Below are 230,686 nucleotides of genomic sequence, written 5' to 3' on the forward strand. Positions count from 1 at the left end.
GGTATTGTGATGATTCGCAAAGGTGCAGGAGACGCGATTCAAAAACATATCGAGTCTCTGGGTGGAAACTATCCTTTGGCAGCGCGAGAAATTGTCGAGCGCGTTGCTAAACAAGGTGGCACTCCGTTGGTTGTTTCAGAGGGAAATAGAGTCCTTGGCGTGGTTTATCTTAAAGACATTGTTAAGGGCGGAATCAAAGAGCGTTTTGCAGAGCTTCGCAAAATGGGGATTCGCACAGTGATGGTCACAGGGGACAATCCTTTAACTGCGGCGGCGATCGCTGCGGAAGCCGGAGTGGATGACTATATCGCTCAAGCAACTCCGGAAATGAAGCTAGCCCGCATTCGAGAAGAGCAAGGACGCGGCCATCTGGTTGCGATGACTGGAGATGGAACGAATGATGCTCCTGCCTTAGCACAGGCTGACGTGGGCGTGGCGATGAACACAGGAACTCAGGCAGCAAGGGAAGCTGGTAATATGGTCGATTTGGATTCTAATCCAACCAAATTGATTGAGATTGTTGAAACAGGAAAACAGCTTTTGATGACTCGTGGAGCGCTAACGACGTTCAGCGTGGCTAATGACGTTGCAAAATATTTTGCAATCATTCCTGCAATGTTTGCGACTCTGTATGCGACACAGACGATGAAAGGTCCTTTGGCACATTTGAATATTATGGGACTGCATTCCCCGCAAAGTGCGGTTTTAAGTGCAGTGATTTTCAATGCATTGATTATCGTATTTCTAATTCCTTTGGCACTTCGAGGTGTGGAATACAAGCCGATGGGTGCCAATGTCATCCTGAGAAAAAATATTATCAATTATGGATTGGGTGGTTTGATTGTGCCTTTTGTGGGAATCAAACTCATTGATCTTTTGATTGTGGCGATAGGAGTTGTGTCATGAAAAATCTTTGGATTGGTCTTCGCATTTTTACTGTTTTGTCTCTAGTTACGGGAATAGCTTATCCTCTGTTGGTCACGGGAATCGGTGCTGCCGCATTTCCTGATCAAGTTCGAGGATCATTAGTTATGAAAAATGATATGGTGGTGGGTTCGTCTTTGTTGGGACAGAAATTCATCGGTGAAGGCTATTTTAAACCCCGTCCCTCGGCTGTGGATTATAATGGCGCAAGTTCGGGGGCCAGCAATATGTCTCCGACAAATGAAGCTTTAAAGAAAGCAATTGCTGAGCGTCAGGCTCAGGGCTTAACGCGAGAAATGCTCTATGCATCTGGAAGCGGATTGGATCCTGAGATCAGTCCTGAGGCAGCAAACGACCAAGTGGAACGAATCGCCAAGGAGCGTAAATTAACGGCGGCGCAGACAGAGCTAGTCAGTCACCTAGTTCAGGAATACACTCAATCTAGGCAGTGGGGTTTCATGGGTGAGCCCCGTGTGAATGTTTTAAAGCTTAATTTGGCTTTGGATCAGAAATTATGAATGATGACTACCGTCCCGATCCGGATCGTATACTTGATGGTATAAAAAAAGCGGAGGAGTCCACATATCGTGGGCACCTGCGCATTTTTTTTGGGATGTGTCCTGGGGTTGGTAAAACCTATGCAATGCTTGAGGCCGCACAAGAGCAATTCCGTCAGCGTGTGGATATTGTTGTTGGTGTGGTTGAAACACACGGTCGTAAAGAAACTGAAGGACTGCTGCTAGGTCTGGAAGTGTTGCCTCGTAAAAAAATTAAATACAAAGATTCTGTTCTTGAAGAAATGGATATTGATGCCATTTTAAAACGTAAACCGGAGATCGTGTTAGTCGACGAGTTGGCGCATACCAATGCTCCAGGTTCTCGCCATCAAAAAAGATATCAGGATGTCTTGGAACTTTTAGATGCAGGGATTCATGTTTATACAACGGTGAATGTTCAGCATATTGAAAGTCGCGCGGATCTGGTGCAACAAATTACCGGCGTTCGCGTTTTTGAAAGAGTTCCCGATTCCGTCGTGGATCAGGCTCAACAAATTGAATTGGTTGATATCAGTGCGCAGAATTTGCGTAAGCGTTTAAAAGAAGGCAAGGTCTATCACGGGGATCGCGCAGCGAAAGCAGGAGAGAACTTTTTTAAGGAAACTCATTTGCTGGCTCTGAGAGAGCTAGCCCTTCGTTATACCGCCGAGAAGGTAGATCAAGACCTTCAAGATCAAATGGTTGTACAAAGAGTAAGCGGGCCTTGGAACACCCAAGAGCGTCTTTTGGTAGCTATAGGATACAGTCCCTATTCAGCGCGCCTGATACGTGCTACTCGAAGGATGGCTTACAGTTTGGAGGCTCCTTGGTTGGCCTTGTACGTGGATACAGGTGAGCAACTTTCAGCTGATGACCAGGCCATGCTCAACAAGAATTTGGCTCTTGCTCGAGAGTTGGGTGCGGAAGTCGTAGCGGTCCGTGATGCTAATATCGTGGAAGCCATCCATCGGATCTCTAATGAAAGAAATGTTACGCAAATTATCATGGGTCGCCCCGTGGGGCGCTGGTGGGATTTCATATTCCGCCGAGGATCTTTGTTAGATCAACTGGTGCAAAGAGCCAGTCTGGTCGATATCCATATCATTCGTCAGGAAGAGCAAAAGAATAAGAAAAAGTTTCGTTGGGCCCCACCAGCATTGTATGCCCCAGGGACGTCTTACTGGAATGCATTTTGGTTTGTAGGTGGGATTACATTTATTAGTGAATTGCTGAATCCTTATATAGGATATCGAGCGGTGGGCTTTATATTCTTATTGGCGATTTTATTGATGGGATTCGTTAGTACGTTGGGGCCGATCTTATTTGCCGCAAGTATAAGTGTTCTTGTTTGGAATTTCTTATTTATTCCACCGTTATTTACTTTTCACATCACCGCTGCGGAAGATGTGATGATGTGCTTTGCTTATCTTTTTGTTGCCATGATGGGTGGTTTTTTAACTGCTAAGATTCGTCGTCGTGATCGCGATTTGTTGCAAAGAGACCAATACAATCGGGCTCTTTTGGAGTTGGTTCAGGATATGTCCACGGCGGTGACTCCTACGGAAGTAGCCTACTCTGCAGCGAAAAATCTGGAGAAAGTTTTAAATGGAAAAATTAAAATTTTATTCTCCACTCAGGAAGGCACATTGGAGCGTCGTCCTTATAATTCCGCCAAGTTAGACGACAAAGACCTGGCTTTGGCGCTTTGGTCTTTTGACAATCGCAAGAAGGCAGGATGGAAGACGGAGACGCTGACAGAGTCTCGCTGTTTGAGCGTGCCGTTAAAAGGTAAAAACAGTCTTGAAGGTGTGATGTTGTTCTATCCTCGAGTTCAGAATCCCTTGTCATTGGAGCAGGACAATCTGATTGAAACGGTCGCTTTGCAGTTAGGAGCGTCTTTAGAGCGTCTGAAATTGCAGAGTACACTTCAGGATGTGAAGTTACTTGAAACCTCTGAAAAGTTACATCAGGCGCTTTTGAATTCTGTTTCCCATGAATTGCGCACCCCACTGACAGCCATCATCGGATCTGCCTCGGCTTTAAGGGATGCAAAATTGAGTGCTGAAAACAGAGTGAGAGAAGACTTGGTTGACTCTGTCATTCAATCTTCGCGAAGACTGGATCAAGTTGTTGAGAATTTGTTAGATATGTCACGATTGAATTCGGGGGTTTTGACGCCTAAAAAAGTTTGGGTGGATTTCGTGGATTTCTGCTCGGAATTAACTCAAAGAATGAAAGCCACTGTCGTTGGTCATCATTTGCAGTTCCAATCATCTGAAGAACAGTGTCTGCTGCAGATCGATGAAAAATTGCTGGAACATGCGATTTCCAATTTAATACTGAATGCCGCTAAGTACTCCAAGGCAGATTCAAATATTATTTTGAAACTTCAACATGAGGGACGAAAAGTCATCTTGAGTGTTTCAGATGAAGGAAGTGGAATTCCTTTGGAACAGTTGGAAAAAATATTCGAGCCATTTCACCGTGTGCCGGGAACGGCCGCTGGTGGAGTCGGTTTGGGATTGGCGATTGTAAAAGCTTTTGTTGAAGCTCATGGTGGACAAGTTTATGCTGAAAACCGTGTGGATCGAAGTGGGGCTGAATTCGTTATTCAGCTTCCTTATGAAAATCCTCCTGCTATTTTAACTTCAGAGGGGCGTTAATGAAGGATCTGCGTCGAGTTCTGGTTATTGATGATGAGGCACCGATCAGAAAGCTTTTGCGAGTCACTCTTGAAGGCAATTCTTATCATGTTATTGAAGCCCACAATGCTCAACAGGGTATTTCAATGGCAGCTTCGGAAAGACCGGAGTTGATTCTTTTAGACCTGGGGCTTCCCGATAAAAATGGCTTGGAAGTTTTGCGCGAAGTCCGCGAATGGTCCCAAGTTCCTATTGTGGTTCTCACTGTACAAGATTCTGATGAAGATAAAATTGCAGCCTTAGACGGTGGGGCTGATGATTACGTCACCAAACCCTTTAGCGTTCCTGAGCTTTTGGTTCGTATGCGTGTGGCTCTTCGTCATTCCGTTGGTGCTCCAGAAAAGACTGAATTTAAGAGTGGTCCCTTGGTTGTAGATATTCCCGGACACGTTGTTAAAGTTTCAGGTCAGGAAATCAAACTGACTGCGACTGAATTCAATATTGTGAAAGTCCTGATGAAGCATAAAGGGAAAGTGGTCACGCATCGAATGCTTTTAAATGAAATCTGGGGACCCAATTCCGTGGAGCATACTCACTATTTACGCGTGTATGTCGGGGCTGTTCGAAAAAAGATCAAGCTGGATGAGGCAACGCCTGAGCTGATTAGCACGGAAGCCGGAGTGGGTTACCGGCTTCTTGATTTGGATTAATCTTTTAGCAGCGATTTTTTAAGTTCTGCGACGCCGTCATCGGCAGGCTTACCCAACCAAATTGAAAACACTTTTTCAATCAGTCCAGAAGACCCTTTGATTTCAGTCACTGTACCTGCGGTTGTTTCATAAGAAATCTTTTCTGATCCATCTTTCATGCGAGAACCCAGAATTGTCAGAGCTTTTCCTTCTTTTGCTTCGCCGCCTTTAGAAACTGCATCTAGGAATTGTTTAAGGGAAGCATCATCCAAACTCACAGCGTTCGCAGTGAGGGCTTCTTTGAAGGATTTCTGAACATTTTCACCATCTACTGCACGCAAGAAGTGAAGTTGAATTGCTACTGCCTTTTGGTCTTTTAAAGAAGCCAAGGCATCTGCTTTTTTGAATTTCGCCAGATCAGCGACATAAAGTTCACCGACATAGACTTTTACGTTAACAAAAACGACTTTCTTGGCGCGAAGTCCCGCACCAACTTCCGTCAGTTTTACGTCTTCACCATCTACATTTGTCGTAGCGGAAGGGGATAGTGCGATTTTCTCCATTTTTTGATTGCCAGCTTCTGTTTTTAAAAGAGCGGCATTTGCAGAGAAAGACAAAGCGGAAGTGATTAGAGACAAAATGATTGTTTTCATAGCACTATGATTCGTTTTGCGAATGAATATGTCAATGCTGAAAAGTTTTGTTGGCAGTCAGAGAGTGCATAAAGTAACATTTCAATGTTTATGGCTGAAAAACGTCCTGCTATCTTTTTTAGACAGAAGTTGGAGCTCTTGCTGTTGAGTCAGCGAGAGGACGTTTTGTCTCGTGTTCAGAAGCTTATATCTGAGCATAAGTTTACATTTAGACATGTTTTGGCTATGGATGATCTTAAGGCTCGTCCCTTTGAATTGCAAAGAGCTTTGACTATTGTGGTTGCACAAGAAGAGTCGGAGCATATCGGTGCGTTTACGGAAAGAATTCTCGGGTTGGTTGAGAAATTTCCTCTTTCTACGATTTTTACACTGACCCATGAAGCCCCTGAGAAAAATAAATTCTCTGGTTCAAAGTTTTCGCGGGTGCTTTTGATAACGCCTTTTGATTTCTTTCAGAACTTCAAATTTGAATACATGCTGTTGTTGAAGTGCCGGGCGCAGTTTTTTGATATTTTACCTTCAGATTTATTCTCTATGACCACTCTGCCATTTACGGTTTTTGTGCGCATGCCTATTAACCAAAGAATCATGGGTGTTGCATTCCGGGGAGCTGTGCTGTCGGATTCTAAATATCAGAAAATGCTTACGAAGGGTGGTTTTTTAGTTCATGGGCGCGAAACCCCTGCCTATGTTGAGTACATCAACACTTATTTTGATCGTTCAGGGATGTCGCTCAGAAAGAGAATGCGCGCTGTTTTTCTGTCTATTGCCGCAGTATGGGTTGAGTTAAGTGAAGTTATTATTTTTGAATTTAAGACAGCTTCGGACGAAGAGATCGTCGCACTCTATAACCAGTTGGAGCAGTTGGCTCAGCAAATGATCGATGTCTTTAAGAGTGAAGAGAATCTGTGGGATGCTTTGTGTGAAGTTTTAGAGAATGATCTGTTTGATAAGTGGCGCAGCCCCTGGGTGGCATCCTATGCCGCTTATATTTCGGTGAAGGCTAGTTTAGGAAATCCAGTGGATGTTCTGCTGGCGGGGATATTTTGTGATGTGGGGCTTTTGGATATTCCAGATGCAACCTATCAGAAGTTTTTGAAAGCGGGGGAGTCACAGTTGGACCCTCAGCAAACTGATGAGTATCGAAAGCATCCGATGATGTCTTTGAATCGTTGTCTATTCAAAAAAGTTCCTGTGAGTGAATCTGTTAAGGCGATCATGGTTTGCGTCCATGAGCGTGCGGATGAAAAAGGATATCCGAGTCAGACGCCTTTTGAGATGGTTCCGGTGGAATCCTCTTTGATCCGATTTGGTGAAATGATTGATTTTGGAGTGCGTACGACTATGGCTGAACAATCGATCGGCTTCCGTTATCTTCGAGACAAAATATGGCAAGAAGCCAAGGAAAAGCCCGGTAATTTTTCAAAAGACTTCCTTGAACAGATTTCTGAGAGCATGAAGTAACCATTCTGCCTATGACACCCATTGTAAGAGTGAAAATCTTTTGCCCCTATTTCGGCTTTTGCATTTAATAGAAGCCTTAATAAGGAGTACTAGAAAATGCTTAAAGTTGTAGCAGTGGTGTTTGCATTTTTGGCTGGCGTAAGTGTAGCTGAAGCGAAAGATTTGACGAACCGTTTGGGTGTTGGAGTTAAATCTCATTCAACTTTGGATCTTCCAGAGCTTGCTGTTGTTTATAATCCTTCCACTGAAATTCAAATTTCAGGTGGGTTGGGAATTGATACTCAAAAAGATCAATCCAAGTTCGCGGCCACTGCCGGTGTTCGTCGTATCGTTTTTAAAGAACAAAACATGAACTTCTATATGGGTGGAACTTTAGGTTTGGTGAACTGGGAAGAAGTTAACGCCACGACATCTAAAAATGAAAAACAATCCGGCTTTGAGTTGGACGCCGTTTTCGGTGGTGAGTTTTTCTTTGCTGGTCTTGAGTCTTTGGGTTTCACGTTTGAAGGTGGCGTTGGTGTGATTTCCGCTGATAATGTTCGCTTTAGAACAATTGCGGATAGCCCTTTCCGCGCCGGTATTATTTTTTACTTCTAATTCACAAAGGATATTTTCATGAAAAAAGTTATTCACACAGACAATGCTCCTAAAGCAGTTGGTCCATACTCTCAAGCCGTAGCAATGGGCGATTTCTTGTTCTGCTCTGGACAAATTTCTATCGATCCAAAGACGAATGAAGTTTTCACTGGCGACATCAAAACTCAAACTGAAATGGTTATGAAGAATGTTGAAGCCGTTCTTGCTGCAAACAACATGAATTTCACAAACGTAGTAAAAACAACAATCTTTCTGACGAACATGGCGGACTTTGCAACTGTGAATGAAATCTATGCGAAATCATTCACGGCTGCTCCTCCTGCACGCTCTACAGTGGCTGTTGCGGCTTTGCCTAAAGGTGTGAACGTCGAGGTTGAAGTCCTTGCTCACCGCTAAAGCCCTGTTACGCACGCGTACTTTTTGGATTTTGATTGTTCTGGGAGCGCTGATTGTTCAGCGCTTTATCCATGAATATCATCAGATCGAAAAAGAACCGATGATCTCTTGGACGAAATCACAGAGTGCAGATTGCGCTGTGGTTTTGACGGGGGGGGCGGGGCGTGTGCGTGAAGGTTTTGATTTGCTGGCAAATCAAAACGTTAAGAAGCTGGTGATCTCTGGCGTGTATTCGAATGCGAGAATGCGCGAGATCATGCCTGTTTGGCCTTTTTATGGAAACTTGAATGAGAATGATGTGGTGTTGGATCGTAGATCAGAAACTACCTTCGGAAATGCTCAACAAAGTTTGCCGATTGTGGAAGCTTTAAAGTGCCGAGATATACTTTTGGTGACCTCGCGCTTGCACATGTATCGTTCTTATAAAACCTTCCGTTCTGCCTTTCCGGAGAACATTTTCATTCAGAAACATCCCATTGTGGGAGGCCGTTACGAGCCTTCGGTCGTGGAGATCTCTTTTGAGGCATTAAAGTCTTTCTTTTATTCTCTGTGGGCCTATTAAAACCAGACCTTGGTTTGTAAACGAAAGTTCTATTTTCTCCGATAAATCACCTAGGAAACTGGGGATTTTCGATGAATTCGTTACTCTTGCAAATAGACTCCCTCGGGAGATTTGTGACCAAGAATGTGGAGTACACATGGCGTGTACTCCTGATGGTTTATCTTTCCCTTCGCGCTACCATTCTTGATCAAACGCAAGGTGCGCGTGAAATCGTCCGCGTGATTTCGGCGCAAATTTACTTCACAGGATGGCAGGCTTTGCCGCTGGTAAGTGTTCTGGCGCTAACTTCCGGAAGTGTCTTGGTGCTGCAATCCCTTTCAAATCTTTCCATGTTCGGCGGAACGCAGATGATCGGTCAGTTTTTGATCGTGATGATTTTACGTGAAGCCGGTCCGTTGTTAGTGGCTCTGGTCGTGGTCGCCCGATCTGGAACAGCGGTGGCTTCCGAGATTGGTAATATGCGTGCGAACCGCGAGATTGAAGCCCTAGAAGTGATGGGAATCAATCCCTTAAGCTATATCGTTTTTCCTCGCGTGTTGGGTGGCGTGATCAGCATGTTATGTCTGGCCTTTTATTTCAATTTCGTCGCTTTGATTGGCGGCTTTTTTGTGACGAAGTTCATTCAAGATATGCCCTTTGCGTTTTATGCTGAGTCGTTGATGACTTCGTTTGCGATGGATGACTTTTTGATTTTCCTTCTGAAAAACAGTTTCAGCGGAATGATCATTTTCGTCGTTTCCTGCTATCAGGGATTGTCGGTTAAAAAAAGTCCCACCGAAGTTCCGCAAGTCACAACCCAGGCGGTTGTGAACAGTATCATTTTCGTTATTATTTTTAATTTAGTTGTAACAGCTTTGTTCTATTTAAATCAGTTACGCAACCTGGGGGTCATTTAATGAAAATCGAAAGTCTAAAATTTGAAGGCGTTTCTTTTTGCCACGAAGGTCAGGACCCCGTCGTTACCAATGTTGAATTTGATTTTCCGATGAATGAAATTCTTTGGGTAAAGGCTGAAGAAGGCGCCGGTAAGAGCTCTTTGCTGCAAATTCTTGCAGGTTTGCAAATGCCTCAATCAGGTCAGTTCTTGATCAATGGCAACAACGTTTGCGATATGTCTTTCGAAGAGTTTTTGCCTTATAGACTGCAAATTGGCTATTCGTTTGATTATGGTGGTTTGATCAACAATCAAACGTTGTTCGATAATATGATGTTGCCGCTTTTGTATCATAAGACTTTAAGTCCGGCGGATGCAAAGGCTCGCGTGGATGAGATCTTTAAGATTTTTGATGTGACGAAGTATGCACACGAGAGACCGGCACACGTCCCGGGTCGCTTGCGTAAACTTGTCTGCTTGTTGCGTGCGATGGTTATGCGCCCCCAAGTGTTGTTGTTGGATGATCCAAGCGTCGGTTTGGGGCAGGACAGCGTATACACGTTAGTGGATTATATCCATCAGCTGCGTAAAGAGGGATGTTTACAGCACGTCTTTATCAGTTCTTATGATGAGAAATTTATGAATCTTTTCAATTATCAGATTGTTCATTTGGATGATGGACAGCTTTATTTTCAACCGGTTGATCCAGAGAAGAGAGTCGTACATCTATGATGAATGTAAAGTTCAATAAATTTGAACGAATTGCTGGACTGTTTGTGGGGCTTGCGATCCTGGGTGTGATTGTAACCGCAATCAGTATTGCTATCAAACAGGGTTGGTTCGACTCGAAGGTCTTTTATACGACGACTTTTGAGAATGCGGACGGTCTTCATCAAGGGACGACGGTGCAGATGGCAGGTCTTCGTGCCGGTGCTGTTGAAGACGTCGAGCTTCGCGCGGATAACAAGATCCAAGTGACGTTTTATGTTTTAAGTAAGTTCCAAGAGCGTATCCGTCAGGACAGTTCGGTTTCCATGAATCGTCCGTTTATTATCGGGGAGAAGATCCTTGAGGTGACGGTGGGTTCAGAAAAGCTTCCGATGCTTGCGAATAACAGTCTGATTGGTTCCCATGAAACGATGGACGTGGTGACGATGCTTTCCAGTCGAAACATCAGCACGACGATGTCTCGAGTGGGTGGGCTTTTGGAAAACATGCAAATGTTGGTGGAAGCCTTCGCGGATAAAAATCGTGCTCAAAGTTTCGTGCGCGTGATTGACCGTATGGATCCACTAATGAAAAATATGACGGTCATGTCCCAAGAGGTGATCAAACTTTCTAAGCAGGCGACTAAAAACGATTCTATGGAAGTGTTGATGACGAATTTGGCAACGACCACGACCGAGATCAATCGTATTTTGCCGGAGTTAAATAAGCAAAATCCAGAGCTCGCAAAAGACCTGGCTGTGATGACTCAAAATCTGGCCGTGATGACCCATGCTTTGGGGCCTGTTATGAAAGAAGTGGAGCCGGAGCTTCCGCATGCTTCGCGTCGTTTGCTTGAAGTCATGAATGAGACTGTCGTTACTTTGAAAGCGATGCAAAAAAGCTTCTTTATGGAAAGCAATGTGCGTGAGGTTCGTAAAGAAGAAGCTCTGCAGCGTGCTCCCGCCAGCGACAAAGCTAAATAGCCGATAAAACGCTTGAATCCCTAAAATGAAACCATAAGATAAAGAGATGCTAGTTGGGCATCTCTTTCGTCATTTTATCTTCTCAAAACGGGCCGGCGCACTGATTCGTCGAATTGCGTTTTTGTCAATTGGTGGCATCACGGTTAGCGTGACGGCTTTCTTGGTTGTCCTGTTTGTGATGAATGGAATGAATGCCAGCATTCGTAAGCGTATCTTGGGGCTTGAGCCCCATCTTTATGTGACAGTTCCGGGAATGCAAAACGCAATGGGGTTGGAAGCTCACCCCGTATTTTCGAGAATCAAAGAAGACACAACAACTCAAGCCTATGTCTATGAAACACAAGATGTGATTCTGCGTAGTCAGGATGGTCAATTTCGCGGAGCTTTTGCGCGAGGCGTGACTCGCCCGAGTCTTGAGCATTTCATTTCACAGCTGGCTAAGCTTGATGCAGATAAACCGCAAAGTTCTCGCGGAGGACCTCCATCATTTACCTGGGATCCGCAGGATGTTCCTGATGAAGGGGAAGTTGTGTTGGGTGTCGACCTTGCACAATCACTGGGTGTATTTGAAGGTGATTTTATCACTGTGGTTTCGCCATCGGGATTGTTGTTGCCTCCCGGAGAAACTCCTAAGTTTGAACGAGTGCGAATTAAACGCGTGGTAACGACAAGTTTGACTGACGTGGATTCTCAATATCTTTTTTATCAGCGCGGTAAGGCCTTGAAGGCTTTGGGTGGCGGGGATTTAAAGAAAATGGGTATTGAGATGTGGCTTGCTGACGAAGGCCGCGTTGATAGCGTTAAAAATGATTTGATGAAGTTTACGGATGTGCAGGTTGAGACTTGGATGGATCGTAACTCGGCATTGTTTTATGCCTTGAAATTAGAAAAGCTAACCATTGGTGTATTTTTAGGTTTGGCGGGGATGATTGCGGCAAGTTCCATCTTAACGGTACTGGCGCTGCTGTTATCGCAAAAGCGCCGTGATATTGCGATTCTTAGAACGATTGGTTTGTCAGGGAAAGAAACTGTGAAGATCTTCACACAAATGGGTTTTTTCCTTTCGGGAGCCGGTGTTGTCATGGGCACGATTTTGGGCACAGGGCTCAGCTTGTATGTACAAAAAAATCCTATCAACATGTGGTCCTCACAAGTTTTTTACGATACGAGCATTCCAGCTCTGGTGGACTGGTGGTTGGTTGTAGGGGTTATTGTGGTAAGTTCCGCGATTGCTTATTTTGGATCTTACATACCGGCACGTACAGCTTCGGATGTTCAACCTTCAGAAGCTTTGCGAGTGAAATAAAAAAAGCCCAACGATGTGTTGGGCTTTTTAGTTTAAGGTGTCTTTTAAATCTAAACGCTGACTTGGAAATCTCTCAAAGCATCGGTTAAGGATGTCTTAAGATCCGTACTTGGTTTGCGCTGACCAATGATCAATGCGCAAGGAACGCCGAATTCGCCAGCTGGGAACTTTTTCATTTGCGTTCCTGGAATGACGACCGAGTTCGCTGGAACGCGACCTTTGCTTTCAACAGGTTTGTTGCCTGTGACGTCGATGATTTTTGTGCTCGCCGTGATTGTAACGCCCGCTCCAAGAACCGCGCCTTCTTCGATTACAGCACCTTCAACAACGATACAACGGCTGCCGATAAATGCATTGTCTTCAATGATAACTGGAGAAGCTTGAACGGGTTCAAGAACTCCACCGATGCCCACGCCACCAGAAAGATGGACGTTTTTACCGATCTGAGCGCAGGAGCCCACAGTAGCCCAGGTGTCGACCATTGTGCCAGCACCCACGTAAGCACCGATGTTTACGTAAGAAGGCATCAAGATTGCACCTTTTTCGATGAAAGAACCCTTACGTGCCAATGCGTGAGGAACCACGCGCACGCCGTCTTCTTCAGACCATTTTTTTACTGGGATTTTATCGAAATAAGTAAAGTCTCCGGCTTGCATCACGGTCATGTGCTGAACGCGGAAATAAAGAAGGATGGCTTTTTTAACCCACTCATTCACAATCCAGGTTTTGTCTTTTTTTTCAGCTACGCGCAAGCGGCCTGCATCCAGACCTTCGATTACTTCAAAGATCACTTTAAGGTCATTCGCCATCAATTGATCAACGCGTTTGCCATTTTGAATTTCTGTATAGAGTTGTTCAACAGATTGTTGCATCTCGGAGTCTCCTTACTTGTCGTAAACTTTCAAAGCGTCCAGAATTGCCGGAACGTGGATTTTAATAATGTCTTCAGCTGATTGGCCGCGCTCAATTTCGTAAGTCAAAGTCGGGCACGGTCTTTCAAGGCCCGCATAAGTGCCAAGGCAGCCCGGAGTTGGGTAGCCGATGTCATCGTCGATTTTATAACCTGTATGCTTAGCTAGTACATTTGCAAACTCGTAGCAGTCACCATTGACGTTTAAAACGGGCTGCCAAGAGTGAAGCGAAAGAACCAGTTTTGGTTTTTTCTGTTCAAGATAAGTCATTAAGCCGTGGTTCTCAGTTTCGCTGCCCGCTTTGGGTCCCGGATGATAGCGAGGAGTCTTGATTTCCGGAGACCAATCTTTCGTTGGCAGGTTGCGATTCAAATCAACACCGTTACCATTGCCACGAGTTTTGTAAATGACTCCCTCGAGATTGAACTGAGGGACCACAGTCAAAGTGAATTTGTGATCGAAAGATTTCATGAAGTGCTTAAGAAGTTCTTGAGCACAGATTACGCCTTCGATTTCATCGCCATGCACGCCACCCAGGATCAGCAGTTCGGGACCCGGGCCGTTTCCGAATTCGTAAGCCAGTACTGGCATGCCTTTGGAGGTGTAAGTAAAAATAGAAGTTTTCATGACAAACGTCCTTTGTTCGGCAATGATGTTAGCACGAGGTTTTTGTGGAATACATCAATAATGAGCTTCATTTTGGGCCCGGTAAAAAGAAATTATCTTCATTATGTGCGAACTACATTCGCCCGATCTATGTCTACGACCTTGATTTCATTCGCAGCCGCTTTAAGCAGATGGCAGAAGCTCTTGCTGGCGTGCGTTTATATTTCGCCGTGAAAGCCAACCCGAATCCTCAGGTTTTGCAATGTTTGAAGTCAGCTGGTGCGGGGGCCGATGTTGTTTCCTTGGGGGAAATCAAACGCGCCTTAGAAAGTGGTTTTCTGCCTGAGGACATCGTTTATTCTGGCGTTGGAAAAACTCGCCATGAAATTACAGAAGCGCTTCAACTCGGCGTTTTGCAGATCAACGTGGAAAGCTTGCCCGAGCTTGAGCGTATCGGTGAAATCGCTGAAAAATTGGGCAAAAAAGCTCATGTGGCTTTGCGCTTGAATCCTGATGTGAGTATTCAAACTCATCCCTATATTGCGACGGGATTGCGCGATAATAAATTCGGTATGGAACTGTCTATGATTCCAGAGTTGACGACCTGTTTGAAAAAATATGCGAACTCGTTGGAGCTCGTCGGTGTGAGTTTGCATTTGGGATCTCAAATGTTGGAGTTTTCTGGTTACCAGGAAGCTTTGATGAAGCTTAAGGAAGTGTTTAAAGCCCTGCAGAAAGACTTCCCGACCCTTCGTCGTTTTGATTTCGGTGGCGGCCTGGGAGTTGTTTATGAAAAACAAGATCTGGAGATGGAGGCGCGTCTTTTAAAAGAATATGCGGGAATTACTGAAGAGATTCTTTCGGATCTAAAGTGCGAGCTGCAATCAGAGCCGGGTCGCTGGTTGGTCGCTCACGCTGGAACTTTATTGACTCAAGTTCAATATGTGAAAAAGACCTCTGCGAAAACTTTCATCATCGTGGATACGGGAATGAACCATCTGATTCGTCCTTCGCTTTATGAAGCGGAACACTTGATCAAGCCTTTGATAAAGTCAGCAAAACAAATCAAGTGCGATGTCGTCGGTCCTATCTGCGAATCTTCAGATTTCTTTTTGAAAGACTATGAAATGGATGAAGTTAAAGAGGGAGATTTCTTGGCTGTTTTGGATTCCGGGGCCTATGGTTACTCGATGGCGAGCACGTATAATCTTCAGGAACTTCCTTTAGAAGTCTGTATCTAAACCAAGTCCACCACTCGAAACTCATCAGCTTTGATGGGTTTCAAAATCTTAAGAGCCATCTCGGTAAAATGTGCTGAAGAATCGGTCGTCATGATTTCAATCTTCTGACGGTTGTCTTTGGAATTCATTTGTAAGCGATTTTTGCTAAAGTCGCGATTTAACCAGCGAGCAATGGCCTCGCCAGAGTCCACCAATTCAATGGATGAACCTGTCACTCGGGCGATTGAATTTTTCAACAAGGGATAGTGTGTGCATCCCAAAATCAAGGTATCAATCGAGTGTTGAAGGATCTGGCTTAAGTATCGGAACACAATGAGATTCGTGACCGGATCAGAATCCCAACCCTCTTCCGCTAAAGGCACGAAAAGGGGGCAAGCTTGATCAATTACTTGAGCAGTGGGTTCTAACTCTAAAATTTTATGACTGTAGGCTTTGCTGTTGATGGTCGCTCTGGTTCCGAGAACGCCGATCCGTTTGGTTTCGCTTACTTCAATGGCTCGCTGAGCACCAGGACCAATCACGTTATAAATTGGAAGCCCCTCAAGCTCTGGTTCCGGAACTTGTGTGGAGGCTGTATTGCACGCAATCACGATGGCTTTTACATCGAGTCGTTTTAGAAACGAAATATTTTGCTCTGAGTATTTGCGAATGGTGTGCGCAGATTTGGATCCATAGGGAAGGCGTGCGGTGTCGCCCAGGTAGAGAAAATTCTCCTGGGGAAACTGCAGGGCCAGTTCTTTAAGAACAGTGAGGCCCCCGATGCCTGAATCAAATACCCCTATGGGTCTGGAATCCATTTTTACTTCACTCCGTGTGCGCGAGACTCAGAGATACCATTGGAAGACATTTCCATAAAGAGGGCTTTCTCTTTTATCTCAGCAATGCTCGTTGCATTGATGTAGCTCATGCCGGAACGAATGCCACCCGTGACTTCGTGGATAACGTCTTTAACGTGTCCTTTGACATTTACTTGAGTTGATTCGCCCTCTGGAGCCATTCCTTCTGGAACGCCACCACGCCAAGATTCTTGTGCGGATTTAGAAGCCATGCCGCGATATTGCTTTTTGCCGTTTTTAATTTCTCCCGGAGTTTCAATTGTCCCAGAAAGCATAGATCCAAGCATCACTGTGCTTGCGCCAGCTGCGAATGCCTTGACCATGTCGCCAGAAGTACGGATACCGCCGTCAGCGATCACAGGAACATCATGGGACGCAGCAACTTCCGCGCATAAAGCGATAGCTGTTAATTGAGGAACTCCACATCCCGTGATGATGCGAGTTGTGCACATGGATCCTGGTCCGATACCAACTTTGATAGCATCAGCGCCAGCTTCGATCAGATCGTGAGCTGCATCTGGAGTTGCCATGTTGCCGGCAATTAAATCAACTTTTGGATATGTATCTTTAAGCCATTTCATCGTTTCCATCATTTGCACGGAGTGGCCGTGAGCGATGTCGATCGTGATGATGTTCACGCCGGCTTCAACCAATGCTTTCGAGCGAGTTTTGAACTCTTCACCCACGCCAACGCTTGCAGAAATAAGTTTTAGACCTGCTTCTTTCAAGCGACGTGCTTGCGCAGCTTGCTCTTCGATTGGAAGGAAGCGGTGAAGGATGCCCATGCCACCCAATTGGTGCATCGCCAGGGCCATGTCGAACTCTGTCACCATGTCCATGTTGGCGCTGATGATGGGAGTGTCCATTGTAAAGTTACGAGTTACTTTCGTCGTCAATTGGGGGTCGCGACGGGAGCGCACATCTGAACGTACCGGGATAATAAGAACATCATCAAAGGTTAAACCTTTGCCGCGCGATTTGATATCTTTCCAATTAAACATGAGAGTCATGTCGTCTTACCTCGTCTTGAAATACATTAAATAAAAGCTGAGTTGAAATAATAAGCAAATAAGTGTCCAGCAAGTTTAAAAGAAGACTTGCCACGGGGGTCTTCCATAGCAAGCGATAGGAATCAAATACGCTCGCCAAAAGGAGTGGAATAAAAAGATGGAAGAAAATAAGAATACCGATGATTTTAAACCAGTGTCTTCTAAAAACATACGAAGAGGCTTTTAGTGCATCGATCTTGCCTTCGTCATAGCGAGTGGAGCTTGTGACCACCATTGGAACCAGGCTGTACTCAAGATACTTCCAGATGCCTGGAACAATGAACAACAGGGACCACATGAGGGTTTTGCCCCAAGTGCGAAGTGTTTCGATAAAAATCTGGTTGATGTACTTGGCGTAAAAGTCGTTCAAGCTTTCAACGAAGCGACTGACTTGCATGGCGTACAAAGTGGTCGTCATCAAAAGGATCGGAAAGATGATGCTGCTGATAACTGACAAAAATCCAAACCAATAAACTTGCGGAGCGGCTCCCAAAGGATCGCGTAAAGCGTCTTCGACTTTGATATTTAGAAACTGGTCGATGTTAGTAGACAGCACCACAAGGATGAATAAAGGAAAGGCAACTTTTTTAAAAACCTTGAGGTTCTCGGTAAAGAATTTCACCACCCAACTAAATCGAGAAACCAGAGGGGAGTCAAGCGGACCTTTGCTAATATACACCTCCCCAATAAGGCGCGTTTCCGAGATAATAAGAACCTATGCAAGAAAAAGTATTAGTCACCGGTGCCACCGGAAGTATCGGCCGTGAGTTGGTGGGACGCCTTCATGATAGGCGGGCTCATTTTGTTGCTGCTAGTCATCAGGAGTCAGTCTTTACCCCTGAGGTGCGGCATCTGCAATGGGACTTGGGACAGAAATCTTTGGTACAAGAGGCAGTGAGGGATATCGATGTCCTGTTTCTGCTTTTGCCGATTTCTGAGTCCATGTTGCTTTATGCTCAAAATGCGATACTTGCTGCTAAAAATTCGGGCGTTAAATTTATGATCTTAAGTTCCATTATGGGAGCGGATACGGAGTCGCATTTTCTACTTCACCGGATGCATGGCGAAATCGAAGAGATGGCTCGAGAGAGTAAGATTCCTTTGGTGATTCTGCGGCCGAATGTATTCATGCAGAATTTCGTGACTCGCCATACGGAGTCGATTCGACAGGGAGCTTTGTTTCTGCCTGAAAGTGAAGCAAAAAGTTCCTATGTGGATGTGCGCGATATCGCAGATGTGGCAATCAAGGTGATTGAAAATCCCTGGTTGTACGAGAATCGCGTGATTGATCTGACGGGGCCAGAGGCTTTAAGCAACGAAGATGTCTTAGCGAAAATCTCGCGAACCTTGGGACGACGGGTGACCTATGTTCCGGTGACCGAGGCAGCGACCCAGCATCGTCTTGTGCGAGAAGGGTTAAGCTCGTGGATGACTGATGCCTATTTAAGCCTTCATCGTGCTGCCAGAGAAGGCATGACCGCGATGGTTCATCCTAGCAATCAGCAAGTTCGGGGAGTGGCAGCGAGGAGTTTTGATCAGTTCTGCACGGAGATGAGTCATTTATGGAAGGCTCCTTTTTCAGAAGATTTGCGTGAGGCGAGTCTCTGAATTAGTATTTTGGAATGATCACTTATTTGCCAAAAGCTTCCTATAAAATTATGCCTTGGAAAAATGGAAAGGGTCTGACTTCGCAAATTGCGTTAGGACCCGAAGGCTCGTCATTTCCTGATAACTTCTCATGGAGAATCAGTTCGGCACAAGTTAATAGCAATGATCCATTTTCCAAATTTTCTGGGTGTGATCGTTTGTTGATGGTGACTCAGGGGGCGGGACTTTCCCTGAATGGAAGTCATTTATTGCCTCTTCAGGTTATTTCATTCGCCGGTGAAACAGAAATTCAAGCTGAGCTTATTGAAGGTCCTGTTGTTGATTTGGGAGTCATCTTTAAAAGAGATTCTGTGCGTGCAGAAATGAAAGTCTTGAATCTTTCAGAAATTGCTGAGTTGTCGCTGGAAGATGGAATTCATTTTATTTTTTGTTTGCGGGGGCGCTTGAATGTTCAGGATTTGATGATTCATGCTGAAGACACTGTCCGGATCGAGAAACAGTCGGTAATTAAACTTGATGGGCTTAATCACAGTTCCTATGTTTTGATTTCTATTTTCCCAGCTTAGATCAATGATCCAAGGGTTTTTCTTTAGAAGGAGGAGTGACTTTTGGCCTTATTGCATGTGGCAACGGTTTGATGTTCGCGACTAACTCCAACTCAATTCTTTGTTCGGTCACCCAGGATTCCAAAAGTCGGTAAGTCACAGCTAAGATGACGGGTCCAATAAAAAGGCCAATGGGTCCGAAAGATAATAAACCTCCGATGACCCCCGCAAGAATCAGAATCATAGGAAGATCTGCACCTTTGTGAATTAAAACGGGTCTTATAAAATTATCAATGGCTGTGACGAACAATGCCCAAACCAAGAGACTTGTTGCGACGACAGTTTGATCTTTAAAATAAAGCCAACCCACTGCAATCAGCATCGGGATGATGACACCAATTTGAGCAATGCAAAGAATAAAAGCCACTGCGGTTAAAACTCCGGGCAATGGAACATCTGTCAGAAAAAGACCGATACCTGCTAATGCTGTCTGAATTGCAGCAGTGATAACGATGCCCATAGCGACGGCTTTTACGGATTGTGCCGCTAAAATGACGGCGTGATCTCCGCGTTCTCCCGCGAGGCGAATAAAGAATTTTCGAATTCCATTGGCGGCGGTTTCACCTGTGGCATACAGAAATCCTGTCAACCCCAGAGTTAGCAAAAGATAGACGAAGAACAGTGATGCTTCCTTGGCAGCAGTTGCCATATAGTTCATGGCAGACAGAGAAAACGCACGAACCTGTTCTGTGATGTAAGTCGGATCTTTAGCTCCAAACTCGGCCCACTTTTCACTGATTTTTGGTCCAACCAAAGGCATTGTCGTTACAAATTCAGGCAGTGGCGGCAGTTGTTTGTTGGGAAGCTCTCGTAACCAGGCGATGCCGTCATCCACGTGAGTGAAAAGAATGTACGCGCCAGCTCCTATGGGAGCGATAACGAGTGCTGCCATAGCAATCATCATGATCGTGATGGCGAGGCCACGTCGGCCGCCCATTCTGCGTGTGAGTTTTTCTAAAAGAGGCCATGTTGTGATGGTTATCATCGCCGCCCAAAACAGGGACGGAATAAAGGGCGACAGCACCCAAAGGCTTACTAGACCCAACGAAAGAATAACGATCGAAGTCAGGAGAGTTTTTGTGATCGGTGTGGATGTTTGCATGACATCAGCGTACACCCACGATGAAACTCGGCAATTCAATCAGCGCAAAAATGAGACCTTACAAAAATCGGCCCCGACTTTAGAGTCGAGGCCTTAATTTCCAGAAATAAATTCGGGGCGGATTACTTAAGGGAAAGTGTTCCCAAGAAATCTTTTTTGCCCAGGTCTACGCCGTTATGGCGAAGAATCGCGTAAGCCGTCGTCATGTGGAAATAGAAGTTTGGAATGGCGTGCTCATTTGCGTAGTCTTCACCCATCATGTGTTTACCTTCCCAGCGCGGGTTGGTGATTTGCTTTGTTTTCGCTTGCTCAAAGTTCGCAGGCTTCAGCGTCTGCAGATATTTGATGGTGTTTGCAATGCGTTCTTTAATTTCAGGAAGAGTTGTTTCTTTGTCTTCAAAGACAGGAGCTTCAATACCCGTCAAGCGAGCTGACGCAAGCTTCGCAGTGTCGCAAGCGATCTGAATCTGACGCATCAAGGGAAATTGATCCGGCGCCAGGCGAGAGTTCAATAGAACTTCGGGTTGGAACTTTTTTGCATCAGCAAATTGAGCGCTTTTGTCTAAGAAATTATTCAGGTTGCCGAGCATTTTCGTGAATTGAACTACAAGAGTATCGTACATCATAAAGTCTCCTTTGATAGTCAAAAGGTAGGATTATAATGTAACCTTGTCTAACACAAATGAGTATCGACACAAAGTTCCAGTCGGAGTTTGTGTCGACGGGTCTTTATTTCTGTGTGGGCATCGGAAGGCATTCCATGATTTCCACAGACTCGCCAGGAAAGATTGTGAAATGCGGATGGTTCAAAAACATTTTTGCAGCTGCTTCGTGGGATTCAGCTTCGACAACTGTGAATGCAGTGATCATATTGTGAGAGTCGGAAACGCCATCTTTATTGGCTAATTTCGTTTTGCCGATGGGAGTGCCCATATCCACGATCTCTTTGTGATGCTCTTGTCCCCATTTTTGCCAAGCTTCCATGCCAGCTTTTTCTAAGGACTTTCTTTTTTCTTCGGGGAGTTTGTCCCACTCAGCCTTTTTGGAGGAGTTCGGAGATCCCATATAGGTCGCTAAAAATCTTTTCATGCGTTCTCCAAAATTTAAAACTTGCAGGTTCCTGGAATTTCGCGCGTCGGTCCAGACATGGAGGGATTGATTAGTTTGGATTTCATGGGACCATTTGCGACGGGCAGCTGAACCTTCATATGAATTTCATTTTGAGGATCGTCTTTAAAGAAGATCACATTCAATAATTCGCCACTCTCCGGTGTCAGCGCCGTAACCGGAGCGTCCTTCGCAGGAGTTTGAAAAAGAGCGACTGATGCGTGATCAGCTGGAACGCCTTCAGGGGAAAGTTCCATGCGAACAGTTCCTGCCGGAGCTCCATAGAAACTAAAATCGCAGTTCATCATCGCAGCCATCGCAAGATTTGGGAGCAAAAGAATAAAGACAATAAATGTTTTCATGTTTTAAGTTTAGGTGTGGATAATTGAGATGTAAATGCTGATATTGAACAGACAAAGCTGTAAAAATGGAAAAGGCCCCAAGGTTTACCTTGGAGCCTTTATTGGTTGCGGGGGCAGGATTTGAACCTACGGCCTTCGGGTTATGAGCCCGACGAGCTACCAGACTGCTCCACCCCGCGACAGTGACAAGTGAATGTCTGAGCAGTTAGTTGTAGTCACTTAACCACCCTGGGTCAATCACTCATTTGTTAATTTATGAAATGGCTCCTCGTATCATTGCCTCTAATTTGCTCATCCAAGGCGATTGTGCTCTAGTTGAAGGCATGAATTGGAAAAAACTTCTTAAAATCACAGCAATTTGCGTTTCATCCGTCATCGTCGTTTTTGGAATTTTGGGAGTATGGCTCCTAACAAAGCTTCCGGGACCTTCCCAAGTAAAACAAGTTTTGGATTCGTCAGCGAGTAAATTGGAAGAAAAAGCTCAACTTGCAGAAGCGAAACATCCAACGAAAATCGAAGACACTTATGCCGTCGAAGAAAAGCAGGCGACACAAGAGCTGTCTGCCCAAACTGAAACGAAAACTCATCATCAAACCACCAAAATGGATATGTACGTGATCTTAAACGATCTCGCTAATCCTGATGCGCCAGTTGTTTCAGCATGCCGCGATCTTGCCCGTGCCGGGGAGAGTGGTTTCTTTCCCAAGCGAACCGACAGAACCGCAGTTAAATTCCTGGATTCCATTGTTAAGCCACAAAAAGATCCCGTACTGGAATCGGTTGCTCCCTTTTTGCGATACGTGTTTCGCGCGCCGGGTGTAAAAGAGATGATTCAGCTTTCGCAAAACGCCCAAGGCGACGATAGTTTGTTTCAAAAAGCAGAGTTTTACAAAGAAGCTTACCGGGCAGCGAATTTCCTTCGCAATAACACACAAGAGATGAATCAGGTGGTCCAAAAGTCCTACAATCTGCATATGTTTGCAAAGGCCGTGGCGTTGAACCCGCAGCTTGCCAATGACAATGCAGCGATGAACTTCTGTGAGCAGATGGAAAAAAGTCTGACGGAAAATCAAAGTCTGAATGTTGAAGAGCAAGTTCAAGAAATGCAAAAATTCCTGCAAGATGCTGGTATAGACGCAAAATCAATTGGTTTCGACCCGAAATATCGTGCTCACGTCCAGTCCGAGTTTTCTAAGAACTCGCTGATGGTGACTGATAGTTGGCTGAAAGAACTGGTCAGCAAGGGTATGTTCTAAAAGGAGAACTTTTTGAAACAAGTTTTGATCACGGGCGCTTCAACAGGAATTGGATTTGATCTTACCAGAACCCTTTGTGAAAAGGGCTACAAGGTTTGGGCGGGAGTCCGCAAGCCTGAATCACTGGACAGGTTGACCGAGGATTTTGGCGGCTTACTCACGGTGCTTAAGCTTGATGTCACCAACGCGCATGATATCGAAAAGGCGTTCAAAATTGTTCAAAGCGAGATGAACAAAAATCAGGAATTGATTCTGGTAAATAACGCCGGAATTGCCTTCGGTGGGCCGATAGAGGGCCTGAGCATCGAGGAATGGAAAAAAGTATTTGATGTGAATCTTTTTGGCATGGTCGAAATGACGAGTGTCTTTTTACCACTAATTCGTCAAACCAAAGGTCGCGTGATTAATATGGGCTCCATCAGTGGGCGAGTTGCTGCGCCTTTTATGGGGCCGTACTCGACTTCCAAATTTGCAGTGAAAGCTTTTACGGACAGTTTACGTCGCGAAACGGCCCCTCTGGGGGTGCATGTATCTCTTATTGAAGCGGGCCCCATCCGTACGGAAATCTGGTCGAAATCCATTGATGCTGCAGACGAAGCTGCAAAAAAGCTTGCCCCTGAAGTACGCGAGGTTTACGGCGCAATGCTGTCCGCTCTGCGTGAAGGTGTTATCGAGACTGCAAAGGACGCAGTGCCGGTGCAAAATGTGACGATGGCGATTTTGCATGCCATTCAAAGTCGAATTCCCCGTGTTAATTATCTTGTGGGTAAAAATATCAAGCTACAGGCTGGATTTATGAAATTCATGTCCACCAAAATGGTGGACCGAGTGATTAAGAAAAGTCTGCGCTTTCATAAAAGTTAAGCGCAGACGACACAAACTATTCTTTCGTGGAAACTGTTTGTGCTTCACCTTTGTCGTTCAGTTGAACAACTTTGGTTTTGCTGACACGGATGGTGGGAATGTCACTAATACCTTCGGCCTTCATTTTTTCAATATTGAATGGAACGATTTGCTTACGAGCTTTTTTGCCAGGGTGAAGTTTCAGACCGTGAGCGCAGTTTCTGGAACAAGTGTCTTTTTTAAACTCAAGTTCAAAGCAATTCACGCAAACCATGCCCGGTTCATCACAACGTAAGCATTGAATTTTGATTTCAGATGGCTGGCCGCAGTGAGGGCACAAGCCGTATTTTGTCGAAGGTTTCAAATCTTGATCAACAGCCACTCGGTGGTCGAATACGAAACACTCGCCTTCGTATTGATCGTTTGGATACTCATTTAAATAATTTAAAATCCCGCCTTCAAGTTGGAATACGTTGTCGTAACCTTTGTCTTGAAGTTCCAAAATGCCTTTTTCGCAACGGATGCCGCCGGTGCAGAAGATTAACATCTTCTTGTCCTTAGGAATTCCTTGAGCCTCGATGTATTGGGGGAAGTCTGTGAATTTTTCGATATTTGGATTCAAAGCGCCCTTGAAGGTGCCGATTTTGTACTCGTACCAGTTGCGGGTGTCGATCATCACGTAATCAGATTCTTCCTTCATCACTTTGTTCCATTCAGTCGGAGTCAAATGATGGTTCACGCCTTCTGGCGGTTGCATTTCAGGAATACCTGTCGTCACGATCTCTTCGCGGATTTTAACTTTGAAGCGGCGGAAGGGAGCTTTGTCAGAATAAGAATCTTTATAGAACTGAGTCGGCTTGTGGAAATATTCGCGAACGAACTGCTTCCATGCTTCAAAAGATTCTGCGGTAACTGCTGACACCGTGGAGTTATAACCTTCAGTTCCTAAAATGATCAGACCTTTCACATTCAGCTCTTCAGCCTTGGTTTCCAGATCTAATTTAACTTGTTCGGGATTTGCGATTTTTTGGAAGCTATAAAAAGTCGTAACATAATGCTTTGGAGCATTTTCGGTCGTCATATTATCACCTTCAGTTGTCCCTATCCGGTTCCAAACCAGGGGGAGTTGTTAGTTCGAAGAGAGTTATAATGCCCCGGTGGTCCCTCGCGCAAGAGGTAAAAAGACAGCGGGCGTTAATTCCATCCCGGGAGGGGATTCCCTTGCCCCTCTGGGTGTGATCGAATAAAACGGATTTTTACAGTCAATTTAAAGGTTTAAGTATGTTAGCGACACCTCAGATTCAAAAAGAAATTCAAAGACGCCGTACCTTTGCGATCATCTCGCATCCCGATGCTGGTAAAACCACGCTGACGGAAAAACTACTTTATCACGGGGGCGTGATCCACGAAACCGGCGAGGTTAAAGGTAAATCAGGTTCTAAAGCTGTGACATCTGACTGGATGGAGCTGGAAAGACAAAAGGGTATCTCGATCACGTCATCTGTAATGACGTTTGATTATAATGATCTGCGTGTGAATCTGCTGGATACTCCGGGACATAAAGATTTCTCTGAGGATACTTACCGCGTATTGATGGCTGTGGATTCTGCGGCGATGTTGATCGACGTTGCCAAGGGTGTGGAAGAACGTACAAAGAAGCTTTACGAAGTTTGTCGTTTACGCAAAATTCCTATTTTCACATTCGTAAATAAGCTCGACCGTGAAGGTAAAGATCCTCTGACATTGATTGACGAAGTTGAAAAAACTTTGAACATGCAATGTTATCCGGTGACTTGGCCTTTGGGTATTGGTCAGCGCTTCCGTGGTATTTACAATCGTCTGACTCAAGAAATCTGGATTTACGATCAACGCCGTGAGGAAGTGGAAGATTATCAAAAAATTCCATTCGTAAAAGGCAAAGACGACCAAATTCTTTATAACTATCTGGATAAGGAATCCGCAGACCAAGTTTTGGAAGAGCTGGATTTGATCGAGAGTGCGCTCCCACCATTTGATGTAAACGAATTCCTGACAGGCCAAATTTCACCAGTGACATTCGGTTCTGCGAAACAAAATTTCGGGGTGGATACATTCCTTCAGTTCTTTACCAAGTACGCTCCGGGACCTCAGGCACGCGTAACTAAAGACGATCAAAAGATGGATCCTTTGGATGCAAAATTCACAGGGTTCGTATTTAAGATTCAAGCCAATATGGATCGTCGTCACCGTGACCGTATTGCCTTTATTCGTATTTGCTCCGGTAAGTTCGAACGTGGCATGAAAGTGCAACACAATCGTTTGGAGCGTGAGCTTCGTCTTTCATACTCGTCGCAATTCGTTGCGGCCGACAAAGAAACTGTTGATGAAGCGTACGCTGGTGACATCGTTGGGGTCGGCGATACAGGAAACTTTGCGATCGGGGATTGCGTTTCTTCCTCTGGAAAAGTGCAATTTGAAGACATTCCGAAATTTGCACCCGAGTTGTTTGGTCGTTTGTCTGTTCGCGATGCTTTGAAACGTCAAAAACTTCAAGAAGCCTTGAAGCACTTGTCCGAAGAAGGTGCGATCCAACTCTTCATCGAACCCCACATTGGTCCACAAGACCCGATCATCGGGGCGGTCGGTGAACTTCAATTCGAAGTTCTTATGCACAGGCTTCAAGATGAGTACAACTTGGAAGTGAAACTGAATCGTCTGCCATACAGCGTGTGCCGTTGGCCGCGGACTGCAGATGGCAAAGCGGTTACTCATCTTAAAGGTGGCGCGAATATGGCGGAAGACCTTATCGGTAATCCGGTGGTGTTGGTGAATCAAGAGTGGGATTTGAACTGGCTGAAACGTGAAAATCCAGATGTGGAATTCCAAACAAGTATTTCGAGAGCTCGTTAATGTTGCCTTTAAAAATTGATAATCTGAAAAAGAAATATCCAGGCGGCCAAGAGGCCGTCAAGGGTGTGAGTTTCGATGTAAAACCAGGGGAGATCTTTGGTCTTCTGGGGCCGAATGGAGCTGGTAAAACCACAATCATCTCGACAATCACAACTCTGGAAGAACCTTCAAGTGGTGTGGTTGAAGTGTTTGGTCAAAACGTGGTGGCAAGCCCGCGTTTTACGAAACAACAATTGGGTGTCGTACATCAGGAAGTCATTACTTCAGGATTTTTCAGCGTTGATGAAATTTTGAATTTTCAGTCGGGCTATTACGGAATTCGTAATAACAAAGACCGTATTGATTTTCTGTTACATAAGCTTTCCCTTTATGAACATCGCCACAAGAAAGTTAAACAGCTCTCCGGTGGTATGAAACGTCGTCTGATGATCGCTAAAGCCCTGGTGCACACACCTCGCTTGCTTTTGCTGGATGAGCCGACGGCGGGTGTGGATATTGGTTTGCGTGAAACCTTGTGGCAGTTCGTACAAGAGCTCCGCAAAGAGGGCATGTCGATTCTTTTAACGACCCATTATCTGGAAGAGGCCGAACAACTTTGTGATCGTATCGGTATCATCAATCTAGGGCATCTGGAAGCCTTGGGTGAAACCAAGGAGCTGGTTCGTAAATACACACAAAAGAAAATTCGTTTAACTTTGTCCGAATCTTTTGCATTCGATACTCAGTATCTGTTCTTCCAGGAGGGCCTGGAGTTCATGTTCATGGTGCCGCCTGGAAAATTAATGGGTGAGTTCCTAAGCGAAATCAAAGTGCCCGTAAATATAATCAAAGACGTGAAAATCGAAGAAGGTAATTTGGAAGAAGCCTTTATGAAGGTGGTGAGCAAATGATGATTCCATTTATCGCTCTTTTTCGCCGTGAAATTGCGCGCTTTTTAAAAGTGATTGTGCAAACGATCGTCACACCTTTTGTTTCATCATTCCTGTATTTGCTTATTTTCGGGGTGTCGTTGGGTGCCACGATGCCGACTCATCAAGGTGTAAAGTATCTTTCATTCTTGATCCCTGGTTTGATGATGATGGGCTTGATGAATAATGCTTTCCAGAATTCGTCTTCTTCGATTGTTTCGTCGAAGTTTTCAGGCGACCTGGAAGATCTGCGCGTGGCTCCGATCAGTAATCAGGAAATTATCTGGGCCATGAGTCTTGCAGCCTTAGTTCGCGGCTTTATCGTGGCGCTGATTACTTATATCGTAGGCTCCGTTTTCTGTTGGTATCAGCAGGGCGAGATTCTAACGATTGCTCATCCGCTGTATGCGATTTTCTTCGTTATTGTTGCGGGATTGATTTTCGCTCTGTTGGGAATTTCCGTCGCATTCTGGGCGACAACGTTTGATCAGCTTTCAGCATTTTCGGCATTCATTTTGTTACCTCTGACATATTTAGGGGGGGTGTTCTTGTCTATCGATCACTTGCATCCATTCTGGCAGATGCTTTCAAAAATGAACCCGTTGCTTTATTTGATCAATGGTCTTCGTTACGGCGTGATTGGAGTCAGTGACGTGGGGATGGAAGTCGCAGTGCCGGTTTCGGTTCTGGGATTTATTGTGTTCTATGGCCTGGCAAATTTTAGCCTCAAACGCGGGTCATTCCAGCGTTGGTAGCGTGATTTCGACAAGTTGACGCTGATTGTAAAACTGAGTTCTTTGTGAATCAGCGTCTCTTGGGTTAATTAATTCGATCATTCGGAGAAATACGATGTTTGAAAACTTATCTGATAAAATTATGGCGTCCCTTAAAAAGGTTCGTGGTCAAAACAAGATCACGGAAGCCAACATCGAAGATGTTATCAAAGAGATCCGTTTAAGCTTCCTGGAAGCTGACGTGAATTTTAAAGTCGTAAAAAACTTTGTTGATCGCGTAAAAACCAAAGCACTGGGTGCGGATGTTCTTCAGAACGTAAACCCAGGTCAGCAATTCGTAAAAATCGTGCATGATGAATTGGTGCAAACCTTGGGTGGCGGCGCCGTTGATATCAATGTGCGTGAAAACCCAAGTGTTATTTTCATGGTGGGTTTGCAAGGTGCGGGTAAAACCACATCCTCTGCGAAATTGGCTCTTTATATCCGTCAGAAATTAGGCAAAAAGCCAGGTTTGATTCCAGCGGATATCTATCGTCCTGCGGCGATCGATCAGCTTCAAACATTGGGTAAACAAAACAACATCCCAACATTTCCAACTCCCATTGGAATGAAACCAGAAGAGATTCTGGAAAAATCCAAACAATGGGCAAAAGACAATATGATCGACGTAGTTATCGTCGATACTGCCGGTCGTTTGCAGGTTGATGATGAATTAATGGGTGAGCTAGGTCGCCTGAAAGACATCTGGGCTCCACAAGAAATCTTGTTGGTTGCGGATGCCATGCTGGGGCAGCAGTCCGTGAACGTCGCAGAGGGCTTCCACAAGCGTTTAAATCTGACCGGTCTTGTTCTTACTAAAGTAGACGGTGACGCCCGTGGTGGTGCTGCCTTGTCAATTCGTGAGGTTACTGGCATCCCTATTAAATTCCTGGGGGTGGGCGAGAAGGTGAATGCTCTTGAAGTGTTTCATCCGGATCGTCTGGCAGGTCGTATTCTGGATATGGGTGACGTTCTTTCTTTGGTGGAAAAAGCCGCTGAGGTGATGGACGAAAAGGCGGCTCGCGAGTCTGCTAAGAAGATGATGAAGAATGAATTTACCCTGGATGACTTCCTGGGGCAGATTCAGCAGCTTAAAAAGATGGGTGGCTTTGAGACTATCTTGAAATTTTTACCGGGCATGGGTGAGATTTCAAAACAGCTTAAAAATATGACCCCTCCGGATAATGAGATTAAAAAAATTGAGGCGATCATTCGTTCGATGACGATCCAAGAACGTAATAACCATAAGATTCTTAACGCTTCGCGCCGTACGCGTATTGCTAACGGTTCGGGGACTCAGGTTTCTGACGTAAACAAGCTGATTAAGCAGTTTGAGGACGCTAAGAAGATGATGAGCGGGATGATGAAAATGGGCATGGGTCGTGGTGGGATGAAGTTCCCATTTTAAGGCTTGATATTTTATTTTAAACACAGTACACACTTGAGCTTACTGTTTTGAACAAGAGGTTTAGAAAAATGGCAGTTGTAATTCGTTTGGCTCGTATGGGCGCTAAGCATGATCCTAAATACCGCATCACTGTTGCGGATTCTCGTCGCTATGTTACTGGTAAATTCCTTGAGATCCTTGGTGTTTACAATCCAACTCCACGCGGTAACGACAAAAAAGTCGATCTAGATCTAGCAAAAGTAGATGCTTGGATCAAAAAAGGTGCACAACCTACTGACCGTGTGAAACACGTTATTAAGTTGGCCCAAGGTAAATAAATAGTTGGCATCTGAGTGATATGCGATAAAATATCACTTAGATAACTGCTGTTGGGGGTAATATGGATAGCTTGAAAGACCTCGTTGAATTCATGGCGAAGTCCCTTGTTGATAAGCCTGAGAATGTTGAAGTGGATGAAATTCCAGGTCAGCAAACGACTCTACTTGCTCTTAAAGTAGATAAAGAAGATCTTGGTAAGGTTATCGGTAAACAAGGTAAAACTGCAGCTGCGATGAGAACAATCATCCGCGCGGCAGGTACTAAACTGAATAAACGCTATCACTTGGATATCGTTGAATAGTATTCAGACATATTAAATTTTAGATTCTTAGGGAAGGGGTTGTGTTACACAACCCCTTTCTGTTTCTTGAGGTACTTATGAAATTGGTTGGAAAAGTCAGAGAAGCCCATGGTTTGAAGGGTGATCTTTATGTTCTTATTTTCTCAGGCGAGATCGCTTGGGCAAAACGTATGAAGAAATTCGTTCTTCAAGGTAAAGATGGTTCTACAAACGAATACACTGTTGAGCGCACCAAACCGTTCAAAAAAGGTTTGATCGTGAAAGCCGCTGAGATCGCAGATCGCACGGCCGCTGAAGGTGTTGAGCACATGGAATTCTTGATCGAAGAAGACCTGATGGTTTCTAAACCTGGCGAGACTATCTATCTTGCTGAAATCAAAAATTTCAAATTGAAAGACACTGAACAAAATATTCTGGGCGAGATCGTGGATTTTTCCAGCAATGGTGTTCAAGATCTTTTGGTCGTGGAAGCGAACGGCAAAAAAGTTGAAGTTCCTTTCGTTGATGCCTTCATCAAAAAAATCGATTTCAAACACCAAGCTGTGGTGATGGACCTACCAGAAGGCTTGTTCGACCTAGAGAACGCGTAAATGCTCAAAGTCGATGTGATCACTCTTTTCCCAGAGATGATTGAGAACGCCGTATCTTACGGCGTTCTGGGGCAGGCTCTAAAGAGTGATCGACTGGCCGTTGCAACTCACTCACCTCGTGAGTTCGCGGCAGATCGCCACAAAACTGTGGATGATCGTCCCTTCGGTGGTGGCGACGGCATGATCATGCTGGCAGAGACATTGGAAAAAACTATTCAAAAAGTGAAACATAAAAATTCAAAGGTGATCTATATGTCTCCGCAAGGAGAAGTGCTCACTGATGAAAAGGCCCGTGTACTGGCCAAAGAAGAACATCTGGTTCTGATCTGTGGTCGATACGGCGGGATCGATCAACGCATTATAAACTCTTACGTCGATGAAGAGATCTCCATTGGGGATTACGTCTTGTCAGGCGGGGAGCTGGGCGCATTGGTCGTGGTGGATGCGTTATCGCGCTTTATTCCCGGAGTTCTGGGGCATAATGAAAGCTCTGATAAAGATAGCTTCTCCGAGGGTTCTGGGGGGCTGCTGGAACATCCAAACTTTACTCGCCCGCGTGAATTTCTAGGTATGGCGGTTCCGGAAGTTTTATTGGGTGGGAATCACAAATTGATCGGGGAGTGGAAGGACAAAGTTTCGGCTTTGGTCACTTTAGTTAAGCGGCCCGATTTATTTCAAGCGTACCTGGAAAAAGAGAACGAGCAGTATCGCTTGCTTAAGAAAAAGAAAAAAGAAGCTCCGCTAAAAGAGCTTAAAAAATTTTGGATGAATTTGTCTGAGCAGGAGCGCCAGTCTTTGGGGCTTGCTGCACTCAGTGAGGAAGACTTCAATGGCTGAAAACTCTGTCTATGTTCCACGTCTGGCAATCGGCCTGGTTCATTACCCGGTTCGCGACCGTCAGAACAAAACGGTCGCGACTAACATCACGAATTTCGATATTCATGACATTGCGAGAGCGGCTCAAACTTTCGGAGTGGAAAAATATTACATTATCCATCCGATGCAAGAGCAGCTAATGTTCGTAGACCGCGTTCTGGATCACTGGAGAACGGGGCAAGGTTCCAAGTTCAACCCGATGAGAAAAACGGCGCTAGGGACGGTTAAAGCGATTGAGAGCGTTGAAAAGGCTCTGGAAGACTGGAATACACCTGAGACCCTACTTATTTCGACTTCAGCTCGAGATGAGGGCTTGAAAAAATACTCGTTTAGCGAGCTGCGTCACGAAATGCACGTAGAAAAAAAGCCCGTATTCATGTTATTTGGTACTGGCAACGGCATGACTACAGAGCTTCTAAGATCCTGCTCCGGCGTTTTAGAAAGCATCCGAGGGGCTCCGCCCCAGGACTACCGCCATCTCTCTGTGAGATCGGCAGTAAGTATCTGTCTTGACCGCGTAATGGGTCCATGGTAGACCCTTGTTTTACTTTTTGAAAATCTGATTGGCATAAGGGACTAAGCAATGGCTAAAGCTGCAAAAAAGACTGTTAAAACTAAGACTGTAAAAGCTAAATCTGATGTTAAAGAAACGAACCTAGTTCGTCGCGTAAGCATCAAGGCTGCTAACAAAAGCATCCAAGCTTTCGATTCTGGAGACACTGTTAACGTATACGTAAAAGTAAAAGAAGGCGAAAAAGAACGCGTTCAGCTTTACAAAGGTATCGTAACTAAAATCCAAGGTGCGGGCGCTGCGAAATCTTTCACAGTTCGTAAAATCTCTGCAGGTGTTGGCGTTGAAAGAACTTTCCCGTTCAACTCTCCAGCTTTGGATAAAGTTGAATTGGTTAACGTAGGTAAAGTACGTCGTTCTAAACTTTACTTCCTTCGCAAACTTTCTGGTAAAGCTGCGAAAATTGAATCTGAATTGGTAACTCAATCTGCAACTGCAGCTGAGTAGTTCTGATTTAAATTTCTATAAATGAAATTTCAAAAAACCTGATTCTAACGAGTCAGGTTTTTTTGTTTCAGGCTCCTGCCTTCAACCCCTTGGGGGCTGGCGCGAAAAAATCCCTTCCTGGGATTTTTTGTTTTTTGCGCAGACTGTTTTGAAGTGACCAGCTAAATCGGCTCTGTCTAAAATCACCGTGCTTTAACTTTTTAAGCATTGAGCAGCGGGATAAGACAGCCATGGCAAAAACTAAATCAGCAAAATCTAAGAAGACGTTGAAAGCTGCAAAGGCAAAACGTCCAGCGATCAAGTATGCGGCGGCAGGGAAATCTGCGAAGTCTGTGACTGTGGTTAAGGCAAAAAAGGCGACGAAGCCTAAAAAGAATCTGGATCTTCCAAAAGTGGAATGGAGAGATTTTTCTCCCACTCCGGTAATTGGCGTTGATGAAGTAGGTCGCGGTTGTCTGGCGGGCCCCGTGTATGCGGCTGCGGTAATTTTTGAGTCGGAAGATCTGCAGGATCTGGTGACGGATTCAAAGCTTTTGTCCGAAGAGCGTCGTGAAGAGCTCGCGAAACTTATTAAAGAAAAACATAAAGTCGGCATCGGCTCTGCAAGTGTCGAAGAGATCGATGAACTGAATATCTTGCAGGCATCTTTGCTTGCGATGAAGCGCGCGATTGAAGCACTGGGTGTGACTTCGGGGCATGTATTGGTTGATGGAAATCAAAAGATCCCGAATCTGAATGGCTTTCATCAAACAACCGTGATCAAAGGTGATTTGCGTGTGGCTCCGATTTCTGCGGCATCGATTGTTGCGAAGGTAACTCGTGACAACTTGATGAAAGATTTGGGAGTGAAATTTCCAGTTTATGGCTTCGAAGGACACAAAGGTTACTCAACACCAGTGCACAAACAATCCATCGTCGAGCACGGACCGTGTGATCATCACCGCAAGTCCTTCGCCGGAGTTAAAGAATACGTCCGTTAAAAAAGCTTACTGGGCTCACGAACGCGGAGTTCAGTCTGAAGAATTTGTCTCCAAGTACTATATCAATCGAAATTATCAGTTACTTAAACGGCGTGTGAAAACGCCGTTCGCGGAGATCGATTTGCTCTTTCGAACTCCTGACCGAAGAAATCTTTTAATGGTCGAAGTTAAGACGGCCAATCAAACAACATTTTACAATGCACGAATATCGCCGCGACAAAAATTTCGCTTAAAAGGAGCCGCTGTGTTTTTAGCCGCGCGATTCAATTGCCTGGTCGAGGTCCATTGGGCCTTCGTTACTCGATTTGGGGAAGTCACCATCATAGACGATGTAACATAAATTTTCTAGAAACCGAATTGGTCCAAGGCTTCTGGTGGCATTGGTGGTTTTGGTGTTCCGTCGAAGTTGAACTCGGCACTAAGGCGCAAGTTGGTGTCACCACCGGTAACTTGGTCTTGAATCAATGTGATCATCCAACAATCGCCGGGCGGTTTAAATTGAGCGATGTAGGCCCAAGACTTTGGATTATCAGTACTTCCGCGCGCATTCGCATCGTAAACCAAGCGACCCATTAGATTCACATAACGAGAAATAAAGCCGGCGGAGAAAGCCCAGTCTTCGGTGCGCGTTGTTGGGTCCACGGGTTTGCCTGGAGAAATTTTGTACTGCTTGGTTAAAGCGACTTGTGCGAATTGACCCATATCATTCAAGACACGCACTCGTGAAGAGGCGTTGGTGACGCCGTGATAAGGATAGTAATTGAAGATAGAATATGTCTGGAAGCGCGCTAAACGCACATCCAGCGTCGCACTTAAGTCAGACCAGGGCTCACCCTGCGCTTTGTTGTTTTGAGTGCCGTCATAGGATTGCGCGAGTTTCAAGTAACCGATCTGTTGATATTCGGGACGGTCACTCAGCCAGGTTTTTCGGATGATTTTATTCGTTAAGGCAAATGTTACCAGATTTCGATCATACACGCGGTCCGTATAGTCGAACTGCAAGCCGTAATCAGATGCTAAGTCCAAGTCGGAGATGGAATCAGTCGAAGTGTAGGGCGCATCATTCACTTTACCTTGGCCATAAAAAGGATGCGTCCCTTGATCAATCCAAGGAATATTGGTGTAAGAAATCTCAGGAATAATTTCGTGTTTAAAGCGAGTGGCTTTAGAGTCCACTTGATCGCCGTAAATACGACTGAAATCCATGCGACCGGTAAGCTCGGTGCGGGCGTATCTGCGCACGTAATTTTTTTGATCGCTGACTTCGAAATTATAATGTGTCTCGCGGTAGCTTACTCGTGGTAGGACGTCGATACCGTCAGACACTTTGATCGGATAAGAAAGTGTCGGCAAGAAATCCAAACGTTGACCGGTACGAATAAGATCTGTTGATGGGTCATAATTGCCGTCGTACTTTTTTTGACAACCAGGAGTGTCTGACCATTGGGGAGTTCCGCAGGTGCTGTCGACATAGCGGATTTTGTTTCCGTTCGCATCGACACCATAAACCATGTCGTCATAGGCCTGTCCACTGCGTGCGAAATTCACATAGTCCAAATTAATTGTGTAAACGAAATTTGTCTCGCCAATGTTTTTTTCAACCTGCGACCAGCGGATTTCCGGCAAGCGGTGAACGGCATCTTCATTTCCAGCCAAAGGATCCGCTTGTAAAATATTGTAATAGTAAGACGTATCGACACTGGTGTGAGTATCTTTGGTATTTTTTGTCACCGACACACGACTTTCCATCGCCGAGTCACCGTGATTCATCGTTTCCAGAGGGAAATCTTTTGGATATTGAAGGTCACTCGCCAGGTTTACGCTGGCACGGTGAACATAATCGTTGGGCATCGTTTGGTAGTGATCGTATTTAACATACCAACGCTCAAGCGGCGTATTTTTATCGGCCGGGGAGCGATAGTCATTAAGGCGCGAATCGTGACCGAAAGCGCTATCGTAAAGTGTGGCTGTATTTAAAATACCGCCACTGTCTTCGTTCAAAGCATAGCGGTACTCGAGCATTCCTTTAAGACCACGCTTTTCGTAGTTCTTAAGAGTGATCGTGGCATCGGTGTTACGAGAAATTGCCCAGAAATACGGTTGGTAGAATGTAAAACCCCCGTTATCAGACAACTCGAAGCCGGGAGTCAAAAGACCTGTTTGACGGTCACTCTTTAAGGGAACAACCAGGTAAGGAAACCAGAAGACGGGAATATCAGAAACTCTTAAGATCGCATTCTTGATGTAAGCATAGCCACCCATTTCAGCGCGAACTGTCGATCCCGAAAAACTCCAGGAAGCGGGACAGTTTGTACAAGTCGTATAGTCGGCGTTACTAACGATAAATTCCTGATCGCCGGTTTTTTCTAAAACAGTTCCAGAAAACGCCACGGGACCCGATGAAACATAACCATTGTAAATGATGCCGGTGTTGTTTTCGTAATCAAGATTGATGTGGGAGCCAGCGATCGTGTTTTTCATGTCGCTGATTTCTACATTGCCCATGAGTTCTGCGCGATGAGTGCGAAGGTGAACGACGGCTTTGTCGGAGCGGATATGTTGCCCTTGATAAACGATCTGTACATTGCCTTCAAGTTCAACCGTTTCGCGCTCGTTATCGCGGAACATGCTATCAGCATTCAGCATTATGCCCTGAATTTTTGCAGCGGGTGCTGTCGGTGATGCCCCCGGGGTTGGTGTTGGTGTAGGAATCGGATCCATAGCCAAAGCCGTGGATGACGTCACCAAAGACAGGAATATTGATAAAAACAAGATGAACCAACGTAGATGCACCAAACTATGGTAGGGAGTCTTTAGCCCTTTGTCGAGCTTGAAATTTGGACTCAAAACGGCATGGAAATGCGCCGTTAAGTTAGAACCTGATCAGTGAAGAAGAAGGGACTATTTCATGGATTTGAAACTCGTTTTAGACGGGGATATTACTATTATTTCTTTGAGCGGCCGCATTGAGATCGAAAAAGCTCAATCATTCAAAAAAGCCTGCTTAACTGCTTTCGCCGACAAAAAAGTCGTCTTTTGCATGAAGAATTTAAATTTCGTCGGATCCTCGGGGATTCAGTCATTTTTCGGGCTGTTAAATGAAATGAATGAAACCAAGCAATTGAATGTAAAAATCGCGGGATTGAATCCAGATTTCCAGCGCCTTTTTGCATTTTCTCAGTGCCCGGCGCTGGAAGTTCATGAAAGTATTGAAGGCGCTCTACAAAGTTTCTAGGTCCGTCGCCGTAGCGACGGCGGAAGTTATTCCTGTTTACGCATATCGTTTAATTTCTGACTTAACTCAAGGTTCAAGCGCTCCAAAGCAGCGGCTGCAGCCTTGAGTTTTTCATTTTCTTCGTTTTTAGCATTCCACATATAACGAAGACTTTCGAGTTGCTCGAAATACTGGCGATTTTCTTTTTCCAGTTTTTGAATCGACTCTTGATCTTGCACCACGCGGATTTGTAAGTCGGCATGCTCAACACCTAGTTTTTGATTCTGACGCGTAAGCTCGCTCATACGCTCTTGTTGGCGCGTGATTTCTTGCTCCAGACGGTGGCGAATTTCCTCTTTGCTACGACGAACAACAACCAGCTCATTTTCAAGCGTATCTTGGCGTTCTAGCGCCGAGTGAAGTTTTGCGGTCTTCACTTCAAGATCTTCTTGAGCTTGATGGAGGACCTGAAGTTCTTTGCTCATGCTCGCGATCTGGTCTTCATAATGTTGAACCATTTCTTGAGCTTTTTTATCAGAAGTTTCGACCTGGTAGCGCGCATTCTTGGTAACTTCAATCACTTGATGGCGAAGGTCGCGTAGTAATGCCTCGTTGTGATTTAAGCTGGATTCAAGTTCTGAAACACGAGCATCCTGAGCTGCTGAATATTCTTTCAGTTGCTGAATGTAGGGTTTCACCTGAGTTTTGATGCGATCATGATATTTCTCATGGCGGACGATATCCGCTGTCATCGCTCGGACTTTTTGCTCGAGGGCACGCATTTTTTCTGCCTGAATTTCTTTTTCGCGCTCGATTTGGTCAACCTTGTGTTTCCACATGTTGTCTTTTTCGCGCCAAACAAGAATCTGATCCGTTACGGATGACTGTGACAGGCGAGCTTTTGCACTTTCTTCGCTAAGACGTTGATTTTCATTCTCCAGCAAAGAGAGTCGGCGAATCGCAACTTTAAGTCGCGCCATCAAATCTTCATTCTGGGAAATAAGGTTTTCCACAGTTGATGATTTCAAAATCTCTTTTGGTAAATGACTGACGTCAGCTCTTTTGGGAAGCTCGTCGGGAAGTGGAATAGGAGCGACCCTGGGCTGGTGTTGCTCAAATTCAAAGTCTAAATGTGCTAATTTCGCGCTCTGGAATTGTTCGGTGTCCATAGCCCTCCTCCATGAAGTCTAGGTCGCCCTAAATCCAGTTTCTCAGCCTGAGACAATTCCGTCAAACCAAAGGCTTAAGACTAGACCAAGATCTCGTGAAATAGGCTTTATGGTTTGAAAGTAAAGTCCGAAAAGTAATCCATGGCAGTTCCAGCATTAAAAGACAATGCCGCTGTGGCATCAGAAATTAAGAAGATCGATGACGCTGGCCTATTTGATATGGGCAAGGTGGATAGTTCTGAGTTGGGAAGTCCTGAGTCTTTCCGCTATAAAATTCTGACATTGGTGTTGGGCGAAAGATACGATCGCGCGATCGAAGAGTTGAAAGACTTTTTGGAGGAGCCGTCGGAATATCCAGACTTTAAAGGTAAGATCACGAGGTTCATCCATCACGGTATTGATTTGATTTATGCGATCAAAGCTAAACGTGGTTTTCCGGGGATTAATTCTTTGACCCGCGCTAAGCAACAAGAGCTTCGCGAGAAATTTAAAGAACACTTTAAAGAGCTTCAGTATATCCTTAAAACCATTGAAAAAATTCAGACCGATCTGCGTATTGCGGATGCTCGTTCTACGATTTATGTGGTGCGCGCGCTGTGTGCAGCGGCCTTGGGGATTGTTATTTTGGCGTTTTGGTTGGATATCGTTCATGGTCTCGCGCAGACGAGCGTGGTTGTCTTTGATGATGCCTTCGGGCGGCTAGCAAACTGGCTGGTTGAGCTCGTCGGTCTTTAATGAAAAAAGCCACTTTCAAAGTGGCTTTTTTGTTTTCTATTACTTTTTAATAGTTCTGTAAACTTCTTCTAGGATCGGTTTGGATTGGCCGCCGCTGAGAAGCTTTCCGTTAACAAACACCGTTGGTGTCCCTTGTATTTGAGCATCGCCGCCTTCTTTAGCCATGGAGGAGATCATCTCTTTTGTTGCTGGGTCGTTTACGCATTTTTTCAGATCTTCTAAAGGAATTCCAACCTTTGTAGCGATTTGCTCAAGCATTTTGTCGATCAATTGAAGCTTGTACATCTCCATTTGGTTTTCGAAAACAAAGTCATGAGCTTCCCAGCCTTTTTTAGCAATCTGCTCAGAGCACATGACGGAAGCTGCCAGTCCGCAGCGTACGCCATCTCCGCCGCTCCCTTGCATCGCAGGGTTGCAAGTTGGATCAAGTGGGAATGGTTTGAAAACCAATTTTACGTCTGGGTGTGCTTTTACGAAGGCGTGAATTGGAGGAGCTGCGTCTTTGCAATGTGGGCAAAGGAAGTCTGCAAACTCAACAATCGTCATTACGGCTGGTTCTGTTCCTGTTTGCAGGACAAGGCCCTTCGCAATATCAAATTTTTGCTCTGGTGATGGAATCCAAGAACGTACTTTGTCTTGAGTCATTTTTTGTAAATCACCGAAGCCTTGGCTTTCCATGTACATTAGGTTTGCAACAAAGGCGAAGACCGGGATGCAGATCAAAGAGCCTAAGATCCAGCGATCCGTTACGAAAATGTCCTTAATATCCTCAGTCAGGTTGCGAGCTGATAGGTTTTCAGCGCCTTTAAGTGCGCCGACGAAAGTGATGATTGAAAGTACGTAGGTACCGATGCAAACCAGGCAGTATGCTGTCATCGCAGTCGCGGAAATCAAGCCCATGATAACTGAACCCAAAAGGACCAGGCTTGCCATCAAGAATGTATAGCGTGAAGTTTTCTCTGGATCTTGAGTTAGATTCCAACGAGTTACGCTTAAAAGGAAAAGTAAAATAACATTTGTTACCAAGCCCCAAAGTGCAACGGGGATTCCCAGGAATGAAGCAAACTTGCTGGCTGTCACTGTGTCGCAATTAAATGTTGCGCTGACATTACAGAAAGAGGTTCCAGTCAAAGTCCCGAACTTAACCGCATAAAAGTGTTGAGTCAGAAAAGCATGGCAGCCTATCGCGATCAAAGTTGCCAAAAGAGCGACAGTAAGGAAGACGTTTTTGTTCGAAGTTTGTTTCATGCCTTATTCAATCTTAGATTCGTGTTTGAAATCAATAAATTTTATGTAAAAATTGAAGGGCTATCAAGGAAGACAGCTTTGAACGACATACAGAAGTGGATACGCATTCGTAAAGATCTCTATTTGCAAATGGAGAAACAAGTCCGTCATCGCCTGGGGGAAGATACCCCAGAGTTGATGCGTTATCATAAGACCTATCAAGGTGAATTTGCCCGGAAATGGCAGCCAGCCGCGCCTGTGGATTTGTGGGAGCAGATTGCAAATTCTCAAGTGGTTCTCATGGGGGACTTTCATGCTCTTCATCAGTCACAAAAAGCTCAGCTTCGTGTCTTAAGAAATATTCCTAAGGAACGTAAGACGGTTTTGGCTGTGGAATTTTTTGATGCTGCTGACCAGCCGAAAATTGATAAATTTATGCAAGGCAAGATGTCCGAAAAGGATTTCTTAAAAGCCATCAAATGGGAAACCCGCTGGGGTTTTCCATGGGAGCACTATCGCCCCCTTTTGCGTCATGCTCAGAAACATAAGATTTCCGTGTATGGTCTTAATAAGTCCTTCGCAAAGCGAAATGCCACGACATTGAAATCGCGGGATGTTTTTGCTGGTAAAAAAATTGCTGAACTGACCAAGGCTCATCCGCAGAGTTTGATCTTTGTGATTTACGGCGATTTGCATTTGGCGTCGGCACACATTCCCGCAGAAATTCAAAAAAATCTGGGCAAGCCGTTTTCGAAAAATGTTCTTAGCATCTTTCAAAATGCGGAAAAAATCTATTTCCAGCTGTTAAATCAAGGCGCCGAGGGAAATACCGACCTCATTCGTATTAATCGCAACACCTTTTGTCTGATGAGTGTTCCGCCCTGGGTGAAATGGCAAAACTATTTGATGTATCTAGAGCAAACTTACGACGAGGGTTTGCAATTCGAAAGTGAAGACGACGATGATGATTGGGATGACGAGGATTCTGATTTTGAACCGTTGGATTTCACGGATCACATTGGCCGCTATGTAAGGATCATGGCCGAGGAGTTGGATTTGGATGTGTCTTTGTCGGCTTTGTCGGTTTACTCTGCCAATGATGATTCCTTTTGGACTCAGGTGCGTGAACATTATGATGCGAAAAAGCAAATGTGGATTCAGCGTTTGATCGAGGATGAGTCCTCTTTCTATCTGCCTGAAATCAGCGCGGCTTATCTGGCGCGGGGGACGGTGAATCACGCGTCGACCTTGGCGATGCAGTACATTCATGCGCAGGTGAGCGAAAGTAAGCAGTTGTTTTCGGAAATGCCGCAGGATTTTCTGCGGTGGATTTGGATGGAAGCGGTTGCTTACTTTGGCTCGAAGATGATCAACCCAAAAAGAAAGACAGACACCATTGCGGATATTAAGGCCAGTTTGGTGCATAAGGATTCGTCTGATATTGGTAAAGAGGCTTTGCAGCTCGCTCTTGCGCAGAAAATGCATGAGTTGATGGTGATCACGGGAGTTCCGGAGCATAAGCTTCAGGCCAAACCTCGTCGCAAAGCGAGCTATATGGTGGCCGCGACTTTGCTTGGTGGCATGATGGGGGAGCGTCTTTTCTTTGGCTATCAAAAGAAGCTTTTAAAGGCCTCTACGATGGCGTCTTTCATGCGAAAACCTATGGATAATAAAAACTTCGAAGTGGCGTATTACGGGATATTGGAAGTGGTTGAGTCTTTGCCAACCCCGTTTCACAGTAAAAAGGAAAAGCTATGAAAAAAAACTGGTTTCGCAGCATTCAATTAAAACCCGTAGGTCCGTTCAGTCTGGAAGAGATGCGCGCCTTTATTCATCGTGGTGAAATTGGTTTGCTGGATTTAGTTTTGGATGAGAGTCAGGGTGACGTTTGGAAGCCGGCGGCCGAATGGGGTGCTTTTGAGTTGTCATTGTTCCCTGCGGCTCAATCATTTATTCCTGGAATGGAGCTTGATGAAAACGTCCCGGAATGGGTGGTTTTGGTGGAGCAAAAAGGTTCCGCTCCGCTTCAGGAAGGTCCTTATTCCATTGCTAATATTAAAAATGGAATCCGTTCAGGAAAATTCTCACCCTATCAGCATATTTGGAAAAGCGGATTGAGTGGCTGGTGTCAGGTCAAGGATCGCCCTGAATTTTACGCGTCAATTACGTCAGAACAGTTAAGTCCTGAAGGAACTAATTAAGAGCGTCTTTAAGATCTTTACCTGGTTTAAAGCGGGGAACGTGGGCACTAGGGATTTTCACCACTTGGCCTGTTTTTGGATTGCGACCCTGGCGAGGCTTGCGAGTGGCTTTAGAGAACGTTCCAAAGCCCACAAGTTTTACTTCGTCACCCTTTTTTAAGGCTTCTTGAATTACACGAAGGGTAGCGTCAAGGATATTTTCTGATTGAGCTTTCGTAGATTTTGTACGTTCAGCGATGATTTCGATCAGTTGAGCTTTGTTCATTGCCAATATCCTTTAGAGTGCAGGGGATGAACACTAAGTTTTGCTAAGAAAATGGTCAAGTTAAAATTAGAAATGGGGAGAGTTTTTCGATGAAGAATTTGTTTCGTACCTTAGTCATTTTGTTGTTTCCATTGACTTTATCTGCACAGCAAAAAGTTGCTGCTCAGCTGTATGGTTTGAAGTCAGAACGAAAGCAAAAGCTCTATGACTTGGTCGTTGATTTTTCTCAACAGGGGAAGGAAATCCTTGTGCAGAGCGATTTTCGTGACACGGATGGGAAAACTGTCGTTGCAGAAAAAGGTGTTGTCGCGGGCGATAAGATTCTCCGTTATGAAATTGTAAGGTCGCAGACTTCCGAGAAGGGCACCATCGTTGTTGATAACGAGAAAATCAAATTCGAATACGAAGGCGCAGATGGAAAGAAAAAATCAGCTGAAGAAAAAGCCAAGGGGTTGATCGTTTGTTCTTCCAGCTTTGCTTTATTCGTTAAGTCCCATTTCGAGCAATTGAAAAAAGGCGAAGACATCGGCATCCGTTTTGCGGTGTGGGATCGTTTGGAAACTGTCGGGTTCACTCTTCGTAATCTTGGCGTCAAAGAAATTGATGGTGAAAAAATGATGGAAGTGCAGATGAAGCCGACAAGTTTTGTGATTGCTGCTTTAGTCGATCCCGTGCACTTCTGGTTTGCTGAAAAAGACCAAAATTTGCGAGTGATGAAGGGCCGTGTGGCTCCGAAGCAAATGAAAGATGGTAAGTGGAAAGACCTCGATGCAGAGGTTGTCTATACTATGGTCCAGCCCGTAGTCTCAAAATAATACAGTCTCAATTTTTGCCTGTTTCCCGCCGATAAGTGGGGCATGAAGAATCAGAACTCTCTCTTTGTAGTTTTCTGTTTGTGCCTCACGATCGGCATCGTTGCGGTCTATGGAGTGCTTGTTGGGCACTTTAACGGTCATCAGAAATATGAAATTCAAATCTCCGCTCTCAATAAAAAAGTTGAGAAGGAGCAGTTTAATAATTCTTTGTTAAGTTATCAACTTAAGGATTTTCAGCAAACTGTTGCGCAAGTCCTTCCGGATAATAAAACATTGCAGGCAAAGCTTGAAATAAGCAATCTGGCGTCTGCAGTTCGCTCTCCTGCCAGTGAATCCGCTATTGATCTGTCACCCATCATTTTTGAGCGTGCTAAGAAATACTTCACTCAGCAAAGCTATGATAAAGCCATTAAAGAATTCAACAACTTGCTGGATAAATATCCACTGAGTTCTCACGGTGTTGAGGTGCACTTTTTCATTGCTGAAAGTTACTTCCTGAAAAAGGATTTCCGTAATTCTTTGGCGACTATTGATGATATGGTGACTCAGTATCCAGACAATGACCTGACAGGTTTCATTTTACTTCGCATGGGGCAGATCAGTGAAATCAATAATCAGGTGGATGAGGCCTCTGAGGTTTATAACACTGTTCTAAAAAACTTCAAAAACGAAGATCTTCGTAAGCAAGCCCGTAAGCTTGCTCAAAGCGTGGAATTTAGATGATGAAGAAGGTTCTTCAGATTCTTCTTTTTGTGATGGCGTTTCAGATGGAGGTTCGAGTTCGTGCCTCATCAGATACGTTGCAACAGCCTTCAGGTTGTTTGAAATCTGCTGATAGCTGTGCGCTTCACGTCCTGGGTTCTCCATTTCACTTAAAACAAGAAGAGCTGGAGCTGCACTCTGCTGAAGGCTCGACATTGATGCGTCTGTCGCAGGATCAATGGCGTTTGGTGAAAGGTGTGTTGTGGGTAGAGGAAGCTCCGCAAGTGACTGTGGAGACGCCGTATGCAACGGCGAAGGCTGCTTATGGTCAGTACTGGTTGATCGACCGTGGTGAGAAACTTGTGATTCGAAATATTGATGCCGAATTAAATGTTGTCCTAAGGGACGGCAAAAAGTTGGAAGTCCCTGCGGGTTTTGAATTCTGGGTGTCTGGAATCAACTCTAAAGGGAAAAACGAATATGGAATGATCCGGACCGTCGACATGAAAGATCACCTGGTGCTTTGGAATAAATTGTTTAAAGGCACCAAGGAGCAATTTAAGACAGAAGCGACTGAGCTTCGGGAAAAATGGAAAGATCTGGCAGAGCGTGGTGGCAGTCTTTATGAAAAGATAGCCCTTCGTCAGATCGCGTCCATCCAAGAGAGTCATCGAATTGAAGCCGAGAAAAAGCGCCAAGCCCAAGTGGAGCGACAGAAAGTCCGTGAATTAATGTACAAACGGGCTTTCGATAGATAATTCCTTTAAAACCTAGGTCCTGATTTCCGCTCTGAAACCCGAGTCCTGAAGTTTCTTCCAGCTGTACATGCTATTCTGCAGGCTGGGAGGATAAGGATGTCTTCTATTTCATCAGACCGCTCGCGCCAGGACGAAACAATCAGACAGACTCGTGAAGAGTATGAAAATCGGGAAACCGAGAATGCCAAGCGCCGCAATGCGGAAATCAAGCGCCTTGAAAAACGCTATCATGACGATGTCAAAGCCATCACGGATAGTTATGAAAGCAAGCTAGATACGTTGAATCAACGCAATCGTGATTTGTTGACGGAGAAAGACTTCGACAACAATCGTAAGATTGATGAAGTTCGCAATACCTATCGCGAATCTTTGCGCAATAAAACAGAAGAAGCCTATAATGACCGCGCTTTGATGCGTGAGTCGTATGAAGCCCAAATTGATAAGCAAAAAAAGGTCAATGAATCCCAGAAAGATAATCTGGCGGGGCAGTTGACTACTGAAATCAAAAACCGTGACGATCAAATGCAGCGCATGAGTAATGAAAATCGCCAGCGTGCACGTGAGGACGTGGCAAAAAATTCGCGTCGCCTGAATGATGCTCATGAAAAAGAGAGAGACGCTATGGCGAGCTCTCATCAGCAAGAGCTTGCGACAAAAAATCGTGCGACGAATGAGATGCGTAAGGCCTATGAGTCTCGCTTGAAAGAAAGCGAACGCATGCGCAATGATCAAAAAGAAGGTCTTCAGCAGAAGATCGCGGATATCATTACGAACGATAAGGAAATGTATTCTGATAATTTGAACATGAAACAGGAAGTGATGAACTCCGAGTTGAATCGTGTTCGGGATAAGTATCAAAATACTTTGGAGAACAAAATGCAGTCTATCGACGGGCAGAATGCGGAGTTCCGTGATACGGTGAATGATCGTATTTCGACTCAAGTTCGCTCTCGAGATTCTCAAATTCAGCGTCTGAATAGTCGTTTGAATAATGAGATGGCTAAGAATGAAAAACTGCGCGGGATTGAGAGAAAAAATCTGACTCAAGCCTATGAAAAGCAGATGGACATTGTCGAACAACGTCGTGAAGACGCGGTGAATGATATGCGTGCCTTATCAAATGAGCGCATTGACAAAATGAATCAAAAAAATCAGCAGCTTTTGCACAATGTGGACCGTGAGTATCAATCTCAGGCGAATGTTACGAATTCGCGAATGTCAGCGGATCGTGAGATGATGAAAGCAACTCACGAGGATCAAATGATCCAGGTGAATAACTCTGCTGAAACACGTGTTAAAAAGATCACGGATCTTTCCAATAAAAATGCAAAAAAATTAGGCGAATATTATGGTAGTTCCTTAGATCAAATGGAAGAGAACTATAATCAACGCATGGAAGGTCAGCGTCAGCGTTTTACAGAGGACCAAGTGGCTAACAATAAAGCTATGACGGAGCGTTTCCGTGGTATGGAGCAGAGCTTCAATGCGAAGCTTGAGCAAACTGTGAAGACATACGAGGACAAATTGGCTTCGATGAAAGACAACCAAGATCGTGAAATCAAGCGTCTTGAAAAGTTGTATTCACAGCGTATGCAAGATCAAGGCAAGGCGAGTAAGAATGAGAAAGATTCTGTGGCCATGCAATATGAAGCGAAGCTTGCGCAACTCAGTGAGTCGCACAACGATCAGATTGAGAGAATGAATAGACGTCACCAGGAGGATATGCAAAACTTGTCTGTAAAGATGAGTTCATACTCTAGGAAGGCATAGGTTCATGCTAGCAGATCGACGAGCGAAAATTGTGGCGACCATTGGGCCGTCAACTCGTGATGAGAAAAATCTAGAAAAAGCAATTAAGGCGGGCATGAATGTGGCTCGCCTTAACTTTTCCCACGGTGCACATGAGGATCACCTGAAGGTGATCCACTCACTTCGTAAACTTTCAAAAGAGTTGAAGGCGCCGGTTACAATCCTTCAGGATTTACAGGGACCGAAAGTTCGAGTTGGTAAAATTGAAGGCGGGAAGATTGAGATTAAACCCGGCGAGAAATTTACTTTCACGACAGCGCCTGTTTTAGGTCGTCAGGGCTTAATCCCATCTGATTTTAAAGAACTACCACTGGCTTGTACTCCAGGCACGCGCATCCTTTTGGATGACGGCTTGATGCAAGTGGAAGTGTTGCAAGTTCGCGGTGACGAAGTAGATGTTGTCGTTATCGACGGCGGTATCTTGAAAGATCGCAAAGGCATGAATTTGCCCGGCGTGAATCTGCCTGTGGATCCGATGACGCCGAAAGATTTGGAAGATCTTGAATTTGGTATTGCGAATAAAGTGGATTATATCGCTTTAAGTTTTGTGCGTCATGCACGCGATATTCGCAAGCTTCGTGAAATTATCGAAGCTCGTGGTTCCCAAGCCAAGATTGTCGCTAAAATCGAAATGATCGAAGCTATCGAAAACTTGGAAGAGATCTGCCGTCTTTCAGACGCCGTGATGGTGGCTCGCGGTGACTTGGCAGTTGAAGTCGGTCAAAGCCGTTTGCCGGGCTTCCAAAAGCGTATTATCAATGTATGTAACCAATTGGGTCGTCCTGTTATTACAGCAACGCAAATGTTGGAGAGCATGATTGAAAACCCTCGTCCAACGCGCGCAGAGATCACTGACGTGGCGAATGCGGTTTTGGATGGTTCAGATGCCCTGATGCTTTCTGCAGAGTCTGCAAGCGGTAAGAACCCGTTTAAAGCGATTCGCACTATGCATGAGATCATTCTGGAGGTTGAGCGCAACGAAGAGGAATACTACAAAATTTCCTTGGACAGCGAATTCCTAAGTACACCTGCATCGATCGCAGCCAGTGCTTCATTGAGTGCTTTGAAATTAAATGCAACGGCAATCATCTGTCTAACCAGCACAGGTAAAACTGCCAGCATTATTTCTTCATTCCGTCCTAAGGCTCGGATCATCTCGGTAACTCAGCACCATGAGGTTTTGAACTCTCAGGAATTAAACTGGGGTATTCAAACACATGCAATTAAGCCATACAAAAACATGGAGGACATCTTGTCTGAAGTGGATCGCTTATTGGTGACTCACGGTTTGTCGAAAACGGGCGACAAAGTTATCGTCACTTTGGGGCAACCGATTGCGAGTGGTGTGAAGACAAACTCTTTGTATGTTCATACAGTGGGCGGAGAAGAATTGACGAAACTTCCGGACGAGCAATTGCCACTGCGTTGTCAGGCGGATCCAAATATCGATTAGATTTCTTTTGAAAATTAAGAATAAAAAAAAGCCCTGGACTTTTCCGGGGCTTTTTTTGCTTTTAGCGCAGTCTGCGTTTTAAGTTGTTTAAAAGAGTCCAATTGTTTGCTTGAGGTTCGACAAAAGGCAGCTCCAGCATAACGAAAACGCTTGAACCATCCATGATTTTTTCATTTAAGTATTTCTTTTCAATCAGACTATTAACATCATCGGGCTTAATTAATTGGCCGAACTCTTTAACTGAATCATTTTGCAGATCAGTGAGGCTTACTTTATTAAGACCCTTTTTATCTGGTTCAACTTTTTTCGCAAAGTGAATCAAGGCATTTAAAACTTTGCATTCTTGCTCTGTTAAAGGATCTTTTTTATCTTTTTCTTGTTTGTAGATCCAGTCATTGTACCAATCAACAAATGCAAAAAGTTCTGCCGCTTTCATGTTGACGATTTTTTGCGTGCCATCGCCACGATCTTCCTGGGACGCGAAACCCAATTCAGTCAACGCGTTTACAAGGGAATTCATTTTGTTTGTGGCTTCTTGGAATATTTGAATCGTGTAGTTACGAAGCAATACCGAGGAAATACTGACGCCGTTGGCTTCGGGTTTTCCATACTTGTTGCAAACAAAATTAAAAATCGACATCAGCTTGTTGATCACATGAGGTGGAAAGCGTTCTTCATCGGCGTTGGCTGTTTCAAGCTGTTTCAATTTTTTGTTGGATTCACGAATGGTCTCATTCAGATTCTTTAAAATGGCACGAACCCACACTGGCAGCTGATCCAGCTGTTTATTCAAAGATTCATAGGGGAGAGCGATGACTTCTGTTTCTTTGATTGCTTTAACGTTCGCACTGCGAGGCTTGTTGTCGAACAAACCCATTTCACCAACCATAGAGCCGGGGCTGATTTCTGCTAAAGAAACTTCTGATTGGCCTTTTGTTTTTGTGACTGCGAGCAATCCGGATTTGATAATGTACATCGCGTCCGCTGGATCACCTTCGCGAAATAAGTAATTATCTTTTGCGATCTTTTTTGCCTCAGCCACGCACAGGTCCTTCCCGAGAAATTGTTGCATTTAGTATCTCGAAAAAAAGAGCTGGGATCACTGGGAAAACTACGGACTGGACTTTAGCTGGTACGGACACACTTTCTCCAAAAAAAAGCCCGAGGTTGCACCCCAGGCTTACATTATTGGAGAAAGTGTGTCTTCACCTCTGGCGCGACCTTTTAGAAAGTCATCGCTTTGCAGTCAGGGGCGATTGTCATTTTGCCCTCTGTGGCTGCTAGAACTTTTTCCGGAGACATATCCGGAGCATATTCTTTTAAAACGAAACCTTTATCAGTTACTTCGATCACTCCGAAATCGCTGACGATTTTCTTGATACACTTGATGCCAGTTAAGGGCAGGGTGCATTTTGTGCGAAGTTTGGAGTTTCCTTCTTTGTCCGTATGTTGCATGGCTACAATAACGTTACGAGCACCAGCAACAAGATCCATGGCTCCGCCCATGCCTTTTACCATTTTGCCCGGAACCATCCAATTTGCGATAGAACCTTGCTCGTCCACTTCCATGGCACCCAGAACCGTTAAGTCCACGTGACCACCGCGAATCATCGCGAAAGAATCAGCGCTAGAAAAGAAACTTGCACCCGGCACGGCCGTCACAGTTTGCTTACCTGCATTGACTAGATCTGGATCGACTTTGTCTTCGGTGGGATATGGGCCCATTCCTAAAAGACCGTTTTCGCTCTGTAACATAACGGACATTCCCTTGGGGATGTAGTTAGCTACCAAAGTTGGAATACCGATGCCTAGGTTCACGCAGAAACCATCTTGTACTTCTTGGGAAATTCTTTGTGCGATTTGTTCTCTTGTTAATGGCATGAATTACCCCTTGCTCACAGTGCGCTGTTCGATGCGTTTTTGATAATTCGTTCCCTGGAAAATTCTTTGAACGAAGACGCCTGGGGTGTGAACTTGATCTGGATCCAATTCACCCACTTCAACCAATTCTTCAACTTCTGCAACTGTGATTTTGCCGGCAGTTGCTGCCATCGGATTAAAGTTGCGTGCTGTTTTTCTGAAAACAAGATTTCCGAACTTGTCACCCTTCCAGGCTTTAACCAAAGCGAAATCACCCACGATACCGCGCTCAAGAACATAATCGCGACCCTCGAAGTTTTTGATTTCTTTACCTTCAGCCACCAAAGTTCCCACACCTGTTGGCGTGTAGAATCCTGCGATACCCGCGCCACCAGCGCGAATACGCTCGGCCAAAGTTCCCTGAGGACAGAACTCAAGTTCAAGCTCGCCGCTCATATATTGTTTTTCGAACAAGGCATTTTCACCCACATAAGATGAAATCATTTTTTTGATCTGACGTTTTTGCAAAAGCAAACCCAAACCAAAATCATCCACGCCGGCATTGTTGGAAACGCAAGTCAGATTTTTTACTCCGCGTTCAACCAAAGCTGCGATGGAATTTTCAGGGATACCGCAAAGACCAAAGCCACCGACGACCAAAGTCATTCCGTCTTTCACGCCTTCCAGCGCTGACATGGCATCTTTATAAACTTTTTTGCTCATGATGTTTCTCCAAATGAAAAAGGCTGCCTCGGTGGGCAGCCCCTAAGCAATTATGCCTTCTCGATGATCAATGCTACGGCTTCACCGCCACCAATACACAAAGTCGCCAGACCATAGCGTTTGTTATGAGTGTGAAGTGCGTGAACCAAAGTCGTAAGGATACGAGCGCCAGAAGCACCGATCGGGTGACCGATGGCGACCGCACCACCGTGAACGTTTACTTTAGCAGCTGGAATTTCCAGTTCTTTCATTGCTACTTGAGTAACAACTGCGAACGCTTCGTTGATCTCCCAAAGATCGATATCGCCCACTTTCAAGTTTGCTTTTGCAAGCGCCTTTTTGATCGCGCCAACTGGAGCTGTGGTGAAATATTTTGGTTCATGAGCGAACGTGCCGTGGGCAACGATTTTCGCCAAAGGTTTTGCGCCACGCTTTTTAGCTTCAGATTCAGACATCAAGACGTGAGCCGCGCCCCCGTCGTTGATTTTAGAAGCATTCGCCGCCGTGATTGTTCCCGCTTTGTCGAACGCTGGTTTCAATCCAGGAATTTTGTCGAAGTTCGTGTTGAACGGTTCTTCGTCTTTATCGATAACCACGTCGCCTTTGCGACCCGCAACTGTTACTGGAACGATTTCGTTTTTGAAAACGCCATCAGTCCAGGCTTTTTGTGCTTTTTTATAAGAGTCGACAGCAAAAGCATCTTGTTCTTCACGAGTGAAGTTGTGCTCTTTTACGCAGATCTCTGCAGCATTACCCATGTGGAAATTATTGTAGGGGTCCCAAAGACCGTCTTTGATCATGGAGTCCGTCATTTGAGTGGCACCCATGCGGTAACCCGTACGAGAATTTTCAAGCAAGTGCGGAGCCAAAGTCATGTTCTCTTGACCACCAGCCACTGCGATTTTCGTGTTACCCAATTGAATGTTATCAGCAGCCAGCATCACGGCTTTAAGGCCAGATCCGCAAACTTTATTGATCGTCATGCATGGAGTATTGTTGCTAAGACCAGCGAAAAGAGCTGCTTGGCGTGCGGGAGCTTGCCCAACACCGGCAGTCAAGACTTCACCCATAATGACTTCATCGATTTCATTCGGGGAAACATTTGCACGAGTTAGAGCTTCTTTAATCGCAGCTGCGCCTAGTTTGGGAGCAGGGACTGCACCGAAACCACCTTGAAAGGATGCGACAGGAGTTCTGACGCTGCTGACAATCACTACATTTTCCATAATTCACCTCTTCATGTTGAAAATCGTAAAAAAATTATCTTAAATAGAGTCTGAGTCAATATTTCAGAATTTGGAGACAACGCATGTCAGCGATCACGGTCATCTTGATGAGTCTTTTTGTTCAGCCTCTTTTTGCAGCCACGTTTGAGGCTCCGGTTCAAGAAGGCACTCGTTTGGTTCTTAAAGGTTTTGAAGCTCAGGTGCAGCTTGTCGCAGTGCCCGGATCAAATGCCGTCAAAATCTCTGGAGTAGACGAATCAGGTATGGAAGGCGTCTACGTGGTGACTAAGAAAGATAATATCATCGAAGTCAGCATGAATGAATTCGGCAGCAAAAAAACCTGGATGAATATCTTGCCGAAAGCGAACTCTCAGATGAAAAAAATTGAGATCTCGGGTGCCCCGATCCCGGTGGAGATTCAGCTTAAAGGTGGCAGCGTTATTGCGCAAAGATGGAGCAAAGATCTGAAAGTGAGCATGACTTCAGGTCGTGCGGTGACCTCCAATGGTACGGGATCTTTGCAGCTGTACGTGCAAAAAGGCGAGATCAGCGTCAGTGATCATGTAGGGCGTGTGAATGCCGACGGATATTCAGGAGTCATGAATCTTAAAAACATTCAGGGTGATATCGATGCCTCGATGTTTTCTGGTCAGTTGAATATCGAAAAAGTTCGCGGCTTCGTATCGCTTTCAACACAGCAGGCCACAGGAAAAGTGAACCAGGGCTCTGGTACAATCCAATTTGAAAATGGAAAAGGCAGTTTGAATTTGCAGGCATTCCAAGGGCGTCTGGAAGGACAAAACCAAGAAGGAAACGTCAGCATCACAATGGCCTTGGATTCCGAAGTGGATGTGAAATCCAAAGCAGGTCGCATCAATATCACCTCACCCGCAGCTTCGGGGGCTAGCGTCAATCTGTACACAGTGGATGGTGAGATCTTTGTTCCGAATGAATTGAAAGTAAACAAGTTAAGCTCAGAGAAAAGTGTTCGCGGACGTCTGCGTGGCACAACACAAAGAGGCAGCATTTCTGTGCGCAGCCAAGAGGCGACAATTCTAGTGAAATGAGTTGACAGCCCAAGCTCTATGATTCAGGTATTTGAAGGTACATTCACCATCGTCAACTAGGTAAAATAATGGCAAAAATCGTTAAAAAGAAGCCCGCAGCAAAGACACCAGCAAAACCGGCTAAAAAAGCCCCAGTAAAAGCTGCGTCAAAACCTGCACCTAAAAAAGCAGCTCCGAAAACTGTTGTTAAGAAGAAGGTTGAAAAAGCTCCTGTAAAGGCAGCTCCAAAAAAACCGGAAGTTAAGAAAAAGGTCGAAGCCAAGGTTGAGCCTAAGGCAAAAGTTCCTGCGAAATCCGCTAAGGAAGTCAAAGAGACGAAAGCCGAAGTTGCAAAAAAAGAGAAAGTCGAAAAAAAGGCTGCGGCCGCTCCGGCTCCTGAAAAAGCCGTTGCTCCAAAAAAAGAGGCGAAAGCCGCTAAAAAAGGCGCAAAAGGAAAAGGCAAAGAAAAAGACGACTCTGAAATGGATGATGATTTTATCGCCGATGACGACATGATGGGCGATGAGATCGGGGAGTACGAAGAGGAGCTTAAGGCCGTCGAAGAATCCGAAGAGGAAATCGACGTCGTTGAGGAATGGGCTCCTGAAGACAAAGACAAGTCAGACGAAGAAATCGTTCTGACAGATGCCGAAGGCCGCCGTTACTGCCGTGCTCGTGATTGCGATCAAGTTGCGGTTGTTGATGTGTACTGCCGTTACCATTACCTTTTGTTCTGGAAGAAAATCCAAGTACGTAAGAAGATCCTTACGGATGGTAAACTTGAGCGTTACGTTGAGGAATTGACGTCACGTTATCCAGATAAATTCCTTGAGATGATTCGTCGCGATTTGCGTACTGAGAAGGACTTCTTGGCTGCCATTCAAGAGCTTGAGATTGACGAATCAGGAGCAGAAAACGAGTTTGAAGAAGATACTAATGCATTTATTGAAGAAGTGCGTGGTATGGGGGACTCTGGCGGGAATGCATCGGACGACGACGAGTACTAGGGCGCACCGGCAAATCCGATTTACCTGCGTTGCTGCGTCGTCGCTGTACTGATAGTACAGCTTCCTCCTGGCGCCTTGTTAAATCGAATTTTCCAGCACGCTTAAGTTTAATTATTGATATTGGAAAGCCTCACTCTGACGAGTGGGGCTTTTTTTTTGGCTGCTTTGCTGCTGCGCGCAAAGAGCCGCCTTTGGGGATGGGGAGGCTTTGGGAGAGGGAAATCCGTGGGAAATCATGGATTTACATTTGTTAATTTGGAGCCGCTTGGCGCGAGTGCTTGCGTCATGGAATTTTGTAGTACATATTTTATTGCCATCTCGAACCCAGATTGGTACCAGTAGCCGCAAGTTACCTAAATATATGTCGGAAATACGGTCCGACGTTTCTACCTGCCACCATTAATGGCAGACTATTTGGAGATATAAATGAAGAACTTATTCGTTCTTTTCGCGATCCTTGTTGCTTCCGTTACTTCCCACGCTCAAGAGCAGTTCCCAATTGGGCCAGATCATAATCTGACTCCGGGTTCATTGTGCTCTCGTCCAAGCGAACACCGCTATCCAGAAGGTATCAACTACTGTGAGCGTGACGTTGATTCTGACGTTAAAAGAGGCCGTTTCGCGGCTTACGATCAATTGGGCTTCCGCACTCGCCAAATGGATCGCCAAGCTTTCAAAATTGACCATTACATCCCACTTTGCATGGGTGGATCTAACAACATCGATAATTTGTGGCCACAGCATAAATCTGTGTATGAAATCACAGATTCTTTGGAGCAACTTCTTTGTCAGAAAATGGCTGAAGGTAAACTTTTGCAAAAAGATGCTGTTCGAATCATCGTTCAAGCGAAAAACAACTTGGATCAAGTTCCTGCGATCCTAGCGCGCGCATACGCTCTATAATTGATTTGACTATCTCTTCCGAGGGGTAAGGCTCACTTCCAGTATTAGGGGTGGGCCTTTTTCGTTTACAACTCTGAATTTTTGCCACGGGGATGCCTAAACCCCCCAAATTCCATGAGATTTATGATAGAAACCCTCATTCTTTTGAATGGAGTTTCCTAATGAAAATCCTGGCTCTTATCCTTACTTCTTTGATTGGAACTGGCGCATGGGCAGCACAATCCAAAGAACAGAAAACACTCGGCTGCAGTGTTCTTTATAACGTTGAAAACAAAGACGGTACTGACGTTCCTGGTGTCTATGAAGACCTGGATACGTCCAAGCTTGATATTAAGACAGTAGTCGGTAAAACAGCGACGTCATCCGATGCCTACCTAAAATTGCAGGCAGCAACCCAAACCGATGAAAATGGCAAAGATCTGCTGACGTTGAATGTATGGGATGCAAAATCCAAAGTACTTTTGGCGAAAATTAAAAATGCCGTATTGGTGAATGAATTAAATTTATTTGTGCGTTTGCCAGAGGAAACTCGGACCCGCATGAAAAAGAAAAACATGGGCGATATCGCCTGGGCTGAACTTTGGTGCTCAATCTCGGAATAAAAAAAAAGCTCCCTAGTGGAGCTTTTTTTTATTCCCGCTAAACATCTTCGGGCCTTTTTCGTCGTCATCATCAGAGTCATCGATGTCCTCTTCTGAATCTTCATAATCCTCATCGTCTTCATCGCGGGGAGGGCTTAGTTCTTCGCTTTTTTCCGCTCTGGAAAGAGCATCCTCTGATTCCGATTCTTCGTAAATCATAGTGTCATCATCAACACCCAAAAGCTTGTTGGCTTCGGCTTCCAGATTGGAATTTTCTGTGGAGAATTGAAGATAAAGTTTTTTGCCCTGGAACGGAAATTCCTGCCAAACATATGGGAAATCAACTTCGCCTTCTTTTTCAAAATATTCCATCATCATGGAGGCAGCTGCATCCACGCAGTTGTGAATTCGAGAAACGGCGTCTTGTTGTTCCTGGGAGTAGTTCATGGAAACTTCAAAGTTTGCTTGCGCCAAGCGGCCTTGTTCATGATACCCAACGCGTAGCACAATTTCTTCGGTGTAGATACGGCCTTCGATAATCAGTTCAGCATCATCAAGGTATTGCGCGAAATTCTCGTTGAACACCGTCTGAATTTGATCTGAGTACTCTTTGGGGAAATTAGTCCATTTTTTGGAACTTTTCAGTCTTGGATTCATAGAGAGTGGCTCCTCGAACTTTGACATTTCTAAAGTGCTCCTCTATAACTCACTTTCTTTGATGACACAAGAGGTAAGACACGTGGATGAACTGAGCCAAAATCCTGAAATCACCAATCAAATTCAGAGCATGAATCAAGATGTCGGTCAGGGCCGTGGCGTCTACATTTCTACGTATGGTTGCCAGATGAACGTGAACGATACAGAGCGCATGCATTCTCTTTTGGAAATGCAAAACTTTGTTCCGGTGCAAACACCGGAAGAGGCGTCTTTGATCATCATCAATTCTTGTAGCGTTCGTGAAAAACCGGTTCATAAGGTTTATTCTGAAGTCGGTACTTTCAGAAAGATGAAAGAGAAAAACCCGGAGCTTCGTATTGGCGTTGGCGGTTGCGTGGGCCAACAGGAAAAAGAAAATCTTATTAAGAATCAGCCAATGATCGATTTCGTGTTTGGTACTGATCAGATCGATTCTCTTCCGTATCTGGTGGCTGATAGTTTTATGGATCGTGAAAAACGCATCAATGCTAAATTCCAGCATCGTGCGCCTTATCATATCGAAACCCTGGTTCGTAATCCAGGTGTCGCGACGTTTGTGAACATCACCAAGGGTTGCGATAATTTCTGTACATTCTGTGTGGTGCCTTACACTCGTGGTCGCGAGAAATCTCGTCCGTTGCAACACATTTTGACGGATATCCGTCATTTAGTAAAACGCGGGATGAAGGAAGTGACTCTGCTGGGTCAAAACGTAAATTCCTATTCCGATAGCGACGTCGATTTTGCTGATTTGATGGCAAAGGTGGCGACAGAGACGGATGTGGAAAGAATTCGTTTCACGACATCTCATCCAAAAGACTTTAACCAAAAGCTTGCGGATACGATGGCGGCCCATCAAAACAAAATCATGGAATATATCCATTTGCCGTTCCAAAGCGGCAGCACGCGCGTATTAGAGCGTATGAATCGTATTTACACGCGTGAAGAGTATTTGGAAAAAATCGCGATGCTTCGTAAGTCGATTCCAAATGTGGTTTTCTCGACTGACATCATCGTGGGCTTTCCCGGTGAAACGGAAGAGGACTTCCAGGATACGATGAACATGGTTCAAGAAGGTGGCTTTGAAACTATCTTTGCTTTCAAATACTCGCCACGTCCGTTCACGAAAGCTGCGAAATTTGAAGATCAAATTGCGGAGGAAGTAAAGTCGGAGCGTTTGAATCGTCTTTTCGATATGCATGACAAAATGTCTTTCGAATTGGTGAAAAGATACGAAGGCCAAGTTTTGAAGGTCTTAGTTGAAAACACAGATCGTGAAGAAGGAAAAGTTCACGGCCGCAGCACGGGCAATAAACTTGTTCACTTAAAGGGCTCTGCTGATTTGATCGGGAAAACAGTGGATGTTCGCATCACACGTGCGTTTCCGGCGACATTCCACGGAGAGTTGGTTCAATAATGAAAGAAGAAGTTTTAGATTTGAACAATCTGAAAGCAAACATCATCTTCGCTGAGGAATCTCATGATGAAGAAACCTTCCATCAGGAAGACCTGGTGCAGTTGTTCCCATACGGTCTTTCCGTGACGGGGGATATTTCTCGTCCTTTCCTTTTATTGAAAGATGAATCCCATGCTTATACTTTGCCTGTGGCAGTTTCGCCGATCGAAGCAGGTGTGGCGTTGTCTCAGTCGAATAAAAGCATTGCAGAGTCCACTCCGCACAAATTCACTCAGCTTCTTATGGAATCTTTAGGGATTGAAGTACGCCAGGCCGTGTTTGTTGAAATCAAAGGTGCGAACCAGTACGTTCGTCTTTATTTGACGGGACATCCAAAAACAAACTCGATCAAAGTGCGCGCAGATGAAGCTATGTCATTGTGTCTTCACTTGGGCACTCCGATTTTTGCGACTAAAAACTACATCGGCCGCTCGAAAGTCATGAATGCAGCGGTGGAGAGCAACTCCCACGTACTCCAAAACATGTCTGGCGAAAAGCCTAGATATCTGAACTAAAAATTAAATTAACATTTGAAAAATTGCTGTACTGCAAATTGTTTTAAGGCTCTGTTGTTGAAACAATAGAGCCATGATTCATCTACCACCATTAATTTACGATCTTGGGATAATTCTGGTAGTGGGCGCCTTGGTGACCCTGCTGTTTAAAAAGCTCCGACAGCCTTTGGTGTTGGGTTATCTTGTTGCAGGTTTCCTGGTTAGTCAGCATTTTCCGTATCTTCCAACTATTCAAGACAAAGCCAATATAAGCACATGGGCCGAGATCGGTGTGATCTTTCTTTTGTTTGGTTTGGGGTTGGAATTCAGCTTTAAAAAACTAGTAAAGGTCGGTGGCTCTGCCGGATTCACCGCGGTGTTTGAAGTGATCTTCATGGTGGGCTTGGGCTATCTGGTGGGAAGATTGATCGGGTGGAATTCCATCGACAGTCTTTTTATGGGTGGTGTGCTTTCGATTTCTTCAACCACCATCATTGTGCGTGCCTTCCAGGAATTGAATATGAAGGGTCAGCGCTTTGTGGAGTTGGTCTTTGGTATTTTAATCGTGGAGGACATCGTCGCCGTTTTGCTTTTGGTCTTGTTGCCATCGTTGGCAATGAGCGAAGGCTTAAATATGGGTTCACTGATGACGGTGACTCTGCGAATGGTTTTCTTTATTTTACTGTGGTTCGTGGTGGGAATTTTTCTTTTACCCGTATTCTTGCGCAAAATCCGGACACTGCTAGAGGAGGAAACGACGTTGATCGTTTCGATCGCTCTATGTTTTATGATGGTGGCGATTTCATCTTTGGCGGGATTCTCTCCGGCGTTGGGGGCTTTTGTGATGGGTTCGCTTTTAGCAGAGACTCCCGAAGGTCATCACATTGAAAAACTGATCAATCCGGTAAAAAATCTTTTTGCAGCTGTTTTCTTTGTTTCCGTGGGAACGATGATTGATCCACAGATCATCATGGATAAGCCCGCCCTGATTCTGCTTCTGACACTGGTTACGATCTTTGGTAAATTCCTAAGTACTTATTTGGGGGCTTTGCTAACAGGCCAAAGCCGAAAAACTTCGATGCAGTCAGGGATGAGTCTTGCGCAAATCGGGGAGTTCTCTTTTATCATCGCAGCTCTTGGTACGACACTTAAGGTGACTAGTGATTTCATTTATCCTTTGGCAGTGGCCGTTTCAGCAGTCACGACATTTACGACACCCTATATGATCAAAGCATCGCCGTGGTTCACAGAGGCTATGGATCGCTTATTGCCGGATCGCCTTAAGAAGGCCATGGATAACTATAAGTCATCTTTCGAACGCCAAGGAACTCGCAACGTCGGATCTTTGCTGGCGGAGGCTTACGGAATGAAGATCATTTTAAATTCCGTGGTGATCGTAGCTTTGACTTTCGGATTTAAAAAGTTTGCGGCTCAGTTCTTGCAAAAAGTTCTACCGGACTTTGAGCACGTGAACGGTGTGAGCTTAATGCTTTGTATGATTCTCTCGGCTCCATTTTTCTGGGGCTTGGTTAAGGGGCGTCCTGCAAAAAAATTAGCGCAAGATCTGGATGTCATGGCAAGGCTTCGTCGTTTGATTCCGGGGATCACCTTTGCGCGCGTGTTGCTGGCAATCGTACTGCTGGCAGGCTTGGTCGCGCAGTTTGTTTCCTTAAGACTGGCATCCGGCGCCTTGGTCGGTGCAGTTTTAGTGATGGGTGTGCTTTCGTACCGCTATGGCGAAAAAGTCTACAAGCTTTTTGAGGGCGAGTTTTTATCAAACCTCACCGAAAAAGAGCGCGAAGAGATTTCTAAGCGTGACGAGATCACGCATCTCGCATTGCCGTGGGATGCCTCAATCAGTGTTTTGGAAGTGGCCGTGGATTCCACGTGGGCTGGTCGCACTCTGCGTGAATTAAAATTTAAAGAAAACTACAGTGTGACGATTGCTTCGGTGATTCGTGGCACTCGTCGCTTTTTCGCGCCGGCTGGGGATTTTATCTTGTGGCCATTTGATAAAATCGTCTGCTTTGGAAGTGAGGCAGAGTTACTTGATTTGAATAATAAAGTAGAACAAGAGCGAATTCATAAATGGCAAGAAGCGGAAACGCCGAAATACCGCATGGGCTCATTTGTTGTTCAGGACGAAGAGACCTACTTGGGTAAGACCATTCGCGAGAGTGGTATCCGGGAAGCGAAAAAGATTCTGGTCGTTTGTGTGGAGCGAGGTAAAGAAAGAATCCTGGGGCCCTCTGCTGGTACGGTTTTGCAGGCAGGTGATCTAGTCTGGTTTGTGTCGGAATAAAAATTGACCCTTTCGCTTGGCAGCGCGAAAATTAGAAAAGTATCTTCAAAAGTTTTGTATGAAAGGCCTCGGTCATGCCTACAAAGTTTTCCCGCAAGATTCTTTTTTTCGTTGCCGTTATTATTGGCCTGGGATTTTTCGTGGGCGGTTCCACCGCCATTTCTCAGCTTCACGCTCCTCTCACTCAAGAAGACATAGCTGCTTTATCAGAACCAGATTTGTCTGAGGATATGGTGGCGGCGATGAATCCTTCGAATCCAAATTTTGGTCAAAGTATGGTTTGGATTCCTGGTGGCGAATTTTGGATGGGCAGTAACAATCCCGGGGTCATCGATGCGCAACCTGAACATCGCGTTCATATCGATGGATTCTGGATGGATCAATATCTTGTCACCAATCGTGATTTTATGGATTTCGTGGATCAAACCGGATATGTCACGGTCGCGGAAAGACGACTGGATCCGAAAGACTATCCTGATTTGCCAGCAGAGCTTTTAGCTCCGGGTGCCATCATTTTTAGTCCTCGTATCGATCGAACCGATTTGGGAATTTCTGGATCCGTTTATTGGCGCTGGCAACCCGGTGCAAATTGGCGTCACCCGGAAGGGCCTGGCAGCGATTTGCGCGGACGAGAGTTGATGCCCGTGATTCATGTATCCTATGCGGATGCAGAAGCCTATGCGAATTTCAGAGGAAAACGTCTGCCTACAGAAGCTGAATGGGAGTACGCCGCTCGTGGTGGGCTGGATCGTATGCCATTTAGTTGGGGAAAAGATTTCCGTCCTTCTGGAAAGTTTATGGCCAACACCTGGCAGGGAAATTTTCCTTACTTTGATTCTGCCGAAGATGGTTTTAAAGGACTTTCTCCCGTGGGAAGTTTTCCTCCGAATGGCTATGGACTGTATGATATGACGGGAAACGTCTGGCAGTGGGTCTCTGATTGGTATCGCCCTGATTATTTCAAACACCAGGCAGGTAAAGTGACGATGAACCCGCAAGGACCAAAAACTTCAGAGAAAGGTCCCGATCCATCCTATAAAAAAAGGGTGCAAAAAGGCGGTTCATATCTTTGCACAGATTTCTATTGTTCGAATTTGGATCCTGGAGCTCGTCGTCGTGGCGACGTGTGGAGTGGATCACCTCAGGTGGGTTTTCGTCTGGTTACTTCTGAGCCAGCAAACGCCTCATTTACCTTTAAGCAAAAATTTTCCCAATACCGATAGCCCTGTGCTAGGATTGCTTACGAGGTTTTTATGAGCAATCCATTTGTCAAAGCACGGGGCAAGTCTCCCATCGTTGCAGAAAAAGTTTTTATCGCCGACAACGCACGTCTGATTGGTGATGTGGAAGTCGGTGAAGGCTCTTCCATCTGGTACAATGTCACGATCCGCGGCGATGTCATGCCTATTAAGTTGGGTAAAGAAGTGAATGTTCAAGATGGCAGTGTGGTTCATGGAACATACGGAAAGTATGGAACGACCCTGCATGACCGAGTTACTGTGGGGCATTTAGTTATGTTGCATGGCTGCGAAGTCGGTCGTGCAACGCTCGTGGGTATGGGGTCAATTTTGATGGATGGCGTAAAAGTAGGAGAGCACTGTCTGATTGGAGCGGGGTCTCTCTTGACGGAAGGCACCGAAATTCCTCCGCGCAGCCTGGTTGTGGGGCGTCCTGCTAAGGTTAAACGCGCTTTGACAGACGAAGAGGTCGCCTTGCTGGAGAAGTCAGCAGATAATTACCTGCTATATAAAACGTGGTACAACGAGGTCTAGTCTTAACAAACTCCTGAAGGTCTTCTTGTTGAACTCTGTATTGATTCAACAGAGAATACTTGCAGGAGTTTTTTATGGAACGTGAAATCCCTTTAGCGCTGACTTTCGACGATATCTTACTTCTTCCTCAATTCTCAGAAATCATTCCCACAGACGTGGTCCCAAGATCTTTTTTTGCCCGGGACAAATTTTTAAATACACCCATTGTTTCTGCTGCCATGGATACGGTGACCGAAAACCGCACGGCACGCGTGATGGCTCAATTTGGTGGCCTTGGCATCATTCATAAAAACTTCTCTATCGAGAAGCAGGCTCTTGAAGTTGAAAAGGTAAAAAAATATGAAAGCGGTATGATCATGGATCCCATCACATTGGGGCCGGATCAACTGCTGCAAGAAGCTTTGGATCTGATGGAAAAGTTTTCTATCAGTGGCGTGCCTATCACTGTCGATGGTTTGTTAGTGGGAATTTTAACAAATCGTGATTTGCGTTTTGAAGAAAATTTCAATCAACCGATTCGTAACCTGATGACTCAGGAAAAACTGGTTACCGCGAAAATGGGTACGACTCTTGATGAAGCGAAAAAGATTTTGCAAAAACATCGTATCGAAAAACTTCCGGTGGTGGATGCTAAAGGCAAACTTAAAGGTTTGATCACCATCAAAGACATCGAGAAAGCGAAAAACTATCCGCAAGCCACGAAAGACAACCATGGTCGTCTATTTGTGGGGGCTGCGATCGGTGTGGGGACGGATTCAGCAGAGCGCGCCGAAGCCTTGGTGGCAGCAGGTGTTGATGTTCTGTGTGTGGATACAGCCCATGGTCATTCCAAGAATGTTTTGGATATGGTGAAGCATGTTTCAAAAAAATATAAAGACGTGATTATTATCGCCGGTAACGTTGTAACGGCGGATGGTACGAAAGCGTTGATCGACGCCGGTGCTGATGTAGTTAAAGTCGGAGTAGGACCTGGTAGTATTTGTACGACACGTGTCGTGGCGGGTGTGGGTATGCCGCAAATTTCTGCAGTGATGGATTGTGCGCGTGTGGCGAAAGCTGCGGGTAAAACAATTATCGCTGACGGTGGTATCAAATTCTCTGGTGATATCACGAAAGCCTTAGCTTTGGGGGCAAACACCGTGATGATCGGGAACTTGCTTGCCGGTGCGGAAGAATCACCGGGCGAAACAATCCTGTTCCAGGGGCGTAGTTATAAAGTTTATCGCGGCATGGGTTCCATAGGAGCAATGGCTCGTGGCTCGAAAGACCGCTATGGGCAAATGGATATCGAGGACAATGAAAAGCTGGTTCCAGAAGGTATTGAAGGTAAGGTTGCCTATAAGGGACCTGCGTCGGGAATCATCCATCAACTGGTGGGTGGTTTGAAATCTGGTATGGGATACTTGGGCGCAGGTAATATTGACGAACTTCAAAAACGTGCGAAGTTTGTTCAAATCAGTGCGGCGGGTTTGCGTGAATCTCACGTGCACGATGTTAGCATCACCAAAGAAGCTCCGAACTATAGAATTGAAAGTTAATCGCTATGCTACGTGGATTTATCATTTTGGATTTCGGTTCGCAATTCACTCAGTTGATTGCGCGTCGTTTGCGTGAAATGGGATATTATTCAGAGATTCATTCTTACCAATATCCCACAGAAGAAATCATTAAAAAGAAACCTTACGGAATTATTTTGAGTGGCGGACCGAACTCGGTTTACGAGACAGGATCTCCGCAAAGAAATATCCAGGAACTTCGTAACATAAGTCCTTTGTTTTGCGTATGTTATGGAATGCAGTTACTGACTCATTCATTGGGTGGCAAGGTTACGAAAGCTCAGCATCGTGAGTACGGCCTTAATTATGTAACATGGACTGAAGTCGTAAAAGGCGTTCCGCAAAAACAGAAAGTCTGGATGAGTCACGGTGACGTAGTTGAAGCTGTGCCTGAGGGCTTTAAAGTCATCGCAACTTCTGATGGTGATCACCCCGCAGCGATGCGTGGCGAGAACGTCCTGGCGGTGCAATTCCATCCTGAGGTGGTCCATACCGAGCACGGTTTGGATCTGTTGAAGTATTTTACCGCGGATATGTGTAAAGCCCCTGCTGATTGGGATGCGCCTCACATCAAAGATCACTTGATGGACGATATTCGTAAGAAAGTCGCCCCGGAAGACCACGTGTTGGTTGGATTAAGTGGAGGCGTTGATTCCACTGTGGTCGCAACGTTATTAACGAAAGCGCTGGGTGCCGATCGTGTTCACTGTGTATTTGTCGATAATGGTTTGCTTCGTAAAAACGAGTACGAAAATGTTTTGCAAAGCTATCAAGGCTTAGGTTTGAACGTTCGCGGTGTTGATGCTTCGAAAGAATTCATGGACGCCTTGGCTGGTAAAACAGATCCTGAAGATAAACGTAAAGCCATTGGCCGCGTGTTTATCGAGGTTTTTGACAAGAGTTATGACAAAGCACTTCCGATCAAGTGGCTTGCGCAAGGGACCTTGTATCCCGATGTGATTGAAAGCGTTTCTTCAATTGGTGGCAGTGTCACGATCAAGTCTCACCACAATGTGGGTGGCTTGCCGGAAAAAATGAAATTGAAATTGTTGGAACCCGTTCGAGAGCTTTTTAAAGATGAAGTTCGCGCGATGGGAGCTCAGTTGGGATTGTCGAAAGAACTTTTATGGCGTCATCCTTTTCCTGGTCCGGGTCTTGCGATTCGTGTCTTGGGTGAAGTCACGCCAGAAAAGTTGCGTATCTTGAAAGATGCTGACGATGTTTATATTTCACAACTGCGTAAGCACGGTCTGTATGACAAAATATGGCAGGCCTTCTGTGTGCTGTTGCCAGTGAGAACGGTGGGCGTGCAAGGTGATTCCAGAACCTATGATCACGTTCTGGCTTTGCGTGCAGTGACTTCTAGTGACGGCATGACGGCGGATTGGTATCCGTTTGAATTCGCCTTCCTGCGCGAAGTTTCCAACCTTATTACCAATAAAGTAAAAGGTGTGAATCGCGTGGTCTATGACGTCACCAGTAAGCCTCCCGGGACGATTGAGTGGGAGTAGTTTCTATTTAATGCTGGTGGGTGTGTCCTTGTTTGGCATAATCCACCATGCCTTGGAAGTCGATCAGAACCACGGGTTCATTGCCGACGACCCAAGCATCGTGTCCCGGAGGAATTAACGAAACTTCGCCGGGGCCGCATTCGATCTCTTTTCCGTCATCCATTTTAATTCTTAAAGTTCCCGACACATGATACTGAAAGTGCGGAGCTTTGCAGCTGTCAGTCTTAGCAATCGGTTTAACGGATTCAGACCATTTCCAGCCGGGTTGCAGTGTCGCGCGACCGACGATAGCGCCGTCGAAATCCAGTAGTTCCAAGCGTCCCAGTGGGAATTCGCGAACCTCTTTGGTTTCAGAAAAATCCAGGGCGGTCAGTGCACCCATGACGTTTGAGTTCTTATTGTGTTGTTGTTCAGAAGAGATATTACTTTGCAGAGCCATACTTGCCTCCTAAAATAGCGAATAGCTTATTCGACTCGTAAATTATTGAAGTCCACATTCTAATTTAAACTTTTCCCAGTTCCCAATTTGCTTGGCGTCGGTATGAATGGTGTTGGTGATGCGTCCACCGCCTCCCACCGCTGTGACATAGTTGCCGCTGATGGTTTGCAAAGCGTAAATCCCGCCACCGATCGAGATGGTTTTAAATTTTTCCCAAGCTTGTAGTTGGGTGGCGTCGGAATGGATAACGTCAGTGATGCGTCCGCCACCGCTGACAGCTGTCAAATAGTAGCCTTTGACAGTTTTTAAGCCGTAATTAATATAGGAATCACCATCGCAGGAATCTTCAAAGATGAATGTTTCCCAGGACCCAATTTTTTTCGCATCCGTGTGAATCACATCCGTAATTCTGCCCCCGCCGCCAACGGCTGTCACATAATGACCATTGTATGTTTTAATTGCGCATTTAATAGGTCCATTGCAAGCCAGAGAAATACTGGCAAAGCATTGCACGATCAACAGAGAGAATCCCGTCAGGATGAGAGTCTTTTTCATAGGCACTCCTTTTGAGTGATGGCGTTGTGTCCTTAGCAAACTCCCAAGAAATCATTCTCGCAAGGCCGGGATGTTGCAATGCAATTTGAATTTCAGCATAACTGGATTGGTTCAGGAAAATCCCCGGAGTAGAATTTAGAATGTCTTCTGCCTTGGAGGCTTCATGAAATCATTTTTCATAGTGGTATTTCTATTCTCTTTAACGGCTCGTGCGGAGACGGTGATCTTGGGACCTTCGCAGAATATCGGCGAAGGCCAGGCTTCAAGTTTCGTAAAAATGGATGAGACCAGTTTGATCACATCCTTGGGATTGGTGTTTTCTGGAAAATGTCTGCAAGGACTTCCGGATAGCAAAGGACATGACTATGAATACAATCTGGATTTGCCAGAGGGTGTTTTAGCGCCTCCTTTTGATCACTTCACCATGAATTGGAATCCTCATGGTCATGTTCCTGATGAAATATACGGGGTTCCACATTTTGATTTTCACTTTTATTTTATAACCAAACATGAACAGCACATGATTCCTTGTGATGGTACGGATAATGCGACTTGTATGAAGCAGCCACCTGCGGATTACATCCCTCCCTATTATATTTCAGGGCCGGGTGGGGTCCCGATGATGGGATGGCATTGGGTGGACTTTCGCTCTCCAGAATTTCACGGCCAGCCTTTTACGACGACCTATATTTATGGATTCTATAATGGAGAAATGATTTTTCTGGAGCCGATGATGGCTCTTTCATACCTGCAAACCAAACCGCAGTTCACCAAAGAGGTGCCGCTACCTAAGAACGTGGCAAAGCCCGGAAATTATCCAGCCAATTATTCATTGATGTACGAGTCAGTTCAGGATTTGTATTGGTTGTCTCTGGATAAATTGACGGAGCTTAAGAGCGGTAATTTATGATTTGAAAATTAAAAAATGGAGGTTTCCATGAATCGTTTCAAGTGGATTTTGCTGACGGTGGCTTCTATGGCTGTCGTGGCCGTTGCAGCGGAGCATATTTTCTTTCAGACAGCGGGAACGTCTGCGTTTGGCTATGTGAAAGATATCAACAACCTTCGTCAGGTGAAAAAAGTTTTACAAGATTATGAACTCTTGGTGATGTATGGTCCCGCAGATTCACAAAGCCTTTATCTGGTCGACAGCAAATTAACCACGCAGTATTCTTTGGATGTCGATGGTATTGCCGGAAAATTGAAGATGGAAGTTCGTACTGGAGACAATTTGCAAATTCCTCTTTGGAACAAAGCCGAAGACGCAACCGGCATCGATTATGATCACGAATTTGGTTTGGTGACGACCGGACTTTCCCAATGTTGTGGGGCGGTTACGGGTTATCGTGCCTATGACGTGAAGTCGGGATATTTAATTCTGTCATTCAATTCTTTTTCGGGTGGCAATGGGGCTGTTCAGCATCCCTTCGTCCTTGATGTGCCGAATTCACAGCTGCCACAAAGATACATCGGTGTCATCAGCGGCGACAGCACTCGGGATCAGGATTTCGTAACACCAGCTCCGGGAATGGTAAAAACGGCATTGGTAAAAATGGGAATTGTCGGCAAGTTTTATCAACGTTTGCAGTTGGATATGAAAGTCGCTGAAGGTTACGCGCCAAGTATCATGTCAGTTACGATGGAAAAGAATCCGAATGATCCTGACAGCGGTAAAATTGAGATCAACAATGATGTTGCGACACTTTGGAATATTGATGGAGGTACAGATCCCAATGCCATTCAGGGTGTGCAAATGAAGATCGTCGTAAATGGTGGTGACGGAGATAAAACTGTCATCATTCCGGTTGTGAATGATCGTCTGAATCTTGACCAAGCGACAGTCCCTGAGGGCGTCAGTCTGAAAGCGCAGTAACGCCAGTCTTGCGAATTGTAGAGAGTTACACTATCATGTCTCATGCTTATTAATGTGACTCCTCTTCGCAAGTATCGTGACTTTCGCCTTTTATTTTTCGGACAGATGATTTCTCTCTTAGGAAGTATGGTGACCTATGTTGCTATACCTTATGAGGTCTACGAACTGACCAAGGACAACTGGTTGGTTGGTATGTTGGGACTTGTGCAGCTTCTTCCAGTTTTAATTTTTGGTATTTTAGGTGGCACTTATGCAGATCGCATGGATCGTCGTAAGCTGCTTTTGACTTCTGAAATTATCATGACCTTGATTATTTTAGCGCAAGCTTTGAATGCATGTCGTGAAAAGCCTTCGGTTCCTTTGATCTTTGTATTGGTGGCTATTTTTCAATCTGTTCTGGGTTTCCATCGTCCCGCGATGGAAGCGATGACTCAAAAAATCGTTGATCCCGAAGATTATCCAGCCATTGGTGCCTTGGGAAGCTTCCGTTGGGCCACGGGCGCGATCGTCGGTCCTGCTTTAGGTGGAGTGTTGATTGCAAAATTTGGTGTGAAGGGGGCTTACTTCTTTGACGTCGTGAGTTTTGCGGCAGCTTTTATTGCGCTTTGGATGATGAGTCGTATGCCCGCTCCGGAGAAAAGAGATGTTTCTCCTTTGGAGGACGCGAAGGCGGGGCTAAAATATGCGCTTTCCAAACCTGAGCTGGTTGGAACTTATGTGATCGATATCGTCGCCATGGTTTTTGCATTTCCAGTCGCACTCTTTCCTGCGATGTCTGAAAATTGGGGAGGCGCGACTGCGGCTGGAGCCTTGTTCTCGGCAATGGCTGTAGGTTCCTTGATTATGACTTTGTTCAGTGGTTGGACCGGAAAAGTTCAACATCATGGACGAGCGGTGGTGATTGCTGCCACTTTGTGGGCGGTGTTCATAATCGGTGTGGGATTTGCACAAAACCTTTGGGTCGCGGTTTTATTTTTAGGGTTAGCGGGGGCCGCTGACATGATGAGTGGTTTGTTCCGTGGAATAATTTGGAATCAAACAGTGCCGAATGATTTGCGCGGTCGCTTGTCAGGGATTGAAATGATCTCCTATATGTCGGGTCCACTCCTTGGAAATGCCCGGGCTGGGTGGGTTGCTGCGAAATATTCTGTGCCGGTGAGTATTGCCAGTGGTGGTTTAATTTGTGCGGTTATGGTGGTTCTGACGGGGTTTATGCTCCCCCAGTTTTGGCGCTATAAGAGTCAAGGCAAAGATGAGCAAAAACTTATCCCTGCAGAGGGGTTAACGCAAGGCTCCTAATTTGAATAAAGGGGCTAGCTAAGATAAGAATTTAACATGTCTTTTGTTCATTTACATGTCCATTCTGAGTACTCCCTTTTAGAAGCTGCTTGCCGGGTCAAAGCGATCGCGAAAAAAGCAGCTGCGATGAATATGCCTGCTGCCGCATTGACGGATAACGGGAACATGTTTGGCGCTGTTGAATTTTACTTTGCCTGTAAAGACAACAACGTCAAACCACTGTTGGGATTGGATGCGTATCTTGCTCCAGGATCACGTTTAGAGAAAAAACAAGATCGTGATCAAGTGGCTCAAGGGCCTCGTCGCCTGGTGTTCTTGGCGCAAAATACCAAGGGCTATCAAAATCTTTGTAAGCTTTCGACAATTGGTTACCAAGAAGGTTTCTACTGGAAGCCGCGTATCGACTACGAGGTGATCAAAGAATATAATTCTGATTTGATCTGTTTGACGGGTGGACTTCGTGGTGAAGTCGCAGAAGCCTTCATGAAAGAAGGTGCTGATGCGGCTTTGGCGAAAATCCGTCAACTGAAAGAAATCTTTGATGACCGCTTGTATTTGGAAATGTGCCGTACCGGTGTTCCAGAGTGGGATCAAATCAATCCGTTCTTGCTGGAAGCTTCAAAAATCACAGGTGTCCCTGTGGTGGCTAGTAATGATGTTCACTACATGACTCAAGACGATCAGATCGCCCAAGAGGTGTTGATCTGTATCGGAACCAATAAAACTTTGAGTGATGAAAGCCGTTTCCGCTTGGGAACGGATGAATTCTATTTTAAAAAACCAGAGCAAATGGTTGAGTTGTTCTCTGATATTCCAGAGGCTATCAGCAATACTTTGCAAATCGCAGAACGTTGCGATGTGAAATTCAAACTTAAAGACGACGCGGGTAAGCCGATTTATCACTTGCCAACATTCCCGACAGACGAAGGTGTGACTTTGAAAGAAGACATCGCACGTCGTTCTAAAGAAGGTTTGCTGCTGCGTTTTGAAGAAGCTGCTGAACGAGGTGAACCTGTACCAGAGGAAAAAAAGCCTGAGTACTACACGCGCTTGGATTATGAGCTTGGTATTATCGATCGTATGGGATTCAATGGTTACTTCTTAATCGTCCAAGACTTCATCGGTTGGGCGAAAGATAACGACATCCCGGTGGGCCCTGGTCGTGGTTCCGGTGCCGGCTCCCTGGTTGCTTACGTTTTAAAAATTACGGATTTGGATCCACTTCCAAATTTCCTTCTGTTCGAGCGTTTCTTGAATCCAGAACGTATTTCGATGCCCGACTTCGATATCGACTTCTGTCAGGATCGTCGTCAGGAAGTGATCCGTTATGTGACTCAGAAGTACGGACAGGCTTCAGTTTCTCAGATCATCACTTACGGTAAATTGCAAACTCGTGCCGCCTTGAAGGACGTGGGCCGCGTTCTGGGAATGCTTTTCGCGGAAGTGGATCAAGTAACAAAATTGATTCCAGATAAATTGGGTATCAGTCTGAAAGAATCTCTGGAAATGGAGCCTCGTCTGACTGAGATGATGGAGATGAATCCAACGGTTGCGACTTTGATCGACCTTGCACAACGTGTGGAAGGTATGGTTCGAAACGCGGGTATCCATGCTGCCGGTGTTATTATCGGTGATGGTCAGTTGGTAAAGCATGCGCCTTTGTATAAAGGCGCTGATGGCGAGCAAGTCGTACAATACGATATGAAGCATGCCGAGAAAATCGGTTTGATCAAATTCGACTTCTTGGGATTAAAGACTCTGACTCACATCAACATGGCTTTGAAACTTATCAAAAAGAATCGTGGCAAGACGATCACTTCACGCATGATTCCGATGACCGATACCGCCACTTTTGAAATGATGTCACGTGGTGATACAGCGGGGGTATTTCAGTTCGAGGGTGAGGGTATCACCGATGCCACTCGTAAAATCCGTCCGTCGTCGTTTGCCGATATCACAGCGATCACGTCGTTGTACCGTCCAGGTCCGATGGCGAACATTCCTGACTTTACCGATCGTAAACACGGAAAAGCTCCGGTTGAATACTTGCTTGAAGATACCAAAGAAGTTTTATCAGAGACTTACGGTATCATGGTTTACCAAGAGCAAGTTATGGGTATTGCCTCTAGAATTGCCGGTTACTCTCTGGGCGAAGCCGACATGCTTCGTCGTGCGATGGGTAAGAAAATCAAAGAGGAGATGGATCAGCACCGCGAACGTTTCATGAAGGGTGCGATCGAAAGAGGCCACAACAAAGAACGTTCCTCAGATCTTTTTGATTTGATGTATAAGTTCGCGGACTACGGTTTCAATAAATCTCATGCCGCTGCATATTCTGTTGTGACGTTGCAGACGGCTTGGTTGAAATGCCATTATCCGGTTGAATTCTTCGCGGCACTTCTATCTACCGAGTTATCTGATACAGAAAAAATCGTAAAATACTCCAAGGATGCTGCAAAACGCGGTATCACAGTGAAATCACCGCATGTGAATTTCTCAGAATACTTCTTTGGTGCTCATGGGGACGAAGTTTACTTCGGTCTGGGAGGGATCAAAGGTGTGGGGCAAAATGCGGTGGAGGCGATCGTCGAAGCCCGTGAAAACATGCCAGACAAAAAGTTCAACTCCCTGGATGAGTTCTTTAATGCTATCGATCTTCGCCGTGTGAATAAAAAAGTGATTGAATGTTTGATCAAGGCCGGTGCCTTTGAAGGTTTCGGCGCGCATCGTGCACAGTTAATGGCGGGATATCAGAAATTTCTGGATCGCGCTCAAGGTTTGCAAAAGGACCGTGAGTTGGGGCAATCCTCCCTTTTCGATCTGGGGCCTTCGACGGAAACGATTGTGAAATTGGAAGAAGTTAAACCATGGAGTCGTACGGCTTCTTTGGCTTATGAAAAAGAAGTCTTGGGTTTCTATTTAAGTGATCACCCTTTGAAAGGGTTTGATACTTTGTCAGAGATCTTTACGTCTTGTAAGATCGTGGATTTGCCAGCGCAGATGCCAGCTCAAGGTTCGCCTGAATGGGAGGCCATGCAGGCCGCAAAAAAAGACTGGAAGAACCGCGATGCCGCTAAAAAACGTGTGGTGGTTGCCGGACTTATTACCGAGCTTCGCGAGCTTATTACAAAAAAAGGCACGCGTATGGCTTTCGGTAAGGTCGAAGATTTAACCGGAGCGGTGGAGTTAGTTATCTTCCCTGATGCATTTGCAAAAAATGGCGAGATGTTAAAAGACGAGCGTCCCATGTTGATTGGTGGTGGTCTTGAAGTCGAGGAAGGTGTTGCTAAAATCATGGTGGATTCAGTGTCTCCGCTAGAGGATATTCTGAAGAAAACCAAGCGCATGGTCTTTAGGCTGGATCGTATTCCACACGAAGACTATGGGCGTTTAAAATCATTGATGACGGAGAATCCCGGTCCAACGGCAGTCAGTCTAGAAATTGATATACCCGACGTCAGTCGCCGTGTGATGATGGATATAGGCGAGGGATCCGGAGTTAATGTCAGCAATGAATTCTTTGAAGGGGTGCATTCCCTTTTTGGACGAACGGATTTTATTGAATTGAGGTAAGAACAGATGCGTTTTGCAGCTTTGATGGGTTTCTTCTTGATGTTTACTTCTTCGGTTTTTGCGCAACAGGCAGATTTGCTTGAGCGCAACTTTGCGGGCACGTCCAAACAAACGACGCCCCAAGCGGCGAAAGCCGACATTCAAAATCAAGCCGCGCAAAAAATCTCTGAAGAGGTTATTCGCGATTTGATCGGTGAAGATCGTTATAACAAAAACAAAGCCCTGATCGCTAACAAAGTGATCAAGCTGTCCGGTCGTTACATTCCTTTCGTTAAACCTTCTGCGATCACTCAAGAGGGTGAAGAATTCAAAATGACGGTGAACATGAAAGTGTCCATGCCAGATTTGAAGCAGCTTCTTCAGGTAAATTCCCTTTTGAATGAAAACGACACAGTTCCGGTGGTTTTGCCGGTGATCAGTTTTGTTGATAAAGTGGAAGGTCGTAATTATCGCTGGTGGCAAAATTCTTCAGATAAAAGCCAAGGCTTTTTGATCAAGCAAGGTCGGACCTTGGAAGAAGCTTTGCGTAGTTCGTTCCAGAAAAATAATTTCTTCGTGATCAAACCAGTTGAAGCGGGCTTGGGTACGAACATCCCAGCAAGCTTTCAAAATGAAAGAGTTGCTGGCGAAGATGCTCAATTCTTTGCGCAATACTTCAATGCCCCCGTATTGATTGACGGCCAGGTGCTGATGAATAAGGCGGACAAAGGTGGTGGCTATCGTGTGGAAGTGCGTATGACGGCCATTCAAGTCAGCAATGCGCGCCCGATCGCCGATGTTTCACGCCGTTATGATGTTCAAGGGTCCTTCGAGGGCGCTGTGGATAAAAAAATCCGCGAAGTGGCCGAGGCTGTTGCCAATGATCTGGCTTCGCAAGTTTTCGAAGCCTGGCAAAGAGGTTCCGTGGGAACTTCCGTTATTCGCGTCACGGTAACGGGTAAACACACATTGCCGTCGATGGAGGCTTTGAAAGAGCGCATTCGCTCTCAACTAACTCAGGTAAAAAATATTCGCGAACGTTTGGTAAGTTCTGATTCTGTGAGTTTTGAAGTCGATACAGCGGCTTCCTCGAATGAGCTTGCATCTAAATTGGAAGCTTTGGATGTCAACGGCAAGAAGCTGGTGAAAGTATCTGAAGATCGCGAAGAAATCGTTCTAAGACTGGCACAATAAGGAGGCCTTTCGTGAGATTGTTTTTGGCTTTGGCAGTTGTGATATCCATGGTGGGATGTATGACTGTGGACCGTGCGGGTGGTCCTCGTCGCGAAGTGCGTGATGAAAATCAGGTTACTTTGAAAGACGAATCCTCGCCAAGAAAACGCCTGATGGTTTTACCATTCCTGGATGTTTCTGACAAAAGACCTCAAAGTTTCCGAGATCGCGCGCGTTCGGCTTTTATCACGGATCTAAATCGTTCCGGAGATTTAATTGCTTTGGACAGTCGTGAATTGAATTTGGATCTTTCAAAAATGATGGATCCTGCCGGCGGTTATAAAATGACGGAAGTTGCCAAAGCTGCAAGTGCGTTAGGTGTCAGTGCTGTTTTGGAAGGCCGCATTTTGGATATTCGTGTGCAAAGAAAGTCTGACAATGTGGGTGTGGTTCGACAACTGACGACTGGATTTGAAGTCGTTGCACAAGTGCGTGTTGTCACTGCTCGCGGAGGAAAAGAGATTTTCAACACAGTGAAAACCGTGACTTTGAAAGACCAAGGCATTCGCGTTGCTGAGCGCGTAGAGACTGACAAGTTTTTACAAAACAATCCCGAGATGATTGAAGTGATTGTGAAAGATGCGTTCTTGGATTTTTCTCCGCAGGTGCTGGCTGCTCTTGATAAAATTTCTTGGGAAGGTCGTATTGCGGCCATTCAGGGAGATCGTATCTACTTAAACGTTGGAAAAATTTCCGGTTTGCAAATGGGAGATCTTCTGAAAGTAATGGAAGACGGTGATGATATTTACGATCCAGAAAGTGGGACGCACATTGGACGCGCTCCAGGTCGTTTAAAAGGGACATTGGAATTGATTTCTTACTTCGGCACAGATGGCTCAATTGCAATCATTCACAGTGGTTCTGGCTTCAAAGAAAACGATCGCGTAGAACTCTATTAGTCTTTGAACAACAATATAATTAGGGGTATTATCGAAGTGTGAAATCATCATTCGCACTTTGCCTTACTATTCTTGTCTCGTCTTTATTTTCTTCAGTCACTTACGCTAAAGACTGGAAGGTTGCCGTTCTTTATTGGAGTATGAAGATCGAAGGCCAGGTTGCCATGCGCAAAGGTCTTGAAGAACAGGTTCAACTTTTTAATAAAGAAAACAAAGGCAAAAATTCCATCGTTTTGGTTCCGTTTGTTGCCGGTGAAGGCCGTAAAGGAATTGAAAATCAAGCCGCGCAAATGCAACAGGCTTTGAAGGAAAAACCCGACCTTATCGTGATTCAACCGACGGACAACTCAACACTCGCTTCTTCACTGCAAGAGGCAAATGCATTAAAAATTCCTGTGATCGCCTATGACCAGTATATCGTGAACGGGGAGCTGACAGCTTTCATCACGAGTGCGAATTACAAAGCGGGACAAGATAACGGCGAATTCATCAATGCCCAGTTCAAGTCAGGTCAAGAAATTCGTATCGCTGTGTTTGAGTATCCGGCCGTGTCTTCAACAACGGAGCGCGTGGATGGATTCTTTGACTCCCTTCGCGCCCAAAATGCAAAATTCAAAGTCGTGGGTGTCTATCAAGCGGTGGATCCTGAATCCGGCAAGCAGGCAGTAAAAAAATTCCTTAAGGATTTTCCTGATAAAAACAGCGTCGATGTGGTTTTCACCGTCAACGATGGCGGCGGTCTGGAAATCGTTAAAGAGCTGAATGCCAAGAAACGCACCGAAATCAAACATGTGACTTTCGATGGCGATCCTGAATCCGTTGAAAATATTCGAGCGGGTCGCCTGACGGTGATTGATTCCGCGCAGTTCTGTGGAGAATTGGGTCGTGAGACGGCAAGAACCACGATAAAAGTTCTAACTGGAAAACCCGTTGAGCGTAAAATCCGTGTTCCCACATTTCCAATCACGAAAAAGACTTTAAGTGAGTACCCCGGCTGGATGGGCGTGCCGAAGCCTGAATTGAGTAAAAAAACAGAGCGTCCACGCGCAGGCCTGGTTCCTCATGAAGAATTCGATCGCAATCAAAAACGCATCATTCGAATCGGCACAACGCCACTTTGCCCATATATCTGTGAAAAAAGCCCTGGTGTGTGGACGGGTTACTTGTTTGAAATTCTGGGTGAAGTTTCTAGAGACCTGGGCGTAGAATTGCGTCTGGAGAACGTGGCGACAAACCGATTGAAGCAGGGTTTGGAATCCCGAAAGTTAGATTACATCATCGCTCCCGAGTACGTGGTGCGCTATATGGATGACATTTTAGTGGTGGGGCCTCAGTTGGGTGTGAACTATACAGGTGCTTTGCTGCAAAAAGATAAAAAAGCACCCCACATCATCGACAGCAAGTCTTTGGAAAACCAGCGCATCTTGTATTCTGATTTCGGTTTGCAGGATGGTCGTATTGAGGCGGAGTTTACGGGTCATAAGATTAATAAGCTTTCGGGTTCTGATGTTGTGGAGCGGATGTTCCGCATCGTGGCGCAAAAGCGTATGGATGTGGCACTGGGGGATTACAACGTCCTTCGGTACTATCAGGTTCGTGATAAAGGCCAATTTACCCTGTATCCCACCTCTATTACTGGGTTTAGTTTCCTGGTGTTGGTGGGGCTTAAGAAAAATCCTCAGGTCCAATTATTGGGCGATGGATTGACGGATTGGTTTATTCAGGCTCGAAAAAGTTCTCACCTTCAGGAGGTCCTGGGTCGCTATAACCTGACCGACTGGAACATCCTGACTCGCGATTAAAATATTGATTTTACAGCCTAAATTGCATAATCATAGAAGGTCAGTTGAAAGGGCCTTCTATGCAAACAACTCTGGTTAAGTCGCTTTTTAGAGAAACAGAAAAATTCTTGGATAAAGAAATCCATATGTCTGGTTGGGTTCGTAAGATCCGTGACCAAAAGAATTTCGGTTTCATCGAGTTGAATGACGGCTCATTCTTTAAAGGTGTTCAGGTTGTTTTTGACGAGAAACTTGCAAACTTTGAAGAGTTGGCGAAGCTTTCAATCGCAAGCTCCATCGTGGTTACGGGGAAGGTTGTTAAATCTCAAGGTGCGGGACAAACTTTTGAAGTTTTGGCTTCAAAGATTGAGGTCATTCAAAAAGCGTCTGCTGAATATCCTCTCCAAAACAAACGTCACAGCTTTGAGTACCTGCGCGAAATTGCTCACTTGCGTCCGCGTGGCAACACGTTCTCTGCGGTCTTCCGTGTGCGTTCTGTACTTGCTTATGCCATTCATAAATTCTTCCAAGAGCAAAATTTCGTTTACGTGAACACGCCAATCATCACGGGTTCAGATGCTGAGGGTGCAGGAGAAATGTTCCGAGTAACAACTTTAAAGTTGGACAATCCTCCTAAAACTGCCGACGGTAAAATCGATGCTAGCAAAGATTTCTTTGGTAAAGAAACGAACCTGACAGTTTCCGGTCAATTGAACGGTGAAACGTTCTGTGCAGCTTTCCGTAATATTTATACTTTCGGTCCTACCTTCCGTGCAGAGAATTCAAACACGTCTCGTCACGCAGCGGAGTTCTGGATGATCGAGCCTGAAATTGCATTTGCTGATTTGGCAGCGAATATGGAATTGGGCGAGGCGATGATCAAGTACATCATTCGCTACGTGATGGAACAATGCCCAGAGGAAATGGAATTCTTCAATCAGTTTATTGAAAAAGGTTTGTTCGATAAATTGAATAACGTTTTGAACAACGATTTCGCCCGCGTCACATACACTGAGGCGATTGAGATCTTGAAAAAAAGCGGTAAGAAATTCGAATTCCCGGTCGAGTGGGGAATTGACATGCAGTCTGAGCACGAAAGATATCTGGCGGAAGAACACTTCAAGCGCCCGGTTTTCGTGACGGACTACCCGAAAGAGATCAAAGCATTCTATATGAAATTAAATGCGGATGGTAAAACTGTTCGCGCCATGGATCTGTTAGCACCTGGCATCGGTGAAATCATCGGCGGTTCTCAACGTGAAGACGATCTTGAGATCTTGGAATCTCGTATGAAGGGTCACGGTCTGAATGTGGCAGATTACTCTTTCTATACAGATCTTCGTAAGTATGGAAGCTTTCCGCACGCGGGTTATGGTTTGGGGTTTGAACGTATGTTGATGTACGTAACAGGCATGACAAACATCCGTGACGTGATTCCGTTCCCACGTACACCAAACAACGCACTTTTCTAGAGTGCAAAAAAAGGCTGCCTGATAAGCAGCCTTTTTTTATTTCGCCGGGTGTTTTTCGATTCTCGTGTCTGGTATTACCCACATCGCAGCGACTATTACATACATCGCGCACGCCAGCCACACATTCACAAAGGCCAAGCCCATTCCTGCAAGATATAGAACAGGGGAGATCTTGCCTTTTATATCTTTGCCAATGATCTGCCGTAGATGCTCGTTTTTATGCGCTCCACAGGTCAGAGCTTGAACTAAAAGATAATAGGCAATCGCGGATGCCAGTAAGATCAATCCATACATGAATACGGGCCACGCTCCGAAATGATTTTCTCCCATCCAGGCCGTCGTTGCCGGAATCAGTGATAGCCAGAACAGCAGGTGAAGATTGGCCCACATAGATCGGCCATCGACTTCCTCAATGGAATGAATAAGATGGTGATGATTGTTCCAGTAAATCCCCACGTATATAAAGCTTAGGACGTAAGAAAATAGGACCGGCCACAAAGGCAGCAGATCTTCCAGGTGATCTCCATGGGGCACTTTAAGCTCCAAGACCATGATGGTGATAATAATCGCTAATACGCCGTCACTGAACGCTTCCAATCGTCCTTTTTTCACTTTTAAGCCTTTGTTTCGTTGGTGGTGATGAATGACGATAAAGATCTTTAGGCAAATCTTCAACTGCGGCGGTTCTGCGTTGTGCCATTTCTTGCGGATGTCAGAACCACCGTATAGATTTAACGTTCCAATTATGTGCGGATATAGCGTAGTTGGTAGCGCGCTTCCTTGACATGGAAGAGGTCACTGGTTCAAGTCCAGTTATTCGCACCAAATTTTCCTTTTCTAAATTTTTAATCAAAATAAGAACCCATTAATTATTTCTAGGCGTTTCTGCGACCAAAAGCGATGAAACCGCAGATGGCAGCGACCACCAGCCAATAGGTGATTGAAGCATAGTCAACAGTTCCCGAAAAGATGGAAAGAGCGCAAAACATTAGCATCTCAAAAACAATAATCAAAGCTGAAATGGAGATCAGTGAGGTGTAGCGTTTCAAGTATCCTGGGACAACGAGTCCCGCGGCACACAGAAGTTCAATGATCGCCAGAGCAACCCAAATTCCGTAAGGAATCATCGCCAGTGAGGGATTAGTTTCTTCTGCAGTTTTCGTAAATTTCCAAGCAGCACCCAGGCCTGTATGTAATGCCATCAAAACTTGTAGAACCCACAAAAGAATATTCATGCTTTTATCTCCTAAGTAAAAGCGTAAACCATGCAAAGAAAATGACAAGAACAAATGCGTGTGCCGAATTGTCATCTGACGATTGCATTCGACATTGATTTTTTCACTCAATGGACTTCCAATCTAATTGCTAAGGAGGCGCCCAATGATTGATTTTTACACAGCTCACACACCCAATGGCCGCAAAGTTTGGATTATGCTAGAGGAGCTGGGCATTCCTTATAAGCTTCACGAAATTGATCTTAAAAAAGGCGAGCAAAAAAAACCCGAGTTTCTAGCGATGAATCCGAACGGACGTATTCCCGTGATTGTGGATAATTCGGCTATTGATTCAGTGACGGTTTTCGAAAGTGCCGCGATTTTATATTACCTTGCTTCTAAGTACGAAGGTCGCTTCTTTGGATATGGCTTGGATGAGCGCACGCATGTGATGGAATGGATGATGTTCCAGATGTCAGCAGTGGGTCCTAATTTTGGTAATTTAAACTACGGCCATCACTCGATGGAGCCCAAAAATCCTGCCTTCATCGAACGCTTTGAAAAAGAAAGTATTCGCATCGTGGATGTTTTAGAAACTCAACTGGGAAAAAATGATTATCTGGCTGGTGGCAATTACACGATCGCCGATATTTGTACTTATCCGTGGGTTGCGGGAATGATGGACAGACAGCCTAAGATCTTTGCTCAGGCTCCGAATCTTAAAGCTTGGGTTCAGAAGATTTCTGAGCGTCCTGCGGTGAAGATAGCGATGGCTTAAGGCCTTTAAAATCCCACAAAGCCTGGTCAAGCATTTGGCTGGGCTTTACATTCCCCAAAGAATTTTGAATCGTCGAATAAATATTTGGAATTTCTTTTTCCAGATCACGCACCAATTTTTTAACTCTGTTGCGCTTTAATCCGTCCTGAGATCCGCACAAATTACATGGAATAACTGGGAAGGCCCAGTCGGCTGCCAAAGTCTCAATGTCGCGCTCTGAAACATACGCTAAAGGACGAAGCAAAATATTGCGACCGTCGTCAGAGCGAAGTTTTGGAGGCATTGCGGCGGTTTGACCTGCGTAAAGCATATTTAAAAGTGCGGTATGAACGATGTCGTCACGGTGATGCCCCAGAGCCATTTTCGTAAAACCCAAGTTGTGAGCGTAATCATACAAAATTCCGCGACGAAGGCGAGAGCACAGTGAGCAGTAAGTCGCTCCTTGTGATTTTTCTTTCACAATCGAGTACGTGTCTTTTTCAATCACGTGCAGTTTTACGCCCAAAGATTCAATCCAGACTTTGAAGTTGGTCGCATCAAAGCCAGGTTGTTTTTGATCCAAGATGGCTGCTTCAATTTCAAAACGTCGTTCAGAACGTTTTTGGATTTCTGTCAAAAGAGCCAAAAGGATGCTGGAATCCTTGCCGCCGGAGACGCAAACCATCAGTTTGTCGCCGTCCTCGATCATATTGAAATCGTTCAGTGCCTGCACGATTTGCTTGCGGATTTTAATGGCGAGCGGGTGCTCAAAGTTGACTTGTGACATCAGGGGTATTTTTAGACGAAATCTCGACGACTTGTCGAGCTAATTTCACGCCTGCTGACGTCAGTTCCGCTATACCGCGGGTATAAACCTTGTCTCCAATGCTGTATTGGGCACTATAGTGGTCGATAAAGTAAATTATTTTCAGTTCCACCCAGTTTTCGTTGGCGTCAGACACATAAGCCCACGGCGCCGGGATACCGCGAACCTCCCCAATTCCAGCCACCACTTTTTCCAGGATTTGTTTGGCGAGATCAATATTAGCGCCATAGGCCAGACGGAAAATTTGACGGCGCAAAATCGGATTGTCAGGCGGGGAGAAATTGGAAATTTGGGCATTCGCCATAAAGCGATTGGAAAAAGTGATAACTTCGTCTGAAAAACCAATCAACGTCGTCGATCTCCAGGAAATTTCTTTCACTTGTCCGGTCGCTTTTTGAATGCCGTTGACGATTTCTAACCAATCACCGATTTCAAAGTTGCGATCCAGCTGCAAAGAAATTCCGGCGAAAAGATTTCCCAGTGTATCTTGCAAAGCTAACCCTAGAATCACCGACGCCGCAGCAGATGTTGCCAGCAAAGGTCCCAGCTCCAAACCAAAGATGCGATTGATGCCCCAAAATAAAAGAGCGATGGACATGATCAGTGAAAAAATATTTACCAGAAGCAGGGGGACACCATGCTTCATGGAACCTAGGAAAAGGTACTGGAGCACCATGAGACGGGCGGTTTTTACGAAAACCACGTTCGCCCAGATAAACGTCATCACGGCGACGTAAGGCGTGAACCGGTTGATGCTTCCAAGTTGAGCTTCAGAGCTCTGCATGAAAATAAATAAGACAAAAAGAAAACTTAGAATGACGAAATGACGAAGTAAAATACGGAAATGATTGCGAATACTTTTATGACGTTCATCGCTGACCTCTTTTAAAAAAAACTTATAAAAGAGCCACGCAAGTGCGAGGAGACTTCCAATCAGGATGTAACCTTCCAGTTGAAGAATGTCGTACAGTACATGAATTTTGATGAACTTCTCTGCCATGATTTCGCTGTCCTCGTTAACCATGAGTATAGTGACTAATTTTTAGTCTAGTCGAGTAGAAATATTTTTCGTCCAAGCGTTTGGAAGCTGCGTCGGCGCGCCGATAAGCTTTTCATGAGAAATCTAATATTATCTATGAGTGCATCCGTATTACTAGCAGGCTGTGGCCAGCAGTACTCCGTTGCCGTTGATGGTATGGCATCTCAGACCGTTTCAGACATTGCCTGCAAAAATCAGCAATTGGAAGAAAAGCTGTATGACGGCTTAAAAAGCTATTTAATTGAACAAAAATCCATTCCTTCGGCAGTGGATTTAAAGTCAGCTTTTAAAACTCATGTCGAGAAGCTTGCACAAGAAAATCCACGTATGACCGCTGAACAGCAGTCACGCATCCAATCTAATTTGGATCAATTGGTTGATTCTCTTTTGGAAGAAGCTCCGCAGGGTGAGCGTATTGAAACTTCTGAGCAATTGCTCGGTTTGTTGTCTGCCATCGACGTCGGAGACCGCTCAACGACGTTCCGTTCTTATATGCAAGACCGCGTGCGCAGCAATTTCAATCAGCTTTCATCAACTGTTAAAGCGATGGATTTAGACTGTCCGCCGGCAGGTGACAGTACGCAATCAACGGATGGTGGTGCCGCGACAACTCCGGTCGAGCCGACGACCCCGCAAATTGAAGCCAATCCTGATTACGACTATCATAAAAAACAAGCGGTCGCAGCCGGTGTGCCTCTCGCAGTATTTGGCGAGCGTTGGGCTTTGGCAACGGCTTACCAATCTTGCAACAGTTTGGAAATTCCAGCATTGAACGATTCAGTGGCAGATATCAAAGGCATTGCGATCACGGGCAAGCATTCCGATGGTGTGGGCAATAAACGTGTGATCGCAAGTTTGTCACAAGTTCAGGCGACTCATCCTTATCTTAAAGAAGTTTCTTCCTATGGTTCGGCTTGCTTTAACGTTCGCCAGAATCCTCTGATTTACGATTACGGCGGTAAGCCTTATGCCACAACATCCAGCACTTCGCCTATTGATCTATTCAAAAACGGTGGTGATGGTACGAGTGTTCTGGGGATTGATTGTTCTGGTTACGTTTATACTTCGATGGCGACAGCGGGTCTTCGTTTGAAGGAAGGTCGTTCACTGAAAGCTTCCGATTCCTGGGCTTGGGGGTCTACTTCTTACGTGGAACCTCAAAGCAATGGTCTGACTTGTTTAAGTAAAATTACTGTGACTCCGTCCATGAGTTTGAAGGCGGGGGATATCGTCGCAGTTCCAGGTCATGTGATTATCATCGACCGCGTGGGTGCGGATCCATTCGGTATCAGTACAGCGCAAACAGTGAGTGATTGCTCTAAGATCACTTCGGATGTTTTCGATTTTACGGTGGCGCAAAGCTCCCCAAGCAAAGAAGGTGTGGGCATTAATCACTCCATCGCTAAGGACTATCTGCCCACAAGTGAAAAGATGAAGGCGGGTTTGCAAAAGTATGCTTATTACGCTTGTCTTGCGAAATTTAACGCCAAAAACTACACGCCAAGCCTGGGAACACTTTCAGTTGTACGTCATAAAGGGACTTCGGCTTGTACGGATAAGCGCGTCGTTTTGGCTCGTGAAAGCTGTATTCAATCCTGTTCTTCTTCAGCATTTACTCAATAAGATTTTTGAAAAAAGATCATGACTCATAAGGGCTCCTACGTATGGAGCCCTTTTAAATTATAAAAGAGAAATATGCGTAAGAGTGCTTTGCAGGGGGCTATGGCTGCGCTATAACCCCCGCCATGAAAGCACTCTCTTTAATTCTATCCGTTTTGATTTCCGCAGGCAGTTTCGCATTTGCTGACACTCGCTCTTACTGTGATGATATAGAGCGTTTGGATCAGTTGCAGCACTTAACATCTGATCAATTCAAGAACTTTTTTATTGATGGAACTAAGATCGATCGAATCGTTATCTCTAAAGATCGCAAGAAACTTTATGCGCTTCGTGATGATGTGGTTTTGAAATCTTACGATGTGGCGTTTGGTTCCGTTCCTTACGGACCAAAGCAATTTGAGGGTGATAATAAAACTCCAGAAGGTATCTATAAAATCGATGCAAAAAATCCCGAGAGCCTTTTTTATCTGGGGCTTCATATCGATTATCCCAACAAAGCGGACCGAGCCTATGCGAAATCTAAAGGTCGCTCTGCTGGTGGCGATATTATGATCCATGGATTCCCGAATGATGCCGCTAAAAATGCGATGGTTTCAGCAGTCCATCCTTTTTATAACTGGACCTCGGGATGCATTGCTTTGACGAACTTGGAAATTCAACAGCTCTACACGATGACAAAAAAAGGAACGACAGTGGAGATCTGTAAAATGAAAGCACCACCGACTCAGCCCGTTCCGCCTGAGGCTCCTCAGCCACCGGAAGACGTGGAACAATAGGAATCTAAAAAGCCTCCTGACTCAAAGGAGGCTTTTTTTATGTCAAAAAAAGTCCAGGACCTCACAGAATTCTTAGAAAATCTGAGTAAATCCCTTAACATGATAAATAGTTTATTTAGTGTGAATAGCATCGACGAAGGTCTTGCTGCGCAGAGTATCTCGTAACTCAATATGAGACTGCATGGTGGAATCTAAGTTAAGTGCAGGTTCTTGTTAAGTATTTACCGTGATGTACCGAAAAGAACCACAACTATGAGGTCGTTATGAGATTGAAATTGAAGCCGTTTAGTACACTCAAAGCACTCGCTGCCAGCGCATCCGTATTTACGTTTTGCATGGCACCAGTCGCACAGGGCGCAGCAGCGGCCAATCAAAAACAACTGATCAATCAGTTTTTAAAAGACACGAAAATCACAACGAAGAAACAGACTGTCGGTGAATTCTGGGCAGGTGTTCGTCAGGTTTTCCCTAAAAAACCTCAAAGCCAAATGGATCAATGGATGCGCATTAATGGTGATCAACCAATGCCTTCTGTTGAAGCGACTACTTTTAAAGGTGCTGATGGCAAAGAGCAGGTTCGTTTGAACTTCCTTTCCAAAGACGGCAAGACGATGACAATGACTTTCACAGGTGACGAAGAGAGATTTGTAAAAATCAACTCTGTGTACTTGTCTGCGAAAGACTTGCAACGTTACAACAATTTCGACCAAATCGTAGCGAAGCTTGCAAAAGATCCTGCACTTAAAAAATCTCTAGAAGGCCCCGTCGTAGCTGGCATGTCAACTCCTGTGAAAAAGAATCCTGCCAGAAGAATTCTAACAGGACGAGAGATTGCTAAACTTAAAACGACTCGTGCTCAAGCTGAGTACCTGTTGCGCTTAAGACTTGCTTCTGAAGCAGCAGACAAAGTTTTCACTTCGGGCACTGGTAAAAAAGGTGCGATGAATGAAATTCTAAACCAAGATGCGATTCAATATGTTTGGAGCTTGTTGCTTCCAGATGCGAATGCAGCGCAAGGTCCTTGCGTGGCTTCGGGTTGGGTTGCTGAGTACGATAAAAACTCTTGTGCCGCGGCTCCAATGGGTCGTGAGGCTTTGAACTCTAGAATTGCTGAATTGCCTTTCTCAGACAAAATCAAATCTGACATGCAATCTTGCTCAGAAGGTGGAAATCTTCCGTGCAACCCGATGATCTTTGGTTTCAAAGATAACAACGGGACACCAATTTGTATTCAACGTACATCTGATCGCAGAGCTTTGAATTCAGCGACAAGCCAGTGTAATAAATTGGCTCCTATTGATTCAGCCTCTGCGAAAGAGAAAATCATTCAGTCTATCGTTGCCGCAAAAGGCAAAGAGGCTTCTCTGTGTAAGTTGAGCGGTGAAAAAGAAGTTTCTCAAGACTGTATCAATTCACTTGAGAAATATACTGATGGCCTAAAAGACCATTACATGAATGCTGCAAATTTCTGTACAGCGAACAAAGTTAAAGATCCAACAGATAGAGCTTCTTGGGTAACGCGAACTGATCTTAAAAAGGACCAGATTGATGCCTGCGAAAACTTGAAAGATCGTTACTTTGACTTGGTAACTATCCTTGATCCTAAAACAGGTATCGCGACGCCTCCACCAGTGCCAGCTGATCCATGTCCGCAGCAAACTGCAGGTACATACCAGGATTCAAATGGTCAGTGTGTATGTCAGTCTACTCAAAAACCACCTGAAAAAAGCGAAGCAGTTGGTCCGGTTAAATTGACATGCCCTGCTGCCGTTATCCCAGGTGTTGGCGAGCCAACTGATAAAGCTCCTGAAGAATGTACTGAGTGGAGCTGGTGTAAGAAAAAAGGCTTGTACATCGGTGCAGGTATCGCAACAGCAGCTTTGATTGCTTGGTTGTTGTTGAAGAAAAAGAAAAAGGACAAAAAAGATCCAGTTTACGAAACGCCAGTAACAGTTGAGCCATCAGTTTCCCCAAGCCCAACTGCGACAACTCCGGGAACTGTGATTGAAACTCCAGATCCAGGTCCGACGACGCCTACTTGTGAAGTGCCGCCGAACTCAGTGATCAACGGTGTTTGTACTCCTCCGACGGTAGTAATCCCTGATCCTCCACCATCTGAAGGTGGTACGACAGAGGGCGCACCAACAAGCGGTGGCGTTCGCTAGAAAAAGCGATGAGCAATACCGAAATTAATAAACAAGAAATTCCACAGCGGGCTCCTCGGAAACGAGAAGCCCCTGTGCCGTTAAGGGGTCCATCAAAGGACCTTTTTAATTCGCGCAAAGACATGGATTTTTCGGTGGGCACCGGATTCCAGGGTGGTCCGTCACGTAAGCGCAAAGGTTATCGCCTGGCTTTATGGTCGTTGATGGCATCTTTCATTGATGGCTTGGTTCTGGTTGCGGTCAGCTGTGCTTTTTTGGTGCTGTTTTCGCTATTGATGAAGACCAACGCCAGTATCGTGATTAAAAACTATTTCCATACTGAATCGCAAATTATGTTACTGGCTGAAATCTACGCGGTGAGTGCATGGGTGTATCTGATCGCAACCCGTGTGCTGACGGGTTCTAGCATTGGCGAATGGGCCTGCAATATCCGATTGGGTCAACCCCATGAGCGATTAGAAACTCGTTATGTCTTGCGTGTATTAGCGCGCTCTACGCTGATCGTGGTGACTGGTGTTGTGACTCTGCCAGCACTGTCTTTGATTTTGGGTGGAGATTTGACCGGCAAGCTGTGCGGTCTTCGTTTATTTTCTTTGAAGTAAGCCTAAAACTTCATAATGATTTGTTTGCGGAAACTGATCCAGTATCACAAGCTCTTTGATTTCATATCCATACGACTGAAGACGTTGCATGTCTTTCGCCATCGACTCTGGAAAGCATGACATATAAATGAAAAATGGCGGTCGCTGGTCGTAACTGAGTTCTTCCAATGGATTTAAGAAGCCCATCAGGCCCGAGCGCGGAGGATTTGCCAAGACTCCATCAAATTGACTGAAATCCTGCAGAATTTTCTTTTGAAAATCTCCCCGGTAAATTGTTAATTTCTGACTGTGGGGTTTTAATTCGGAAGGTAACATAAGAACTGTTTTTTCAAGTCCTTCCAATGAAAGTGCGTCGATCTCGCAGGCTAAAACTGATTTTGCCGCTGTCAGTGCTGGCAACGTTAAATTACCAATTCCTGAACCGAATTCAATAATGCGTGCCTGAGGAAATTGATTCACCCAGGATGAGATCTTATCTGCAATCAGTTTATTTGCCTTAAGGCTTGGCTGTGTAAAGCTCGCAACGTGGCAGTAAAGTTTCACTGCTAGTTCGCCCATCCATGTTGTGAACCAAACGTTCAATTCTGGATCTTTTAGTTTGAATTCATGTCCATTCCAGACGGGGATTTTACGGCGTTGGCCGATCTCTACGAAGGCATGTTCCTGAAGATTTTTAAGAATGGATTGTTCATCCAAAAGGGCTTTGATGTCGACATTAGCGAAATCAAGCCAAACCCCACGTTGGCCTTCAGGTCCGACGCGCAGACGGATGGAGCCTTTGGTGAAAGGCCATTTGATTTTTCTGAATTCTGTATACCAAGTCTGAAGTTCTGGAGAAAGCTGAGCGCAAATTTCAATATCCACGATTTCACGAGCATTTTTACCATAAAGACCCAGGCGACCGTCTTGAAGACTGAAATCCAAGCGGTCTCGCAGATATCCCGCGCCAGCACTTAAGAACTCGATTTTTTCAGGAATTTGCAATTCATGACTTTGTAAAAGGCCACGCAACTCAGAAGTTTTACTTTGAACTTGCTTTCCATAGGGGTGATCCAGCAACTGGCAACCAGAGCAGGTATCTTTGTAAGGACATGGAATAAGAGTTTGTGGGTCAGTTACAGTCATTTAGAACGGGGCACGGGCTCCAGTTTGTATATGCAGCTGGCAGCGTCTTTTTTCACGCCATCTTCATAGTGTAGATCGCGTTCAGTATACCCCAGAGTCACGTGGGGGAAAAACAATTCCGGATTAAATTCACCAGATTTCCCACCCTTTTTGATATACAAAGCCTCAATGGCCTGACGAACCTTAAACAAGGCTTCGGATTCTACCACGATGAAATACGTGCTTTCCTCTTTTCCTTGGATATTTAAGGCGCCTTTTCCCAGGCACAGCGGATGATAAGCGCTTTTTTGTAAGTTCATTTGCTCCGCCACCTGATGAATGTCCTTCATTTTCAAATGACGGCTTAAGACTTTATCAAACTCCACCGGTGAGATCACCGTGATATGGGCTTCACCGCGGTTTTTTAAAGGGGACTTCAAAATCTCTTCGACTTGCTTCAAGAGAGGTTGAAAGCCCTTGTACTCCAAACTCATCGCCAGGTAATTTTTAAATGCACCGCTACCTTCGTGGGCAACAAAAGGGACAGGAGAGTAGATTTCGTCGGTGTATTTAATCTCAGGAAGTTTTGTTTCTGGTGGAGCGGTTACGCAAGAGCTTAGCACTAGCATAATGAAAACCCATTGAATTGCGCGCATAAGCATCCTCCCAAGACAATTGACATAATTCCCCATGTACTTCTAGCCTACACAGACTATGAATAAAGAGAAAGCGGTTCTTACAAATCTTCTGTGTCTAATGGTCTTCGCAGGGGCCATTTCCTCCTGCCAAAGCAAAGAAATGAAATTAAACGTTCCCGAGTCTCATGGTGGAGCAGTCGCGGGTTCATTTGTAAATTCCCCGAACAATTTGCTCAGCGAAACACGTCAGTTGACCTTTGTTGGTCCTAAATCAGGCGAAGGATATTTCAGTCCTGACGGGCGCTATATGATCTTTCAAAGCGAAAGAGAGCCAGGAAATCCCTTCTATCAAATGTACGTGATGGATCTTAAAAATGGCGAAACACGCCGCGTGTCTCCGGGAGTGGGTAAAACCACTTGCGGGTGGATTCATCCTTCCATGAAAAAAGTGATGTTTTCTTCGACGCATACAGATCCTGATACGAAAAAGAAAATGGCAGAAGAGATCGAGAATCGCAAAAAAGCCGTGAAGGCCAAGTACTCCTGGAGCTTTGATGAAAACTACGACATTTGGACCTCGAATCTGGATGGTAAAGATCTTAAAAGACTGACGAAAGAAAAAGGTTACGACGCTGAGGGGGCCTATTCTCCTGATGGCAAATTCATTGTCTTTGCTTCAAACCGTGCGGGTTACTCCGAGAAGCTTTCGGCTGATGACCAAAAGCTGTTTGAGCAGGACCCTTCCTATATGATGGATATTTATATCATGAAGGCCGATGGCACTGGTGTGAAACGCCTGACAGACTTCAAAGGCTATGATGGCGGCCCGTTCTTTAGCACTGACGGCAAGAAGATCACGTGGCGTCGTTTCAATGCCGCAGGCACCACGGCTGAAATCTATACCATGAATATCGATGGCTCTGAGCAAAAACCAGTCACTCATATGAAGGCTATGTCTTGGGCGCCATTTTTTCACCCATCGGGTGATTACATTGTCTTTGGGTCCAGTGTCTTAGGATTTACAAATTTTGAACTCTTCATCGTTGATACCGCTGGAAAATCCGATCCTGTGCGTGTGACGTTTGCAGATGATTTCGATGGTCTTCCTGTATTCACTCCGGATGGCAAACATCTGTCCTGGACCCATCGTAATCAAAAAGGGGATTCCCAAATCGTAATGGCGAAATGGGATGATGCTCAGGCGCGGCGCCTTTTAAAGCTTCCTTCGGTGGATCCAAGCAAAGCTTCCTTGTCTGCTGATATCAACGTTGAGGATCTGAAAACCTGGATCGCATATTTAACACAGAATGAATTCGCCGGTCGCAGTACGGGGGGCGCTCAGGAGAAGATTTATACTGACAAAATTGCTGAAGCCTTTAAGGCCTGGGGGTTAAAACCTGCTGGAGTTCATGGGACTTACTTCCAATCCTTCGAATTTACTTCAGGTGTGAGTCTGGGAGATAAGAACTTACTTGAACTGATTGGCAAAGGTCAGACATCTTACAAGATTTCTAAGGATTATGAACCCCTGTCGTTCTCCAAAACCGGACCGATCAGTGGAGCGCCGATTGTGTTTGCAGGTTACGGGATTAAGGCACCAGCTTCTGATAAGGAAGCTGCCTATGATTCTTATAAAGGTCTCGATGTTAAAAACAAATGGGTTATGGTTCTAACGGATTTGCCTGCCAATTTGCCATCGACTCGTCGTCAGTATTTGAATCTGTATTCCAGAATGCAACATAAGGTGACGGTTGCAAAAAATGAGGGCGCTATCGGTTTGATAGCGGTTCATGGACCTTTAAGTGATTTGAAAGATCAGTTTGGTAAAATCAAATTCGAGGGGTCGCTGTCGGAATCCAGTATCGCAGTGATTCGCCTTTCTACGCCGGTGGCTTCTGGTTTATTGCAAAACGCAGGAAAAGATCTTAAAGCCGAGCAAGCTCTTTTAGACAAGGGGGAGCCTCAACCTGGATTCGCAATTCCTTCCATGTACTTGAAGGGAAATATTGATCTGCAATTTCAAAAGTCCAAAGGGACAAATGTGATCGCAGAAATTCCAGCAAAAGGCGCGACGACATCTGTATTGATTGGGGCCCACGGGGATCATTTAGGTCTAGGTATGGCGGGAAGTTCGCTGGCTAAAAAAGAAGAGGCCGGCCTTCCTCACGGGGGAGCTGATGATAATGCATCAGGAGTTGCGGGAGTCTTGGAGCTCGCTCATTCTTATGCAGGCTTGCAAAAAACATCTCCTGGAAAGCTTAAGAAGAACTTGATATTTGCAGTTTGGTCCGGTGAAGAGTTGGGGAATTTGGGGTCAACCCATTTCACAAAGACACTTCTGGGTAAAAAGATCGAAGCCTATTTGAATATGGATATGGTGGGGCGCCTGCGTGATCGCCTGTTTATTCAAGGATTGGGTTCGGGCGATACTTGGAGCGCGATAGCTGAACGCGTGGAGGCGCAAACGCGTCTGCCGTTGGTCGCTCAAGAAGACCCCTATTTACCAACAGATTCCTTAGCTTTGTATATGGCAGGTATTCCCACGGCTCATTTTTTTACGGGGGCGCATTCTGAATACCACACACCACGAGACACGATGGATCTGATTAACTTTGAAGGTCTAGTTAAAGTATTAGGTGTGGTTAAAGGCTTTAGTGACCAGATTGTGATGACTTCTAAGCCAAGCGTGAGATATGTGAAGGTTGCAAGCTCGCAAAACAATATGGAAGGTCGCAGTTTCCGTGTCTATGTGGGGACAATCCCAGACTATACACAGGAAGGCACGAAAGGCGTTTTGCTTTCAGGAGTTTCCAAAGACAGTCCAGCTGAAAAAGCTGGACTGCTTGAAAAGGATATCTTGATCGAGTTTGATAACACCAAAATCGACAATATCTATGATTACGTTTACGCGTTACAAGCGGTGAAGCCTAACAAAGAAACCTCCATGAAAGTTCTAAGGCAGGGCAAAGTTGTGGAGTTAAAAGTCACGCCGAAACTAAAAGAATAAACCACTCCCCCGAATGATTTTTTATTACAGCGGGGAGTCCAGTAAAAACAAAAGGGGAGTGCGTAACTCCCCTTTTTTATTAGATTCCTACAAAGTCGGAAATTTTAATTTGGAACATTTCTTTTTCAGGTAGCTTGCCAGATTTTTATCGGAAAACTTCACGTAAGGATCACCATCTTCACGGTAACTAAATATATCTCCCACAGTCAGTTCACAAGTTTTACCCACTTCATCTGTGAACTTAACTTTACCGCGAGGGTTACTGGTTGGTGCTGAACCCATTTTAAATCCAGCATCCAGGATCAGGCCTTTGTAGCCTTTAATTTCCACGCCGCCGGCATTGCCCTTGGCAACTTCCGGTGCAACATAGACCTCGGCCTTGCTTTGACCTTTCAGTTGAGCCGATTCGAAATCAAAATAATATTCGTCTCCTGTTGTGGAGATAACCTTAAGAACTCGCTGTTCTTGGTCCCAAGTAAATGACGGATACTTGAGACGACGGGGGAACGTGTAGAATTCTCGAGCCCCTGTCGTTTCCGAAACTGGACCCGTGCCAAAGGAGTTAAAAACCATCAGGTTCCCATCCGCCGCGAAGACATATCCACGGTAGAACATGGAATCCTTTTTGTAATCGCTAACGGATACAAAGCAATCTCCGTTCCCTGTGGGGCGCATTTGCACTTGAATGCTTCCTCCGCGCTCGACGCGATCTTGGCAGGTGGAATTATCCAGAGCTTGAATTGAAGCAAAGCTTGGCAGAGCCATGAACAAGGAAATCAAAAGTTGCATAAAAACCTCACTGAGTTATTTCAGGAGAACTCATCGAATTGCCACTGTCAGCAAGGGACACGGAGCGGCGAAATAAATCTTCAACAAAACTTTAACCATTTCTGGACTCGATGATTCTTAACCTTTTGTGTTCTTATAAGAGTCTCTTTATCGAGAGGGATTTGTCTATGTCTTCTACTTTTTCCGACGAATTTAGAAAGTATCAAAAACAGGAACGCCGCCTGACAGCTGCGATCGTTTTGGTGTCTGTATTGGCGCCAGTTTCTTTTACTTTGTTGTTGGAAAGAAAATTTCATTGGACCGTTTGTGGAACGACAGCTCTTTTGTTTTTGGTGGCAGCCGTGGCTTTGCATGTTTACCGTGCGCAGGTGTCACAAAAGCTTTTAAAGAAGTATGAAAACCTTGAGGTGGGATCTGTGTTGGCGAAAAAGATTTCTCCAAAAGCCCCAAGTCGTTTTGTGATCACTAACACTGGCTACAATCACTTTTATCTAAAATGCCTGAATACGGGCGAGCAAGTTCTCGTGTCTAAACACAGAGTTCGCGAAGATTTCGATATTGCAAATTGATTTCAACATTCTCATGACGGAGCCTATTTCAAATGGAGGCTCCAGTGCGAAGACTTGCGTTTATTTCAGCGCTCTTCACTTTGCTATATCTAAAGATATCTGTCGCTGGTGTCTTGGATTATAGCTGCTCTTCGAAAACTCTGAATGGCGTCAATTTCAAATATTGTATCAATCAGGTTGATCGCACTCGCAATCAAGACATCGTCTATTTCTTTCATGGGATTTCCGCCAATGCGGAATCCTGGTTTAATAAAGGCGACACACGATCCATTTCCAAACGTTGGCTGCTAAAGGGTTACGAACCCACCGTGATCACTATTTCTTTCGGTCCGGCCTGGATGTTAGTGGACAACAACAAAGCGAAAACTCTGCCTCTTTTTAGAGACCACATTCTGCCATTTCTGGAAAACGAAGTGGGCGGCTTGGGGCAAGGTCGACGGATGTTGATTGGGCAATCCATGGGGGGTTTTAACGCTGCGGAAGCGACGTTAAGAATGCCCGGATATTTTTCTAAAGCACTTCTTTTGTGTCCAGCTCTGTCGGTGATTGGCCCGTATTCCAGCAACCAAGATATCGCCGATTATAAACGCCGGACTGGAGCTGAAAGCTTCCTGGTCGATTCCTTAATTGATATCTCTAAAAACTATATAGTTGATGCCGATGATTGGGATCATCACGATCCACTGAAGTTGCCAGCGTCTTATCCTCAGGGAATTTCTAAGCCACTCTATTATGTATCAACGGGTCGGGGAGACAACTTTGGTTTCCAAGAGGGCTCTGAACTGTTCGTTAATATCACAAAAAAATATAGCTTCCAGGCACAGTGGGCTCCCGTTTTCGGGTATCACTGCAGTTTCAATCGGCAGGGAGCTTCCGATTTTATTAGAGGAGTCTCGAAATGAACGATATGGAATCATATAAAGGGTTTAAAGAAGAAAATCGCATCAAGGGTGACGACATTAATGCAGATGAATACCGCGAGGAGATCCGGCAATTGATTGAAAAAGTCGTCCGCTTTTTAGTCGACCAGCCTGACACGGTGACGGTCACAACCTATGTGGGACCTAAGACCACTGTTTATCGTGTGAATTGTGCGAAAGACAATTTAGGTCAGGTCATTGGAGCTCAAGGGAAAACAATCATGGGCTTGCGGGCCGTTGTTCATGCCATGACAGCACGAAATGGAATCCGTTCTATTGTGGAGATTCCAGTATAGGCGGCAGGAGTGACAAGAAATTCTTTGATCATTTTAGTGGTGGCCTTGGTGATCGGCTTTGGAGTCTGGTTTACCAAATTTGGCCAAGAACTAAAAAGAACACAAGAAATCGTCAACGAAAAGAATGACGACACTCAACGCCTTTTACGTCGTCGTACCGCAGCCGTGACGGAACAGCCGGCCGTCGATACTTCCCTTCGCAAAGCTCAGTTGCAAAAAGAGATTCAGGATCTTTCCACGCAGCTATATCAAGAGAACCAAAAACTCGATTCTCAACGCAAATATCTGGATGATATCAGAAATAAAACCAATCCGGATCGCGTTGAGTTGAACTATCGCAACCAAATCAGCACAGCAAATCAAGAGATCCAGTCTTTGACAGACTTACTTCGGGGAGATCAATTCGTTGAGGCGGAAATTCAGCGCGAGGTCCAGCGCATTTCTACGGAAACAAGTACCGCAGCAAAGTTTTACACTGACCAAATGGATAAAAATATCAAAGATCAAGAGGCTATCATTCGTAGAACTCAAGAGGATCTCGAGTATTGGACAGGTAATTTAAATTATATGACCTTGCGCGATCAAAATGTCAGGATCTTGCAGCAACAGCTCGCCGCCCAAAACCAACAATTGCAGGATATGAAGGTTCAAAGACTGCAAATTTCGGCACAAGCTTTGGAGCAAACCCAAAACGCCCAAGCTCAAGCCCGCCAAATTGCCTCTGAAAATGCAGAGGCCCGCGCTGATATTCAAGATCAAATAGACTCTTTGCGTGATCAGATTCAAAGACTGGAGTACGCCTATAGACAAACTCGGTATGGGCAAATGTCTGCGCAGTCCCAAGTCAATCAGGCGGAAAGAAACTTACAGGGCCAGCAGGAAGTGATTCGCTCCATCCAAGAGCTCTTGCGGGAAAAACAAAGCGAATTTAATCAGCTTCAGTAGACCTTGTACTAAAACTGGTACATCATGATTTCATGAAAAATAAAAAAACAGCCATTATTCTTTTCGTGATTATCATCATCGTGATTGTTCTCGCTGTCATTTTCTTTCCGAAAAAAACGGGGACTGAGGCGGGGGAGCCGGGTGCAACAGTTGATTCGATACAGCCGCCGGTTATACCAGAAAATAGAGTCACCCGCGTTCAGCTGCCTCAGGGAACAGATCAAGTGATTTATCACGATGAGGCTCAACCCGAAAAACCAGTGATTACTTTGAATGCAGGTAATTTTGAAAGCTTTGTTCTGAAGTGCTTTAAAGGAGAAAATTGCGTTTTGGGCGATGATCCCATGAAGATGTATCAGGACTTTAAGGCGGCTGGAAATAATCGGGCGATCGATAGTTTGATCTCGTTTTTACGTTCTAAATTAAGAAAGCCTGAATTCAAAGATCAGTACAAAGATATCGTAAAAAAGATGATAGAAGACTTTTACCCACCCGAAGAAAAGCAATTCCAGGAAGCTGCCTATTACAATTACCTGGGTGATTTAAATAAGTCTTTGGAATTGTATTTGGATCTAAAAGAAAAAGCAAAATTGAATCCGAAGCTTCACGAGGGATCCAACCTGAATATCGCAAGTACGTACTATGATTTAAGAAGGTATTCCGAGGCGCAACCATACTATGAGGCCGCATTGGTGGATTTTACCTCCGGCAAACTGAAGGCCGATCCAGATCCAACACCATTTATTGAAGAGCGTATCTCTGAAATTAAAGCGCGACTTTATCACACGCAATAATACCTTTATTTAAAAAGTAAGATATCCTGGCGCAAAGACTCTTGAAGTAAAGGTCGTAAAGTTTCCAAGGATTTGATTCCGGTAAAAACGACCTCGAATTCAAGATCGATTTTGCCGTGCCATAATTCATTGTGGGCAACCACATCGTAGGTATTGATCTCGACTTCACCACGGCGATAGGCACTCAGAAGCTGTTCCTTGGAATAAGGAATCAAATACGGTTCCTGCTTCTGAAACTTAAAATAGTTAACCGCAAAGTGAGTCCTGGCGCCAAAAGGGCCTGTTTGAATGGGTTTGCCATCCACCCATTGCTCGCGCTCCGTCTGGTTCATGACTCGGGAAAGATGAATTTGATCGGGGAGACTGGAAATAAAAATCTCACCTTGGTCCACTGTTTTAATCGCACCCGTTTCATCTATATAAGAGGCCTTGAATCTGCGAATGATGGGATCATTGGAAATCCCATCACGGAACTGAAAAGATCTATCTATGAAAGCGGCATATCCATTCGAACGAATTTGTTCAAACTCGATATCTCCATCGTGTTTGTTAATAAGCTTAACGATAAAAAGACCATAGCCATCGACTAAATTGCCTGGCATCAATTTAACGTCGGCAACGGTGAAATCAGTCATGTGAACTTTGTTGTAAGCGCGGCCTTTTTCAATGGTGCGGGAATTTTCATGTAAAACAACCTCGGCCAATTTGGCAATTTGCTGTTTGATTTGGGTGTTTTGTGCAGAGTTTTCAGAGAGGTTTTTACTGATCATGCGTTTATAAAACACACGCGGAACGCTCGTAACTTCTTCAGCAAAGACGTATTCGCAGCTATGGGCGCCATGGGCATGGAACGGCAATACAGCCGTAAACAGTATGAACAGCCATAGCGAAGCTTTAAGGTTTAAACCATCATAAATCCGTCGAATACTCATAGTAATGAAGTATTGCAATCAAAGGACCAAGCCTTAAAAACGTCATTTGTCGACAGTGTTGCCATTGAATTCATTTAAAAACCTTTATACTCAGTTTGAGGTCGGCCTGATTCTGGCATTTCGTGGAGCAATGGCATTTGCAGGACGTCGAATGAAATATCTATTTCTTATTGCACTGGTTTTTACGACCTTTGTAAGCTCCATATCTCAGGCGCAATCGGCTCCGAAATGCCAAGCAGTCTTCAGTGATTCTGTAATTGGCAAAGTCACATCTGTAGAAGCTATTTCAGAAACAGTTATCAATAACGTCTTGATTGAAACCATCGAAGGCCATGGAAATATCACCAGTCGCTATTCTGTGAATCAATCTGAAGCATTGGAACTAGGCGAGAGATGGATGGGGCAAAAGTATTCCCAAATTGGCAAAGCTGGCAGCGGAGTTTTCGTAAGCGCTGATGGCAAAAGACGTTTTAGAATCGATAACAATTCGCTCTTAGGAAATCTCAGCCCACATAAACCCCATGTTCATTTGGAACTTGTGAATCCAATCACTCAGATCGTTATTTCAAATAACCATATCATGTTAAAGTAGTTGATTTTCGAGGTTAAAGCGGGTCTGGAAGGATACCTATAAAAGCTTCTGATAAGTTATATTATGTAACGTTATGTATGTATCTGGTTTGATTAGAGGGCTTCTTTAAGGATTAAATCGCATATATTTGATCTGATATTTGGTGGGATTTGGATTCATTTCAGCGATCAGATCCATTGAAACTCCCCATTCTGGCTGATTTAATGAATCGATCTTCGCTGATTATTTAAGCCTATATTTCTGCTGTTTAAACTCAATCTTTTAATAATTTTAAACCTTCAAGCTCGACCTAAAATCAACATCCCTGAATTCATCGTTTAAAAGACCACCTTTAAACAGTCCTTTTTAAGGGTCTATTGATATGCACTAATTCTTAATCGTTTAATTAAAGCCAAATACGCATCAAAAACCTTACTTATTTGATGGTCCTTTTGAAGGTTTTAAAACGAACCATTTAAATGCATCAATTTAGGTAGATATTTCGATGTAAATTCGATGCATTTTAAAGCTTCTGAATTTGGATCAAAAATCGATATGCTTAAAACTTGGTTTAAACACATAAAATCGAATCTAAATTGAGATTCGAAATATAAAATCTGATTTCAAACATCCAAATCAAATTCAAAGAATAGATTTTACCGCAGATCAATTTCGAATCATTTCTTTATTGAATCTGATTGGAATGAGGGAAAAATTAACGAGCAAAATCAGAGAGATTAAACTTGAAATCAGAGTCCTGATTTAAGGCCTGGACCCTGATATAAAGACGTTTTAAAGAAAATATCATTATGTTTCAATGGTTATCTGAAAATACGTGAACACAATGGCGCAGATATTGGATTATTTGGCAGGAAATTTTCCATAAACTTATATCCATCGCGTTTAAAATAGAATTTAAACACGGATTTCTTGGCTGCGCGATCTGTCCAAATTGTCACATTGGTATTTGTCTTTTCTGCGACAGTTTCTAAAAAGGCTTCCATCGTGTCATTGTTTGTTTGTCCAATAAAAGGACCTTCTTTATAAGCAACAACCTCATCAGGAAAGATAACTAATGGTGCCAGCAATTCGATTTCACCAGGATATTCCGACATGATATTTGGGAATAAACGACGACTGTCAATTCTTACGGCCAAAGTCCCGCCGTTAGGAATGTGTTTCATCTTGCCCTTATCATCGAGAATCTTTTTTCTACCCACGAACTTTGTGGCCACCCAAGGATCATAGGTAAACGACAGGAAGCTTGAACTTCTTGGTTCATGCGCATGGTTCGTCATTTGATCTGAAATTCCGACTACGGTCGCACCCGATTTGTACTTTTCAACAGCGATATCGCCATTCTGTAAGCGATTCGCTGAAAGAGATCTTAAACGTCTGGTATAGCTGCCTTGGTTCTTGGTTAAAACCGTCGACATAAAAGCCACGCGACTTTCACCATCAGGCATGTTTATACGTTGAATTTTATCAGTCGCATAATCAACACCGCGAAACGCCACTGTTGATTTTGTTAAATCAGGATGACGAATAGCTTCTAGCCACAAATTCCAGGCACTGGATTCTGATGGAGACATTGAAGCCCAAGGTAGGAAATCAGAAATCATTTGCGCGACGGCCGGGCGATCATTTTTCAAAATTAAATCATTCAACTTATCAGCTTGAGATTCCCATTGTTCCAAGGTCTTGGTCTCAGATCTCCAGGTATCCGTTGATTTTTTCTGTAAGCGTTCAGATTTCAAAGCCAATTGATCCAATTCTTGTGCTTGTTTTGCGGAATCCTGAATCAAGCTTGGCAAAAGCCTTTGAATTCGACCCGATGTCTTAGTGATTTGCTCCAAAAACTCCGCCGTGGGTTGAGCAAAGGACGACTTTAACAGATCATTTTCAATATGAGCCAGACGGGCACGAGCGGCCAGACTCCCCTTTTCACTATTAAACTGTAATTCAGCCCAGGTGTGTGGTGAATCGAAAATCAATTTATCAAATTCACGGTCTGCTACACGAATATCTGCGCCTAAATCAAAATGACTCAGACGCGTGAATAACAAAAGGTTTTTAAATAGCAATTCAGGCTTTTTTTCGACTGTTTCATCGTATTGAAGACGAATGGTAATGCCATCAGAACCATAACTAGAAACGATTCGACTGTGGCTTTCATTATCGATCAATGGAACTTTTTCGATAGCTGTGACAGCGGCTTCGCGAAGTTCCAGTTGATTTTCATATATGCCACCACCATGTTTTCGGCTCATATTATCGCCAATTAAGAATGCTAGCTTACGAATGCTTTCATCAAACGACAGTTCCTGCGGAGGACCTGCAAAAGTGAAATTATGTATCAAAAGGATCGCAAGGACTACATAAACACGGATGAACATCTTGGTGCTCCCATAGATCCAGTAAGTTCTTTCAGTCGATAATTACCAGAGATATCTATCTCTAAGCCAAAGCCAGACTTGGCTAGAACATCACGATACACTTCAAATAGAACATCTGAACTCAAAGTCGAAACTGAACGGCCTATAGAAGCCGCGGGATCTTTTGCATCAACCACACGAATATCAAAGTACTTTTTCATAAAGTCCAAACTGGTCGGATTGATGTAAGCTTTTAACTGTTCCGCGCTCATTCCATCTGGAGCAATCACGAAAACTGTAGATTTCACTTTGGGATTGAAAGTACCCTTCATTATGTCTTCGCTGAAAACTTTTAAAGACTGTCCGCGAGGCAAAGCCTTTTGTGTATTTGCCAGTAAACTTCCGAGACTCTTCATCGAGAAGTCAAAATCAGCTCGTTTGAAATTTGGTTGCTTCATGATTGCAGTTAAATCTGATTCCGCCGTGAATCCAGCACGCATAGCTGTTTGTGCCATTTGGAATACTGAGATCGCATCACGGCTTGGGCTTAGCTCTGTTAGCTTGCGGAACAAGGCCTTAAATCGTGCATTTTGTGGAATCGGTTCATAGTTAGAAACAGGGGCACGAATTCCATTTTGAACGAAAAGGTTTTCTAAAAGCTTCAATTGATTGCGCTTACGTCGTGAAGATGATTGCGCAGCATGAGCCAAAGTCTCGTTCTCAGACCCTACAACGTCTGAAATCAAAAAATAAGTTTCTAGTTTCGTTTGTTCACCCATGATCTCGCGCAAATAACCTGTTTCAACCTCAACAATATCGAATCCAGCAGCCGTTTTTTTAAGCCAGGCCTCTGTTTCTTCAAAAGGTGTGTGAACTTGCCCCACAACTGCCACGCGGTCTTGGGGTGTTGGTGCAAGATGACCCTGAGTAAAAGCTAGTTTTTTTCCGGAATGAGTTTGCACGACTCCACCACGGATGACATCCCCGACCTTAATACCTTTATTGGCCATAGCACCGGCCGTACCAATATAGACGATGTCCTTATGACCTGTGTCTTTCAAAGCTTGAGCGATTGGAACGATTTCATCTCCCCAGACCGCAGAAAACACACGCCAACGTTTAATCTGACCGTTTGAATCTTCCAATAAATAGTCACTGAACTCGTGGCTGGCTTGTTCTGACGTAAACTGAGCATACGAACGTGAAATACTATCGCCGTATTTTTCATAGACGTTTTCAATTTTGATACCGCTATTGTTAATAGCATCTAATTGAAAAGAAGATTCCTTCATCGCTCGCTGAGCCATGCCATTAAACTTAGATACTTGTGATGGTTTATCAACACCCATCGTTTTAAGCAGCTCAGAAGACTGAGTTTTAACGATATCCAGCATCCCAGCATCTCTGATAGCCGTTTCAAAGGCGCCTTTTTGACCGATTAAAACCTTATCTGCAACAGGTAGATTTTTGAAAATGTCTTTTAAGATGGCAGTCTGTTTTTCATGGAAACGATCCGCATCACCATAGACAGTGACCTGGCCTTTTTTTGAAGCAAATGTTTTACCATCAAACTTAAGGGCCTTGATTTGATCCACAAAGTGTAAAATACGATCAGCACCGGAGATCAAATTCACCATATAAAAGTGCTTTTGAGTCTTGGGATTAAAAGCCAAATAAATCTTATTATAGTTTCTTGCCATGGGTTTGATCTCTTTCACAATTTCAAAACCATTTCTTTCCACGGTTTCAGTGAAGTCGCGTTGATCACCAATAATGAATGAAATATTGCGCTCGTTAATGATCGCGTCCCAAACGAAAGCACGGGTTGTTTTTTCAGAAATGTATCTTTCAACGTCCATCAGGTATTTTGATTCAAGACGTTCTTCTGGAATATCATTTAGGGGAGCATCCGCAAAATCCAAAGCCAATGGCTTTACGCCTTTAAACGCTTTTGGAGAGTCAGAAACAAATTTGGTCGCAAGTTTGTTTTTAAAGAAATTATAATCCCATTTAAAATCTGCCGCGGTGGCTTTAAGTCCTGGAGCTTTCGTATTTACGATAGATAAAATCAATCCATCCCAATGAGCCGGGGTATTTAAAACCTTTGCATCTGATGTCGCCTTATAGATGTCTTCAGGAGTGATTGAATAAAGAGCTTTCACCAAGCTTGGATCGCGCTTGTTACTTAAAAAATCAGCTAGATTTAAGATGTAGAACTGAAGGCGATCTACCGCTAACAATCTATCCACAGATTCAACGACGGCAGCATCTCGCGCTGAATCTGCAAAGGCCTGAACCCCGATATTGAATATAAATAGCAATACGAATAAAAAGCGCACACGACACCTCAACGTGTTCCAGGTGCAAAACAGATGCGCAGTTAAGTATTTGATTTCATGTGATTTACAGGGGGAACTGAACACTCCCCGCGTGGATTGTCATCTAGGCGTATACAGAGCGTACGTCTCAGAATGAGACGGGGAGTCTATTCCCCTATTCTGCCGTCCACTCTTTAAAGCCAGCTTTTTGAGCGGTCGCTAGATCTTTGCGATCAATTTCATAAACGTTGCAGTTACCCGTAGGGCTACCGCAAAGTTGAATGCGCATCATGCCGTCATTTGCATTTTTGCTGGAGTAAACTTGAACCGAGCCCAAGTCTTTTTGCATGTCAGCCAAGGGAATACGCTTCCCCTGACCGCATTGCAAAGAGCCATCTGGCTTAAATACTTTCACGCGATCCGATGTATTCGAAGTTGTCACGGCAGCTCCTGGTTCGGCTTGAGTCTTTTTCATTTTCTCGCCACGGCAGTCACCATGAGAGCAAGCTGCCAAAATAAGGACTGGAATAATTGCTGTTACCCATTTTCTCATCGTCTCACTCCCCGACCTTAATACTAGTTAATTGTACGAACCCATTGTGCATCAATCGCATACAGATTGGCTTCACCCGAGATAAAATACACACGGTCCATTTTTTCGTCTACTTGCGGAGCCGACAAGATACCGCGTCCTGGCTCCATATCGCCCAATACTTGACCAGTTCCTGCATCCAAGAACTGCAGACGACCTTGAGATTCGCCAAACGTCAGAATGCCTTTAAAGACTTTTACTTGCGTTGCGATACCGTCTTTAACCTTAAAGCTCCAAACCTTTTGGCCATTGGATTTATTTAAAGCTAAAACCTCACCCGTAGTCGTTGGATAATACACACGGTCGCCAGCAACAGTGACCGAGCTATAGCCGCCCTGATCCACACGCCACAGGATTTCACCTTTGGCAGCCGAAACAGCATAAAGCTTGTCGTCATAGCCAGCGATATAGATCTGATCGCCATCCAAGATAGGGCTCGCATCGACATCACGGAAACGTTTGTTGCGGTTCAATTGCAATTCCCAAGTTACAGCACCTGATTTCGCATTGAACGCGACCAAGGAACCATCAGAGAACCCGATATAAAGAATGCCGTTACGGATTGCAGGCTTGCTGCCACCACGAATCGAGAACACCGATGTGTCTTGACGAGAGTACAACCAAACTTGGCGGCCTGTTGCTGCATCTAATGCGTAAAGGACATTATTTCCCGCTAGGAAATACACAATACCTTCATCAAGCAAAGGCTCAGATAGGTTTTCTGATTTTGTTGGGAAGGTCCATTGCACGCGACCCGTACTGGCTTCGATGGAATAGAAATTACCATCGCTGGCACCAACAAACAGACGATCGCGAATCAACGTCGCACTGGGCTCAACACCGTTTTTAACCGGCAAACGCCATTTCAACTGACCGTCTTCACGGCCATAAGCTGAAATACCGTCCATACCGTTACCCTGAATAACCAGGCTGCCAGCCAAAATCGGCGTCATACGATTGATTTTACGGAAGCCCAGATTATCTTTTTGAGTCGTTTGACGAACCCATGCAGTCTTAACTTCGAATGTTCTTTTGCTGTTATTGAGCGCACGCCATTGCTCCATAGTTTTATCTACGGACTGATCAATCGTCGTACAACCCATCATAAAAAGAGCCAAAGCCCCAAAAATTAAAAACTTCATGGTCGCCCTTACTTAAAAACTAAAGATTCTTTTTCGCTTTCAACAAACGAAGATATTTCGCAGCTTCACGAGAAGAGATGGAATCTGTGTTTTGTGAATCAGCTGTGTTGGAAACTTCAGTGTAAAGTTGTTCCGCTTTCGCAGAGTCATTCAAAGTCTCATAGCACAGACCCTGGCGAAGCTTTGCTTCGTCATGAGCAAAACTAAAGGCCTTAGAAGCCGTCACCACGCTCCATTTTTCGATTGCGGCTTTACAGTCACCTTTGTCAGCCATAACGTTGCCCATTTGCATCCAAACCAGACCTGAAGTCAGATCAGACTTGTTCAAACCTGCTTCAACTTTGCTCAAAGTCGCCGCTGCTTCGTCGTATTTTTTGTAAGACAAATAAATGTCGCTCAAATTCAAAGCCGCCATTTGGCCAGCCACTGTTTTAGGAGCTTCATTGATCAATGCTTCAAAACCCGTGATCAAAGTACCAAAATCTTTTTGCATGTCACCGCTAGCTTTTTTGCTTGGGTCAAATGCTGGAGCACCTTTTTTATCTTTTGCAGTGGCAGCCATCATTTCAGCGCGAGCTGCTTCTTCAAAGCCACGTTTTTTTTCAGTGTAGGATTTTTCCAAAGAGAAGTATTTTTCCTGAGTCGCAACTTCTTTTTTATTGGAAAGATAGCCCATCAAAGATGCGCCAGCCCCGATAACAACAAACGCGATAACTGCAGTGATCACAATTTTGGAGTGAGTTGTCGTCCAAACAAAGCCTTGTCTCAATGTTTTTGTAACTTGGTCTGGGTTCTTCAAATCTTCTTTAGAAAACTTCGTGCTCAAGATAATTCCTCGCTGTTAATAAATACTTAGACCGAATAATTGTTAAACCCAGCCCCTCGAGAGTCAACCCTGAGCGTCCCGTAGTTCACTGCGTCGACTGAAAATAAAAAGGCCCGTTACCAAACGGCAACGAGCCTCGAATTTGCGTTCAAATAGCTGCTTCAGCCTGCGCGCCGACCGGCGCTTCGGCTCTGCTGGCTACCGCCGATTAGCGGTTGTAAACTTCTTTCAACGTCGTGAATGAACGAGAAGATTTACCTGGGTGACGTTGTTTCAAGCGACCAATAGTTTTGATACGCTCTTCAGCCAAACGGTCTGCAGCAGTGTGCGTACCGATATTGTCACGTTTAGCAACTTCGTAAACTTTCGCGATATTGTCGTAAACGCGTTTAGTTTTTTCGAAAGCACGCTCTGGAGAGTAGCCTTCAAGCTCAACAAATACGTTCATCAAGCCACCCGCGTTGATAACATAGTCTGGAGCGTACAAGATGCCCAATTCTTTCAATTGGTCACCGTGACGAGCTTCAGCCAAAACGTTATTCGCGCCACCAGCAATTACTTTAGTCTTGAACTTAGTGATGGTTTGATCGTTCACGATCGCACCTAGTGCACATGGAGCCAAGATATCGCACTCAGTGAAAAGGATTTCATCAGAGCTGACGGCTTTCGCGCCGTAAGTCTCAGAGATCTTTTTAGTGCGAGCCATGTCGATATCAGCAACGATGATTTCAGCGCCTTCTTCTTTAAGGTACTTAACAAGGTTGGAACCTACGTTACCAAGACCTTGAACCGCTACGCGCATACCTTTCAAAGAATCTGTGCCGAATTTCTCAGCTGCAGAAGCTTTGATACCCATCAAAACACCGTGTGCAGTGTATGGAGATGGATCGCCAGATCCACCGAAGTCTTTAGGGATACCAGTTACCCATGGAGTTTCCATGTAGATATGTTCCATATCTTGTACAGACGTACCCACGTCTTCAGCCGTGATGTATTTACCATTCAAAGAGTTCACGAATTGACCGAAAGCACGGAACAATCCTTCAGATTTTTGAGTTTTGGCATCACCGATGATAACCGCTTTACCACCACCCAAGTTCAAACCGGATGCAGCAGCTTTATAAGTCATACCTTTAGAAAGACGTAGAACGTCGATCAACGCTTCATCTTCATTTTTATAGTTCCACATACGAGTACCGCCCAAAGCAGGACCCAAAGATGTGTTATGAATAGCGATGATAGCTTTAAGACCCACAGCCGGGTCGTTACAGAATACCACTTGTTCGTGGTCACCATGTTTAGAGATCAACTCAAACGTTCCCATGGAAAATTCTCCTTAATTAGAATTGCCTAGGGATCATTGTTCCATTTGAGTAAAAAGACTAGCACTTACACTCAGCACTAGATGCACTGAGCTATGACTCAAGGCCACTCTACTTAATAAGCGCATGAGTTTCTGATTAATCTCGAGATAGAAAACACGTGGTTTTGTCCTCTTAAGGAAAAACCTTTTCGAATTCCTCGAAAACGATGGGCATCGATTCTTCGAAAGTGAGAGCTAACGGAGCAAACTGTCTTTTGTAAAATTCAATGTGAACTCGGCGCCAGTACTTCAGAGACTTATCACCTTCGCCTTCTGTAAAAGCATTGTCCTCACTAATCTCATTAAAAGGGATAATGGACACCTTGGTAGTCTTGACGATGCAGACGGCTTCGCCTTTACCATCAGTTACGACAAAGATCCCACCAACTGCAGGAATTTCGGTCGAATTTTTCTCGATAGACCAAAGAGCAGATGCCGTTGCCCGTTTGATACCTTGATCTACGAGCACGGAAAGTTCAGTCGCTTCTTGTGGGTTATCAGAAAAAGAATCGGCGACGATTGCATCTGGCGCCAAAACTCCAAGGGCTTTGTGATACTCTTGCCACATTTTAGTTACCGATTCAGCGTGTGTCATAGAGAAAGTCTATTTCAGGTGACGACCGCCTTCAATCACACTAACTTTGTGACATGTTGCGGAACCGCAGGGAAAATGAAAATAACCATATGCTAACCGCAAAAAAAAAGACGCTGGTAAAATCAGCGCCTTTTTCATCCTTATTCATGCTTCTCAAGAAGCACTACATCTTATCAGGAGCCGGCATTCCAAGAACAGCCATACCTTGTTTTAAGGTCGCGCCTACAGCAGCGCTTAAGGCAAGACGAGCTTCGCGAATCGCTTCGTCTTTTTCTGTTCCGATAGCGCACTCGTGATAGAACACATTAAATTTCTTAGCAGTGTCATACAAATAAGTGCAGATCGCAGCCGGTTTATAATTTTCTGCCGCTTGCGCAACCGCGGAATTAAATCCAGACACAACCTGCATCATTTGTTTTTCTGCTGGATGAGTTAACAGCGCCCAATTTGGCGCGCTTTGGGTGCGTGGAAACTTACGCAACAAACTTTGAATACGTGCATGGGAGTACTGAATAAATGGACCTGACTCACCGTCGAGTTTCAACCATTCGTTCATATCAAACACGATTTTCTTATTTGTATCCATACGAAGCATTCCATAGAAGATCGCGCCCTTCGCCACTTGCGCAGCGATCAGCTTGATATCTTCCTTGGACCACTCGTTTTCATATCGAGTCAAGTAAGTCGTTTTAACGTGCTCTTCCATGTTGCGAACCAGATCATTCAACGGAACGATGTTGCCCTTACGCGAGCTCATCGCACCGTCCGGAAGCTCCACATAATTATATTGAAGATGGAAACAGTTTTTAGCTTGCTCAAAACCCAGCATTTCAAGAACGCGGAAAACCTGTTTAAAGTGCAAAGCCTGACGCATATCCACGATATACACAGACTTTTCAATTTGAACGTCTTGGAATTTATGACGAGCCAAAAGTAAATCTTTGGTCGCATAAAGTCCCGTACCGTCGGATTTCAAAAGCATACAGAAGCCCAAGTTTTCAGCTTCTAGATTTTTACCAATCGCACCTTCTGATTTCTCAAGCTTGCCTTCAGCATAAAGTTCTTTAACCCATGCCGCACTTGGTGCATCCATTTCAGACTCAAAATACCATTCATCGAATGTAACATCGGCCCATTTATAAACGGACTTCATCAATTCGATAGACCACTCCCGAGTTTCTTTCCAAAGATCATAATAAGGACCGCTTTCAGCTTCCAATTGTTTTAGGATCGCTGTTAGCTCCTGGCGATTCAATTCCTCCTGGGGAGTTCCGTTTTGATCTTCCAAAAGCAAATTGGCTTTGGAATACATGCTTCCAAGCCATTCGCCTTTTCCAGTTGCAGGAACAGGCTCTTGATTGTGCTTATTCATATACCAAAGGCATTTCGCCACGTGAGTTCCCATGTCACCCGGGAAAGTTGCAGAAACGATTTCACGTCCCGCATATCTAAGCATTCTTACGATAGAATCACCCAGACAAAGGTTGCGCATGTGGCCCACGTGCAACTCTTTGTGGGTATTTGGCTGAGAGTATTCAATCATTGTTTTCGGAGCTTTTTCCACCAAGGCTTTCTTGAAGTGCGCGCCAGAAAGAATTGGATTCAGAACCTTTTCGCCAAATGCTTGCGGTGCAAAAGTCAGATTCAAATAAGGTCCCGCTGCTTGAGCCTTAATAAGATTGGAATCAAGTTCAATGTTAGCGGCCACTTCGCCAGAAATTTGCGGAGGACCTTTTTTCAACGTTTTTGCCAAAATAAAACAACCATAAGCCAGATCACCCAGTTCAGAGTTCGGAGGCTCAACAAGCGCCTTATAGATTTCGTCTTCAGATAAGGAATGCCCCATCTTTTGAATCGCAGCGGCGATTTTTTCTGTGGCTAAAAGGCGGATTGAATCGTGTTTAATCATATAAATTTCCAAACTAAAAAGACTGCGGCCCAAACGAGCGATATCGAAAGAATGAATATACTGATTTTTCGATGAAATTTAAGGTCTTTTTTAAGCTTTGCGACTTCCGCGTTTAAAGCCTGCTTTTCAACCGAAAAACCATCCAATTTGCGCGATAAAACTGACATTTCAGCCTGTCTTTCGGCTTTTTCCGATACCAATTCCTGCAAAGCCTTTTGATGAAGGACCTGAGGGCTTTGATTCATAAAATATTGCGGCGTCAAACCTGGGATTTTCTCGTTCAGAATGGAATACCACTGAAGCGCGCGCCAAACATGCGGAGGAGCCTCATCGCCTTGCTTTGTCCATCGAGTCCAACTGCTTGGATCGACCATCAGTAATTGGCTCATTTTACGTTGCGAAAGACCGAGTCCCAACCGAATCGATTCCAGATCCCCCATCTGACGACGAAGAACTGAAACCTGAGCCTCGTAGTGCATCCTCAATGAAGTCTTAGATCGGGGAGTGTCCTCCCCGCCCTCAATAGACCCCTCGTTTGAAACGTCTTTTTCATGGGGGTCTAAGACTAGACCCTGGGTCTCCATATCCATTTAAAGTCCCCCAGACTGTTGTGTTTCGCAATATTTGCGTTGTTAATCGCATTGAAATGCGTTGTGAAATACATGTATACTTTAAAATGTCCCACCAGGGAGTCAAGCTAAGTCTTTGAAACCACAAAAGAATCCGCCCTGGGTACCCCTATAGACCCCTTTTTCAATTCAGACTATAGCTTATAGCCATAAGCTATAGTGCTAAATATATGATAATACTGATTATTTTATACGGTTGTTTTTGTGTACGCCGCATCGACGCGTCTAGTCTAGTATCACTAAACAAATATTATTTACCTATCAACACTTTGGATGCAATGAGTTATGAGATATCGATTGCCAGACCCCATTTAACTTTTGAATGATGAATCATGGCTCCGGCACCTCGGTATCAACTCAACAAAAACAAATATCTCCTCGAACCCGAGGTTGAACGTTTGCGAAAAATTCTCACGGATTTTGAACTCAAAGATCCACGCAATTGTTTGATGTTTTGGGTGGGTTTGAAGACCGGCGCCAGGGCCCAGGAAATTCTTAATATTCAAAGGTCAGATCTGAACCCCTACGACGAAAGCATCTTTATCAGGGGTCTTAAGAACTCAAATGACCGGGAAATCCCGATCCATTCAGCTATTTTTGAACGACTTCACAGATTCGCCGAACAGCAGGGTGGTCATCAAGTATTCCCAATCACCTACCCCCGACTTTATCAAATCTGGGAGATGTACCGCCCGGTTCCTAAAAAGTTCCACTCTTTAAGGCATACTTTTGCGATTGAACTGTATCGAAAAACCAAGGATTTACGCCTGGTGCAGGTCGCTTTGGGACACAGAAACATCGCGAATACGATGGTCTATGCTGACTATGTTTACTCTCAACAAGAGCTTCGTAAGTTGATTCTCTAATACTGCGGACCGGCCATCACAATGGGAATTGGTGCTCCAATAAAAAAAAGCGCCGGTCGGGAGAACCAGCGCTTTAAGGAGTGCACAATTAGGAGGTTGGGGAATTGATTTTAAGTACTATTGATCCATTGAGCGGATTTCATTCGCAAGACGGTCGAATTGTTTGTCTTGAGCTGGTTGCGCTGCAGATTTTTCTTTAGCGAAACGCATGAAATCTTTGTTCGTTGGTGAATTATAAGAAGTGCCAGATGCTTCTACGATCACGATTTTCTCTCGAACTTCAGGCTTAGCAGCGATTTCGCGAGTTTCTTGAAGATTGCCGCGAACTGATTCGTGAAGCTGTTTTTGAGCTGCTGCATTTTCAGAGATCATTGAGCCGAAATCAGCAACTTTTGCGAAAGAAGTCATTGGGATCAAAGTCATCATTGCGATCATTACTTGCTTCTTCATAATTCACTCCTTGGTTATACCAATCACTATTGCATCGGCGGTGCCAGCTGGAACGGCCTTAAAACCGACTTGGCACAGTTGTGTGACCTTCCGCGCGCAGCGCCTGTAAAAGAAATGAACACGGCATCTTGCACTGGGTGGGTTTTCAGCCTAAAGTCCCAATATTAGACAGGAATTTCGTCTCAATATTGGACAGAACTGGACAGGAATTAATGATCAAAGCCCTCTTTCCTACGTTTGTTTACTATTCCCCACTTCAAGAGAAAGCCAAAATGGCAGTTCTTAACAAGGATCTGAAACAAGAGGCCTATAAAATCGCGGAAATCGATGAAGAGGGTCAGGCTTGGTCGCAAAAAAACTATAAGGGTGGTTACACATCTTATGGATCCATGTCTCAGCTTCATCAATTTTCCAGCACCTTTGGGGATCTGGAGAAAGCCATCAATAAACACGTTTATAAATTCGTGAAGCATCTGGAAATGGATATTAATCCCAAAGAACTTAAAATGAGTTCGTGCTGGGTGAATATCATGCCGACATCCGTAATCCACACCATGCACCTTCATCCGCTGTCTGTTATTAGCGGGACTTATTATTTACAAACACCGAAAAATTGTTCAGCAATCAAGTTTGAAGATCCACGCATGGATTCCTTCATGGCGTCTCCGCCACGCAAACATAATGCAAAGACACACAATCAGCGCTATCACTCCGTTGAACCTCAGGAAGGCAATCTGGTGTTGTTTGAAAGCTGGCTTCGTCATGAAGTGCCAGCAAACGACGCAGCCAAAGAACGCATCAGCATTAGTTTTAACTACGACTGGGTATAGAATGTCAGCGTTTGCAGGGATTCAGCTTCAAAATCTAAAGAAAAACTTCGGCCTGAAAGAGGTTTTGAAGAATTTCAATCTGCAGATTCCTGCTGGATCTTTTGTTTCGTTGGTCGGGCCTTCAGGCTGCGGAAAATCGACGGTGCTAAGATTGATCGCGGGCCTTGAATCCGCCACAGCCGGTAACGTTCAAAACTCCCAGGCAAATCATTTCGGTTTCGTATTTCAAGATGCGAATCTGCTGCCTTGGAAAACAGTTTTTGAAAACGTAGCCCTGCCATTTGAGATCAGTCCAGAACTTAAAGCAATTTCAAAAAATGAAATCAAATCCCGCGTTTTAGAAGCTTTAAGCAAAGTGAATCTTCAGGACAGCGAGAATCTATTTCCCCATCAATTGTCTGGCGGCATGAAAATGAGAGTCTCCATAGCCCGCGCATTGGTAACAAAGCCTCAGTTGCTTTTAATGGATGAACCCTTTGCCGCCTTGGATGAATTCACGCGCTATCAAATGCAAATTCAATTAAGAAACCTGTGGCAACAAGAAGGCATCACGGTTTTATTTGTGACACATTCATTGTCTGAAGCCGTTTTTATGTCTGAGCGAGTGGTTTTGATGAATACGGATGGTGGAGACATTGGTCTGGATCAAAAATTAGATCTACCGCAAGAGCGCAATGAAGAATTAAGAACTTCGCCAGGGTTCAATCAAATCATCCGCACACTGTCTGAAGGACTAAGACGATGAAACGGATGTTGCCAGCCCTTGGATTTTTTCTTTTAGTTACCTGCATTTTACAAGTTTTAGTAAAGCAAAACATCATTACCGAAAGCTTAGTTCCATCACCGGAAACAGTCGTAAAAACTTTGATAGAGATGAAACTTGATTATGTTACATCGTTTTTGCAGACTTTAAAAAATACTTTGGCCGGATGGATCTTGAGTATTTTCTTTGGAACCGCACTGGCTGTGATGTTTTCTCTATCTAGCTTTTTAAAACGCGCTATTTTGCCATTTGCCGTGTTTTTTCAGACCGTGCCGATCATTGCGGTGGCTCCGCTGTTGGTGATCTATTTCGGCTTTGGTGCGCCCACAGTGATTGCCTCAAGTTTTATCGTTTCGATCTTTCCAATCATCGCAAACACCTTGATGGGTCTTGAAAGTGTTCAATCTGCGCAACTGGACCTGTTTAAGATCTATCACGCAAATGCCTGGCAGATTTTATGGAAACTGAAACTCCCCACAGCTTATTCCTATATCTATTCAGGCTTAAAAATTTCCGCAGGTCTTTCCATTATCGGAGCGATCGCTGGGGAGTTTGTAGCTGGTGGCGGCTTGGGAGCGATGATTGATGCGGCCCGAACTCAACAACGAGTCGACATTGTCTTTGGGGCTTTGATTTTACTATCTTTGATGGGCTTAATGATGATCGGTGCGCTGACTTTAACTCACCGCTTGCTGCAAAAATACCGCCCGTATTCCACAGGAGATTTATGAAAACACTTCTTTTAACGACCCTTATTTTCTGGGGATCTGCGTCCTTGGCCACGGAACCAAAAAGCACAGCTGCGACGGACGTGACGCTCGCGTTGAATTGGAAGCCAGAACCGGAATTCGGCGGCTTTTATGAAGCTGCCACTCAAAGAATTTATATGAAGCATGGAATCAGCATTTCAATCCAGGAAGGTGGCTCTGGAACACCGACAGTGCAAATGCTGGCCAATGGAAAAGTTGATTTTGCAATTGTCAGTGCCGATGAAATCGTGATTTCCCAGGATCGCAATCCGAAAAACAAAGTCGTGGGTTTATTTGCGGTTTATCAAACGGCTCCCTACATCATCATGACTCACGCCGAGAATGATTTTAAATCTTTGAAAGACATTTACGGCCGTGAAGGGACGTTGGCGGTTCAGGCGGGCCTCCCCTATCATCAATATCTGGTCCAAAAGTTTGGAAAACCCAAAGCGACTGTCGTTCCGTATCTTGGGGGCGTTTCTAATTTCTTAAGCGACAAGAAATTTTCTCAGCAAGGATTTATCACCACGGAACCTTTGGCGGCAGAAAAAGGCGGCGCGAAAGTAAAAAGCTTCCTGGTTTCTGATGAAGGATTTAATCCTTACGTCGTCGTCCTTGCGGCCCGCGAAGAAACGATTAAGAAAAATCCGGAATTGGTGAAAAAGATGGTTGAAGCCACTCGCCAAGGTTGGGCGGCATATCTTAAGGATCCCGTTAAAACCAATCAGGTCATGGCTAAAATGAATAAAGCTTTGGATTTGGAGACTTTCAATAAAGCGGCTCAGATTCAGCAGCCTTTAATTGAGGTCAAAGGACAAGTTCTGGGCTCTATGACCGTAGAACGCTGGGAAACTCTGGTAAAACAGATGAAGGAACTAAAGCAGATTAAGTCCACTCCAGCTGCAAAAGACCTGTTCAGACCGTAAAAGGACTCCACTCTGCTCATTCTATTCTTGACCAAGCGCCCCATGTATTCTAGAAAGGAGCGCTTGCCGGAGTACTTATTATGAAAATCAATCTTGCTGAAATTCCTGAAGATGGCCGCACTTATGTTTGGACGAACCAAACAGGTGAAGTTAATGCCATTTTGGCCGATTTAATCGCTAAAGAAGCCTACACAGCCGAATTCACAATCCGTCCGTTGAACTCCAAAGACTTTGATATGACTGGCAAAATCGTCACAGATCAGCCTTGCCAGTGCTCTCGCTGCGGCAATGACATGAAGTTGCACATGACGGAGAAATTCCACGAAATCCTGATTCCTAAACAGGATCAGCCCCGTGGCGGCAAATACGCGAAAGTAAACCATGTGAGTGATATTCCAGAAGGTGAAACAGATTTCTGTGAATACGAAGGCCAACATTTCGATATGGGTGAATACCTGCATGAAGTGATTGCCCTAGGGACGCCATTTAACCCGGTATGCCCTAAAGAAGATAATCCTGAGTGCTCAATTTACACAAATCCTGAGCCAGAACACGGTTTTATCTATAATGAGGAAATGCCGGCAGAAAAGCAGGAAAGCCCGTTTGCCGCTTTAAAGAATTTAAAGCTTAATTAAAGACTTGATTTTTATTGTAGTTTATATAAATTACCGTACTTCTGATTCCATATTGTTAGATTTAAAAGAGGTTTGAAATGCCAACTCCTAAGAAGAAAACATCCCGTTCTAAACGTGATATGCGCCGCTCTCATGACGGTTTGTCTGCTCCAGCAGTAGCTGTTAACAAAAAAACTGGTGAGCTTGTTCGTCCACACCGTGCAACTAAAGGTGCTGACGGCGCTTTGTACTACAAAGGCAAACAAATCAGCGCAGCTAAGTAATAACTTAGAGTTAGGTTGATATCCATGGCAGGAATTTATCGATCTCGTGTAGCAGGGATTGGCTCTTATCTACCGGAAAAAATTCTTTCAAATTTCGATTTGGAGAAAATGGTAGAGACGTCCGATCAATGGATCGTTGAACGTACCGGGATCGAACGCCGCCATATCGCTGCCGAGGGTGAAGGCACATCTGACCTTTGCCTTCGTGCCGCACAAAGAGCTCTTGCAGACGCAAATCTTACCGCACAAGACATTGATATGATCATCGTCGGCACCGTTACTGGTGACCGTCAGATGCCTTCCACAGCTTGTTACGTACAAAGTAAACTAGGCTGCCGCAATATCGTGGCCTTTGACTTGAATGCCGCTTGCTCGGGTTTTCTTTATTCAGTTTCTATCGCTGACCAATTCATTCGCACAGGTATGTACAAAAACGTTCTGGTTCTTGGAGCCGAGGTTTTATCTCGCTTTGTGAACTTTAAAGACCGTGAAACATGCATCCTATTCGGTGACGGTGCTGGTGCTTGGGTTCTTTCCCGCGCAGCAGATGGTGATAAAAACGTCATCGCCTCTTCGCACCTGCATGCTGATGGTGATTTGGCTGAGCTTCTGACACTTCCAGGTGGCGGAAGTTTGATGCCGCAATCTCAATATGTTCTCGACAACAATTTGCACTACGTTACTATGAAGGGTCGCGAGATCTTTAAGAACGCGGTTCGCACGATGGCTCTTTGCTGTAAAGAGGCTTTGGAAGCGAATGAAATGTCTGCCGATCAGGTGGACTGGATCGTTCCGCACCAAGCGAACAAACGCATTGTTGAGGCTGTTGCAGATCAATTTAAATTCCCAATGGAGCGCGTGATCCTTTACTTGCACGAAACAGGTAATACATCTTCCGCTTCAATCCCGTTGGCCTTTGACTGGGCCGTTCAAAATGGAAAAATCAAACGTGGTCAAACGATCTTGCTTACTGCATTCGGTGCAGGCCTGACGTCTGGTTCCGTTCTCTTGAGGTACTAAAATTATGTTCACTCTGGTATTTCCCGGACAAGGCAGCCAACAACCTGGCATGGGCCGTTTTTTATTCGATAACTTCAAAATTGCTCAAGAAACTTTCGAAGAAGGTTCTGAAGCTCTAAAACAAGATATGAAGAAACTGTGCTTCGAAGGCACGGAAGCTGATCTTGCTTTGACTGAAAATACTCAACCGGCTTTGTTGTTGGTTTCCACAGCGACTCAAAGAGTTTTGCGCTCTGAGTTCGGCTTGAAAGTTCAATCTGCTGCAGGTCACTCGATTGGTGAGTATGCTGCATTGGTTGCCGCTGATGTGATTCGCTTTGAACAAGGTATGCAAGCCGTTCGTACTCGTGGACAAGCTATGCAGTCAGCTGTTCCAGTGGGACAAGGTGGCATGGTTGCCGTTCTTGGTCTTGAGCCAGAACAAGTTGAAACACTTTGCCAATGGACAGTTAAAAACTCTGGATTTGGTCCATTGTCTCCAGCGAACTTCAACTCCCCGGGCCAGATCGTTATTTCTGGTTCCATGAAGGCTATCAACTGGTTGAAAGATAATTTTAAACCGGAAGCTATCTGGGCGGAAGCTCCGAAACGCGCGAAATTGATTCCTTTGGTTGTGTCCGCACCATTCCACTGTGAAATGATGAAACCTGCCGAAGACACTATGCGTTTAGTTTTGACCGCGATGGAGTTCAAAACCGCAGCATTCCCAATCGTTCAAAACTTCCATGCGAAGTTCGAAACTGACGGCGCGATCCTTCGTGAAAATCTGATCCGCCAAGTTTCAGCTCCCGTGCGCTGGATGCAAAGCATGGATACTTTAAAGGCTTCTGGCCACTCTCAAGTGGTGGAATGCGGCGCTGGAAAAGTTATCCAAGGGTTGCTAAAGAAAATTGATGGCGAATTCTTTAAAGTAATGACCACAACAAGCATGGAAGATCTCAAAACTATTGAGGATTTTTTGAAAGCTACGAGTCATTGAAATTTCTTGAGCTTTATTTCGAGTTCAGACACAGTGGACTCGCATAAAAATCGGTGAGCTTTTACCCTAGTTTTTTAAGCTGCATCGATGGCACTTCGACACTTGTCGAAGCTGGAAGTTAAGGAAAGATTCATGAGCGGAAATTCACTTCAAGGTAAGAAAATCGTCGTCACTGGTGGCAGCCGTGGTATCGGTGCTGCTATCGTAAAACTTCTTGCTGATGAAGGCGCTCAAATCGCTTTCACTTACTCTTCTCGCGAAGAATCCGCACAACAAGTTGCTCACACTCTTAAAGGTGATGGTCACTTCTATATCAAGATGGACGTGGCTTCCGAACAGTCTGTCAATGAAGCGGTCGAACACATTCTTGAAAAATGGTCTGACGTTGATGGTGTTGTTAACAATGCTGGCATCACTAAAGATCAATTGTTGTTGCGTATGAAAGCAGAAGATTTTGATTCTGTTATTGCTACAAATCTGCGCGGCACTTTCTTGGTTACCAAGGCTTTCACTAAATCGATGATGAAAGCTCGCAAAGGTTCTATCGTTAATATCACTTCCGTGATCGGCCAAACAGGCAATGCAGGACAAGCTAACTATGCAGCTTCAAAAGCTGGTACAGTGGCGTTCGCAAAGTCTGTGGCGTTGGAACTTGCTTCCAGAAATGTGCGCGTGAACAACGTAGCACCTGGCTATATCGCTACTGAAATGACAGACGTTTTACCTGAAGAAGTAAAAGCGAAGATTTTAGAAAAAGTACCTTTGAACAAAATTGGCGAAGGCACTGACGTTGCTCAGGCGGTGAGATTCTTGTTGAGTGATGAATCAAAATACATCACTGGACAAACTCTAAGCGTGAACGGCGGAATGTTCATGGAATAAGTCACATTAGTGACGGCGGATGTAAGTATACTCACCTAAGGCTCGACTGAAGTGAGGTTATGAAATTGTTTTTGATAAATTTGAATAATACTTAATGGGATTAATGTACTAGGAGGATTAAATGGCATTGCATCCAAAAGTTAAAGACATCATCGTAGAACAACTTGGCGTAGATCCAGATAAAGTTAAGCCTGAGGCTTCTTTTATCGACGATCTTGGTGCAGACAGCTTGGATATCGTTGAGCTAGTAATGGCTATGGAAGAAGAATTCGATCTTGAAATTCCAGACGAAGACGCTGAAAAGCTTAAAACAGTTCAAGACGTTGCTTCTTACCTAGAAAAAAAAGGTAAAGCGTAGGTCTTTATGACATCCCGATTTGAACGCCCATCTATTTCACAAAGAAGAGTCGTTGTAACAGGCGTTGGTGCTGTTACTCCCCTTGGTAATACCATTGAGGAGAGCTGGTCTAATGCTAAAAAAGGTGTATCTGGCATCGCTCCGATCACTAAATTTGATACAACAGGCTTCGATGTGACTTTTGCCGGTGAAGTGAAAGGCTTTAATGCTGATCAATACATCGAGAAAAAAGAACAGAAAAAGATGGATGAGTTCATTCACTATTCAATCGCCGCCTCAAAAATGGCGATTGAAATGGCGAAATTGGAGCTTTCTGAAAAAGAGAAAGCGACAACGGGAGTGATCATTGGTGTTGGTATCGGCGGGCTTCAAAACCTGGAAGAGACTTCCATCAAAATGAAAGAGAAAGGACCAGGACGTGTGAGTCCTTTCTTTATCCCAAGCGTGATCACGAACTTGGCTGCAGGTCAGGTTTCGATCGCATTGGGTCTTAAAGGTCCAAATTATTCTGTTACATCGGCTTGTGCTTCAGGTGTTCACTCCATCGGAGATGCAGTTCGCTATATCCGTGACGGTGTTGCTGATGTGATGCTTGCGGGTGGCGCAGAAGCGACTATCTGCCGTTTGGCGGTGGGTGGTTTCGCTGCGATGAGAGCTCTTTCAACTCGCAACGATGCTCCAGAAAAAGCTAGCCGTCCTTGGGATAAAGACCGTGATGGTTTTGTTCTGGGTGAAGGTTCTGCGATGTTGTGTATTGAATCTTTAGAACACGCTGAAAAACGTGGTGCTAAAATTCTATGCGAGATCACAGGTTATGGCGTTTCTTCTGATGCTTACCACATGACTTCCCCAGCTCCTGAAGGTGCTGGTGGTTATGCGGCGATGGCGATGGCTTTGAAAGACTCCGGTCTGAAACCGACAGACATCCAATACATCAATGCACACGGAACTTCGACTCCGGTGGGTGATGGCTTGGAAACGGCTGCGATCAAACACCTTTTGGGTGATCACGCGAAAAACGTGATGGTATCCAGCACGAAATCTATGACGGGTCATGCGTTAGGCGCAGCTGGTGCGATTGAATCTGCTTTCTGTGTGATGGCGATTCGCGACCAGATTGCTCCGCCAACTTTGAACTTGGAAAACCCAAGTGAAGATTGCGACCTGGACTATGTACCTCACAAAGCACGTGAGGCGAAGATCGACAATGTTCTGAACAACAGCTTTGGCTTTGGCGGAACAAATGCTTGTATGATCTTCTCTAAATTTAAAAACTAATTAAAAGCCCTGGGAAATCAGGGCTTTTTACTTTGTACGACTTCAAGGAATTTATCATGATTATTTATATCGGCTGCGACCATGCTGGTTTGGATTTAAAACTTAAAGTGATGTCTGCATTTCCGGAAATTGAATGGAAAGATCAAGGCACATTCAATGGCGACTCTGTCGATTATCCTGATTACGCGGATAAGGTTTGCAAAGAACTGACAAAGGTCGAAATTCTGAATCAAAAATCTGGAATCACCGATCCCACGTTTGGGCCTGCCATGGGAGTTTTAGTTTGTGGTTCAGGACAAGGCATGGCCATTCGTGCAAATCGCTATCCTCATATTCGCGCAGCACTTTGCTGGAATGAAGATATCGCCCGCCTTTCCCGTGAACATAATAATGCGAACGTCATCGCCTTGAGCGCCCGTTTTACAGCACCCGATCTTGCCATCAAAATGGTGAAGGCATTCTTAAGCACAAAATTCGAGGGTGGGCGCCACCAAAAACGCGTGGACAAATTGGCGACCGACACTGGTTGTTGAGACTTTTAAATTCCCTCGGCTCAGTTAATAATTTCTCAGTGCGCTGGCAATGAGCCGGCACTTTTTACATCTGGAGTTTTCTATGAATTCGACGTCTCTAACTTTAAACCAAGTTGATCCCGAAGTATTTGCGGTGATTCAAAAAGAATCTGAACGTCAACAGTTCGGTCTTGAGATGATCGCTTCTGAAAACTACACATCAAAAGCTGTGATGGAAGCCCAAGGCTCCATCCTGACAAACAAATACGCTGAGGGTTACCCGGGCAAACGTTATTACGGCGGTTGTGTCAATGTCGACACGATTGAGTCACTTGCGATTGAACGTGCGAAAAAACTTTTCGGTATGAACTTTGCGAACGTACAACCACATTCGGGTTCACAAGCTAACATGGGTGTTTACCTGGCAGCGTGTAAAGCTGGCGACACAATCCTGGGGATGGATTTGTCTCATGGTGGTCATTTGACTCACGGATCTCCCGTGAATTTCTCTGGGATGCTTTTCAAAGCGGCTTCTTACAAATTGGATCCAGAAACAGGTCGTATCAATTACGATACAATTCGTTCCGTGGCTAAAGAAACAAAACCTCGCTTGATTATCGCGGGTTATTCAGCTTACCCACGTGTTTTGGATTTCGCTAAATTTAAAGAAATCGCCGTTGAAGTGGGCGCAGATCTTTTGGTGGATATGGCACACTTTGCAGGATTGGTTGCAACAGGCCACCACCCGTCTCCGGCTGAATACGCAGATTATGTAACCACGACGACTCACAAAACTTTGCGCGGACCTCGTGGCGGTATGATTCTGACGAACTCTGAAGAAAAAGCGAAGATCATGAACTCTCGCATCTTCCCAGGCATTCAAGGTGGTCCATTGGAACACGTGATTGCGGGTAAAGCTGTGGCATTCGGTGAAGCTTTGAAACCTGAATTCAAAGACTACAGCGGCAAAGTTATTCAGAATGCAAAAACACTGTCTGAAGAGCTTTTGTCCCAAGGTTTCAAACTTGTGACTGGCGGTACGGACAATCACTTGATGTTGATTGATCTTTCCGATCGTGAAATCACAGGTAAAGTTGCAGAGATTGCTTTGGATGAAGCTGGTATCACTGTGAATAAAAACACGGTACCGAATGAAAAGCGTTCTCCATTCGTGACAAGTGGCATTCGCATTGGAACACCTGCTTTGACAACACGTGGAATGGGCACTTCAGAAATGAAGAAGATCGGTCAATGGATTGCGCAGGTTTTGAACAATGCTGACAATGCAGATGTGAAAAACAAAGTGCACGCCGAGGTTAAAGAAATGTGTAAGCACTTTCCTATCTACTAACTCGACTTCTCCCTCGAGAGTATTGAATGAAGGCGTGCTTTCGAGTGCGCCTTTTCTGTTTCTGAAACTCTCATTTTTATACAGACTTTAAGCCTGAAAGATTACTCTAAAACTGTCATCGACTTCCGGGGTTATCCGCTCGAAATGATTGAAAAATAGGCAGTTAACAATTGATAATTTTGCGTCATTTTTTATGCCTTTTTTGGGCAAAAAATCCTTTGGATACGAGCCCTTGTACGTTATAGTCAAAACATGACACCAGGATGGAAACAGCTAGTTAACTTTGCAGGATGCATTATCGCGACAGGAACTTTGGGTTCTTGTACGACTTTTCATACACCCCTTTCCCGAGAAATCATGAACGGCTCCTCCCAATCACGTGGAGTGGCTTCAGATCAACCGATGACCATCGAACAACAGGATAAGTCGTTTGATTGGCCGGTGGATGCTGCCCGCATGACTCGTGGATTCTTACCTAATAAACGCCGCCCCCATTTGGGTATCGATTTAGCCGCACCTAAAGGAACGCCTATATTGGCTGCCCAAGGCGGCACAATCATCTATGCAGGTCGTGAGTTTAAAGGGTACGGAAAAATGGTTCTAATCGAGTCTGGCGACGGTTGGGCAACATTGTATGCTCACTTTGATAAGATCCTGGTTTCCGAAGGCCAAAAGGTTCGCAAAGGCGAAGTGATTGGGGCCATGGGAAGAACTGGACGCGCAACGGGAGTCCATCTGCACTTTGAAATTCGCAAAAACCGCGGACCGATCGATCCCCTGCCACTTCTTCCGGAAACAGCGGCGACCTCAACAGCACAACTTTAAAACTTAAAAGGCTCCCACAAGGAGCCTTTTTTATTTACGCCGCACCCCCGCTACCAAAAACCGGCAGGCACCTTTTCGTCTTTTCGTATAAAAAAAGGCAGCCGTTTTATGGGGCTGCCTTTTTAAGTTCAACTGTTTATCTAAGATTAGAATACGTTGATTGTCGCTGACATACCTACGTTTGTTTTATCAGCCGTGAAGTACTCAGGAGCGAACTGCATGTTCGGGTAAAGATAGATGTCACGAGTAACCGCGATACCGATACCAACTGATTGCGTGTACAAGCTTCTCAACCACTCTGAACCGTCATCAGATCTGAAGTGAGAGAAGATAAATGGACGGAATACAGTTCTGAACGAGAACATGTCGTTGAATGCATACTCAACGAATGGATAGAAGCCAAGAACCCAGTCCGTACGACCACCACCGTGAACATCAGTTCCGCGGTTTTGGATAGTATCAACGTTGTCAGCGCCTTCAGTGTAACCGTTGTAAGTTACGTCAAAGGCAACACCTGGTTGCCAGTTAGAGTTCGGGATTTCGAAAAGCAAAGTGTGACCAACGCTCAACGAACCCAATAGTTTCAATGTGTCTACATCGTAAGCGTCTGTCGCATAAGAAGCGCTAGAGCTGAATGCTTGTTGGATGCCCATCGCTCTGAATGAACGAGAGTAACCCAAAGATGGGGTTGCGATAGAGAACTGTCTGTTACCATTTTGGTTAGAAGTCTCTTCCCAGTTATTTTGGAATGGAGTGTACAAAGAAAGACCTGTAGAGAAATTCAATGCAGAGTTTTTATCCAAACGGTAGTTGATACCAACAGATCCTACCAGGTTAGTTGCTGGTTGCGTTCCAGCTTCGCCAGCATAGTTTGGACGTTCAGCACCAAATGGTTTTTCAAGGTTACCACCGTTGTAAGCCCATGAAGTTGATACGGACCAAATAGATTTAGAACCAGAATCCGCACGCATTTTCGCGTTCGTGATTTCGTTATCCAAGTCACCGTTTGTTTGCTCGTCCTTTTTTTGAACGTCAGTTACTTTAACTGTGCTTGTGTTAGCGCTTTGGTTTTTTTCTTCAGCGTGAGCAGAAACTGCCACAACCAAAGAACCTGCCAAAATAAGTGATGAAAGAATTTGTTTTTTCACCTGTGTGGTCCCCTTTTTTTGTTAGAACTTTGTTAATCGTTAATAGTTTTAAGTAAGTTTAGTTTCTTAATTCTTATTCAAGTCGCTTGCAGATGTTTGTCGTTTCACATTCACTACGATTTCATCTGCTCACTTCAAGTGGTCCCAAAATGGAGCCAACTTGGCTGTCATTTTTTATTAAGCAATGAAAGTGCCAGCACTTTGGTCCTATTTCAACACCAAATCCTGACAATAACCTAATATTTACGGGCAGTAGACGCACTGAAGCCTAAAAATTAAGCAGGTTCGATTTCACACTTGTTACTAAAACTAAGCTCATTTTGACTCCAGTAGCGGGTTATAAATTCTTCACGCGAAGCATTAAACAGAGAGCAAGTACTGTAATGCTACATGTTGAGCACGCGCGTTCTCGCCCGGATAATTCATCCAGGAAGTATTCTGAAGGGAGCTGTATGGTTGAGCGCGAGCTGTATGAAGAAACCGAATTTCTGCACGATGTGGGCGTTAATCTTAACGCTGCTCTCTTTATAATAGATAGATTGATTGAAGAAATTAAAGGCGAGGAAGGTCGACTGGAAACAGATTCGCAAACCGAAAAGCTGTTTCATCACCTGGCGACGTACTTAAATCAAATCGATCGCACGGTTAAAAACCGCCGCACTCATTTATCAGAACTTTTAGAATCTCAACGCCGGGCGGAACAGGAAGCGTACCGTAATTCACGATCGCCTTAGACAAAAAAGAAGGGCGCCGTCGGCGCCCTTAGCGAGGTCAATTTGCTCTTTCAATGGAGCGGATAAAAATCGTAATTCTTATCTCGACCTCGTCTTCGCTTACAGTTTCTCAAAGTTCAATCTCCCCCACAAGTCCAAAAGGAGTCTTGTTATATGTCGAACTTAGGCCTGGTTCTCTCTGGTGGAGGCGCACGAGGTGCGTATCAGGTCGGCGTATTGGCGGCTGTGGCAGAAATATGCAAAGAACTTTCAATCAACAATCCCTTTGATATTTACACGGGCGTCAGTGCGGGCGCGATCAATGTTTGCGCCTTAACAGCACATCCCGGAAGCTTCACGGAATCCTCCGAAACTTTGCAAAGAATTTGGGGAGGACTGAAAAGTCAGGATGTCTTTGTATCCGATCCCGTGTCCATGACAGGAGTGGCTTTGCATTGGATTATGGATTTAGCGAGCGGCGGTATGAAACCCACTCCCGGAAAATCACTTTTAAATACAAAACCATTACGCGAACTGATTGCCAAAAACTGTCCCTTTGAAAACATTCAAAAGAAAATTGATTCAGGCCTCATTCGTGGCGTGGGAATTTCTGCATTGGATTTTCATTCCTCATCAACAGTCACTTTCATTCAAGGTGTTACGGAGATACCATTATGGGAAAGAGTCAGAAGACAAGCAGCGAGATCAGAACTCAACGTGGATCACGTTATGGCCTCGGCCGCCATCCCGGTTTTATTCCCGCCGATTGCAGTGGGTTCCAACTATTTCGGGGATGGGTCGATTCGGAACTTCAGCCCTTGCGGTCCCGCCATTTACATGGGAGCCGAGCGCCTGCTTGCCATCGGTGTCAGACGCCGGGAGGAAATTTGCTTCAGACCTCGTCAAGTTGCGCCTACAGAGATGCCCAGTGTGGCACGTGTTGCGAGTGTTCTTCTTCACGCTCTTATGAGCGATGGGATCGAATTTGATATCGAAAGAATTGAGCGCATAAATCTGGCCTTATCAAAGCTGGGGCGCTCACAACGTAAATATCTGACGGTGAAACATATCGACGCCCTATGGATCTCCCCGTCCCGTGATTTTTCAGAGATCGCTTCTCAACATGCGCACGAGTTGCCGCGAATGATTCGCTATCTTTTGCGGGGTTTAGGTGGTCTGGAAGAATCAGCTGAGCTTTCGAGCTTTCTGTTGTTTGAAAAAGAATATGTGCAGACTTTAATGGAGATCGGCTATGAAGATGGGTTGCGTGCCAAAGATGAACTCACTCAGCTGCTCACAGGTCAAGCAATGAAAGACACTATGGCAGCCGAATTAAGGGAAAATTAAATCTCGACCTGGATTCCCACTTCGATGACCTGGTTGGGAGGAATACGGAAGAACGCTGTTGGACGTTGCGCATTTTTCGACATCACCGCAAACAGACGTTCACGCCAGTGAGACATATGAAGCTCGTCAACTTTCGCAGGCCCCTTCGTCGCAATAATCGTTTCACGGCCTAGTACGAACGTGGTCTCGTTCACATTAAAGTTGATGTTTTTATTACGGCAGGCTTCCAGGATGTGCTTCATCTTGGGCGTTTCCATAAAGCCGTAATAAGCCAGGATACGATAAAAATTTGGAACGATCTCTTGGATCGAAATGTTATCTTTCTTGGAAACAAAAGGAACCTCGCGCGTTTGGATCGTTAAGATCGCCACACGCTGATGCAGAACTTTATTGTGTTTTAGATTATGTAACAAAGGCGCCGGCACACCCCATGGATCACCCGACATGTAAATCGCTGTCCCTGGAACACGAATGGGCGGTTCACGCAAAAGCTTCAACATGAAATCTTCTGTTGGCATCGAACGCTCTTTTAAACGACGGAATAAAACCTGACGGCCTTTTTGCCATGTCGTCATCAACAGATAAATCACCGCACCAATCACCAAAGGCACCCAACCACCGTGTGGGATTTTGTGGAAGTTTGCTGCAAAGAAAGCCGCATCGATGATAAGGAAAACACCGAAAATCCCCGCTGCCTTAAAAAAACTCCAATTCCATTTTTGGCGAGCCACTTCGTAAGCAAGAATTGTCGTGATCACCATCGTTCCCGTAACTGCGATACCATAAGCAGCAGCCAGGTTGCTGGAAGTTTTAAATGTTAGCACCAACCACACAACACCCACGAACAACGCCCAATTGATCGCCGGGATGTAGATCTGCCCGATCTCTTGCGAAGACGTGTGCACGATGTTGATACGCGGACAGAAACCCAACTGAATCGCCTGACGAGTGATAGAGAATACGCCCGAAATCAAAGCTTGGGATGCAATCACCGCCGACGTCGTACTTAAACACACCAGAGGAATGACCGCCCATTTCGGCGCCAGCATGTAAAACGGATTTGAAATCGCATCAGAGTTCGTCAAAAGCAAAGCGCCCTGACCAAAGTAATTTAAAAGTAAAGCTGGCAAAGCAACAAAAAACCACGCCATGCGAATCGGTGTCTTACCGAAGTGCCCCATGTCGGCGTAAAGAGCTTCACCACCGGTTACAACCAGGACAACAGATCCCAAAACCAAGAAACCATGCACACCATTTCTAAAGAAAAACTCGATCGCGTGATGTGGCCACATCGCTTCAAGAATCGAGGGATTGTTCAGAAGACTATTTAGGCCCAGCACTCCCAAAGTTGTAAACCACAACAAAAGAATTGGTCCAAAGATGACACCGATTCTTCCGGTTCCATATCGCTGCATTAAGAACAAAGCATTGATGATAAAGATCGTGATCGGAATGATGTAGGGGTCAAATTGATCAGTGACGATCTTTAAACCTTCCATCGCAGACAAGACCGAGATCGCCGGCGTAATCACACCATCGCCATACAATAGTGCCGCACCGAAAAGTCCCAGGATTGTCATAACCCAACGACGATGGGTGATGTCTTTTGTATGTTGCGAACGGACTGCCAGCGCCATCAATGATAAGATACCGCCTTCACCTTTATTATCTGCGCGCATGACGTATGCCATGTACTTTACGCAAATCGTAGCGATCATTGTCCACACGATTAAAGAAAGAATGCCGACAACATTTTCCGGTGATACGGCAAGTCCGTACTCGCCACCAAAACATTCGCGCAAGGCGTACAAGGGGCTGGTTCCGATATCCCCAAAGACAATGCCCAAAGCAGCTAATGATAGCATTGCTAGATTGGTGTTCTTATGACCATGGTCTTGGTGTTCGATGTCGCAACTCCATTTTAATTTTGAATCCCAAGTGTATGGAATCGCGAAGCTCTTGTCAGCAGCTGGACCACATATTATAACGCAGCACTTCACATTACCTGATAGTCAGTTGCCATCTTTTTAGGCCTTGGGGGAAAATAAGGACTCAGGGAGTAAACTTATGTTTCGATCTGGTGATCTTAAAAACTCTGTTCTTCGTACCGTAGCCCACTCTAAATGGGCATTGGCAGTATTGATCTTGATTGGATTGGTATATTTTGAAACTCGATTGAGCGATAAAAGTGTGGCTGACAACCGCCAGCCCACTTCGTTGACGACTACTTCTTTGACGCAATAACTGAGTTTGCGTCGAGATTGAAGGCCGATAGAGCCGAAACAAAGTTTCGGAAGCCGGTCGCTTGCTTCACTAACAACTTTTTCAACCCCTCATCTTGAGGCTCCCCTTGCTCATTCAAAACTTTTGGAGCGTTGGTGATGAAGATGCGCTCTGGATAAATAAAGGCGTTTCTGTATCCAAACACCTGTTGCAAATGCTCAACGGGACGAAGCCCCCCAAACATCCAACCCAAGCCAATGAAACACACAGGACGATACTCAAATGTTTCAGGGAACTTCATGTGATCGATGAAGTACTTCAAAGCACCTGGCATAGATCCATTGTACTCAGGGCAAATCACAATCAAACCTTCCGACGCCACAAGCTTGTCCAGGTATGGCTGCAATCCCGAATGCTCTTTTCCATAGTGCGGACCGGTGTGGAGATGCTCTTTCACTTCGACCAGATCAATGATCTCGACTGTTTCCCCTTGGGCTTTGTAGATCCCTTGGATATAGTTGGCAAGCTTCAGAGTGTTGGAACCTGGGCGATCAGTGCCCGCGATAATGTACTTCATTCGTAAATCTCCTAGACAAAGTGATATACCTTTCGTTGTAATAAAGGCAATACAGTTTTCAGAAGGGTGTCTTCGCAATGTCGAAAATTTGGTTTATCTTAAACGAGGGACAAGTTACAGGACCGTTTGAACCAGAAGAAGTTGAATCACAAGTTGCATCCTTCAAAGAACCTCTGGTGTGGGGACGTGGCCAAGGCGAATGGGATACTCCTGCCAAATGGCGTACTAAGATCAAAGACCTCCCACCGACTGCGCCCGCCGGTGATCAAAACAAAGTCTGGATGACTCGCATCGAAGGCAAAATCAACAAAGAACCGATGAAGTACGCTGACATGATTGTCGCGCTAAAAAAGCTGACCGATCTTTCACAAGTCGACATCTCCACAGACGGCGGAAAAACCTGGAAAGAAGTTTACGCCCTTCAACAGGTCGTGGATGATTTGGGCATCAGCCGCAGATCGCACCCTCGCGTTCCGATCGTTGGCACTCTGGAATTTGAACCTAGTGAAATGGCACCGCCACTTAAATGCCGTGTGATTTCTATCAGTGAAGGCGGCTTGGGTATTAACGATGCTGAAGGTCTGCAGATTGGCCAAAAGTTTTTTGCGACTTTGACCAGTCCCAACCTTTATCAAACGATCACGACGACATGTGAAGTGGTTTACATGGGAAATGATGGTTACGCGGGACTGCGCTTCGTTGGTCTGCCTGAAGAATTTAAATCTTCGGTCATTGAATACGTGCGAAAGTTTGCGACAGTTTCCTAAAGTTCGCCCAACGTATCATTCACAGCTCTAAGTCCAGTTTCAAATTGGAGCCACCTTAGTCTTTTGACAAGTCTGGTCTGTATTCTTCATCGTGATATGCATGCTAGAACTATTATTCTCTCTTTTAGTGTCCCCTTCGAATGCGCCCGTGAATAACTACGCAACAGTCGTTCAGACTTTGCAACAGATCCAGGCTGCGAATCCATCAACAACAGAACTGATTGATCTGGGCCCAAATGATTCCGGGCAAAATATCATCGCCATTAAAATTGGCGATGGTCCAACAGCAGATCTTATTGTGGGAACTCACCATGGCAATGAATATGGTTCTACGGCCGTGGCAATGGGCGCGGCTGATGCCTTTGCGAAAAATCCAATCAAGGGTCATACGGTTTACATCGTTCCGGTTTTGAATATTCCCGGCTTTAACTCTCGCTCTCGTTATGAGCGCCTAAGTGGTATGGGTTCTGTTGACCAGAATCGTGACTACCCAGGACCTTGCATCCCGGGACAACCTTTTAAATCCAAGTCTACTAAAGCTTTAGCGAACTTTATTGATCAAAAAAACATCATCAGCTCTGCCACTCTTCACACTCACTGGCCTGCTGTTCTTTACCCATGGGGTTTTTCAACTCGCGATGTGATGACGAAAGACGATGCCACGTTCATTCAGTTAAGCAAAGATGCGGCTGTTGAAAGTGGTTATGATGTTGGAAACTCAAAAGACATGCTTTACGCAGCTGATGGTGCTTTTGAAGATTACGCGTACTGGAAACATGGCATCTGGTCATTATTGTTTGAAATGGGTGAAACTCACACACCATCCGAGGCGCAAATGGCACAAATGGTTTCCGTGAATGTTCCTGGTATTCGTCGCTTCTTTGAGAATGCACCTAAAGAACGCGCGAAAGATCACGCCTTTACTGGAAAATGTGATCGCAGCATCATGCAAAGAACTCACTTAGAGTAGTCGGCTTCATCGATCCACATAAATTCAGATTTAAACCCGATCCCACAAAGATCGGGTTTTTTATTTTCCAAAGCGCCTTCTTTACGGCCCAAACTTTGTATCAATCTGAGACCGCGCCTGACTTTCATTTTGACGATTTCAACGTCGCTTTTAGCAAAAAAACAGTCCTTTCCGAATCTTATGGAGCACCACCCAGTGACGACAATTTTTGTCACGAAGTGACGTTTTAGTCGTCTCTAATTGAGCCAAGTACCTGTTACCTGGATGTTTTTTTATGGCACTGGCCTTGCTCATAAGGCTTCGGGAAAACTTTTAACCCCGGAGGATATACATGGAATTTCTAATGTCACTTGGTCGCGGTTTCACTTCAGGAGATGCAATTTGGATGTGGACTATCTTGGCTGCTCAAATCGTTTCCGTTGCTATTATTGCTGAGCGCTCTGTAGCACTTTTCTTGAACCGTAAAGTAAATCAAAAGGATATCTCTAAAACGATCGCAGACGACATTAAAGCCGGCAAATTGGACCAGGCACTACGTCGCTCTATGCAGATCGGTTTGACTCAACCATTGGGCGTTGTGGCCTCTGCAGGCATCCAAGCCGCGATGGATTTGGGTGGCAAAGAAGAGATCCAACTTAAAATGGACGAAATCCTTCTTGAAGAATCCAGCCGTGTTGAAAAACGCATCGGCTTCCTGGCAATGTTCGCCAACGTCGCGACTTTGTTGGGTCTTTTGGGTACGATCACAGGTCTAATCCACTCTTTCGCCGGTATCGCAAATGCCAACCCAGCTGAAAAAGCAGCGATCTTGTCTCAAGGTATCTCTCTTGCGATGAATACAACAGCTTACGGTCTGGTAGTCGCAGTTCCAGCGTTGATAATGTACGCGGTTCTACAAAACAGAGCGACTCGTTTGACGGAAGATTTGAACAAAGCAGCTTTGAATTTGTTCATCCAACTTGGTTACCACTACGCTCCAGTTTCAGACAAAAAAGAAAAAGCACTTAAATAGTACGAACCAAGACATCTAACTGAGAGGGCTTTATGAGCGCATCAGGTAACGGTAACGACAAATTAAACTTCGAAATCAATATCCTGCCGATTCTGGATATCCTTTCTGTACTCATCTGCTTTTTGCTTTTGACTGCAGTATGGGTGCAAATCGGTACTCTTGATACGAAGCAAGCTATTGGTGACAACTCCACAACAGGAGCCGTAAACCCACCGTCCCTTTGGGTGACGATGGAGGCTGACGGCAGCATGCAACTATCTTTGCGTGACGTTCCGAAAGCGAAAACTTTGGAAGAGCGTATCGCAAGATCAACTGAAGGTGTGGATTTGCAACGTCTTGAAGCGCGTTTGCAAGCTTACAAGGCACAATGGCCTGATCTTAAAACAAGTGTGGTTCGTCCCGGCGCACAGACTAATTATGGTGATGTGATCCGCGTGATGGATAAATTGAAGCAGAACTCATTCGAAGGCGTGGGCTTGTCCCCACTAGGGTAATTATATGAGAACTTCATTTGTAAACGCTAACAAACAACGTTCTCCATTGATGGAAGCTCAAACGCTAAAACCAGGCGGCAAGAAGAAATCTTCGGGTGCTCGCGGCCTGGCGTTGGCGCTTCCGCTGACATCATTGATCGACGCTTTCTCTATCATCGTGATTTATCTTTTGATCGGTACGCAATCGAACGGTATCGAAGTCAAAAGCGGACAGATGAATCTGCCAATCGCAGAACACTCTCAAGGTGTTGATAAAGAAATGGCGATTTTGAGAATCGAAAAAGGCAACTACTTCATCAACGACGAACGCGTTGTCGGCAGCCAGTTGGGATCAAAATTGGAATCCTTGAAAAAGGACTCTAAAGAAGACGTAGAGCTTATGATCCAAGCCGACACCGAGATGAAATACGCTGACCTGGATCCAATCATCAAGGCTGGTTCTTTGGCAGGTATTGAAAAACTTAAATTTGCGGTGGTACCAAAACAATGAGAACACTAAAACGCCTCCTCATTATCAGTCCGATTCTGGCCGGTGCTCTGTTTACACAGATCGCTCGCGCAGAAAAGATGAACTCCGACACGCAAGATCTTGTCGTCGGCAAGATGGAGCGCGTTTTAAAGGCGATGGATGTTAAAGATCCATCATGGGTACCAACGCAGCAACGTTTGGCTGATACACTGGCGGAAAGAGCGCGTACCCGTTTCATGCAAGAAGTTGAAGCTAACTGTGACGGCTGTAAAGGCTCTAAAGCCGATCGTCAAAAAGCGATCGAGATCTATGAGAATATTTTAGCGAAAATTGAGCTGAATGAACATGGTCCGATCCTGTTCCAATTGGGTCACTTGTACGAAATGGCTGGTCAAAATGACAAGTCCATCGAACTTTTCCAAAGTATCGTAAAAGACGCTAAGAAAAAATCCATCTCTGCTGATATCGTTTCCCGTTCCCATGCAGAGCTGGGCGATTTGCTTTTCCAAAAAGGCAAATTCAAAGAGGCGAAAGCTCACTATGTCATCGCCCTTAAAGATAAAAAACTTCAAAACCGTGCTTTGGCGACTTACAACATGGCATGGAGTGATTTCAATGACGATAAACTAGCGTCAGCAATCTCCATTATGGAAGGCTTGCTTTCTAAGCCTGAACTGATCACTCGCGATACTGAAACAGGAGCTTCTTATGACCCTGTTTTCCATGCGGATATCGTGCGTGACCTTGGTACTTTCTATGCGCGCAGAAATATCTCTGTGAAAGAAATTGCCCGCTATGAAGTCCTTTCCCCTAAAGAAAAACGTAAAGAATTACTTTTAAACTTTGCTCAAGAAGCGGACCGTGTTGGTCAAAAACAAGCAGCCGCTGATATCTTAAGCCGTTATATGGATCAAGAAGGTTTGACAGATGCCGAGACTCTGGAAGCTTTCGTTCGTATGGCGAAAATCAACTATGACCGTGGTCAAACGGGCAAATCAACTCAAGACTTTGCTAAAGCTGCCAAGTCTTTCAAAAACACATGCAAAGACGCTTCGAAATGTGAAGAGTTGAAAAAAACGATGAAGACCTATGTAACGGAACTTCACCGCTCTAAAAAATTGAAACCTGACCAGGATCTTTTAAACTCTTACGTGATCTATTCAAACACATTCCCAGAAGACACTGAGATGACGACTCGTGGTGCTCAGGTTGCAATGGATATGGGGAAACCCGCTATTGCGGCTCAATTGTACCGCGCGATCAGCGACAACTCGGATTTGTCTGAAAAAGAACGTCAAAATGCTCTTTTGAATGAAGTGGCGGCTGGTGAAAAATCCAACGACGCTAACATTCAAAAAGCGGCTTACATCAACTTCCTTAAAAAAGGTAAAGATGAAGGCAAGTCCTTTGAAGTTCGTTACCAAATGGCTTACCTAAGCTATCAACAAAAACAATTGAAAGAAGCGGCAGTTGCTTTCAATGACTTGGCGACAGACAAAAAAGGCAATCCGGAACTTCGTAAGAAATCTGCAGACCTGGCGCTGGACAGCTTGGCGCAACTTAAAAATGACGAGCAAATCCAGGAATTGGCTGCTAATTATGCTGCCATCTTCCCTGCTCACAAGGCAGAGTTTGAATCCACAAGCCGTAAAGCTTTGATGAATCAAGCAGCGGCTTTAGCGAATAATCCAAATTCCAGCAAATCTGATATGCGCACGGTTTTGAAGCGCATTACGAACACAAACCTTTCTTCTGCTAAGTCTGAAGAAAAAGTTTTGTTCTATACAAATGAAAGCATCCTGGCGCAAAAACTGGGCGAAGAAGAAATCTATGTTCAGGCCCTGAACAAATTGATCGCTGCTGACGTTACCGTTGCAAAAAAAGAAGCTTACCTTGAGCAATTGACGGGTTATTACGAAAAGAAACTGGATTTCGCAAACGCTTATAAAACTGCTCTTCGCTTGAAAATGCCTAAAGTTTCTGAAAAAGACCGTGAGTTCCGTCTGGGCACATTGGCTGACCTGGCTAATATGAATCCACAACGTCACTACCGTGCAGCTTTGAAATTGGGCATCAAAGGCGATCGCGCTATGATCATGCGCACCCGCTTGGTGCTTATGTCTGGCAACCCGGCTTCAGAGCTGAAAGCTCAATCTTCAGAATTACGTCGCAGTCCTTCTCTTTTGAATGACACGGCTTTGCTGGTGTACGCTCGCAATGGTATGAGCGGCAGCCTTAAATCCGTATTGGACATGAAAGAGATCCGCAACCGTTCGGCGGCTCAATTCATTCAAAAACAGCCATTCTATAACAAAGCATTGAGCTTTAAAAATCAGATCGCGGCCCACATGATCGTGACGAAATCTGATAAACAAATGCAAAGAGATATCACGGAGCGTATGAAGCTTTTGGCTAAGGCCGATAACCTGCTTCAAGAGGCGAATCGTACTCGCGATATCACGGCTCAATTAATGGCACTTGAAATCGTGTCTATTGAAAATGACAGAATGGTTCGCGATTTGGTGAATTTGCCTATGCCTAAAGGTCTGACTCCACAGGAGCAGGCTCAATACGTGGGTATCTTGAAGGCCAAATCCAAACCCTACCTGATGAAGGCGAAATTCGCGGAACAACGCGAACAAGACCTTCTAAACAACTCTCAGGCCCTAGCGCAAATGGCTCAGGATTACAAAACAGCCCGTCCTGAAATCCAAAATATCCTGAAACGCGAGATGACTTTGATCACTCAATTGCAAGCGAGTGGCAAAATGAAGTCAGCTGTTTCCGATGCGCTAAATTCGTCACAGGCAACAGCGTCTGATTTGGCCTCCGCGCGCAAATCAGTGGCAGCTGAGCCCAACAACGCAGGTGAGATTGTAAAACTTAAAACTCTAGAGACAAAAATGGGCCATCCCCTTATGGCTTCGTACCTGGAAGCCCGTTTAAATCAATTACAGAGAGGAAAAAGCCTATGAAAACGCTCATTCTATTGGCGCCCTTCTTGCTTAGTATGATGGGTGCCCCCGGCGCCTTAGCAGCAAATAAAGCTAAGAAGGCCGAAGGGAACAAACCGCAACTAGGCACCTCCTTTAAGTTTGATGGAAGTGCTCTTCGCGGGAAATACCAAAGCTCTCTGAATACGAAAGCCACGGTAGAAAACGATAAATTATTGGAAGATCTTTTGGCTGGAAGAAAAGAATTTAACGACAGAATCCAAGACGATCTAAAAAGAAACTAGGACGTAACATGAACGCAGCAAAACTAATCATTCTAGAAAACATCGCGGGACAAAAAGTCCGCACGTTTGCGGTTGATTCAGAGTCCTTGAACATCGTGTACCTTAAGGATCAACGCCGCGTTGAAGCCTTGGCAGACTTGAAAGTTCTTAAAGACAATGACATCGACTACAACCTTCTTAAAAAGATCGATCTTTCTAAGTTGAGCTCTAAAGGTGAAACACTTGCGGGCTTGGGGCGCATTCGCCTGGCAAGTCACGATGACGTTACAAGCCCTCAATACTCGTTGCATGAAGAGCAAGATGAAGAGCAACTAAAGACAATGTTGACTCGCACGGCACTGACTCACTTGGTAGTTGTCGGCATCATCATGATGGGTACTTTCATTGCCGCTAAATACTTTACGAAAAAAGACGAAGCTCCTTTGGTAACTATCGTTATCCCTAAAGAAGCTCCTAAAGTTGTTGAAAACAAACCGGTTCCACACGTGAAGATGTCTGAAAAGAAAATCAAACCATCTAACAAAGTGTATAAACCAGTCGTTAAGAAACAACCTATCAAAGTTAAAAAATACACCGTGAACACCAACAAAGCGAAAAACGTACAACGCGTGGGTGCTTTGGCAGCTTTGGGTGGAACTCCGAAAGGCACTCGTGGTTACGAGGGTCTTGATAACAACTCTATGAAAGCTATCCGTTCTGCTGGTATCGGCAATGGCGGTGGCGGCGTCGGCTCTGCTGGTCGCGGTGGTGTTAAAGGTTACCTTCCCGGCAATGGCTTGATCGCTGGTTCTGCAGGTGAAGGTGGTCGCGCTGAAAGCGCTGGCGGTTACGGCACTCGTGGTGTTGGTGGCGGTCGTGCGGGTTACGGCAAGATGAATATGGTTGGTGGTACGGCTGCCTCTAGTCTTCCCCTTGATGCGGAAGCAACTGTTGAAGGCGGTTTGGATCGTGACCAAATCATCGCGGTTATCAACCGTAACAAAGGTCAAATCGTATATTGTTATGAAAAAGGTCTGCAAGCCCAGCCAGCTATCGGTGGTCGTGTGGCAGTTGACTTCGTGATCGGTCCAAATGGTCGTATCACAACAGCAAAAGTGGCTCAAAGTTCTCTGGGTTCGGCAATGGTTGAAAACTGCATGATCGCTAAAATGAAATCATGGCAGTTCCCGAAACCAGTTGGAAAAGTAAACGTAGATGTTCTTTACCCATTCGAATTAATGCGCGTTTCGGCTCGCTAAGAATTGAACGAGTATTAAAGAGGTTAATATGAAGACGGTAAAAAGTTTGATGATCGCAATCCCGGCAGCAATGGCCCTCACAGCATGTGATGGCTGGCAGAAGAGTCCTTCATCGGACCTTCAAGAAATGCGCGCTCAAGCAAAAACTATCACTGAGATGGGGCCTGATAAACCTCAGACAATCACTGAGACCGTCGTAGTGACGCAACCTTCTCCAGTGGAAGTAACTAAGACTGTTGTCGTTGAAAAACAAGTCGAAGTTAAAGTTAAAGAAACAGACATCACTCGTTCAATGATCCTTTTGACGGCTGATTCTGAAATGACTTTCTCTGAAGGCGTTTCTTCTTCATATAAAATCCGCGCTTCCCTTCCGGTTCCAGGCGCCGCTGTTACTTTGACAGCTTCGAACCTGCCTGAAGGTGCTTCATTGAAACCTTCTTCTGAAAAAGACGTTTACGTTCTGACTTGGAATCCTCCAATGTACACAGTGGACGCTGGTAAATCTTTGAAATCTATCCCTGTGAAATTCACAGCAACTGTTACCAATGCTGGGACATCTAAAAATGCCGAAGCGGTTAAAGGCATGATCAACGAACTGGATAAAACTTTGTTCGTGACTAAAAACCAAGTGGCTCCAAGTGCGTTGTCGGTTTCTGGTATCGCTGCTGAGGTTTCTGAAGATCAACTAACACCGTTCTCTGTAACAGTCACTGTTCCAGGTATCGATGGTAAATCTTCTCAAAAACCACGTATCGTAATCAGCTACGATGCAAACGCTATCACGGCAGGTAACGACTTTCTGGAACTTGATGGTTCTCGTTATGTGATCGCTGACCTTAACAAAAAAGACGCTGAATACCTTGGCGATTCTAAATGGAAAATCAACTTGATCTTCGATACTAAAAATATCGCAGTTCAACCGCAATTGGCTAAAGATGGCACTATTATGTTGCAAGCTAACGGCACACGCGTTCGTTTCAGCGTGAAAGCTTTCAGCCCGAATGGTCTTTCAACTGCTGAATCGGTTGTTCAAACTAAGATCGTTTACACAAAAACTATCTCCGCTCCCCGTTTCGACGTTTCCGGTCTTGGTAAACAAGGTTTGGAAGTTTCCCCGGGCGAAAAAGTAACTCTTCGTTTCTCAGCTTCATCAAGCAGCAAAAACGCAGTGGTAGCAGTTGAATCTAAAAACTCTGCCTTGCCAGGAAACCCACAAATTTCTTGTGAAGCTTCTGCTACTGGCAGCAACAAACAAGAATGTACTTTGACTTGGGAAGTTCCTTGCGATGCAACTTCAAAAACTTTGAAGGGTGCAATCGAAATGTCGGCAACGGGTTCATTGAATGGTCAAATCTCTAATGTGACTGAATATGCTTTGAAAACGGTCAAAGCAGCTAAAGACAAAAAACTTTGCGCTGCTCCTGCTACAGCAGCTGCTAAAGCTGCGGAGGCTAAATAGTTATGAAAAACTTTAAACTTCTTTCTGCAACTGTTTTGTTAATCGCGCTAAGCTCACAAAATGTTTTCGCAGCTCCGGCTAAAAAAGCTGTGAAAAAAGCAACCACAACATCTTCTCAACCGGCTCGTATTAACGACAATAGCGATGTCACTAGTGACATCGACTCTTTGGGTGGCAACGAACAGTTGATGAACATGGCGCAAAATATCAAATCTGAAAGCCGTTCTCGTATCGTTCAAGAGCGTATCGTTGACAGACGCAACCGCCTTGAAGTGGGTGTTAACTACGGAATGAACTTCGGTGGTGATGCTTACACGAAAACTCAAGCTATGGGCGCAACTCTTGATTTCCACATCACGCCTCGCTGGTCCATCGGTGCAAGATACTTTGACTACGGAAATTCTTTGTCTCCAGAAGGTAAACGTATTTTCGACCAAGCGAAAGCGAACTACCAAGCTGGTGGCCGCGCATATGCCGTGGACATCGACTACCCGGAAAGTTCTGTCATGGCAGTTTTAAACTGGTATCCAATCTATGGTAAAACAAGCTTTATGGATGTTGGTGTGACTCAGTTCGATATGTACTTACTTGGCGGTGGTGGTCAAATCACTTTGTCCAGCGGTTCAACTGCAGTTTATACAGCAGGTCTTGGTATCGGTGCCTGGATCACAAAACATCTGACTGCAAGAGCTGAAGTTCGTTACATGAATTACAACGACAAACCCGTAACAGGTGAACGTAACTTGAACGTTGTCACGGGTAACCTTGGTCTTGGATGGATGTTATGATTTCCAAAAAGGCTTTTGTATCTCAACTTCTAATGGTCACGGCTTTAAGTGTTGGTCACAATGCTTTGGCTGCTGAGCGTTTTTCAGTGAAGGACTGGGGGAATTCCCTAGAAACTTCTTTGTCTGAAAAAAGCGGCAAGACCACTTTGAATTTGTTGGACTTCAACAAACTTGAAGGCAAAGTGATTGGTTCTGCTTCGAACAGCAAAATCAAACAAACAATCCAAAAAGCCCGTGAGTTGTTCGCTGCAGGAAAATACTCTCAGTCTTTGGCTCTATACAATGAAGTTCCCCGTGGTTCAGACTACTGGTTCCAAATCGTAGAGGAAAAAGGTTGGGCTTACTTCCGTCAAAATGACTCCGAAAAAGCGTTAGCTCAATCTAAAACATTGTTGAGCCCGCAATTCGCGGAAGTAGTTAACTCTGAAGCTTACCTGCTTCAGTCCTTGGCTGAACTAAAAATCTGTGATTACAAATCTGTTTTCAAAACGACTCAGATGTTCAAAGAAAAACAACGCGATCGTATCGCTTCTGTTCAAGCTTTGACCAAAGAAGGTTTCAACGACGCGTTCCTAACAGTTTTGAAAAAAGTTGATAAGTTCCCATTGCAAGCAACTGAAGTGGGTGAATCGTTATTGAAACTTCCGGTTCTTTACTACAAAGACTTGGAACTTCAAAAACAGATGTTGCGCTTTAAATTAAGCCAAAAAGGTATGGAAGTTTTGGCAGCTAAAAACGTGCAACGTACTTTGCAAACTCAACTGGACCAAATCAACAAGGAAGCCTTCATTAAAATGAAAGTGCGACTTCAGGAATTGGCTAACAACGAGACCGCTGACAACAAACGCGTAATCGGCAAATTGAACCTGGTGGAGGTTGAAGCGATTCAACGCGTTCACACGGATCAAAAACTTGCGGATGCGGCTTACACGAAAAATGATTTCAAAGACACAAATGTGGACCAGTTGGTATTTAAAGACGACGGCCGCCCTTGGATCGACGAATTGGACAAGTACGACGTAGTTACGAAGTCTTGTGCTCAAAATGTTAGGAGAAAAATGTGAAACCACTTATAGCTCTTTGCATTTACGTTTCAGCATTTTTATTGCTATCGGCGTGCGCCCAGGAATCTGGAACCATCATCGCGCAAAAAACTCTGGAGCAACCAAAAGTTGAGCTTCCGGTTTACCCGGACGTTGTTCAACCGGAACAACCAGAAATTCCAGTTTATCCGACTGTGAAACAACCAGAAATCGTTTGGATCACAGAGGACGGCGGTCAAAGTCAGCTTGATTTCAACCCACGTGTTGACATCCTGTTTGTAACTGACAACTCGGACTCTATGAAATCGGCTCAAGCAAACTTGATCAAGAACTTGAATCGTTTTACAAATGGTATCACGAACAACAAGATGATTGACTATCATATCGGTGTTATCTCTACTTGGGACAGTTCCGAGCGTTTTGCGACAAAGAAAAAAGATACTTACCAAATTGGTGAGCTTCGCAATGTTAAAACAATTGCTGGCACTGAATCTAAAGAACGTTTCGTAACTAAAAAAGATTCAGCTGGTATTTTGGCGAACACATTGAAAATCGGTGTTGCTCCTTATGCGGAAGGTGGGCCTGAGGTTGAAGAGTTCTTCTCTCCCCTTGCGGCAGCGTTGGATAAAAGCGGCCACGCGGCAGTGAATGAAGGTTTCTTCCGTGACGATGCCCAGCTTGTGGTGATCTTCATGACGGATGCTGACGATTCTTCATCTCGCATCACTCCAGAACAAATGGCGCAAACTTTGATCGATTTCAAAGGTGGCCGCCAGGATAAAGTTTCTGTTTATGGTGTGTTGGTTAATGCCAAAGATCCAGATTCAGTTAAAGACTGGGATTTGCGCGTTCACCCTAAATACCACCCTGAGTGTTTTACTGGTCAAAAGAACAACGGTAAATGTACTGGCTTCGGTCCAGAGCGTTTGGAAGAAATGATTGTGGCTGCCAATAACGGTGCCGGCAATCCAAAACAAATCCGTGAACAGTATATCATGAGCATCACGTCCCCTATCTTCGGTACGGAGTTGGGTCGCATGGGCGACTCCATCACGGTTAAGACTTTGGAAAAACAAATTTTCCTAAGCCAAATCCCACGTGTGGATGACTCCGGCAAGCTGATGTTGCGTGTTCGTTATGGTACGGCTGATGTTTTGGCTCAAGGCAAGGGTCAGTTGATTCCGAACAAAGCGAACGGTGGTTGGACTTACAACCCAAGTTCAAACTCTGTGAAACTTTCTGGTAACGTAAAGTACGAATACAAAGAAGGCGCTAGATTCGCAGTGGACCTGGTTCCAGTTCCACTGGCGAACTAAAGATTCGATTTCATCACAGAAGGTTCTGTTAATTTCAGAACCTTCTGCAGACTTCCATCCGATTTCATTTGCTCCAGAACCGCATTGAATTCCTTTAGCAGATTCTGCCCCTCTTCATCATTACGAAAAGCAAAATAACAATCCTGATTTGATACCGGATTTTCACGGCTATAGTTGATACCTTGAACTTTACTTAACTCTAAGGCGCGAAGCCCTGACCGCTCTTCAACAATAAAGGCATCAATGGTGCCATCAGCTAAGCGGCGCATGTTGGCCACGTCATCATCGGCATAGATGAATTTAACTTTACTGTTTTCCTGAATCTCCGCCGGATAGTGATAACGGAACGTTAAGCCTACGTTTTTTCCGTAAAGCTCTTTGAAAGTCTTAAAAGGACGTTTTTCACGATAAAAAATAAAATTGGTACGAATATAAAAGGGTGTGGATTTCAACGCGTCTTTCGGTACGGAATTATCCATTCCAGGAAAGAACCCTTCGGCTTTTCCATTGGAAAAAGCCAGCTTTGCTTTATTGGAAGTCAGAACATCGACCTTGAACTTACTTTTAGAGCGAGAGGCAATTTCATTAGCGAGCTTTAGAAACGATCCTTTGTCTTTGCTTTCCACAAATAAAGGAATAGGAAAAGTCACCAGGCGTGCCACCTTGGCTTCCACAGAACCAGCAATACAAAATAAGGGAAGAACCAAATATTTGAATTTCATGCTTAGATAGCTTGCATGGACTCACGGTCATTTAGCAAACAATTTATGTTTACTGATCAACAATTGGCAACTCCTTCACTCCCAATGTCGAACCACGTTTAGAAAAAAATCCGGGACGTTCAGTTACGACGAATCCTTGCATTCGCAGAGCCCGCTTCATATTGCTTTTGCACGCATATGTTGTAAGGACACTTTGCTCAGCAGCAGATTCCAACAGCAGACGATTTAAGAATTCCTCGCCCCATAAGTGCGGATGAGTTTTAGAACTGAAAGCATCATAGAAAAAACCGTGATAGCGCGAAACGAATTTTATGTCTTCATGAAGAGAACCATGAATATCCGTGAGATTTACGAAATGCTGCCTCAAGAAAGACTTTAACTCTCTGTTTGCAATGTCGGTCCCTTTCAAAACGTGCATCAAAGCATCATCATAAACAGCGGCAACTTCTGGCAAAAGACTTAAATATTGATCATGCAGCCACAAGTAAAAGAACTCACGCAGCTCAGGAATGCTTTCGTAACTGGTGATAAGGCCCACGGATTTTTTTTGTTTAAGGGCCTCGCGGGCAATATTCATCTCGATGTAGCCCAACCCCAGTCCCACCACCATAAAATGAGGATTATCGACTTTCTTTAAAACATCGGCCGCTACATTTCCGTAAAGATGGGTAGTTTCAGTGCTTGCACCACCGGAGTGATGCATGGACTCGCCATAGGGTTTTGCGGGATCTAAGGATTCTAATAGACGCAAAGTGGGGCTTTGATCCTTGGTAATTTCGATCTCAAACCCTAGATCACCCCATGATTTCAGTGGTTTTGGCTCAATCATTGACTTCCCGCAAAATAAAACCCATAAACGCCCTATGGAAAAAGGCTGGTTGGGACTTCCCTATCACACTATCAGTGAGCACTACAATCATCTCTTTGGCGAGAAGGTCTATAAGATCCCCGTCACCGTGGTTGATAATTGTCCAAACCGGATGGGGTTAAAGGGCATGCAAACCTGTGTGTTTTGTGACGTGTGGGGATCTGCTGCAAATGCGGAAGCCATGACCATGGAACTTCGCGAACAGATCGAAAAATATCATGCCCACATCGCTGATCGTTACAATGCCAAGGCTTTTTTGATTTACTTTCAAGCCTATACCAACACTTTCACCAAAGTGTCGGCTCTTCGTAATAACTTTGATATCGCGCTTTCTTATCCCTGGGTGAAGGGCTTTACCTTGGGAACTCGTCCAGATTGCCTTTCTAAGTCCGTGATGGATCTGTGGAACGAGTATCATGAGAAGTCCTTTGTGGCGGTCGAGATGGGCGTGCAAAGCTTCTTTAATGATGAATTGGAATTCATGCGCCGGGGTCACTCCGCAGAAGCAGCTGTCGAAGCCATCCATAAGATTGCGGATAACACCAAAGTGGACCTAGGCATTCATTTGATCTTTGGAAGCCCGGGTGAAACGGATGAGCGCATTATTAAGACGGCAGAGATCGTAAACACTCTGCCTATTACCAATGTGAAACTTCATAATCTGCATGTTCTTAAAAACACTCCTCTGGAAGGGATGTACCGCGCCGGGGAGTTTTCTCCGATTGATCAGGTCACCTATACTCGCCGAGTGGAACTATTCCTGCAGCACTTATCACCGCGCTTTGCTTTGCACCGTTTGGCGGCATATTCGTCTCGTTGGGATGAGTTGGTGGCGCCGGATTGGACGAAAAATAAAATGGGCACACACCAGGCGATCATCGATCACTTGCGCGCCAATGGATCCTATCAATCTCAATATTTTCACGCGAATTCTGAGTTGGAACTTTCCGCTCAAGCAGTTTTGCTAAAAAAATCTCGCCGCGTGGACGCATCTCCGTGCTGAATTTCTGCACAATTTAAGTTTCTGTAAGATCACGACAGGTAAATTTCAGGCTGAGGAACGAAAAATCGAGCATTTAGCGCTAGACCTTGGTTTTACCCTCGGGGAACAGGAGTCACCTGCACTCTTTTTTCGCAGGACAGACGTGTCAATCGCTAGGATATATCTGCTTAAATGATGAGCAACGTCACAAAAAAATCAGCGTTATTTCAAAAAATACTCTTGCAACTTTCCGGAAAGAATTACACAGTTGGAATTGAGATCGATACCCGCCTTATTGACGAGGCACCCGGGACCAACCCCTAGATATAGGGGTTCACACAGGGAGGTACTAGACGTTTTTGATGAAGCAAAACTTATGTTTCAGCGACTTCAAAACTTAAAGCTAATGGATTAGCGCTCAGTCTCAACCAATCTACATCATTATATTTAACGGCGGCGGATTTTGCGAGGGGCAGAATACGACGGCGGGATTTTTTTGCCCAAAAGGAACTGGGCAGAGGGGATTTGCACCATGTTGGAAACAACAGCTCACATCATGAGAGTTAAAAAGAGAGATGGAACTCTTGAACCAGTCGACGTAACGAAGATCGTTGAACGTGTGACTCGTAACTGCCAAGGCTTGACTCAAGTCGACCCACTTCGCGTTGCTACAAAAGCAATCAGCGGTCTTTATGATGGCGCAACAACAAATGAGTTGGATAATCTTTGTATCCAAACGGCTTCTTTGTTGATCGGTGAAGAACCAGAATACTCTCGTTTGGCGGCCCGTCTTTTGGGTATCTATATTGATGAAGAAGTTCGCTCTCAAAAAATCCAGTCTTTCGCTGACTCTGTAAACTATGGTTTCCAAGCCGGTTTGTTGTCTGAGGCGACTAAAAACTTCGTAGAAGCAAATAAAGCAGCTCTTTGCGCGGCTATCGAACCTTACCGCACAGACCGTTTTGAATACTTTGGCTTGAGAACTGTCTACGATCGTTATTTGCTAAAAAATCCAACTTCACGTCAGGTGTTTGAAACACCTCAATACTTCTTTATGCGTGTGGCTTGTGGCTTGGCTCAAACGGTTGATGAAGCTATCGAGTTCTATCGCTTGATCTCTTCTCATGACTACATGGCTTCTACGCCGACATTGTTCAATTCTGGTACTTTGCGCCCTCAAATGTCTTCTTGCTATCTTTTGGATTCTCCAACAGATGACTTGGAAGCTATCTACAAAAAGTACACAGACATCGCTTTGCTATCTAAATTTGCTGGCGGCATCGGTGTTGCTTACTCTCGCATCCGTTCCCGTGGTTCTTTGATCAAAGGAACAAACGGTCACTCTAACGGCATCATTCCTTGGTTGAAAACTATGGACTCTTCTGTGTCTGCAGTTAACCAAGGTGGTAAACGTAAAGGTGCTGCATGTGTGTACTTGGAAACTTGGCATGCTGATATCGAGGAGTTCCTTGAACTTCGCGATAACACCGGTGACGAAGCTAAACGTACTCACAATTTGAACTTGGCAAACTGGGTTCCAGATTTGTTCATGAAACGCGTTGAAGCGGACGGCATGTGGTCTTTGTTTGACCCACGCGTAGTGCCTCATTTCGTAGACATTTACGGCCCAGAATTCGAAGCGGCTTACGAACAAGCTGAAGCGGAGAAAAAATATTCCAAGCAAATCAAAGCTCGCGACCTTTACTCTCGCATGATGAAAACTCTTGCACAGACTGGTAACGGCTGGATGACATTTAAAGACGCTTCCAACATGAAAGCCAACCAAACTGGTGAAGCTGGCAATGTGATCCATCTTTCAAATCTTTGCACAGAGATCCTTGAAGTGACTTCAAACTCTGAAACAGCGGTTTGTAACCTGGGCTCTGTGAACCTTGGCAGACACGTAGAAAACGGTCAGTTTAACTTCGACAAACTGGCGAAATCTGTTCGCACAGCTGTAAAGTACTTGGACCGCGTTGTTGATATTAACTTCTACCCTATTTCAACAGCTCAGGATTCCAATCACAAATGGCGTCCAGTTGGTTTGGGTGTGATGGGCCTTCAAGATGCTTTCTTCCAATTGAAGTTGCCTTTTGATTCCCAAGCAGCTCGTGATTTGTCAGCGAAAATCCAAGAAGAGATCTACTACAATGCTCTTTTAACTTCTTGTGAATTGGCTGAAAAATACGGACCTCACGGTGCATACGAACAAACAAAAGCTGCTAAAGGCTTGTTGCAATACGACCTTTGGAATGTGACGCCATCTCAACCAGAGCGCTTCACAGCTTTGAAAGCGAAAATCAAACAACACGGCTTGCGTAACTCTTTGATGATCGCGATTGCGCCAACAGCAACTATCGCTTCTATCGTAGGTTGCTACGAAGCGATCGAGCCTCAAGTATCCAACTTGTTCAAACGTGAAACACTTTCTGGTGAGTTCATGCAGATCAATAAATACTTGGTGCAAGATCTTAAAGCGATCGGCCTTTGGACTGAAGACATGCGTAATGAAATCAAATTGAACGATGGTTCAATTGATGAAATCGCGATGATCCCACCTCAGATCAAAGAACTTTACCGTACTGTTTGGGAAATCCCAATGAAGTCATTGATCGAAATGGCTGCAGACCGTGGCGCTTACATCGACCAAGCTCAATCTTTGAACTTGTTCATGGAAAGCCCGACTATCGGTAAAGTTTCTTCTATGTACATGTATGCATGGAAAAAAGGTGTGAAAACGACTTATTACTTGCGCTCTCGTCCAGCGACTAAAATCGCAAAAACGACTGTGAAGTCTTCTAACAACGGTATGGGTATGACAACAGCTGCTGCAAACACTATGGATGCGGCTCCTCAAGCTCCTGCTCAAGATGACGCTCCTAAGAAAACTTACACAGATTCAGAAGTGATTGCTTGTTCTTTGGAAAATCCAGAGGCTTGCGAAGCTTGTCAATAATCCAGCGAAAGCTGGTCAGAGCTGAAGGTCCGAGGGGGACTTTCAGCTCAAAAAAGAGCGCCGGTGCCTTTCGCCGGAAAAACTTTTAGGGACTTTTTATGATTTTAGATCCAGGCTTTAACTTAACTCTTCGTCCGATGAAATACCCAACTATGTACGAAATGTACAAAAACGGTATCAAGAACACTTGGACAGTGGATGAAATTGATTTCTCTACAGACCTTGTGGACCTTCATTCAAAAATGACAGCAGCTGAAAGACATTTGATCTCTCGCCTGGTGGCATTCTTTGCGACGGGTGACTCTATCGTCGGAAACAATCTTGTATTGAATCTTTACAAGCACGTGAACGCGCCGGAAGGCCGTATGTACTTGTCTCGTCAGCTTTACGAAGAAGCTTTGCACGTTCAGTTCTATCTGACTTTGCTGGATACTTACATCCCAAATCCAGATGAGCGCGCGGAAGCTTTCGCTGCGATCGACAATATTCCTTCTATCAAAAAGAAAGCAGATTTCTGCTTTAAATGGATCGATTCAATCAACGAATTGGATCAATTGAACACGAAAGAAGACCGCCGTCGCTTCTTGATGAACTTGATCTGCTTCGCAACTTGCGTGGAAGGTCTATTCTTCTATGCAGCTTTCGCTTACGTTTATTTCTTGCGTTCAAAAGGTTTGCTGCAAGGTCTTGCATCTGGCACAAACTGGGTTTTCCGCGACGAATCCATGCACATGGCTTTCGCTATCGAAGTTATCAAGACAGCACGCAAAGAAGAACCAGATCTTTTCAACTCTCAAATGGAAGATATGGTCACACAAATGCTTGAAGACGCTATCGAGTGTGAGATGGACTTTGCAAACGATGTATTGCAATTGGGTGTTGCCGGTCTTTCTCCAAAAGACATGCGCCAATATCTTGAATACTGCGCTGACCAACGCCTTGAAAGCTTGAACATCGCTCCACGCTACAACGTGAAAAATCCATTTGGCTTCATGGAACTTCAAGACATGCAAGAACTTGCAAACTTCTTTGAAAGACGTGTTTCTGCTTACCAAACTGGTATCAGTGGCTCGGTAGCCTTCGATGAGGCGTTCTAATTTACTTTGGGTTTTACTATTCATAGTCTGCATGGGGGTGGGTTTCCTGCACGGGTACCTGCCCCAAGGCATTTCTAGGGACTATGTCTTACGTCCCACCAAAGTTCGCATCCTGGTAACGGATGAATCTCTTTTTCCAAAAAGTATTCAGGAAGAACTGGAAAACGATCTTCGCATTAAATTCGAAGTCACAGTCACTCGCGACTGGAATTCCATTCAAGCAAAAGTGATCGCATCCCCTTCGCAAGACATTTTGCTTTTGCCATCCTACTGGGCGCACACGATGAACAGACAGAATCTTTTGTTTGTGACATCAGAAAATGCTTTGTCGCTAAAGATTGCACCGGACTTTCTGGATCCCGTTATCACAAAGCGCAGTCTTTATTTTTATCCTCTTTACTGGATGAAGACGGGCTTTAAAACTTCCGGCAACAACAGCTTTGAGGAATTTCTTAAAGACAAAAAAGCCACGACATTGTTTTTATTGAACGACGAAGACTTGTTGCTTAATCACTTCCAGATTTGGCAGGACAAAGGCTGGCTCGCTTTAGTTCAACAAAAAAAGATTCTCACTTTGCCACTGGATCAGTTGGTCTTGAATGATAAAGCCGAAGGCGCAAGAGAACTTCCCTTGAATGAATCAAATCCCGATCTAACAGTTCAGGATGACCTGAGTGCCCTTTTGGTGTGGGGAGCAGCTATCCCAGCCGCCTCTGATAAAAAAGAGCTGGCAATCGAGATTCTGACCGCCTTAACGGCAAACTCCATTCAGGAACAAAACCTGATGAAGACACCGTTTAACAGCACTCTTCATGAATTAACCACGCCGGTACTTCCACCACAAAGAAGAGCTACGCATATTCGTGAATTGAAATTAAAAGGCACAATCTTGATTGGCACTAAGAATTTGGAAGCACCCAAAAAATTAAGAGATGAGTTTAATCTGATCTTATAACTGTATAGCGAGTCACAGCATTCCCACTCGTAGAAGGCGTGCTGTTCGCATCATATCCCGTCAACGTCAAAACAATCGCATTCGTACCGTTTCTTAAAGCGGAACCTTTAAGAACAATATTGAAGCGGCCATTGCGGCAAGTTCCGTAACCCGTCGCTGTAGAACCGGACATATCGTAAACCGCCGAAGCTGTTGCTGCCGCCCCATTCACTGTCACCGTGATTCGGTGAGTGGGAAAAGTCGAAGCATAACAAGCACCACTCATCTCCACATAGCGTGCTGCCACGATAGAACCCAAGCTGTAAGCGTCAGCTACAAGCTGCAGTTCAGTCGAAGAAGGATCAGTATTCAATGTATGTGAATTTGGATTCGAAGGATCATCCGTCAAAAGAGAATTATCTGACGTCGGTGCACAAGACACCAGAAGCGCCATCATCGCGAAACTGGTCGCGAATTTAGATAAATCGGATTTCATAGAAAGTCCCCCGTTCCTTTAGAATAAACGAGGGAGCGACCAGAACTGAATCAATTTTTAGAAAAGTCCAGTTTTGAGACAATTTTCTGCTCGAGAGCAATGGGACTTAGGAATAAGAAGTATGTGGAAAGCATTATAGTCGCAAACGGCATAAGGCCCATAAAGATCCCGATTCCCAAGTGCATTCCCACTCCTATAAGCAACCAGATATGGCGGCTCTTATTCCAGATCACCATGGGCGGGAAATAGACTTCAAAAATGATCGTCATATACCCCAACACTGGAATCACCCACGGGATCTGCCGTAAGAAACTAAAATCCACCGTCGTCATTTGGGGATTTGCTAGCACCGACCATAAAGCAGTTCCATCCCACCAACTATAACCTTTTAGTTTTTCCCAGCCGGTATAGGCATAGATCGCCATGATTTGAACCTGCATCATGCGAATCATCATGCTGGAAACCATGTCCGAAGGCCTAAAGGTTTTCTTTTTACGAATCAGATTCAGAACACTCAATCGTTCGCAGGAGTTCGTAAAGATCAGATAAAATAAGAATAGCGAACCAATCACATCGGCACCAAAGTGCGCGGGATAATTACGATTCAAAAATCCAATATTTATAATCCACGCGAGCGCCGTAAAAACCCGCCCACCAATACCCAGAGTTAACAGTGCAAACAAAAGCACAACCAGAATATTGATTTGCAGATTCATGGAATCAGGCCAAAAGTTCCAAGAAAACATCGGTCTGCCAAACTCTGGCAGAATCAAAAGAGCTTTTTCTTTCGGGAGCCAACTCGCATCCGTGAAATACCACAGATTATAAAATCTCATGATACTCATATATAAAAAAGTCCCGCACAAAGTGATGCGAAGAAATGCCAGCCCTAATAAGTTCTGTGGAGCAAACCAGAATTCATCCCACAATGCCCAAGCTTTTTTAATTTGAAATTGAAAATGCTTCACAGCAACTCCTCATCACCAGGACTGTTGCAACGAACAGAAGCCTTGGCTGCGCGACGCTCTTGAGACATATCCAACAAATTCACTTCGCTTTTTGAAACCGCTTCATCCAACAATGGCAAAGTTTCGATGACATGCTCCATGTCTATACTTTCTGCTTCGGGAAACTGCTTGCACAACCAGGGGCCAAAGACCTGGCGCAGACGACGAGGATCCATCACCATATATCGCATCACAGCCCATTCTCTTTTCCGACTAAGACTGGGCATCGTTTTTTCTGATTCTGCAAAAGGAAATGCTGTGATCAACGGTTCGCGATAGGCTCCATTTTGGGCCATCGGATAATTCACAACGACTTTAAGATACATGGGATGTGCTGGGTCCGGAGAAAAGAAATTCCATCCAGCATTGAGGCCGACCTGATTAGCATAGGGGCCGAAAAACTTAGAAGCGACACGCCCAAAGTAAGAACTTACGTTGGGCATGACCATAATTGCACAGATATTATAAACGATCCAAATACTTGCCAGGATCTTAAGTAACGGCTTCACCTTCGCCATCAATCTCGTCCGCCTCTCCATAGAACGGTAGTTCGTCCTCATCAGATGACTCCCCTTCTTCGTTATCAGCGTATACTTGATCGTCAGAAGCCATCTCCATGTCTTCATCATTGTCGAAAGCTTCTTCGGCTGCAGTCAATTCATTTTCCAGCTCAGCATCAGCAGACATTTCCTCAGAACCTGCTGCATCGGTTTCAGCAACTGTTTCTGTCGCTCCACCCTCAGTAGATTCTTCGGAATCAGCTGATTTACCCGCTTTCAATGCTGCCATTTTAGCGGCACTTTCTGCGGCTTTGATTTGCACCAAAGTCGTTCCAGCGGCCAAAGCATCATCATATTTTTTCAACCAATTTGCATCACGCGTTGGCACTGGTTCATCCATCGCCAAAGCTTCACGGATGTTTTGGGCGCGCTCAAGATCGCGTTTTTCAGCCTGACGGCGTTTTTCTTCTTCAAAGAAAGTCGAAGAAGTCGTGATTTCTTCAAGCTGGTTCGAAATTTTCATCAATTCATCTTCACCAGATGAGTAGCTTACGTGTTCAACATCAGTTGCTACCAATGAATCTGTGATAGATGCCAATGTCGGTTTTTCTTCCGCCATTTGCTCATCCATACCGTCCGGCAACAATTCGTCGATTTGTGACAATGTCGGAAGCTCTTTCAAAGATCTTAGGCCAAAAATTTCCAAGAACTTGCGAGTCGTACCGTATTGCATAGGACGACCTGGAAGATCTGATTTACCTTCAAAGGAAACCAGGTTTTTTTCCATCAACGCACGCAACAAGTGACCAGACTCTACGCCACGGATTTCATCCACATCGGATTTCACGCAGGGCTGTTTGTAAGCCACGATAGAAAGAGTTTCCAAAGCTGGCCCCGAAAGCTTGAATTGACGAGCTTTCAAAGTACGTTTTAGGAAATCCATATTGTCAATTTTGGTGCGCAGCTGGTAGCCACCTGGAACTTCTTCCAAAGTAACACCACGACGGCCGCCCGCGTATTCCACAGCCAATTGATCTAAAGCTCTGCGGATTTTATCGCCTTTGATGTTTGTACCTTTAAATAGGAGCTTGATCGAAGCCAAAGAAACTGGACGATCAGAAGCAAACAAGATGCTTTCTACGATACTTTCCAAGCGCTCTTCGTCTACGAATTCAACTTCTTCGATATCTGCAGATTCAAAACCATCAAGTTCTGTACCCTCAACAGAAACATCATCAGCCCCTTCAGAAGCTTCCATTTCAGCCGCTTCGTCATCAGTTGCTTCCGGCAGGAAACCTTCAGATTCTTCCTCTTCTTGAAGGAAGATAGAAGTGTCTGCTTCGATACCATCAAGCTCATTCAATTCATCAGAGCCTTCTTCTGCAGAAGTTTCTTCTGTTTCTTCAGCAGTCATTTCAAAAGTGACTTCCTCGGTTTCAACTTCCGTCGCCACAGCAACTTCGTTTTCCATCACTTCTGTGTCTAAAACTTCTTTATTCTTTTTGGAGTTCTTTTTCTTCTTAGACATTTCTACGCCTCAGCTTCAGTCTTAGGATCAGTATCAATAAATTCTTCAAAAACTAGATCAGATTCAGCAACAACATCTTCAGATGTGGCAACCATTTCAGCAGCCACGACAGCTATTGCATCCGCCGGTTCAAAAGTCGCAACTTCAAGTTGTTCTTCAACTTCTGTTTCAACAAATGAATCAGAAGTCGCCTCAACGACAGTTTCAAAAGGTGCTTCCACTTGTGTTTCGGCGATCGCTTCAAGCTGAAGTTCAACTTCAGACTCAATGCCTGCTTCTGTTTCAATAACAGATTCCGCCATCATTTCAACTTGAGGCTCTGCCGGAAGTTCTTCTTCAACTTGTTCGTCGCTGAATAGCTCGCCTTCAGCGGCCAGGATTTCTTCGTCAGAAGCTGCTTCCGCGCCCTCTTCTTTTTCCAAGAAGTCCAGCTCAGCATCCATACCAGCGATCTCCGCTGTTAGGTCAGACATACCTGCTGTGAAATCCATTGGAGTCTCGACAAAGCTCATTTGAGCTTGCTGTTCAGCCGGAGCCTCATCAGCACTGTCGTCCATAAGATCTGCTGTTGGATCTGCTTTTTTAGCGTCAGCCATCATTTGTTCAGCAATGCGGTCGGCACCCATAGAGTCGTACTCTTCCACACGGGACAGAACGTCTGTTTCGATTGGTTTTTTAGTATCAACCCAGATGTCTGAATAAACTTCTGATTGGTAAAGACCTACGAAGCCCATTTTACCAAGCTCAAGCAAAGACAGGAACGTGATTAAAGCCTGACGAGCGCGATCTTCTGTCGCATTCACCAATTCCATCATCGTGATTTTACGACCTACGATAAGATAGTCTTTCAACTCCAGTACGCGGCTGGAGATGGATTGAGCTTTTGCTTTAACTTCATGGACTTTCTTTTTAACAGAACGCAAAACTTTACGATAAGAAGAGATCAACGCAAACAGGGCGTTGTCTTCAAGAATGATTTCGTCTTCTTTTTCATCCAGTTTTTCACGGGAGCCACGCAACCAAACATCACGACCCACCAAAGGACGATCATAAAGAAGCTTCGCGGCCTCTTGGTATTTTTGGTATTCCAAAAGTTTTTGAACCAACTCTTTACGTGGATCTTCCTGCTCGATCACTTCGCCATTCTCATTATATTGAGGCAGAAGCATGCGGGATTTGATTTGGATCAAAGTTGAAGCCATGGCGATGAACTCACCTGCTACTTCCAGATCCAATTCTTTCATCAAACGAATATAATCAAGGTATTGCTTTGTGATCTCATGGATTTTGATATCCATAATATCCATCTCTTCCTTACGGATGAGATATAGCAACAAGCCCAATGGTCCTTCAAACTTGGGCAATTGAACTGTAATACTCATGAAAGCGGTCCCCTCTAAAACGTTCTGAATGAATGGAATTTCTGTTTAAGAAATTCCGAACCCAGCCAGAGCTAACGTAAGTAAACTTTGTGCACTCCAAAACACAGGGATTGCCAAAATACGCAATGCACCTGTCAAAACCAATCCCATCAATACCATGCTGGTGATTTGTTCATTCTGTTCCAATTTGTAATTCAATTGGGCCGGCAAGAATCTTGCGAGCACTTTTCCGCCATCCAATGGATGCAGCGGGATCATATTGAAAAACGCCAGGAACAAGTTTGTCATCAAAAATGCTTTTAAAATCTCGAACACCGGTTTGAAATAAATCGATGCGGAAAAAAACTTCGCCAGGAAGCCTATAAGGAACGCTGCAACAATCGCCAACAGAATATTCGAAAGCGGACCAGCAAGAGCAATCCAGAACATATCCACACGGGGATTTTTTAAATTCCGGGAGTTCACTGGGACTGGCTTGGCCCAACCGAAGAAAATCGGAGTTGCCAGAACGATAGACACCAATGGCAAAATAAATGTACCGATCATATCCATATGAACCAAAGGGTTCATAGAAAGACGGCCCATTTGTTCCGCAGTATTGTCACCACGCAGACGCGCAACCCAACCGTGTGCGAATTCGTGAAAGCACAGTGCGAAAAGAAAAGGGATAAAATAAATGCCAATCTTGGCGCCGATTTCTGCAATATCCATATATTTACCTTCAGAGATTAGACGGCAAACCTAGACCCTTGTCTAGTGTGAGACGTCATTTGCACATAATAAGTGCAATCATCATAACACAGTCCGTTAAGAGAAAAGCTCCTGTCCTTCCAACCTCTTGAATAAAAATCGCGATCTGGATATGGTCTTCCGACTTGTTAATTAACGTATGAGGGAGAAACCATGTCTGACGTAACTAATGCACGTCCAGCTTTGACAACACTATCTGAAGATGAAGTAGCTTTCCGTGATGCTGTAAGAGCATTCGCAGAATCTGAAATCAAACCCCATGTGACACACATGGACGAAAAAGCTGAGATGAACAAAGACATTCTTAAAAAGCTTTTCGAAATGGGTTTGATGGGTATCGAAACTCCGGAAAAATACGGCGGCGCTGGTTCCACTTTCACAATGGCTTGCTTGGCCGTTGAAGAAATCGGTCGCGTAGACGGTTCTGTCTCTGTCCTTGTTGACGTACAAAACACTCTAACTACAAACGCATTCCTTAAATGGGGTACTGAAGCGCAAAAAGAAAAATACTTGGGCGCCATGGCTTCTAAATGGGTTGGCGCTTACGCTTTGTCTGAATCATCTTCTGGTTCAGATGCGTTCGCCTTGAAACTTAAAGCAGAAGACAAAGGTGATAAATGGGTTTTGAACGGTTCAAAACTTTGGATCACAAACGGTAACGAAGCGGACGTATTCATCTGCTTCGCAAATATCGATATGGCTAAAGGCTATAAAGGTATCACAGCGTTCATCGTTGAGAAATCTTTCAAAGGCTTCAAAGTTGGTAAAAAAGAAGACAAACTAGGTATCCGCGCTTCTTCAACTTGCGAACTGTTGTTTGAAAACTGCGAAGTACCAAAAGAAAACGTACTGGGCGAAGTTGGCAAAGGCTATAAAATCGCTATCGAAACATTGAATGAAGGTCGCATCGGTATCGGCGCGCAAATGATCGGTATCGCTCAAGGCGCTTACGAAGCGGCGTTGGGTTATGTTAAAGGTCGTGAGCAATTCGGCAAACCAATCGCTCATTTCCAAGGTGTTCAATTCCAACTGGCAGAAATGCGTACAGAGTTGGAAGCCGCTCGTTTGATGGTTTACAATGCCGCTCGTTTAAAAGACGCGGGTCTTGATTTCATCGAATCAGCAGCGATGGCTAAACTTTACTCTTCTCGCGCAGCTGAAAAGATCACTTCCAAAGCGATCGATTTGTTCGGCGGCAACGGATTCACTAAAGAATACCCTGTTGAAAAGTTCTGGAGAGATGCAAAAATTGGTCAAATCTATGAAGGTACGACTAACATGCAGCTTCAAACGATCGCTAAAATGGAATTGGACAAATAGTTCGGCGGGAGCCGAGAAAGCTGCAGCGCCGGCAGGCGCGAAAGCTGGACTTCGTCTCACCATTGATTCAAAATGGTCAGATGAAACGTTTTCTTCCGGCCCTTTTACTTTTAGTTTCTATCTACGCTCAAGGTGCTGATTCAAAGTCAGCACCTTTTGTTTTTCGTCTGCATCTTTCTGGCGAGCCCACACAAATGGATCCGAATCGCCAAAAGACTTCAGCCTCCAGTTATCTTTTAGCGAATCTTTTCCGCAATATTTATATCTATGATAACGAAAAGGGACTGGTTCCTGATCTGGGTTCGTGTACTCGCGAAAAATCACAAGCTCTGGTCTGTAAGTTAAAGAAAGACCTTCAGTGGAGTGATGGCTCTCGACTGACTTCTGCGGATTTTCTGCGTACTTACAAGAAAATGTTAAATCCAAAAGTCGCAGCCCCGCGTGCAGATTTACTGTTTAAAGTTAAAAACGCCGAAGACATTTATAATGGCCTTAAAGAGGTCGACACCTTAGGCATCACCACCCCCGACCCGGTGACTTTGCGCTTTGAGTTTCAAGGCAAAGCCCCGGACTTTGAATACAATCTGACAAGTTTTTTACTCGCCCCCACCAAAGAAGACGTGAAAGTTTACTCGGGCCCTTACAAATTGAAAGAGTGGTTGCAAGGTCAACGAATCACCCTGGAACCTAATTTCAATTATCAAGGCGGCCACCCACAGCGTCCATTCGTGGAGTTTCTTTTCATCGAAGAAGACACTGTCGCTTTACAGTTGTACGAAAAGAACCAGCTACAATTACTGCGCAGACTGCCCACTTTGTTTATTCCAAAATCGAAAAACCGCCCGGACTTCCACTGGATTTCAGCGATTCGTTTTGACTATTTGGGCTTCGGACCTGAGCTACAGAAAAGCGACGAGCTTCGTAAAGCTTTGACTTACTCTCTCAACTATCCGGAATTGCAAAAGCTTTTTTCTTCAAAAGGCCGCCCGGGCTGTGCTGGACTTCCTGATTCTTGGTTTCCAGAAAAAGCCCCCTGCTATGATTTCGATCTTAAAAAAGTTCCAAAAGTTAAAACCGACAAAACTTTCACATTGATGTTTTCATCTTTAGGTGGCGAAGATCATAAGCGTGCGACGGAATGGATGCAGGCCCAGTGGCAAAAGAATGCAAACCTTCGCTTGCACCTGGAAATGAAAGAGAACAAAGTTTTCATCAATGAGCTGCAAACCAATCCCCCGGCAATGTTCAGAAAAGGCATTGCTCCGGACCGACCGACTTGTCTGGCAGCACTTGAAAATTTTGCCAGCGATAGCCCTGAAAATTACATTCAGCTGAAAAGTCCCGAATATGACAAAATCCTCGAGCAATTGGGGAACTCCGTGAAAACTGCTGAACAGAAAAAATTATGTCTCACAGGGGTCAGATATTTAATGGATCGGAACCTGATCATTCCCTTGGGCGCTTTTGATTTTGCTATGTTGATCAAGCCGGAATTTGTTGGATGGAAATTCAATCAAATGAATCAGCTGGACTTGTCGCAGTTACATCCAAGACCTTAAACTGTATCCATATGACATTGTTACCCCAATCCGTGGATATCTTGAAAGATCAGATCGTTTTTAATGAGGGCGATGCCGGAGATTGCGCTTACATCATCGAAAAAGGTCGCGTACTTATTTATCTCTCCAAAGATCAGGAAGAAATTCCTATTTCTATTTTGGGCGAAGGCGAAATTTTTGGTGAGATGTCACTGATCGATAATCAAGATCGTTCCGCTTCTGTACGCGCCTTAGAAGATGTCAGACTTAGCATTGTTACCAAGCAGCAGCTTTTAGAACGCGTTTCCATGGCGGATACAGTTGTGCAGCTTTTGATGCGTGTCTTGCTAAAAAGACTTCGTCGCAATACAAATATGAATTTGGGTGGCAACCTTAAGATCGCCGACATGCAAATTGAAAGCATGATGGGGACCGACGATGGTGCAGCGGATGCCTTACAAAAAATCAAATTGGAAAATGAAATCTTTCAAGCATTCCAAAACAAAGAGTTCGAACTTTTTTATCAACCGATCGTCGAACTTAAAACGCGTAAAATAAAAGGCTGCGAAGCTTTGCTTCGCTGGAAAAGCCCGACCCGTGGCTTGATCTCCCCGAATGTTTTCATCGACGTGATTGAAAACTCCTCTATGGTTATTCCTATCGGCCATTGGATTATCAATGCTGCCTTGAAAGAATTAAAAGTCATTCAGGATCATTTGAAATCAAAAAATAAAAACAAAGAAGCCGATGAATTCATGATGAGCATCAACATCTCGGGTCGTCAGTTTACTCATTCAGATTTCCTGGAAAATCTGGAAGACCTGCGCGAGAAACAAGGCTTGGACACTAAAAACATCAAACTTGAAGTTACAGAGCGTGTGATGATGGATGGGGTTTTAGCCCTAGAGACTTTGCACAAATGCCGTCAGCACGGTTACGCCATTTCTATTGATGATTTCGGTACGGGCTTTTCAAGCTTGCAATATCTGACGCAGATGCCGATCACCTATCTTAAAATTGATCGATCTTTCGTGATGAAGGTTCTAAGCGATCCGAAATCCAAAGCCGTTGTCAGTGGGATTATCTTTCTGGCACGCGAAATGGATTTTGAAATTATCGCTGAAGGTATCGAACATCAGGATGAAGCCCTGGTTCTGGAAACTTTGGGTGCGCAATGGGGCCAAGGGTATTTGTTCTCGAAACCCGTTGATCATTTTGCTTTCATGCAACTTATCTAAATACAGCCTGACAAAAATTCACTAAAGGAGAGCTTTTCCGAAGCTCTTCATAAATGATCTTCTCTATACGGAATGGCGAATAGCCTTTTTGATCCTGAACAGCTTTCCTTAATAAATAAATCGAAGAACCCACCATGTACCTTTGAAACGCTGTTTCGAGCACTGGCGACCAGGCAGCAGGACGCCCCCTTGGCACAAGGGTGTTCTCACGCATTTTTTGCAAACTTTCTAAATCAAAGATCCACTGACTGTCTTGAATTTTTAAAAGCTCTTTCGTTGGAAGATTTAATTTTTCGCGAAGCTTGAAATCAATTCTCGCGCCATCTAGGTCGCGATAAAAAACGCGCCCCGTAAAGCTTCCCTTAGAATCAATCTCCAACAAAGTGTTTTGTTGATGCGCTTCAAGGACCACACCATATTGAGCGGCAAAGGCATAGCTTTTTACAAGTGCAGGAATTAACTGTCTTTCAACGAGATCAATAGTTGAAATCCCCTGAGCCTTGGCATCGACTTCCAACAATGAAGATCCCTGATTTTTTGCGACATAAGACAAAATCGGAACCAAGGTGGTTTTCCCCACCACGATGTGCTGGGGAATTTTTCTAACCAAGAATCCAAAAGGGCTGTTGGGAGTTTTATCAAAAACACCAATGGGCTCAGGCAAGACTCCAAAACCATTTTCTTTCTGAGAGGATTCAGGAATATTTGCAAGCAACGAACTAATGGCCGTCGCTCGCTGCATCTGCATTGGATACACGGTACGAATCGCACCATTAACCTTATCTGACAAAGAGACCTTGACCATCATATCGTCCACAAAAAATGTTCTGGGTGACGTTGTTGGTTTCGCCGCAACTTTCGTAAGCTTTCCATGAGAGATGAGCTCTTTAAAAAGTTCCAATGATGACGGGTGAATAAAGAACTTCACTTTGCCGTCAGCGGTTTTTAACTCCTTCGGAATTTCCATTATTCCGTCTGGTACAAAATCGACAAATCGTGGTTCAACTTCCAAAAGATAAAGCGTCTCAGTCTGATACGCCTTCAATTCGGCGGGATCGGGAAGCTTGTGATAAAGTTTTTCGTTAGACTGTAGATCATTGCGCTGGACTTCCCATTTTTGCCAACGCTCAAGGTCAGCAAAGCCGGGTAATGCAATTAAAAGCACAGTGATGAATGAAATCCACTTCATACCTGGTAACTTAGCAAGATATTCGCCAGGGACTCTTGATGTCTCATTCTGGGAACACACAAGCCCATGGACCAGTTATTCGAACTTTCTTCTAGGCAGACTCAAGTCGATAAGACCAACGCCGATAAGCTCTATGTCTTAAGACATTTAACCAGCTTAAGATTTACAACTGGGGGTCATAACAATGGCTGACAAAAAGTTTGAAAAGCAAATTCCAAATAACGTAGTAACTCTTGCTTCCGAAAAATGCTGTGGCGAAGGCTGCAAAAAGAAAGCTGATAAAGCTGGTTTCTGCGGTGAGCATTTCATGTGGTTCAAAGAAGGTTTGATCACGAAAGAGGGTTTGAAAGCTGCTGACTTCGACAAGAAGTATTATCAGTTCATCTCTCGTAAAGCCGCTTAGTTCTATTTTAAAACCTCTGATCTCCGTCGGAGGGTTTATAATCATTAGTATTTCGAATTCCAAATCCGTTAAAAGCCGGGAATCCCATCCCGGCTTTTTTATTTACACCTGGTTCCCTATTCCGTCACCTGCCCCATTTCATTTTCATCTGATTCCACCAAATCCAATCTGATCGACTGCGACGTCAACCAACTGGTCCTGCCTTTGCACATTTCAAGGGTATGAAATCATTCGTATTCGCACTGCTATATTTGTCTCAATTTGGAACACTGAGCACTGCTGCGGCCGCAGGGCCTCCGTTGTGTTCAATGATCTTTGCTGACGCTCCCTGGGGGCAATTACGCCGCGATTTCCAGCACAACATTCACTATACGAAAGAGATTCCTCAAGACACAGCCATTAAAAACCAATGCAATCTTGGCACTTGTCATTTGCATTCCTGGCTGGGCGCTATGGAGAAAACCTATACTCTGCGTACAGGCGAAGTCATGACGCTTTCAAATCAATTCATGAGTGCGCACCAACTTTTAGCGCGCTCGATTATGCAGCTTAAAACCGGGGAAGAAAATGTCGCAAAGGTGGAGCTGGGCGCAGGTCCTTTGAATTCCCGAGACAGCATTCTGGTATACGGGGTGATCCCTGAAGGCCTTTGGACTCCCAAAACCGAATTTTATAAAAACCCACAAGCGCAAATTTTAAAAGAGTACACCGAGAACATCATCGCTCGCACCAAAGCTTTGGCTGCTAAAGTTGAGGACACTGCCCAGAAAAAAGCCATCGTTGAAAATGGCGCTGAACAACTGCGCAAACTGCACCGCGATTTTGTTGGGGATCTTCCAAAGACCTTCCAATGGGAAGGCCGCCAGTGGACTCCTCAAGAATTTGCCTATAAGAAGTTTTCATTTTTTCTGGGGCCACAGACTCAGATGATCATCCAAGCAAACCGCAAAGCCATGCCTTATGCCGAAAGAGTCGGAAAAGATTCACGCGTCTATACGGATATGGATTCAGTGGAAACAATGGCCGCCAATCTCATTGACCGCGGAAGCATGGTTTACCTTTCCTATGAACACCATCATGAGTATGTGGACAAGCCGACAGGAATTATGTCGATTCGAGCTTTCTATACGCCTGATTTCGCAAAACCTCTGACTCGCCAACTCCGAGAGCAATTTGACAAAAATGGAGGTGGTCATGCGGTGCAGATTATTGGATATGAGCGTCACCCACAAACGGGTCACATTATTAAATGGAAGATCAAGAACAGCTGGGGCGATAAAAGTGGCGATGAGGGTTATTATCACATGTATGATGATTACTTCAGAGCTTTTGCCAAGGGCATCACTTATCAGGAGATTGATCCTGCGATAACTCTAAAAATGCCCGTAAAAGGCAACTAGGATGGCCGTCCCGAAAATGAAGTATTTTAATCCGATGGAAGCAGCTTCGCGCAATGACATGACTTCCTATCGGCCAGGACCTTTGCTAGCATGAGTCTTTCTTTGAGACAGAGGTATTTTAGATGAAAAAAGCGGTCGTAATCACAGGAGCTTCCAGCGGGATCGGTGCTGCCACAGCCATTCATTTTGGCAAGCAAGGGTATTTCGTCTATTTGATGGGTCGTAACAAAGACCGCCTGGCGGAAGTGGCCGTTCAATGTCGCAGTGGAGCCTCCTTGATGAGCTGCGATCTGACGGACCTTAGCGCCCTTAATAAACGTATTGGCGAGATCACCTCGACCACGATTCACAAAGTCGAAGTCTTGGTTAATAACGCTGGCATCTTTGATGTGCACTCAACAGAGCAAGGCACGGATGAGTTGTGGCAAAAAGAATTTGAAGTGAACTTGATGAGCGCTGTGCGCCTGACTCGCGCATTCTTCCCCTACTTTAAGCAACACGGTGGGGGATCTATCGTGAACGTCTCCTCATCCCTTGGTTTAAAACCCACAGCAGCGACATCGGCTTATTCTGCAATGAAAGCGGCGATGATCAATCTGACTCAAAGTAACTCCCTCGAAGGCGGTGCTTTTAATATTCGCGTAAACTGTGTGGCACCAGGAATTGTTGATACCCCTATTCATCAGTTCCATTCCTTGGAAGAAACAAAACGTAACGCCGCTATTGAACAAATGAATCCAATGCAACCTCTGGGGCGAATTGGAACAGCAGAAGAGATTGCTAAATCCATTTTCTTCCTGGGCAGCAATGAACATTCCAGCTGGACTACGGGTGCGGTCCTTGCGGTTGATGGTGGAATTACCAACACATGATTCTAACTTTAAAAAGCTCTTTTTCGAGCGCCCATCTTTATCACCAGCCACTATGGAGTTCAGAGGAAAACCTTAAGAACTTTGGCAGATGTTTCACTGAACACGGGCATGGTCACAACTATACACTTGAAGTAGGTTTTCATCTGACCGAAGACGAGCTTCAAGTAAAGCTTGAAGAGTATAAACAGCTTTTACAGAGTCTGACTTCAGTACTTGATCACGAACATTTGAATTTCGTGATTCCAGAATTTAAAACTAAAATCCCAACCACAGAGAATATCGCCCTGTATTTTATGGAAAAGCTGAAACAGCATTTGCCACAAAGCCAGATCGCCCATATTCGTCTGTACGAAATGAATGACCTTTGGACGGAGATCCAGCCATGAGTGAAGAAAAAGAAAAAGTACGTCTGTCCAAACTGATGGCTGAAAGAGGCATTTGTTCTCGTCGTGAAGCGGATGACTACATCTCCCGCGGCCTGGTCATGGTCAACGGTCAAGTCGTCGATCAATTGGGAACCAAGGTGGATCCTAATGTTAAAATCACTCTGGAAGCTCAAGCCTTAAAACAGCAGAAAAATCTGGTGACGATTCTTTTGAATAAACCAGTGGGATACGTTTCCGCACAACCAGAACCACAATATATTCCTGCGATTCGCCTGATCACCGATCAAAACCAGTTCGGCGAATCCAAGCTGCGCTTAAAGCCAGAGCACTTGAAAGGCATAGCCGTTGCGGGCCGCCTGGATATCGACTCTCAAGGGCTTTTACTGTTCACTCAAGACGGCCGTATCGCTAAGAAAATCATCAATGAAGAAACCAAGCTCGAAAAAGAGTATATCGTGCGCGTGCAGGGAAATTTGCCTGACGATAAATTGAAACTTTTGCGCCATGGTCTTTCTTTGGATGGTAAAGAGCTTAAACCAGCCATCGTCGAATGGATCAATGACGATCAGCTCCGGTTCATTCTGAAAGAGGGAAAAAAACGTCAAATCCGTCGTATGTGTGAGGCCGTGGGCTTAAAAGTTACGGGCTTAAAACGCGTTCGCATTGGGAACATCCGCCTGGGTAAACTTCCCGAGGGGAAATGGCGCTTTCTTGAAGCAGACGAGAGCCTTGATTAGGGCTAAAAAAGGGTGCCCTTTATGGGCATCGTAGACAGTTAAAACTCGGTCAATTCCACTATATACCCCACCGCCCTAGCATCTGGCTTGCATCATGTTTCCTCGTGGAGCACCCACAATAGGATGTAAGCTGGAATATGAAAACACTTCGTTTCATCAAGTATATTTTAGGACTCGGTATTGCGGGACTTTTTGTCTCTAACACTGCTTATGCAAAAACATTCTGTAGCATGACTTTGAATTCGAGCGACGAGATCAACACCTTTGCTTTAGCCCTTTCGAAACAGGGCTTCGACTTTGTAGAATTAGTTCCACAAAACAAAGATCCGCGCTGGTTTCAACAGGCCTGCGCGAGTGGTATTAAATGCGATGTTCTTCTGATCTCTGGCCATTTTGGTGGACTGTTTTTTGGCGAAGGCACATCCCAAACTATCGATATCGCGCAGATGGAAAAAGCCAGCTGTGATAATTCCTGCCCTGGCATTTTAAAGAACCCTAAAGAAGTTTTTTTGATGGGTTGCAATACCCTGGCAAGCCAAGCACGTGATCACCGTACAATCGATCAGTATCTGAATGTTTTATTGAACGACGGTATTCCTTTGGACTTTGCCGAGCAAGTTGTGGCTTCTCGTTATTCACAACAAGGATTCAGCCTTGAAAAGCGTTTTGCTTCGATCTTCCCGGACACTCCAAAGCTTTACGGCTTTTTCTCAACAGGTCCTTTGGGAAAAGACGCAGCTCCTATTTTAAATCGATATTTGAAAAACGTGGGTAACTACAACACTCACCTTGATACGATGTCTAATGCGCCAAACTCAGCGCTTTTAAATGCTTTTAAAGGTCAAGCTTTCCGTGAAACAATTCCTCAGAAGGCGGTTCCGCCAGAGGCTCGTGGACTTTACTGCGCACTTCGCTCGAATGATAAATCCGTGCAAAGTGCTGCTTTAACTCAAATCGCTCAGGAAAACAAAGTCACAACATATTTTGATTCCTTGGCAAGTCAGTTGTCTTATGGCGACAGCATCGCGGGTCAAATCGATCAGGCAACCAAGCAGATCATCAGCAAGTCTTTAGCAAAAATTAAAGCTAACAACGGTCAGCTAGTAACAATTCAACATGATGTGATGCAGGTGGCATCAAGCCTTGGCCTGATGGATCCAGTCACGCGTGATTTCCAAGTGCGTATGCTTTTAGATCAAGCCTATGATCAAAACATGAACTACGCAAAAGTCCGTCAAATCTGCGGCATCATCCGGGACGAGCCAGGATTTCAAAATATGACCTTCACCCGTCTGCAGGAACTTTCCAAGCGTTCGCCGTACTTCATGCTAACCCTAAGCTGTTATTCCGAAATCAACAGTGATACACGTGATTTCCTATTTAGTAAAATCGCATCGCCTGACAAGGAACATGAGAGAACGATCGCACTTTGGGTAATGAAACCTTTCTGGAATGAAGGCGATATGGATTTCTTGTCCATGGTATTAAAAACCGCTGATCCCTTACTGCGCACGCGCCTGTTTATCAGCGCGAAAAAGGTTTTAGCGCAGTATCGCTACTCACTTCTAAATGCCCCAGGCTTGCCTGCTTGTGTATTTAACGCTGAATCCAGAACGGATTACTCTTTGGGTAAGGAGTGGAGCTGCTTAAGCGAAAATCAGGCTCATCTCTCTCCAGATATCTGTGACTATTTTGCGGAACGCAATCCTGATCCAGAAAATGCGGATGATATGCGCTGGTACTGCTGGAGTAATAACAAACAAAGATTCTTAAACTCGCGCCCAGAATGTTATTTGCTGGCAGAAACCTTTAAGATCCGGGGCAACCAGATGAAGAACATCTGGAACTGCTCAAATCGCGATATTTACGGGTATTAGTACACCATGAACTGGCTGACGGAAACGGAAATGACTTTTCCTTTTTCCAATTTAACATGAATAACGGATGTGACATCAAACTTCACTCCGTTGATCTTTTTCTTATCCTCGAAATAATAAAGAATAAAGGCCTTGGCTTGCTTACTGGGCTCGCCAAGTTTTTTTACCACTTCTTTTTCTGACATCCCTAAAGTCAGGCCTGCGATCTTGGTTTTTTTAAAGCGTTTATCAACCGTTTCGCAGTCTTTCTTATGCTTATATTTGGAAGACTTTTGATATAAACCAATCGTCAGAATCTGATTGGACTCCCCGCCCATGTCTCCGGAGGAAAATTCCAGTGCGGTTTTGTCTGATCCAATCAGGCAAACCAACAAAACCAGATCCTCGCCTTCGCCGAACTCTTTGATTTTGGTTTTATATTTTTTTGCAACCGCATCCAGCGAAGAACTTTGGATGGTGTAACCACTGACGGTCAGCTGCTCTTTTTTAGGCTGACCTTTTTTAACCAGAACATCTTCGACGACGACTTTTTCGTCAATTTGCAGAGTCGCACGCTCCTGCTCCTTTGCGCTCACCGAAAGACTTAAAAATGTCATAATGAGCAAAGAAACCAGGGTTTTCACATATTCTCCGATTGAGAAATTGTACCGGGGTCTAGATACAAACACAAATCAGATATATCAAAATGAACCGATCGGCTTATAGTAGATCAGATCTTCGGGATTCACATATTTTGAAGCTATTTTTAGCAAGGTTCCATCGGCGCGGATCTGGCGAATGATCTCTCGGATCTTAGCTCGTTCAGCGTCAGTTAAACGTCTGCGAGCCAGATAGAAACCCGCATGATAAAGCCCACCCTTAGGATCTGGAATCGCACGGAACTGCTCCATCTTCTTTTCACGGGTGATAAAGTAATAGGTAAATGCCGGGGAGCTAAAAGTCGCTTGAATTCGACCTTCTAATAATGCGTTAAAGACACTTGTGGGGCCCGGAAACTCACGCAGGCGATGCCTCACCTCAAGCTCTGCTCTTTCCTGAGGTTGAATAAATAAGAAACCACCCGTGACATTGCCGAATACAATTTTTGGATTTTTCAACAAAGAAGCAACGTTGTCCTTTTCACTAAAATCTTTCTTATTCACAACCAAAGAACGCGGAAAACTGTACATCTCCACAAAGTCGGCCACCTTATCCATTTCCTTGTCTTGAGTCGACAAGGCATAGATATCAGACTTATTGCGCAGGAAATTTTCTTTGATCTTTAAATAGGGAGTAATCTGCTCGGTAGATTTACAACCCAAGCGACGAACAATCTCCAACAAGAGTTCATAAGCTGTGCCATTTTTCTTGTTATTCTTATCAACGAAAAATCCGGGAGCATCATCTTGAAAGGACAGTACATAGCGTTTCTCACAACTGCCCCCCACGGGAGTAAATCCATCCTGAGCCTGGGAGATTAAAGGCGTCAACACAACTAAAAGCAACGCGAATAACCTACTCAATGTGACTAATATCCTTTAGCGTAATGGGTTCATAGTATAGATAATCCGCTGGCGTCACATACTTCTTTTCAATATTCAAAAGAGTGCCATCTTGACGAACATTGCTGATAATCGCACGAATGCGCTCACGCTCTTCCTTTGAAAGTCTTTTTATCGAAAGATAAAATCCTAGGGATTGCCACTCGCCTTTTTCATCGGGAATAATTTTAAATTGATCCAATTTATTCTGACGTTTTAAATAATACGCAGTGAATGCCGGAGAACTGAAGGTCGCCTGAACCCGCCCCTCGGATAAAGCATTGAAAACTTCTTGAGGACCTGGAACTTCGCGCAGCCGACGCTCTTTGAACAATTGTTCTTTTTCAGACTCTTTAATAAAAAAGAGTCCACCGATAATTCCAGCAAAAATAATTTTAGGATTTTTTAAAATACTTTCGATTGAATCATTCACACCAAAGGAATCTTTGCGCACTACCAAAGAACGAGGCACGCGGTACATCTCCACAAACTCGCCGAAATTTTCCATCTTAGGCGACTTTGTAGTCAATCCAGTGATATCCACTCTGTGCCTGACAAAACCTTCCAGAATGGCAGAATAGGATCCCGGTTCTTCACTCACCTTACATCCCAAACGTCGACCGACTTCCATCAAAATATCATAGGAAGAGCCTTCTTTGATTCCTTTTTCGTTTTTATAAAAACCCGGGGCTGCATCCAAGAACGCCAAGACATAACGCTTTTCACAGGAGGAAGGCTCACGCAATTTGACTTGCGCATGCACAGGAAATGACAAGGCGAATGAAATCAAAAGACTCAACATAAGTACAAGACTATCTGGCCCTGTTCCGCTCTGTCAAAATGTGTTAAAGATCGGGCCAGGCCAAAGACATGAGTTGAGTGGGTTTATAGAATTTTAAATCAAGAGGGTCATTGTATTTGCGCTGAATTTTTTGAAGCGTACCGTCCTCACGAATTTTACTGATTAACTTTTTAAGACGTTCCCTTTCTTTCTCTGAAAGACGTTTGTGAGACAAATAAAACCCAACAGAAGTCCAGCTCCCTGAATCATCGGAAAGTACTTCAAAATTTTCACGTTGCTTGGAACGACTCAGATAATAGTGAGTATAGATCGGGACTGTTAACGTCGCCTGCACCCGACCGGCAATCAAAGCACTAAAAATATCTGCTGGAGTCGGTACCTCTCGCAGACGGGAGCTTTGACGAAGGCGCTGAATCTCTTCATTGGTAAAAAAGTATCGGCCCGATATCAAACCACCAAAGGACACACTGTGATCATTCAAAACTGCCTCAAAGGACGGGTTTGCTTTAAGCACTTTTTTGTTCACAACCAAAGAACGGGGAAACTTAAGCATCTCCACAAACTCCCCGTATTTGTCCATGGTTGCATCCGGAACAGCAAATCCAAAAACATCGGAACGATTGTGAATGAAGTTTTCACGAGCCGCAGAATAGGATGCTGGCTCCTCAGTGTACTTACATCCCACTCGTCGCATCAGCTCAACTACGACTTCATAGGCAGAACCGCTTTTTATTCCTTTTTCGACTATATAAGCTGGGGGAGTCCCTAGAAAAGTAACAACGTAACGTCGCTCACAACTGGGCGTGGAACGCGCAAAGAACTTTTGCGCCTGAGCTGTTGATGAAAGCAAGAAAATCGCAAACCACAACTTCAACATGACCGTATGATAGAAAGGCTTCAGAAAAAAGTCATGGATTCAAAAGGAACTTTGTCTATAACCAGTTTTTGGAAAAGTCGATTAGCGCTGAGATAATGAGGAAAGCGGATTGATAAAGTCCAGGCGAAGATTCTCATAGTACTGAATTTCTTCATCTGTGAAACCGGCCTTTCCGCGCAGGATGCGGTTGATCGGCTCTACACGTTTTGGCAGACGATAGCGAAGTTCATCCATGCGTTTTGGGAAGTCTTCGTTCGGATTGATTTTATTTTGCAGGCAAATCTCACGGTACCAACGAGATCCAAAATCCACGTGCCCGATTTCTTCGAAATTAATTTGCTTCACGATTTTTTGAATCGTCTCTTTTCCAGAAGTTCCTTCCAAGCGACGAATCAAAGTGTCGCCCGCATCCAGCCCACTACCTTCCAAATAACGGTGCACAATCAAAATACGATCAAGCAACGTGTCTTCAGGAGCGACGGCATACCAAAGAGCCGCATGCACAGGCCAGTCTCCCCATTTGAATCCCAGGGATTCAATCGCTTCCAAACACATGCGCAGATGTTGAGCTTCAGATACTGTGACGGCGACCAGCTCTTCTTTGAAGCCTTCAGGAGCATCCGGGAATTCAGACAGAGTCCTCACCCCTAATTCCATCGCTTGAAGTTCAATGCTGGCCAAATCATGAAGCATGCGAGCCTGCCCCTCGATCGTTGAGAATCCTTTTTTCGGCGGGTGATATTTTGGATGCAGCAAGTCAATATCACGGTTTGGGTCTTTGGGAGCCAAATGAGGGGTTTTAAGCTTAAAAGCTTCCTCACAAGACTTCTCAATTTCATTAATTTTGGCCCAAACATCGGCAATTTCGAACGTCAACATAGGAAGCGTTTTACATGCAGCTCCCTCGCTTGCCAAATACTTCGTGATTTGGTGAAATTCCTCTCATGGGAAAATCATGGAAAACCGCAGGTAAAGTAGAGAAAGCCCAACAAAAGGGTCAAATATTCACAAAACTAGCGCGCGAGATTCAAGTCGCTGCGAAAGTTGGAGGCCCTGATCCGGCAGCGAATGCCCGTCTTCGTTTGGCGATTGATGCCGCTAAAAAAGTATCATGCCCGAACGATACGATTGATCGTGCGATCAAAAAAGGTGCTGGTCTTTTGGATGACGGTAAAGTTATCGAAGAGTTGATGTACGAAGGCTACGGCCCTCACGGTGTTGGTGTTATCGTAGAATGCCAAACAGACAACAAACACAGAACTGCTCCAGACATGCGCCACGCTTTCAAATCTCACGACGGCAATATGGGTGAAACAGGATCTGTGGCTTGGATGTTTGAGCACGTAGGTCTTTTGGAAGGTGTTAAAGCCGGGACTTTTGATCCAGACGAAGAAGCCATCGAAGCTGGTGCCAACGAAGTCGGCCCTGGTGAAGACGAAGGCTCCTACGAATTCTATACAGGCGCTACAGAGTTAGACGCTGTTCGTGACGCTTTGATCAAACGTGGCTGGAAAGTGACGAAATCAGAGTTGTCTTACAAAGCTAAAAACATCACGGAGCTTTCTGACGAACAAAGAAAAGACGTCGAAGAGTTCTTAAACTACCTAGACGACATGGACGACACTCACCGCGTTCACGCAACAATCTAAAGGCACGGACACACTTTCTCCATTCATAAATTAAAAAAAAGGCAGAATAATCAAATTCTGCCTTTTTTTATTCTACAGGCGATATTATGGAGAAAGTGTGTCCGTACCTTTTACAATCAAATTCTGCCTTTTTTTTTATTCTACAGGCGATATTATGGAGAAAGTGTGTCCGTACCTTTTACAGAAATAGTTAGTTTGAAAAACGAAATTCCTATTATGATACATCGGCTTTCAATTTATTTTGAAAGCGTATTCTGCAGTCGAGGAATTAACATTTTTTAATTCGAAACTCATCTCGGATTAATCCTTGTGCAGTAGCATTTTATTAACAAAGTTTTTAGGAGGATTTATGAAATCTCTAGTTATGGCTCTTGTTCTTATGGGTTCTGTTTCTGCATTCGCAAACGAAGGTCACGGCGGCAAAGATCATCCGTGCCAAAAAGTTAAAGCCGCTTGTGAAGCTGCGGGGTTTAAAAAAGGCGAACACGCGAATAAAAAAGGTCTTTGGAAAGACTGCGTAGATCCAGTGATGGAAGGCAAATCAGTAGCTGGCGTAACTGTCAGTGCCGCAGATGTTTCTGCCTGCAAAATCAAAAAAGAAGAACACAAAAAATAGTTCTCTCTTAAATTTGAAATAAAAAAGGCTGGATTCTCTCCAGCCTTTTTTATTTTTTCATCTTAAGCATGTAATCGAAAGCCGTCGCATAAAGCTTAATCTGCTTTAACATCGAGTGCAGACCATTGGCGCGGCTTGGGGAAAGATTTCCCTCAAAACCCAGAGCTCTTAAAAACTCTGGTGGCGTCATCAAGACTTCATTAGGAGTTGATCCTGAATAGACCTTCAACAACAGCGCTACAAGGCCTTTAACGATCAAAGCGTCGCTATCACCCACCAACAACATCTTGCCATCATCAGTAACCGAAGCATGCAACCACACTTGAGATTGGCAGCCCTTGACGATGTTTTGCTCGGTCTTTAAAGCTTCTGGCATTTCCGGCAGGGATTTACCCATCTCGATGATTTTTTTATAGCGATCTTCCCAATCCGTGAAAGCGGAAAAATCAGCGATAACTTGAGCCTGGCGTTCCTGGATAGTCGACATTATTCAATCACTTTCAATTCTGGGATGATTTCAAACAAGGTCTCTTCTAAAGACTGCCCCTGCTCCCCTAACATTTCGTGGAAGGCTTTTTTATCCAAGTTCGACACGATCTCAAAGCATTTTTTGTAAAAACCCTCGATATCGTCATGATAACCATTCCAAAGTTCTTTGAATTTCGCCTCAGGCATGCTCCAGGATTTTTTCTCAGCCGCCGTACCATCGGTACGATTGTGATAGTCCAAAAGAGTCATGGTCTGACGTGGCGAGAAATCCATCATCACCAGGGCTTCTTCTAAAAGTGCCAACTCCACATACCAAAGATAGTTATTCAGATGCTCCCAGAAATCGATTCCACGATCACCGTAAGAGCTTTTACAGAAGAACGTCGTGCAAACCACACCGCGGTTTCTCCACACGTTGCAGTTCGATTTTTCTTTATTGTAGTATGGGCATAACCAGTCTTCACGCTGACCGAAATCGCCTTCTTCCCGGTTATTAAAAGCGACTTGGTATTTTACCGGAGCCACCATCCCAATCGGCAAAGAGTATTCACGATTTGCGATTTTAGCGCGAAAGATGCGGTGAGCTTCAGTGGCATTTGGATCGCTCAACAAGGCGCCCACCATGAAGTTTGGAATAAACGGATGAAAAGTACAGCACTTCAGATCCTCGCGATAATGGATCGGACCCTTTTCGCGAGGGCGAGACATCGCGCAAGTATCACAAGTGGCCTTTTTTTCCTGAGGTTCAAAATTCAGGATCTCGCGAGGGAGAAGGTTTTGGTAAACTTGCGGAAGCTGGTACTTTAAAATCATTAATTATTGCAGCGTTTTTCGATCTTCGCTTTGAGATTATTCAGCAAAGGATAGTCTGAAGTTTCCTGATCCCAGGACCAGACAAAATCGCGGCATTCCACAAAATATGGGAAGGCCATGATGCCTCGCTTTGGTTTCCCCTTTTCTGCCACAATTCGAGGTACCAAGTAATCAACTAAAAGTTGGACGGAACTATTTTTCAAAAATCCTCGTCTCTTAAGCTCCAGGGCGACTTCCACGGGAGTCACGAAATACATCTGCCCCAGGTAAAGCGAAGAACCCTCACCACCGAATTTAGGGGTGTTATAGGCATCACGAATGAATTGATGAAAACGGATGTGTGGGTAACCCTCAGCGATGGTGTTATAGACCTTAGCATCAACTTCACCATTATCCCCCAGCAAGATCACATCGGTGGGATGGGTTTTATCGATAATTTGCACCAGGGTTCTAACCTTGTGCTCGTCCTTTGAATAAACAGTGCGAGGGAAATAGACCCCTGACGGGAATCCACCGCGCTCCAGGGCCGCTGTGTGCGTATTACCCATCAACCATTCTGGGGCACGGGAGACGTAAAACATACGAGCGCCCGTATCCTGAACGACGGCATTTAAGAGCTCACTCATCCCCATAAACAGGCTGTCTTTATCAAAAACGTATTTTGCGGAATCAGAAAGATCCTGCACATATTGCGGGCGAATCGTATCGTCGATATCACTTACCACGATCGTTTGCGCCGATGCCGCAAAACTAACAAACAACAAAACCAAGGATACTAAAAACCTTTTCATGAATCCCCCATGGACCCTGTCCAATCCCTCGACAGGGGTTGCACCATTCACGTCACCCGTCTCACAAGTAAACAGGCCCCTTGAACGGTTCAAATTGAGACCGATTAGATCAGCAATTTCATGGGGTTACAAAGGTCTTTTTGAGGTCCCTGCAAGATTCTTTGGCACACCCCGTGCTTTACCTAACAGTATCAGGTCACTTCAAAACTGAAGGACTTTAACCAAGGGGTTTTTATGAAAGCACTTTTGACTATCTTCGTACTCGCTTATTCTTGCAGTTCCTTTGCCTGGATCTCCAAAGATGCGGTTCAAAAGGAATATACGTTCAAATATAAGCTTTCTGGCCAATCTTTTGAGGTTAAAAAGCAAGCTGCTAGCTATGAAGACGCTTTCCAAGTTGCTGCTCAACAGTGCTTCAACCACTATAAAGGCGCTGGCAAAGTTTCTGAAGAACGCGGTTTGGACATTATCGACGTTTGCGCCAACCCACGCTCTTAATTCAACGCATCGAGGCAGGATTTCCTATTCCCCCGTACGAGGTCCTGCATTATACTGGCTCCTGTATTTATTGAAGGAGCAGCCTACATGGGTATCATGAAATCCGTACTTGAATTCCTAACTGGTAAAGACCCAGATATCTTCGACGAAAAGGGCAATGTGTCCCATAAGCTCCCTAAGAAAAAATGGGAAGCTTGGCACAACCGCACAAAAACTGATCCTCAATACAACTGGCGCAACCACACCGGGATCACAGGTGCTCCGAAGAAAAAATCAAATTAGTCACTTAAGACACCCACCCTCAAAGTGGGTGTTTTTCTTTTCCCATCTTGCAGGCCTCACCTATGACTCAATCTCACGCATCAAAAAAACTTTCTTCCACCACTGTTTGGATCATGGCAATCGCCACAGGTCTTAGTGTTGCCAATCTTTACTACAACCAACCGCTCCTGGCAGAGTTGCAAAAAGAATTCGGCGTCACAGTGAAAGAGGTCGGCATCATACCAACACTGACCCAAGTAGGCTATGCCTTGGGGATGTTATTCCTGGTTCCGATGGGCGACATGTTTGAAAGAAGAAAACTGATCGTCGTCACATCCCTAGCGGTGACTGCGGCATTGATCATGGCAGCGACTGCGCACAGTTTGTGGATCATGGTCATTGCAAGTTTGTTGATCGGTCTTTTCACGATGGTGCCTCAGTTGATCATTCCCTTTGCCGCACACTTGGCGAGCAATGAAAATCGCGGCAAGGTCATCGGCATTATCATGAGTGGACTGCTGATCGGAATATTATGTTCGCGCACGATCGCTGGATTCCTGGGAGATCTTTTCGGTTGGAGAACAGTATTTTATTCCGCCGCAGGATTGATGATTGTTTTGGCGAGCTGTCTTTGGTTTATCCTGCCCGCAAGCGAAGTGACTTATAAAGGATCTTACTTAGGATTAATTAAATCCATCGGTACATTAGTAAAAGAGGAACCCATCCTGCGCGAATCCGCAGTGGTAGGTGCGATGATCTTTGGTGTTTTCAGTTCTATCTGGGCCACTTTGATTTTCCTGTTATCTTCCCCACATTTTAACATGGGCGCAAAAGAAGTGGGTCTATTCGGACTATTGGGGGCCGCTGGTGCAATGGCAGCCCCAGTCGTCGGCAGAGTCGCGGATAAAAAGGGCCCGCGCACCGGTGTGGCGATTGGCTTAACTGTTTTAGCTTTGTCTGTTCTGATTCTGTGGGGATCTGGCGCGAGCCTGATTGGCTTGATCATTGGTATTTTCATTCTGGATTTCGGAATTCAGGCTGCACATATTTCAAATCAAACGCGTGTTTTTGCCTTACGCGAAGATGCTCGCAGTCGCTTGAACACAGTCTATATGTTTTCCTATTTCATGGGTGGCGCCCTGGGCTCCCTGGTGGCTTCGTTCGCTTGGAACACGGCTCAATGGAATGGCGTCTGCATGGTTCTGTCTGTTGGGACTGTTATCGCGGTGCTTGCGTTCTGGCTGGGTCGAAATGCAAAACCAGCCACGCACGGTTAAACTAGGCTATTGCCAGAAACTGCACACCTAACACCTGCCCACCATCGGGAGTCGATGACTCCCAACGCAACTGACATTCGACTGTGACCCATTCTTCATTAGCAAGTTGATATAAAACCGAGACATAGTCTTTTGCTTCAAATAATCTTTGCGGCAGATAGAGCCTTGCCCCTTGGGTAGCAAAATCCAAAAAGCGACCCTTCTTTTGAAGTAAATTCACCTGACTGACCCAGTTGGTCGTTTTCACCAGTACGGGCGCCGTCATTTGCATTCTTGGGGACGACCTTAAAAACACGGGATCTCCATGCAGGAACTTGCTGGTTAAATACGGCGCCGTTAAAGCTTCCGCTTCCAGAATCAGCATTAGGTTCAAATGGCGTGCAAACTTTTGATAAACGCTGGCATCGATACTTTTTGCAAAGACGATCAACTTCATTTGATGATTTCTGTACGCTGCTGAGACATCCTTCATCAAAGAAATAAAGGCATCCACGTGGCGCGATGTACAACGGTCGAACTCTGCCACTACAACCACCCGTTTGTTTCGAACTAACTGTGTTTTAAGGCTTTCCAGACTATGACATTGGCGAATATTAGAACCACGGAAGGAATTCCCAAAATGAGACAGTGTTTTAGCCGAGACCAAAGATAAAACTGTGCGCTGAATTTGGGTAATTTTCTGCATTTAAATCTTCAGTGCAAAAATGGAACACAGGTTTTAAGAGTGCTATTGCTTAAAATGTGTAGAGCATTTTAGACAGTCGTCGATAAATCTCTGAACATGGCTAACTTTAGAAGTCATTTGTTCTTGAAACTAATCCGCGCAAAGTCAGCGCGGATTTTATTAGGCAGGATTGATTTTAAAATGACTATTCAATGATTGGACCAATTGTTGTGGGTCCCCTTCAGCTTTAATCATAAAAATATCGTCCACTTGTCGGCCCCAGGTATGCACTCGGGCTGATTTGATGCTGACATTTAAATCACTCAAAGCCTTGGCTGCTGCCGCAAGCAAACCTGCTTGGTCGGGACCACGGAAACTGATCACCCATTCTTTATCGTGGGCACTCATCAATTGAATTTGATCAAATTGGACTTGAGGAATCTCTTTTTCTTTTAATTGCGAACTCTTTAACAACTGCTCAAGAGTTTTCAAATTTTTTTGCGTGGAAACTTGGAACCAGTCATAAACTCCCACCTTCGGTAGAGTATGAATGGAGGCATGGCGAATACCTAAACCTAAGGAATAGAACTGGCCTACATAATCTGCCAGGATCCCTTTGCGATCGCGCTTTTGATGCATTCGCACCCACGTATCGCCCTGTTTGGTTTGCATGATTTTTGGAGGCAGGGATTCGCTAGAGTCTTCCGCCTTTTTCAAATCTTCAACCAAGTCATTCATTGACAGACTATCAACTAAGACAGGACCTAGCTCCTCATAAATCTCTTCCGAAATATGCAGATGTTTTTTGGCTTTCAAGGTTCTGAACGTGAAATAGTCTTGAGCTTTTTTACTTTCAAGATTTTCTACCAATTCAGCCAGTAAGCGCCCCTTCCACTCATTCCAAGCTTCGGGGTTGGTTGCGCGAATGTCGACAGCGGTAAAGATCGCCAGTCGTTTCAATGCATCACCCTCAACACCCTTGTCGCGCAGCTCTTGCCATACGCGGGGATCTTTGGAATTTTTACGGAAAGCGGCTTGTGAAAGCTCCAAATGGTTTTTCACCATCCAGTTCACGTCGTCGGTGAATTTCTTTTTAAAGCCAAAAGATTTAAAGTCACGGGTAACGATCGCAGTCCCGGCTTCCGAGTGATCTCCGCTATCTATACCCTTGGCCAAATCGTGATACATGCAAGTCCATGAAAGCACTTGCCAGTCATAGGGATTCAAGGATTTCGCTACTGACTGCAAGGGACCCAGTTCTTTCGGTTTTGCAAAGACACGTTTGATCTCGCGGCACGCTTGCATGATATGCGAATCCGCCGTGTAGCGATGATATTGATCATGCTGAACGTATCCCACTAAGCGCGTGATTTCCGGCACCAGCTTATCAATCAAACGAGACCTGAAAATACTATAAAGGAATTCATCCTTGGCTTTAACACTCAAGACTTGATCCAGTTCCTGACCACGAAGTTTGCCAAGCTTTTTGATTTCTTTGGCTGGTAAAAGATGATCCAGCTCTTCACGAACTTTCTTTTGCATCAAAACACTGGAGTTTTTTTCTAAAGCAGAAAACAGATCACTTGGTTTATAAAACTCGGAGCGTTCAATTTTCTTAAGAACTTCTTCTGGAGCATCTGCTACTGCGATAATCCAATCGGAATAGAAATTTACCCGTGACAATCCACGCTGCAGGCTGCGCATGAAATCTTTATGGGATTTAAATCCCATCCATTTTCCTAAATCAAATTGAGCGGAACTGGACAGGATATCACTGTGACCTTCCAGATGAAGCTTCTGACGAAGGCTTAACAGGTAATCACGATAATAATTTAAAACATTCAGCGCATGCCCCGGGTTTGTGAAACGCTCGGCGAACATTTCATAAATCTGCAGACCTTGCTCAAGATCACGCAAACCACCTGGGCCGTATTTCAAATTAGGCTCAAGATAATTGGTGATGGAATCAAAGCGATTTTCCCGGGCTTTGCGTTCTTCCTTTACCGCTTTCAGCAAAGTCTTACGCCACATGTTCTTTTTCGACCAGATGCGCTTTTGCTGTTCAAAAAGCTTACGTGCACCTTCCGGAGTCAATGGCTTTGCCTTCAAAAGAGCCAAAACATCAAACGCTTCAACTCCTTCCGTCCAATCTTCGGGATTAGCTGGCATACGATAGCGAAGCTTTAAACCTTTTTCTTGAAGCTGATTTGTGAACTCACGGACTTTGTCTTCATCGCCACAGAACAAAATATCGATATCAGATTTTGGACTAAGTTCACCGCGGGCCCAAGAGCCCAACATAATCGGATGCGTATCTCGCCACAAAGGATTATTTTTAAGTGATTCCTCAAGCTTAGCACCAAGCCATAAGGAAAAGCTCTGACTGGAAAAACAAAACACCTGACGGACATCTCCATCAGGTGTCATTAGTGGTGGATTTAGAATTTCTTGAGACTGAATAAGCTGCTCACTGGAGAGATACGTCTTAGCTGCCATAGTTAAAATGATCAGCCAATTTACCCTCTATTGCAAGCTGGTGTTTTCAGCGATGGCTTTCCATTTAGCAACCTGACCCATGACCTCCAGAGGACTTGATTGCAACAGTGGGTACTTTTGCAATTCATCCATCAAAGATTTCACGCTTTCAGGGATCACTGGAACTTCAACCGCAGGAGCCGTTGCCATTTCCATAGGAGAGTCTTCCACGTGGTCCAGAAGGGACAACTGACTACTGGCTTGAACACGTTTTGATTCAATCTCACGCAACAAGCTTTTCGCACGCTTTGTCACTGATGGCGGAAGCCCCGCAAGCTCGGCCACCTGAACCCCGTAGGATTTCAAAGCTGGACCTTTCACCAACGTGTGAAGGAAACGGATCTCACCATTTCTTTCAGCCACGGTCATATGTGAATTTGTGATCTGACCGTAACTTTGATCCAAAGTCGTCAGTTCATGATAGTGAGTTGCAAAGAACGTTAATGCTTTCACTTCGCTTAACAAGTGCTCCAGAATCGATTGTGCCAGACACATGCCATCGAACGTGCTTGTACCACGCCCCACTTCATCCAGGATGACCAATGAGTTTTTAGTCGCGTTTTTAAGCATCGCCGATGTTTCTGTCATCTCAACCATGAAAGTTGAAAGGCCTTCGGATAATTGGTCACTTGCACCAATACGGGTGAAGATCGCATCAAAGATCGGAAGTTTCGCTTCATCCGCAGGAACGAAGGAACCCATTTGGGCCATAATCGCATTCAACGCCACTTGACGCATCAAAGTCGATTTACCGGCCATATTCGGGCCTGTCAGCAACAAACAAGAGTGCGGGTGAAGTTCAATGTCATTCGCAACGAAGTTGGTTTTAACAGTTTGCTCAACCACCGGATGGCGGCTGGCTTTTAATTGCAAAGAATTGTTCTCAGTAAATTTTGGACGAGCGTACTTTTCTTCAAGGCTTAACCAAGCAAGACTTGAGATCACGTCCATTTCACTGCACTCATGAGCCAGCGTTAGCAACGCTGGACACTGAGTCAGGATCTCTTTGCGAAGCATATCAAAGAATTCAAATTCAAGATCGGCACGTTTTGTATTCGCTGATAGTACTTTTCTTTCAAGCTCTACCAACTCATCTGTGCAATAGCGCTCGGCATTCGTCAAAGTCTGCTTACGTTGATAGTTTGCTGGTGCTTTGTCTTTATGAGAGTTTGTGATTTCGATATAGTAACCGAAAACGTTGTTATAGCGGATTTTCAGACTGGAGATTCCAGTTTTTTCTTTTTCATCCGCTTCCATTTTGGCCACAAGTGCTTGTGCATTCGTGGAAAGATCAATCAACTCGTCCAGTTCAGAAGAAACGCCCTGACGGATCAAGTAACCTTGTTTTGTCGCCAAAGGCGGATCTTCAACCAAAGTTCTTTCGATTTTATACGCCAACTCACGAAGGCTTTCAAAATTGGCTGTTGAACCACTTGCTTGAACAAATACTTCCAACGCACTGACACCGGCATGAACGCTGCCGGCTAATGCCAACAAATCACGGCCGTTACATTGAGGTTGAGAGATTTTACCCAAACGACGTTCGATATCACCCATCTGACCCAAAATTTGACGAGCACGTTTTAATTCCAAAACATGACTGCGCCAGAACTCCACCGAGTCCAAACGGCTTTCGATAGCTTTCACATCACGGAGTGGGAAGCTTAACCACTGACGAAGCATACGGCTGCCCGCAGAAGTCTGCGTGCGGTTGATGGCATGGAACAAACTGCCCAAGCCTTCACCTTTGTATGTCGAGAACACTTCCAAATGTCTTAGTGTCGTGCTGGAAATTTCCAGACGGTGCTCAAGATCTCTTTCCACAAACGGAGAAAGAGTTTTCAAAGCTTCCTCACCTGACAACTGCAAAACGTAACTTAGAAGTCTAGCAGCTGAAGCAGGAGCAGCATTTTTAAGAAGATCGCTGCCCGCATCCATCATTTCTTCATGATGACTGATCAAGATATTATCCAGACCCGCTAGCAAAGCTTCGTGTTCCTTTGCGATTACGATTTCTGCCACTGGCAAAATCTGAACGAAACGCAAAAGCTCATGAGAGTTTTTAGATTTAAAGAAGAACGCTTCGCCCGTTGTTGAATCCAGAAAGCTGATCGAAGTTTGATCAATGCTTACCAGATAGTGTGGCTTTGTTCCGTCCAAAGTATCAGAGTCATAAACCATACCCGGAGTCAGAACGCGGGTGACTCCACGTTTTACAATCCCTTTGGCAGCTTTTGGATCTTCAAGTTGATCACAGATCGCTACTTTGAAACCATGAGCCAAAAGTTTATTAATCGGCCCCGCCACAGAATGGTGAGGCATTCCGCACATCGGAGTTTCGTCCTGAGATTTTTTATTTCTTTGAGTAAGTGCGATCCCTAAAACGGGCGCCGCTTTAACCGCATCATCAAAGAACATTTCAAAAAAGTCCCCCATACGGAAAAGAAGGATCTTATCTTGATGGACAGATTTAATGTCCCAGTACTGCTTCATTAGTGGAGTAAGATTAGCTGACATAGGCTGAAAAAAGTACCCCAGCTTCACCCCACGTTTCACTCACAAAACACCATTAACGCACCGCCCTCCCAAAAAGGTGCCTGCCGGTTTTTGGAGAAGCGTCGCATCCGAAAACCAAATATAGCGATTGCCCTTGCCGATCTCAAATTCGCCTTAGGATGACTCAAAACCTGCACCTAGATTGAGCATGGCCAGATCATCCGAAATTGTATCCACCGAACTTCCGATCCATATTTCAGCTCGCTGTAAAAATCGGGAGTTTTTCCCCATTCCGATCGAAGAAGTCTGGGAAATCATGGAAGACTACTTATTTTTTATAGCTCACGCCTTCAATATAGAAATTCTATCTTTCGTTCTAATGAACAATCATTTCCATCTTATCGTTCGAAATCCGGATGGAAATCTAAGCGCCGCCATGAACTATTTTATGGGAGAAACCAGTCGCCGGATTAACGAAAAGGCAAAGATAATCAATCAACTTTACGGAAGCCGTTACCACAGGACGGTAATCGACTCTGAACACTACCTGATGCACGCTTACAAATACGTTTACAGAAATCCGATTGAAGCTGGATTATCCAGGCGAGCAGAGGACTATCCCTATTCGACTCTCTCTCGCTCTTTGGGAAACGGACGTTTCAATTTTCCATTTTCTCCGGATCAAATACTCTTCAATTCGATAAACCTAACGCTTCAATGGATTAACCAAAATCCCACAAATGAGAACAAACAGCAGATAAAAAAAGCATTAAAGAGAAAACGTTTCGAACTCCCAAAGGCCATGCGCAATAATAGAAAAAAGCCCAGCCTTGCGACTGAGCTCTATTGATTTAACGCAGTATTGCTACCAAAAACCGGCAGGCACCTTTTTAGAAGCCGTCTGTGTTTCCTACTTTTCTTGTGTCGTCGTCAAAAGGAATTAGTTCGGATGCTTTGGCTTCTCCTGAATTTGATTGAGCCTTAGGCGCGGGCTTGAATTTCACCACATTAGTTGCTGTTTTTTTAGTCACGGCCACTCCCGGCTTACCTTTTGCGGCGACCTTCTTTTTCTCAGCGACAACCGGCTGCCCTTCATTGACAGCCTCTTCTCCATGACCACCCATCACCACATTCGATAAAGTCACAACGACACTGTACATTTGTTTTGATTGCGCAGCCATTTCTTCAGATGTTGCTGCGATCTCTTCCGAGGAAGCCGCATTCGCCTGGGAGCTTTGATCCAACTGATTCATGGCTTTACTGATTTGCTGAATACCCGTCGTCTGCTCCGAGCTTGCCGCTGAGATTTCGTTATTCAGATCAGAAACTTTCTTGATCGAAGTCACGATGTTCTTAAGAACCTCACCCGCTTTATCCGCGATTTTAGATCCGCCTTCCACCTGGTCCACAGAATTCTTAATCAAACCATTGATGTCTTTCGCTGCCACCGCAGATCTTTGTGCCAGACTGCGAACGGCCTCAGCCACAACTGCGAAACCTCGACCTTGCTCCCCTGCACGTGCAGCTTCCACTGCCGCATTCAAGGCCAACAAGTTGGTTTGAAAAGCGATATCATCAATAACATTGATAATCTCTTCGATCTTTTTTGAAGACTGAGAAATGCCGTGCATGGATGTAACCAGCTTTTGCATTTCCTGCTCCCCGTCTTCCGCAGCCGAACGAGAAGCTTGCGACAAATTAGCCGCCTGTTTCGCATTGTCAGAATTCATGGATACCATTGAAGACATTTCTTCCAGGGCCGCCACTGTTTCTTCCAATGAGGCTGCTGAAGTCGTTGAAGATTGCGATAAGCTTTGACCCGCTTCCGTCAACTGAGTGATAGCCATATTCACCTGATTGCATGAATCAGAAAGCTGCCCCACAACTTCAGATACGTTTTTACTTAGACGAGAAGCAATTACTATCAGCGCAAAGAAAACTCCTAAACTACAAGCCAGTCCAATTCCCACCAGCAACTTAAAAACAAGGGACCTCTCTGCTTCTTGCGCCAAGTTGTTCTTTTTCACAGCCTCATTATACATGGCCATGATTTTTCCGGTCGTTCCTTTAATTTGTACGGATTCCTGCTGGTACGCACCCTCCGCAGCCGCGGCACGAACTTTTTCATAATTTTCAGGCGTGGGAGTTTTCAGAGTTTGAATGAACTCCTCCACGTGAGCCACGTAGCTTGCGTGGTTATTTTTCATTGGCGTATAAATTTCTCTTTCGCCTTCCAGATCAGGAGCGGCTTCATAAGTCGCGACAGCATCCTTATATTCCTTCAAAGCCTGATCTAACTTTTCTATATATGTATTACGACGCTTTTCAAAATTTAAATTTGCAATCGCACCCCAAAGATACTGACCGATACGAGCACGCCCGCCTTCGATCTGCCCCAAGGCATCAACATTAGGAATGATCTGTGTGTAGGAGCTCCCTAACATTCCACCGATGGAAGTCAGCCCACTAAAAGCCACATATCCCAGAACCGCAAAACCCACCAACGGCAATAAGGCCGCCACCAAAAGCTTGGCCTTAATGCCTTTAAACCACGAACCTAAATTCATAATTCCCACCTTAATTATAAAAAAGCCGCACTACCTATCGGGATAAAAGACCAGGGAGTAAAATGTGAGTACAACGCGTCTCAATTTGGAGCATCGACTCTGCCCGTCATGCCTAATTACCGGGATTTCGGAACATTTTCTCATTTCACTTTCTGTAAGATGTTGACGACTCCCCGACATAAAACTATTTAGTACCGCATGTTGAGTGAAATGAGTTCCAACATCAATCTTGCCAAACTGAACTATCAGCGCGGCCACTACCAGGAAGCTTGCGATAATTCCGAACGAATCTGCGCTGATGCAGAGGCCATCGGTGATTTACAAAGCTGGTTGTTTGGCGTTCGCTTTTTAATTCAGGCAAGTTCTGAATTGGGAAAGCTCGAAAACTTTCACAAACATTTCAGTAAACTTCTTGTGTACGAGAAAGAAAACCCCTCGGCTGAGATTTACGGCAAAGTCCTTCACAATATTGGTTTATGGAAAATGGCTTTGGGTGAAAACACTCAAGCGAAAGACTATTTCCAAAAGGCTTTGCATGAGTGCACACAGGCTCAGGATCTAGAAACCGTCTCAAGGCTTTTGCAAGAGCTTGCCATCGTTACGATGAAAGAAAATCCTATCGAGGCCTTAAAGTATCTCGATAAGGCTTTACTTTTAACTCAAGAACTAAAACTGGAAGAAATTCATACCAGTTGCCTGGTGGTAAAAAGCCACGTTTTCTTGGACGAAAAGCGCGCCGATGATGCCTTAGATGCGATCTGGAAGGCTTATGAAAAAGCCCAACAAAACTCTCTGCACTATTTGATCGTTTACATCCTAGTGCAAATGGCGGCGGTTTACGAAGCTCAGGGTAAACGCAATGAAGCTGCGATTTATCGTTCCTTAGCAATGAAGGGCATGGGCAGCGAAGGATCCACAAGACTTCGCACCGTAAAAGCCCAATTGGCGAAAGAAAATCACGTCTCTTCAGAAGCTGATCTGATTATCGATTCCACAAACTTCAAAGTGAAAACAACCAGCAAGGGTTCTGTTGATTTTAAAAATCAACATATCCTATTTGATCTTTTAAAACTGTTTGCCCAAAACCAGGGAATTCGTTTTACAAAATCCCAGCTTATCGAAAAAGTCTGGGGCTACCCTTATGATCCAGCCGTCCACGACAACTTAATTTACGTATCAATCAAACGCCTGCGCAATTTATTAGAGCCTGATGCAAACTCCGCAAGCTTCGTTTTGCGCGACCGCAAAGGCTATTACTTGCCGCCTAATATCACTGTGCGAATTATCGCTCTCTAGTCCGCCCCGCGTACCCTCGTCCAGAACACGATTCTTAAATCCAATAATAAAGACGCAAAACTGGGCCTCATCTCCAATATATTGATTTAAAGCTTAAATAAAGTCGGCACCGTTCCTGCTCTATCCCTAATCAACTAAGCCAATCACGGCATAAAGGAGATACCATGAACAAATTCGAAATTTTTGAAAACATTATCGCTGAAAGAAACAAATCTGGAACTGGCGTTCGCGCAGTTCTGGAAAAATCCAGCATCCCCGCAGAAGTTCAAGAAATCATGAACTCTCGCAAAGCGAAAAAGAAAAACTAGTTTTTCTTTTAAAGGGAGAGGCCCCCCTCCTCTCCCTTTTTTAATTTCTAACACTGAGCAAATCTATGAACTCATCTTTTCTACAAAACACTTCGGTAAATGAATTTCAAACTCCCTGGAATCATTTTGTAATTGACAACTTTCTTCCCCAGAAACAATTCAAAAAAATCCAAAAGCATCTTTGCTCGGTAGTTGACGGTTATCAGAAAAGAGAAAACGATTCATTCGATTTAAATTTTATGTTCGTCCCCGACCTTAACCTCGCCAAACTATTCTTGGGCGACGATTTCAAATCTTTCCTGGAAGAAACAGTTCAGGAAAAACTCGAATTGTACGAAGAAGGCCTCGTTCAATTAAGAATGATGACTCCCGACTCCCCTGCAATGCCACCTCATATCGACGACCAGGAAGATGGACGATCTCTCGTTTGCATCTATTATCTGTCTCCCGACTGGAACTCTGACAAAGGTGGCGAATTATGGCTTCATCAAGACACCGTCAAAACTAAAAGAAAAGAATCAAAAGTAATTCAACCTTTGGAAAACAGAATGGTGCTGTTTTTCGCAGATGATACAAACTGGCACAGCGTCACCAAAGTCAAAAACTGGAATCGCTATTCCATCATTTCAGAATGGATTGTTCAGGAGGCTCGATAATGTTTTCCCCCTCAGTATTGAAGTATGTCGACAAGGTTTCCCAGATAAAACTTATTGGAGTTACGACTTGCCAACAATTGGTGGCTGTCACAAGTACTTTCGCTTTAATGAAGGCGGGCCTTGCTTTAGGTGATCAGAATTCTATGAGCCTGTGGCTAGGACTCGCCCTTGTCTGCCATGTCGTTGTCCCATTTTTTGGCTTGATTCAACGTCCTCTGGAAACCGCTCTGGGATTTTCAGCCTACAAAAGATTTCTGGAAGAAAATCTTTTAAGCAAAGCTAAAAGACCCGGTATTTGGCAGGAGAAGCATCAAAAAGAACTGTTCACTTCGTCCATTGGTTCCGAGGCGGAAAACTATTTGGCCGTGATCATCTTTTTAGGTCTGGATCTTTTTACTTTCATCCTTTCCATCAGTCTGGGGGTTTTAGTCATTGGCCTGACATTGGATACTTCATTTATTCCAGCGTATATTGCGTCTGGCTTGTTTTCGTTTTTCGCATTCAAATACTTTCAGAAAATCGCAAAGTCAGCGGCCGAGTCCGAGCAACAATCCCGAAGCAAGTTCGAAAGCTACCTATTTAAAGCCTGGGAAAATATCTTCTTCAAAAACTCTGAAGTGGTTGCCAACTACATCAAAAACTTTAATTCCCATCTAAATGATGCTAAGGAAAAATCTCGTCACTCTTCCTTGATGAGCGAGACCATGGTGGCGGCTTTAACGTTTATCGCAAGCCTTCCAGTTATTGTTGCCGTCTTCGTGGTTATCAGCCGACATAACGGGGATGTTAAAGTGATGGCGGCCCTTTTGGCTGCGATTCCTCGACAGTTAAACATGCTGGCTACTTTTAGAACAATCTTCCAAACTATTTCTTCTCTGGTTTCTTTCGAAGCGAAGCTCAAAACTATGAAGGGCAATGCGGTCCTTTCGGAACCTGTTCTTTCTTCGCGTATTTCTATTAAAAACATCACAGTGCAAAATGATGCTTTCGCTTCGCTGGAAGATTTGTCAAAGTCTGTATCTTTATCCAAACCTTCCAGAATTCAAATTAGAGGATCCAACGGCGCGGGAAAATCGACTTTGATGCTGCACCTTAACGAATCACTTGAATCCTCATTTTACATTCCAGCACATCCACAGTTTGAGTTTGAAGATGCAGAGGAAGGCTCAACGGGACAAAAAATGCTAAGACATATCGAATATGCCGCTTCATTAGATAATAAACATCTTTTACTGGACGAATGGGATGCGAACTTGGATCAAGAAAATATTTTGAAGATCAATGAACTATTGAACAGGATCAGCAAAGACAAAGTGATCATTGAAGTTCGTCACCGATAATAAAAAAGCCCGGGTTCGCCGGGCTTTTTCTCTTCTACTCTAGAGCTTTCATGAGTTTTGTATAGATGCCATCAAATCCACCGTTCGACATGATCAGGATCACGTCGCCGCGTTTTGCGCGAGCTTTAAGAGCTGCTACGATTTGATCGGCCCCATCGAAATCTTCCGCTGTTACGCCAGAGGATTTAAGGTCCGTGATCAACTCATGAGATGAGAAGCGGTTTTCCGCATCGATTTTCGATTGATCAAAGGCTTTGGCCAACATCACTTCGTGGGAGCCCTTGAATGCTTCTACGTAGTCTTTTTGAAAGACTTTACGACGGGATGTCGCACTTCTTGGTTCAAAGACCGAAAACACTTTACGGCCTGGGTATTTCTTTTGAATACCTTTTACCGTCTCACGCACCGCTGTTGGATGGTGGGCGAAGTCTTCGATCACCAGGATGCCATTGGGCTCACCCAGGATCTCTTGGCGGCGCTTAACGCCCTCAAAGGATTCCATGGCGATTTGAATTCTGTTTTCAGAGAAACCCAGGATTTTAGACATTGCCACAACGGCGGTCGCATTCAGAATGTTGTAATCTCCTGTGATCTGCATGTTGTATGGCCCCATGATTTCACCTTTGTGGTGAACTTCGAAACCAACACCTTTTTCATTCTGGAAAAGAACTTTCGCTCGGAAGTCTGCATCGGCTTTAAAGCCGTATGTGAAGTTATTCTTGGCCTTGCAAAGCTTACGAAGCTCCATCACATTCGCATCTTCAGCGCACGCAAGCAAAGTTCCATCGACTGGAATCAAATTCATGAGTTTTGCGAACGAGTCTTTGACCGCTTGAAGATCTTTATAGATATCCGCGTGATCGAACTCTACCGAAGTCAAAACAACGTGTTTTGGTTTATAGTGAACAAACTTTGGAACCTTATCAAAGAAAGCCGTGTCGTATTCGTCACCTTCGATAACGAACAGATTGCCTTCCGGATTTTTAAAGCTTTGCGAGAAGTTTTTAGGAATACCACCGATTAAGAAACCTGGTTTCTTTCCCGCATTTTCCGCAACCCAAGACATCATCGAAGTTGTTGTCGTTTTTCCGTGAGTTCCAGAAATTACAATGCTTTCGCGATTTTCGATAATAAACTCGCCCATTGCTTTTGGCAAAGATGTGTACGGAATACCCAGCTTCACCAATTCTTGTGCTTCTTCGTTATTTGCGGAAATAACATTCCCGACGATCACGAAATCCGGTTTTGGATGCAGGTTTTCAGCTTTGTAGCCTTTTTGAATATTGATGCCTAAGCTTTCCAGCTGTGTGGACATCGGTGGGTATGGGTTCATATCGCTGCCGGTGATTTTGTAACCGCGATCTTTCAAAAGACCTGCCAAAGACGCCATCGCTGTCCCGCAGATCCCCATCAAGTGAATATGACTACCAGGTTTTAAATCCATTTATGCTCCCTGTTTTAAGCCCTCGGCTTAAACTCCGCTTCTGCGATAATTTTCAACAATCCAATTGTGAATCTCGGAACGCAATTTTGCAAAGGCCTTGTTTTCGGAACCATACAAAACTCGATTCGAAAGAATATTCACACTCATGTCCATCTTAGGATCGTACCAAATGGACGTTCCTGTGAACCCCGTATGGCCAATAGAATCCAATGAGAAATAGCTGCCACAGCTTGCAGATCCCGGTGTCGGCATCATATAGCCCATAGCCCAGTCGCCTTTTCCTTCTGGCAACGCGCGCTTAGCAAACAGCTGCGCCGTCTTTTGGCGGATGCTGTATCTTGCGATTCCCAAAAGCTGGGAACGCAGATGAAGCGAGTACCAACCCAAATCATCGATACTTCCGAAAAGACCCGCATGAGTGGAAACACCACCGAAAGACCACGCATTTAAGTCGTGAACTTCGCCTTGCACCAGCTTTTTACGTACTGGACATTCTTCTGTTGGTGCAAATAAAGAGATCTTGGTGCTTGTCGTGTTGTTGGCGTGGAACTCCAAAGTCGTTCCTGCATAGAATTTATTTTTAGTATCGGTCCAAACATCCAAAAGTGGTTTTTCGAAAATCACTTCCAGAATATAACCCAATACCAGGAATCCGACGTCTGAATAAACCGCCGTTTCGCTCTTCTCAAGCTTTAAGCCCTTGATGATATCGCGCAACTGATCACGACGTTTTTCCATCGACAAATTCATATTGATTTCTTGATAAAACGGAAGCCACCAAGGCAGACCTGAGCTGTGAGTCAATAGCTCGGTGATTTTCGTTTCTGTCGAAGGAAACCAAGGCAGGAATTGAGAAACTTTGGTTTCAAAATTCCATTTACCCAATTCATAGGCATACATCATCGCTTGCTGAGTGAAGATGACTTTCGTCACACTCGCAAAATCATAGTAAGCGTAGGTATTACCGACAGCAACGTCACAAATAATACGACCGCCTTGATAAGCACGAACCATCACGCCAGGCGTGGTGTCGCGGATGCGATCTTCCAATTGCAAAATCAGATTCTTTTCTAGAACTGAAAATTTCATTACGCTTTACCTCCCGTATCGATACTGAGCAGCACCTTGCCGTTCTTTTGAGTCAGAACGCATGAAGTGTTTAAAGGGACTGGTCGTTGAATAATATCGTGGCCCGCCTCCAATCCCTGGAAAACAGGAATATCTAAGTCTGCGGCCCAACGTTTAAATACTAGCTTATGTTTTGTCTCTTCTGATCCGGGCTCATTTCCACCAATGAAATCCCCCAGAATCAACCCATGACATTGCTTAAAGACGCCAGCCTGGCGCATATGCTCCAGCATTTTATCAATGCGGTAACCACGCTCGCCGGTGTCCTCCAGGAACAAGAAGGACTTCTTGGCTTCGATCTGCCACGGAGTTCCCAAAGTTGTTTGCAGAACTGCGAGGTTACCACCAACAATCTTGGATTTTTGAAGTGTTATGTTACGTGCCTGATCATTCAGAGGTTTGAGCTTTTTAAACTCTACAGCCTTTTCTTGACCGAACAGGACATTGTGCAATTCCTTTTCGTGTTTGGCTGAAACCAGGCCTCGACCCAAACGATCCAAAAGCGGCGCGTGCAATGTGCTCCAACCCCATTCCTGAGTCAAGAATGTGTGCAGGGAGGTAATATCACTGATACCAATCAAAAGTTTTGGCTCTTTCGGTTTTTTTAATTTTGCGAGCATTGGCAACAAGCGGTTGCTGCCGTAACCACCACGCATACACCAAATCACACGAGAATCCTTAGATTCAATTGCAGCCTTCAAAAAACCAAAGCGCGCTTCATCTTCGTTGGCGTGCAGAAAATGCGGTTTAATCAGATTTCTGGGAATGCGTGGCTGCAAATTCCACTTCAAAAGAAATGCGTGCGCCCCCTCCACTTCGTGGGGCTGTGATGGGTAACCAGGAGCTACAACATCGATAATATCGCCTTCTTTAAAATAATTCCAGCGTGTCATCTAAACTTTCACTCTCTTGATGATATCTTTGATCGACTTTTTATGTTTTTTACCTGCAAAGATCTCTTCAATCTCTTTTGGTTTCAAAAGTTCGCGGGCTTCATCGCTGCCCATCAATTTGTCTTTCAAATGCTCGCCGTATCCAAGTGTGTGACAAAGTCTTTGTACCAAAGCATAAGCATCCTCACGACGCATGCCTTTGGCCACCAAGGCAAGCAACACATGAGAACTGAACAACTGCCCTTGCGAGCTTTCGATATTGTCTAGCATGCGTTTTTTATTTACTTCCAAACCATCCAGCAAAATGCTCATGCGATGAATAGCATAATCCGCTACGATGAAAGCATCCGGGAAAATCACGCGCTCAACCGAAGAATGACTGATATCGCGTTCGTGCCACAAAGCCACGTCTTCCATGGCTGCCACTGCGTAACCGCGCAGCAGACGAGAAAGGCCCGTTATATTTTCCGCACTGATTGGATTTTTCTTATGAGGCATCGCTGAAGAGCCCTTTTGACCCTTCGTGAATCCTTCCGTTACCTCACCCACGTCACTGCGTTGCAAATGGCGAAGCTCCACTGCCAGACGCTCAAGACCTGTTCCGATCATCGCCAGCGACAACATCATTTCCGCATGACGATCGCGAGGGATGACTTGAGTGGCAATCGGCTCTGGCTTCAATCCCAGTTTGCGTGCGACCATCGCTTCAACTTTAGGTGATTGGCTGGAGAAAGTTCCCACGGCACCACTCAGTTTACAGATGTTCATATTTTCCAAAGCATCTTTCACACGTTTTTTATTACGGCGAAGCTCAGTTAGAAAACCTGCCATTTTGAAACCGAATGTTGTCGGCTCTGCAAACATTCCGTGTGTGCGCCCCGCACACATGGTTTCCGCGTGCTTGCTGACCAATGTTTGCAAAGACTTTTCCATGCGCAGGATCGAACCCATCAAAACTTGACCGGCTTCGCGCACTTGCAAGCTGAAGGCCGTATCTAAAACATCAGAAGATGTCATACCGAAGTGAATGTACTTACCATGAGGGCCCACATTTTCAGCCACGTTGCTGACAAAGGCGATCACATCATGCTTGGTTTCTTTTTCAATTTCAGAGATGCGTTTCACACTGAAGCGAGCTTTTTGCGCGATCGCTTTTGCGGCAACCTTAGGAATCAAGCCCAATTGTGCTTGAACCTGTGCCACCGTGATTTCAACTTGCATCATCTTGCCAAATCGTTGATCTGCATCCCAAATAAGGCCCATCTCAGGGCGCGTGTAACGTTCGATCACTGACCGGCTTCCTTTCGTTTCTCTTTTTGCTCTTTAAGAAGTTTTTCTTTCCACCAGTTTTGAATATGCATTTGCGAGATCTCATTACGCGCAAACATCGCTGTCCACGAAAAATGAGGCCACACTTCAGGGCCATCCAGATGAAGATTTCCATAAGCCACTCTGCCACGACGGGAAGAGTGTTTTGCTGAAAACACCGGGAAGCGCGGAGCTCCCAGTTGGGCGTAAGTATAATAGTATTCTTGCGGGAAGCTTAATACTTCCGGCTGCGCCAATGACATCCGACGAAGTAAAATATCCTTCATACGTGTGCTACGGCTGGTGAGGTATTCCTTATTGAAACGTTGAACAGTTGGGATGCGCATCCATACATCGAACTGCTCTGCTGAAGAAGTTCTTTGCAGGACCATCATGTTTTCATGAGTCCACGGCGAACTGACGTCATCCAATAGCACTGTGTGCAACGGAAGGGCGTCTCTTTCTGTACAAGCTTGCAAAGACACGCGGTAACGAACCCAACACCATTCGGATTCCAACGGGCCTTCGTTGAACAGATATTTTCCCAGACGTTCATTCAAGAAATAAGTTTCTTCACTGGAAAGAGTCCAAACAAGTTGTTCCAACTTCAAAAGACCTTGGTTTTCACCGGCAATCTCAAGACCCGTCACTGTTTTTCCAGCACCGAAGGAAGCATCCACGATTTTTTGGGGCTTGATCACTTCGACACCCTTGTCACGCAACCACGCAAAAGATTTTTCCAAACCATCGCGAGTTGCCTGACGAACCAGAAATGAAGAAAAGATCGGCAGCGCCTCGCCTTCAGTGGCTGCGAGTGCATTTGGTTTAAATGTTGTCCCCGCCCACTGGTGAGCGAAATGCAAAAGCCAGCTTTGTTCAAAATCGAACGAAGTCACATTACGACTGACTGCACGCTGTAATTTATCAGGAGCATTAGAAAGCAAAACGTCTTTCACTTGTGGAGCTAACTGCGAATTATCAACTTTGAATTTCGTCAAAGGACCTTTGCACTCTAGCGGTCCTTCTGGGAGCCACATCGTGAAACCGTTGTGCAACTCTTCGAAAGAATCATCGGAGTACAGACGCTCCATTTGAGATTCAGAAATTCTTTCGTTACGGAAAAAACCAAAAGGACCTTCGAGGTCTTCGGACGGCCACACACCAAGTTTAGAAGACACATCAAGGACAGTCGTCTTGATTCCTTCGCGCGAAAGCGCGGCAGCCAACCAATGACCACGGCCGAATGCAGACACTATAACTATCGGACTGCGCAGTTCCATCTACCACTCCAAAACTTAGCTAAATTATTCAAATTAATTAGAAATTCATCCTCCGCCCAAGTCAAAGATTCGCACCGCGACATTGGGTAAAACTGCCTCTGAAAATTGCTCTGGGTGGCGGTCGAGGACCTGTGGGGACTGGAGATTCCGTGACACGCCATCCAGACTCACCGTCGCCGGCTTTGCCGGTTCGCGCATCCTGCGCCGACGGAGGTCACTGCATCCCCAGTCCCCACAGGTCCACGCCCTACGAAGTGCTGTTTTAAGTGGCAGTTTTCCCAAGTTGGGTGCTTCATTGGAGTTGTTTTTACCTTGGGTTCGGCGGATGATTTTCTCGTGAACTCGAAAATCTCACTGACTTGGAGATGTTATGTTTCGTTCTTTTGTTTTTGTTTTAACTTCGTTGTGTCTATCTTCGTTCGTTTTTGCTTCAGTTAGCTTTGCTGCAGAGAAAACGGCGGCTGCGGAATCGACTTCTTCTGAGAGGAAGATTGCTAGTTTTTATGAGCTCTCGGCTAATGATATTTCGGGGAAGAAGGTTCATTTTTCTACTTATCGCGGGAAGGTTGTGTTGGTTGTTAATACGGCTTCTCAGTGTGGATTTACTCCGCAGCTGAAGGATCTTGAGATGCTTTATAAGAAGTATGCGGATCGTGGGTTTGTGGTTTTGGCTTTTCCTTCCAATGATTTTAAGCAGGAGAAGGGTGACAATACTGAAGTGCAGTCTTTTGCTAAAAAAGAGTATGGATGTACGTTTCCATTTTTTGATAAGGCGCCTGTTACGGGGAAAGATAAGCAGCCGGTTTATCAGTTTCTGACCGAGCAAAAACCTGGCTTGATTTTTAAGGATGTTAGTTGGAATTTTGAAAAGTTTTTGGTGAATCGTAAGGGACAAGTGATTGAACGCTGGACCTCGATCACTAAACCTTCCTCTGATAAAGTAGTTGAGGCTATCGAAAAAGCACTTAACGAACCCCTCTAGTGGAGTTACAGTGTTTCAATCTGAGACACTGTCTCACTGAACGAGCGGATTTGACAAATTTCCCTGAAGTTTTTGACAGTTTCACTCGATAATACACTTAGGGGGAACTGTGAAAACCACCGGAAATATTCTACATTCTGGCCTTCTGGCTTTGTTGTTGGCTGCGGGAATACTTTTGTCGCCGCAAGCTCACGCACAAAGCTCAGATCAAAAACATTATCTTATCGCACAATCCGATCCAGATGAAGCCTTTGACCCCTTCTCTGATTATTCTGAATTTGATGAAGACTCTGACGAAGAGGCTGACGTAAACTTCTTCCGTAACGGTCGCTTCTTCACTGTGGGTCTTGCCGGTGGCTACACTGGTTTCACTGGAAACTTTGCTGATCAGTATTCTGCAGCACCGTCATTCGGTTTGTTTCTAAGTTATTTCTTCGATCTTCGCCTGGCTCTGACATTGGGTTTCCAGACCGGTGACCATGCGGTGAAGTTCTCAACTTTGAATGCCGGAAATGTGACGAATTACACGGGTAACGTGTCTCTGACTTCGATCAATTTCGACTTGAAGTATTACTTAAACACGCAAAACGTAACGCGCGGCTTGGCAGACCTCAATCCCTACATCTTAGGTGGTCTGGGTCAGTTTTATCGTACGTACACGATCTCTGGTATCGACTCTTATTCTCGTGATTCAACGATGGGTTTTGATATCGGTGCCGGCGTGGAAATTCCCTTGATGCGTAAGAAAGCCTACCTGGGCTTACAAGCCGCTTATCACTATGTGAATTTCTCGGACGAAAACAAATCCTATGTGAACGGAACTGATAAACTGGAAAAGAATCTTTCCGGTGACTTCTATGACTTTACATTCATCCTAGGGATGAACTTTTAACAGTCATCCTAGGGATGAACTTTTAATAGACGTTCTGGAATAACGCCACAACCTGCAGTAGGAATCCAATCAAGATCACTGCAGGTGCGACCCACTTCAAAACCACAATCCAATGCGAATACATAGAATAGCTGACGAACTTCTCGCGATCGATGAAGCTGGTCTCTTTTTCTTTTTCCGAGGTGCCTTTATAGAAGGCCCACAAAATTCCCAGTGCCACCAAAGGCAAAAGCCAATTGATCAACAAAGAATCCAAAGATTCAATCAAAGAACGGCCATTAATACGCACAGTTTTAAGCACAGAGCTTGAAAGGGCTGGCAAGATAGCCAACGACAAAGCCGCAGCTCCGGAAAGCCACGTGGCCTTCTGACGCTCCATCTTTTTATTACGATCCACCAGATTCGAAACAACAACTTCCAGCAATCCGATACTGGCATTCAGTGCCGCTAAGTAAAGGCAGACGAAGAACGCCAGACCAAACAAAGCCCCGCCTGGAATTCCCAAAAGGTATCGCGGCAAAACCTCGAACATCAAAGCCGGATCTGTTAAAGGCACGTTAGAAGCTTGAAACGCCACCGGGAAAATCATCACCACGGCCAAGAGCGAAATCAAAGTATCGACCAAGGCCACACGAAAACCTGCTGTTGGTACGTGGTCTTCTTCACGAAGATAGGAACCAAACGTCACCATAGTTCCAAACCCCACAGACAGCGTAAAGAACACATGCCCCAAAGCATGCCCCAAAGACGACAATGTCAGTTTGGAAAAATCAGGATAGAAAAGGAAACGCATAACTTCCGGTGTTGATGGCAACGAGAATGATTTAAACAGCAAGATCGCGACCAGCGCCGCAAACAGTGGCATCATATAACTGATCCACTTTTCCAATCCCTCTTGAACACCTTTTAAGACGACGACAACAGTAATCAGGATATGCGCACTTGCAAGCATCACCTGCAACCAACCATTCGACATCAGGGCTGCAAGATTGGTTTTATTAGCAGCGCCCTCAACATCCAGGAACAGAGAAATAAAGAACTGGGTCATGAAATGCAGAACCCAGCCACTGATCACGGCATAGTAAGAAAACACGACAACAGTCACTAAAACGGCCAGATGCCCCACCCAACGAAGTGGAAGCTTGGTTTTCTGGCCCATCATATCTGTGGCAACGATGACCGAGCGACGGGTGTTTTTACCCAACATCAACTCGGCAATCAAAAGCGGAGCACCCACGGCCAGAGCAAGAAAAACGTAAAGCAGGATAAAGGCCCCGCCTCCATTTTCACCCACCACGTAGGGAAAGCGCCAGAGATTACCCAGACCGCAGGCAGAGCCCACGGCCAATAGGTAAAATCCAAAACGTGTTCTCCACGAGCCGCGTTTAAGCATTATTCCTCGATGTTCGCGCCACGGCGAGATTTCATACAAAAGATACGGATCGGCAAACCATGAAGGTCCCATTTTTCCTTGATATGTTTAATCAAGAAACGACGGTACGAATTCGTCACGCCATCCGGATGATTCGCAAACGCGATAAACGCCGGAGGACGTTGGTATGTCTGAGTCACGTAATAGAACTTCACATTTGTCGTTCCCCAAACCGGAGCTGGAGTTTTACGGATCGTCTCAAAGAAGAAATCATTCATTTCGCGAGTCGGGATACGGAAGTTGATCTGTTCAGAGACTTTTTCAATCATCTCGAACAAGTCATCAATGCCTTGGCCTGATTTCGCACTCGTAAATACGATATTTACGTCAGTGAAAAAGTGGAATACGCGCTCACATTGCTCACGGAATGTTTTGCGGTATTCAGGAATCTCAGCACCCCCAATATCTGATTTATTGGCAACGACGATCACGCCTTTATGGTCTTCCAAAATGGATTGCATAATACGCGCGTCTTGATCCGTGGGACCTTGCGTTCCATCCACCATCAACAAGATCAAATCTGCACGACGGATCGACTCTTGGGATTTAAACGCCGAGATGATCTCAAGATCTTCTTCACGACGACGGGACTTACGCAAACCCGCTGTGTCCACCAAAGTATAATTCTTGTTGTTATAAACAAACGGAGAATCGACAGCATCAATCGTCGTCCCTGCGATATCGGAAACCATCATACGGTTCACACCCAGGATACGATTACAGATAGAGCTCTTACCCACGTTAGGTTTACCCACGATCGCGATTTTCATCCCTTTATCGTAAGTGAATTCCTGAACCGGAATTTGCTCGACAACCCATTCCAGAATCTGACCGATACCACGACGTTGTTCGAAAGCTGCAGAAATGATATCCACACCGAACTCATAGAAATCGGTTTTAGCCATTTCTTCATCCTGAGTGCTGTCGACTTTATTAATAACCAAAAGGAACGGTTTACCCGTTTGTTTTGCAACACGGATAATATCACGGTCTTCAGGAATCAAACCGGCACGACCATCCATCACCGCGATAATATAATCAACAGAGTGAAGGAATTCAGAAACCTGCTCTTTGATCAATTTGGAAAAAATATCACCGGCTTCAGTGATACCGCCCGTATCGATCAAATCAAATTGCTTACCCCAGATATCCACGGGTTCAATCATGATGTCGCGAGTAACGCCAGCCTGATTTTTAACCACGGCCTTACGGGTTTCAGTGATAATATTAAAAAGAGTCGATTTACCGACGTTGGGACGACCAATGATCGCCACCTTAGGAGCGAACTCAGTCCTCTGATTCTGTGACATAACCCAACTCCTTCATAATACGTTTATTATCAAACCACTCTGGTTTCGATTGAACTTTCAAATCCAAAAAGACTTTTCCGTCGACCAGCTTTTCAATCTCTTTACGCGCTTCCATTCCGATTTGTTTGATAACGGAAGCACCTTTGCCAATCACGATCGCTTTTTGGCTCTCACGACCAACCAAAATCTCAGCATAGATTTTTGGCATAACCCCAGTTTCATCAAATTTTATGATACGCACAGCGATTTGGTACGGAACTTCATGATGAAGGTTTTCAAAACACTTCTCACGGATGATTTCGCAAACCATGTCACGAACATTTTCGTTAGTGAAAAGTTCAGTGTCGTAAAGCGGAGCCGGAGATTCTGGCAAAATAGCCAGGCACTCAAGCAAAATCGCTTCGCGCTCTTCTTGGTCGTTTGCATATGTTTTGGCAGAAACAGAAAGTGCCTTACCGCCTTTTTCTTCGATCATTTTTTTGATGATCAAAACGCGGTGAGCTTTATCTTCGATATCTGTTTTAGTAACGATACCAATCCACGGTTTTCTTGAAGAAGCCACCAGATTGATAATTCGTTCGGCATCATCAGACTTTGCTTCATCAACACTCACAACCGCCACCAAAGCGTCGGAGTTTCTGATAACTTCATCAGCTTCTTTTGCCAGGAATGCATTCAAACCTTTATCAGCTTTGATCAAACCTGGAGCATCCACGAACACAACCTGGCCCGCATCTGAAGTCCACATACCCAGAATACGACGGCGTGTTGTCTGCGGTTTTGCGGAGACGATGGACACCTTTTCATCGACAAGGAAGTTCATCAATGTGCTCTTCCCGGCATTTGGCTGCCCAATTAATCCTAAAAATCCTGCCTTATAACTCATAACTAATTCGTCTCCTTAAACTTTGCATCTAAAGCGCTTTTCGCCGCATCTTGTTCGGCATTTTTTTTACTGCGTCCGCGCCCCTTGGACCAGATTTCTTCTTTCACTTTCACACACACTACAAACTGACGATCATGAGGAGGACCCTCCTCGGCAAGAACCTCGTACTTCGGCGTTTCTTTCATCGCCTTTTGCACAAGCTCTTGCAGTCTTGTTTTGTAGTCGCGCTCGAAGTCTTCATTCGCGCAGGTCTTATCACAAAGTGGTAAGAACTCTTTGCGTACGAAAGCTTGAGCAGCGGCAAAGCCGCCATCCAAATACATCGCCCCAATGACTGCTTCCAATGACGAAGCCAAGAGACGTGGTTTTAAGGCACCACCTGTAAGTGCTTCACCTTTTCCCAATTGAAGGATTTTGTTCAGCTCCATATCACGAGCCAGTTCAAACAAAATCTCTTCATTTACGATCGAGGCACGCTTTTTAGATAAGCCACCTTCATTATCTTGCGGATACTTTTCATACAAAAACTCACCCACAACCAAATCCAGAACAGCATCACCCAAGAACTCAAGCTTTTCATTATGCTCAGTGTGGTTCTTAAGCTCATTCGCGTAACTCTTATGAGTTAAAGCGCGCGCCAAAAGCGCCATGTTTTTAAATTTATATCCCAGGCGTTGCTCTAGGGAATTCATGACAGAACCTCCCCGATCAAATGACCTTCCATATGATTTTTATTGGAATGATCATAACCTGTGATTTTCACTTCAACCTCTTGCCCCGCCCAGTGAGTCAGGAACGCTTCTGCGCCCGCGATATCCACAGGCCAGTAGTCATGGCTTAAACCCTGACCACCTTTAGCCGCGTTTTTCAAAACCAGAACTTTCTTAATTGTTCCGACTTGAAGGTTCGCCTGCTCCGTATAGCGAGCGATGCTTAGATCACGAAGCCTCGCCCCGCGCTCAGCACGCACATGCGGATAAACGGAAACATCCATTGCTGCCGCACGAGTCCCCTGACGTTCGCTATATGGGAAAACATGGAGCTTCGTCCACGGAAGTTCCGCCAGACAGTTATACGTGTCTTCAAACTGCTCTGCTGTTTCTGTTGGGAAACCCGTGATCACATCCATACCCACAAAAGAGTTTGGAACACGTTTTTCAATAGCCAACAAAGATTTACGAACATCGTCTTGAGTGTATTTGCGCTTCATATGGTGAAGCACGTCGGTGTTCGCACTTTGAATGCTCATATGGAAATGAGGGCAAAGACGGGAATCAGAATAAAGATCCAAAAGTCTTTCAGAAACTTCCACCGGCTCCAAAGAAGACAGACGGAAACGAGGCATTTTAGTTCTGACCAAAAGATTTTCAATCAGATCTTCCATCACCATCTGTTTGCCATTCACTTCGTCTTCATAGTCACCGATATGAACACCGGTCAATACGACCTCACGGGAACCTTCCGCATAAAGATCATTGATACGCTGAACCAGGTTCGCAATAGAGATCGAACGTGATTTACCGCGAGCATAAGGAATAATGCAGTAAGTGCAGAAGCTGTTACAGCCATCTTGAATTTTTAAGAACGTGCGAGTGTGGTGTTTTTCAATACCACCGCCCATTTCCAAATCTTCTTTTTTAAAGATATTGGATTTAAAGACCTTCTCGGTCAGCTCCCCACGGAAATGCTTATTCAACAAATCCGGCAAATTACCTTTGTGGGAATTTGCCACGATCAGATCTGCACCCGGAAGTGACGAGAATGAACCCGTATCCACCTGAGCTGCACAGCCTGTCACCACGATCGTACAGAAAGGATCTTTCACTTTCAAACGACGGATATAGCGAACGGCTTCCTTGGTCGCTTCAGCCGTCACTGCACAAGTATTTAAAACATGAATGCGCGCGTCTTTTTCACCTCGGATTACCGGAGCAAAGCCATTCGCATTCAGGTTCTTTTGAATAAGACCTGCATCGTAAGTGTTTACCTTACAACCAAACGTATGAACCTGATATTTTAGAGAGTGATCCATCCGCCTCCCACCAGTTCGCGTTCGCGGTAAAACACAGCTGCTTGACCTGGAGTCACTGCACGCTGAGGTTGTTGGAATTTAAGTTTAAAACCCTTTTCAGTTTTGAAAACCAAGGCCGGAGAGCCTTTGTGTTGATAACGGATTTTAACGTTCATCAACTCGCCGTCTTGCAAATCACCTAACATGTGAGGATCCACAACATCGACTTCATGGGCAAACAGATGTTCTTCGTCACCCACCCACACCGTGTTGTCAGTGGAGTCGATTTTAATCACGAATAGCTTTTCGTGGTGATCCATCCCCAACCCCTTACTTTGACCGTAAGTGTAGTTATGAATCCCTTCGTGCTTAGCCATCACTTCACCTGTTGGGAAGCGTTTGATCAGACCTTTTTTAGAATCCAAAACAGCTTTTGGAACTTGGCCTTTGATAAAGTTTTGATAACCAATGCCACCCACAAAGCAAATACCTTGAGAGTCTTTTTTCTTGGCTGTGACCAATCCCATTTTCTCAGAGTACTCACGCACCTGGGGCTTTTTCATGTCACCAATCGGGAATAACAATTTCGGCACAAGTTCCGGATCAATCGTGAACAAGAAATACGTTTGGTCTTTCCAGTCATCTGTTGATGTGTGGATAGAAGACTTGCCGTTTTCATCTGTTACGATTTTTGCGTAGTGACCCGTGGCCAAGTAATCACACTCAAGCTCTTTCATCTTTTTAACAAGATGGTCGAACTTTAAGTACGTGTTACAGTTCACACACGGAAGTGGTGTTTGTCCTTCAAGATACGCCTTCAAGAAAGGATCAATAACAGCGGCGCGAAATTTCGCTTCACAATTCAGTACGTAAAACGGAATACCCAAACGATCCGCTACTGAGCGCGCATCGTCCACATCAATAGAAGAACAGCACGTGCCGTTGCCTTCTTCGATATCACAAGTTGAGTAATCCCAAACTTGCATAGTGGCCCCGATAACTTCATAGCCTTGTTCGACTAACAGCGCAGCCGCGGCGGAACTGTCCACGCCTCCGCTCATAGCAACAAGAACTCTCCCCTTAGACATGATATGTTTCTCCCTCTTCATGTTCGATCGATCGTAAACGAACCACGACCGCCTTTAGTGCTTCAACAAATCCATCAACTTCAGCCAAGGTCGTTTCCCAACCCAAGCTCACGCGCAAACTGTTTTGCGCTTCCTGACGTGAAAGCCCCATCGCCAGCAATACCGGACTGGGTTCTGGATTCCCACTCGAACAAGCAGCCCCTGTGCTGACGGCGTAGCCTTTGATATCCAAAGACATCAACATCGTCTCGCCGTCAGCCCCTGGGATCACCAGAGAACTGGTATTACCCAGGCGCGGAGTTTCAACGGCGGTAATAGTGACGTCGGGAATTTCAGACAAAATGCGAGCTTCCATGTGATCGCGCAACTTGCTCACTTCGAATGCTTTATCAGCAACCAACGGAGCTCTTTGCGCCATCAAACCCAAGCATGCAATACCCAAAGTGTTTTCAGTACCGCCACGACGATGGCGTTCTTGACCGCCACCATGAATCAGCGGGCTTACGTTCGTGCCTTTTTTCATATAAAGCACACCCGTCCCTTTGATCGAATAAAACTTATGACCCGAGATCGAAGCGAAATCGACATTGAGCTCTTTTAAATTCAACGGCGCCTTACCGAAACCTTGAACCGCATCGGTGTGAAATAAAGCACCCTTGGCATGAGCCATCTCTGCCATTTGTTTAATTGGAAACAAAGTGCCCGTTTCATTATTCGCAAACATCACAGACACCAGAGCTGTTTCTTCAGACAAATGCTCTTGATAGAATTTCATATCTATCACGCCTTCGCGGCTGACTGGGATGTAGCTGACTTTTGCACCCATCGCTTCCAGATGAGACATCGTCTTCATGATACTTGGATGCTCGACCGCAGAGCACATAAAGTGCGTGCGACGACGCTGCTCGGGAGTTAGGAATTGAGCGGTATGATAATAATCAAACAGACCTTTAAGAACCGTGTTGTTCGCTTCACTGCCGCCGGATGTGAATACGATTTCCAGTGGAGAAATGTTTAAGGCTTCAGAGATGGATTTACGCGCATCCCGAATCAGATTTTTTGGCTGTCTTCCACCCCAATGGATTGAACTTGGATTGCCACCAGCGGTCGCAAACTCAGGCAGAGCTGCAATCACTTCTGCGCACACCGGAGTGGTGGCGTTGTGGTCGAAATAGTGGAGTTTTTTGGTCTGAAGCATAAGTGGGCGGAGACTACCACATTTGCTAAGTATTGAAAACCTCTATATTTTTAGCGTCTATTCAGTACGCAATGCTGCAAAAAATTCAAGCAATCTAAGCTTGGACCTCGACCTAGACTCAGGTTTCCCCCTTTTTAGCCGATAAACAGAACAATGAGCACTTTAGAATGGTTTGAGCATTTTAAACATAAACTTCAAGGACTTACCGAATCTCACACGGCAGGTGGATCGCCATTGAGCCTTCTCGCCTATGCCTTGAAGGAAAATCAACTCACTGCCGAGGAATATTTTCCTTGGGCCATGGCTCATTATAAACTACCTCGTCTTCAGGCAAGATTTTTTACAGAAACTCCTCCTCGCAAAGAAATGTTAGCTAAGTGGGCGACTCATTACTCATGGACGGTGGAGTGTCTGCCTGTGGCGGAGTGGGATGGCATTCTTGTAGTGGCATGTCTACAACCGCCGCAGGATTTCCCTTCTTCTCCAACTTGCGTTTTTGTTTTGGCTCCTCAGGAAGCTTTGGAACAATGTTGGAATACTTGGCACCCCCAAGCAGCAGCGAAAATTCCAAGTTCAGCTCCTGTAAAATCAGCAGCTGTAGAATCTGAAATGCCTGAGGTCCTGGCGGGTCTTCAAGCCCCTGCCGCTAAAAAATCTGGCGACAGTTTTTCATTCGAGGATTTGGGTGATGTGGGTTCTGATGAATCCAGCTCTGAAGAGTCTTCTTCTAAAGAACACGGCGAATCTGCGGGCGAAGAAATGGGTGGCCTTGAAGGTCTGTTCGATGCACCCGTTGTAAAACTTCAATCTTTCGGTTCGGATGAGGCGGATTCAGCAACTCCTCCAGTATCAGTGCCAGAGGAAACTCCGGTAGACCAAATCCTTAATTCTAAATCAGCTTCTGAAGAAGAAGCGGCGAAAACTTTCGACAGAACTGTGGTGGATTCCCGCCCAAGTCTTTCCAAAGTAGAACCCGTTTTGGAAAAGAAATCTGAACCAGTTGCTGCAGCGCCTGCAGCTTCCAAAGCTGGGGGCCCACCGCCTCCACCAAAAGATGACTTGCCGGATTTGACGGAAGAAAGCTTTGGTAACAAACCGATTGCCCCTATCGTCACCCGCCCAACGGGTGTGGCGAAACCGACAATGAATCCCGTGGCGAGCGGCAGCTTTTCACTTGAGAAATTGAAAAAGAAAAACAGCAGCATTATCGCCGACAAAGTAAAACGTGTTCTTTCAGAAATGAAAGCTCACTTTGAAAAATCCATGATTTTAACTCTGGACGAGCAAGAATCTCAAGTGACAGCGTTCGCGTGGGACGAAAACTTCCAGGAAATCAAAGATACTTCGATGCGCATTCCTTTGGAATCTCCAAGCATCTTTAAAATCGTGGCTTCAACTCAAAAACCTTTCCATGGCTACATCTCTTTGAATGATCTGAACGAGAATTTCTTTGAGCAATGGAACCAAGGAGCGATCCCTGACCATGTGACAATCACACCGATCGTTATCAATGAAAAATTGGTGGGAATGCTGATGGGGTTTGCGGAAAAATCTGCTTACAACAAAGTATCCTTGGGTCTGGCAGAAAGACTTTCCACAGAGTTCACTAAGGGCCTTCAAGCCGCTTAATTTACCAATAGAGGTGCGACTTCCACCGCACCTCTACGAAAGAAACCTCTTTTTAATTTACTTATTCACAATCTGGAACAGAGTACTTTTTAGTGAACAGGTAAACCTCTGATCCATTGTTCAATTCACGACCCACTTTAATATCAACAGTCAATGGATAAGCACCTGTGTAAGTAACGGGCTTGCAGACTGTTCTTGAGGAACCTGTATCACAGAAATCCTCTTTTTGAGTATACTTGATTGGCGTCGACAACACTTCACTTCCAACCGTTTGAAAAACGGTTCTGCCAGCACCTTCTTGAATCGCATATACGATATCCACAGGTGCTTTGGTACGAAGCATATCGCCATCACGACAAACAAAAGTGTAATCGATAGCGCGTCCCATATAAACCACAGGCGAATGAACCACGTAGGGCCCTTTTGCAGCCAAAATCTCTTCCCAAGATGAGTTTTGAGAAATTCCAGCTGATGCATTTTGTGCTACGAAAATAGTGAAAATGGACATTAAAATACTTTTCATTTTATTCTCCTTTACGAGACTTGTTGTGAGTGCGCAATCTGCACAACCACAAGCCGTTTCTCAAATAAAAGAAACGTTAAAATGATCCCGGGAAAATTTAATGCAAAAGGAAGCTGCCCAATGAATTTTTGACAGTAAAAACATTTTTACGATATTTTTATGGTGAAGATTCCCATTCTCGACGAAGCTTTCCAAACACCTTCGTGCTGCGATATACTCCATTAATCAATGAGTCTTCGCGCAACTCGCCCTCAAATTTATAGCCATTCTTAAGAGCGACACGAGCCGACGCCTCGTTAAATCCGGCGCAGCGAATTTCCACTCTGTGAAAGCCCTGTTTAAAACACGCGGATTCCAACAGTTTAACAACTTCGCTAATGAGGCCGCGACCTTCGAACTCTTTGGAAATCCAGTAACCCAGCTCGCAATTTTTAAATTCCCAATTGATACTGTGAACACCGGCACTGCCCACATAGCGACCTTCGAAATAGATGCCGTAATCGAATAGAGACAAATTATCCCACTCTGCCAAGGTCACATCGATCCATTTTTTAGAGTCCTCTGCAGTCTTGGTGAACTGAGTCCAGGGCATGAACTGCAAGTGCTCACGATTGGCGTCAATCGTCGCAAACATCGTGGGTGCTAATGATGAAGAATGACGTTCAAGAGTGATTCTTGGGCCTTTTAGAACGGATGGCAGGGGTTTTTGCGTGAACATGGTCACAGGGTATGTGCTCAGACCACCCAGTGCAACCTTAACGCATTGTTTATGCAAAAAGCGGCAGGCACCTTTTGCAAGAGGTTATGTTACGTAAAGAAACCTTTTCCCTGCTCCCCGGCCTGCAGAAAAATGCGCCACGCAAATTGTTTGGGATTGGTGATTTTATTCTGCGACGAAAGCGGTTTTTCAGAGGAGTTGCTATCCATAAATTTCCTCCTGATGCCTATGATTTTACTCCTGTGACCGCAGTGCCACGAGAGCAACCCAAACACATCTGAGGAAAAACAAGGCGGAAGCTTAACCTAAGACTCGGGAGGTAATAATACGCTCAGTTTCCGAAGGACCTTTGGTGATACTGACTTCGACTCGTTGCCAGTTTAGTGGAAGATAATCGTAATCTAAACGTTGCGCCCACTCGATAACAACTAGACCTTGCTTGGGTGCAAACAAATCCCAAAACCCTGAGCTTTCCAAATCATCGTCGTCATCCAAACGGTACAAATCCAGGTGATCCATCACTTTGCCTTTTGCATTTTCATAACGAAGATGAATCGCGAACGACGGCGACTGCACGTCTTTCATTCCCAAAATTTCGGCGATAGCTTGAACAGAAGTTGTCTTTCCTGCTCCCACGTCACCACTTAAAAGCAAAACACAGCGATCGCTTAAGTGTGGCAGGAATTCCTGCCAAAACACTTTAAGTTCTGGCACGGTTTGAATGTGGCGTTGAGAATTCAGGATGGAAGACATAAAGGTTTACTTTAAGATTTTTCGCATCTTTTTAACGGCTGTTTCCATACCGTCTTCAAGTGCATAACAAACCAAAGAGTGACCGATGTTCACTTCTTGAAGGTAAGGCAACTTGTTGATTTCTTTCGAGTGTGCGTAATCTAGACCATGCCCCGCATGTACATTCAACCCCAGGTAGTTTGCCCACTCAGCGGCTTCAACCAAGCGTTTCCATTCTTTGGCTTTCGCGGCCCCCTTAAGGTGAACCCATTTGCCGGTGTGAAATTCAACGGCATCTGCGCCCACTTCAAAAGAAGCTTCAACTTGTTCAATAGAAGGCTCGATAAACATTGAGATTTCAATGCCGATGCGTTGAAGTTTCTCAACCATCGGAAGCATTTTCTTGTAACCTTTTTTAACATCAAGGCCACCTTCAGTTGTTAATTCCGCACGCTTTTCCGGAACAAAACAAACCCACTGAGGACGGTACTTTTTAGCAAACGCCACCATTTGAGATGTCGCCGCCATTTCCAAATTCAAAGGCACCGGGCAAGATTTAGACAGCGTTTTCAAGTCATGCAGTTGAATGTGACGGCGGTCTTCACGCAGATGAATCGTGATTTGCTCGGCCCCGCCCTTAACAGACTTTTTAACCATATCCAGTAAATTTGGATAAGCCGTCGTGCCACCACGAACCTGACGAAGTGTAGCGACGTGATCAACGTTCACGCCCAGGCGAATTTTATGTTTCATTAGCTAAGTTCTTTCTCGAGGAATGCTGCAATTTCGTCTGCAAATGTAGAGATTTCAGTTTTATCTTTGCCTTCAACAAGCACGCGGATCACAGGTTCGGTTCCAGAGAAACGAACAAAGACGCGGCCGTTGCCAGCAAGTTTCTTTTCAATGTGCGCAATCAAATCATGGTAACCTTTGATCTCATCAAGCTCCATGCGGCGTTTTACGCGAAGATTGATCAATACTTGTGGCATATCATCAAAGACACGCGCAAGGTCGCTCATTTTCTTATTTGTTTGCTTCATCACCGCAAGCACACTTAAAGCCGCGATACAGCCGTCACCCGTTGTCGTGTGATCCAAGAAAATGATGTGGCCGGATTGCTCGCCACCCAGGTTATAACCATTTTTACGCATCTCTTCGACCACGTATTTGTCACCCACGCCCACTTTAACAACTTTGATACCCGCATCGTTCATGGCTTTTTCAAGACCGAAGTTGGACATTTGCGTTGCCACCAAAGTGTTGTTTTTCAAAAGACCACGCTCTTTCATATGTAGAGCGCTGATCGCAAGAATACGGTCACCATTTACGATCTGACCTTTTTCATCAACCATGATCACACGATCAGCGTCACCATCAAGACTGATACCCACGTCAGCGCGATATTGAACCACAGCTTCAGCAAGTTTCGTCGGATGCAAAGCACCGACTTTATCATTGATGTTTGTGCCATTTGGATCATCACCCAATTGGATCACTTCCGCGCCCAACTCTTGGAAAATCGATGGCGCAACCTTGTAAGCCGCACCATTCGCTGTATCCAGAACGATACGCATGCCGTCCAAAGTGTATTCCAAGGGGAAAGTTGATTTCACGTAAACAATGTAACGACCTTGGGAGTCGTCGATACGACGCGTGCGACCGATTTCTTTGCTTGGAGGTAAAAGAGCTGTCAGGTCTTCTTCAAGAACCAGGCGCTCGATTTCGCGCTCCATCTCTTCAGAAATTTTAAAACCATCCGCGCCGAAAACTTTAATACCGTTGTCGTGGAAAGGATTGTGAGAAGCTGAAATCACGATACCCGCAACCGCACGCATAGTGCGAGTCAAGTAACCGATACCTGGTGTTGGAAGCGGACCGACCAGTTGCACCGCCACACCCATAGAATTTAGACCACTCGCCAAAGCTTGCTCGATCATGTAACCGGAAAGACGTGTATCTTTACCGATAACCACTTTACGAAGTGACGGGTGTGCATTGTATTTTTGTTTTTGCAGAATATAACCGATCGCCTGACCGATTTTTACAACCATATCCGGAGTCATAGGATATTGATTGGCAGTTCCCCGGATTCCATCCGTACCAAAAAGTTTTGCTGATTTCTTTTCCACTTTACTGACCTTTTTGTTCGTCATTTTCGTCGCCTTTGATCTTAACTACTTCAACCTGAATCTGATTCGGACGGACTCCCAGGATTTTCACTCCCAGTGGAACGTCGATCTTATTCAGTGGAATATCGACATAGACTACGCCTTCGCCTTTTTGAGAGATATCAAGATTGATATTCTGAGACAAAGAGCTTTCCATAAACTTCTTCAAAGCAGCTCTTGGCCCTGAAACCTTTACCTTGATGTGGTCAGTTGTCTGCGCCACAACATGGGTTCCCGGGGCTGTCACCAGGTCGACTTCCACGTTTTTGCTTAAGACAAAGTCGCGGCGGCCTAAAATGGTCAACCACAGAATCAGGGAAATAAACAAGGCTACTACTTTGTAACTAAAATTTTCAGTCACAGCATCGCTCCAACGGCGTCTCATGACAGATCCCCCTGCTGCGAGAAAGCTTTGTATTTAAGACCAAAAGTCTCATACAAGGCCTTACGGATATCCCCCAACTCCACGTTCGGGCTTAAATGACCACCCTGTACGATACCGATGGATTTGTTTTCCTCAGAAACCACAAACACCAGGGCGTCTGTTTCTTCAGTCAAACCAATCGCAGCACGGTGACGAGTTCCCAAGTTTTTATCCAGGGCTGGGTTTTTAGAAAGCGGCAGGAAACAACCGGCAGAATGAATCCTGCCGTTACGGATAAGAACCGCGCCATCATGCATCGGACTCTCGGGATGGAAAATAGAAGCCAAAAGCTCTGCTGAAACTTTTGATTCCATCTCGGTTCCGAATTCAATGTGATAATCGATCACGATCTCACGTTCCACCACCACAAGAGCTCCAAAGCCCTTCTGTGCGGTAAGGATGATACCCTTTGCAATCTCTTCGATCACTTGGGTTTCCTGGATTGTAGAGGCGTCTGTGAAGAATGGGTTGGAACCAATGTGAGCCAGGGCTCTACGAATCTCGGCCTGGAACAGGACCACCACGATCACGAACAAGTTAGAGAAGAATTTTTCCAGGATCCAATTGAAGGTGAATAGCTCAAGCCAGATACTCAGGATATAGCCGATGGCCAACACGCCAAGCCCGGAAAGCATTTGAATCGTCCCCGTTCTTTTAATCAGAACCAGAATACGATACACAACCATCCACACCAGAATCATGTCGATCGCATCTTGCACACGCAAGTGCTGAACAATGAAGATGAGGTTGTCTAAAAACTGCTGCAACATCAAGATGCCCAATCAAAAAAGTAATGGGGTTAAAGCACAAAAAGCTCCGAGTTTCCCCGGAGCTTTAAAAGATTCATTAAATTGTTACTGGCCCGGTGTTTCCCACGGGATCAGATCCCGAGGAATCATCCTTTTTGCCGACACCTGAAGCTGCCGCCAAAGCCAGGTTGGTATCGCGGCGGTTGTTTCTATATTTTTCAATTTCAGAAACCGCAGCACCATTGATCATCATATCAACTTCGTGACCATCAATTGTTTCATATTCAATCAAGGCTTGAGTGATAGACTCAAGAGCTTGTTTGTTCTCAGTCAGGATACGAACCGCAGTGGCATAACCTGTATTGATGATTTTTGAAACTTCCGCATCGATCTCTTCGGCTTTCGCTTCAGAGTATTCTTTGTGGGCTTGATGACCGTATTGCATACCCAAGAACACTTCGCCGCCTGATTTTTCAAACGCCAAAGGTCCCAACTTCGACATACCCCATTCGCAAACCATGCGGCGAGCGATTGAAGTGGCGCGTTCGATATCGTTACCCGCGCCCGTCGTTACATCCTTAAAGATCACTTCTTCTGCCGCACGACCACCGAACAAGAAGGCAATCATGTTCTCGGCAGTTGATTTCGACAAAGACACTGATTCTTTTTCTGGAAGCGTTTGAGTAACACCCAAAGCCATACCACGAGGGATGATCGTCACTTTATGGATCGGATCCAAGCCCGCCAGTTTTCTATTTACCAGCGTATGACCCGCTTCATGGTAAGCAGTTACTTTTTTGTCTTCATCAGAGATAACCATAGATCTTCTTTCAGAACCCATGATCACTTTGTCTTTTGCTTTTTCGAAGTCTTCCATCTCAAGATACTTTTTGTCTGTACGAGCCGCCACAAGAGCTGCTTCATTCACAAGGTTCTCAAGGTCGGCGCCCGAGAAGCCCGGAGTACCACGAGCGATTTTAGAAATATCAACGTCAGGTCCAAGCGGAGTCTTACGCGTATGAACGCCCAAGATTTGCTCACGACCTTTAAGGTCAGGTTTATTTACAACAACACGACGGTCGAAACGACCTGGACGCAACAACGCTGGATCAAGAACGTCAGGACGATTCGTCGCTGCGATCATGATGACACCTTCAGATGATTCAAAACCATCCATCTCAACCAAAAGCTGATTCAGAGTTTGCTCACGCTCGTCATGACCACCACCCATGCCGGCACCACGATGGCGACCTACGGCATCGATCTCGTCGATAAAGATCAAGCAAGGAGCATTCTTTTTACCTTGTTCAAACAAGTCACGAACACGGGAAGCACCCACACCCACGAACATCTCTACGAAGTCAGAACCAGAGATGGTAAAGAACGGAACGCCTGCTTCACCCGCTACGGCGCGTGCAAGCAAGGTTTTACCCGTACCCGGAGAACCCACCAAAAGAACACCCTTTGGAATACGGCCACCCAGTTTTGTATATTTCTTAGGATCCTTCAGGAAGCTTACGATCTCTTGCAGATCGTCTTTTGCTTCATCAACGCCGGCCACTTCTTTGAACGTCACACGATTTTTGTGCTCAGTTAAAAGACGCGCACGGGATTTACCGAAAGACATCGCCTTACCACCGCCGACTTGAATCTGGCGCATGATAAACAAGAACATCGCCACGATCAAAATCAATGGCAACCAGTTCACGATCAATGATTGGAAAAAGCCTCCGTTATCAGCACGCTCGTAATTTGGCGTAATACCGTTTGCTTCCAAGAATTTGAAACCTTCATCTTGGGTGTTACCGACGATTTGGAAATGAGTACCGTTGTACTTTTTCTCAAAGTCAGGTTTCATCTCACCGATGATTTCACTGGTCTCTTGACGGAAAGTTACGGAAGCTACTTCTTTAGCTTTGACCGCTTCTGTAAATTTAGAATAATTAAACTCGCCAATCAGTCTTTGGTGTTTGCTCTCATAGGCTTGAAACAAAAATACAGCCATGATGATCAGGAAAAACCATAAGGCTAGCGTTTTCTGTGTAGATCGCATTTCGATTCCTTTCGCTCACTTCTCTCATCCAGATAGAACCACCTTAGACTAACAGAAGCCCCGAGCTAATTAAAGCAACTTTACGCAGTTTTCTCGAGAGGGAATGCCTCCGCCTAAAGGGCGGGCAACTTGGACTCAAATCAAGACTCGACCTTAATTTGCTGCGCGTTAATTTCCCAATCACAACCACTGACCTTAAAGCTGATCACTTTTTGCGGTTTGTCTAGGCGCTTTTGAATTTCTTCGAGCTGAGATTGTGAAAAATCTCGTTTTCCGAGAGAAAACAGATACTGTGCAAGCAAGCGACGCTGTTCAAAAGGAGATAATGTCAGATAGAAAGCTCGGGAGAGTCCTTTGACGTCCTGTGGTTTATAAGCCTCATTTTGACTCAGCAAATCAGTCCCGGGCTTGTTCTCCAAAGAATGAAGCTCCTGAGCCAACGTTTCGAGCGAACGAGCCAGGCTGTTCACAGCCCCTTTCTGGCGCTTTTCCAAGGACTTTAGCCAGTCTTCACGAACCCAGTTTCTAAACGGGTCCAGGAGCGCATTCGAGGGATCTTCGAATGCGCGAAGCTTTTCTGAGCGCAAATATTTACGAAGCTCTGCTTTGGGGGTTTCTAAAAACGGCCGGAACACTCCGCCACTGTAGTAAGACATGGCAACTAATCCCTGGGCCCCCGTGCCGCGCACAATACGCATCAGACGCGTTTCCAAAAGGTCATCGGCATGATGCCCTGTCGCCAGAACTTCAAAGCCTTCCTCTTTCTGTAAACGAGCCAATGCCTCATAGCGCTGCTCCCGGTATTGAGCTTCGGACTTTGCCAGGGAGCGGGATTTTAAAACAAAAAACTCCACATTCAGCTTCCGGCAAAGCTTTTCACAAAAAAGTTGCGCTTCCTTGCGATATTCCTGATTTTTATCGTCACCGTGATGAAAGTAGCAAGCTCCCAAATTTTCGTGCTTCATAACTTTCGCTAGCACCGCAAGAGTTGCAACGGAATCGGCCCCACCCGACAGAGCCACCAGAATTTTCTTGTCCTGCAGATCAAACTTTTTAATTAATTTCCAAACCTGATGATCCAAATCCTGCTTGAGGCGCGCACTCCCCGTCAATTTCTTCACTCAACTGCTCCCACACCGACCGTCTTGATATTCACAAATTCCATGATTCCGAAATGACCCAGCTCGCGGCCATAACCAGAATCTTTAACTCCACCAAAAGGAATGCGTGGATCCGATTTTACAAAATCATTTACAACAACAAAGCCCGCTTCCATCTCTTTTTCAACGAGCTCTTTCCCTTTTTGCAGGTCGCGCGTGAAGATCCCCCCGCCCAATCCATAGGGAGAAGAGTTCGCAATCGCCATCGCCTCGTCCGCATCTTTAGCGACAAAAACCAAAGCCACTGGACCAAATACTTCCTCATGATGAACTTGGGAATTATTTTTTTCAAAAAGCACCATGGACGCCGGATAAAAAGCGCCAGGCCCTTGCGGAGCTGTTCCTCCGAAGACCACTTTACCACCCCAGCTTTTTAATTTTTCCACTTGAGTGATGATGGTGTCTTGAAAGCGCTTACTTGCTAACGGGGCCAGGGGCAGGATTTTCATCTCGTGCTCCATCGCTGACAAAAATTCCTGCAGAACTTTTTCAACGACGATAAAGCGTTTACCGGCCACACAGCTTTGCCCACAATTTTGCAAACGCGTTTTCGCGCAGGCCTTCGCTGCTTTATAGATATCCGCATCTTCCAATACGATATAGGCATCACTGCCACCAAGCTCCAAAACGATTTTTTTAAGATTCTTGGCTGCTGTTGTTGCGACAGCACGACCACCTTCGGTACTTCCCGTAAAGGTGATTCCTCGAACCATGGGGTGAGCGATGATTTTTTCAGCGACAGCGTGATCCACCTGGCAATTGCGCAAAAGAGTGATCTCCGAGGTCAGGTCTTTAAAGATCTTTCCGATTTTTTCAGCTACACCCGCCGTTAAGTCTGCATGTTTTAAAATAATCACATTCCCCGCCATCAAAGACGGAGCCGCAAAACGAATCACCTGCCACAGAGGGAAATTCCATGGCATGACGCTGAAAATGACGCCCATTGGGGAAAAGCTGACTTCGGCATCATTATAGGGGGAGGCACTTTTTTGATTGGCCAGCATTCCGGCCGCTTCTTTTGCATAGTACTCGCAGGTGACAGCGCATTTTTCAACTTCAGCTTTGCCTTCGGGAATCAACTTTCCCATTTCCATATGCATCTGCAAAGCCAGATCATCACTGTGTTTACGAAGACTTGCAGCAAGATTATGAAGGGCTTTCGAGCGCTCTGCGAAAGAATATTTACGCCATTTTTCAAAATCTTTCTTAGCATCAAGAATCATCAACTCGGCCTGATCCCAAGTGACGTGATCAAATTTTGAAAGCTGCTCGCCTGTTGCCGGATTAACCGTAGAGAAAGATGCCATCGAAACCTCCCAACGCCGAACGGATCCACCGAACGTTCATTAGGATAGTCACATAGGATTTAGAGAGTTGTAAACACCTGATAAAATGACACAGCGGTGCCGACTAAAAACACGGAAGTCATCAGTGCCCATGCCATTATTTTGTAGCCCTTGCCAAGTTGCATGGCTCTGTGAGCATAAGGTCTTTGATTGGCAAAAACCGGAATAGGAGCCACCACCGTATGAATCAATTGGCGACAGCAAAAACAAAATAAAACAACCGATATAAATGTCAGGATTTCTGTTTCCATCATGACATTCTTATCGGTCGTAATCATCTCAACTTGAGACGGACAAGAGTCTAGGCCTCGTCGGACTTAGCATCCTTGGAATCTTTTTTGATAATATCGATTTCGGCAGAGATTTTGAATTTATGCGTCTCTGCGAATTTAGAAAACTCTTTTACGAAATCAATTTTTTGAATAATGCCGACGACTTCTTTGGTTACACGCTGAGTGATTTCGTCTTTGGATTTATTCGCTCCCTGAATCAACAAATTCAGAGCTTCCTTCGGAAGTTTTAGTTCAGAAAGATAACTTTTAAGGCCTTCTTCGCTCATGAAAGCGGCAGAAACTCCCGCCGTAAAGACTTTCTTTACGGTGTCACCCAAAAGACCTTTGATGTCTGTGGGGCTTTCCTTTTCATCCTTCTTGGAGCCGGAATCAGACGCCATACAATTGTTTCACTCGTTTGTGATAAGAGCTCATCATGTTCGGCAAGTTTACGCTCACCAAAGCATTGGCAATGGGACCTGGAACAAACATGTTGAAGGTCGCTTCAACGGTGTAGGTGGCGCGAGTTTTCCCAGCCTCATCTTGAAGTTTCCAAGAGCCCACAGATGTTTTAAACATATCACCAGAAGCAAACTCCCAAGTGATGCCCGTGGGCGGAGTTTCCGTCATCCACAATGCGTACTTGAAGGTTTTAACGACCGCTACGTTGTATTCAACGAGTTTACGATTGCCTTCAGTTTTTAGGACTTTGCATTGTTTAACCTCTGCCAAAAACTCATGGTATTTTTCATAGTCAGAGATGATTTTAAAAAATTGCTCAGGGGTGCAGTTGAAAACTTCTGTGGTTGATGCTTTTGCCATATGCAATCACTGTGACTTTCAGATCACATACAGTCAACGCTAGCCTAGACCACCCCCGACATATGCCCTTAAATGCTTATGTTACATCGACTTAATCTTGCGTTCGACGTCAGGCTCTTAACTGGACAAGGCACAAAAGCTTACATATACCGGAGGCAGAAAGGAGTTCGATCATGAAACACAAGATTCTTATCGTAGATGACGAAAAAGACTTACGTGACTTGATCTCCTACTTTCTGACTCGTGCCAACTACGAAGTTGCACTCGCCGAAGATGGCTGTGTGGGCTTTGAAAAGGTCAAATCCTGGAATCCCGATCTGGTTATCAGCGATATCCGTATGCCTGTTTGCGATGGCTTTGAGCTTCTAAAACGGATTAGCGACGTACCTAACGATGAAACCCGTGTGATGTTTATATCAGGCTATGTGGGCGGCGACGAAGACGAACTCAAAAAAAATCCGCACTGTGTGGGCTTCATTCCAAAACCGGTGAACAGAGCCGAGCTTTTAGAAATGGTCAAACAAGCTCTGCCCGCCTAATTTTTAAAAATCTATTTGGGAAGTCGAATCACGAAAGACGTGTGCTGGTGGTCGGTATCGACATAAAGCTGCCCGTGGTGCGCCTCAATCAAGCCTCGGGAAATACTTAAACCCAATCCCGTCCCCTTACCAATTTCTTTGGTTGTATAAAAAGGTCTAAAAATTTCAGCCTGAATCACCGGATCAATCCCCTCGCCACTATCAGTGATGCGAATTTCAATTTGGTCGCCCAAATCAAGCACGTCAATGGCGATCCATTTTTGAGGCAAATCACGAATGGCCTCAAAAGAATTGTTCAAAAGATTCAGCATCACCTGAGAGATCTGCACCGGGCGGCAGTGCAAAATTAAATTCGTTGGCGGGGGTAATCGCAGATCCACATTCGCTAGTTTAAACTTCTCATAGCAAAGTGAGAGCGTGTTATCGATAAGGGTTTGCACCGGAATCGCTTCAATCGGATCCTTTGCACCATCACGAGCAAAAGTACGAAGACCGCGGACGATGGTTGCAATACGATTTGTTGTGGATTGAACTTTTTCAATCGAAGCCTTCATGGTCTCACGATCCATTTGACTGTCCTCCAAAAGCTCCATCTGCTGTTCCGCGGAAAGCAAAATCACATTCAAAGGCGTATTGATTTCGTGGGCAATCCCCCCGGCCATCTCACCCAAAGAGGCAAGCTTGGCAGAGTATTCGGCACGAGACTTTTGATTTAACAATTCGTCTTGGGTATTTTCCAATTGTTGAATTGCCAAGGTCAGATTTTGTTTTTCAATAGTAAGCGCTTCCTCGGTTTCATACCGTGTCACCATACTTTGGTAAAATTCACGAGAGTTTCCGTAAACGTAGACTACAAACGTAAAGACGAAAATAGTCCAAACGCCGTACGGTAGATCACCCTGATGGTTTGAAAACGCCAGGCACAACCCCGGAATGACTCCAACCCAAATTAAGAAGTAAGCCGAAATGCGCGGACTTAAAGAAAGGGAGGTCGCAGACCCCGCCATGATCGCACTGACCAGAAAGCTTGTGACAAAGATCTTTGAGTCGGGATTTTGCGGATCCCAAAACCCCATCGAACAAAGAATCCCCAAACAAGTGGAACTGATTAGAATCAGAACACCATGAAGCCCCGCCCATTTATGAAGTGCTTTCAAGCCATCACGGCTCACGATGATACCAATAATCAAGCGCAGTGTGCTGCAGCCCAGAGCAAGCCCTGCCGCCAACTGATGCCAAACATAAAAAGAAGGAGTGGTGGCGACGGGTTTGATTAATAAAATCGTAAAAACCACCATAAAGCCGACTGCTGCCGCTTTACTACGACGGCAAAAATCCAGTTCAATATTATCCAGTACGGCACGACTCAGAGCTTTCATCTGTTTAGACCTTAACAGACGTACGAAATGGTGTCACCAGCGCGACTCCAAATTAGAAATTTAGTGTGGTAAATTGCCTGGATATTTGTACGCATGACTAAAAAAGAAAATGCACGGCATTTTAAGTCGTGCATTTTCACTCGAGCGTCCGTCGTTAGCTTAAATCTTTCTCATCATTCAATTTCTTGTTCAATGAGTTGATTTTTTACTACGTCTTTCGCTGGAATTATCTATTAAACTTTCGCGTCCGGTTCGCTCAAATTCCGTCTCATCGTCATCCTTAATCCGGCCCTTCCCGGATTTAGCCTGATTCACTTTCGAACCACGCAGTGAACGATCGGCTTCCGTGGCGCCCGGTGGATTTCTTTGCGAAGCATTTTGAGCTGGAGACTCATCTTCCTCGGGCCAGTTGCTGTCTGCTTGAAATTCTTCATCAGGCAGTTGGCCAGATTGGTCGGAATGATATTTTTTATGCGTGTCCTCGGAAAATTTCGGAGGCACATCGGATTTTGGCATGCTGCTATTTTGCTTTTGAGACATCTCTCTGTTAGGCATCTCACCCTCCTTTAAGAAAACTCACAGTTACAAGTACAATCCTAAACACGAAAAGCGAAAATGGCTACGGACGGAAGCCCCCTTTTGCATTTCGATTCGCGCAAAAAAGGAACCCAAAGTCCAAAAACTCCAGCCCAAAGCCCCTGATAGTGCCCGACAACGCAGTCGATTGCGTTGTATTCACCATTTCCTATTTTTTAAAATTGAATAAAGCTTCAGCGGCCGCTTTCAATTTAGCCGCCTGATCTTCCTGTCCAGCTCCGCCCTTACGCGGAGTGAAATAATCGCAAAAGTTTGCGCGATCTTTTTCGCGCACGACATCTGCCGAAGTTTCCCGGCATTCGTTGTAAACTTTTGGATCATAGAAATCGCAGTTTTTGCACACGTGCACATCGGCGCGACAGTGAGGGCATTCCTCACGACGGCCGATATTTCCTGCGAAGGATAATTCTTTTTTGCAACTGAAACAAAAAAGCTGTGCACTCATGATTTAGTTCTTCTTGTTTTTCTTCCAAGTAAAATCATGGAACGATTCAATTGTACGAATTGTGCCCGTTTGAGAACGCATCACAATCGAATGGCTTTTTGCTTTTCCGTCCGGAAGGAAGCGAACCCCCTTAAGCAAGGAGCCATCTGTGATCCCTGTTGCCACGAACATCACAGAACCACTTGCAAGTTCGTCACAAGTGAATTTTTTGTCCAGGTCTTTTAGACCCATTTTAGAGGCACGAGATTTTTCTTCTTCGTTTCTCCACTTCAAGCGACCTTGGAAGTCACCACCCAAGCATTGCATAGCTGCCGCCGAGATAACACCTTCTGGGGCGCCACCGATACCGATCAGCAAATCGATACCCGAATCCGGCCAAGCTGCAGAAACCGCAGCAGAAACGTCGCCGTCGCCGATCAACTGGATGCGAGCGCCCGTTTTTCGAACTTCATCAATCAATTCTTTGTGACGAGGACGATTCAAGATCACAACCGTCATGTCGCTGACTTCTTTACCCAAGGCTTTTGCAACAGCCTGTACGTTTTCAGTCGGAGATTTATCGATATCGATTTTACCTTTAGCCCCAGGACCGCAGGCGATTTTATCCATGTAGGTATCCGGCGCATGAAGGAATTTTCCTTTTTCAGCGACCGCGATAACAGAGATGGAACCAGGTCCACCTGTAGCGCAGATTGTAGTGCCTTCCAGTGGATCCAAAGCGATATCCAATGCCGGAGCATCGTCAGTTTTAGTTCCAACCTTTTCACCGATGTAAAGCATCGGAGCTTCATCACGCTCCCCTTCACCAATGACGACGGTGCCGTCCATACGAAGCACGTCGAAAGCTTTTCTCATGGCGTCCACGGCTGCGGCATCAGCGGCTTTTTCATCGCCTCTTCCCATCCAACGAGCGGACTCCAGTGCTGCTGCTTCGGTGACACGTACAAATTCTAAAGCCAGGTTTCTGTCCATGATTCTTTCTCCACTGCGGCCTTAATCCCGGCCGGTAATCTCATCAATTTCAAATCTTTATCCAAGGCCACATGCACTGTTTGCGCAACGGAACACGTCGTACCCCCACGCCCACGCATGCGGTACTGGAAAATCAGACGACTTAGCTCCACACGAGCTTGAACCTCGATTTCCAGATCATCGCCAAAAAAAGTCGGCTTCAGATGCTTCACTTGGGTTTCATAGACCGCAAAGTAACTGGCAGATTCCGGTTTTTGATAGTCGATCAAGCCCTTGTCGATCGCCCATGCAACCCGCGCTTCTTCATAAAAACGCAGGTAATTGCTGTGATGGACAATTCCCATGAGGTCTGTTTCGTAAAACTGCACTTTATGACGATGAATAAACATTGATTATTTCTAGACTAAATTGTTAGTTTAAGTCTACGCATTATTTTTTTCGCGCGATTTGGAGAATGCATGCAAGTCACTGAGTGGCAAAAAAAGCTTCCCATGAGAATTACCATGAGCCGCATCTTTATGGTGCCGCTTGTTGTTGGGGCTATGTATCCCAACAAACTTGAATGGAATATCGTCGCGGCGCTCATCTTTATGCTCGCTTCCATCACGGACTATTTTGACGGTTTCTATGCTCGTAAATACGGCGCCGTCAGTAATTTCGGTAAATTCATGGACCCCATCGCCGATAAAATCCTGGTCACCAGTATCCTGGCGATGCTTTTGGCTTTGGGGAAAATCGACGCCTGGATGGTGATCATTATCTTGGCCCGGGACAACTTTATCGGGGGCATCCGCTCGGTTGCTGCGGCAGATCAAATAATCATAGACGCCAAACCAGCGGGAAAATGGAAGACGGCCATGCAAATGGTGGCCATTCCCATTGTAATTATTGGAAACATTGACCAATACGTGCCCTATTTGGACAAAGTTGGCTACGGGGTCTTGTGGGTAAGCGTCATTTTGAGTATAACTAGCGGTATCGAATACTATGTTGGTTACTTAAAGAGCAAAAAAAGCTCCTAGGAACGTATGCTTTTACACCTTTCACCAAGCAATTGGTTTTTCATCTTCTTGGCTCTTCTTTTGAGCAGCTATTTGAAGATCGCTTCTGCAAAAACGCAGAAGCCGGTGTTTTTTGCATCAGCCGGTACTTCTGTTTACCGCCTTCTTTCTTCCGATCGCTAAAATCTAAAACAAAGACGTCAATTGCAGCTTCAGATAAGGACTTGTTCCCAAGTGAATTGCATTCTTGGGACTGATATCATAGTTCTCGTCCTGGAAATAACGACGATCAAATGAATAACCCACTTCCACTTCTGTGATGAATTGTTGAGAAAGAGGCGTTTTAAATCCTGCATACACCCGCTTTTCATCATAAAACAGACGCTCTTTACGATTCGCGCGACCGTACAGGTAATAAGTCGATTGCGAAAAATCGAGCCCCAAGGAAGCTTTCATCGGTCCCGCAATAGAATAATCCACAGAAGTCTTAATCACCCAAGGAATCAAAGTGAAAAAGTTGAGAGACCATCTATCAACAAACTCCCAATAAATTGTCGCAAAAGGCGCACCGAATGTTCCGCGGAATGTTTTCGAAGGCGTGTACATATAAGCAAAACCCGGAAGAGGAATTCCATTCAGAATCGGGCGATTGTTCGAATAATTCACCAAATAAACCCAACTGCCCGTTTCATCCACCGGATCGATATAAAAGAAATTTCCGCCGATAGTATCTACCGAAGGATCTTTAAACGGTTTATCACTGGCAGAACCAAAGTTTCCGTTCAAGGCCCAGTACGCTTTTTCATCCACCATGCGAGTGTACGTCAAGCCCACATCAAATTGATAAAGATCTGGCATGGCAGTTTGATCTGGATATAAATCCATCCAATGCCCTAACATGCTGACGCCATAGCTTTCTTTTTCAGTTTTATAAACCGGAACACTCGTAATGACAGTGCCTCGATTCAAACTCGCTTTACCTTCTGTTGAATTAAATGTCGTATCAGGTTGAATGGAACCTGTGTACGTCAATACTCCACGCTGCTTGGAGGGCGGCATCAGCCCAGAAAACATCTGCGCCTGGGCTTTCAGCGAAATCAAAACGAAAAAGAAAAGGACAAACTTCAAAAAATGATTCTTCATTAAAAATCCTGCAGTCCTAAAATGTCTTTACAAATATCCATCTGGCGATCGATTTCCGCGACGGCTTTTTGCAATCGCAAAGCATCGCGCTCATCAACTTCGGCCTCCATCGCCGCTAGAACGATGGGATGTTTCTTCAGCCACGCACCTTGTTTAGAAGCATAGTTTTCGGGAACCCCGGAACGAAACGCCGCCAAGCGCGCATTTCCATCGCGAAGATACTCCACGATGAATTTCAAAGTCTCCAAAGTCAGGAGCTTACGATGTGCTTTTAAGCGAGATGAGAAACCAACTTGTCGAATGCGCATCCGATGATGATACATAGCAAGAGGGGGTACGCAAACATCTGACGTTTAGCATGACAGATTTTTTTTCGTTAAACTCAAGTTCCTTTACACTCTGAAACAAGTCATTTACGCTATTTTTATCCAAGTGAAAGGATTCTCATGAATAAAGATCAGGAAATGAACTATAAGGCCTGGCTCGCGGTGGTTATTTTAGGCGGTCTTATTTGGATCACTCCTCCCCCTGCCGGCCTAAAAGAAGGTGCTTGGCATTTGTTTGCGATCTTTATTTCAGCGATCTTTGGAATCGTTATCAAAGCCGCGACTATGGGAAGTATTTCGATGATTTCAATTGCCTTGGTGGCGGCCCTCCAGTTGCGCGCCCCGGGTGATATTTCTCAATCAGTGAAGCTAGCTTTAAGTGGATTCGGCAACGGCACCATCTGGATGATCACCATCGCCTTTTTTATTTCTCGCGGGTTTATAAAAACTGGTTTGGGAAAACGAATTGCCTATTGGTTCATCGTAAAACTTGGCGGCACACCTTTGGGTATTGCTTATGGTTTAGCCTTTTCAGATTTGGTTTTGGCGCCAGCCACCCCAAGCAACACCGCTCGTGCCGGTGGTATCTTGATGCCAATCATGAAATCCATCTCGATGGGATTTGGTTCTGATCCTGCCGATCCTAAAACTCACCGTCGGATGGGCGCATATTTAACTTTGAATTCTTATTATGCCAATCTCCTAGGTGCGGCGATGTTCATCACAGGAACCGCCTCCAACTCCATGTGCCAGAAGTTTGCAAAAGACTTGGGCGTGGAAATTTCCTGGGGTAGCTGGGCGATGGCGGCCTTGGTGCCGGGACTTGTTTGTTTGGCTTTGACCCCTTGGCTGCTTTTTAAAATTTATCCCCCGGAATTAAAAGACACGCGTTCTGTGCAACAAGAAACCAAAGGAAAACTGAAAGAACTGGGAGCAGTGACTCGAAACGAATGGTTGATGGTGGTTGCGTTCGTGATGCTTTTGGTGATGTGGATTTTCGGACCACAATTGAAAATCGATGCGACTGTGGGTGCGATGATTGGCCTTTCCTTCTTATTGCTAAGCGGAGTTTTAACTTGGGAAGATGTAAAAGGTGAAAAAGGCGCGTGGGATACGATGGTGTGGTTTTCAGCTCTCGTTATGATGGCCGAAGGGTTGAATCAACTGGGATTCGTCAGTTGGTTTAGCGGCATCGTGAAAGGCGAGCTGGGTCATCTGCCATGGTATTGGGCTTTTCCCGCGGTGATCCTGGTTTACTTCTATACGCGCTATTTATTTGCGAGCGCAACAGCCCATGTCGCTGCGATGTATTCTGCGATGCTCGCGGTCGCTCTTGCGGTCGGCATTGAAGGAAAATTAGTTGCCTTGATGTTGGGATTTACGGGGTCTCTTTCTGGAGTATTGACCCACTATGCGCATGGACCGGCTCCTATATTATATGGGGTGGGCTATGTTGATTTGAAAGATTGGTGGAGAATTGGTTTCATTTTCTCTGTCGTTTACATCATTATCTGGATGGGACTGGGCGCTGTTTGGTGGAAAATCCTAGGGATTTACTAGAAAACTCAACAGCCGTAAATGAGCCCCATTATTGGGGTTCGACGTTTCAATAGGGTCAACAGCCCCCATTCCCTCTGTGTTGTCTGCACTTCGCCTGCAATTACAAGCACTTACACAACAACCTTGCTTCCGTTAACTTAAAGTCCCTTTGGCGCTCTATTTGCTTTATTCAAGGCATATAGAAAAAAGGGAGATTTCCATGACACAAGTGAAAACGAAAAGCCGCGTGATGATGCTATCGTTGGCCGTTATCCTGGCACTACCTTCGTGCAAAACCGGTCCTTCACAAGATCCTCGCGATACTTTTTGGAATGGCAGATTCCCCCGCCAACTTGAATGGATGCGCAGTCAAGTGCGCGAGCTTTCCCAAAAAGAACGTGATGCCATCGTGATCCGTCAAGAAAAAGATGCACGCAGAACGGATCTATTACGAGTTGGTGTTATCGATAGCGGAGTCGATATTGCACATAAAGACCTCCAAGCACAAATTGACTATCGTATCGTCGACGGCAGAGTCGCTGGCGCCGGTATTGACGTCATGGGGGGAGGCCCTTCGGGAACTCACGTGATGGTGGATCCAACCCTCTTTTCATTTGGCGCAAGAGAAATCAAAAATGGCTTAATTGTTGAACCCGTCGAAAGCCCACTTCAATTGATTAAACAGTCCAACGATATTTTCGTCGAGCATTTCTATGCACTCCTGCAAAATGATCCAGAATTAAAGGAAAGTCTTTTTGCTCAACTTCCTAAAGAAAGTCTGTCTTTGCGAGGTGCTTTGGAAGTGACAAAGTTAGTAAAGATTGAAGACCATATTTCGACCTACGGAAAAGAAAAACCGTACTCACTTGAAGAACTGAAAACCAATAAAGCGTTCGATTTCTATACGGGACCTGATAGCTATGTTCCAAAAATGATCAAATACGCTTCAAGAATGGAGCATGGAAAAAGATTTTATGAAGCCATGAAAGAAGCCTTGGAGGTTACGGATCAAAAGACCGGACTTAACAAGAACATTGCGAATCTTGTGACCTACCTGAAAATTCAACAGGCTCAAGCAGCTCTACCAGTTGACCGCGGTGATGCCATCAGAACATTAGATCCTGCCTTTAACATGGTTCTGTGGGGCGCTGACGCTTTTGATCCATTGACGCAGCTTGAACGCAAAATCAAAGCGAGCGACCGTTGGAACGATAAAACTCCTGTCGAAGTTGTGGAAAGTATCATTTCGGAAAACAAGCCTCGTTATGAACAACTTCTCAAAGACCTTTCCTTAAAAAAGGATGAGCGAGAAGCCGTTCGTAATGCTATCAAAAATATTGAAAAACTAAGACCCTTGGCGCAAACACTTCAGAATATCCAAAAAGATCCTGAAGCGTATAAAAAAATGAAATCGGATCTGCGTCGTTATGTGATTCGCACACAACATCCGTATTTGGCCCCGGATAGCAATTCCAACAGTCACGCAACCCATGTATCGGGCGTGATTGCTCATCAAAATGAAGATATTCGTATCGTCCCTCTTCGCGTGACTACGGGCCCGATTGGCTTGTCCCCGGCAAGACAGAAAATGATTACGGATCAGTATATTTCGGAATTTCACAACTGGATTCAGCTACCGATCGTCGCTGAGCTGATGAATGTTATCAGTAAAGAATATTCAGGAATGAAAATGACGCCAAAGCGGGCCGAGTCCATTTTAAGAGACTACCTACAAACAACTAAGGGAACCTTGGATGCGGTTTTCATCAATGACGTCGTTAAGGCCGTTGAAGCCGCTGGAGCGGAACAACTGAAATTAGCGAATGTTTCACTGGGTACGACTTTCAAAAAAGATCACAATCTCGACAAAAAGCACGAATCCATGGTGAATGATCTGTTTTCAGAGTTTGTTCGCTATAAAATTGGTCAAACGATGAACGAAAAAGCACCAGGCACTTTATTTGTTGTAGCCACCGGTAATGACGGTGGCTGGTTGGATGGCGTGACCAAAGCTGGATTCCCAGTGGGTATTACATCCACGCGCTTCTTGGAAATTTCTCAACGAAAAGGTTTTAAAGATACTCCAAACAATGCTGTTAAGAACATCTTGGCAGTAGGAAGTGTTAACGTAAATGGTACACTGACAGCATTTACAAATATTTTGATCGATCCGAAAGTCCCACAAATTTTCTCAACGGGCGAGGAAATCTATTCTTCGGTTCCGGCGAAATCTTCTGAAGCCACATTAAATATGGTTAGCGGTCAATTCAAAGGCGTTGCAGAAGCTCAAAGTCTCGTTGGCAAGACCTTTGAAAATCTAGAGATCATGGAAAAAATTAAGGCTCAAGCCAATGCCTTCGAAACAACTTCTATGATCGATTCACTGCAACAGTCGATAGCTCTTAAAATCCATTTAGACGCGCCATTGGGTCGTCAAAACATGTCAGGCACCTCTATGGCAACCCCGACCGTGACGGGCATCTTGGCTAACTATCTGGTTAAGAAAATGGAAAAAGAGCGTATTTCCTCCAAAGATGCTTATTTGCACCCAAGCATGATGCCAGAACAAGTGGTCAAAGACGTGATGGCGATGGCGAAAGTCAGCCCCCACTCTCAGGTGATCACAATTAAAATGCTTACGGAAGGCATTAAAAAATGGGGCACGGCTAAAGAAGCGACGATTCAGGCAAGTAAAGCCAAAGAGATCTTTCACCCGAAGCCTACTGGTACAGGCTCTGTCGTACGCTGCGAGGTCGTGTTCAGATAATTTTAAGTAACCTCTTCAACGACTGATTCCCAGAGCTCCTCTTTCAGGAGCTCTTTTTCGTGGAGCCCGAGCTCTTTCATATAATCTTTAATCAATTCGATTTTTAGCATCCTGGATGTGTGAACATCCATTTCCAGCGTCTGAATGATTTGCTCCAACCGCGAAGTCGGCACCGTTTGTTTTCCAGTCAAAATGCGAGAAACAAAGCTTGGATTGACCGCAAGGTCCTTGGCGAAATTACGTAACGAATATTTTGGATTTAGATTCTGTCTTCTCTCTAAAGCTGATCTTAAAATATGATGCACTCGACTCACTTGTTGTCCCTACCCCTCAGTGTCACTTTGCTCCCCTGCAAAGCTCATGAAGAATAAAAAGCAATTCGTGTACCAACGGTATATGGAGCCGTTTTAATACTGTTGCGATTCAGAGCAACAGAAGCAGCGAACACCTGCAATCAGGGATCTATCGCTTAAAAAGAAAAACCCGATGCATTTCTGCATCGGGTTTCATAATTTATAAATCAAATGTTTGGTAACGACTATCTGCTGTTGCCTGATATCGGAATCGGCTATCTGCCGTTTCCATGTGGAGGTTGGTTACCAGAACCACCGGAAGATCCGCCACCTGCGTATGCACTTTGGCCCGCGCCAATAACTAAAATAGAAGCAATAAGTAGTGCGATAAATAGTTTCATTATTCATTCTCCAAAAGCGTGTCGATCGCCGTGAAAGCAAAAACTGGAATGTTTCCTTTTGCCTCAGGTTTTTCGAGAAGCTTTACGCGTTCTTTAAAAGCGCGCTCTTCAATCAAAATCCATTCCCGATATGTCTCTTCGCTAATTGATTCGAAATAGACATTCATTAAGTTCGCGAAGTTAACGTCGGAGTTACCCGGCTTTAAGTATCGCTCTGTGAGCCTGATTCCCACGGATTTAATAGTTTCCGCAGAAAATGGTGCTCTCACCTCACCTTGACCATAAAGTCCATTCCCGAGGGGTCGGAGAACTTTTTGGTCTACCATGCGTTCGAGCACTCCAAGACCATAAGAACCGAATCTCTGTTGGACAAAATTAGCATCGAAGGGGCGAGTTTCGGCCAGAACATAAAGTTCTGTGAAACAAGGATCTTTCTGCAAGTCTGCTTCAAGATCAAAATTAAAACGATGAAGGGGCGAAGACTTTAATTGTGGATCCGTCTTTTCAAGCTTTTCGCGAACCGAAGGTGGAACCTTCGTAATCAGATGAGTCAGATCGCGAGTATCAAGCAAGCAGGAATACAATTTGTAAAGAGTGGAGTAATTTGGATTGTGAGATTTCTCTCGCAATCTATTCAACGTCTTTACGTGAATCTGGGACTTCGTCGCCAACATACTTAGACCCTTTTTCGGGTCCTTGAAACGCAACAAGTAAGTCTCAATATCCTGGGACACTTGGTCCGGAATTGAACTTACCGTTTGGCGCTCGTTTAGTTCGACGTTAATTTCCATTGTTCCCCATCAATCGATGGCTTTCACTATCTCAGGACGGGGTTCAATGCAACGAGACAAACGACTTTCGGGGCTTGGTGTCAAGCCCCGGAGTCCTAACTAACAGTAAGTAATTACTGGCAGTTTGGTACGTTCAATTGTTTTGTGAACAAGAACTTTTCGTAACCGTTTTTAGTGTTAAGAACTTTAGAAACTTTAGCGTCTACAGTTAGAGCGTAAGTTCCAGAGATAACTTTGTCAGCGCAAGTGCGGTGTTTACCGTTAACGTTCCATTCACATTCCCAAGCAGTACGAGTGTAGTTAATTGGAGTCGTCAAGAATTTAGAACCTTTGTAAACTTCTTTACGGTAGTTGTCACCGATAGTGATAACGTCGTATTGAGCAACTGGCTTTTTAGTGCGAAGGTTAGCACCGTCTACGCATACGAAAGTGTAGTCGATAGCAGAACCCATGAATACTGTGCCAGCTTCGATTTTGATTGTTGGGTCTTTTTCAAGAACTTCCCAAGAAGTGTCAGCAGAGTAGTTAGCTGCGAATGCAGAAGAAGAAACCAATAGAGCGATCATTGCTACGAATTTCATTGTTATTCCCTTTGTTAAAAGTGTTTTTGTTTTAAAAACTTGTTCGTTTCGAATGAGATGGTGTTTCTACTTTTCCGCCGGAAATGTAAATTCGAAATTAAAGGGCTTTTTGGGATTGTTGGACAGACCAAACTTTGTCCAAGGTTTGTCCGGACAAAGTTGAATGTGTCCAGCGTTAGGCGCGGTTTTTAAGGCGCGCCGCGAAGGGATCTTGAGAATATTTTGATAAAGGACGTCCGATTTTATCGGTTTTACGAGTTCGCTTTTCTTTCGAAGTATTGAAGATCGATGAAAATCGCTGAAGCCAGGATCAAACTGCGTTCTTCTTCGCTCAAATCAGCGCGACCGAACTCTACTTGGAAGTTATCTGCATCCATAAAGGCCTCTTTAAATAAGCCTGACCATTTCTTTCTGATAACCGCAGCCTCTTGGGAGTTTTTAAAGATAGGAAATGTCCAAAACTGCAAAAAGCCCGACTCCATTTTCATGATCACTCGGCCTTGCGGTGTTTCGATATCAAACTTTTTACGAAAAATACCAAAACGCTGCTGAAGAGCCCCAATATACTGCCCCCGCGTAGAGAAGACTTCCAGACGTTGAAAGAAGATTTTAAAAGGATGTTTTACTGTAAAGACTTGCTGCCGTTGATTATCAAAGAAATGCAGTTCAAAGCTGCGCCAGTGGCCCAAAAACTGCCTGATTAAAAGCCCTAAAAAGCCCTTTTGTTGTTCAGCGCAGAAGCCAATCACCTGCCCGTTTTGATCACAAATCTCATACTTATTGCGAGTCTCAAAACCAATCAACTCCGCCAATTCCTTGCGCTGACGAATGATCAATTGATTTTGGTCTTTAAGAGCTTCCAGCAATGACATAGATCAATCCTTATTTGCCGACTTGGGGGTACCATTTAAATTCTTTGCCATCCCAGTACAGAGTGCCCGAGGTCGCAAATTCTTCGGAGAGCTTCAGAGTATCACCTTTAGCCACGGGAGCTTTACCGGACCCTTTGATTGTGGATTTTTCGATGGGTCCTTTATGCAGCTCCCAAAGGTTCATCCACATTAAATCCGTAAGGCCTTTGATGGACTTTTCCCCGGCGCCAATGATCACCTGCTTGCCACTACCAAATTTAATGCGAATGCCGCGCTTATTAGAGTTTTCGACCAGGTCTGCGATGTCTTCTTTAGTGTCGCCATCGAAGTCTCCTTTGATGGAACAGGGCTGTGCAAAACAATGAGGCTTTATTTGAGCATTTAACATTGCGGGTGCAACTAAAAGAACAACTGTGATGAAGGCTGATTTCATAAAATAATCATTCAAAACTTGGTGTCCAATGTCACATCCAAAACCGGGCGTCTGGACTGAAAATGACTTCTTAGGGCCGGTTGGCATTTGAAAATATTCCCACGCCGTTTTTGGTCCCTATCCTATAAACTTCCAGGTTCGTTCCGGAGTCCACGAGATTAAAAGATTTTTATCTGTTTGCGAGGTTAATTTCAGACGCACCCTATTCCTAGGACATTTGTTGACGCCTTGCTTGATCTGGATTACAAATCTGCCACTTAAAAAACCACGGGGTAATCCCCCGTAAGCGGTGTAAAAACGATGACTTCCGTCCAAGACGTGAACTTACTAAATTTGATGCTGAAATCAGCCCGATTTCTTATCTCATCGCTTGCCCTGCTTTGTGGTGCTGTTGCGACAGCTCAAGTCCTGAACGCTCCCGCAATGACATCCGCTCCACCAAATTCCTTTGCAGTTCTTTGTTACCATGACGTCAGCACGGGCTTTGTCGGCAACGAGTTCAGCATCCGCAAAAAAGATCTGGTCGACCAATTCGACTATCTGAAAGCCCACTATAATGTCGTAAGTCTGCAAGACATCATTGATGCCAACCATGGCAAAAAAACTCTGCCACCGAAAGCCGTTCTGATCACGGTGGATGATGGCTTGGCTTCATTTTATGACAATGTTTATCCGTTGCTAAAACAGTATAAGTACCCGGCAGTTTTCGCTGTCGTGACGAAATGGACTGAAGACGGTGCTGCTCCCGATTACGGATTTAAAGATTCCAATCCCAAAATGGCAAACTGGAAGCAGCTTAAAGAAATGCAGAAATCAGGCTTGGTAGAGGTTGTCTCTCATACTCATGACCTGCATCAAGGCCAAGTTTTTAATCCTCAAGGTAACCAGGCGGCTGTGGCTGGATATTTCAAATATGATCCAACGACTAAGACCTATCAATCTGAAGAGGAGTTTGTAAGCCGCGTTCAAGCCGATCTTAAAAAGAGCAACGAGGCACTTAAGAAACACTTAGGAAAAGACAATACGGTCGTCGTTTGGCCTTACGGTCAATCCAATGGTCTGTCACGCAAAGCTGCAGAGGACGCTGGTATGAAAATCCAGATGAGCCTGCGTCCGGGCCTTAACAACGCCAGTGATATTTCTCACATCGGTCGGGGTCTTGTGATGTCGACAATGGAGATCCCGCAATTTGCGACGGTTCTGGAAAATGCCTTT

232 protein-coding genes, 2 tRNA genes and 1 riboswitch (2 of these 235 only partly in view) are annotated in these 230,686 nt (G+C 44.9%); of the genes, 131 read left to right on the plus strand and 103 right to left on the minus strand.

Annotated elements, in window-relative coordinates; genetic code table 11:
- The 4 genes in view from kdpB to HW988_RS08970 are tightly spaced (each overlapping or abutting the next) and all read left to right on the plus strand, a layout consistent with a single transcriptional unit that may run on beyond the window.
- Nucleotides 1-906, plus strand: partial view of a potassium-transporting ATPase subunit KdpB gene (gene kdpB / locus HW988_RS08955; protein WP_181607336.1) — the 3' end only. The gene continues 1,173 nt to the left of window position 1, outside the view; only the last 906 of its 2,079 coding nucleotides appear in the window; its start codon lies beyond the left edge, outside the window; its stop codon occupies nt 904-906.
- On the plus strand, nt 903-1,442 hold the full coding sequence (kdpC, locus tag HW988_RS08960) for a potassium-transporting ATPase subunit KdpC (RefSeq protein ID WP_181607337.1): 540 nt from the start codon (nt 903-905) through the stop codon (nt 1,440-1,442). The genes kdpB and kdpC overlap by 4 nt, the downstream gene beginning before the upstream one ends.
- Nucleotides 1,439-4,123, plus strand: a complete 2,685-nt coding sequence (locus tag HW988_RS08965; RefSeq protein WP_181607338.1) for a sensor histidine kinase KdpD — start codon at nt 1,439-1,441, stop codon at nt 4,121-4,123. The genes kdpC and HW988_RS08965 overlap by 4 nt, the downstream gene beginning before the upstream one ends.
- On the plus strand, nt 4,123-4,812 hold the full coding sequence (locus tag HW988_RS08970) for a response regulator (protein WP_181607340.1): 690 nt from the start codon (nt 4,123-4,125) through the stop codon (nt 4,810-4,812). The genes HW988_RS08965 and HW988_RS08970 overlap by 1 nt, the downstream gene beginning before the upstream one ends.
- On the opposite strand, the gene HW988_RS08975 is transcribed toward HW988_RS08970, so the two are convergent.
- Complete coding sequence (locus tag HW988_RS08975; RefSeq protein ID WP_181607341.1) at nt 4,809-5,444, minus strand: chalcone isomerase family protein; 636 nt, start codon at nt 5,442-5,444, stop codon at nt 4,809-4,811. The genes HW988_RS08970 and HW988_RS08975 overlap by 4 nt on opposite strands.
- Before the next feature lie 165 nt (nt 5,445-5,609).
- Between HW988_RS08975 and HW988_RS08980 the strand changes: the two genes are divergently transcribed.
- The 8 genes from HW988_RS08980 (at nt 5,610) to HW988_RS09015 (ending at nt 12,334) form a co-directional block, all read left to right on the plus strand.
- Entirely contained in the window at nt 5,610-6,908 is a 1,299-nt protein-coding gene (locus tag HW988_RS08980) for an HD domain-containing phosphohydrolase (protein ID WP_220128845.1), read from the plus strand.
- Between the two features lie 96 nt (nt 6,909-7,004).
- Nucleotides 7,005-7,505, plus strand: coding sequence for an organic solvent tolerance protein (locus tag HW988_RS08985; RefSeq protein ID WP_181607344.1), 501 nt, complete (start codon nt 7,005-7,007; stop codon nt 7,503-7,505).
- A gap of 18 nt (nt 7,506-7,523) precedes the next feature.
- The gene (locus HW988_RS08990; protein WP_142700136.1) at nt 7,524-7,901 is read left to right on the plus strand and encodes a RidA family protein; all 378 of its coding nucleotides are present in this window, start codon (nt 7,524-7,526) and stop codon (nt 7,899-7,901) included.
- Nucleotides 7,879-8,463, plus strand: coding sequence for a YdcF family protein (locus HW988_RS08995; protein WP_255490287.1), 585 nt, complete (start codon nt 7,879-7,881; stop codon nt 8,461-8,463). The genes HW988_RS08990 and HW988_RS08995 overlap by 23 nt, the downstream gene beginning before the upstream one ends.
- A gap of 113 nt (nt 8,464-8,576) precedes the next feature.
- Nucleotides 8,577-9,359: an ABC transporter permease gene (locus HW988_RS09000; RefSeq protein WP_246845923.1), complete on the plus strand. Its 783-nt coding sequence runs from the start codon at nt 8,577-8,579 to the stop codon at nt 9,357-9,359.
- Nucleotides 9,359-10,069 (plus strand): cell division ATP-binding protein FtsE, encoded by a 711-nt coding sequence (locus tag HW988_RS09005; protein WP_181607347.1) that lies wholly within the window; start codon nt 9,359-9,361, stop codon nt 10,067-10,069. Before HW988_RS09000 ends, HW988_RS09005 begins: the two co-directional genes overlap by 1 nt.
- A complete protein-coding gene (locus HW988_RS09010; RefSeq protein WP_255490288.1) occupies nt 10,066-11,028 on the plus strand; it encodes an MlaD family protein in 963 nt (320 codons plus the stop codon). Before HW988_RS09005 ends, HW988_RS09010 begins: the two co-directional genes overlap by 4 nt.
- A gap of 46 nt (nt 11,029-11,074) precedes the next feature.
- Nucleotides 11,075-12,334: an FtsX-like permease family protein gene (locus HW988_RS09015; protein ID WP_181607349.1), complete on the plus strand. Its 1,260-nt coding sequence runs from the start codon at nt 11,075-11,077 to the stop codon at nt 12,332-12,334.
- 50 nt (nt 12,335-12,384) lie between these two features.
- Here HW988_RS09015 and HW988_RS09020 read toward each other — a convergent pair whose 3' ends face one another.
- Entirely contained in the window at nt 12,385-13,206 is an 822-nt protein-coding gene (locus tag HW988_RS09020; protein WP_181607350.1) for a 2,3,4,5-tetrahydropyridine-2,6-dicarboxylate N-succinyltransferase, read from the minus strand.
- Between the two features lie 12 nt (nt 13,207-13,218).
- On the minus strand, nt 13,219-13,923 hold the full coding sequence (locus HW988_RS09025) for a M14 family zinc carboxypeptidase (RefSeq protein ID WP_370468162.1): 705 nt from the start codon (nt 13,921-13,923) through the stop codon (nt 13,219-13,221).
- On the opposite strand from HW988_RS09025, the gene lysA reads away from it, so the two are divergent.
- Nucleotides 13,917-15,092, plus strand: coding sequence for a diaminopimelate decarboxylase (lysA, locus tag HW988_RS09030; RefSeq protein WP_181607354.1), 1,176 nt, complete (start codon nt 13,917-13,919; stop codon nt 15,090-15,092). The genes HW988_RS09025 and lysA overlap by 7 nt on opposite strands.
- Here the strand turns inward: lysA and murI are convergent.
- From murI to HW988_RS09045, 3 genes are read right to left on the minus strand one after another with little or no spacing between them, the layout of a single operon-like run.
- Nucleotides 15,089-15,889, minus strand: a complete 801-nt coding sequence (gene murI, locus HW988_RS09035) for a glutamate racemase (protein WP_181607356.1) — start codon at nt 15,887-15,889, stop codon at nt 15,089-15,091. The genes lysA and murI overlap by 4 nt on opposite strands.
- Nucleotides 15,890-15,891: 2 nt before the next feature.
- Entirely contained in the window at nt 15,892-16,929 is a 1,038-nt protein-coding gene (locus HW988_RS09040; RefSeq protein WP_181607357.1) for a guanosine monophosphate reductase, read from the minus strand.
- Nucleotides 16,922-17,599 carry a hypothetical protein gene (locus HW988_RS09045; RefSeq protein WP_181607359.1) on the minus strand — a complete coding sequence of 226 codons (678 nt, stop codon included), beginning with the start codon at nt 17,597-17,599 and terminating at the stop codon, nt 16,922-16,924. Before HW988_RS09045 ends, HW988_RS09040 begins: the two co-directional genes overlap by 8 nt.
- A 95-nt stretch (nt 17,600-17,694) precedes the next feature.
- On the opposite strand from HW988_RS09045, the gene HW988_RS09050 reads away from it, so the two are divergent.
- Nucleotides 17,695-18,585 (plus strand): NmrA family NAD(P)-binding protein, encoded by an 891-nt coding sequence (locus HW988_RS09050; protein WP_181607361.1) that lies wholly within the window; start codon nt 17,695-17,697, stop codon nt 18,583-18,585.
- A 14-nt stretch (nt 18,586-18,599) separates the two neighbouring features.
- The gene (locus HW988_RS09055) at nt 18,600-19,151 is read left to right on the plus strand and encodes a HutD family protein (protein WP_181607362.1); all 552 of its coding nucleotides are present in this window, start codon (nt 18,600-18,602) and stop codon (nt 19,149-19,151) included.
- A 1-nt stretch (nt 19,152) separates the two neighbouring features.
- On the opposite strand, the gene ydiK is transcribed toward HW988_RS09055, so the two are convergent.
- From ydiK to HW988_RS09080, 5 genes are all read right to left on the minus strand, one after another.
- Nucleotides 19,153-20,292 (minus strand): AI-2E family transporter YdiK, encoded by a 1,140-nt coding sequence (gene ydiK, locus HW988_RS09060; RefSeq protein ID WP_181607364.1) that lies wholly within the window; start codon nt 20,290-20,292, stop codon nt 19,153-19,155.
- 122 nt (nt 20,293-20,414) lie between these two features.
- Nucleotides 20,415-20,918 carry a DUF1993 family protein gene (locus HW988_RS09065; protein ID WP_181607366.1) on the minus strand — a complete coding sequence of 168 codons (504 nt, stop codon included), beginning with the start codon at nt 20,916-20,918 and terminating at the stop codon, nt 20,415-20,417.
- A gap of 103 nt (nt 20,919-21,021) precedes the next feature.
- Nucleotides 21,022-21,381 carry a hypothetical protein gene (locus tag HW988_RS09070; RefSeq protein ID WP_181607367.1) on the minus strand — a complete coding sequence of 120 codons (360 nt, stop codon included), beginning with the start codon at nt 21,379-21,381 and terminating at the stop codon, nt 21,022-21,024.
- A gap of 14 nt (nt 21,382-21,395) precedes the next feature.
- Complete coding sequence (locus HW988_RS09075; RefSeq protein ID WP_181607368.1) at nt 21,396-21,761, minus strand: hypothetical protein; 366 nt, start codon at nt 21,759-21,761, stop codon at nt 21,396-21,398.
- A gap of 102 nt (nt 21,762-21,863) precedes the next feature.
- Nucleotides 21,864-21,940: transfer RNA gene (locus HW988_RS09080), tRNA-Met, on the minus strand.
- A 144-nt stretch (nt 21,941-22,084) separates the two neighbouring features.
- Here HW988_RS09080 and HW988_RS09085 point away from each other — a divergent pair.
- Together HW988_RS09085 and HW988_RS09090 are read left to right on the plus strand one after the other, a co-directional pair.
- Nucleotides 22,085-23,017: a hypothetical protein gene (locus tag HW988_RS09085; RefSeq protein WP_220128846.1), complete on the plus strand. Its 933-nt coding sequence runs from the start codon at nt 22,085-22,087 to the stop codon at nt 23,015-23,017.
- 12 nt (nt 23,018-23,029) lie between these two features.
- Entirely contained in the window at nt 23,030-23,881 is an 852-nt protein-coding gene (locus HW988_RS09090) for an SDR family oxidoreductase (protein ID WP_181607372.1), read from the plus strand.
- Between the two features lie 16 nt (nt 23,882-23,897).
- Here the strand turns inward: HW988_RS09090 and HW988_RS09095 are convergent, their stop codons facing one another.
- Complete coding sequence (locus tag HW988_RS09095) at nt 23,898-24,941, minus strand: rhodanese domain-containing protein (RefSeq protein WP_181607373.1); 1,044 nt, start codon at nt 24,939-24,941, stop codon at nt 23,898-23,900.
- Between the two features lie 200 nt (nt 24,942-25,141).
- Here HW988_RS09095 and HW988_RS09100 point away from each other — a divergent pair, with 200 nt between their 5' ends.
- The 12 genes from HW988_RS09100 (at nt 25,142) to HW988_RS09155 (ending at nt 34,261) form a co-directional block, all read left to right on the plus strand.
- Nucleotides 25,142-26,749 carry a peptide chain release factor 3 gene (locus HW988_RS09100; protein ID WP_181607375.1) on the plus strand — a complete coding sequence of 536 codons (1,608 nt, stop codon included), beginning with the start codon at nt 25,142-25,144 and terminating at the stop codon, nt 26,747-26,749.
- Complete coding sequence (locus HW988_RS09105; RefSeq protein ID WP_181607376.1) at nt 26,749-27,639, plus strand: ABC transporter ATP-binding protein; 891 nt, start codon at nt 26,749-26,751, stop codon at nt 27,637-27,639. Before HW988_RS09100 ends, HW988_RS09105 begins: the two co-directional genes overlap by 1 nt.
- Entirely contained in the window at nt 27,636-28,412 is a 777-nt protein-coding gene (locus tag HW988_RS09110) for an ABC transporter permease (RefSeq protein WP_255490289.1), read from the plus strand. Before HW988_RS09105 ends, HW988_RS09110 begins: the two co-directional genes overlap by 4 nt.
- 94 nt (nt 28,413-28,506) lie before the next feature.
- Complete coding sequence (gene ffh, locus HW988_RS09115) at nt 28,507-29,838, plus strand: signal recognition particle protein (RefSeq protein ID WP_181607378.1); 1,332 nt, start codon at nt 28,507-28,509, stop codon at nt 29,836-29,838.
- A 68-nt stretch (nt 29,839-29,906) separates the two neighbouring features.
- The gene (gene rpsP / locus HW988_RS09120; RefSeq protein WP_181607379.1) at nt 29,907-30,155 is read left to right on the plus strand and encodes a 30S ribosomal protein S16; all 249 of its coding nucleotides are present in this window, start codon (nt 29,907-29,909) and stop codon (nt 30,153-30,155) included.
- Nucleotides 30,156-30,217: 62 nt separating this feature from the next.
- The gene (locus tag HW988_RS09125) at nt 30,218-30,457 is read left to right on the plus strand and encodes a KH domain-containing protein (RefSeq protein ID WP_038446499.1); all 240 of its coding nucleotides are present in this window, start codon (nt 30,218-30,220) and stop codon (nt 30,455-30,457) included.
- A gap of 77 nt (nt 30,458-30,534) precedes the next feature.
- Nucleotides 30,535-31,047, plus strand: coding sequence for a ribosome maturation factor RimM (gene rimM, locus HW988_RS09130; protein WP_142700160.1), 513 nt, complete (start codon nt 30,535-30,537; stop codon nt 31,045-31,047).
- Nucleotides 31,048-31,884: a tRNA (guanosine(37)-N1)-methyltransferase TrmD gene (gene trmD, locus HW988_RS09135; protein ID WP_181607381.1), complete on the plus strand. Its 837-nt coding sequence runs from the start codon at nt 31,048-31,050 to the stop codon at nt 31,882-31,884.
- A complete protein-coding gene (locus HW988_RS09140) occupies nt 31,877-32,458 on the plus strand; it encodes an RNA methyltransferase (protein WP_142700162.1) in 582 nt (193 codons plus the stop codon). The genes trmD and HW988_RS09140 overlap by 8 nt, the downstream gene beginning before the upstream one ends.
- A gap of 48 nt (nt 32,459-32,506) precedes the next feature.
- Nucleotides 32,507-32,941 (plus strand): 50S ribosomal protein L19, encoded by a 435-nt coding sequence (gene rplS / locus HW988_RS09145; protein ID WP_142700163.1) that lies wholly within the window; start codon nt 32,507-32,509, stop codon nt 32,939-32,941.
- Nucleotides 32,942-33,171: 230 nt separating this feature from the next.
- On the plus strand, nt 33,172-33,921 hold the full coding sequence (locus HW988_RS09150; protein ID WP_181607383.1) for a ribonuclease HII: 750 nt from the start codon (nt 33,172-33,174) through the stop codon (nt 33,919-33,921).
- Entirely contained in the window at nt 33,803-34,261 is a 459-nt protein-coding gene (locus tag HW988_RS09155) for a YraN family protein (protein WP_181607385.1), read from the plus strand. The genes HW988_RS09150 and HW988_RS09155 overlap by 119 nt, the downstream gene beginning before the upstream one ends.
- A gap of 5 nt (nt 34,262-34,266) precedes the next feature.
- Here the strand turns inward: HW988_RS09155 and HW988_RS09160 are convergent, their stop codons facing one another.
- Entirely contained in the window at nt 34,267-36,693 is a 2,427-nt protein-coding gene (locus HW988_RS09160; RefSeq protein WP_255490290.1) for an LPS-assembly protein LptD, read from the minus strand.
- A 136-nt stretch (nt 36,694-36,829) separates the two neighbouring features.
- Here HW988_RS09160 and HW988_RS09165 point away from each other — a divergent pair, with 136 nt between their 5' ends.
- Nucleotides 36,830-37,156 (plus strand): STAS domain-containing protein, encoded by a 327-nt coding sequence (locus HW988_RS09165; RefSeq protein ID WP_181607387.1) that lies wholly within the window; start codon nt 36,830-36,832, stop codon nt 37,154-37,156.
- A 26-nt stretch (nt 37,157-37,182) separates the two neighbouring features.
- Here the strand turns inward: HW988_RS09165 and HW988_RS09170 are convergent, their stop codons facing one another.
- Nucleotides 37,183-38,304 carry a hypothetical protein gene (locus HW988_RS09170; protein WP_181607389.1) on the minus strand — a complete coding sequence of 374 codons (1,122 nt, stop codon included), beginning with the start codon at nt 38,302-38,304 and terminating at the stop codon, nt 37,183-37,185.
- A 141-nt stretch (nt 38,305-38,445) separates the two neighbouring features.
- Here HW988_RS09170 and HW988_RS09175 point away from each other — a divergent pair, with 141 nt between their 5' ends.
- Nucleotides 38,446-39,039, plus strand: coding sequence for a hypothetical protein (locus tag HW988_RS09175; RefSeq protein ID WP_181607390.1), 594 nt, complete (start codon nt 38,446-38,448; stop codon nt 39,037-39,039).
- 39 nt (nt 39,040-39,078) lie between these two features.
- Here the strand turns inward: HW988_RS09175 and HW988_RS09180 are convergent, their stop codons facing one another.
- Nucleotides 39,079-40,287, minus strand: a complete 1,209-nt coding sequence (locus HW988_RS09180; protein ID WP_181607392.1) for a DsbA family protein — start codon at nt 40,285-40,287, stop codon at nt 39,079-39,081.
- Between the two features lie 78 nt (nt 40,288-40,365).
- Between HW988_RS09180 and HW988_RS09185 the strand changes: the two genes are divergently transcribed.
- Both HW988_RS09185 and HW988_RS09190 read left to right on the plus strand, forming a co-directional pair.
- Entirely contained in the window at nt 40,366-42,024 is a 1,659-nt protein-coding gene (locus tag HW988_RS09185; protein ID WP_255490292.1) for a ChaN family lipoprotein, read from the plus strand.
- Nucleotides 42,021-42,467 (plus strand): GYF domain-containing protein, encoded by a 447-nt coding sequence (locus HW988_RS09190; RefSeq protein ID WP_181607393.1) that lies wholly within the window; start codon nt 42,021-42,023, stop codon nt 42,465-42,467. Before HW988_RS09185 ends, HW988_RS09190 begins: the two co-directional genes overlap by 4 nt.
- On the opposite strand, the gene HW988_RS09195 is transcribed toward HW988_RS09190, so the two are convergent.
- Complete coding sequence (locus HW988_RS09195; protein ID WP_142700171.1) at nt 42,460-42,732, minus strand: HU family DNA-binding protein; 273 nt, start codon at nt 42,730-42,732, stop codon at nt 42,460-42,462. The two genes, HW988_RS09190 and HW988_RS09195, sit on opposite strands and share 8 nt — an antisense overlap.
- A gap of 89 nt (nt 42,733-42,821) precedes the next feature.
- Between HW988_RS09195 and HW988_RS09200 the strand changes: the two genes are divergently transcribed.
- The 5 genes from HW988_RS09200 to pyk all read left to right on the plus strand — a co-directional run bounded on the left by HW988_RS09200 (nt 42,822) and on the right by pyk (nt 48,269).
- Nucleotides 42,822-43,547: a hypothetical protein gene (locus tag HW988_RS09200; protein WP_181607395.1), complete on the plus strand. Its 726-nt coding sequence runs from the start codon at nt 42,822-42,824 to the stop codon at nt 43,545-43,547.
- 42 nt (nt 43,548-43,589) lie between these two features.
- Nucleotides 43,590-44,270, plus strand: coding sequence for a tol-pal system YbgF family protein (locus HW988_RS09205; RefSeq protein ID WP_181607397.1), 681 nt, complete (start codon nt 43,590-43,592; stop codon nt 44,268-44,270).
- Nucleotides 44,267-45,007, plus strand: a complete 741-nt coding sequence (locus HW988_RS09210; RefSeq protein ID WP_181607398.1) for a hypothetical protein — start codon at nt 44,267-44,269, stop codon at nt 45,005-45,007. Before HW988_RS09205 ends, HW988_RS09210 begins: the two co-directional genes overlap by 4 nt.
- 96 nt (nt 45,008-45,103) lie before the next feature.
- Nucleotides 45,104-46,777 carry a hypothetical protein gene (locus tag HW988_RS09215; protein ID WP_181607400.1) on the plus strand — a complete coding sequence of 558 codons (1,674 nt, stop codon included), beginning with the start codon at nt 45,104-45,106 and terminating at the stop codon, nt 46,775-46,777.
- 4 nt (nt 46,778-46,781) lie between these two features.
- Nucleotides 46,782-48,269, plus strand: coding sequence for a pyruvate kinase (pyk, locus tag HW988_RS09220; RefSeq protein ID WP_181607401.1), 1,488 nt, complete (start codon nt 46,782-46,784; stop codon nt 48,267-48,269).
- Between the two features lie 61 nt (nt 48,270-48,330).
- Here pyk and HW988_RS09225 read toward each other — a convergent pair whose 3' ends face one another.
- The 4 genes from HW988_RS09225 to HW988_RS09240 all read right to left on the minus strand — a co-directional run bounded on the left by HW988_RS09225 (nt 48,331) and on the right by HW988_RS09240 (nt 52,078).
- Nucleotides 48,331-49,311, minus strand: a complete 981-nt coding sequence (locus tag HW988_RS09225) for a Crp/Fnr family transcriptional regulator (protein WP_181607403.1) — start codon at nt 49,309-49,311, stop codon at nt 48,331-48,333.
- A 182-nt stretch (nt 49,312-49,493) separates the two neighbouring features.
- Entirely contained in the window at nt 49,494-50,150 is a 657-nt protein-coding gene (locus HW988_RS09230) for a CoA transferase subunit B (protein WP_181607404.1), read from the minus strand.
- A gap of 3 nt (nt 50,151-50,153) precedes the next feature.
- Complete coding sequence (locus HW988_RS09235) at nt 50,154-50,852, minus strand: CoA transferase subunit A (RefSeq protein ID WP_181607406.1); 699 nt, start codon at nt 50,850-50,852, stop codon at nt 50,154-50,156.
- A gap of 50 nt (nt 50,853-50,902) precedes the next feature.
- On the minus strand, nt 50,903-52,078 hold the full coding sequence (locus HW988_RS09240) for an acetyl-CoA C-acetyltransferase (RefSeq protein ID WP_181607407.1): 1,176 nt from the start codon (nt 52,076-52,078) through the stop codon (nt 50,903-50,905).
- An 83-nt stretch (nt 52,079-52,161) separates the two neighbouring features.
- Here HW988_RS09240 and HW988_RS09245 point away from each other — a divergent pair, with 83 nt between their 5' ends.
- The 4 genes from HW988_RS09245 (at nt 52,162) to HW988_RS09260 (ending at nt 55,636) form a co-directional block, all read left to right on the plus strand.
- The gene (locus tag HW988_RS09245; RefSeq protein WP_255490293.1) at nt 52,162-53,145 is read left to right on the plus strand and encodes a DUF4097 family beta strand repeat-containing protein; all 984 of its coding nucleotides are present in this window, start codon (nt 52,162-52,164) and stop codon (nt 53,143-53,145) included.
- A gap of 68 nt (nt 53,146-53,213) precedes the next feature.
- A complete protein-coding gene (locus tag HW988_RS09250; protein ID WP_181607409.1) occupies nt 53,214-54,131 on the plus strand; it encodes a hypothetical protein in 918 nt (305 codons plus the stop codon).
- Between the two features lie 335 nt (nt 54,132-54,466).
- Nucleotides 54,467-54,564, plus strand: a riboswitch (purine riboswitch).
- On the plus strand, nt 54,558-55,034 hold the full coding sequence (locus HW988_RS09255) for an HNH endonuclease signature motif containing protein (RefSeq protein WP_181607411.1): 477 nt from the start codon (nt 54,558-54,560) through the stop codon (nt 55,032-55,034). Its footprint overlaps the riboswitch before it by 7 nt.
- Nucleotides 55,035-55,195: 161 nt before the next feature.
- Nucleotides 55,196-55,636: a hypothetical protein gene (locus HW988_RS09260; protein ID WP_181607413.1), complete on the plus strand. Its 441-nt coding sequence runs from the start codon at nt 55,196-55,198 to the stop codon at nt 55,634-55,636.
- A 12-nt stretch (nt 55,637-55,648) separates the two neighbouring features.
- Here HW988_RS09260 and HW988_RS09265 read toward each other — a convergent pair whose 3' ends face one another.
- Nucleotides 55,649-56,299 (minus strand): hypothetical protein, encoded by a 651-nt coding sequence (locus HW988_RS09265; RefSeq protein ID WP_255490294.1) that lies wholly within the window; start codon nt 56,297-56,299, stop codon nt 55,649-55,651.
- Between the two features lie 55 nt (nt 56,300-56,354).
- Here HW988_RS09265 and miaB point away from each other — a divergent pair, with 55 nt between their 5' ends.
- The 7 genes from miaB to guaA all read left to right on the plus strand — a co-directional run bounded on the left by miaB (nt 56,355) and on the right by guaA (nt 65,402).
- The gene (gene miaB, locus HW988_RS09270; RefSeq protein WP_181607414.1) at nt 56,355-57,728 is read left to right on the plus strand and encodes a tRNA (N6-isopentenyl adenosine(37)-C2)-methylthiotransferase MiaB; all 1,374 of its coding nucleotides are present in this window, start codon (nt 56,355-56,357) and stop codon (nt 57,726-57,728) included.
- Nucleotides 57,728-58,282, plus strand: a complete 555-nt coding sequence (locus tag HW988_RS09275; protein ID WP_142700186.1) for a bifunctional nuclease family protein — start codon at nt 57,728-57,730, stop codon at nt 58,280-58,282. The genes miaB and HW988_RS09275 overlap by 1 nt, the downstream gene beginning before the upstream one ends.
- A gap of 73 nt (nt 58,283-58,355) precedes the next feature.
- Nucleotides 58,356-60,563 (plus strand): cation:proton antiporter, encoded by a 2,208-nt coding sequence (locus HW988_RS09280; RefSeq protein WP_181607416.1) that lies wholly within the window; start codon nt 58,356-58,358, stop codon nt 60,561-60,563.
- 74 nt (nt 60,564-60,637) lie between these two features.
- On the plus strand, nt 60,638-61,786 hold the full coding sequence (locus HW988_RS09285) for a formylglycine-generating enzyme family protein (RefSeq protein ID WP_220128847.1): 1,149 nt from the start codon (nt 60,638-60,640) through the stop codon (nt 61,784-61,786).
- A gap of 30 nt (nt 61,787-61,816) precedes the next feature.
- Entirely contained in the window at nt 61,817-62,335 is a 519-nt protein-coding gene (locus HW988_RS09290) for a gamma carbonic anhydrase family protein (protein ID WP_181607418.1), read from the plus strand.
- Between the two features lie 74 nt (nt 62,336-62,409).
- A complete protein-coding gene (gene guaB / locus HW988_RS09295; protein ID WP_181607419.1) occupies nt 62,410-63,873 on the plus strand; it encodes an IMP dehydrogenase in 1,464 nt (487 codons plus the stop codon).
- A gap of 5 nt (nt 63,874-63,878) precedes the next feature.
- Nucleotides 63,879-65,402, plus strand: a complete 1,524-nt coding sequence (gene guaA / locus HW988_RS09300; RefSeq protein ID WP_181607420.1) for a glutamine-hydrolyzing GMP synthase — start codon at nt 63,879-63,881, stop codon at nt 65,400-65,402.
- A 7-nt stretch (nt 65,403-65,409) separates the two neighbouring features.
- Here guaA and HW988_RS09305 read toward each other — a convergent pair whose 3' ends face one another.
- The gene (locus HW988_RS09305; RefSeq protein ID WP_181607697.1) at nt 65,410-65,784 is read right to left on the minus strand and encodes a cupin domain-containing protein; all 375 of its coding nucleotides are present in this window, start codon (nt 65,782-65,784) and stop codon (nt 65,410-65,412) included.
- A 99-nt stretch (nt 65,785-65,883) separates the two neighbouring features.
- Nucleotides 65,884-66,396: a hypothetical protein gene (locus tag HW988_RS09310; RefSeq protein ID WP_181607422.1), complete on the minus strand. Its 513-nt coding sequence runs from the start codon at nt 66,394-66,396 to the stop codon at nt 65,884-65,886.
- Nucleotides 66,397-66,559: 163 nt separating this feature from the next.
- Between HW988_RS09310 and HW988_RS09315 the strand changes: the two genes are divergently transcribed.
- The 8 genes from HW988_RS09315 to asnS are packed head-to-tail and all read left to right on the plus strand — an operon-like array spanning nt 66,560 to nt 78,505.
- A complete protein-coding gene (locus HW988_RS09315) occupies nt 66,560-67,306 on the plus strand; it encodes a DUF5602 domain-containing protein (RefSeq protein ID WP_181607423.1) in 747 nt (248 codons plus the stop codon).
- Between the two features lie 27 nt (nt 67,307-67,333).
- Nucleotides 67,334-68,269 carry a hypothetical protein gene (locus tag HW988_RS09320; RefSeq protein WP_181607424.1) on the plus strand — a complete coding sequence of 312 codons (936 nt, stop codon included), beginning with the start codon at nt 67,334-67,336 and terminating at the stop codon, nt 68,267-68,269.
- 42 nt (nt 68,270-68,311) lie between these two features.
- On the plus strand, nt 68,312-69,568 hold the full coding sequence (locus HW988_RS09325) for an MFS transporter (protein ID WP_181607426.1): 1,257 nt from the start codon (nt 68,312-68,314) through the stop codon (nt 69,566-69,568).
- A 36-nt stretch (nt 69,569-69,604) separates the two neighbouring features.
- Nucleotides 69,605-73,141: a DNA polymerase III subunit alpha gene (gene dnaE / locus HW988_RS09330; protein ID WP_181607427.1), complete on the plus strand. Its 3,537-nt coding sequence runs from the start codon at nt 69,605-69,607 to the stop codon at nt 73,139-73,141.
- Between the two features lie 6 nt (nt 73,142-73,147).
- On the plus strand, nt 73,148-74,314 hold the full coding sequence (locus HW988_RS09335) for a hypothetical protein (protein ID WP_181607428.1): 1,167 nt from the start codon (nt 73,148-73,150) through the stop codon (nt 74,312-74,314).
- Nucleotides 74,315-74,325: 11 nt separating this feature from the next.
- Nucleotides 74,326-75,252, plus strand: coding sequence for a hypothetical protein (locus tag HW988_RS09340; protein WP_255490295.1), 927 nt, complete (start codon nt 74,326-74,328; stop codon nt 75,250-75,252).
- Between the two features lie 38 nt (nt 75,253-75,290).
- Nucleotides 75,291-77,054, plus strand: coding sequence for a substrate-binding domain-containing protein (locus HW988_RS09345; RefSeq protein WP_255490296.1), 1,764 nt, complete (start codon nt 75,291-75,293; stop codon nt 77,052-77,054).
- A gap of 59 nt (nt 77,055-77,113) precedes the next feature.
- Nucleotides 77,114-78,505, plus strand: coding sequence for an asparagine--tRNA ligase (asnS, locus tag HW988_RS09350; protein ID WP_181607429.1), 1,392 nt, complete (start codon nt 77,114-77,116; stop codon nt 78,503-78,505).
- A gap of 36 nt (nt 78,506-78,541) precedes the next feature.
- Here the strand turns inward: asnS and HW988_RS09355 are convergent, their stop codons facing one another.
- Nucleotides 78,542-79,117: a TMEM175 family protein gene (locus tag HW988_RS09355; RefSeq protein WP_181607700.1), complete on the minus strand. Its 576-nt coding sequence runs from the start codon at nt 79,115-79,117 to the stop codon at nt 78,542-78,544.
- Between the two features lie 137 nt (nt 79,118-79,254).
- Here HW988_RS09355 and HW988_RS09360 point away from each other — a divergent pair.
- Nucleotides 79,255-79,330 (plus strand) — tRNA-Val (locus HW988_RS09360).
- A gap of 50 nt (nt 79,331-79,380) precedes the next feature.
- Here the strand turns inward: HW988_RS09360 and HW988_RS09365 are convergent.
- A complete protein-coding gene (locus HW988_RS09365; RefSeq protein ID WP_181607430.1) occupies nt 79,381-79,740 on the minus strand; it encodes a hypothetical protein in 360 nt (119 codons plus the stop codon).
- A gap of 145 nt (nt 79,741-79,885) precedes the next feature.
- Between HW988_RS09365 and HW988_RS09370 the strand changes: the two genes are divergently transcribed.
- Nucleotides 79,886-80,497, plus strand: a complete 612-nt coding sequence (locus HW988_RS09370) for a glutathione S-transferase family protein (protein WP_181607432.1) — start codon at nt 79,886-79,888, stop codon at nt 80,495-80,497.
- Here the strand turns inward: HW988_RS09370 and ttcA are convergent.
- A complete protein-coding gene (gene ttcA / locus HW988_RS09375) occupies nt 80,439-81,263 on the minus strand; it encodes a tRNA 2-thiocytidine(32) synthetase TtcA (protein WP_181607433.1) in 825 nt (274 codons plus the stop codon). The two genes, HW988_RS09370 and ttcA, sit on opposite strands and share 59 nt — an antisense overlap.
- On the minus strand, nt 81,244-82,302 hold the full coding sequence (locus tag HW988_RS09380; protein ID WP_181607434.1) for a mechanosensitive ion channel family protein: 1,059 nt from the start codon (nt 82,300-82,302) through the stop codon (nt 81,244-81,246). The genes ttcA and HW988_RS09380 overlap by 20 nt, the downstream gene beginning before the upstream one ends.
- A 114-nt stretch (nt 82,303-82,416) precedes the next feature.
- On the opposite strand from HW988_RS09380, the gene HW988_RS09385 reads away from it, so the two are divergent.
- From HW988_RS09385 to HW988_RS09400, 4 genes are all read left to right on the plus strand, one after another.
- Nucleotides 82,417-83,964 (plus strand): hypothetical protein, encoded by a 1,548-nt coding sequence (locus tag HW988_RS09385; protein ID WP_255490297.1) that lies wholly within the window; start codon nt 82,417-82,419, stop codon nt 83,962-83,964.
- Nucleotides 83,965-84,086: 122 nt separating this feature from the next.
- Entirely contained in the window at nt 84,087-84,737 is a 651-nt protein-coding gene (locus tag HW988_RS09390; protein WP_181607436.1) for a murein L,D-transpeptidase family protein, read from the plus strand.
- A gap of 263 nt (nt 84,738-85,000) precedes the next feature.
- Nucleotides 85,001-86,902: a hypothetical protein gene (locus tag HW988_RS09395; RefSeq protein ID WP_181607437.1), complete on the plus strand. Its 1,902-nt coding sequence runs from the start codon at nt 85,001-85,003 to the stop codon at nt 86,900-86,902.
- 122 nt (nt 86,903-87,024) lie between these two features.
- Entirely contained in the window at nt 87,025-87,504 is a 480-nt protein-coding gene (locus HW988_RS09400) for an RDD family protein (RefSeq protein WP_255490298.1), read from the plus strand.
- On the opposite strand, the gene HW988_RS09405 is transcribed toward HW988_RS09400, so the two are convergent.
- Together HW988_RS09405 and HW988_RS09410 are read right to left on the minus strand one after the other, a co-directional pair.
- Nucleotides 87,487-88,629, minus strand: a complete 1,143-nt coding sequence (locus HW988_RS09405; protein WP_181607439.1) for a class I SAM-dependent RNA methyltransferase — start codon at nt 88,627-88,629, stop codon at nt 87,487-87,489. The two genes, HW988_RS09400 and HW988_RS09405, sit on opposite strands and share 18 nt — an antisense overlap.
- Nucleotides 88,626-89,264, minus strand: a complete 639-nt coding sequence (locus HW988_RS09410) for a hypothetical protein (protein ID WP_181607440.1) — start codon at nt 89,262-89,264, stop codon at nt 88,626-88,628. Before HW988_RS09410 ends, HW988_RS09405 begins: the two co-directional genes overlap by 4 nt.
- 142 nt (nt 89,265-89,406) lie before the next feature.
- Between HW988_RS09410 and HW988_RS09415 the strand changes: the two genes are divergently transcribed.
- On the plus strand, nt 89,407-92,253 hold the full coding sequence (locus HW988_RS09415; RefSeq protein ID WP_255490299.1) for a M28 family peptidase: 2,847 nt from the start codon (nt 89,407-89,409) through the stop codon (nt 92,251-92,253).
- An 87-nt stretch (nt 92,254-92,340) separates the two neighbouring features.
- On the opposite strand, the gene HW988_RS09420 is transcribed toward HW988_RS09415, so the two are convergent.
- Nucleotides 92,341-93,042: a hypothetical protein gene (locus HW988_RS09420; RefSeq protein WP_181607442.1), complete on the minus strand. Its 702-nt coding sequence runs from the start codon at nt 93,040-93,042 to the stop codon at nt 92,341-92,343.
- 167 nt (nt 93,043-93,209) lie between these two features.
- Here HW988_RS09420 and HW988_RS09425 point away from each other — a divergent pair, with 167 nt between their 5' ends.
- From HW988_RS09425 to HW988_RS09445, 5 genes are read left to right on the plus strand one after another with little or no spacing between them, the layout of a single operon-like run.
- Nucleotides 93,210-93,611, plus strand: a complete 402-nt coding sequence (locus HW988_RS09425; protein WP_142700210.1) for a hypothetical protein — start codon at nt 93,210-93,212, stop codon at nt 93,609-93,611.
- A gap of 44 nt (nt 93,612-93,655) precedes the next feature.
- Nucleotides 93,656-94,513 carry an alpha/beta hydrolase-fold protein gene (locus HW988_RS09430; protein ID WP_255490300.1) on the plus strand — a complete coding sequence of 286 codons (858 nt, stop codon included), beginning with the start codon at nt 93,656-93,658 and terminating at the stop codon, nt 94,511-94,513.
- Nucleotides 94,510-94,827, plus strand: a complete 318-nt coding sequence (locus HW988_RS09435; protein ID WP_181607444.1) for a KH domain-containing protein — start codon at nt 94,510-94,512, stop codon at nt 94,825-94,827. Before HW988_RS09430 ends, HW988_RS09435 begins: the two co-directional genes overlap by 4 nt.
- A gap of 9 nt (nt 94,828-94,836) precedes the next feature.
- A complete protein-coding gene (locus HW988_RS09440; protein ID WP_181607446.1) occupies nt 94,837-95,772 on the plus strand; it encodes a hypothetical protein in 936 nt (311 codons plus the stop codon).
- Between the two features lie 32 nt (nt 95,773-95,804).
- The gene (locus HW988_RS09445) at nt 95,805-96,566 is read left to right on the plus strand and encodes a tetratricopeptide repeat protein (protein WP_181607448.1); all 762 of its coding nucleotides are present in this window, start codon (nt 95,805-95,807) and stop codon (nt 96,564-96,566) included.
- Nucleotides 96,567-96,571: 5 nt separating this feature from the next.
- Here HW988_RS09445 and HW988_RS09450 read toward each other — a convergent pair whose 3' ends face one another.
- On the minus strand, nt 96,572-97,498 hold the full coding sequence (locus tag HW988_RS09450; RefSeq protein WP_181607450.1) for a hypothetical protein: 927 nt from the start codon (nt 97,496-97,498) through the stop codon (nt 96,572-96,574).
- A gap of 151 nt (nt 97,499-97,649) precedes the next feature.
- Here HW988_RS09450 and HW988_RS09455 point away from each other — a divergent pair, with 151 nt between their 5' ends.
- A complete protein-coding gene (locus HW988_RS09455) occupies nt 97,650-98,090 on the plus strand; it encodes a hypothetical protein (RefSeq protein ID WP_220128850.1) in 441 nt (146 codons plus the stop codon).
- 800 nt (nt 98,091-98,890) lie between these two features.
- Here HW988_RS09455 and HW988_RS09460 read toward each other — a convergent pair.
- The 9 genes from HW988_RS09460 to HW988_RS09500 all read right to left on the minus strand — a co-directional run bounded on the left by HW988_RS09460 (nt 98,891) and on the right by HW988_RS09500 (nt 109,779).
- Entirely contained in the window at nt 98,891-100,465 is a 1,575-nt protein-coding gene (locus tag HW988_RS09460) for a hypothetical protein (RefSeq protein ID WP_181607453.1), read from the minus strand.
- Entirely contained in the window at nt 100,444-102,783 is a 2,340-nt protein-coding gene (locus HW988_RS09465) for a hypothetical protein (RefSeq protein ID WP_181607454.1), read from the minus strand. The genes HW988_RS09460 and HW988_RS09465 overlap by 22 nt, the downstream gene beginning before the upstream one ends.
- Nucleotides 102,784-102,937: 154 nt before the next feature.
- A complete protein-coding gene (locus tag HW988_RS09470) occupies nt 102,938-103,315 on the minus strand; it encodes a hypothetical protein (protein WP_181607455.1) in 378 nt (125 codons plus the stop codon).
- Nucleotides 103,316-103,338: 23 nt separating this feature from the next.
- Complete coding sequence (locus HW988_RS09475) at nt 103,339-104,496, minus strand: PQQ-binding-like beta-propeller repeat protein (protein ID WP_181607456.1); 1,158 nt, start codon at nt 104,494-104,496, stop codon at nt 103,339-103,341.
- Between the two features lie 19 nt (nt 104,497-104,515).
- Entirely contained in the window at nt 104,516-105,322 is an 807-nt protein-coding gene (locus tag HW988_RS09480; RefSeq protein ID WP_181607457.1) for a tol-pal system YbgF family protein, read from the minus strand.
- A gap of 208 nt (nt 105,323-105,530) precedes the next feature.
- Complete coding sequence (locus HW988_RS09485) at nt 105,531-106,646, minus strand: Glu/Leu/Phe/Val dehydrogenase (RefSeq protein WP_181607458.1); 1,116 nt, start codon at nt 106,644-106,646, stop codon at nt 105,531-105,533.
- A gap of 172 nt (nt 106,647-106,818) precedes the next feature.
- Nucleotides 106,819-107,280 (minus strand): ASCH domain-containing protein, encoded by a 462-nt coding sequence (locus HW988_RS09490; RefSeq protein ID WP_181607459.1) that lies wholly within the window; start codon nt 107,278-107,280, stop codon nt 106,819-106,821.
- Between the two features lie 163 nt (nt 107,281-107,443).
- Entirely contained in the window at nt 107,444-109,189 is a 1,746-nt protein-coding gene (argS, locus tag HW988_RS09495) for an arginine--tRNA ligase (RefSeq protein ID WP_181607460.1), read from the minus strand.
- The gene (locus HW988_RS09500) at nt 109,186-109,779 is read right to left on the minus strand and encodes a hypothetical protein (protein WP_181607461.1); all 594 of its coding nucleotides are present in this window, start codon (nt 109,777-109,779) and stop codon (nt 109,186-109,188) included. The genes argS and HW988_RS09500 overlap by 4 nt, the downstream gene beginning before the upstream one ends.
- A 371-nt stretch (nt 109,780-110,150) precedes the next feature.
- Here HW988_RS09500 and HW988_RS09505 point away from each other — a divergent pair, with 371 nt between their 5' ends.
- The gene (locus tag HW988_RS09505; protein ID WP_142700225.1) at nt 110,151-110,684 is read left to right on the plus strand and encodes a tyrosine-type recombinase/integrase; all 534 of its coding nucleotides are present in this window, start codon (nt 110,151-110,153) and stop codon (nt 110,682-110,684) included.
- A 117-nt stretch (nt 110,685-110,801) separates the two neighbouring features.
- Here HW988_RS09505 and HW988_RS09510 read toward each other — a convergent pair whose 3' ends face one another.
- Entirely contained in the window at nt 110,802-111,134 is a 333-nt protein-coding gene (locus HW988_RS09510) for a hypothetical protein (RefSeq protein WP_181607462.1), read from the minus strand.
- A 272-nt stretch (nt 111,135-111,406) separates the two neighbouring features.
- Here HW988_RS09510 and HW988_RS09515 point away from each other — a divergent pair, with 272 nt between their 5' ends.
- The 14 genes from HW988_RS09515 to HW988_RS09580 all read left to right on the plus strand — a co-directional run bounded on the left by HW988_RS09515 (nt 111,407) and on the right by HW988_RS09580 (nt 122,505).
- Entirely contained in the window at nt 111,407-111,964 is a 558-nt protein-coding gene (locus HW988_RS09515; RefSeq protein ID WP_255490301.1) for a 2OG-Fe(II) oxygenase family protein, read from the plus strand.
- Nucleotide 111,965: 1 nt separating this feature from the next.
- Entirely contained in the window at nt 111,966-112,709 is a 744-nt protein-coding gene (locus tag HW988_RS09520; RefSeq protein ID WP_181607465.1) for an ABC transporter ATP-binding protein, read from the plus strand.
- Nucleotides 112,706-113,458, plus strand: a complete 753-nt coding sequence (locus HW988_RS09525; RefSeq protein WP_181607466.1) for an ABC transporter permease — start codon at nt 112,706-112,708, stop codon at nt 113,456-113,458. The genes HW988_RS09520 and HW988_RS09525 overlap by 4 nt, the downstream gene beginning before the upstream one ends.
- Nucleotides 113,455-114,402 carry an ABC transporter substrate-binding protein gene (locus tag HW988_RS09530; RefSeq protein WP_181607467.1) on the plus strand — a complete coding sequence of 316 codons (948 nt, stop codon included), beginning with the start codon at nt 113,455-113,457 and terminating at the stop codon, nt 114,400-114,402. The genes HW988_RS09525 and HW988_RS09530 overlap by 4 nt, the downstream gene beginning before the upstream one ends.
- Before the next feature lie 80 nt (nt 114,403-114,482).
- Nucleotides 114,483-115,037, plus strand: a complete 555-nt coding sequence (locus HW988_RS09535) for a DUF177 domain-containing protein (RefSeq protein ID WP_181607468.1) — start codon at nt 114,483-114,485, stop codon at nt 115,035-115,037.
- Between the two features lie 77 nt (nt 115,038-115,114).
- Nucleotides 115,115-115,300: a 50S ribosomal protein L32 gene (gene rpmF, locus HW988_RS09540; protein ID WP_142700231.1), complete on the plus strand. Its 186-nt coding sequence runs from the start codon at nt 115,115-115,117 to the stop codon at nt 115,298-115,300.
- A gap of 24 nt (nt 115,301-115,324) precedes the next feature.
- Entirely contained in the window at nt 115,325-116,320 is a 996-nt protein-coding gene (locus HW988_RS09545) for a beta-ketoacyl-ACP synthase III (RefSeq protein WP_181607469.1), read from the plus strand.
- A 4-nt stretch (nt 116,321-116,324) separates the two neighbouring features.
- On the plus strand, nt 116,325-117,299 hold the full coding sequence (fabD, locus tag HW988_RS09550) for an ACP S-malonyltransferase (protein WP_181607470.1): 975 nt from the start codon (nt 116,325-116,327) through the stop codon (nt 117,297-117,299).
- 132 nt (nt 117,300-117,431) lie between these two features.
- Nucleotides 117,432-118,181: a 3-oxoacyl-[acyl-carrier-protein] reductase gene (gene fabG / locus HW988_RS09555; RefSeq protein WP_181607702.1), complete on the plus strand. Its 750-nt coding sequence runs from the start codon at nt 117,432-117,434 to the stop codon at nt 118,179-118,181.
- A 121-nt stretch (nt 118,182-118,302) separates the two neighbouring features.
- Nucleotides 118,303-118,539: an acyl carrier protein gene (gene acpP / locus HW988_RS09560; RefSeq protein WP_142700235.1), complete on the plus strand. Its 237-nt coding sequence runs from the start codon at nt 118,303-118,305 to the stop codon at nt 118,537-118,539.
- Nucleotides 118,540-118,545: 6 nt separating this feature from the next.
- The gene (gene fabF / locus HW988_RS09565; protein WP_181607471.1) at nt 118,546-119,817 is read left to right on the plus strand and encodes a beta-ketoacyl-ACP synthase II; all 1,272 of its coding nucleotides are present in this window, start codon (nt 118,546-118,548) and stop codon (nt 119,815-119,817) included.
- A 56-nt stretch (nt 119,818-119,873) separates the two neighbouring features.
- A complete protein-coding gene (locus HW988_RS09570) occupies nt 119,874-120,350 on the plus strand; it encodes an RpiB/LacA/LacB family sugar-phosphate isomerase (RefSeq protein WP_181607472.1) in 477 nt (158 codons plus the stop codon).
- Between the two features lie 82 nt (nt 120,351-120,432).
- The gene (gene glyA, locus HW988_RS09575; protein ID WP_181607473.1) at nt 120,433-121,680 is read left to right on the plus strand and encodes a serine hydroxymethyltransferase; all 1,248 of its coding nucleotides are present in this window, start codon (nt 120,433-120,435) and stop codon (nt 121,678-121,680) included.
- 252 nt (nt 121,681-121,932) lie between these two features.
- Nucleotides 121,933-122,505 (plus strand): M23 family metallopeptidase, encoded by a 573-nt coding sequence (locus HW988_RS09580; RefSeq protein WP_181607474.1) that lies wholly within the window; start codon nt 121,933-121,935, stop codon nt 122,503-122,505.
- Nucleotides 122,506-122,651: 146 nt separating this feature from the next.
- On the opposite strand, the gene HW988_RS09585 is transcribed toward HW988_RS09580, so the two are convergent.
- Complete coding sequence (locus HW988_RS09585; protein WP_181607476.1) at nt 122,652-123,653, minus strand: hypothetical protein; 1,002 nt, start codon at nt 123,651-123,653, stop codon at nt 122,652-122,654.
- Nucleotides 123,654-124,105: 452 nt separating this feature from the next.
- Between HW988_RS09585 and HW988_RS09590 the strand changes: the two genes are divergently transcribed.
- On the plus strand, nt 124,106-124,387 hold the full coding sequence (locus tag HW988_RS09590; protein WP_142700241.1) for a hypothetical protein: 282 nt from the start codon (nt 124,106-124,108) through the stop codon (nt 124,385-124,387).
- A gap of 153 nt (nt 124,388-124,540) precedes the next feature.
- Nucleotides 124,541-125,713: a patatin-like phospholipase family protein gene (locus HW988_RS09595; RefSeq protein ID WP_181607477.1), complete on the plus strand. Its 1,173-nt coding sequence runs from the start codon at nt 124,541-124,543 to the stop codon at nt 125,711-125,713.
- On the opposite strand, the gene HW988_RS09600 is transcribed toward HW988_RS09595, so the two are convergent.
- Nucleotides 125,710-127,578, minus strand: coding sequence for a potassium transporter Kup (locus HW988_RS09600; RefSeq protein ID WP_181607478.1), 1,869 nt, complete (start codon nt 127,576-127,578; stop codon nt 125,710-125,712). The two genes, HW988_RS09595 and HW988_RS09600, sit on opposite strands and share 4 nt — an antisense overlap.
- 202 nt (nt 127,579-127,780) lie before the next feature.
- Between HW988_RS09600 and HW988_RS09605 the strand changes: the two genes are divergently transcribed.
- Nucleotides 127,781-127,957, plus strand: a complete 177-nt coding sequence (locus tag HW988_RS09605; RefSeq protein ID WP_168196624.1) for a hypothetical protein — start codon at nt 127,781-127,783, stop codon at nt 127,955-127,957.
- Here the strand turns inward: HW988_RS09605 and HW988_RS09610 are convergent.
- Entirely contained in the window at nt 127,938-128,513 is a 576-nt protein-coding gene (locus tag HW988_RS09610) for an NADPH-dependent FMN reductase (protein ID WP_181607479.1), read from the minus strand. The two genes, HW988_RS09605 and HW988_RS09610, sit on opposite strands and share 20 nt — an antisense overlap.
- Nucleotides 128,514-128,590: 77 nt before the next feature.
- On the opposite strand from HW988_RS09610, the gene HW988_RS09615 reads away from it, so the two are divergent.
- The 12 genes from HW988_RS09615 (at nt 128,591) to HW988_RS09670 (ending at nt 141,307) form a co-directional block, all read left to right on the plus strand.
- Nucleotides 128,591-129,280, plus strand: coding sequence for a PilZ domain-containing protein (locus tag HW988_RS09615; RefSeq protein WP_181607480.1), 690 nt, complete (start codon nt 128,591-128,593; stop codon nt 129,278-129,280).
- Between the two features lie 100 nt (nt 129,281-129,380).
- On the plus strand, nt 129,381-130,250 hold the full coding sequence (locus tag HW988_RS09620; RefSeq protein ID WP_181607481.1) for a M14 family zinc carboxypeptidase: 870 nt from the start codon (nt 129,381-129,383) through the stop codon (nt 130,248-130,250).
- A gap of 331 nt (nt 130,251-130,581) precedes the next feature.
- Complete coding sequence (locus tag HW988_RS09625; protein WP_181607482.1) at nt 130,582-131,262, plus strand: MotA/TolQ/ExbB proton channel family protein; 681 nt, start codon at nt 130,582-130,584, stop codon at nt 131,260-131,262.
- A gap of 32 nt (nt 131,263-131,294) precedes the next feature.
- Complete coding sequence (locus HW988_RS09630) at nt 131,295-131,756, plus strand: biopolymer transporter ExbD (RefSeq protein WP_181607483.1); 462 nt, start codon at nt 131,295-131,297, stop codon at nt 131,754-131,756.
- Between the two features lie 4 nt (nt 131,757-131,760).
- On the plus strand, nt 131,761-132,246 hold the full coding sequence (locus tag HW988_RS09635) for a biopolymer transporter ExbD (protein WP_181607485.1): 486 nt from the start codon (nt 131,761-131,763) through the stop codon (nt 132,244-132,246).
- Nucleotides 132,243-135,200: a lipopolysaccharide assembly protein LapB gene (locus HW988_RS09640; protein ID WP_181607487.1), complete on the plus strand. Its 2,958-nt coding sequence runs from the start codon at nt 132,243-132,245 to the stop codon at nt 135,198-135,200. The genes HW988_RS09635 and HW988_RS09640 overlap by 4 nt, the downstream gene beginning before the upstream one ends.
- Entirely contained in the window at nt 135,197-135,463 is a 267-nt protein-coding gene (locus HW988_RS09645; RefSeq protein WP_181607488.1) for a hypothetical protein, read from the plus strand. Before HW988_RS09640 ends, HW988_RS09645 begins: the two co-directional genes overlap by 4 nt.
- A gap of 8 nt (nt 135,464-135,471) precedes the next feature.
- A complete protein-coding gene (locus HW988_RS09650) occupies nt 135,472-136,701 on the plus strand; it encodes an AgmX/PglI C-terminal domain-containing protein (RefSeq protein WP_181607490.1) in 1,230 nt (409 codons plus the stop codon).
- 28 nt (nt 136,702-136,729) lie between these two features.
- On the plus strand, nt 136,730-138,160 hold the full coding sequence (locus tag HW988_RS09655; protein ID WP_181607491.1) for a hypothetical protein: 1,431 nt from the start codon (nt 136,730-136,732) through the stop codon (nt 138,158-138,160).
- A 2-nt stretch (nt 138,161-138,162) separates the two neighbouring features.
- Complete coding sequence (locus HW988_RS09660; protein ID WP_181607492.1) at nt 138,163-138,948, plus strand: outer membrane beta-barrel domain-containing protein; 786 nt, start codon at nt 138,163-138,165, stop codon at nt 138,946-138,948.
- Nucleotides 138,945-140,012: a hypothetical protein gene (locus tag HW988_RS09665; RefSeq protein WP_181607493.1), complete on the plus strand. Its 1,068-nt coding sequence runs from the start codon at nt 138,945-138,947 to the stop codon at nt 140,010-140,012. Before HW988_RS09660 ends, HW988_RS09665 begins: the two co-directional genes overlap by 4 nt.
- Entirely contained in the window at nt 140,009-141,307 is a 1,299-nt protein-coding gene (locus HW988_RS09670; protein WP_181607494.1) for a vWA domain-containing protein, read from the plus strand. Before HW988_RS09665 ends, HW988_RS09670 begins: the two co-directional genes overlap by 4 nt.
- Here the strand turns inward: HW988_RS09670 and HW988_RS09675 are convergent.
- Nucleotides 141,304-142,029: an ABC transporter substrate-binding protein gene (locus HW988_RS09675; RefSeq protein ID WP_181607495.1), complete on the minus strand. Its 726-nt coding sequence runs from the start codon at nt 142,027-142,029 to the stop codon at nt 141,304-141,306. The genes HW988_RS09670 and HW988_RS09675 overlap by 4 nt on opposite strands.
- 49 nt (nt 142,030-142,078) lie before the next feature.
- On the minus strand, nt 142,079-142,858 hold the full coding sequence (locus tag HW988_RS09680) for an MnmC family methyltransferase (protein WP_255490304.1): 780 nt from the start codon (nt 142,856-142,858) through the stop codon (nt 142,079-142,081).
- 34 nt (nt 142,859-142,892) lie between these two features.
- On the opposite strand from HW988_RS09680, the gene HW988_RS09685 reads away from it, so the two are divergent.
- The 4 genes from HW988_RS09685 (at nt 142,893) to HW988_RS09700 (ending at nt 148,887) form a co-directional block, all read left to right on the plus strand.
- Nucleotides 142,893-143,900, plus strand: coding sequence for a TIGR01212 family radical SAM protein (locus HW988_RS09685; protein WP_255490305.1), 1,008 nt, complete (start codon nt 142,893-142,895; stop codon nt 143,898-143,900).
- 511 nt (nt 143,901-144,411) lie between these two features.
- Nucleotides 144,412-146,835 (plus strand): ribonucleoside-diphosphate reductase subunit alpha, encoded by a 2,424-nt coding sequence (locus tag HW988_RS09690; protein WP_181607496.1) that lies wholly within the window; start codon nt 144,412-144,414, stop codon nt 146,833-146,835.
- A 98-nt stretch (nt 146,836-146,933) separates the two neighbouring features.
- Nucleotides 146,934-147,932, plus strand: a complete 999-nt coding sequence (locus HW988_RS09695; RefSeq protein WP_142700258.1) for a ribonucleotide-diphosphate reductase subunit beta — start codon at nt 146,934-146,936, stop codon at nt 147,930-147,932.
- A 31-nt stretch (nt 147,933-147,963) separates the two neighbouring features.
- Nucleotides 147,964-148,887 (plus strand): hypothetical protein, encoded by a 924-nt coding sequence (locus HW988_RS09700; RefSeq protein ID WP_181604107.1) that lies wholly within the window; start codon nt 147,964-147,966, stop codon nt 148,885-148,887.
- On the opposite strand, the gene HW988_RS09705 is transcribed toward HW988_RS09700, so the two are convergent.
- The 6 genes from HW988_RS09705 to HW988_RS09730 are packed head-to-tail and all read right to left on the minus strand — an operon-like array spanning nt 148,871 to nt 154,490.
- Nucleotides 148,871-149,362: a hypothetical protein gene (locus HW988_RS09705; protein ID WP_181604108.1), complete on the minus strand. Its 492-nt coding sequence runs from the start codon at nt 149,360-149,362 to the stop codon at nt 148,871-148,873. The genes HW988_RS09700 and HW988_RS09705 overlap by 17 nt on opposite strands.
- A gap of 50 nt (nt 149,363-149,412) precedes the next feature.
- Entirely contained in the window at nt 149,413-150,330 is a 918-nt protein-coding gene (locus HW988_RS09710; RefSeq protein ID WP_255489910.1) for an HTTM domain-containing protein, read from the minus strand.
- A complete protein-coding gene (locus HW988_RS09715) occupies nt 150,327-150,887 on the minus strand; it encodes a hypothetical protein (RefSeq protein WP_255489911.1) in 561 nt (186 codons plus the stop codon). The genes HW988_RS09710 and HW988_RS09715 overlap by 4 nt, the downstream gene beginning before the upstream one ends.
- Nucleotides 150,862-152,397, minus strand: coding sequence for an SMC-Scp complex subunit ScpB (gene scpB / locus HW988_RS09720; RefSeq protein ID WP_181604109.1), 1,536 nt, complete (start codon nt 152,395-152,397; stop codon nt 150,862-150,864). Before scpB ends, HW988_RS09715 begins: the two co-directional genes overlap by 26 nt.
- Nucleotides 152,398-152,399: 2 nt before the next feature.
- Nucleotides 152,400-153,779 carry a segregation/condensation protein A gene (locus tag HW988_RS09725; RefSeq protein WP_181604110.1) on the minus strand — a complete coding sequence of 460 codons (1,380 nt, stop codon included), beginning with the start codon at nt 153,777-153,779 and terminating at the stop codon, nt 152,400-152,402.
- A 45-nt stretch (nt 153,780-153,824) separates the two neighbouring features.
- The gene (locus tag HW988_RS09730) at nt 153,825-154,490 is read right to left on the minus strand and encodes a site-2 protease family protein (RefSeq protein WP_142700264.1); all 666 of its coding nucleotides are present in this window, start codon (nt 154,488-154,490) and stop codon (nt 153,825-153,827) included.
- A gap of 192 nt (nt 154,491-154,682) precedes the next feature.
- Here HW988_RS09730 and HW988_RS09735 point away from each other — a divergent pair, with 192 nt between their 5' ends.
- From HW988_RS09735 to HW988_RS09745, 3 genes are all read left to right on the plus strand, one after another.
- The gene (locus HW988_RS09735; RefSeq protein WP_181604111.1) at nt 154,683-155,849 is read left to right on the plus strand and encodes an acyl-CoA dehydrogenase; all 1,167 of its coding nucleotides are present in this window, start codon (nt 154,683-154,685) and stop codon (nt 155,847-155,849) included.
- 80 nt (nt 155,850-155,929) lie between these two features.
- Nucleotides 155,930-157,408, plus strand: a complete 1,479-nt coding sequence (locus HW988_RS09740) for a peptide ABC transporter substrate-binding protein (RefSeq protein WP_181604112.1) — start codon at nt 155,930-155,932, stop codon at nt 157,406-157,408.
- Nucleotides 157,351-158,625 (plus strand): EAL domain-containing protein, encoded by a 1,275-nt coding sequence (locus HW988_RS09745; protein ID WP_255489912.1) that lies wholly within the window; start codon nt 157,351-157,353, stop codon nt 158,623-158,625. Before HW988_RS09740 ends, HW988_RS09745 begins: the two co-directional genes overlap by 58 nt.
- On the opposite strand, the gene HW988_RS09750 is transcribed toward HW988_RS09745, so the two are convergent.
- Nucleotides 158,618-159,814 carry an IucA/IucC family protein gene (locus tag HW988_RS09750; protein ID WP_181604114.1) on the minus strand — a complete coding sequence of 399 codons (1,197 nt, stop codon included), beginning with the start codon at nt 159,812-159,814 and terminating at the stop codon, nt 158,618-158,620. The genes HW988_RS09745 and HW988_RS09750 overlap by 8 nt on opposite strands.
- A 184-nt stretch (nt 159,815-159,998) precedes the next feature.
- On the opposite strand from HW988_RS09750, the gene HW988_RS09755 reads away from it, so the two are divergent.
- The 6 genes from HW988_RS09755 to HW988_RS09780 all read left to right on the plus strand — a co-directional run bounded on the left by HW988_RS09755 (nt 159,999) and on the right by HW988_RS09780 (nt 165,489).
- Complete coding sequence (locus tag HW988_RS09755; protein WP_142700268.1) at nt 159,999-160,217, plus strand: hypothetical protein; 219 nt, start codon at nt 159,999-160,001, stop codon at nt 160,215-160,217.
- Between the two features lie 221 nt (nt 160,218-160,438).
- A complete protein-coding gene (locus tag HW988_RS09760) occupies nt 160,439-161,617 on the plus strand; it encodes a C1 family peptidase (RefSeq protein ID WP_181604115.1) in 1,179 nt (392 codons plus the stop codon).
- A 122-nt stretch (nt 161,618-161,739) separates the two neighbouring features.
- Nucleotides 161,740-162,489, plus strand: a complete 750-nt coding sequence (locus HW988_RS09765; RefSeq protein ID WP_181604116.1) for an SDR family NAD(P)-dependent oxidoreductase — start codon at nt 161,740-161,742, stop codon at nt 162,487-162,489.
- The gene (locus HW988_RS09770) at nt 162,486-162,875 is read left to right on the plus strand and encodes a 6-carboxytetrahydropterin synthase (protein ID WP_181604117.1); all 390 of its coding nucleotides are present in this window, start codon (nt 162,486-162,488) and stop codon (nt 162,873-162,875) included. Before HW988_RS09765 ends, HW988_RS09770 begins: the two co-directional genes overlap by 4 nt.
- Entirely contained in the window at nt 162,872-163,612 is a 741-nt protein-coding gene (locus HW988_RS09775) for a pseudouridine synthase (RefSeq protein ID WP_181604118.1), read from the plus strand. The genes HW988_RS09770 and HW988_RS09775 overlap by 4 nt, the downstream gene beginning before the upstream one ends.
- Nucleotides 163,613-163,749: 137 nt before the next feature.
- Nucleotides 163,750-165,489, plus strand: coding sequence for a hypothetical protein (locus tag HW988_RS09780; protein ID WP_181604119.1), 1,740 nt, complete (start codon nt 163,750-163,752; stop codon nt 165,487-165,489).
- Here the strand turns inward: HW988_RS09780 and HW988_RS09785 are convergent.
- The 5 genes from HW988_RS09785 to HW988_RS09805 form a co-directional block, all read right to left on the minus strand.
- Nucleotides 165,486-166,112, minus strand: coding sequence for a hypothetical protein (locus HW988_RS09785; protein WP_181604120.1), 627 nt, complete (start codon nt 166,110-166,112; stop codon nt 165,486-165,488). The two genes, HW988_RS09780 and HW988_RS09785, sit on opposite strands and share 4 nt — an antisense overlap.
- Nucleotides 166,113-166,169: 57 nt before the next feature.
- The gene (locus HW988_RS09790; RefSeq protein WP_181604121.1) at nt 166,170-166,991 is read right to left on the minus strand and encodes an ABC transporter substrate-binding protein; all 822 of its coding nucleotides are present in this window, start codon (nt 166,989-166,991) and stop codon (nt 166,170-166,172) included.
- Nucleotides 166,984-167,811 (minus strand): ABC transporter substrate-binding protein, encoded by an 828-nt coding sequence (locus tag HW988_RS09795; protein ID WP_181604122.1) that lies wholly within the window; start codon nt 167,809-167,811, stop codon nt 166,984-166,986. Before HW988_RS09795 ends, HW988_RS09790 begins: the two co-directional genes overlap by 8 nt.
- Before the next feature lie 43 nt (nt 167,812-167,854).
- Entirely contained in the window at nt 167,855-168,688 is an 834-nt protein-coding gene (locus tag HW988_RS09800; protein WP_181604123.1) for an ABC transporter substrate-binding protein, read from the minus strand.
- A gap of 81 nt (nt 168,689-168,769) precedes the next feature.
- Nucleotides 168,770-169,567 (minus strand): DUF455 family protein, encoded by a 798-nt coding sequence (locus tag HW988_RS09805; RefSeq protein ID WP_142700277.1) that lies wholly within the window; start codon nt 169,565-169,567, stop codon nt 168,770-168,772.
- A gap of 65 nt (nt 169,568-169,632) precedes the next feature.
- Here HW988_RS09805 and HW988_RS09810 point away from each other — a divergent pair, with 65 nt between their 5' ends.
- Together HW988_RS09810 and HW988_RS09815 are read left to right on the plus strand one after the other, a co-directional pair.
- A complete protein-coding gene (locus tag HW988_RS09810) occupies nt 169,633-170,337 on the plus strand; it encodes a YebC/PmpR family DNA-binding transcriptional regulator (protein WP_142700278.1) in 705 nt (234 codons plus the stop codon).
- A gap of 349 nt (nt 170,338-170,686) precedes the next feature.
- Entirely contained in the window at nt 170,687-170,953 is a 267-nt protein-coding gene (locus HW988_RS09815) for a hypothetical protein (protein ID WP_142700279.1), read from the plus strand.
- Between the two features lie 49 nt (nt 170,954-171,002).
- On the opposite strand, the gene HW988_RS09820 is transcribed toward HW988_RS09815, so the two are convergent.
- The 3 genes from HW988_RS09820 to HW988_RS09830 are packed head-to-tail and all read right to left on the minus strand — an operon-like array spanning nt 171,003 to nt 173,046.
- Entirely contained in the window at nt 171,003-171,440 is a 438-nt protein-coding gene (locus tag HW988_RS09820) for a SufE family protein (RefSeq protein ID WP_181604124.1), read from the minus strand.
- Nucleotides 171,440-172,255 carry a hypothetical protein gene (locus HW988_RS09825; protein ID WP_181604125.1) on the minus strand — a complete coding sequence of 272 codons (816 nt, stop codon included), beginning with the start codon at nt 172,253-172,255 and terminating at the stop codon, nt 171,440-171,442. Before HW988_RS09825 ends, HW988_RS09820 begins: the two co-directional genes overlap by 1 nt.
- Nucleotides 172,255-173,046 (minus strand): phosphatase domain-containing protein, encoded by a 792-nt coding sequence (locus tag HW988_RS09830; protein ID WP_181604126.1) that lies wholly within the window; start codon nt 173,044-173,046, stop codon nt 172,255-172,257. The genes HW988_RS09825 and HW988_RS09830 overlap by 1 nt, the downstream gene beginning before the upstream one ends.
- Before the next feature lie 234 nt (nt 173,047-173,280).
- Between HW988_RS09830 and HW988_RS09835 the strand changes: the two genes are divergently transcribed.
- From HW988_RS09835 to HW988_RS09845, 3 genes are all read left to right on the plus strand, one after another.
- A complete protein-coding gene (locus HW988_RS09835) occupies nt 173,281-173,544 on the plus strand; it encodes a hypothetical protein (RefSeq protein WP_142700285.1) in 264 nt (87 codons plus the stop codon).
- Between the two features lie 87 nt (nt 173,545-173,631).
- On the plus strand, nt 173,632-173,826 hold the full coding sequence (locus tag HW988_RS09840) for a hypothetical protein (protein ID WP_181604127.1): 195 nt from the start codon (nt 173,632-173,634) through the stop codon (nt 173,824-173,826).
- Nucleotides 173,827-173,888: 62 nt separating this feature from the next.
- Nucleotides 173,889-175,082, plus strand: a complete 1,194-nt coding sequence (locus HW988_RS09845) for an MFS transporter (protein WP_181604128.1) — start codon at nt 173,889-173,891, stop codon at nt 175,080-175,082.
- A gap of 1 nt (nt 175,083) precedes the next feature.
- Here HW988_RS09845 and HW988_RS09850 read toward each other — a convergent pair whose 3' ends face one another.
- The 3 genes from HW988_RS09850 to mutS all read right to left on the minus strand — a co-directional run bounded on the left by HW988_RS09850 (nt 175,084) and on the right by mutS (nt 180,798).
- Entirely contained in the window at nt 175,084-175,767 is a 684-nt protein-coding gene (locus HW988_RS09850; RefSeq protein ID WP_181604129.1) for a PilZ domain-containing protein, read from the minus strand.
- Nucleotides 175,768-175,926: 159 nt separating this feature from the next.
- Nucleotides 175,927-178,242, minus strand: a complete 2,316-nt coding sequence (locus HW988_RS09855; RefSeq protein WP_181604130.1) for an ACT domain-containing protein — start codon at nt 178,240-178,242, stop codon at nt 175,927-175,929.
- Between the two features lie 27 nt (nt 178,243-178,269).
- On the minus strand, nt 178,270-180,798 hold the full coding sequence (mutS, locus tag HW988_RS09860; protein ID WP_255489914.1) for a DNA mismatch repair protein MutS: 2,529 nt from the start codon (nt 180,796-180,798) through the stop codon (nt 178,270-178,272).
- A 187-nt stretch (nt 180,799-180,985) separates the two neighbouring features.
- On the opposite strand from mutS, the gene HW988_RS09865 reads away from it, so the two are divergent.
- Nucleotides 180,986-181,627: a transposase gene (locus HW988_RS09865; protein WP_181604131.1), complete on the plus strand. Its 642-nt coding sequence runs from the start codon at nt 180,986-180,988 to the stop codon at nt 181,625-181,627.
- Nucleotides 181,628-181,667: 40 nt separating this feature from the next.
- Here HW988_RS09865 and HW988_RS09870 read toward each other — a convergent pair whose 3' ends face one another.
- Complete coding sequence (locus HW988_RS09870; RefSeq protein WP_181604132.1) at nt 181,668-183,344, minus strand: methyl-accepting chemotaxis protein; 1,677 nt, start codon at nt 183,342-183,344, stop codon at nt 181,668-181,670.
- Nucleotides 183,345-183,542: 198 nt separating this feature from the next.
- Between HW988_RS09870 and HW988_RS09875 the strand changes: the two genes are divergently transcribed.
- The 4 genes from HW988_RS09875 (at nt 183,543) to HW988_RS09890 (ending at nt 186,944) form a co-directional block, all read left to right on the plus strand.
- On the plus strand, nt 183,543-184,640 hold the full coding sequence (locus tag HW988_RS09875) for a helix-turn-helix domain-containing protein (RefSeq protein ID WP_220128720.1): 1,098 nt from the start codon (nt 183,543-183,545) through the stop codon (nt 184,638-184,640).
- A 164-nt stretch (nt 184,641-184,804) separates the two neighbouring features.
- A complete protein-coding gene (locus tag HW988_RS09880; protein ID WP_181604134.1) occupies nt 184,805-184,948 on the plus strand; it encodes a hypothetical protein in 144 nt (47 codons plus the stop codon).
- Between the two features lie 65 nt (nt 184,949-185,013).
- Nucleotides 185,014-185,604 (plus strand): 2OG-Fe(II) oxygenase, encoded by a 591-nt coding sequence (locus HW988_RS09885; protein WP_220128721.1) that lies wholly within the window; start codon nt 185,014-185,016, stop codon nt 185,602-185,604.
- On the plus strand, nt 185,604-186,944 hold the full coding sequence (locus HW988_RS09890) for a hypothetical protein (RefSeq protein ID WP_181604136.1): 1,341 nt from the start codon (nt 185,604-185,606) through the stop codon (nt 186,942-186,944). The genes HW988_RS09885 and HW988_RS09890 overlap by 1 nt, the downstream gene beginning before the upstream one ends.
- Before the next feature lie 34 nt (nt 186,945-186,978).
- Here the strand turns inward: HW988_RS09890 and mpl are convergent, their stop codons facing one another.
- Genes mpl through HW988_RS09915 form a run of 5 tightly spaced genes read right to left on the minus strand, consistent with a single transcriptional unit; the run spans nt 186,979 to nt 192,997 of the window.
- The gene (gene mpl / locus HW988_RS09895; RefSeq protein ID WP_181604137.1) at nt 186,979-188,388 is read right to left on the minus strand and encodes a UDP-N-acetylmuramate:L-alanyl-gamma-D-glutamyl-meso-diaminopimelate ligase; all 1,410 of its coding nucleotides are present in this window, start codon (nt 188,386-188,388) and stop codon (nt 186,979-186,981) included.
- A 27-nt stretch (nt 188,389-188,415) separates the two neighbouring features.
- A complete protein-coding gene (locus tag HW988_RS09900) occupies nt 188,416-189,477 on the minus strand; it encodes a serine hydrolase (protein ID WP_181604138.1) in 1,062 nt (353 codons plus the stop codon).
- Complete coding sequence (locus HW988_RS09905) at nt 189,477-190,409, minus strand: LD-carboxypeptidase (RefSeq protein ID WP_181604139.1); 933 nt, start codon at nt 190,407-190,409, stop codon at nt 189,477-189,479. Before HW988_RS09905 ends, HW988_RS09900 begins: the two co-directional genes overlap by 1 nt.
- The gene (purB, locus tag HW988_RS09910) at nt 190,410-191,699 is read right to left on the minus strand and encodes an adenylosuccinate lyase (protein ID WP_142700298.1); all 1,290 of its coding nucleotides are present in this window, start codon (nt 191,697-191,699) and stop codon (nt 190,410-190,412) included.
- The gene (locus HW988_RS09915) at nt 191,696-192,997 is read right to left on the minus strand and encodes a hypothetical protein (protein ID WP_181604140.1); all 1,302 of its coding nucleotides are present in this window, start codon (nt 192,995-192,997) and stop codon (nt 191,696-191,698) included. The genes purB and HW988_RS09915 overlap by 4 nt, the downstream gene beginning before the upstream one ends.
- Before the next feature lie 370 nt (nt 192,998-193,367).
- Here HW988_RS09915 and HW988_RS09920 point away from each other — a divergent pair, with 370 nt between their 5' ends.
- Complete coding sequence (locus HW988_RS09920; protein WP_181604141.1) at nt 193,368-193,979, plus strand: glutathione peroxidase; 612 nt, start codon at nt 193,368-193,370, stop codon at nt 193,977-193,979.
- Between the two features lie 109 nt (nt 193,980-194,088).
- The gene (locus HW988_RS09925) at nt 194,089-194,871 is read left to right on the plus strand and encodes an outer membrane beta-barrel protein (RefSeq protein ID WP_181604142.1); all 783 of its coding nucleotides are present in this window, start codon (nt 194,089-194,091) and stop codon (nt 194,869-194,871) included.
- A gap of 22 nt (nt 194,872-194,893) precedes the next feature.
- Here HW988_RS09925 and HW988_RS09930 read toward each other — a convergent pair whose 3' ends face one another.
- Genes HW988_RS09930 through HW988_RS09960 form a run of 7 tightly spaced genes read right to left on the minus strand, consistent with a single transcriptional unit; the run spans nt 194,894 to nt 202,796 of the window.
- On the minus strand, nt 194,894-196,264 hold the full coding sequence (locus HW988_RS09930; protein WP_255489919.1) for a sodium-dependent transporter: 1,371 nt from the start codon (nt 196,262-196,264) through the stop codon (nt 194,894-194,896).
- Nucleotides 196,264-197,613 carry a ribosome biogenesis GTPase Der gene (gene der, locus HW988_RS09935; RefSeq protein WP_181604143.1) on the minus strand — a complete coding sequence of 450 codons (1,350 nt, stop codon included), beginning with the start codon at nt 197,611-197,613 and terminating at the stop codon, nt 196,264-196,266. Before der ends, HW988_RS09930 begins: the two co-directional genes overlap by 1 nt.
- Nucleotides 197,591-198,499, minus strand: coding sequence for a GTPase Era (gene era / locus HW988_RS09940; RefSeq protein WP_181604144.1), 909 nt, complete (start codon nt 198,497-198,499; stop codon nt 197,591-197,593). Before era ends, der begins: the two co-directional genes overlap by 23 nt.
- A 2-nt stretch (nt 198,500-198,501) precedes the next feature.
- Complete coding sequence (gene rnc, locus HW988_RS09945) at nt 198,502-199,191, minus strand: ribonuclease III (RefSeq protein ID WP_142700303.1); 690 nt, start codon at nt 199,189-199,191, stop codon at nt 198,502-198,504.
- On the minus strand, nt 199,188-200,531 hold the full coding sequence (mtaB, locus tag HW988_RS09950; protein WP_181604145.1) for a tRNA (N(6)-L-threonylcarbamoyladenosine(37)-C(2))-methylthiotransferase MtaB: 1,344 nt from the start codon (nt 200,529-200,531) through the stop codon (nt 199,188-199,190). The genes rnc and mtaB overlap by 4 nt, the downstream gene beginning before the upstream one ends.
- Nucleotides 200,516-201,598, minus strand: a complete 1,083-nt coding sequence (gene mnmA / locus HW988_RS09955) for a tRNA 2-thiouridine(34) synthase MnmA (RefSeq protein ID WP_255489920.1) — start codon at nt 201,596-201,598, stop codon at nt 200,516-200,518. Before mnmA ends, mtaB begins: the two co-directional genes overlap by 16 nt.
- On the minus strand, nt 201,591-202,796 hold the full coding sequence (locus HW988_RS09960) for a cysteine desulfurase family protein (protein ID WP_181604146.1): 1,206 nt from the start codon (nt 202,794-202,796) through the stop codon (nt 201,591-201,593). Before HW988_RS09960 ends, mnmA begins: the two co-directional genes overlap by 8 nt.
- 153 nt (nt 202,797-202,949) lie before the next feature.
- Between HW988_RS09960 and HW988_RS09965 the strand changes: the two genes are divergently transcribed.
- A complete protein-coding gene (locus tag HW988_RS09965) occupies nt 202,950-204,425 on the plus strand; it encodes a hypothetical protein (RefSeq protein ID WP_181604147.1) in 1,476 nt (491 codons plus the stop codon).
- A gap of 61 nt (nt 204,426-204,486) precedes the next feature.
- On the opposite strand, the gene HW988_RS09970 is transcribed toward HW988_RS09965, so the two are convergent.
- From HW988_RS09970 to HW988_RS10030, 13 genes are all read right to left on the minus strand, one after another.
- The gene (locus HW988_RS09970) at nt 204,487-204,948 is read right to left on the minus strand and encodes a hypothetical protein (protein ID WP_181604148.1); all 462 of its coding nucleotides are present in this window, start codon (nt 204,946-204,948) and stop codon (nt 204,487-204,489) included.
- 157 nt (nt 204,949-205,105) lie between these two features.
- Entirely contained in the window at nt 205,106-205,666 is a 561-nt protein-coding gene (locus HW988_RS09975; protein ID WP_181604149.1) for a GNAT family N-acetyltransferase, read from the minus strand.
- A 300-nt stretch (nt 205,667-205,966) separates the two neighbouring features.
- Entirely contained in the window at nt 205,967-206,419 is a 453-nt protein-coding gene (gene tsaE / locus HW988_RS09980) for a tRNA (adenosine(37)-N6)-threonylcarbamoyltransferase complex ATPase subunit type 1 TsaE (RefSeq protein ID WP_181604150.1), read from the minus strand.
- A gap of 6 nt (nt 206,420-206,425) precedes the next feature.
- Nucleotides 206,426-207,151, minus strand: coding sequence for a pyridoxine 5'-phosphate synthase (locus HW988_RS09985; RefSeq protein WP_181604151.1), 726 nt, complete (start codon nt 207,149-207,151; stop codon nt 206,426-206,428).
- On the minus strand, nt 207,151-208,551 hold the full coding sequence (gene glmM / locus HW988_RS09990) for a phosphoglucosamine mutase (RefSeq protein ID WP_370468129.1): 1,401 nt from the start codon (nt 208,549-208,551) through the stop codon (nt 207,151-207,153). Before glmM ends, HW988_RS09985 begins: the two co-directional genes overlap by 1 nt.
- Nucleotides 208,529-208,951: a CdaR family protein gene (locus HW988_RS09995; RefSeq protein ID WP_181604152.1), complete on the minus strand. Its 423-nt coding sequence runs from the start codon at nt 208,949-208,951 to the stop codon at nt 208,529-208,531. Before HW988_RS09995 ends, glmM begins: the two co-directional genes overlap by 23 nt.
- Nucleotides 208,948-209,760, minus strand: coding sequence for a diadenylate cyclase CdaA (cdaA, locus tag HW988_RS10000; protein WP_181604153.1), 813 nt, complete (start codon nt 209,758-209,760; stop codon nt 208,948-208,950). The genes HW988_RS09995 and cdaA overlap by 4 nt, the downstream gene beginning before the upstream one ends.
- A 76-nt stretch (nt 209,761-209,836) precedes the next feature.
- The gene (ftsH, locus tag HW988_RS10005) at nt 209,837-211,792 is read right to left on the minus strand and encodes an ATP-dependent zinc metalloprotease FtsH (protein WP_181604154.1); all 1,956 of its coding nucleotides are present in this window, start codon (nt 211,790-211,792) and stop codon (nt 209,837-209,839) included.
- A gap of 140 nt (nt 211,793-211,932) precedes the next feature.
- A complete protein-coding gene (tilS, locus tag HW988_RS10010) occupies nt 211,933-212,913 on the minus strand; it encodes a tRNA lysidine(34) synthetase TilS (RefSeq protein WP_255489922.1) in 981 nt (326 codons plus the stop codon).
- Nucleotides 212,910-214,259, minus strand: a complete 1,350-nt coding sequence (locus HW988_RS10015) for an aldehyde dehydrogenase family protein (RefSeq protein ID WP_181604155.1) — start codon at nt 214,257-214,259, stop codon at nt 212,910-212,912. Before HW988_RS10015 ends, tilS begins: the two co-directional genes overlap by 4 nt.
- 59 nt (nt 214,260-214,318) lie before the next feature.
- A complete protein-coding gene (locus tag HW988_RS10020) occupies nt 214,319-214,552 on the minus strand; it encodes a hypothetical protein (protein WP_255489923.1) in 234 nt (77 codons plus the stop codon).
- Nucleotides 214,553-214,599: 47 nt separating this feature from the next.
- On the minus strand, nt 214,600-214,971 hold the full coding sequence (locus tag HW988_RS10025) for a hypothetical protein (RefSeq protein WP_181604157.1): 372 nt from the start codon (nt 214,969-214,971) through the stop codon (nt 214,600-214,602).
- Complete coding sequence (locus HW988_RS10030; RefSeq protein WP_181604158.1) at nt 214,961-215,392, minus strand: type II toxin-antitoxin system RatA family toxin; 432 nt, start codon at nt 215,390-215,392, stop codon at nt 214,961-214,963. The genes HW988_RS10025 and HW988_RS10030 overlap by 11 nt, the downstream gene beginning before the upstream one ends.
- Nucleotides 215,393-215,565: 173 nt before the next feature.
- Here HW988_RS10030 and HW988_RS10035 point away from each other — a divergent pair, with 173 nt between their 5' ends.
- Nucleotides 215,566-215,931: a response regulator gene (locus tag HW988_RS10035; protein ID WP_181604159.1), complete on the plus strand. Its 366-nt coding sequence runs from the start codon at nt 215,566-215,568 to the stop codon at nt 215,929-215,931.
- An 11-nt stretch (nt 215,932-215,942) separates the two neighbouring features.
- Here HW988_RS10035 and HW988_RS10040 read toward each other — a convergent pair whose 3' ends face one another.
- The 5 genes from HW988_RS10040 to HW988_RS10060 all read right to left on the minus strand — a co-directional run bounded on the left by HW988_RS10040 (nt 215,943) and on the right by HW988_RS10060 (nt 219,713).
- A complete protein-coding gene (locus tag HW988_RS10040) occupies nt 215,943-217,310 on the minus strand; it encodes an ATP-binding protein (protein WP_181604160.1) in 1,368 nt (455 codons plus the stop codon).
- Nucleotides 217,311-217,499: 189 nt separating this feature from the next.
- The gene (locus HW988_RS10045) at nt 217,500-217,865 is read right to left on the minus strand and encodes a hypothetical protein (protein ID WP_181604161.1); all 366 of its coding nucleotides are present in this window, start codon (nt 217,863-217,865) and stop codon (nt 217,500-217,502) included.
- Nucleotides 217,866-218,055: 190 nt separating this feature from the next.
- Nucleotides 218,056-218,352, minus strand: a complete 297-nt coding sequence (locus HW988_RS10050) for a hypothetical protein (RefSeq protein ID WP_181604162.1) — start codon at nt 218,350-218,352, stop codon at nt 218,056-218,058.
- Between the two features lie 3 nt (nt 218,353-218,355).
- A complete protein-coding gene (gene glpX, locus HW988_RS10055) occupies nt 218,356-219,324 on the minus strand; it encodes a class II fructose-bisphosphatase (protein WP_181604163.1) in 969 nt (322 codons plus the stop codon).
- The gene (locus HW988_RS10060; RefSeq protein ID WP_142700322.1) at nt 219,303-219,713 is read right to left on the minus strand and encodes a thioesterase family protein; all 411 of its coding nucleotides are present in this window, start codon (nt 219,711-219,713) and stop codon (nt 219,303-219,305) included. Before HW988_RS10060 ends, glpX begins: the two co-directional genes overlap by 22 nt.
- A gap of 69 nt (nt 219,714-219,782) precedes the next feature.
- Between HW988_RS10060 and pgsA the strand changes: the two genes are divergently transcribed.
- Nucleotides 219,783-220,346: a CDP-diacylglycerol--glycerol-3-phosphate 3-phosphatidyltransferase gene (gene pgsA, locus HW988_RS10065; protein WP_181604164.1), complete on the plus strand. Its 564-nt coding sequence runs from the start codon at nt 219,783-219,785 to the stop codon at nt 220,344-220,346.
- A 165-nt stretch (nt 220,347-220,511) separates the two neighbouring features.
- Here pgsA and HW988_RS10070 read toward each other — a convergent pair whose 3' ends face one another.
- Both HW988_RS10070 and HW988_RS10075 read right to left on the minus strand, forming a co-directional pair.
- Nucleotides 220,512-221,468, minus strand: a complete 957-nt coding sequence (locus tag HW988_RS10070; RefSeq protein WP_181604165.1) for a hypothetical protein — start codon at nt 221,466-221,468, stop codon at nt 220,512-220,514.
- Nucleotides 221,468-221,776: a hypothetical protein gene (locus tag HW988_RS10075; protein WP_181604166.1), complete on the minus strand. Its 309-nt coding sequence runs from the start codon at nt 221,774-221,776 to the stop codon at nt 221,468-221,470. The genes HW988_RS10070 and HW988_RS10075 overlap by 1 nt, the downstream gene beginning before the upstream one ends.
- Nucleotides 221,777-221,914: 138 nt before the next feature.
- Here HW988_RS10075 and HW988_RS10080 point away from each other — a divergent pair, with 138 nt between their 5' ends.
- A complete protein-coding gene (locus HW988_RS10080; RefSeq protein WP_220128723.1) occupies nt 221,915-223,354 on the plus strand; it encodes an anion permease in 1,440 nt (479 codons plus the stop codon).
- A gap of 199 nt (nt 223,355-223,553) precedes the next feature.
- A complete protein-coding gene (locus HW988_RS10085; RefSeq protein WP_181604167.1) occupies nt 223,554-226,100 on the plus strand; it encodes a S8 family serine peptidase in 2,547 nt (848 codons plus the stop codon).
- A 2-nt stretch (nt 226,101-226,102) separates the two neighbouring features.
- On the opposite strand, the gene HW988_RS10090 is transcribed toward HW988_RS10085, so the two are convergent.
- The 6 genes from HW988_RS10090 to HW988_RS10110 form a co-directional block, all read right to left on the minus strand.
- Entirely contained in the window at nt 226,103-226,414 is a 312-nt protein-coding gene (locus HW988_RS10090) for a hypothetical protein (RefSeq protein WP_181604168.1), read from the minus strand.
- A 254-nt stretch (nt 226,415-226,668) separates the two neighbouring features.
- Nucleotides 226,669-226,794, minus strand: coding sequence for a hypothetical protein (locus HW988_RS19140; RefSeq protein WP_255489925.1), 126 nt, complete (start codon nt 226,792-226,794; stop codon nt 226,669-226,671).
- Nucleotides 226,794-227,585 carry a hypothetical protein gene (locus HW988_RS10095; protein WP_181604169.1) on the minus strand — a complete coding sequence of 264 codons (792 nt, stop codon included), beginning with the start codon at nt 227,583-227,585 and terminating at the stop codon, nt 226,794-226,796. The genes HW988_RS19140 and HW988_RS10095 overlap by 1 nt, the downstream gene beginning before the upstream one ends.
- A 113-nt stretch (nt 227,586-227,698) precedes the next feature.
- A complete protein-coding gene (locus HW988_RS10100; protein WP_181604170.1) occupies nt 227,699-228,166 on the minus strand; it encodes a hypothetical protein in 468 nt (155 codons plus the stop codon).
- 251 nt (nt 228,167-228,417) lie between these two features.
- On the minus strand, nt 228,418-229,038 hold the full coding sequence (locus tag HW988_RS10105; protein WP_181604171.1) for a phospholipid scramblase-related protein: 621 nt from the start codon (nt 229,036-229,038) through the stop codon (nt 228,418-228,420).
- A 10-nt stretch (nt 229,039-229,048) separates the two neighbouring features.
- Complete coding sequence (locus HW988_RS10110) at nt 229,049-229,471, minus strand: hypothetical protein (RefSeq protein WP_181604172.1); 423 nt, start codon at nt 229,469-229,471, stop codon at nt 229,049-229,051.
- A 300-nt stretch (nt 229,472-229,771) separates the two neighbouring features.
- Here HW988_RS10110 and pgaB point away from each other — a divergent pair, with 300 nt between their 5' ends.
- Nucleotides 229,772-230,686 carry the 5' portion of a poly-beta-1,6-N-acetyl-D-glucosamine N-deacetylase PgaB gene (gene pgaB, locus HW988_RS10115; RefSeq protein WP_181604173.1) on the plus strand. 726 nt of this gene lie beyond the right edge of the window, so the window shows 915 of its 1,641 coding nt (coding positions 1-915); the start codon lies at nt 229,772-229,774; its stop codon lies beyond the right edge, outside the window.

The organism is Bdellovibrio sp. KM01, assembly GCF_013752535.1.
Lineage (GTDB): Bacteria > Bdellovibrionota > Bdellovibrionia > Bdellovibrionales > Bdellovibrionaceae > Bdellovibrio.

Bases quoted from the DNA above. Each gene is read 5' to 3' on its own strand.
- kdpC (WP_181607337.1), top strand. From the start codon at position 903: ATGAAAAATCTTTGGATTGGTCTTCGCATTTTTACTGTTTTGTCTCTA.
- HW988_RS08965 (WP_181607338.1), top strand. From the start codon at position 1,439: ATGAATGATGACTACCGTCCCGATCCGGATCGTATACTTGATGGTATA.
- HW988_RS08970 (WP_181607340.1), top strand. From the start codon at position 4,123: ATGAAGGATCTGCGTCGAGTTCTGGTTATTGATGATGAGGCACCGATC.
- HW988_RS08975 (WP_181607341.1), bottom strand. From the start codon at position 5,444: ATGAAAACAATCATTTTGTCTCTAATCACTTCCGCTTTGTCTTTCTCT.
- HW988_RS08985 (WP_181607344.1), top strand. From the start codon at position 7,005: ATGCTTAAAGTTGTAGCAGTGGTGTTTGCATTTTTGGCTGGCGTAAGT.
- HW988_RS08990 (WP_142700136.1), top strand. From the start codon at position 7,524: ATGAAAAAAGTTATTCACACAGACAATGCTCCTAAAGCAGTTGGTCCA.
- HW988_RS09005 (WP_181607347.1), top strand. From the start codon at position 9,359: ATGAAAATCGAAAGTCTAAAATTTGAAGGCGTTTCTTTTTGCCACGAA.
- HW988_RS09010 (WP_255490288.1), top strand. From the start codon at position 10,066: ATGATGAATGTAAAGTTCAATAAATTTGAACGAATTGCTGGACTGTTT.
- HW988_RS09015 (WP_181607349.1), top strand. From the start codon at position 11,075: ATGCTAGTTGGGCATCTCTTTCGTCATTTTATCTTCTCAAAACGGGCC.
- HW988_RS09020 (WP_181607350.1), bottom strand. From the start codon at position 13,206: ATGCAACAATCTGTTGAACAACTCTATACAGAAATTCAAAATGGCAAA.
- murI (WP_181607356.1), bottom strand. From the start codon at position 15,889: ATGGATTCCAGACCCATAGGGGTATTTGATTCAGGCATCGGGGGCCTC.
- HW988_RS09040 (WP_181607357.1), bottom strand. From the start codon at position 16,929: ATGTTTAATTGGAAAGATATCAAATCGCGCGGCAAAGGTTTAACCTTT.
- HW988_RS09050 (WP_181607361.1), top strand. From the start codon at position 17,695: ATGCAAGAAAAAGTATTAGTCACCGGTGCCACCGGAAGTATCGGCCGT.
- HW988_RS09055 (WP_181607362.1), top strand. From the start codon at position 18,600: ATGATCACTTATTTGCCAAAAGCTTCCTATAAAATTATGCCTTGGAAA.
- ydiK (WP_181607364.1), bottom strand. From the start codon at position 20,292: ATGCAAACATCCACACCGATCACAAAAACTCTCCTGACTTCGATCGTT.
- HW988_RS09065 (WP_181607366.1), bottom strand. From the start codon at position 20,918: ATGATGTACGATACTCTTGTAGTTCAATTCACGAAAATGCTCGGCAAC.
- HW988_RS09070 (WP_181607367.1), bottom strand. From the start codon at position 21,381: ATGAAAAGATTTTTAGCGACCTATATGGGATCTCCGAACTCCTCCAAA.
- HW988_RS09075 (WP_181607368.1), bottom strand. From the start codon at position 21,761: ATGAAAACATTTATTGTCTTTATTCTTTTGCTCCCAAATCTTGCGATG.
- HW988_RS09085 (WP_220128846.1), top strand. From the start codon at position 22,085: ATGAATTGGAAAAAACTTCTTAAAATCACAGCAATTTGCGTTTCATCC.
- HW988_RS09095 (WP_181607373.1), bottom strand. From the start codon at position 24,941: ATGACGACCGAAAATGCTCCAAAGCATTATGTTACGACTTTTTATAGC.
- HW988_RS09100 (WP_181607375.1), top strand. From the start codon at position 25,142: ATGTTAGCGACACCTCAGATTCAAAAAGAAATTCAAAGACGCCGTACC.
- HW988_RS09105 (WP_181607376.1), top strand. From the start codon at position 26,749: ATGTTGCCTTTAAAAATTGATAATCTGAAAAAGAAATATCCAGGCGGC.
- HW988_RS09110 (WP_255490289.1), top strand. From the start codon at position 27,636: ATGATGATTCCATTTATCGCTCTTTTTCGCCGTGAAATTGCGCGCTTT.
- ffh (WP_181607378.1), top strand. From the start codon at position 28,507: ATGTTTGAAAACTTATCTGATAAAATTATGGCGTCCCTTAAAAAGGTT.
- rpsP (WP_181607379.1), top strand. From the start codon at position 29,907: ATGGCAGTTGTAATTCGTTTGGCTCGTATGGGCGCTAAGCATGATCCT.
- HW988_RS09125 (WP_038446499.1), top strand. From the start codon at position 30,218: ATGGATAGCTTGAAAGACCTCGTTGAATTCATGGCGAAGTCCCTTGTT.
- rimM (WP_142700160.1), top strand. From the start codon at position 30,535: ATGAAATTGGTTGGAAAAGTCAGAGAAGCCCATGGTTTGAAGGGTGAT.
- trmD (WP_181607381.1), top strand. From the start codon at position 31,048: ATGCTCAAAGTCGATGTGATCACTCTTTTCCCAGAGATGATTGAGAAC.
- HW988_RS09140 (WP_142700162.1), top strand. From the start codon at position 31,877: ATGGCTGAAAACTCTGTCTATGTTCCACGTCTGGCAATCGGCCTGGTT.
- rplS (WP_142700163.1), top strand. From the start codon at position 32,507: ATGGCTAAAGCTGCAAAAAAGACTGTTAAAACTAAGACTGTAAAAGCT.
- HW988_RS09150 (WP_181607383.1), top strand. From the start codon at position 33,172: ATGGCAAAAACTAAATCAGCAAAATCTAAGAAGACGTTGAAAGCTGCA.
- HW988_RS09155 (WP_181607385.1), top strand. From the start codon at position 33,803: ATGGCTTCGAAGGACACAAAGGTTACTCAACACCAGTGCACAAACAAT.
- HW988_RS09165 (WP_181607387.1), top strand. From the start codon at position 36,830: ATGGATTTGAAACTCGTTTTAGACGGGGATATTACTATTATTTCTTTG.
- HW988_RS09170 (WP_181607389.1), bottom strand. From the start codon at position 38,304: ATGGACACCGAACAATTCCAGAGCGCGAAATTAGCACATTTAGACTTT.
- HW988_RS09175 (WP_181607390.1), top strand. From the start codon at position 38,446: ATGGCAGTTCCAGCATTAAAAGACAATGCCGCTGTGGCATCAGAAATT.
- HW988_RS09180 (WP_181607392.1), bottom strand. From the start codon at position 40,287: ATGAAACAAACTTCGAACAAAAACGTCTTCCTTACTGTCGCTCTTTTG.
- HW988_RS09190 (WP_181607393.1), top strand. From the start codon at position 42,021: ATGAAAAAAAACTGGTTTCGCAGCATTCAATTAAAACCCGTAGGTCCG.
- HW988_RS09195 (WP_142700171.1), bottom strand. From the start codon at position 42,732: ATGAACAAAGCTCAACTGATCGAAATCATCGCTGAACGTACAAAATCT.
- HW988_RS09200 (WP_181607395.1), top strand. From the start codon at position 42,822: ATGAAGAATTTGTTTCGTACCTTAGTCATTTTGTTGTTTCCATTGACT.
- HW988_RS09205 (WP_181607397.1), top strand. From the start codon at position 43,590: ATGAAGAATCAGAACTCTCTCTTTGTAGTTTTCTGTTTGTGCCTCACG.
- HW988_RS09210 (WP_181607398.1), top strand. From the start codon at position 44,267: ATGATGAAGAAGGTTCTTCAGATTCTTCTTTTTGTGATGGCGTTTCAG.
- HW988_RS09215 (WP_181607400.1), top strand. From the start codon at position 45,104: ATGTCTTCTATTTCATCAGACCGCTCGCGCCAGGACGAAACAATCAGA.
- pyk (WP_181607401.1), top strand. From the start codon at position 46,782: ATGCTAGCAGATCGACGAGCGAAAATTGTGGCGACCATTGGGCCGTCA.
- HW988_RS09230 (WP_181607404.1), bottom strand. From the start codon at position 50,150: ATGCCATTAACAAGAGAACAAATCGCACAAAGAATTTCCCAAGAAGTA.
- HW988_RS09235 (WP_181607406.1), bottom strand. From the start codon at position 50,852: ATGAGCAAAAAAGTTTATAAAGATGCCATGTCAGCGCTGGAAGGCGTG.
- HW988_RS09240 (WP_181607407.1), bottom strand. From the start codon at position 52,078: ATGGAAAATGTAGTGATTGTCAGCAGCGTCAGAACTCCTGTCGCATCC.
- HW988_RS09245 (WP_255490293.1), top strand. From the start codon at position 52,162: ATGTCAGCGATCACGGTCATCTTGATGAGTCTTTTTGTTCAGCCTCTT.
- HW988_RS09250 (WP_181607409.1), top strand. From the start codon at position 53,214: ATGGCAAAAATCGTTAAAAAGAAGCCCGCAGCAAAGACACCAGCAAAA.
- HW988_RS09255 (WP_181607411.1), top strand. From the start codon at position 54,558: ATGAAGAACTTATTCGTTCTTTTCGCGATCCTTGTTGCTTCCGTTACT.
- HW988_RS09260 (WP_181607413.1), top strand. From the start codon at position 55,196: ATGAAAATCCTGGCTCTTATCCTTACTTCTTTGATTGGAACTGGCGCA.
- HW988_RS09265 (WP_255490294.1), bottom strand. From the start codon at position 56,299: ATGTCAAAGTTCGAGGAGCCACTCTCTATGAATCCAAGACTGAAAAGT.
- HW988_RS09275 (WP_142700186.1), top strand. From the start codon at position 57,728: ATGAAAGAAGAAGTTTTAGATTTGAACAATCTGAAAGCAAACATCATC.
- HW988_RS09280 (WP_181607416.1), top strand. From the start codon at position 58,356: ATGATTCATCTACCACCATTAATTTACGATCTTGGGATAATTCTGGTA.
- HW988_RS09285 (WP_220128847.1), top strand. From the start codon at position 60,638: ATGCCTACAAAGTTTTCCCGCAAGATTCTTTTTTTCGTTGCCGTTATT.
- HW988_RS09290 (WP_181607418.1), top strand. From the start codon at position 61,817: ATGAGCAATCCATTTGTCAAAGCACGGGGCAAGTCTCCCATCGTTGCA.
- guaB (WP_181607419.1), top strand. From the start codon at position 62,410: ATGGAACGTGAAATCCCTTTAGCGCTGACTTTCGACGATATCTTACTT.
- guaA (WP_181607420.1), top strand. From the start codon at position 63,879: ATGCTACGTGGATTTATCATTTTGGATTTCGGTTCGCAATTCACTCAG.
- HW988_RS09305 (WP_181607697.1), bottom strand. From the start codon at position 65,784: ATGGGTGCACTGACCGCCCTGGATTTTTCTGAAACCAAAGAGGTTCGC.
- HW988_RS09310 (WP_181607422.1), bottom strand. From the start codon at position 66,396: ATGAAAAAGACTCTCATCCTGACGGGATTCTCTCTGTTGATCGTGCAA.
- HW988_RS09315 (WP_181607423.1), top strand. From the start codon at position 66,560: ATGAAATCATTTTTCATAGTGGTATTTCTATTCTCTTTAACGGCTCGT.
- HW988_RS09320 (WP_181607424.1), top strand. From the start codon at position 67,334: ATGAATCGTTTCAAGTGGATTTTGCTGACGGTGGCTTCTATGGCTGTC.
- HW988_RS09325 (WP_181607426.1), top strand. From the start codon at position 68,312: ATGCTTATTAATGTGACTCCTCTTCGCAAGTATCGTGACTTTCGCCTT.
- dnaE (WP_181607427.1), top strand. From the start codon at position 69,605: ATGTCTTTTGTTCATTTACATGTCCATTCTGAGTACTCCCTTTTAGAA.
- HW988_RS09335 (WP_181607428.1), top strand. From the start codon at position 73,148: ATGCGTTTTGCAGCTTTGATGGGTTTCTTCTTGATGTTTACTTCTTCG.
- asnS (WP_181607429.1), top strand. From the start codon at position 77,114: ATGCAAACAACTCTGGTTAAGTCGCTTTTTAGAGAAACAGAAAAATTC.
- HW988_RS09365 (WP_181607430.1), bottom strand. From the start codon at position 79,740: ATGAATATTCTTTTGTGGGTTCTACAAGTTTTGATGGCATTACATACA.
- HW988_RS09370 (WP_181607432.1), top strand. From the start codon at position 79,886: ATGATTGATTTTTACACAGCTCACACACCCAATGGCCGCAAAGTTTGG.
- ttcA (WP_181607433.1), bottom strand. From the start codon at position 81,263: ATGTCACAAGTCAACTTTGAGCACCCGCTCGCCATTAAAATCCGCAAG.
- HW988_RS09380 (WP_181607434.1), bottom strand. From the start codon at position 82,302: ATGGCAGAGAAGTTCATCAAAATTCATGTACTGTACGACATTCTTCAA.
- HW988_RS09385 (WP_255490297.1), top strand. From the start codon at position 82,417: ATGAGAAATCTAATATTATCTATGAGTGCATCCGTATTACTAGCAGGC.
- HW988_RS09390 (WP_181607436.1), top strand. From the start codon at position 84,087: ATGAAAGCACTCTCTTTAATTCTATCCGTTTTGATTTCCGCAGGCAGT.
- HW988_RS09395 (WP_181607437.1), top strand. From the start codon at position 85,001: ATGAGATTGAAATTGAAGCCGTTTAGTACACTCAAAGCACTCGCTGCC.
- HW988_RS09400 (WP_255490298.1), top strand. From the start codon at position 87,025: ATGGATTTTTCGGTGGGCACCGGATTCCAGGGTGGTCCGTCACGTAAG.
- HW988_RS09405 (WP_181607439.1), bottom strand. From the start codon at position 88,629: ATGACTGTAACTGACCCACAAACTCTTATTCCATGTCCTTACAAAGAT.
- HW988_RS09410 (WP_181607440.1), bottom strand. From the start codon at position 89,264: ATGCGCGCAATTCAATGGGTTTTCATTATGCTAGTGCTAAGCTCTTGC.
- HW988_RS09415 (WP_255490299.1), top strand. From the start codon at position 89,407: ATGAAATTAAACGTTCCCGAGTCTCATGGTGGAGCAGTCGCGGGTTCA.
- HW988_RS09420 (WP_181607442.1), bottom strand. From the start codon at position 93,042: ATGCAACTTTTGATTTCCTTGTTCATGGCTCTGCCAAGCTTTGCTTCA.
- HW988_RS09425 (WP_142700210.1), top strand. From the start codon at position 93,210: ATGTCTTCTACTTTTTCCGACGAATTTAGAAAGTATCAAAAACAGGAA.
- HW988_RS09435 (WP_181607444.1), top strand. From the start codon at position 94,510: ATGAACGATATGGAATCATATAAAGGGTTTAAAGAAGAAAATCGCATC.
- HW988_RS09445 (WP_181607448.1), top strand. From the start codon at position 95,805: ATGAAAAATAAAAAAACAGCCATTATTCTTTTCGTGATTATCATCATC.
- HW988_RS09450 (WP_181607450.1), bottom strand. From the start codon at position 97,498: ATGAGTATTCGACGGATTTATGATGGTTTAAACCTTAAAGCTTCGCTA.
- HW988_RS09455 (WP_220128850.1), top strand. From the start codon at position 97,650: ATGAAATATCTATTTCTTATTGCACTGGTTTTTACGACCTTTGTAAGC.
- HW988_RS09460 (WP_181607453.1), bottom strand. From the start codon at position 100,465: ATGTTCATCCGTGTTTATGTAGTCCTTGCGATCCTTTTGATACATAAT.
- HW988_RS09470 (WP_181607455.1), bottom strand. From the start codon at position 103,315: ATGAGAAAATGGGTAACAGCAATTATTCCAGTCCTTATTTTGGCAGCT.
- HW988_RS09475 (WP_181607456.1), bottom strand. From the start codon at position 104,496: ATGAAGTTTTTAATTTTTGGGGCTTTGGCTCTTTTTATGATGGGTTGT.
- HW988_RS09485 (WP_181607458.1), bottom strand. From the start codon at position 106,646: ATGGGAACGTTTGAGTTGATCTCTAAACATGGTGACCACGAACAAGTG.
- HW988_RS09490 (WP_181607459.1), bottom strand. From the start codon at position 107,280: ATGACACACGCTGAATCGGTAACTAAAATGTGGCAAGAGTATCACAAA.
- argS (WP_181607460.1), bottom strand. From the start codon at position 109,189: ATGATTAAACACGATTCAATCCGCCTTTTAGCCACAGAAAAAATCGCC.
- HW988_RS09500 (WP_181607461.1), bottom strand. From the start codon at position 109,779: ATGGATATGGAGACCCAGGGTCTAGTCTTAGACCCCCATGAAAAAGAC.
- HW988_RS09505 (WP_142700225.1), top strand. From the start codon at position 110,151: ATGGCTCCGGCACCTCGGTATCAACTCAACAAAAACAAATATCTCCTC.
- HW988_RS09510 (WP_181607462.1), bottom strand. From the start codon at position 111,134: ATGAAGAAGCAAGTAATGATCGCAATGATGACTTTGATCCCAATGACT.
- HW988_RS09515 (WP_255490301.1), top strand. From the start codon at position 111,407: ATGGCAGTTCTTAACAAGGATCTGAAACAAGAGGCCTATAAAATCGCG.
- HW988_RS09520 (WP_181607465.1), top strand. From the start codon at position 111,966: ATGTCAGCGTTTGCAGGGATTCAGCTTCAAAATCTAAAGAAAAACTTC.
- HW988_RS09525 (WP_181607466.1), top strand. From the start codon at position 112,706: ATGAAACGGATGTTGCCAGCCCTTGGATTTTTTCTTTTAGTTACCTGC.
- HW988_RS09530 (WP_181607467.1), top strand. From the start codon at position 113,455: ATGAAAACACTTCTTTTAACGACCCTTATTTTCTGGGGATCTGCGTCC.
- HW988_RS09535 (WP_181607468.1), top strand. From the start codon at position 114,483: ATGAAAATCAATCTTGCTGAAATTCCTGAAGATGGCCGCACTTATGTT.
- rpmF (WP_142700231.1), top strand. From the start codon at position 115,115: ATGCCAACTCCTAAGAAGAAAACATCCCGTTCTAAACGTGATATGCGC.
- HW988_RS09545 (WP_181607469.1), top strand. From the start codon at position 115,325: ATGGCAGGAATTTATCGATCTCGTGTAGCAGGGATTGGCTCTTATCTA.
- fabD (WP_181607470.1), top strand. From the start codon at position 116,325: ATGTTCACTCTGGTATTTCCCGGACAAGGCAGCCAACAACCTGGCATG.
- fabG (WP_181607702.1), top strand. From the start codon at position 117,432: ATGAGCGGAAATTCACTTCAAGGTAAGAAAATCGTCGTCACTGGTGGC.
- acpP (WP_142700235.1), top strand. From the start codon at position 118,303: ATGGCATTGCATCCAAAAGTTAAAGACATCATCGTAGAACAACTTGGC.
- fabF (WP_181607471.1), top strand. From the start codon at position 118,546: ATGACATCCCGATTTGAACGCCCATCTATTTCACAAAGAAGAGTCGTT.
- HW988_RS09570 (WP_181607472.1), top strand. From the start codon at position 119,874: ATGATTATTTATATCGGCTGCGACCATGCTGGTTTGGATTTAAAACTT.
- glyA (WP_181607473.1), top strand. From the start codon at position 120,433: ATGAATTCGACGTCTCTAACTTTAAACCAAGTTGATCCCGAAGTATTT.
- HW988_RS09580 (WP_181607474.1), top strand. From the start codon at position 121,933: ATGACACCAGGATGGAAACAGCTAGTTAACTTTGCAGGATGCATTATC.
- HW988_RS09590 (WP_142700241.1), top strand. From the start codon at position 124,106: ATGGTTGAGCGCGAGCTGTATGAAGAAACCGAATTTCTGCACGATGTG.
- HW988_RS09595 (WP_181607477.1), top strand. From the start codon at position 124,541: ATGTCGAACTTAGGCCTGGTTCTCTCTGGTGGAGGCGCACGAGGTGCG.
- HW988_RS09600 (WP_181607478.1), bottom strand. From the start codon at position 127,578: ATGCTATCATTAGCTGCTTTGGGCATTGTCTTTGGGGATATCGGAACC.
- HW988_RS09605 (WP_168196624.1), top strand. From the start codon at position 127,781: ATGTTTCGATCTGGTGATCTTAAAAACTCTGTTCTTCGTACCGTAGCC.
- HW988_RS09610 (WP_181607479.1), bottom strand. From the start codon at position 128,513: ATGAAGTACATTATCGCGGGCACTGATCGCCCAGGTTCCAACACTCTG.
- HW988_RS09615 (WP_181607480.1), top strand. From the start codon at position 128,591: ATGTCGAAAATTTGGTTTATCTTAAACGAGGGACAAGTTACAGGACCG.
- HW988_RS09620 (WP_181607481.1), top strand. From the start codon at position 129,381: ATGCTAGAACTATTATTCTCTCTTTTAGTGTCCCCTTCGAATGCGCCC.
- HW988_RS09625 (WP_181607482.1), top strand. From the start codon at position 130,582: ATGGAATTTCTAATGTCACTTGGTCGCGGTTTCACTTCAGGAGATGCA.
- HW988_RS09630 (WP_181607483.1), top strand. From the start codon at position 131,295: ATGAGCGCATCAGGTAACGGTAACGACAAATTAAACTTCGAAATCAAT.
- HW988_RS09635 (WP_181607485.1), top strand. From the start codon at position 131,761: ATGAGAACTTCATTTGTAAACGCTAACAAACAACGTTCTCCATTGATG.
- HW988_RS09640 (WP_181607487.1), top strand. From the start codon at position 132,243: ATGAGAACACTAAAACGCCTCCTCATTATCAGTCCGATTCTGGCCGGT.
- HW988_RS09645 (WP_181607488.1), top strand. From the start codon at position 135,197: ATGAAAACGCTCATTCTATTGGCGCCCTTCTTGCTTAGTATGATGGGT.
- HW988_RS09650 (WP_181607490.1), top strand. From the start codon at position 135,472: ATGAACGCAGCAAAACTAATCATTCTAGAAAACATCGCGGGACAAAAA.
- HW988_RS09655 (WP_181607491.1), top strand. From the start codon at position 136,730: ATGAAGACGGTAAAAAGTTTGATGATCGCAATCCCGGCAGCAATGGCC.
- HW988_RS09660 (WP_181607492.1), top strand. From the start codon at position 138,163: ATGAAAAACTTTAAACTTCTTTCTGCAACTGTTTTGTTAATCGCGCTA.
- HW988_RS09665 (WP_181607493.1), top strand. From the start codon at position 138,945: ATGATTTCCAAAAAGGCTTTTGTATCTCAACTTCTAATGGTCACGGCT.
- HW988_RS09675 (WP_181607495.1), bottom strand. From the start codon at position 142,029: ATGAAATTCAAATATTTGGTTCTTCCCTTATTTTGTATTGCTGGTTCT.
- HW988_RS09680 (WP_255490304.1), bottom strand. From the start codon at position 142,858: ATGATTGAGCCAAAACCACTGAAATCATGGGGTGATCTAGGGTTTGAG.
- HW988_RS09685 (WP_255490305.1), top strand. From the start codon at position 142,893: ATGGAAAAAGGCTGGTTGGGACTTCCCTATCACACTATCAGTGAGCAC.
- HW988_RS09690 (WP_181607496.1), top strand. From the start codon at position 144,412: ATGTTGGAAACAACAGCTCACATCATGAGAGTTAAAAAGAGAGATGGA.
- HW988_RS09695 (WP_142700258.1), top strand. From the start codon at position 146,934: ATGATTTTAGATCCAGGCTTTAACTTAACTCTTCGTCCGATGAAATAC.
- HW988_RS09700 (WP_181604107.1), top strand. From the start codon at position 147,964: ATGGGGGTGGGTTTCCTGCACGGGTACCTGCCCCAAGGCATTTCTAGG.
- HW988_RS09705 (WP_181604108.1), bottom strand. From the start codon at position 149,362: ATGAAATCCGATTTATCTAAATTCGCGACCAGTTTCGCGATGATGGCG.
- HW988_RS09715 (WP_255489911.1), bottom strand. From the start codon at position 150,887: ATGGCGAAGGTGAAGCCGTTACTTAAGATCCTGGCAAGTATTTGGATC.
- scpB (WP_181604109.1), bottom strand. From the start codon at position 152,397: ATGTCTAAGAAGAAAAAGAACTCCAAAAAGAATAAAGAAGTTTTAGAC.
- HW988_RS09725 (WP_181604110.1), bottom strand. From the start codon at position 153,779: ATGAGTATTACAGTTCAATTGCCCAAGTTTGAAGGACCATTGGGCTTG.
- HW988_RS09730 (WP_142700264.1), bottom strand. From the start codon at position 154,490: ATGGATATTGCAGAAATCGGCGCCAAGATTGGCATTTATTTTATCCCT.
- HW988_RS09735 (WP_181604111.1), top strand. From the start codon at position 154,683: ATGTCTGACGTAACTAATGCACGTCCAGCTTTGACAACACTATCTGAA.
- HW988_RS09740 (WP_181604112.1), top strand. From the start codon at position 155,930: ATGAAACGTTTTCTTCCGGCCCTTTTACTTTTAGTTTCTATCTACGCT.
- HW988_RS09745 (WP_255489912.1), top strand. From the start codon at position 157,351: ATGGAAATTCAATCAAATGAATCAGCTGGACTTGTCGCAGTTACATCC.
- HW988_RS09750 (WP_181604114.1), bottom strand. From the start codon at position 159,814: ATGAAGTGGATTTCATTCATCACTGTGCTTTTAATTGCATTACCCGGC.
- HW988_RS09755 (WP_142700268.1), top strand. From the start codon at position 159,999: ATGGCTGACAAAAAGTTTGAAAAGCAAATTCCAAATAACGTAGTAACT.
- HW988_RS09760 (WP_181604115.1), top strand. From the start codon at position 160,439: ATGAAATCATTCGTATTCGCACTGCTATATTTGTCTCAATTTGGAACA.
- HW988_RS09765 (WP_181604116.1), top strand. From the start codon at position 161,740: ATGAAAAAAGCGGTCGTAATCACAGGAGCTTCCAGCGGGATCGGTGCT.
- HW988_RS09770 (WP_181604117.1), top strand. From the start codon at position 162,486: ATGATTCTAACTTTAAAAAGCTCTTTTTCGAGCGCCCATCTTTATCAC.
- HW988_RS09775 (WP_181604118.1), top strand. From the start codon at position 162,872: ATGAGTGAAGAAAAAGAAAAAGTACGTCTGTCCAAACTGATGGCTGAA.
- HW988_RS09780 (WP_181604119.1), top strand. From the start codon at position 163,750: ATGAAAACACTTCGTTTCATCAAGTATATTTTAGGACTCGGTATTGCG.
- HW988_RS09795 (WP_181604122.1), bottom strand. From the start codon at position 167,811: ATGTTGAGTCTTTTGATTTCATTCGCCTTGTCATTTCCTGTGCATGCG.
- HW988_RS09800 (WP_181604123.1), bottom strand. From the start codon at position 168,688: ATGTTGAAGTTGTGGTTTGCGATTTTCTTGCTTTCATCAACAGCTCAG.
- HW988_RS09805 (WP_142700277.1), bottom strand. From the start codon at position 169,567: ATGTTGACGTTCGAAATTGCCGATGTTTGGGCCAAAATTAATGAAATT.
- HW988_RS09810 (WP_142700278.1), top strand. From the start codon at position 169,633: ATGGGAAAATCATGGAAAACCGCAGGTAAAGTAGAGAAAGCCCAACAA.
- HW988_RS09815 (WP_142700279.1), top strand. From the start codon at position 170,687: ATGAAATCTCTAGTTATGGCTCTTGTTCTTATGGGTTCTGTTTCTGCA.
- HW988_RS09820 (WP_181604124.1), bottom strand. From the start codon at position 171,440: ATGTCGACTATCCAGGAACGCCAGGCTCAAGTTATCGCTGATTTTTCC.
- HW988_RS09825 (WP_181604125.1), bottom strand. From the start codon at position 172,255: ATGATTTTAAAGTACCAGCTTCCGCAAGTTTACCAAAACCTTCTCCCT.
- HW988_RS09830 (WP_181604126.1), bottom strand. From the start codon at position 173,046: ATGAAAAGGTTTTTAGTATCCTTGGTTTTGTTGTTTGTTAGTTTTGCG.
- HW988_RS09835 (WP_142700285.1), top strand. From the start codon at position 173,281: ATGAAAGCACTTTTGACTATCTTCGTACTCGCTTATTCTTGCAGTTCC.
- HW988_RS09840 (WP_181604127.1), top strand. From the start codon at position 173,632: ATGGGTATCATGAAATCCGTACTTGAATTCCTAACTGGTAAAGACCCA.
- HW988_RS09845 (WP_181604128.1), top strand. From the start codon at position 173,889: ATGACTCAATCTCACGCATCAAAAAAACTTTCTTCCACCACTGTTTGG.
- HW988_RS09850 (WP_181604129.1), bottom strand. From the start codon at position 175,767: ATGCAGAAAATTACCCAAATTCAGCGCACAGTTTTATCTTTGGTCTCG.
- HW988_RS09855 (WP_181604130.1), bottom strand. From the start codon at position 178,242: ATGGCAGCTAAGACGTATCTCTCCAGTGAGCAGCTTATTCAGTCTCAA.
- mutS (WP_255489914.1), bottom strand. From the start codon at position 180,798: ATGTCAGCTAATCTTACTCCACTAATGAAGCAGTACTGGGACATTAAA.
- HW988_RS09865 (WP_181604131.1), top strand. From the start codon at position 180,986: ATGGCCAGATCATCCGAAATTGTATCCACCGAACTTCCGATCCATATT.
- HW988_RS09870 (WP_181604132.1), bottom strand. From the start codon at position 183,344: ATGAATTTAGGTTCGTGGTTTAAAGGCATTAAGGCCAAGCTTTTGGTG.
- HW988_RS09875 (WP_220128720.1), top strand. From the start codon at position 183,543: ATGTTGAGTGAAATGAGTTCCAACATCAATCTTGCCAAACTGAACTAT.
- HW988_RS09880 (WP_181604134.1), top strand. From the start codon at position 184,805: ATGAACAAATTCGAAATTTTTGAAAACATTATCGCTGAAAGAAACAAA.
- HW988_RS09885 (WP_220128721.1), top strand. From the start codon at position 185,014: ATGAACTCATCTTTTCTACAAAACACTTCGGTAAATGAATTTCAAACT.
- HW988_RS09890 (WP_181604136.1), top strand. From the start codon at position 185,604: ATGTTTTCCCCCTCAGTATTGAAGTATGTCGACAAGGTTTCCCAGATA.
- mpl (WP_181604137.1), bottom strand. From the start codon at position 188,388: ATGGATTTAAAACCTGGTAGTCATATTCACTTGATGGGGATCTGCGGG.
- HW988_RS09900 (WP_181604138.1), bottom strand. From the start codon at position 189,477: ATGAAATTTTCAGTTCTAGAAAAGAATCTGATTTTGCAATTGGAAGAT.
- HW988_RS09905 (WP_181604139.1), bottom strand. From the start codon at position 190,409: ATGACACGCTGGAATTATTTTAAAGAAGGCGATATTATCGATGTTGTA.
- HW988_RS09915 (WP_181604140.1), bottom strand. From the start codon at position 192,997: ATGGAACTGCGCAGTCCGATAGTTATAGTGTCTGCATTCGGCCGTGGT.
- HW988_RS09920 (WP_181604141.1), top strand. From the start codon at position 193,368: ATGTTTCGTTCTTTTGTTTTTGTTTTAACTTCGTTGTGTCTATCTTCG.
- HW988_RS09930 (WP_255489919.1), bottom strand. From the start codon at position 196,264: ATGCTTAAACGCGGCTCGTGGAGAACACGTTTTGGATTTTACCTATTG.
- der (WP_181604143.1), bottom strand. From the start codon at position 197,613: ATGTCACAGAATCAGAGGACTGAGTTCGCTCCTAAGGTGGCGATCATT.
- era (WP_181604144.1), bottom strand. From the start codon at position 198,499: ATGAGTTATAAGGCAGGATTTTTAGGATTAATTGGGCAGCCAAATGCC.
- rnc (WP_142700303.1), bottom strand. From the start codon at position 199,191: ATGAATTCCCTAGAGCAACGCCTGGGATATAAATTTAAAAACATGGCG.
- mtaB (WP_181604145.1), bottom strand. From the start codon at position 200,531: ATGGATCACTCTCTAAAATATCAGGTTCATACGTTTGGTTGTAAGGTA.
- mnmA (WP_255489920.1), bottom strand. From the start codon at position 201,598: ATGTCTAAGGGGAGAGTTCTTGTTGCTATGAGCGGAGGCGTGGACAGT.
- HW988_RS09960 (WP_181604146.1), bottom strand. From the start codon at position 202,796: ATGCTTCAGACCAAAAAACTCCACTATTTCGACCACAACGCCACCACT.
- HW988_RS09965 (WP_181604147.1), top strand. From the start codon at position 202,950: ATGAGCACTTTAGAATGGTTTGAGCATTTTAAACATAAACTTCAAGGA.
- HW988_RS09970 (WP_181604148.1), bottom strand. From the start codon at position 204,948: ATGAAAAGTATTTTAATGTCCATTTTCACTATTTTCGTAGCACAAAAT.
- HW988_RS09975 (WP_181604149.1), bottom strand. From the start codon at position 205,666: ATGTTCACGCAAAAACCCCTGCCATCCGTTCTAAAAGGCCCAAGAATC.
- tsaE (WP_181604150.1), bottom strand. From the start codon at position 206,419: ATGTCTTCCATCCTGAATTCTCAACGCCACATTCAAACCGTGCCAGAA.
- HW988_RS09985 (WP_181604151.1), bottom strand. From the start codon at position 207,151: ATGAAACATAAAATTCGCCTGGGCGTGAACGTTGATCACGTCGCTACA.
- glmM (WP_370468129.1), bottom strand. From the start codon at position 208,551: ATGACGAACAAAAAGGTCAGTAAAGTGGAAAAGAAATCAGCAAAACTT.
- HW988_RS09995 (WP_181604152.1), bottom strand. From the start codon at position 208,951: ATGAGACGCCGTTGGAGCGATGCTGTGACTGAAAATTTTAGTTACAAA.
- cdaA (WP_181604153.1), bottom strand. From the start codon at position 209,760: ATGTTGCAGCAGTTTTTAGACAACCTCATCTTCATTGTTCAGCACTTG.
- ftsH (WP_181604154.1), bottom strand. From the start codon at position 211,792: ATGCGATCTACACAGAAAACGCTAGCCTTATGGTTTTTCCTGATCATC.
- HW988_RS10015 (WP_181604155.1), bottom strand. From the start codon at position 214,259: ATGGCATCTTTCTCTACGGTTAATCCGGCAACAGGCGAGCAGCTTTCA.
- HW988_RS10020 (WP_255489923.1), bottom strand. From the start codon at position 214,552: ATGATGGAAACAGAAATCCTGACATTTATATCGGTTGTTTTATTTTGT.
- HW988_RS10025 (WP_181604157.1), bottom strand. From the start codon at position 214,971: ATGGCGTCTGATTCCGGCTCCAAGAAGGATGAAAAGGAAAGCCCCACA.
- HW988_RS10030 (WP_181604158.1), bottom strand. From the start codon at position 215,392: ATGGCAAAAGCATCAACCACAGAAGTTTTCAACTGCACCCCTGAGCAA.
- HW988_RS10035 (WP_181604159.1), top strand. From the start codon at position 215,566: ATGAAACACAAGATTCTTATCGTAGATGACGAAAAAGACTTACGTGAC.
- HW988_RS10040 (WP_181604160.1), bottom strand. From the start codon at position 217,310: ATGAAAGCTCTGAGTCGTGCCGTACTGGATAATATTGAACTGGATTTT.
- HW988_RS10045 (WP_181604161.1), bottom strand. From the start codon at position 217,865: ATGCCTAACAGAGAGATGTCTCAAAAGCAAAATAGCAGCATGCCAAAA.
- HW988_RS10050 (WP_181604162.1), bottom strand. From the start codon at position 218,352: ATGAGTGCACAGCTTTTTTGTTTCAGTTGCAAAAAAGAATTATCCTTC.
- glpX (WP_181604163.1), bottom strand. From the start codon at position 219,324: ATGGACAGAAACCTGGCTTTAGAATTTGTACGTGTCACCGAAGCAGCA.
- HW988_RS10060 (WP_142700322.1), bottom strand. From the start codon at position 219,713: ATGTTTATTCATCGTCATAAAGTGCAGTTTTACGAAACAGACCTCATG.
- pgsA (WP_181604164.1), top strand. From the start codon at position 219,783: ATGCAAGTCACTGAGTGGCAAAAAAAGCTTCCCATGAGAATTACCATG.
- HW988_RS10070 (WP_181604165.1), bottom strand. From the start codon at position 221,468: ATGAAGAATCATTTTTTGAAGTTTGTCCTTTTCTTTTTCGTTTTGATT.
- HW988_RS10075 (WP_181604166.1), bottom strand. From the start codon at position 221,776: ATGCGCATTCGACAAGTTGGTTTCTCATCTCGCTTAAAAGCACATCGT.
- HW988_RS10080 (WP_220128723.1), top strand. From the start codon at position 221,915: ATGAATAAAGATCAGGAAATGAACTATAAGGCCTGGCTCGCGGTGGTT.
- HW988_RS10085 (WP_181604167.1), top strand. From the start codon at position 223,554: ATGACACAAGTGAAAACGAAAAGCCGCGTGATGATGCTATCGTTGGCC.
- HW988_RS19140 (WP_255489925.1), bottom strand. From the start codon at position 226,794: ATGAAACTATTTATCGCACTACTTATTGCTTCTATTTTAGTTATTGGC.
- HW988_RS10095 (WP_181604169.1), bottom strand. From the start codon at position 227,585: ATGGAAATTAACGTCGAACTAAACGAGCGCCAAACGGTAAGTTCAATT.
- HW988_RS10100 (WP_181604170.1), bottom strand. From the start codon at position 228,166: ATGAAATTCGTAGCAATGATCGCTCTATTGGTTTCTTCTTCTGCATTC.
- HW988_RS10105 (WP_181604171.1), bottom strand. From the start codon at position 229,038: ATGTCATTGCTGGAAGCTCTTAAAGACCAAAATCAATTGATCATTCGT.
- HW988_RS10110 (WP_181604172.1), bottom strand. From the start codon at position 229,471: ATGAAATCAGCCTTCATCACAGTTGTTCTTTTAGTTGCACCCGCAATG.